We start from the raw sequence: 209,425 nt of genomic DNA, 5'->3' as shown, positions 1-209,425 counted from the left end.
CAAAAGCGTTCTAAAACCCCGAAATTGAGTCAATTTCGGGGTTTTTTTGTAGGTTATTTTTATAAGATAAAATACAAGAGTAATTATCTGTCAATTATTTTAGATGAAATAGGAATGAAAAAGAAGATAGCCGACCAACCCTCTTTAGCTTCAATAAAGGAGAGAATTGCACAATTAGAAAAGTTGGCAGTAACAGAAGAACAAAGGTATAAACTAGCTGATTTTAAGGGTCATTTTGAAAAAATAAGCACGTTGCCTGATCGCTTTAATAATGCTTTTTCAAGTAGGGGATGGATTGCATATGATAGCCTTAATGAAAAAATTATGGAAAAAGCGTTGGCAATCTTAAAATCAGATGGTATTCATGACGCCGAAAAATGCTTAATAGGCTATTATAATAAAAATACGGTTGAGTTAGGAATAACAAGGTTGTGGGGAGTTGAAGTTTTTAGAGATAGGTTACGAATTATAAAACTTGCATATGAGGATTATGTATCAGGTAGATATCATGCTTGTATACCTGTATTGCTTATGATGATTGATGGTGTAGTATCTGATGCTGGAGATAATATAGGTTTTTTTGCTGAGAAATCAGATGTGACTAGCTGGGACTCTATAGTAGGACATGATACTGGACTTAGTTTAATCAAAGATCTATTCTATAAATCACGTCGTACTACATCCAAAAGCAAAATTACATTGCCATTTAGAAACGGTATACTTCACGGTCGAGATTTAGGCTACGCAAATGAAGAGGTTGCAGCAAAGTGCTGGGCATTGATGTTTTCAGTAAGAGACTTTTTGGCTGCTAAGCAGGATGAGGCTCACAGGAAAGAAGTGTATACAATAGAAAGTTTAAAAACCTTTGAAGACATTATTCGCGAGATAGAGATTTTAGATGAAAAGCTGTTAGAAGTTTGCTCCATGGACGAATTTAGAAGAAGTCCTGTTACTGTCGGAATAGATTATCCTGTTGCGGGGTTGCCAGATGAGTATCTAATCAATACTCCAGAACGAGTAGTTGCTGAATTTATTAGCCTTTGGAAGCAGAATAATTTTGGTCAAATGAGCCAGCTAATGTATCGGCCTGATCATATCTCTCAAGGGAAGATGGCTGGTAGAATAAAGGCTGTTTTTAAGGGTAAAAAAATAAGCCATTTTTCAATACAACGGAGTGAGGATCTGTCTTCTTGTAAGACGGATATTACACTTAAGTTAGGAATCTCATTTGAGGGTAACTCAGTACATGACTACGATTTGATTATGAGAGTTTTGTACTGTGAAGTAAATAGCACAGATCTTGTTGTAAATCCATCGAAGGTAGGAAAGTGGAAAATTGCTGAGAATTTTAGTTCAATTAGTCAAATTGGAACTCAACTTGAATGGTTAGAATAATTAGCTAAGCATGTTACATGAGGACAGATCGATAAATTATATACTGTATTTAGGAATCGAAGATTTGTAACTAATATTTATATCATTATTTTCCTAGAAGGTCTCTTTATTTCCGGTGTATTGTAAATGGTTAAGCTTAAAATTAATGTTAACAATTAAAATTTAGTCATTTTGTATTGAACCTGTTTCAATGATATAGTGCTTAAAGTATAGTAACCTGAACAGTTGTTGGAAATTACTTCTAGTAACAGTAACATAAATATTGACAACGCTTTGGCTTTTACAGACAATCAGCCAGAATAGTGCTAAACGATAGGAAACGATCCAATACATGGGCGGAAAAATAGTAGTACTCGTAGCCTTGTTACTCAGTAATATGACCGCTGTTTTCTCGCAGAATAGGGTGCCGCCAGTCAGGCAGGACGTTCCGCTGGATTCGATTCGGCTGAGCGATCCATTTATTCTGGCGGATACGAAGACCTCGACATACTACATGACCGGCACAGGAGGCATGCTCTGGAAAAGCAGCGACCTGAAAAAATGGACAGGCCCGTTCAACCCTGTCAAGACTGACCCTACGTCTTGGATGGGAAAAAACCCAATGATCTGGGCCGCCGAACTGCACGCCTACAAGGGCAAGTACTACTACTTTGCCACCTTCACCAATCGGGCCGTAAAAATTGATACCGTCGGCGAGAACGTTATCGAACGGCGGGCCAGTCATGTGCTGGTCAGCGACAGGCCCGAAGGTCCCTACGTACCCATGGCCGATCCAACGTACCTGCCTGCCAGCAAACCGACGTTGGATGGCACGTTTTGGGTCGATACAGATGGGAAGCCCTACATGGTGTACTGCTACGAATGGCTGCAAAACCTGAATGGCACCATTGAGAAAATAGAGCTGAAGCCCGATCTGAGCGGGTCGGTGGGGGAGGGTAAACTGCTGTTCCGGGCTAGTGACAGTCCGTGGAGCCGCCAAAAAGAGAAGGGTAAGGAGGGTCCGAATAAAGTGACAGACGGACCCTATCTATTTCAGACCGGAACCGGTCGGCTGGGCATGATCTGGACGAGCTGGATCTATGACGTCTATACGCAGGGGGTTGCCTATTCAAAAAGCGGCACGCTGGATGGCCCCTGGGTACAGGAAAACGACCCGATTACGCCCTCGAACTATGGCCACGGTATGCTCTTTCGCACACTGAACGGCAAGTGGCTGATGGTTCTGCACAGCCATAAAAGTATCAATGGACGTACCGTTCGGATTCCTCATTTCTTTGACGTAGATTTTTCAGGTAATAAGTTAGTCGTCGGGGCGCCGTACAACCCATAGGGGCTGATTTGACAGGCACAGTTCTGGAGAAATCAGGCCAGTATCCAGCGAAACTAACTTTCTTGTAGTGAATGGACAATAACCAACTGGGCACGAAGCCACATTATCAGCTGCTGGACGGGCTTCGGGGCGTAGCGGCCATTATCGTGGTAGTCTTTCACCTTGCCGAGCCACTGGCCAGTAGTCGCTTTACCAACGTTGTGAATCATGGTTACCTGGCCGTTGATTTCTTCTTTCTTCTGTCCGGCTTCGTTATAGGGTATGCCTACGACGACCGGTGGGATACCTTAACTTTTGGCGGCTTTATGCGGCGGCGGCTCGAGCGGCTGCACCCACTTGTCATCCTGGGCATGACGCTGGGTGCGATTAGTTTCTACGGTACCGACTCAACCATATGGCCGCTTATTCACACCGTTCCCCTGTGGAAACTGATCGTTGTGCTGCTGGTTGGCTATACGCTGATCCCCATCCCACTGTCTATGGACATTCGCGGCTGGCAGGAAATGCATCCGCTGAACAGCGTTGGCTGGTCTTTATTCTTCGAGTACGTAGTTAACATCCTTTACGCGATGGGGCTACGGAAACTGTCGACTAAAGCACTGTCCCTGTTTGTTATCCTGGCCGGGGCGTTGCTCCTGCATTTTGCGGTTACTTCCCCCAACGGCGACGTTGCCGGGGGCTGGACACTGAATGTTGAGCATATGCGCATTGGGATCACACGTACCTTATTTCCCTTTTTTGCCGGTTTGCTTTTATCGCGGGTGTCGCGGCCATCCCGTTTCAATCATGCGTTTCTGTGGTGTAGCCTGCTGGTTGCCGTTGTTCTGTTTATGCCGAGAATTGGCGGTGCAACTCATGGTTGGCTGAATGGGTTATATGACGCTTTCTGCATCATCGTTGTCTTTCCACTGATCATTTACATGGGCGCTAATGGCGTAGTGCATAACCAGACGGAAGCGAAAATTTGTCAATTCCTCGGGGCGCTATCATATCCCTTATACATGACCCATTATGTGCTCGTCTATTTTTACGTAGCCTGGGTCAGTAATCACAAAGGAATCACCATTGGACAGGCCTGGCCATACGCACTGCTCACATTTGCTGGCGCTATCGTGTTGGCCTACGCCAGCCTGAAGCTATACGATGAACCGGTAAGAGCCTGGTTGCGGAAAAAACTGGCATAGCACACAGGTACGTTGCTAATGTGGCGTCGCCCTACCCAAGCAACATGATGGTGCCAGTACACCAGTCAACCGGTTGCTGATGGAGACCAAAATCAGTGCCTCATCTTGTCCTGACACCAATATTACATGTTACCAGTAAGCTCAATTCGCTTCGTGTTGAGTCTTATTTATACTCAGGTGCTTTATTGGACACGTGCAGTCTTGTAGCTGAATCTATTACTCAATTTATGGATCGGGGATATATATATTTATTAAGTACAAATACTGTAAAATCAATTAGATAGAATACGGGTAAAATGTTAGCTAGTAGCCAGTAACAAGCAATAGTATGCTGGTGAGCCCAGGTGTCTGTATTAAGTAATTCAACGCTGAAATGTTCTATTTTAAATTAGAATTATTTAACAATTATTAAAATATTTTAATTAGAACCCCCAGTTTCATCTCTTATGTAGCTGAACCCGACTAGGGTTTACCCTAAACTATTAGTTCATGTTTATTAACCAACAACCATGAAGAACACTTTACAACGAGTATGTCCTAAGGCATTGATATTCCTGCTGAGCTGGATGCTGTGCTTGGGCGCTATGGCGCAGGATCGACGGATCACCGGCCAGATAAAAGACGAGCAGGGTTCTCCTCTGCCGGGCGTGAGTGTCGTGATCAAAGGCACAACACAGGGCACGACAACCGATGCCCAGGGAGGGTATTCGCTGGCCGTTCCCAACGCCAATTCAACCCTGGTTTTCTCTTTTGTGGGGTACACCGCTCAAGAGGTACTGGTTGGCAACCAAACCGCCATCAATCTATCGCTCCTCAATGATGATAAGGCGCTGGACGAGGTTGTAGTTATTGGTTACGGTACAACCCGGAAATCAGATTTAACCGGTGCTGTGGCGACGGTGAAGCAATCGCAACTGATGGAGCGTCCGGCTCCTTCGCTCAACCAGGCGCTGTCTGGCCGGATGCCCGGTGTGCAGGTTAATACCAACTCAGGTCGTCCCGGTGGCCGTACAACCGTTCGGATCCGGGGGTTCAGCTCGATCAACTCGTCGAATAACCCTTTGTATGTCGTCGACGGTGTGATGCTGCCGCAGGGGAACCAAAACCAGTTCAGCTCGGCCATTGATTACATCAACCCGAACGATATTGTGTCGGTTGAAGTACTGAAAGATGCCTCATCGACCGCTATTTACGGGGCTCGTGGCGCAAACGGCGTTATTCTGGTAACGACTAAGAAAGGCAAAGCAGGCGAAGGACAGATTACCTACAACTCTGATTTCAGCGTCAATACGATCGGCCCTAACCGCCCCCATACCCTCAACGCCCGCGAATACCTGGCCACTGAAGATCTGGCCTATGCAAACATCGCCAAGTTTGACCCGGCCGGCTGGGCGTCGGGCAAGTACGCTAACCTGGACCCTGTTGCCCGCCGCAAGCAGTTCAGCGCGGCGCATCCCGGTATCTTCGATGCCAACCTGAACCCACTCTACGACACCGACTGGTTCAAGGAGGCCACGCAGAACAAGCTGTCGCAAAACCATCAGCTGGGCTTCAGCGGTGGCAACGAACGTACCCAGTACTCGCTTTCATTAGGCTACCGGAATGATCAGGGCCTGATAAAAACGTCGTACATGAAACGCTATTCAACCCGGTTCACCATCGATGATCAGGTGAAAAAATGGTTGAAAGTTGGCGGTACACTCAGCTACAACAACCAGAGCGAAAACCTCGTCGATCAGAATGATGCGGTAGCCCGCCAAATGGTGGAAGACTTCCCGTTCCTGCCCGTACAATATCCTGATGGGTCTTATGCCAGTAACCGGGACTACCCAAGTGCTGAGGGCTCTTTCAGCTCAATTCACCGGCTGATGGACCGGCGTTTCATTCTGAACACGCAAACGTCGCTGGGTAGCCTGTACACGAACATCAACCTGGCTAAAGGGCTGGAGATGCGCACTGTATTGGGCGTAAACATCCTGACTCAGGAGAACAACGAGTCGCAGACGAGGACGCTGAATCCGGGTTCGTTTGGTAATGCTGCCGCCCGTAACCGGAAAGAGAGCTTCTGGTCGCTGGAGAATTACCTGACGTATAACAAGCAGATTGGTGAAGACCACCATATTACGGCACTGGCCGGTATCTCGTGGCAGGAAACCAACATTTTCAGTGTTGGTGCCACGGTGAACAACTTCGCAACTGATTACTTCGGCTACAATAACCTGGGGGCTGGTGCCACCAATCCACAGGTGTCGTCGGGAGCATCCCGGTTTGCGTTCAATTCGTACTTCGGCCGGATAAATTATAACTTCCTCGACAAGTACTTATTCACCGTAACGGGTCGGGCCGATGGCTCATCTAAATTCGGAGCTAACCACAAGTTCGCGTTCTTCCCCTCGGCGGCCCTGGCTTGGCGGGTATCGGAAGAGAGCTTCCTGAAGGGTAACTCAGTGATTTCGAACCTGAAACTGCGTACCAGCTACGGCCTCACGGGTAATTCAGAAATTCCGCCTTACTCATCGCTGGCGCTGCTCAGCTCGAACTACTCGACCATTTACAACGACACGCGCGTTGGTGGAACGGGTATCGATCGCCTGGCCAACCCCGACCTGCGTTGGGAAAAAACGGCGCAGACAGACGTTGGTCTGGAGCTCTCACTCTTTAAAGGACGGGTGTCGCTGGAAGCGGATTACTATTATCGTCTGACGACCGACATGCTGCTGGATGCACCTGTACCACGTACTAGTGGCTACGGCACCATTCGCCGGAACGTAGGGTCAATGCAGAACGCCGGTTTTGAGTTTGGCCTGAACACCACCAACTTCGATGGTACTGACTTCACCTGGAACACAACGTTCAATATCTCATTGAACCGTAATAAGGTGCTGTCGCTGGCTACGCCGTCTGACATCTTCAACGTAGGTGGCCCTAACTTCACCAACCCAACCAACATCATCCGCATCGGTGAGCCGGTGGGTTCGTTCTGGGGCCTGACGCGCCTGGGTGTGTGGAGCGAAGCCGAACGCGAAGAGGCGTCTAAGTTCGCCAGCTATCGGAACAACCTGACGCTGCTGCCTGGCGACATCAAGTACCTGGATGTAAACGGCGACAAGGCCATCACCGATGCCGACCGGAGTATCATTGGCAACGGCAGCCCAAAAGGATGGGGCGCACTGACCAACAGCTTCCGTTACAAGAAGTTCGACGCAACCATCGAGCTTCAGTTCATGTATGGCAACGATGTGATGCTGATGAACCTGCACGCCAGTGAAGACCGGCAGGCGCTGGCCAACAGCTACAGCTCAGTGCTGAACGCCTGGACACCCCAGAACCAGAACACGCCTATCGCGCAGATCCGCGAGACCCGGGCCGGGTATGTAACAAACGTTGATTCGCACTGGATCAAAGACGGATCGTTCCTGCGTGGCCGTAACTTCCTGATTGGCTACACCCTGCCTTCGCAGGTCACCAACCGGTTGAAAGTAAACCGGCTGCGTTTCTACGCAACCGCACAAAACGTGTTCCTGCTGGTGAAAGACCCTATCGTTGGCGATCCGGAAGTGACGCCAACCAACCAGGGTGATGGCAACAGTGCCTTCTCGCAGGGTATGATCTGGCACAATTACCCCAAGCCAACCACGTACCTGGTCGGTCTGCAGATTGGCCTCTAACACACGCAACTGACCTTTAAATCGACATTCGTTATGCGATCTACTTTAACAAATAAACTTTGGAAGGTGCTGCTGTGCGGCACTGTACTACTTGGTCCGTCTGGGTGCACCAACTTTCTGGATGAGATGGCGCCGTCCAATCTCACGAACGATAGCTTCTATACCATTCCCGATCATGCCGAAGCTGGGTTAGCGTCGGTCTACGCCAGCCTGCGGTTCATTGGCGATGGGGCCAATATCTTCTCGAACAACTGGCAGTTGCTGGAAGCACTGACGGGTACGTCGACTACAGAGACAGCCCAGAATTCAGACCTGAATAACCTGTACAGCCTCTCACACGATGGCAACACGATCCACGTAGTCAACTACTGGAACGGCTTGTACCGGGTGATTGCACAGGCCAACCAGGTGCTCGCCAAAGTACCGGCTATTACCCCCATGGATGCCGCTCAGAAGACCAAGATTCTGGGTGAAGCGCGTTTTCTGCGGGCATGGGCCTATTTCCAGGCCGTTCGGCTGTGGGGCGATGTGCCACTCGTAACAATGCCACAGACCGCAGCTTCTGAGGATTTTCAGCCGGCACGGGCTCCGCAGGAAGACGTGTATAAGCTGATCATTGAAGACCTGACGGCCGCTGAATCGGCGGGTCTTGCCTGGATGGACGTAAGTGGTCGGGTGAACCTGGCTGCCGTGAAATCGCAGTTGTCGCGGGTATACCTGACCATGGCCGGTTTCCCGCTCAACAAAGGGGCGTCGCACTATAAGCTGGCTGCCGACAAAGCGTTCGAGGTGATCAACTATGCCAATGCGAACCCGTCGGTGATCAACCTGTTTACGACCTACGAAGATGTACACCGGGAAAGCCAGGAGAACCGGACTGAACACCTGTTCCAATTGCAGTACAATGCAGTTGTGGCCTCGAACCCGATGGAAAACTTCTACGGTAACTTCAAGCCCATCAACTACAATGGGCCAACGGGTACGGGTAGCTCAGTACCGACTGCTTCCTTCTACAAGTCGTACGAAGCGGGCGATTTGCGGGCTAAAGACCAGGAGGGATACTTCTACACTACGTACTTTACCAATGGTACGGGGGCGCCGTTCAGCCTGGGAGCACCTTATGTGTTCAAGCACTTCAACCGCACGGCCAACGGCACATTCGGCGTTGCCGGTACGCGTTTGAATAACCTGAACGTACCCCAGATTCGGTTTGCCGAAACGCTGTTGATCTATGCCGAAGCTCAGAACGAACTGGGTGCGCCAACCCAGGCGGCTTACGACGCTATGAAGCGCATTAGAGACCGGGCTAAGTTGACCACGCCGGCGCTGGGTACGTTCTCGCAGGCAACCTTTCGCGAGGCGGTGTGGCGCGAACGCTGGCACGAGCTGTGTTATGAGCAGATTACCTGGTTTGATATGATTCGGTTGCGCAAAGTCTACAACGAAACCACCAATGGCTTCGACAATTTTGTGGGCCACGTAAACCTGAACACCAACAAGGCACTGGAAGCGAAACACCTGCTGCTGCCATTGCCTAAGCAGGAGATGTTGAACAACCCGAAGTTGACCCCACAAAACCCGGGTTATCCTAGCTGATTATAAGACTGTTGTAGATATCTGTGCAAACCCCGGTAGCTTCCCGCTATCGGGGTTTTTGCGTACCTTCGTTGCCTCCGAAACGACTTAACTAGCAGTCTAATGGCAATGATTAAACTCACCATCAACAACCAGCCCCACTCGCTCGACGTTGACCCGGATATGCCACTTTTGTGGGCGATCCGCGACGTCGTCGGCCTGACGGGTACCAAATTTGGCTGCGGCATTGCTCAGTGCGGCGCCTGTACCGTTCACCTCGACGGCTCGCCTGTTCGTTCGTGCAGCTTACCGGTATCAGCTGTAGCCGGTCAGAAGATTACGACCATCGAAGGCATCTCAAAACACGTTGATCACCCCGTGCAGAAAGCCTGGATCGAACACCAGGTGCCGCAGTGCGGCTACTGCCAGTCGGGGCAGATTATGTCGGCGGTGGCGCTGTTGAAGCAGAACCCCAAGCCAACCGATGCCGATATCGCCGCAGCCATGCAGGGCAACATCTGCCGTTGCGGTACCTACGTCCGAATCAGACAGGCCATTCATTCGGCCTCAGCCGAGATCAGCGCCGCCCCTAAAGTGAAGAACGCGTCTAAACTAGGAAAACGATGAGCGCAGACAACCTATTGATCGCCAACCGGCGCGATTTCCTGAAAACGCTTGGCCTGGCGGGCGGCGCACTAGTGCTCGGTATTTCGTCGGCCAACGCTGGCGTACCCGGTACGGCTGTCGGCGGTATCCTAAACATTAACGCTGCACCCGTTGGTGCTGAACTGACGCCCTATGTTATCATCGAGAAATCGGTGGGTAGCGCGCCCGGAAAAATTACGATCATGAACCCCCAGCCCGATATGGGCCAGGGTACATTCCAATCAGTTCCGGCACTTATCGCCGAAGAACTCGGGGTGGGGCTGAGTCAGGTGACGATCCTGCAAACGGGAGGCGAAGAAGCATATGGCGGCCAGATTTCGGGCGGTAGCTCGTCGGTTCGGGGCCGCTACATGGCTCTTCGGAAAGTGGGCGCGTCGGCCCGTGAAATGCTTGTGACCGCTGCCAGCCAGCAATGGAACGTACCTGCCGGAGAATGTATCGTAGCCAACGCGCAGGTGCATCACAAAGCGTCGGGACGAAGCATCGGCTACGGCAACCTAATCGAGGTGGCGTCGAAATTGCCTGTACCGACCAATCCGACGCTGAAAGACCCCAAAGACTTTACTATTCTGGGCAAACCGGCGCAACGGCCCGAAGTGCCCGCCAAATCGTCAGGTAAGGCGCAATTCGGGATCGACGTCAAGGTGCCCGGCATGCTCTACGCCTCGGTCGAACGCAGCCCCGTCATTGGTAGTAAACTGGTGAGTTTCGACGATACGAAAACAAAGCAGGTGAAAGGCGTTCGGCAGGTAGTGAAAGCAACCCGCGTACTCGAAGAAAACAAGTATGACGGTGTCGCCGTGGTGGCCGATACTTACTGGGCCGCACTGAAAGGCCGTCGGGCGCTGGCCGTAAAGTGGGATCATCAGGGTCTCGATGCCTTCAACACGGTTGCCTACGAGCAGAAACTACGCGAACTGGCCAAACAGGACGGTGTCGTTGACCATACCGCTGGTGACTTCGGGAAAGCACTTGCCGAAGCCGCCACGAAACTCGATGCGTTTTACGAAACGCCGATGGTGAGTCACTCGCCCATGGAACCAATGAACTGTGTGGTGAACTGGCCCACGACCGACACCGTCGAGATCTGGACGTCGTCGCAGGCACCAGACTGGATCAAGTCGAAGATGGCCGATGAGTTCAAGATCAAACCGGCCGACGTGAAGGTGAACATCACGTTCAACGGAGGTGGCTTTGGCCGTCGGTTATTCCAGGATTTTGTGCTCGAAGCAGCCCATATCGCCAAGTCGGTGGGTAAGCCGGTAAAAGTGGTCTGGACGCGTGAAGACGATACGCAGCTTGGTCCCTTCCGACCCATGACGTTCTCGGCCATGCGCGCCGGACTCGACGCCAACGGGAAGCCAACGGCCTTCCAGCATAAAGTGATTTCGCCATCGATCGATGCCACGCTGGGTCGAAGTCACGATGCGGCCAAGCCCGACAAAACCATGACGGAGGGCATCAGCGAGCAGAAATACGAAATTCCCAACGTCGACAACCGCTACGTCTTCGCCGATTTGCAGGTGCCAACGGGCTATTGGCGGGCGGTAACCAGCACAACGGTGGCGTTTCCGCACGAGTGTTTCATCGATGAGATGGCGCACCAGGCAAAGCAGGACCCAATGGATTACCGGATGGCGATGCTGACGAAGGAGTCGGACACGAAGAAAGTGCTGGCCAAACTCCGCGAGGTATCAAACTGGGATAAGCCGCTTCCGGCCGGAAAAGGTCGTGGCGTGGCCCAGTGGGAGTTCTTCGCTGGTTTAGCAGGCCAGGTAGTCGAAGTGTCGAAGCAAACAGACGGCTCGGTGAAAGTCGACAAGGTATACTGCGTCATTGATCTCGGCACGGTAGTTAACCCCGACATGGTACGCAACCAGGTGGAAGGCGCTATCTGTATGGGACTGGTGGCCGCAACGAAACAGGGAATCACGTTTGCCAACGGCCAGGCTCAGCAGACCAATTTCGATACCAACCAGATGCTGCGGATCAACGAAATGCCAGTCGTCGAGGTGCACATCCTCGCCGATGGCGGCAACACGATCAAGGGCGTAGGCGAACCCGGTTTACCACCGCTCGCCCCTGCGCTGTCCAATGCCGTTTTCGCTGCTACTGGTAAACGCCTCCGCCGATTGCCATTTGACTTAGCGGCGGTGTAAGAAAGGGAGTAAGGGGAAGAAAGGGCCGAGGGGGAGGCTTACGCATCAGTAGTGCTGGCGCGTAAGCCTCCCCCTCGGCCCTTTCTTCCCCTTACTCCCTTTTTCTTTTACTTTTGCCCCCATGAATTATTGGTTAGTCAAGTCCGAGCCGGATACCTACGGCTGGCATCATTTCACCGAGCAGGGCCGCGCTACCTGGGATGGTGTGCGTAACTACCAGGCCCGAAACAACCTGCAGGCCATGCGCGAAGGTGATCAGGTGCTGTTTTATCACAGCGTAACAAACCCCGCCGTAGTGGGCTTAGCCAAAGTTGTTTGCGAAGCTTATCCTGACCCCACCGCAGATCCGCAACCCAACGGCAAGTCAACACCCTGGTGCGTGGTTGAACTGGAGCCAACGCTGGCCTTCGCGAACGCCGTACCGCTGGCCCGGATCAAGTCCGAGCCCATGCTGGCCAACATCGCCCTCATTAAACAATCCCGCCTCTCGGTGATGCCCATCAAACCCGACGAGTTTGATCTGATTGTTAAAATGGGGAATAACTAAGTTTGTCATTTGCTGTTTGCTATTTGTGATTGCGCTGCTACTGGAACGAGGCGTTACCGGGCAGCGCAACCACAAATGACAAACGACAAACCAGTCACCACACTTCATGCCCGTCCTGCAACCGATACTGAATCTTGTTGAGTTACTACACCAGAAAGGCCTGCGCGATGTGGTAGTGTCGCCGGGATCGCGGTCGGCACCGCTGACTATTGCGGTAGCCCGGCATCCCGGTTTGCGGGTACGTGTGGTGCCCGACGAGCGAGCGGCGGGCTTTACGGCTCTGGGCATGGCGCAGCAGACACAAACGCCGGTGGCTTTGATCTGTACGTCGGGCAGTGCGGTGTATAACCTGAGTCCGGCGGTGGCCGAGGCGTATTTTCAGCAGGTTCCCTTGCTGTTGCTGACCGCCGACCGTCCGCATGAATGGCTGCACCAGCAGGATGGCCAAACGATCGATCAGGCCAATATATTTGGTACGCACGTCAAGCGGAGTTACGACCTGCCCGCCGACTATAGCCATGCTGATGCCCGTTGGTTTATTGAACGAACCATCAACGAAGCATTTGACCTGAGCCGCCTCGGGGCGCCCGGGCCGGTGCATATGAACGTACCCCTGCGCGAACCGTTCTACCCCAAACCCGACGACGTATACCGCCCTGAACGGGGGCGGGTGATTGAGCAACTCCCTGTACTGCCGCAACTGGCACCCGATACGTGGCACCGGCTGTTGACCGACTGGGAGCGCGCAGAACGCAAACTGATTCTGGTGGGGCAAACAACCTACCAGCCAGCCCTGCAGCAGGTGCTGGCGCAAATTGGCCGGGAACTGAACGTACCTGTGGTTGGGGAGATCATCAGCAATCTGGGACGCGGTGAATTCTTCATTAGCCAGTCAGACACGATCCTGGGGCAACCCGATGAAGAGGAACTGCAAAACCTGCGGCCTGATTTGCTCATTACCCTGGGCAACTCCTTCCTGACGCGAAACCTGAAAACATACTTTCGGCGGTACCCGGCCGTTCAGCACTGGCACATTCAACCCCACGGCGACCGGCTGATCGATTCGTTTCAGTCGCTGACTACGCGGATCCCCGTCAAGCCTGTTTCGTTTTTTCAGAAACTATTTGCAGACCTCGATTACCAGCATTTCCGCGAAGGCATTGAGGAAGATGACGAAGGGGCCGACTACCTGACTGCCTGGCAAGCCGCCGAACAGGCCGCGCGGCGGGTAGTAGCCCAGTCGCTCCGTGAATCGCCCTTTACCGACTGGGTGGCTACACAGGCTATTCTCGACGCACTACCGGCAAAATCGCACCTGCACCTGGCCAACAGTATGCCGGTTCGCTACGCCAATATGTGTGGCCTGGAAGCCAGTCAGGAAATTCAGGTATGGGCCAACCGGGGAACCAGTGGCATCGATGGGACATTGAGTACAGCTGTAGGTGCTGCTCTGCGGACGGACGCAATCGTCACTGTGCTGATCGGGGATGTGTCGTTTTTCTACGACCGGAATGGCCTTTGGCAACAGGCGTTACCCGCTAACCTGCGCATTGTGCTGCTCAATAATTCAGCGGGGCACATCTTCCGAATCATCGACGGGCCATCGCAGCAGCCCGAACTGGAAACGTTCTTTGAGACGCCGCATCAACTCACCGCCGAACGTACCTGCGCCGATTTTGGCCTCGGCTACACCCAGGTAGCAGACCTGGGTACGTTAGGTACCGCACTGGGTACGTTCTTCGACCCGGCTGACCTGCCTAAACTGCTTGAAATTACAACAGACAAGTACGCAAATACAGACGCGTTCAAAGCCTATAAGCAGCGATTGTAACGAAAAAAGCTTCGCTGTCGAACAGAACGACCAGCGAAGCTTTCAGTATACCATTTTTATGGCTTGCTACCTTAGTTCATCTTTTTGTCCATGGCCGTAACCATGTCGAGATGCATTTGCAGGGTGGGCAACGTCTTGGTCGCAAATTCCCTGATCGACGGGTCTTTGGCGTCTTTAGCTGCTTCTTTGAACTCCTTCACATCTTCTTCATGATCGTCTTTCATGTAGCTGATGTATTTTTTGTCGAACTCGGCACCCGATAACTTACGCATGTCGTCGATGTCTTTTTGCTTATCAGCCCCCGGCGTCGATGGAATTGTAATGTTTTTCAACGCGGCTAGTGCTTTCAATTCAGCATTGGCTTTCTCGTGGTCGGTAACCATCTGAGCACCGAACTTTTTCACTTCAGCACTTTGCCCTTTCTCCTGCGCAATTTTGCCCAGTTCTACTTCGAGCAGGCCGCCGCTAGCTGCTTTTACTGCAAATTCGCTGTCGTCATCCTCAGCGCCTGTACCCTGTTCTTCTTTGTTTTCGTTGGCGTTCTCCGCATTTTCGACGCTATCGTTAGTCGTCTTTTTTTCGCTGTTGCAAGCCTGGAATGTTAGGCAGCTGATGGCCAGCATAACCAGCATTGATGTCTTTTTCATAACGAGTTGAGTGATTTAATGAAACGCTCTTTTCGTCATAAACTGCCTGCCTGTCAGTATGTTTAAGCAACACCAAATTGTGGCGTATACCGCATAAAAAAAGCAGCCTCTACCAGGAGGCTGCTTTTTCGTAGAACGAAGTGGAAGTTACAACTTACAATCGTCCAGAATCTTCTCGTTATTCTTGATATAAGCGTCATCACCAGCTTTTTTGGCCAGATCGAGCGACATCTGTGCATCAGCGCGGGCGGCTTTGCAATTGCCCAGTTTTGCCTCAATTTTGGCCCGGAGGTGGTAAGTATAATATTCCGTGCTCCGCTCAACCACCTTGTTGGCCCAAACCAACGCCTGCTTCAGGTCGCGGTTGGTATCGAGGTAGTAATTGGCGGCCCCAAAAAAGGTATCAGTCGACGCCGTTGGTGAGGCTGTTTTCTCTTTGATCTGCGCCATTACCCGGTTGTCGGCGTCATTTGAAATAGGCAGGCGGGCCACCAGTTCATCCCAACGTACCTGAAGCGTTGCCGACGTAGGGGTGATGTCGACAAACTCAAACGTCAGCGTTTCGGTCTTCATAATCGATCGCTCTGGCCGGACCACCAGCCGGATTACGTCATTTACTTCCTTGTAATCGTACGCTCCCCAGGCTTTCGCGTCTTTGTTGATAATAAAGGTGAACGAGTCGGTGTTGGGAATCGAATAGAGGCCATACGTACCCGCCGACAATGCCTTGCCGTTGAGGGTCATGGTTTCAGACAGCGTGATGTTGGTAATCTTGTTGGCTCCGGTGCGCCACACTTTTCCGTAGGGAACGCGGTCGCCAAACATGGTCCGGCCTTTTAGCGAAGGCCGGCCATAGTCCACCGAAACAGTGCCCAGCCCTACCTGTTGAATAACGGTGGCAGAGGGACTGGCGGCGGGTAAATCGATCTGGGCATAGCCCACTGTCAGGCAAGTCGACAGAAGTGTGGTGAGAATGAGTTTGTACATGGTAGATTCGATAATAACAGACAGCAAGTTTACGACGAATATTAACAAAAAAAGCCCGGCTAACCGGGCTTTGACAAGACGATAGACTAGTAGGTTTAATCAGCGCCGATTTTATTTTCAGCGCATCGTTTACCAGTCGGATATAAGCAGGAAAAAAGCTTGTCTGGGTAAAACTAGGCGGTATCGCCAGTCGTGCGAATCAGGCTGATACCGGTGAAAAAGAAGATTCCACCTAAAACCAGGTACACCAGGGAGGCCTGCGCTACGCCGCCTGCCATGAGGTCTTTACCGCCAAGAATAAGGCCAACCAGGCCAAGAAGTGTCAGGATGACGCCGAAAACTCGTTTGATATTCATACGTTGAGTGATTGATATAGGATGAAACTGAAGGTGAAACAGCGAAGTACACAATCTGTTTACTATTCAGGCTAAGTCCTAGTAACTGGTTCAACGTATGATGCAGGTTATCAACGCGGCAACGTATAACTAATTGGCCTGTACAGTATAAATCGGAGTTTCGGCAAAACGAGAAGCGACGATGAGTTCGGTATTGTCCATGTGCGGGAGAAACAGATCGCGGGCGACTACCGGGCTATTGTTATCTTTCGAAAGGTGCGCCAGCAGCACGTGGCTCATAAACGGTGGTTTGTGCGCTTTCAGCAACGCCAGCGCCTGCTGATTCGACAAGTGCCCCTGATCGCCCCGGATTCGCTGTTTCAAAAAGGCAGGGTATCGGCCGTTGGCCAGCAAATCTTCGTCATAATTGGCCTCCAGAAATACCGCGTGGCATTGACTGAAATGCCGAACAACGTGGTCGCAGGCGGTGCCGATATCGGTGAAAACGCCCACTTTCGTTTCTTGCCCCTCAACCAGAAAACTGTGAGGATCAACGGCGTCGTGCTGTTTCGGAAATGCCGTGACGCGTAACTCACCTACCTCGACGGGCTCATAGGTGGTCAGCACCCGAAGCGGAAAGCGAGCGGGCAGGAGGCGGGTCGAGCGCAGGGTTTGAGCCGTGATATATACCGGAATCTGGTATTTTCCCGACAGTTGGGCTAGTCCGCTGATGTGATCGCTGTGTTCATGCGAGACGAAAATGGCCTTCACCGAGTGCAGAGAGAGGCCCAGGCGCTGCATCCGTACCTCCGTTTGCCGGCACGATAAGCCAGCGTCGATCAGCACGGCTTCCTGGTCATTGCCAACATAATAGCAGTTGCCGTTACTGCCAGAATTCAACGAGGTAATGTAAAGGGGCATAGGGTCGTACTAAAAAAGGCTATTTAGTTGAAAGGTCGGCTGGCGTAACCAGGCAACCCTCCGACTAAATAGCCAAGAATTACTCGAATTCGTTCGCTGAAAAACCAGCTACTACGCTACTTGCCGCCCGACATTTTAGCGGGAGCAGCGCCCGTCCCTGCGGTGGGGGCGGGGGTATTTTTGACGTACTTGTCCATCCAGCCGTTCATTTCCCACAGCATGTGCAGCAATGACTCTTTAGCGGCGTATCCGTGCGACTCGTACGGCAGGAATACCAGCCGGGTAGTGGCACCGAAGCCTTTCAGGGCGTTGTAATAGCGCTCAGACTGGATCGGGAACGTACCTGTGTTGTTGTCGGCCTCGCCATGTACCAGCAACAGCGGCGTCTTCATTTTGTCGGCATTCATGAAGGGCGACATCTTGTTGTATACATCGGGAGCCTGCCAGTAGCTGCGCTGCTCATTCTGAAAACCGAAGGGCGTGAGCGTGCGGTTATAGGCACCACTGCGGGCAATACCGGCTTTAAACAGGTTACTGTGCGTAAGTAAGTTAGCCGTCATGAAGGCGCCATAAGAGTGGCCACCCACACCTACCTTGCTGGCATCGACAACACCTAGCCGAACCCCTTCGTCGATGGCCGCTTTGGCACTGGCAACGAGTTGCTCGACATACGAATCGTTCGGCTCTTTGTCACCTTCACCAACAATCGGAATGCTGGCGTTATCGAGAACAGCGTAACCCATTGTAGCGAAAACAGCACCGCCCATAGCCGCAATGCGGTTGAACTGATAGGGTGAACCCTGCGCCTGACTGGCGGCTTCTTTGCTCTTGAATTCAGCTGGATAAGCCCACAAAAACGTGGGTAGCGGACCGTCCGTCTTTTTATAGCCAACCGGTAAATACAGCGTGGCCGTAAGGTCAACGCCATCGTTCCGCTTGTAGCGCAGCTGCTGCTTGGTAATGCCCTTCAGTTGAGGGTACGGGTGTGGGAAGCTGGTGACCTGAACGGGGGCAATGCGCTTCTTCAGATTCCGGATAAAGTAGTTCGGGTTCTCATCGGGCGTTTCACGGGTAGTCATGATCACACCGGTAGCGGCGTCAAGCACGGCAATCGGACGCTCGAATACCGGTGCCTCTGACCGCCACAGGGGGGTAATCTTTTTCGATACCAGATTCATTACACTGACGAATGGCCGGTCACCTTCGGGCGAGGCACCCTGCGCATTAATCAGCATGATATCGTTGTTGGGTAGGATGTTCAGCACATCGCGGCCATATTGGTTGGGCTTGGTGTCGGGTGTGCCGGGGTTACCGTAACGGTCTTCCGACGAACGATCGAAGAGCACGGTGGCCGCAAAATTGGCCGATGGGTTCACCAGTTTCGTAATGATCTTACGCGTTTGCCACCAGCGTTCAGTAGCCATAGCCGTTGAGCCATTACCCCAGGTGAAGCCCGTAAAACGGAACGTAGCATCATAAATGGGCTTGGGCTCAGCCATAAACGGAGCGTCTACCAGAAACACCCGGTCGCGTACGTCGGCCTTCACTTTCGGGTCGCCTTTGTCGAGCGCTACGGTGTAGTAGATAGAGGCGGGGGCATCGTCGCGCCATTCGAAATCACGCGGGCCGCTTGGGGCACCATCCGAGCTGTAGGGAACGCTTTCCTGCAGGGGGCCGTCGTTCAGTGTTTTCACCAGTTGACCGCCAATGGCAAACACATCGGTTCGAACGGGGAACCGATAAACGGGAACCAGGTAAGAGAACGGCGTATGTACGGTTTCGATCATCACAAACTTACCGTCGGGCGAAGGCGACGCGGTAGCAATGATACCAGGCTGACCAATTGGCTGAACTGTACCATCCAAGCCAACACGGGCGACCTGTGAGGTGGTGAAGTACGTGAACTGCTTCTCGTCGGATGGGTTTTTGAGCAAATCCTGATAGGTTGGTGCCTGCCCCCGCTTTCCGCTGCTGTTGTCCTGCATCGTTGGGCCAACAGGAACAAGATTGGCAGCTGGCGCGGTGGCCCGTCCGTCGGGAATCAGTTTCGCAATCAGGCTCTTGCTGTCTGAGGTCCACCGGAAGGCACCACCAAACGTAGCATTCAGCGCTTTGTCTGTCAAGCGGGTAGCCGTGGCGGTGGCTACATCAGCCACATAGAGTTCAATCTTGGAATCGCTCGATACGGCAAAGGCGAATTTGGTTTCGTCGGGCGACCACTGGACGAAGGAGATCAGTGGCGAGGCAGGCAGTCCTTTTACGGCTATTTCTGTGCCACCCGGAAGTTTTTTGAGGCGTAAACCGGTGATATACGAGGCACGGCTGGGGCCGTTGTTTGCTGGGTTTAGGCGCAGACCAGCCAACTTAAGTTCTGGCTGGGCCAGCTCGGCGATAGAAGGAGACGACGACCGCTCCAGAATCAACATCTGGTCGCCTTTTGACGTCAGACTAACGCCGGGCGTTGGTGGAACCGTAACCAGATCCGCCAGTGCTTTGGGTGGAGTTTGGTACGTGAGTGCATCCTGAGCGACTGTAACTGACACCGACAGCGTTAGACAGACAGACGTACAGAGCAAGCGAAAATAACTGATTACCATGTTGATGCCGTTTTAAAAAGGTTGATTACCCAAAAGTAGCGACAAATGCTATTCAGATGAGCTACTGTGCTGGTAGTAAGCGCGTAAAATTGCCTGTTTATGACTACTTTCTGTTTTTAGACACATACACCAGGTAGCTAATCTGAGCACTTACTTTAGTAGCTTGCAGTGTAAATATCACAGGATGGGATAAAGCAAAACCCAGTTCGTTGACCAACGCCATCGAACGGGCTGACCTGGCTGGCGAGCCTATATATCCTTTACGTTGTGTAACAAGCAGTAAAGAATGGAACAGTTTTACGATTTTTTTCGGCGGCTAACCGATACGAGTGATTGGCCACCCCGCTGGTACTGTGGCACTTGGTCAGACTTTCATGGCTGGCTGTACATCATTTCGGACCTCACAATCTGGCTGGCTTATATGGCTATTCCGCTTGTGTTGATTCGTTTCATTATGATAAAAAAGGGCGTGCCACTTGCCGGGGTATTTTGGCTATTTGGGGCGTTTATTATGCTTTGCGGTCTCACGCACCTGCTCGATGCCATGATGTTCTGGTATCCTGCCTACCGGATTGCGGCGTTGGTTCGCTTCATGACAGGCGTTGTCTCTGTCTTGACCGTCATCGCCCTGATCCGCTACTTCAACGAAGCGGTTGGTCTGCGCACGTCAAAAGAGTATGACCGTGAACTTTCATACCGGCAACTGGCCATGCAGGAGCTAACCCGGTCGAACGAAGAACTACAGCAGTTTGCCTACATTGCTTCGCACGACCTGCAGTCACCGCTCAAAACGATTGCCAATTACCTCAGCCTGCTCGAGGCCCAGCATGGGGAAAAACTTGATCCTGATGCCCGCCGGTTGATTGATGTATCTACGTCGGCTGCGGTGCGGATGCGGGAGTTAATCAACGATCTACTGGAGTTTTCACGTGTGGGTAGTGAGGTAGCGCTTACGCCGCTCGACCTTAACGATCTGGTTGCCGAAATTATGGTTGAACTGCAATCTGATATGCAGGCGGTCAGCGCAACGACCGAGATCAGCCCTCTGCCCACGATCATGGGGCACCGTACTGACATTAAACAGGTATTTCAGAACCTGATTTCGAACGGCATTAAATACCGCCGCCAGGGCGTAGCGCCTAAATTGAGTATCCGTGCTGTTGACGATCGAACAAAGTACCAGTTTTCCATCAGCGATAATGGTATTGGCATAGAGCCTCAATATTTCGACCGCGTATTTCAGCTTTTTCAGCGGCTCCACGGACGAAATCAATATTCCGGTACAGGCATTGGTCTGGCCACCTGCAAAAAAGTAGTGACGATGTATGGAGGTGATATATGGCTTGAAAGCACTCCGGGAGAAGGTACCACGTTTTATTTCACGTTACCAAAGGTCATTAAAACGCTGCACCACTTTGCCGAAGCAGACGCGCTGGTAAATCATAAGAAGTAGCGGTATGTAACAGGCAACAGCAGATGTTAGTCACAAAAAAAGCCTTCCCACGTATGCGGGAAGGCTTTTTTTGTGACTAACCATTTACGGCTTAGGCTGGGTTCTCGGTCCGTCGGGACTAACCAACGTACCTGGCGTGCCTTTGCCAGATGGTGCCAGCGAGTTGATCCAGGCGGCGATTTTCAGCGCGTCAGCCTTGGGAACCTGCGGCATTGGAGGCATCTCGGTGGCGTAGTCGGGCCAGTTGCTTGGCTTGGGGTTGTAGATCAACTCCACAAGCTGATCATTGGTATACCCGCGTTTGGCCACGTCTTTGTAAGCCGGACCAACTTGCCGTTTTTCAGCGTTGTGGCAGGCCAGACAAGTGTGCTTCGACAGCAGGCCTTTTACTTCAGCAAACGTCGGCGCTTTGGCCAGGGTAACGGCCTGGCCCATTTGCAGGGCAGGCTTGCCTTTCACGCCGGCTTTTGTGGGTTTGCCCGCCGCCGGTTTGGCTGTTGGCGTAGCCGTTGCTTTGGCTGCTGAGTTCTTCACGCTCAACTCCGATACGGCCAGTTTCTGCCCCTCCGGAATATTGTTCAGGGTGTAATAGGCGATGGGGTGAACAAGCGAGTACGAACCATCTTCCGAACGTACCCCGTCGAGGGTCAGCTGGTGAATGTAGTTTTTGCGCAGGTTGTCGACCACCACGCGTGCCCGCATGCCATCGTCTGACAGTTTGATGCCTTTGATCGTGTGCTTCTCTTTGTTGATCGTAGGGCTGCCGTACACCGGGTGGTACTTGTAGATGAAGCTCTCGACGGAATACGACGCCAGATCCTCGGCCGATACCTTGGTCACTGGCTTGGTAAACTCCACTTCAAAACCGTCGGGCATAGCTTTCACCGTACGCATTTCAAAAGGCGTGTTGTTGTTCCAGACAAGGCGTTGCAGTCCTTCATTGGCATCGCCGGCTGATCCCCAGCCCCGGTTTGTTTCGCCTACGAACAATGATCCGTCCGGTGCAAAAACCATCCGCATCACGCCCGACCGAAATCCTGACCGGAACTCGATAGCCGCGCCCTGGTACTCGCCATTTACCTTCTCGAGCATCACCCGCGAAATCTTGCTCATACCCTGGTCTCCCACCAACTGCTGACCTGAGAATGGGCCGAAAGCACCAGTAGGAATGGTTACAATCTCTGAGTTGGAGATGCCCAGCACACCGTGGGGTAACCAAACCGCCGGGGTCTGAATGTCCGGGAAGGTTTCTTTTACCTTAAACAGGAGGTCAGGTGTTTCGTTGACTACGTTTTCAGGCTTGATCATCCGGCCATTGGCATCGCGGTTTTGGCGAATGTCAATCTTAGCATAGAACTGCTCAGCAGTCAGCTTGAGCGGTGAGTTGGGCATGCCAGTCCAGCGCAGACCAGCCGGGTGACCGGTAAACGCCCCCTTTTTTACGTGCACAACACCACCCGACCCCTGCCAGTCGCCCTGATTGTCGGCGTAGAAGAACTCCCCGTCGATCATGCCCTGTCCGGCCGGAGAGCGCATACCTGTAGCCCAGGGCTGCATCTGTCCATTCTCGGAGATCTTCATTGTCCATCCGCGCCAGGGCACCCGGCTTTCGCCACGCCACCATTCTTCATCGCCAAAAGCCACGTTGCCCGTTACGAAGAACGTACCGTCGGGGGCAATTTTAGGGCCAAAACTGTATTCGTGATAGTGTCCTGACAACGGCCAGGCGTATACCGTTTCAAACAGGTCGGCTTTGCCGTCGTTGTTGGTGTCGGTCAGTTTGGTGAGTTCACCGCGCTGGGCGCAATACAGCGAACCATCCTTGTAAACCAGGCCCAGTACTTCGTGGAGACCTGACGCAAACTTGCGGAAGAAGGGCCGCCGGCTGGTTGGGTTTTCAACGATAAAAATATCGCCCCGACGCGTTGAAATGCCTAAGTTGCCATTTGGCAGCATGGCTAAGCCGCCTACTTCAAGCAGCGTTCCTTCAGGAGCCGACACTTTTGTGATCCGGAAAAAGTCTTCCTCTTTAGGGGATTCCTGCGCCCAAACCGCCGTAGGAAGGGCCAGCGCAGCAAGCAGGAGGTATTGTTGTATCTTTTTCATAACTGATTAGAAGAGAATCGAGTAAGTCAGTTTGCCCGTAACAGGGACAATCAGTTCCTGGGCGCCATTGCTGGTCCGGATAATGGGCTTGCTGCCACTTGCATCAGCCAATTCAATCATGTAGGCTTTGCCATCGATCAGGTACGTGTTGTTGGGCATTTGCTCAATGGACGTACCTGAGGCCAGCCGGGCATACAGCCCTGCGCCTGGCTGCGTAACCGACAACTGGCGGCGGATACCGTGTCCGTCGGGTAATGCCTGAATCTGGTCTTCAACCGTTGCGGATGCCATCATGTACCGGAAAGTTGGCTGGTCGTTATTGTCGAGCTGATAACCCTTAGGCCGGAAACCGCTGCCGGTTGTGTCGGTTGGCCAGGCAGCTTGTGGTGAGGCCAGCCGGGCAACCGTGAGTTGTGGCTTACCACCCAAGTAATTTACTGCGCCCATCGGCCGTGATGAGCCATCGCCCCGGTTTTCCCACATTGGTGTGGCGTCGAGGAACATACCGCGCCAAACCTGTACCACACTGCCATTGTCGGCATCGTAAGTGTAATGCACCTGTTGCGGGCTACCTACCGAGATACCATGCGTAACCCGATACGCTCTGCCACGCTCATTTCGTGTGCGGGGCAGGTCCATGAAACTACGAAGAATAGTATTGGTCTCGGCCGTAACCAGAATTGGGTCGGTGTCACCGCCTTCACTGATAGCTGTTGGCGTCAACATAAACTGACGGATGCCGGGACCGCTGACGGCGATCTGAAAATCGGGTGTACCGCCGCCGTAAATTTTGCTGTATGTCGCCTCAAACGGTAGGTCACCGGCGGGCAGTGTCATCTTACCCGTGTTGTTGCGGAGCCCCCACTGGCTGAGTGGCTGGTTATTGATCTTGATTTGTCCCGCACCATTGGCTGTGCTCATGGCAAAGGTGTACTCACCCGGATCATCAACGTGCAACGTACCTGTGTATTTAACGGCGAAATCGTTTGTCAGGCGGGTAATACCGGTCGTCAGGGCCGAAACAGGGCCTTTCGCTTCGGGTGGGGTGCCGCCAAACGACGCCTCATCTTTAAAATTACCCTTATATAAGGCATACGACAGGTTGCTCAGCCGAGGCTTGCTCTTGTCGTAGGACGTATAGGTGATGTTGCGAATAGCTACCGCACCGTGATCGCCCTGGAAAACCAGTGGGCCACGGGCCGCTTCGTTGGCGTTGATAGGGCCACGTGTTGGGCCTGTCAGTTCCAGGTTCTCGTGAATCAGTACGCCGTTCAACTCGGCGCGCAGGATTCGGGCGTTCTCTGTCTTTTTGCCACTGGCGTCGAATCGGGGTGCCTGGAACGCAACTTTTAGATGTTGCCACAGCCCCGGTGCTTTACCGGCGTTCTGGCGGGCGGGGTGACCTTCGTAGCCCTTCTTGCCCTCGGGCCGGCTATCATCCCAGCGTTCGTAAACCGCCCCTACATCCGACGACCTGGGTGTTGTAACGCCCCAACTGTCGAACAGCTGAATTTCGTACCGGCCCTGCAGGAACACGCCGGAATTTGACCCTTTGGCCATCATAAAATCCAGCTCAAGGTCTACATCGCCATGCTCGAGGGTAGTCAGCAGGTTATGCTGGCTACCTGGCTGACCGGCTGGAATACAGACCAAAATACTACCCGCTGCCCCTGCCGAAGCTGGTTTTGTTTGCAGGGCGTTGGGCTTTGTTAAATCTGCCATTACATCAGCAGCGGTGCGCCAGTTGCCCGAAACAGGGGTTCGGAAGGCGCTTAAATCGTTGAGAGGTAGTTTAGTAGCTGGTTGGGAAAGAGCCAGACTACTAAACAGGCAACTGCCAAGAGACAGGGCCAGAGTAGATGCTATACGCATGAAAAGAGTTGATTAACTACTAATAAGCGCCTTAAAAATACAAGCTATATCGTTTGAAAAATGACTTTACGCGAATTACCCGCTGAGTGGGTAAGAAAACAGAACGTTTTCTTTTACCTGGAAGGCCCCTATATTTGAGTCATACCTTTATTGAATCATGAAAAAATTAACGTCGACTTTTGCGTTCCTCCTACTAACTGCCGGTTTCGCTTTTGCCCAGGCACAACAGCCTCCCAAGCAAACCCCTGAATCAACTGAAACCTGGACACCCGTTCCTCCAATTGTTACACCAGGAGCAATGTCGCCATCTGCTTCCGGCCTGACGGCCCCTTCGGACGCTATTGTGCTGTTTGACGGGAAAAGCACCGATGAGTGGGTCTCTGTGAAAAGCCACGTCTCGAAAGACTGGAAGTCAACCAACCTGGGTCCGTTGAAGTGGGCAGTTAAAGACGGTGCCATGTACTCGACCCTGGGTTCGTATGCCCGCACGAAACGTGAGTTCGAGAACTTCCAATTGCATATTGAATTCCGCACCCCGGAAAAGCCCGAAGGGAAAAGCCAGGGCCGTGGCAATAGTGGTGTATTTTTGCAGGGCTACTACGAGATTCAGGTGCTCGACAACTACGAGAACCCAACGTATTCTAATGGTCAGGTCGGTTCTGTATACAAGCAGGCAATCCCGCTGGCAAACCCTAGCCGTAAGCCAGGCGAATGGCAGACCTACGATATCGTTTATCAGGCTCCCAGATTCAACAAAAGTGGCATTCTGGCCGAGCCTGGGTACGTTACGGTATTGCTGAACGGAATTGTCGTCCAAAATCACACTGCCATCAAAGGCAACACTGATTACATCGGTTACCCAACTATGGAACCACATGGAGCAGGCCCCATTCTGCTTCAGGATCACGGCAACCCGGTTGGCTTCCGCAATATCTGGATCAGAGAACTGTAACCAACGGATCACGACCAGTTATCGACATTAATAACTGGTCGTGATCCGTTGCTAATTGACCTTAACTTATGAAGCGTACTTTATACGTTGTTCGGCACGCCAAGGCTGAAGACCGGGCCAGTTTCTTGAACGACCATGACCGTGAACTGCTGCCCGAAGGTATCATGGCGGCAGCGCGCGTAGGACGCTATCTGGCAGAGAAAGGCATTGTGGCTGACCAGTTTATCAGCAGTACGGCACATCGGGCCAAAGACACGGCTAAAGTCATTGCCGAACAGGCGGGTGTAAACCCCGATACAATCGAACTGGATGAGAAGCTGTATGAAGGTGGCCCCAAAGCGTATCTGGCTGCCATAAACAACCTGCCAGACAGTTGTGAATCGGTGATGCTATTCGGGCATAACCCCGATGTATCGTACTTCTCGGAGTACCTGACTCATCAGGATGTCGGCTCAATGAGCAAAGGGAGTGTAGTCGCTATTACGTTCGAAAATCTGCGCTGGGCTGAGATATCAGGCCGAACGGGTTTCCTGTCGTTCTACGTTACGCCTAAAGAACTCCTGAAACAATGAACCGGAATCGCCGCATTTTTATTGTCGTTTTTTTGGCTTTTACCCTGCTCGTCGTGATGCTGACGGTCGATATGGCCAGCCGCACCACCGCTCCCTGGAATAAAAAGAAGCAGGCGTCGCGCGCGCTGCCGGGGAACCGCGTCGAAGATAAAACCCTCCTCATCGATACCACCGGCCTCGATTCGTTGGGGAAATAGGAAGGTAAGTGTCTCAGGTTTCAAGTGGCGCTGCTAGTTAGATTGATTGTGGGCTGGCAGCGCCACCTGAAACTTAAAACTCAAAACGTTTACTTCCTGACCGCCTCCAGCAGGGCCTGCACGTCGGCCTCAGAATTGTACACGTTGGGCGATATCCGGATAGCCTGAGCCCGTGCCGAGACAGACACGTTTTTGGTTAGTAGCGCCCGTGAGAGTGCCATCGGGTCGGTCTGGGCAGGTACCCAAACCCCCAGCAAATGATGACCGCGCCCCGACTCGGGTTCAATGCGGTAGCCCAGCGCCTCCAGTTCAGGTAGGGCATCGGCCATCAGGTTCCGGCAGTACTGCTGAATACGTTCGGGCTGGTAATCGAGCACCTGGCGAAGCGCCGCCTCCATCATTGGCATCTGCGAAAAATTGGTATGCTCGCCCATGTTGTAGCGATACGCACCGGGGCGATAAACGGGTTGGTACTCAGCCAACCGGTGAAACTGATTGCTGTTGAGCCGGTTCATCCACGCTTCTTCCAGCGGAATCCCCTCATCGAACGCAGGGCCGTAGCAGGCCAATCCCATCGAGTAGGGACCCATCAGCCATTTGTAGCTGGCGCAAACAAGGGCGTCGGGCTGAACACGTTGCCAGTCGAAGGGCATTGCCCCGACACTCTGTGTCCCATCAACGGCCAGCCACGCACCCACCTCGCGGCAGCGTTTGCCAATGGCTTCCAGGTTGAAGCGGGTGCCGTACATCCAGTGGATCATTGGTACCACAACCAGCGCTGTATCGGGCGTAATGGCGGTCAGGATTGCCTCGTTCCAGGCGTCGGCGGCGGGTGGTTCACCGGGCATCTCAACGGTGTGAATGACCAGTTGCTGGCTGACACGTACCCGGTCCCAGGCGTATACATCAGACGGAAATTCGCCACCGGTCAGGACAATACGCTGCCCGGCTTTTAGCCCCGGCTTGTTGGGGAGGTTGCGGGCCACCACGGCCATACCGTACGAGATAGACGGCACAATGGCGACCCGATCTGGGTCGGGCTGGTTGATGAGCTGCGCAAACAGTTGACGCACCACGACGCCCCCGCTGAAAAAATCGTCGGGTGTAAGCCCCATCGGGTTGGTTTGCTGTTGAATGGCCTCGAGACCAGCCTGTGTTACGGTTTGGCTGAGAGGGGCGCGGGTAGCGCAGTTGAGGTAATGTGCGTCGGCTGGGTACGTGTACTGACTACGCTGACAGAGAAGATCGGGTTGTTGCTGAATCATGCCCTGAAATTACGCATTTGGCACAGTTTTGGCGTGATGGACGGTACGCTGATTAAAGGGGTTTTGGCTGTCAATTGATACGGTTGGTCCCAATTGAACGCTTCTGTGTAAGCCTAAACATCAGCGTAAATCAACTTAACTCCGGTAAATCAGCGTACCCATCATAACCCAAACTGAAACACATGCAACTCCTCGGCATTGGCTCCCGTCTCCGGCACCCCGAATTTGGTCACGGGGTAATTATTAACCTGAAAACCAACGGCTACACGGTCACCTTCATGGACGAAGGCGTGAAAGTCATCGCGTTTACGGCCCCGTTCGACGTGATCGAGGCCATTGAGCCCGACGGTGATCTGGTGAGCCTCTTCGATGTAGAGCAGGCCTTGTCGCGGGTGTTGCAGAAGTGGGGCGGCCTCAACGAAATTGTACCGCTGGGCGATAAATGGAAAGGAGGGAAGCTGATTATGAAACCCGGCCGGACCGACCTGGCCAGCAAAGAAATGCCTATCGATGCCTTCTTCCACAAGATCGTGATGGTGCGCGACCGGCTCCGCGTACTCGAGCAGCGCGTTAATGCCAGCGCCCTCAACGACGAGGAGAAAGTAAATATCCAGCAATACATCACCCGTATCTACGGCAGCCTGACCTCGTTCAACCTTCTCTTTAAACAACCCGAACAGGCCTTTGTCGGCGAAAAGGTAGATGTGTGATTACTGGTTTGATGGTTGATGTTTGTTGTTTGAGGGTGCTCTGCTTATTAACCAGACGGGGATTTAGCGAGGCAACAACAAACATCAACCCCCAAACTAGGAATCATCTTTTTCCCCTGGGGTGAAAATCAGTCAAGGTTTGTTTCAGGTAGTCGCGGTCGAGGTGGGTGTAGATTTCGGTCGTGGTAATAGACTCGTGACCAAGCATCTGCTGCACGGCGCGCAGATCGGCACCGCCTTCGATCAGGTGCGTGGCGAAGGAGTGCCGGAAGGTATGCGGGCTAATCGTTTTGGTGATACCCGCCGTAGCCGCCAGCGTTTTGATGGTGGTGAAAATGGTAATGCGTGACAGTTTGGTGCCCCGCCGATTCAGGAATAACGTGTCTTCGTCACCTTTCCGAATAGCAATCTGGCTTCGGGTATGGTCTACGTACATCGTCGTGTACTTGATGGCATCGCCACCAATGGGTACCAGACGGGCTTTGTTGCCTTTGCCGATCACCCGCACAAAGCCCGATTCAAAGTAACAGTCGGTTAGTTTAAGATCGAGCAGTTCGGATACGCGCAGGCCGGAACTGTAGAGCACCTCCAGTGCCGCCCGGTCGCGGGGACCGGCGGGCGTCGACAGGTCGATAGCGGCGAGCAACTGCTCAATTTCAGGAAAGCTGAGGGTATCGGGTAGCTTACGGCCCAGTTTCGGTCCTTCAATTCGGTGGGCGGGGTCGTGCTGAATCAGGTTTTCGAGCAGTAGGTACTTGAAGAATGCCTTTACACCCGATAGCATCCGCGCCTGGCTGTGAGCCACCAGGCCCAGCTCGCCGATGTACTGTAAAAACCCCGAGATGTGACCTTCATGTACCTGCAACGGCCCAACGTCTGGATGGGTGAGCTGGAGGTACTCGTGTAAATGCGCCACGTCGTGCAGATAAGCATCAATGGAGTTTTCGGAGAGCGACCGTTCGAGCCGCATGTAATTTTTAAAGGCGTTACTATATCGTTCCCACATGGTTCTGCAAAAGTCGCTCGCCGGCCCGAAACAACCGCCGTTTGGTGAATAATCGACGCTGGCTACCTTACTTTGCGGCAGATACAGCACAACAGCCATGACTCAAATTTTGATTATAAACGGCCCAAACCTGAATTTGCTGGGCAAGCGCGAACCGCATATTTATGGTAGTCAAACGTTTCTCGACTACCTTAAAACTGTTGAGGCGCTGTTTCCCGACGTGCAGTTGCGTTACTTTCAATCAAATCACGAAGGGGAGCTGATCGACAAAATTCACGAGCTGGGTTTCGAGGTCAACGGCATCGTCATTAACGCCGGAGCCTACACGCACACGTCCATCGCCCTGGCCGACGCGCTCTCGGCCGTTACGGCTCCCGCCATTGAAGTGCATATCAGCAACGTACACGCCCGCGAGTCGTACCGCCACCACAGCTACCTGTCGGCCAAGTGCAAAGGCGTTATTCTGGGCCTCGGGCTACAAGGGTACGAGTTGGCAATCAGGGCATTACTAGGGTAAGATTCCGCTCTCTGTTTACTATGATAACCTTCTATCCTGGTCCGTCGAAGATTTACCCGCAAGTGGCCGACTATGCTGCCGAAGCGTGCCGGTCGGGTATTGTGAGTATGAACCACCGCAGCCCGGAATTTATGGCCATCACCGAAGGGGCGATCCGGGCCGTGCGGGAGCAACTGAACGTACCTGACGCGTACCACATCGCGCTGGTATCGTCGGCTACGGAGTGCTGGGAGATTGTGGCTCAGTCGCTTACGCAGCAAACGAGTCTGCATCCCTATAGCGGTGCGTTTGGCAAAAAGTGGCTGGAGTACGCCCACCGGCTGAAACCCATGCACCAGCCCGACGAGGCAGATGTGTTGTGTATCGTGCAGAATGAAACCTCGAACGGCACGCAGGTACGTATGTCGGTGCTGGCCGACTTCCGCCGTGATTTTCCCGATGCGCTGATTGCTGTCGATGCCGTTTCGTCGATGGCGGGTATCGCGTTCGACTGGCTGCTGGCCGACGTCTGGTTTGCGTCTGTGCAAAAGTGTTTTGGCTTGCCGGCTGGTCTGGCGGTGTTTATTTATTCGCCGCGCGCCCTGCAACGGGCAAAAGAAATTGGCGAGAATGCGCACTACAACAGCCTGTTGTTCCTGCACGAAAACTTCGCGAAATTTCAGACGCCCTACACGCCCAATGGCCTGGGTATCTACCTGCTGAAACGCGTGATGGAGCAAGTACCACCCATCGCAGCCGTTGATGCGCTGACAAAGCGCCGTGCCGCTGCCTGGTATCGCTTCGTGGAGCGCGAAATGACCGACTCGCCGTTTCAGCTGCTTGTGAATGACCCGTCGCTCCGATCCGACACGGTAATTGCTATCGAAGGGTCGGAAACGGCCATTGGTGCGGTGAAAAAAGCGGCCAAGGAGGCAGGCTTATTGCTCGGCAACGGGTACGGCGACTGGAAAAATACGACCTTCCGCATTGCCAATTTTCCGGCCATCACCGACGATGAAATTGAGGCACTGAAAGAATTTTTGCGCGGAGTAACGCCGAAGCTCCAGCTTCGGTAGTGTATCATTAGCCTTGACCACTGAAGCTGGAGCTTCGGCGTTACTACACACCATGCTAGTTTTCAAAGAAATCATTTCCGTCACCCTCATCCTGTTTTCTGTCATTGATATTCTCGGATCACTGCCGGTGTTGATCGACCTTCGCAAGAAAACGGGAAAGATCGAGTCGGAGCGGGCCACCCTTGTCTCCGGTGTGCTGATGGTCGTTTTCCTGTTTGTGGGCGAACGTATTCTGAAGCTGTTTGGGGTCGACGTGGCTTCCTTTGCGGTAGCCGGTGCCCTGATCATCTTTTTGATCGGCCTTGAGATGATTCTGGGGCGAACCATATTTAAATCAGAAATTGAGTCGGGTGGTGCTACGCATATTGTGCCCATTGCCTTTCCGCTCATTGCCGGGGCAGGTACGTTAACAACGCTTATCTCACTACGCGCCGAATACCAGACGGTTAATATTCTGGTTGGCATTGTGCTGAACCTGATGTTGATCTACGTAGTGCTGCGCTCGTCGGAGTGGCTCGAAGACCGAATTGGCCCTGGCGGGCTGGATGTGCTCCGAAAAATATTCGGTATCATCCTGCTGGCCATTGCCATTAAACTCATTAAAACGAATTTATTACCAACTACTTTTTAAGGTCCCGGCTGTGCCGACGACACCTACCTGTATGACGTCTCCCGATTCATTAAATGCCGTGGCTGAATTCCACCGTACCTTCCACGCGCCTGTTCTCGATTCACCCCAAATTCCGTCTGATGCCCGTTGTGGGCTGCGTATCTCCTTGCTGGCCGAGGAACTGGATGAACTGCGGCAGGCCATTGCTGAGGAGAACATTGTAGAAATTGCCGATGCGCTTTGCGACCTGCAGTACGTTTTGTCGGGCGCGGTGCTGGAGTTTGGTCTGGGCGAAAAATTCAATGCGCTGTTCAGCGAAGTGCAGCGGTCGAACATGAGCAAAGCCTGCCTGACCGTTGCGGAAGCCGAGGCGACCGTTGCGCAGTATACCGCCAAAGGCGTTGCCTGCCACTTTGTTGAATCGGACGGAAAATACCTCGTTTACCGCGACGCCGACCACAAGACCCTGAAAAGCGTTAATTATTCGCCAGCCGATCTGGCGTCTATTGTACAGGCATAAACTTCGCCCCGTTATGATAAATCCCGACACGCTGACCGACCGCTTTCTCCGATACGTTCAGATCGATACCCAATCGGACCCGCAGTCGACGGCCAGCCCGACTACAGAAAAGCAGAAAGACCTTGGCCAGGTGCTGGTGCAGGAATTGCTCGAACTGGGCATCACCGACGCCGCGCTCGACCAGTTCGGTTATATCTACGCCACCATTCCCGCCACAACGGACCAGGAAAACGTACCTACGATCTGTTTCTGCGCCCATATGGATACCTCGCCCGATGTGACGGGGGCAGGCGTGAAGCCGATCATTCATTTCCAATGGAACGGCGACGACATGGTGCTGCCCGACGTAGCCCAGGCGGGCGATGCGCCAGTGGTTATTCGACAGAAAGACCATCCCGATCTGGCAGCGCAGATTGGCAACGATATCATCACGGCCAGCGGCACCACGTTGCTCGGCGCCGATAACAAGTCGGGCGTTGCGGCGATCATGGCGGCTACCGAGTACCTGATGGCGAATCCGAACGTACCCCACGGGCGCATCCGGCTGCTGTTCACCCCCGATGAAGAAGTGGGGAAGGGAACAGCCAACATTGATATGACTAAACTCGATGCCGCCTACGGATACACCATTGATGGTGAGTCGCTGGGTACGCTGGAAGACGAAACGTTTTCGGCCGATGGCGTGAGTATCGTGATCCAGGGCGTGAGTACGCATCCCGGTTTTGCGAAAGGAAAGCTGGAGAATGCGCTGAAAATTGCGGGCGATATTCTGGCTGGTTTACCCCAAAAACGACTCTCGCCCGAAACGACAGAGGGCAAAGAAGGGTTTGTACACCCCACGCATATCGACGGCAATCAGGACCGGGTCGTGCTTGGGTTCATCGTGCGCGATTTCACCACGGCGGGCTTGCACGAGCACGAAACCCTGCTGCAAACGCTGCTCAGTAAAGTACTGGCCGACTACCCAAACTCGACGGCTACGTTTACCGTAACCGAGCAATACCGGAACATGAAAGAAGTCCTCGACAGGCATCCGGCCGTTGTCGATCACGCGCTGGAGGCCATTCGTCGGGCGGGGCTTACGCCCAATCGGCGCAGCATCCGGGGTGGTACCGATGGGTCACGGCTATCGTTCATGGGCCTGCCGTGCCCCAACATCTTCGCGGGTGAACATGCTTTCCACTCCCGGCAGGAATGGGTATCGGTTCAGGATATGCAAAAAGCCGCCGAAGTCGTTGTGCATCTGGCTCAGGTTTGGGCGGAGAATAAATAATTGTCTTCAGCCTTCTGTCTTCTGCTGCGTTGCCCGGATACGTACCTAAGCAGCGCAACAGAAGACACGTTTTTAGCATTCTGTTGCGCTCAGGGCCAGGCCAGCTTCGGAGGTTTCTTTGTACTTGGTCGACATGTCGCGGCCGGTGGCTTTCATGACCTTGATGACCGCATCGAGCGAAATTTTTTGCATGTCTGGCGAACCTGACGAGGCTAGCAGGAAGGCGTTGTAGGCTTTTACCGCCCCCATCGCATTCCGTTCGATACACGGAATCTGAACGTACCCGCCAATGGGGTCGCAGGTCATGCCCAGGTGGTGTTCAATGCCAATTTCAGCCGCCGACTCAATCGACTCGATGCCGTGGCCCGCGCAATGCGTCAGAAAAGCCGCCCCCATCGCTGAGGCCGTGCCGATTTCACCCATGCAGCCCATTTCGGCACCGGAGATACTGGCGTTGTGCTTCACCAGGAATCCAATGGCCGCTGCTGCCAGCATGCCTTCGCGCAGGGTGGTTTTGGTGTAATGGAAATGGTGCTTGGCCAGGTACGTCAGCCCCGGAATAACGCCCGATGCGCCCGACGTAGGGGCCGTGACGACAATACCGCCCGCTGCATTCTCTTCGGAGGCCGCTAAACAGTAGGCATTCAGGAAAATCAAAAAACTATCTGCACTTTGCGAGAGCGAACGGGCCTGCTTGAACAGAAGAGGGGCTTTTCGGCGGAGTTTAATCGTGCCCGGTAACGTACCCCGGTGACGAAGCCCCCGCCGAACGGCCTTGTGCATGGCGTCGATGAGTTGGTCAAGGCGAGCATTGACGTCGCGAAGTGGCCGACCCGAAATGGCCATTTCGTTAGCCAGCAGTACGTCGGCCAACGACAAGCCCGTTTGACTCAGGTGCGCTTTCAGTTCCTTCATGGTGTTGTAGGGATACGGCACCGTGATGGTTTTGCTGGTGTCGGCGGTGTCGCCCTTGCGGATAATGAAACCGCCGCCAATGGAATAGTATTCTTCGCTGGTCAGCAGGTCGTGTCCGCTGGTTAATTTCAGTACCAGCGTGTTGGCATGGGGTGACTCGTAGCGAACCCGTTCGAAGTGAAACGACGCCGCGCTGACGGGGATCTGTTTGTCACCAACCGGCACCGGGTACGTTAGCGACGGGTCGCGCAGGAGCTGGTTCAGCGCGTCGGGGTCAGTGGTTTCGGGTTGCCAGCCCATCAGGCCGGCTACGATGGCGCGGTCGGTGCCGTGGCCTTTACCCGTGGCGCTGAGCGAACCGTATAAGTGAATATGGATGGCATCGGCGCCGGCGAGTTGGTCGGCGGGCAGGTTTGCCAGCCGTTGCACAAAATCAAAGGCTGCTTTCATTGGGCCAATCGTGTGTGAACTCGACGGACCGGGGCCAATTTTGAATAAATCGAAAACGGAAGTGGTAATCATAAACTGTTGATGAAACGAACTACTGTGCCTGCAATCTACCCAAATCCCATATGCCAACTTACATGCTTTGTGTGTTTGTTGTGTCTGTGCCTAGTTGCGTCCTGCCAGAATCAACCGCCTTTTCGCCATACGGGTGAACTGATCAAAGGGGCGAATCTGGTGGCACCGCCCCAAAAACCGGCCGACACCACGCTCCGTGCCCTACAGGCCGACGGTGGCACCTGGGTGGCGGTGGTGCCCTACGGCTTCTGCCGTGCGGGCGAGGCGCACTTTTACTGGCATGGTAACCGCCCGCCCGGACAGCGGCGCGGGGGCGGACAGTGGTGGGGCGAAACTCCCGGCGGTGTGGCCGAAACGGTGCAGATGGCCCGCGCGCAGGGCCTGAAAGTGATGCTGAAACCGCACGTCTGGATGATGGGCGGCTCGCACCTCGACCTGGCCTTCGATAAGGAAGCTGACTGGCAGACCTTTGAGACCGACTACCGTGGGTACGTATTGGGCCATGCCCGCCTGGCCGATTCGCTGAAGGTCGATCTGTTCTGCATCACCACTGAACTCGACAAATTTGCGTTGGCCCGCCCGGCTTTCTGGAAGCAGCTGATCGTTGATGTGCGGAAAGTGTATAAAGGAAAACTCACCTACGCTGCCAATTGGGACCGCTACGATAAACTGCCATTCTGGGATCAGCTTGATTACATCGGTGTGGATGCGTATTTCCCTTTATCCGACGATAAAACACCGTCGGTGAAGGCAATGGTACGGGGCTGGAAAAAGCCAATTGCCGAGTTGGCCCGCCTGAGCGCAACCTTCCAGAAACCGATTCTTTTCACCGAATTTGGCTACCGTTCCTGCGACCGCGCTGCCGAAAAACCATGGGAGTCGGAGACCGATTGTCAGCCGAATATGCAGGCACAGGCCAATGCGTATACGGCATTGTACGAAGCGCTCGGTACCCAGTCGTGGTTTGCGGGCGGGTTTGTCTGGAAGTGGTTCATGCTGGAGCGGCACGGTCCTCGCGAACGCGATATGTTCAGCCCACAGGGGAAGTTGGCCGAAACAGCCCTTCGCGACGTCTGGAGCCGAAAAGCAGGTGGGCAGAAGTAGTGGACCTTACGGGTTGCCGGCCTCCACGCGCATGCGTTTCGGGCCGTACCAGAGCCAGAAGCCGGTAATAGTAAACACGAGTAGTGCCACGCCCATCAGGGTTGAATACACCAGTTTGAACTGACCACCGCTTGTGTCGAAATAATAATCGATGATAGAGCCGTCGTGGATTTTTTCGATGTAGTCAGACCGTCTTCGTTCGATATGGAGCAGCTTTCCGGTTGCGCCATCGAGTTGGATACCCCAGAAGTTGGCCGCAAAAACGAACTTCACCATGCCTTTGTCTTTTCGGATGTCGATCCGTTCCAGATCAACCGGCAGGTTGGCCGACACCGAGTCGTGTAGCACGGTACAGGCAATGATGTGTAGGCTATCGATGGGCAGCCACTGCGCCAAATCGGAGGTGGTGCCCTGATATGATTTCGCCAGCAGCACCCCGCCGCTGTTTTTCTTCCAGCCGAGCAGCAGCCCGGTTACAGACACCACGAAGAAGAAAATGAACAGAAAAGCCCCCGTCGATCGGTGAACACGCCGGGTTATGCGGAGGAGTTTCGCCTGTTGTTTCCGGGTCGTTTTCTCGGTCATGCCTGTGCTTTCCATCGGGCCGATGGGCTTGGTGGTTAGGTCAAAACTACATTATTCTGGTGTAAGCTGGGCGGGTACCGACCAGGACGTACCCAACTACCAGTTGCTTAATCAGTATGAATGCAGGCTGGTACTGCTTTCTGCTGTACAAGACCAACTACTCGTTGAGGACTCATGAAATCGTATCTAATTTTACTTGTGGCTTGTATGAGCCTGCCTGGACTGGCACCCGCTCAGACTGGTAAATCTGGCGCGCCACTGCGTGTACAGACGGCCAACGGCACGCTGGAAGGCGTACAGGAAACGGGCGGTTTGCGCTCATTCAAGGGCATTCCGTTTGCCCAGCCACCTGTCGGCGATCTCCGCTGGCGCGAGCCGCAGGCCCCCAAAAACTGGACCAGTGTGCGCAAAGCCGATCACTTCGGCCCACGTGCCATGCAGCGCGCGCTGTTTGGCGATATGAACTTCCGCTCAGACGGGGTAAAAGAAGATTGCCTGTACCTCAACGTCTGGACACCCGCGAAATCAGCCAGTGAGAAATTGCCGGTGCTGGTGTATTTCTACGGCGGCGGCTTTGTGGCGGGCGACGGTTCTGAACCGCGTTATGACGGCGAGAGTATGGCGCGGCAGGGTATTGTCACCCTCACGGTGAATTACCGGCTGGGCGTTTTCGGATTCATGGCGCATCCCGAACTAACAAAAGAGTCGCCCAACAAAGCGTCGGGTAACTACGGTTTGCTCGATCAGCAGGCGGCGCTGGTTTGGGTGCAAAAGAACATCGCGGCGTTTGGCGGCGACCCAAAGCGGGTAACCATCGCTGGTGAGTCGGCGGGGTCAACGTCGGTGAGTGCCCAGATGGCGTCACCTTTATCGAAGAACCTGATTGCCGGGGCCATTGGTGAAAGTGGCTCGCTTATGGGTACGTTAACGCCAACTAGTCTGGCCGATGCCGAAGCGATGGGCGTAAAATTTGCCTCGATGCTTGGCGCGAATTCGCTGGCCGAGCTGCGTGCTCTTCCCGCCGAGCAAGTGCTGGAAGCCACGGCCAAGCCCGGTACGCCACGGTTCAGCACGTGCGTAGATGGTTATTTCTTTCCTAAATCAGTACCAGCCATTTTCAAAGCGGGCGAACAGGCACATGTGCCGTTGCTGGCGGGCTGGAACTCCGAAGAATCGGGCTATAAATCTATTCTGGGCAACGAAGAACCGACCGTGGCCAACTTTACCAAGTCAGTTGAGAAATTGTATGGCGATAAGGCTCCTGAGTTGCTGAAACACTACGTTCCGGCCTCAGATGCCGACGTAGTAGAGGTAGCCACCGCGCTGGCGGGCGACCGGTTTATTGGTTTTAGTACCTGGAAATGGGCCGATATGCACAGCCAGACGGGGGGTAAGCCAGTGTATCGCTACTTCTACACCCGTCCACGGCCGGCGATGGTACCCGAAATGGGGAACGCTACGGCTGGTTTGGCTGGTGGTGTAGTCCGAAATGCTGATCCGTCGGCACCTCGTCAGGCACCACCAAAAGGAGCCGTACACTCAGCCGAGATTGAATACGCTATGGGTAACCTGGGCTCGAATAAGGTCTATGCCTGGACACCCGACGACGAGAAAGTGTCGAAAACGATGCAGGCCTTTTTCGCTAATTTCATCAAGACAGGTAACCCAAATGGCGCGGGTCTGCCAACCTGGAATGCCCTGAAGCCGGGTCAGCCTGCACCGGTGATGCGGATTGACGTTGACTCGAAAGCGGACATAGAAACCCACCGCGATCGGTACCTGCTGCTGGATTCGATGATGAAGTAATTGCTGCTGATTTTATGCGTAAAACGGCCAGTCTGAGCAATCGGGCTGGCCGTTTTCGTGTGGCGATGCTGGCGGGTTAGGCTAGGCTATTACTGACGCTGATTTAACGAAAGGCTACTGACATAGGGCTGTCAGTACCTGCTTCGATCTTTGATGCTCATTAAAACCAACTCGCTATGTCGATCATCGAAATGCTCCAGAAAGAAATGGAAGCGGAAGCTCAAACCACGCGCAAGATGCTTAGCCGCATCCCCGACGACATGTATGACTGGCAGCCGCACCCTAAGAGTATGCCGATGCGTAACCTGGCCGTTCATATTGCCGAACTGCCCAACTGGACAGCGATGGCCCTGCAAACGAACGGTATTGACTTTGCCACGATGGACTATACGCCCACGCCCGTTACGAAGACGGCTGAGGTGCTCGACCTGTTCGAGAAATCACTGACCGACGGTAAAGCTGCGCTGAGTCAGGCTACCGAAACCGATCTGGAACCTGACTGGACCATGCGCAGCGGCGATACCATCATCAGGACGGATACGAAAGGAGAAGTGATTCGGATGGCGTTCTCGCAAATCGTTCATCACCGGGCGCAACTGGGCGTATACCTTCGCCTGCTGGACGTACCCATTCCGGGCAGCTACGGTCCCAGCGCCGATGAGCCAGGATTTTAAACGTACCTGAAACAGATTAGTTGTTTGCTGACGTGCCTGAGTTACGCTCTATCGTCAGGATGAGGCGTAACTCAGGCACGTCGGCGTGAAAAAGTTTACTGGCCTGCCAACCCTTTGTTACTGGGCCGGGTCACGGGGAAAAGAACACATTGTTGGCTAAAACCGCTACTCCGATGAACCTGTCCAAAACGTTATTAAAAGCAATGGCTGTGGCCGTTACGGTCACGACCGTGACAGCTTGTGTCAATGATAAGATTATCAAGCCGAAGAGCGGCGAGCCGGAGAAAAAGCAGGTGCCTTATGACTGCCCCGGTTGCGGAATGGGTTAACCACGTACCTGAATGGCCGCCATCCGATCAACCCTCGCCTGCAATCTGGAAACCAACCTGATTCTGGCTGCGCTCCCCCTCTTCGAAGCCGAACGGGTAGCCGCGCTGGAATGGTCATTTGATGCGCTCTACGCGCACGAGCAACTGCCCGACTGGTTTACGGAATTACTGACAACGTACAGCGAGGCAGATAGGCTGGTTGGTCATGGCGTGTTTTTCTCTCTCTTATCCGGACGCTGGACGAGTGAACAGCAAGCCTGGCTCATTCGCCTCAGGGCGTTGTCCCGTGAGTTCCGCTTCGACCACATCACCGAACATTTTGGGTTTATGACGGGTGCCGATTTTCATAAAGGCGCCCCAATCAACGTTCCTTGTACCGCCGTTACGCTGGCACTTGGGCAGGATCGGCTTAGTCGTATTCAGGACGCTTGCCGCTGTCCGGTTGGGCTGGAAAACCTGGCGTTCGCGTACTCGCTCGACGATGTGAAACGGCAGGGCGATTTTTTGCGCCAACTGATTGAGCCGGTAAATGGGTTTATCATACTGGACTTGCATAACCTGTACTGTCAAAGCAAAAATTTCAACCTGGACCTGACTGCGCTACTCGACCTGTACCCGCTCGACCGTGTTCGTGAAATTCATATATCGGGTGGGAGCTGGGCCGAAGTCGAGATTGAGCCCGGTCGACACATTCGGCGCGATACCCACGACGATGCTGTCCCTGATGACATATTCAATTGGCTGAGTACGGCCATTGATCGGTGCCCTAACCTTGGGTACGTGGTGCTGGAACAGTTGGGTGCCGGATTAACAACCGGTTCGGAGCGGTTGGCATTTCAGGCCGATTTCGACCGGATGGACGTGATCGTTCAACAGAAAAACAAATCCATAGCTCATCCAGATATGCAATCATTTCTTCCTGAATTACCCTTACTGATTAATCCTGTCCCCCTTGAAAATCATCGGCTGTACACCCATCAGCTTGAGTTGTCGGCTATTCTGGAAACGGCCGTTGATGTCCAACAGGCGAAACGTCGACTAGCTGAGTCATCGCTGGCCAATTCTGAGTGGGAGGTAGAGCGTTGGGAACCTGCCATGCTCGAAACAGCGGTGGCTATTGCCCGAAAATGGAAGAATGGATTTGTAGGCAAGGAATAGCCCACCTGTCACCTCATTCCTGACTATACGGAGGTGACAGATGGGCTGGTGCTACCGTCCGGTCGGCGGTTGTAAGATCGTCGTTAACCGTTTCGGCTGGAACATTGGCCAAACGAAGGAACGTCCATCCCTGCTTTTCCCATTTGTTGGGCACTGGCCAGGTAACAGACTGGTCGAAGGCTGACAAGAGGTCCTGCTCAACTGTCAATAAATTGATGCTGGTGAGATTGGTGGACCTGTCGTAGGTAGCAAATAGCTTCTAAACGAAGTCTTTCCGAAGTGGACTTTCTCTGTGGTTTCAGGAAATGACAACGCAAGCTGCCTGAACAGATCGATAGTAATCGTTCATTTGCTGGCTCGGTGATTCAACAACGTACTCAACTTGCTACGGTTTCATGGTAACGGGTAGTGCCGGATATGTGAATGGCTTCCCAGTACGTACGTCAACCAGTGTCAGACACCGCCCAGAAACTGGCGCAGGTAGTTGCGTGCCGTGAGAATAGCCGTTTGCACGTCTTCGGGTGATCCTTCGTAGGCTTTATCTTCTACCTCAATACAAACAGGACCGCGGTACCGGATATCGGTAAGGGCGGCGAAAAAGGCGTTCCAACGTACATCGCCGAGGCCAGGCAGCTTTGGCGAATGATATTCCAGTGGGTTTGCCATAATGCCCACCCGGTCGAGGCGATCGCGGTAAAGTTTCACATCTTTCAGGTGAATGTGGTGCAGCCGGTCGCGGTAGTCGTAAATGGGCTTCACCTCATCCATCATTTGCCAGACCAGATGGCTCGGGTCGTAGTTAAGGCCGAGAATGCGCGACGGGATGATCTCGAAGAGGCGATCCCAGATGGCGGGGGTCGTAGCGATGTTTTTGCCGCCGGGCCATTCGTCGTAGCTGAACCACATCGGACAGTTTTCGATACCGATTTTTACATTGTTTTCTTCAGCCACCTTTACCAGCGCGGGCCAATGCTCGGCCACCAGTTTCAGGTTGTCGGGTACGTTCAGCGTGGTATTGCGGCCGATAAACGTGTTGACCACAGGTACGTTCAGCCTGGCGGCCGCCCGGATAATTTTTTTGAGGTGCTCGCGGTGAAATTCAGCCTGCTCTGCGTTGGCGTCGAGTGGGTTGGGGTAGTAGCCGAGTCCGGAAATGTAGACGCCATACTGTCGGCAGAGCGTCTGCACATAGCCCACGTCGAGGTTGTCTACGTCGATATGCGTTACACCGGCGTAGCGGCGGGTATCGGCATTACCGGCTGGCCAGCACATCAGTTCCACACATGTAAATCCATGCGTAGAGGCGAACTTCAGCGTTGAGTTCAGATCATAGTCGGCCAGGATGGCCGAGACAAAACCAAGGTGTAGCATACGATGAGTTTGGTGCTTACGGTTTGGGGGTAGTTTATCTGCACCCTCCACCTACTTAATACCCGTTGTCGGTGGGTTTACTCATGTTGGGTACGTTGCTGGCAGTACCATCCCCAAAGCGGTGGTACGCTTCCTGCATGATTGCGGCTGTTGCTGACGTACCCAGCCTCGACACGCCCATTGCCTTCACCTGCAACAGCCCTTCGAGAGTACGCACGCCGCCCGATGCCTTTACCTGCACCCCCGGCCCCACATGATCGAGCATGAGTTGGAGGTGCGGGATCGTGGCGCCTTCGTAGCTGAATTTGCCGTCGCTGCCTTTGACAAACCCGAAGCCTGTCGACGTTTTTACGAACTCCACACCTACTTCGGTGCAGAGTTCGCAAAGGCGAATGATGTAGCTGGTGTCGGGCAGGTAATCATTCTCGAAAATCACTTTCAATATGGCTCCGTGGGCCCGGCAGGTATCGTGTACGGCGTTGATCTCGTCGCGAACGTACCCGTAATCGATGCTCAGCACCTTGCCAATGTTCACAACCATATCGATTTCGACAGCTCCGTTGTGGCAGGCCTGCATGGTCTCGGCTACTTTCACGGCTGTGGTCGATGCCCCCGCCGGAAAGCCGATGACCGTGCCGACCAGCACACCCGAGCCCGCCAGTAATTCAGTTGCCAGCGGTACGGCATAGGGCTTGATACAAACTGACGCTACGTTGTAGTGCAGCGCGAGTGCACAGCCGTCGCGGAGTTCCGTATCGGTAAGCGTCGGGTGCAGGAGCGCATGGTCGATCATCTTCGCCAGCTCATGGATCAAGGTGGGGTTTGGGTTCACAGCGATGTTGTTAGTTAAAACCCATGACCCGGCGAACGCGCTCGATGGTCTGCGACGCTACTGCGCGGGCTTTTTCTTCGCCAGCCCGAAGTTCGTGTTCCAGTTCGGGGTTGCCCTCGGTCATCAGTTCGTTGAACCGCTCGCGCTGATCGGCGAAGCGCTGAACGATCAGCTCATACAGCTCCTTTTTAGCATGTCCGTACCCGTAACCGCCAGCTTCATACTTCTGCCGCATATCGGCCACCTGCTCGTCTGTTGCCAGCAGTGCATACAGCTGGAACGTGATATCAGTGGCCGGGTTTTTAGGCTCTTCCAGCGGCGTCGAATCTGAAACGATCTTCTTAACGACCTTGTACAGGTCGTTGGCGGGCAGAAAAATATCGATGTAGTTGTTGTACGACTTGCTCATTTTGGCTCCGTCGATACCCGGAATAGTCATAATCCGTTCGTCGATTCGGGCTTCGGGGAGCACGAAAATGTCTTCGCCATACTGCCGGTTCACCGACGAGGCGATGTCGCGGGTCATCTCGATATGCTGCCGCTGATCTTTTCCAACGGGCACCAGATTGGTATCGTATAGCAGAATGTCGGCCGCCTGAAGCACCGGGTACGTGAACAAACCCGCGCTTCCAGATCCAGGCACTTTCTCTACCTTATCCTTGTACGAGGTTGCGTTTTGCAGCATCGCCATGGGGGTAAAGCAGTTGAGATACCAGGCCAGTTCGGTATGCTCGGGCACCCGCGACTGCCGCCACAGGGTATTCCGGGTGGTGTCGTAGCCAAATGCCAGCCAAGTGGCGGCAATGGCCCGAATGAACTCACGGCGCGTGTCGCCTTCCTTCAGCGTGGTGAGCGAATGAAGGTCAGCAATAAACAAAAACGACTCGTTACCAGCTTGTTGAGAGAGCTGGATGGCGGGCAAAATAGCGCCCAGAATATTACCCAGATGCGGCCGGCCGCTGCTTTGGATACCAGTTAAGATTCGTGACATAGTAATTTATTTTCCCTGCGCTTCCACGACGGCAATCGCCACCATGTTAACAATTTCGCGCTCGGATGAACCTAGTTGCAATACGTGTACAGGTTTGTGCAGGCCAAGCAGAATGGGACCAATAGCGTCGGCGCCCCCCACTTCCGACATCAGGTTGTAGGCAATGTTACTGGCCGACAGGTTGGGGAAAATCAGCGTGTTGGCCCCTTCCTCGATGAGTTTGCTGAACGGGTGGTTCTGTTTCAGCAGCTCAGTGTCGAAGGCAAGGTGCGCCTGAATCTCACCGTCGACAATCATGTCGGGGTATTTGGCCTGCAACATCGAAACGGCTTTGCTCATCTTCAGCGCGTCGTCGCCTTCGGCCGAACCGAAGTTCGAATACGTAACCAGTCCAATGCGCGGTTTGATGTTGAACTGCTCAACGGCGCGGGCCGTCAGCTCGGTAATTTCGACAATTTCTTCTGCCGTGGGGTTGAAGTTGACGGTCGTATCCGAAAAGAACAGTGGTCCGCGCTTGGTCATCAGAATGTACATCCCCGCTACTTTTTTCACTCCTTCCTGCTTGCCAATTATTTGCAGCGCGGGTCGGATGGTATCGGGATAATTGCGGGTCAGGCCCGAGATCAGCGCGTCGGCTTCGCCCGTTTCGACCATCATAGCCCCGAAATAGTTGCGGTAGTACATCAGCTTGCGTGCTTCGCGGGGGTTCAGCCCTTTCCGCTGCCGCTTCTGGAAGAATACCTCCGCGAACCGGCCAATCAGTGCATCCTGCTCGGGGGAGCGCGGATCGTAAATGGGGGTGTCGCCCAGGTCGAGGCTGTTCTGCTCGATCATTTGGCGAATCATGGCGGTTTCGCCCAACAAAATGGGTTGGGCAATGCCTTCGTCACGTACCTGCTGCGCCGCTTTGAGTACTTTTAAATTCTCGGCATCGGCAAACACCACCCGTTTCGGATTGCTCTTGGCTTTGTTGAGGATAACTCGCGAAATGCTGTTATCCTGCCCCAATCGGTGGGCTAGCTGGTGTTCGTAAGCTTCCCAATCCGTTATCGGTTGCTTGGCCACACCAGAATCCATTGCGGCTTTGGCCACGGCAGGGGCTACGGTAACCAGTAACCGGGGGTCAACCGGCTTGGGAATGATGTAGGTGCGGCTAAACATCAGGTTATCGGTGCTGTAGGCCATGTTCACCAGATCAGGAACGGGTCTTTTAGCGAGTTCGGCCAGGGCCATTGTAGCCGCCAGCTTCATGGGCTCGTTAATCTCCGTTGCCCGCACATCGAGTGCCCCCCTGAAAATGTAGGGGAAGCCCAGCACGTTATTCACCTGGTTGGGGTAGTCAGACCGGCCCGTGGCCATAATCAGGTCGGGGCGGGCGGCCATTGCTTCTTCGTAGCTGATCTCCGGCGTTGGGTTCGCCATGGCAAACACGATTGGGTCGTTGGCCATGCTCTGCACCATTGCCTGACTAACGACATTGCCTTTCGAGAGGCCAACAAAGACGTCGGCATCCACAAAAGCAGCCTCAAGCGATGTCAGGTCGCGGGAAGTGGCAAACATCGCCTTGCGTACGTCCAGATCGGCCCGGTCGGTTCGGATAGGCCCCTTCGAGTCGCACATGACAATGTTTTCGAGTTTGGCACCCAGCGCAACGTAATGCTTGGTGCAGGAAATAGCCGAGGCGCCCGCTCCATTCACCACAATTTTCACGTCGCCAATCGACTTGCCAACCAGTTCGAGGGCGTTCAACAGCGCGGCACCGGAGATAATGGCCGTTCCGTGCTGATCGTCGTGCATGATCGGGATGTTCAGCTCGTTGCGGAGCCGTTCCTCGATCTCGAAGCATTCGGGCGCTTTTATGTCTTCGAGGTTTACCCCGCCGAAGGTTGGCTCCAGAATCTTCACCGTGCGCACAAACTCGTCGACGTTATTGGTATTCAATTCCAGGTCGAATACGTCGATGTCGGCGTAAATTTTGAACAGCAGCCCTTTACCTTCCATCACGGGCTTACCGGCTTCGGGGCCAATATCACCCAGACCGAGTACGGCAGTACCATTTGAGATCACCGCCACCAGATTGCCTTTTGCCGTGTACTTATACACGTCTTCCACGTTTTCGGCAATCGCCAGGCAGGGTTCGGCAACGCCCGGCGAATAAGCCAGGGTCAGATCGCGCTGTGTGCTGTAAGGTTTGGTTGGAATGACCTCCAGTTTACCGGGACGGCCGTTGGCGTGGTAGTCGAGGGCGTCTTCGCGCCTGATTTTCTGCTGCATAAGAGGAGTTTCGGCCGGAGTTGCCTGAAGAGTTTGGCCTAAATGGGGCCGCTAAACTACAAAACTGCGGTTGGCTTACCCAGTATGGTGCACACCTTTGGCTAAAAGCGCGTGCAGCGAAACAGCTATTCTACAGACTTTTCGTGTACGGTTGTCAAGTTTACTATATGGTATAATGGTAAATAAAAGCCGCGTTTCTACGTACTGCAACAGGTAGTAATACGCTTGATGCAAGTGCTTGATTGTGAGTCATTCGCTTCGAAATAAACGCCGTTACTAATGAGACGAAGCCCGAACGAACCAGACAATAAAGCGGCAGAAAGGCTGGCCCAGTTTCTTCAGGCACGGGAAAGCCAGCCCGAAACCCCCGACGATCTCCCCGAGAAAAACACCAACGTACCTGAGCCTCCCGCAGAGTGCCAGCCCGACTCTCGGGCTGATTCAGCCACACACCAAAAAGAAGACTAAACCCATGAAAGGACCTTTTGATGCTGTTTTGGATTCGCGCGAATCAACCCGGCCTACGCCTATACGCCCGGAAGGCGGTAAAGTATTACAGCGGCTCTTGGCTTTTGTCGAGGAGCGTGATCTGCCGGCAACGGCCATTGAATCAGAGTCGACCGACAAGCCCCGTGGCCGTAAGAAATCGGGAGGCGAACGAGAAGCGGTTGCCGAAGAGTCTGCAACGGCTGATTACGCCCAAGCACTCATTGACGCGACTCAGGCACTAGGCATGCCGTCGGACACTGATATGGCCCTCCGCGAAGGAACCGACGAGCAGACCACTATCCTAATGTCTCCGCCAACGGGCATCGGGCCGCAGTGGCGTTTTGTGGGACCAAGTTCCATGACAAACGGACAGACCTACGGCGAGAGCCGCGTGGTGGTGTCGGGGCGGGTAGCGGCTATTGCCATCGATCCGGCTAATGCCAGCCACCTGCTGTGCGGGTCGGCGGGCGGCGGGTTATGGGAAAGTTTTAATCAGGGTGAAACCTGGGCACCCCGGACTGATTATGCCCCAACGCTTACGGTTGGTGCCATTGCCTTTGTGCCATCAGCCCCGTCTACCGTGTATTGCGGAACGGGTGAAGGTAATTTTTATGCCGGACTGGGCGCGGGACTGATGCGGTCGACCAATGGCGGCACTACCTGGACCGTGCACGCGACCGCGCCCTTTGTCGGGCAGGGGTTCTACGACCTGATTGTTGATCCGGCCAACGCCAGTCATATGTTGGCGGCAACAACGAATGGTATCTATGAATCGACCGACGCGGGGGCGAACTGGACATTACGCCGCGCTGACCGTTGCTGGGATCTGGCCATGCATCCGGCGGGTGGTGCCACGGCGGAAGTGCTGGCCGCCTGTTCAGGTGGTTTGTTTCGATCAACAAATGGGGGGACTACTTGGGCAGCCGTTACCCTGCCCGGTTCGCCGGGTGGGTTTAACCGGCTTGCTGTTGCCATTGCCCCCGGTAACCCGGGCGTGGCCTATGCCTTTGGGGCTACTGGCGCAACGGGCTATCTCTGGCGGCGGGCCACGGCTGACGGTGCCTGGACGGCCATTACCCAGCCCCCTGGTCTGTCGACAGGACAGGCCTGGTACGACTGGTTTCTGGATGTCGCTCCCGACAATGCTAACCAGATTTATGCCGGAGCTATCGAAGCTTACCGGGGTACGTTGTCTGGTACAACCTGGACGTGGGTGACCATTTCCAACAAAACTGGCGATGATATTCACCCCGATCAGCATGCCATTGCCGTTGACCGAACCAACCCGGACCGGATTTACGTGGGTAACGACGGTGGCCTGTTCATGTCGACCAACCGGGGTACGTCCTGGATTTCACGAAACGCCGGGTTAGGCACAGCCGAGATCGAGTACATGGCCCAAGATTATGGCTCGTCGCGGTGGCTGTTGGCCGGTACGCAGGACAACGGCACCATTCGCTACACAGGGGCTCGCGTATGGGAGCATGTAGCTGATGGCGATGGAGGCGATTGTGCCGTAAACCGGGCCAGTCCCGACGTAGTCTTCCAGTCGTACTTCGGCATGGGCATGGCCCGTTCGACGGTAAAAGGCAACTGGAGTTCGTTTAGCTGGATAGGACCAAACGTACCTGACGGGTATAGTCGGCTGTTTTATCCGCCGATGGAATCCAATAATGATACCATTGCTCAGGCAGGACAAAGCGTCTTTATCTCGCGAAACAGAGGAACCAACTGGACGGAGATTGCTCTGCCTGCCGGGCTGGTAGCCTCGGCTATGAGTATGCCCACGGATGGGCGACTACTGGTTGGAACGACCGGCGGGCGTGTCTTTGTGCTCAACTGGTCGGGTACTGCCTGGGCCCTCACCGAACTGACCAGCCCCCGGACAGGCGCGTACCTGAGCGATGCGTATGTGCAGCCCGGAAACGTAAACCGAATCTGGCTGACCTACAGCAGCCGCACAGGCGGGCGGGTTTTCCGGTCGTCGGATGGTGGATCGACCTGGACCGATTTCAGTGCCGGACTGCCCGTGTTGCCGATCAATGCCGTTGAGGTACATCCCGGTAATGCCAACCGCATCTGGATAGCCGCCGACGCAGGCGTGTATCAGTCACTCAATGGCGGCACCACCTGGACCGCTTTTGCCAACGGTCTCCCCAATTCACTGGCCATCGACCTGCTGTACCATCCGCACGCCCGGTTGTTACGAGTAGGTTTGCGCAACCGGGGAGTCTGGGAAATTCCGGTCGATGGGCTCTTGGCCAATCCGGTGTGTGGGGTGCAATTCACCGGTACGTTGGCGGCCAACCAGACGGTCAGGTATTTTACGTTCCGCTGGCCCGCCACCTGGCATGTTATCTGGACCATTATGCCCACTAATCCCATGGTGGGTAGCCCGCAGGTGAAGTGGAATGTACAGGTAGAACGAGCCGATGCCGAATATGCGACATACTGGATCTCGGTCACGAACCTGAAAGCGGCACCGGTCACGATCGAAGGCCGATACGCCATTCTAAGCTATAACTGATTTTCCTGAATTCTAAACCAGCATACCCATGAGTACCGGTGTTCAATTTACGGGCACACTTGCCCCCAACCAGACAGTACGCTATTTTACCTTCAACTGGCCCGCTACCTGGCATGTGGTCTGGTACGTAATGCCCACTACGCCCAGAAACGGAAGCCCCGAACTAGACTGGGAGGTAGCCGTTGAGCGGGGCGATGCCACACGATGCACGTACTGGATTACGGTCAAGAACCTCACCAATATCTCGGTCGCTTTCGAAGGTCGATACGCCATTCTGAACAACTAAACACACCCTAGTCATGCGAATTATCATCGAACTGGACGACCCCAAGAGCCCCACCGTCAGCACAACCGACTTAGCGGCCTCGTCGGCTACCTTGCCGGCAACTACCGGAACTGCTATCGATACGGTCGATGCGGGTGGAGCGCCCACGAACGCGGCGAATGACGAAGTAACTACCTCAGAGTCGTCTACACTGACCGCCGATACCGCCATCACTGTACTAGATGGCGGTGCTGCCCCGACTTTTCCAAACCCATAAGCGCTACCTGACCCATGCGATTCTTCATCGAATGCCTGCCCTATCTAAGCGGCGTGCTCATTGGACTCTACCTGGCTAATCGGGTAAACAAACCACTTCCTGTCGGTTGGCTGGTTGGTATATTTGTCAGTATAGGCTTATTAATCAATCGATTATCTGGTGAGCTGTTTCCGCTGGTTGTAGTCGATACGGGTGTTGTACTGGTGGTTTCGGTAGTGACCTATTATGCCCGCCGGATGGTGTCGGGTCTGTAAGTAACACTACGGAGTAGGTAAGCGCCCTGCCGCCCAGGAGAGTAGTTGCCATCGGCCGGTGGCAACGTTGTTCACGCGCTTACTCCGTTGCAACTGCCAGATATCTGTGTAGGCCATCAGTATCGGGGTTGGCTTGCCCTCTATCAGCAAGGTTACGCGGGCACGGCCTGTAACAATGGCGAGCGAGTTATCGATCAGGCGAACCTTCACGCTATCTGTTTCAATAGATTGGTAATTCCATCGGCCAGTTATCAGGCTGTGAATGAACTGCCGTTTTGTTTCAACCACGCCATTCGAGTGCGAGTAAACCAGCTTGTCGGAAAGGAGCCGAGTCAACGCTACGGAGTCTTTCTGAATCTGAGCGGTAAAGCGTTGCTTATCCTGATTTTTTATCACGTCGTGGAAAGGCGTCTGGGCCAGAGTGCCGGTCGACAGGAGCAGTGAGCTAACAAGAATCAGATGTCGTAGTTGCATGACAGGGAGGGTTAGTCAGGTATGTTATCAGGCTGGAAAATTACGGGTTGCTACGTAAAATAAATGTACGAAGTGTTCAGATGTAGTAATTTGGTAATCAGATACATTTGGTACACAACATCTCCTAAATCGTTCTGCTATGGTTACTCTACTCCTGAACACTGTCGCGCAGGCATTACCCAACGACTTCTTCACGACAAACAGCATCACCACATTTGCCGGTGCTACGGGAGTGACCTACGTGATTGCCAACGGGCTACAGAAAGCATTTGATTTTAATCCGAAATGGCTGGCCCTGGCCATTGGTATACTCGTTTGTGAAATAGGCGCCGCCGTTTCCGGCTCAACAGCCGTGGTCGATTATCTGATGGCGATCATCAACGGCTTTCTGGTGTTCAACGCAGCGGGCGGTATCACCAGTCTGTCGGGACAGCCAACGCCACTAGCCAAACAGGGTGAACGCGAAGGTGTCGGTCGGCCAGCTCGTGAATTTTCGACACCCTGGTATCAATAAACAGGTACGTACCTGACCCGGTAAACGTTTGCCTGGGCCAGGTACGTACCCGTTAACCAATTCCACTCCATGAACACGCACGACACACCGCCTGCTGCGGCGGCTTACTACCGTAACATACTGACTCGTGGCGGACCAGCTGGAAGTTTGCTCGAATCGAGAGAAGGGGCTGAACCCAAACCCGATCTGACCAATTCGGGCATTACCGAGCGGCTCGATTACGCCCGGTATGGCTGGTCGGATGTGATTAAACGCCATTTTGGCGATAAACCTTCACTGCACCGGTTGACTCAAAAACTGGTAAAACAGGCCGATATAGCCTTACGTATCGTGCGCGACGACGATGATGCACTGTTGGCCAATAACCCAGACGAACTGGCGAATCTGGAAAGTATCGTCCGGCTCGACGGTTCACGGCCGTCGTTTATGATTCGCGACGGGCAGGTTGACCTTACTACCAGTCCGGCCGGGAGTTGGTCTGACCAGTTAATTGCCGCCGAACCCAACCTTCGCCAGGCATTGCGTTGTGTGGCGCGAATCAACTACCCGAAAGCCAGCGGTAAGTTTGTGGGAACGGGGTTTTTAGTGTCTGATAATCTGCTGTTTACCAATCGGCATGTGCTTGATGCCGTTGCCGATAAAGGACCAACGGGTAGCTGGATTTTTCGGAAAGGTGTGACGATCAACTTCGGGCATGAATACCAAACGTCGACCATGGCCCAGGTACGTCTGCCTAAATCGGTCCTGTTCAGCGGCACAACGTTGGGTGTCGATATAAACCATGCTGATACCGACGCCGCCCTGATTGAACTTGAACCTCGTACTGCTGGCACCGAATTCGAAGAAGCACTGGGCATTGAACAAACGCCCGACTGGGCTGAACTGGGTACGTTCATTTACACCATTGGGTATCCGGCTAATCCGGGTATGCCAGCCGTTGGGTCGGGCGTAACCCTGACGTTGCTGGAGCAGCTCTTCAAGTCTACTTACGGCTTGAAACGACTGGCTCCGGGCGAGCTGATCGCGTTGGATTCAGGACTTACTAACCGTACACTGGCGCATGACGCCACTACCCTCGGCGGGAATTCAGGATCAGCCATTGTGCACGCCGGTCGGCCAACGATGGTGTGCGGGTTGCACTATGCCGGTCGTTCCAGGGTGCCGAGAACCAATTGGGGGCACACGCTGATGCATATCCTCGATTCGGTCGATGGGGACGTACCTGTAACCTTGCGGGATCGCCTTCGGGCGCAGGGTGTTTTGGTGGATTAAAGTGGTCATCGAAGGAGCGAACAGGAGCGATATGTTGGGTATAGAGCAAATAATCAGGACGCTACGTGTATCGCGCGGTGAGTTTGCTACTCTTTTTTTGCAGGCTCAGGTGGGGTTGCCCACGCGGATGAACTTCGAGGCCGTGGCGCAGTCGGCCGTGGGCGATGATGCGTTCAAGCTTGGGCTGCTCTACGCGCAGTCAGCCGGTTTCCTGCCGCAATTGCTCCGCTGCATTGTCGACGATCAGCGCGAAGACGGAACGCTGGCAAAAGCGTTACTGGTCGAGTCGGGTAAACAATCGGCGGAGTTGCAGGCGATGGTTGATCTGGCGCAGGGCTTCGGGTTACCCAAGGCCTTGTATTACGGGCTGTTTAACGGCATGAAATGGGCCTGCAAACTACATATCGATGGCAAACAGAAAGGGACCGGCATTTTGGTTGGCCCCAACCTAGTACTTACGGCCTGGCACGTTGTTCGCCAATTGTTCAGGCCCGATCCAGCCAACCCGCATCAGCAACTGGCCGATGAGCAGGCGAGCGATCGCTTGCAGGTCGAGTTTGATAACTACGAAGGTTTTCGAAACGGGACGCTATCGCTTCGCCCGTCGAAAACGGTATTGATCGATGCGCATCGACAGTGGCTTGTTAGTTTCAAAACATGCCATCAGCAGGAATTGATGGATCTGTTGCCGCCTGAACTGACCGAGCTGAACAACTGCTGGGATTATGCGATTATTCGGCTGGCCCGGCCGATTGGCTCCGAACGCCGCTGGGCAAGACTCGACCCGAATGCGGTTGTGCCTCGGTTGGGGCAACGGGTCATGATTTTTCAGCATCCGGCGGGGGCTTCCCTGAAAATTGACCAGGGAGCTATTGCTGCCCCGGTCATTGCTAATCCGGCTGTGTTTCCGGGCATCCGGTTTTTGCACCGGGTCAACGCGCTGGGTGGCTCATCGGGTGGGCCGTGTTTCGACCAGGATTTCATGCTCTTCGGGCTGCATCAGGGCGCGTGGCCAACTAATCCGGGTGATCCCGTTCTGAACCGGGGCGTACCGCTGTCAGGCATTCAGGCGCACATCAAAGAAACAATCGGCGAGTTGCCCGCGCCCGATCCTGCCGACAGCCCAATCTGGTCTCTTGGCGAAGTCGATGGCTTTTTGCCCGTGCTCGGCTGCGATGCGTTTCAGGCAACAATCTGGCAATCCGTCTTGTCGGGCCGGCCGAGGTTGTTCACTACCGACGGTTTGGCTGGCAGTGGCAAAACATTCCGTGCGCGTGTGTTAAGTACAATGCTGCCGGTCAGTGGTCATCTGGTTATGCGTCTGGACGGTCAGCTGGTATCGAAATTCAGTGCCACCGAACTGGTGGCTGCCATTGCCGGGCAAGTTGGTCAACCAGTGCCGGTGTTTACCTCGCAAACGGATATGAACACCACATCGGCGGCTTGGCTCAGGGCTGAAGTACTACCAAAGCTGTTGGAAATGCTGGAACAAGCCCGGCAGAAACGACTTGTCTGGCTGGTGCTCACAGATCTGAACAAATACAACATCGATGGTCCGCAGGCTACCGATTTTCTAGCCCTACTCTACGAACAGATCCTGACGCTGGATTGGCTGCGGGTTTTTCTGGATGGTATGCGCGGCGACATTCCTCAACAGCTGGTTCCGTTCTTAACAACGGTGACCACAGACCCGATCACCCGCGCGGATCTGGCTACCTATTTCCGTAAGTTTCTCGCCCAACGAAACATGGTTGTCGATGATCTGAACATCAACGCTGCTACGCTACGGCTGGAGAAAAACTATACACAGGCACGCAATCGAACGCCGGAAACAGCGACTGTCAGCCTGTCGCTGGCCGTTATGGAGCGAATTGAGGATATAGTGATGGCAGCCCAGGAAACAATCTGACCCAGCAACCAATGGATAATTCAGCTGAATTGAAGGCGAATTTCGCCGCCAAGATGGCCCGTTGGATGAGCCCTGTTCCCACGGAGACGGTCAATTCTCTATGGGCCGATCATACGCCGTCAATGCCTGCCAAGCAGCAAGTGTCGCCCGAACTGATTCCTTATCAGCCAATTATTGATCAGATCGACGTTCAGTTGGCTTTGTCGGGGCGAGTGATGCCGGATGCGCTTTTACCTATCGGTCTACCAGGAATTGACCGCCAAGATATTCTGAATCAGGTAGTTGATAGCTGTGCAGTTGAGTCGGACGGGACTGATGTTCGATGGCTGATGAAACAGACACGGCGACTTGAACTGCTGGGTACTCTGATCGAGTCAGGTACGTTGTCGACCCGATTGAGCGAACCACTGCCTGCTACCGACCGGTTTGGTGATCTGCTGCGCGAGTTGCTTCAACACGGGGCAACCCTGCCGCTTGTCAACCGGTCGCACGACGATAGGTTGGCGCTTATGGAAGCCATGGAAACGACCAAACCACTTGATTTACCCCAACCCGACTGGACACAGGTACGTCGACAGATTGGTCTCGATAATTTTCTGACCGACCAGCGAGCCTTGCTAGTCAATGGCTTTGTGGGGCGTAAACAGGAGCTGGGTACGTTGCAGGCTTTTCTAACCGAAGAAGGTCCGCCCACCTCATTACCGTGGCGGGGTCTGGTGGTAACTGGTTTGGGCGGCTCTGGTAAATCGACGCTGCTGGCCAAGTTTTCGGAGGACGTGGTTCAGCAAAAGCTGGCTACGCTGGTTGTCTTTGACTTCGACCGCCCCGGCCTCAATCCAGATGACCGGCTTTGGCTGGAAGCCGAAATGGCCCGTCAGGTCGGCTATCAGTATCCGGCTGTAAATGAACAACTTCGCCGGGAACGGGCCGCTTCCCGTCAGCAAAAAACAAGGTTCGATGAAGGCATGAATAAGGAATCGTTCGAGTCGGCCTACCAGGAGCGCAGCATGGGCTTGCTGGCCATTATTCGGAATGCCCTGACCGACGAACAGGCAGACACACGGCCGCTGCTGCTCGTGTTCGATACGTTCGAAGAAGTAGAACAGCAAAATCTGACCGAGCGACTGGTATCATGGATCCGCGAAGTGGCCGAACAATTCTGGAATTTCCGGCTGCGAATTATCATCTCTGGCCGTCTGTTCGATGCGGCGTTGCAGAAAGTGTTAACGGTCACCAACCAGCAAACGCTTGATCTGGGCGAACTATCGGTTAGCGAAACCCAAACGTTACTTAAACGGCTCAGTGTCAACGATGAGTTGGCCCGGCGGGTGGCTCGTTCAACGCTTATTCCCCACCGCCCGCTGGAACTGAAGCTACTGGCCAGAATGCTTACCGAACGGGCCGATGCCACGCTCAACGAGATTGAGGCCGAACTCCGTACGGGTGGCGCAGCGGCCCGTTCGCTGTTTATGGGGTTGGTGTATCGCCGCGTACTCATGCGCATTGCCGACCCAACGGCTCAGAAACTGGCTTATCCCGGTTTGGTGCTCAGGTACGTTACCGTCGATCTTATTCTGCATGTGCTAGCTCCGGTGCTGAAACTCAAGCTATCGAAGTCCGCCGCCCAGTTAGCGCTGGATGCCCTGGTTACACATAGCTGGATCTGCTACCGAAGTGCCACTGGCGAAGTCTGGCACCGGAAAGACCTGCGCCGATCAATGCTGAGCGCCATGCGGGCGCAGGAGCCCGAACTGGCCAGAAAAATCAGCGAAGCGGCGTTTACCTACTTTTCGGATGTCGATAAAACGAAAACAGATCTTCGCTTACAAGCCGAGCAAACATATCACCGCCTTTTGTGGCTCCAGCAGCCCGATGAAGGCGCTGCTTATGAGTTAACGACCCTGAAAAATGCGGCTGAAATGATCGGTGCCGATGTGCAGGATTTGCCCAAAGCAGCCACTGTGTTGCTCCAGTATGCTCAGAAAGGACGGGTAGCTGCCGAAGAAGTGGAATGGTTACCCGCCGAATACCTGCAAAAAGCGTATCATAAAACCGGTCAGCGGTTGATCGATAATCGTGAATTTGGCAAGGCGTTGGCGCTTTACGAACGAGGGCAGCAAGTGGGACGTACCTATCAGCAGACCGGCGTTCATTGGCTTTGGGAATTAGAAGTTCTATTTGCTACAGCCCAGTGGCAGGTTCTTACTCAAGCCCTTCTTCATACAAGAAAGGTTAACGTTCACTCATACGACGATTTTGTTGTTTGTTATATTTATTACCACGGACTTATTTCTGATGAGAGACAGGATGAAATAAATGTTTATAATACTTTGAGATTAGACTCTAATAAGCCAGAGATTGGGAAGCCATATTATTTGAAGACAGGCTCTAGAATAAGACAGGCTATAGTACACATAATACTAATTAATAATACGTCATACAAGCGAAGCCAAGTGCAGCTTAAAATGGCATTGGAGATCACTGAAAATTCAAAAAAATACAGCAACGAATTTAAGTCCACTCATATTCAGAGAAAACTGCTTTACATTGATCTCATTGCTGGTCAGCAACCACTTGTCAACCTCACGCTTGCCCCCTCGCTGTTGAAAATAGACCCTATCTGGCTCTCGGGCCTGGTCACCATTCCGTTTATCGCTGAACAAAAGGGTGATCCCGGTAAGGCACTCCGTCAACTGTTGTTAGATGCTCGTGCGTTATTGACCCGCAGAACGGTTCGACGCCTGCTGGATGCGCTGGATGTGCTGTATAAGAACAGAGACGGTTGGTTGGTACAGGGCGACGTTGGTGCCTACATGGACCAGGGGCCAATGCTTGAAAAATGGTTCCGGGGGCCAGATCCTGAGTTTCGTGATCCGGTGCGGTTTGCCCTGCTTAATGCCTTCCGTACTCGTGAGGGGTATCGCCAATTAGCCGGTTTACTCAGCGACGTATTAGCCTTACCGTTCACCGATTTAGCGCCCGATGCCTTTGCTGAGGCTATGATACCCGACCCGGAACATTATCTGGAGCCCTACATAGAAATCGTGGACCGCAATTGGGCGCTGGGTACGTTGCTGGCCAACGCTGTAGCAATCTGTCCCGAAGCTGATTCTCTTTCCCGTGTTAAAGCCGCTTATGACCGTTGGGATGCCGCCGTGAAAGCTGCCTTTATGATGTATAAACCTTTATAACTAACCCATACCATGATTGCTAATCTCACACACACGGCTACGTTGTCGGGGATGACCCGGCTTACGGAAGCTGATGAGGCACTGCGTGAAGGTGCTGCACTAACCACGCCTGCCGCCTCATTCGACGATCGGGAAGGATACGTACCTGGATTTCTTCCCGGCTGGTCTATCGATCTGCCTGTTGCCACCGGTATTGGTGCCGCCGACATGCGCGAACTCCGGCGCGGGGGGCAGGGCGTTGTGCTGGCTTACCAGCATTTTTCGGTGATCATGTCGGCATCGCGTAAAATGCCTATGATTGCCGCTGCCAATATCAATGGGGCGCAGTCGCGGCGGATGCCACGGGTGAAAAAATGGAGTTACGATGGTCGCCTCGACGAAGACGATCAGTGGGGCGAGGAACTGTATGGCGGCAATGCGCTGGACCGGGGCCATATGGTGCGGCGTGAAGATCCTGTCTGGGGCACCGAAGCGGAGGCAAAAACGGCCAACATCGACACGTTCCATTACACCAATGCCTGCCCGCAGATGGGGGCTATGAACCAAAAAACGTGGTTGGGACTCGAAGATTACATCCTCAACAATGCCCGTGCCGATGGGTTGCGCGTTAGTGTATTCACTGGTCCTTATTTCACCGAGGATGACTTAACCTACCGGGAAGCCCTTATACCGCGCGCTTTCTGGAAAGTGGTAGCTATCGTGTTACCCGATGGCAGACCATCGGCCACGGCTTATCAGGTTAGCCAGGAAAAAGAACTCGAAGACCTGGAGTTTGTCTATGCAGGCTACAAAACATACCAGATTAGCATTCAGCAGGTTATCGACAAAACGGGACTGGACTTCAATCCATTGGTACCGTTTGATGGCTTCTCTCAGTATGAAACACTGACAGGTATGCAACTTACCGAAACACTCGACGAACTGAGCCAGATTCGGGTCTAAAAACGAAAGTGGTGATTGGCCATCACCGTCGTGTTACACAACAACTGACCGCCAATCACCACTTTTCTGATAATCAGAAATTACTGCGTTTATTCCCACTCAATGGTAGCAGGTGGCTTCGAAGAGATGTCGTATACGACGCGGTTGACTCCTTTCACCTTATTGATGATCTCGTTGGAAATATCGGCTAGGAACGAGTAGGGGAGGTGTGCCCAGTCGGCGGTCATGCCGTCTACGCTGGTTACCGCCCGAAGCGCCACTACGCGTTCATAGGTGCGTTCGTCGCCCATCACGCCTACGCTTTGAATTGGCAATAGCATGGCGCCTGCCTGCCATACCTGATCGTAGAGCCCTTCCCGTTTGAGGCCGTTGATGAACAGGGCATCCACTTCCTGAAGGATAGCTACTTTTTCGGGAGTAATGTCGCCCAGAATCCGAATGGCCAGACCTGGACCGGGGAACGGATGCCGACCCAGAATGAACTCGGGTAAGCCCATTGACCGGCCAACGGCACGTACCTCGTCTTTAAAGAGCGTGTTGAGGGGCTCAACCACCTTCAGCTTCATAAAGTCGGGCAAACCGCCCACGTTATGGTGCGATTTAATGGTGGCCGACGGTCCTTTTACAGATACTGATTCGATAACGTCGGGATAGATTGTGCCCTGTCCCAGCCAGCTTACATCTTCGATCAGGTGAGATTCCTGGTCGAATACATCGATAAAGGTTTTACCAATGGCTTTGCGTTTGGCTTCAGGGTCGGTCAGGCCGGTTAGGGCGCTGTAGAATTGCTGTTGAGCGTCGACGCCTTTTACGTTTAGGCCCAGCGTCTTGTAGCTATCCAGCACGCCCTGGAACTCATCTTTGCGCAACAAACCGTTGTCAACGAAGATGCAATACAGGTTTGCCCCGATGGCACGGTGAATGAGCATCGCTGCTACCGACGAGTCGACGCCGCCCGACAGGCCCAGTACAACCTTATCAGTACCAATCTTCTCTTTAAGCGCTGCCACCGTGGTGTCGACGAATGAGTCGGCGGTCCAGTTTTGCGAGCAGCCGCAAATGTCAACTACAAAGTTCTGGAGCAGTTGTTTGCCCTGAAGCGAGTGCGTCACCTCGGGGTGAAACTGGATACCATACGTCTCTTCATCACGTACCTGGAAGGCGGCAACCCGCACGGTTTCGGTTGAGGCAATAACCTCAAAACTGTCGGGAATCTGAGTGATGGTATCGCCATGCGACATCCATACCTGTGAGTGCTGATCAATGCCCTGCATCAGGCGGTTAACGGTCTCGACTGTACCTAAGCGCGCCCGACCGTATTCGCGAATGGAGGAGGGTTGCACTTCGCCACCGCTGCTTTGCGCCAGTAACTGAGCACCGTAGCAAACACCCAGCAACGGCATCTTGTGCCGGAACGCTGCCAGATGAACAGTCGGTGCATCACTGTCGCGAACCGAGCAGGGGCTACCCGACAGGATAACGCCTTTTACATCGGGCGAGATGGGAGGGAGGTTATTGTACGGGTGTATTTCGCAGTACACATTCAGTTCACGTACCCGGCGGGCAATCAATTGCGTAAACTGTGAACCAAAATCGATAATCAGAATCTGTTCGGTGGCCATCGTGAGTTTCTAAAGCCCAAAGTTACACCAAATTGCCCCACTAGCCGAAACAGGCCTGATTATTGACCAATGGTTACACGATGGGCAACTCATTTCCCACGCTTTGCTATCGGAAATGAGCTGCTTAATTGCCTGATTATTAGGATCAGGACCCCCAGTCAATCGTTTCACTCAAATCATTATGAAAATCATGACGTCTGAATCTTTCTTTGATGCCCTGTCGATGCCATTCCCCAAAAGTGTGGAAAAAAATACCCCATCGAACAACAACCAAAAACTGCTGATCCCTTTCTTCGACCGTAAACGTACAGTATCTGTCGATGAAATTGTTCGGCTGGAAGGTTCAGGCAACTACACAAACTTTTACCTGAAAGACGGCACGAAAATGTTGGTGTCCCGGACACTGAAAGAGTACGAAACATTACTCGACGGTCAGGCTTTTGTACGTGTACACAAGTCGTGTATCGTGAATCTCAGTTTTGTACGTAAGTTCTTCGTAAAGAAGGAAGGTGAACTCGAACTGGCTGATGGTCAGCAGGTAAAGATTTCACGTCGCCGTGCCCAGATGTTTGTTGACCGTATTCGTGATTATAGCCCTGCTTTGGTAAACTAGTCTATACAACCACACGCATCAGTAAAATGCCCCTGAACCGGGTCAACGTAGTTTTTACTAGGTTGACCCGGTTTTTTGCGTAAAGACATACGAAGCGCCGTTGAATAAAGAGTACGTAGAACTACGTAATCGGGTGGGGGGATTCACGCATTAAGAGCGTTTCTATTTTACATAAATGCCTGAAAAGTAGATAGTTATGTGATATGAAATGTGTAGATACACTTAACGGGTTTTTAGGAAGCGGTAAGTTCCCTGTAGTTTTGATTCAATCAAACGCCACTCTCAACTCCTTCTAAACACCCAATCACATGGAAGCTAAGTTTCTATCAACACCAGCACCAGCAGTAACGCCACATTATCCTGCTACTTACGTGCGTAACGCACAACGGATTGCGCTGCCATATCTCAATCGTACGGTTATGGTTTCTGTCGATGATATTGTATGTTTGGAGGGAGAGGGTAACTATACGTTTATACATACCCGTGACCGCCGCAAATACCTAGTATCAAAAACGCTGAAAGAATTCGAGAAAACGCTCGACAACGCTATTTTCATCCGAATTCACAAATCAAACATCATCAATCTGGCCTATGTACAGCATGGTGTATTTGCACGTGATCGCATCATCCGGATGGCCGACAACCGGGAGGTAACGATCTCACGTCGCCGGATGCGTGAGATATCGCAGCTACTCGCGCAATACCAGGAAGATATCAACTAACAGTCCAGCCTATACAGGTCATAAAAAAACCGCTTTCAGTTAATGAAAGCGGTTTTTTTATGACCTGTATAGGCTGGACCAACTAGAAAATCTTGTAGGCTAGAGTGATTTGCCATGACTTGGAGCGCTGGCTGAAGCTACCGGCCGACGTGTTGACCTGTGCAACATCAGATAGATTGCCTTGGTAACGAACATCAAGGCCGAGGCTTCCCAAATCAAGGCCACCTCCAATTTGGTAACTATAGTAGGCTTTCGACCAGGCGTCGTTCAGGGTGCCGGTGGTATACTGTTTCAGCGCGTCGCTCAGGCCCGCATTATCATTGATACGGAATGAAGCCATTGGGCCAACCATAAACCGCAACGGGCCACCTTTCAAACCCAGGAGTACAGGTACATCAAAACTAGTTGTTTTGATCGTTACGTTTTCGGTTACTCCATTTCTAACTACATCAAACTGGCCTTCCTGTGTAGTGTACATCACCTCAGGTTGTAGGAACAGGTTTTTACCAAAGCGTGTATAAACACCGAATGACGTACCTGTCCGACTTTTGTAGCTATCCGAAATATTGTCGCGCAGGGTTTGGCCATTTACGTCGACCGTGGGCGAACCATTTGAATTGGTGCCCGCATTAACAAATGGGCCAAACGTCAATCTCGACAGATTGACTCCGCCTTTGACGCCAATTTGAAAGCCTTGTGCGTAGGTGAGCGTCGGCAATACGGCAATGGCGAGGCCAAGCAGGATTTTTTTCATGGGAGCGTTAGTGTTCTTCATTGGATGTAGGGGCTTAACGACGAAACCGGCCCGGGCCGATCAAAAATCAACTATTTCTGAGCCAACGGCGTTATTTCATCAGACAGTTATTGGGGATTTAGCAGGGGCAAACGTGGCCATTTAACTGATCTGGAGCGTGTTCATAAACCACTCGCCAGGCAATCTGTTAGCCGTTGTTTCTCCTTTGATGAACGACCCGTGCTATCGTTTAATGCGAAGCCAATAATATGTTGTCAACACTTAGTTAACCGTACCTCCGTGGCGAAAATAAAAACCTCGTATTTCTGTCAAAGTTGTGGCAATCAAACTCCGAAGTGGCTGGGTCGCTGCCCGGCCTGTGGCGAATGGAATACCATTGTAGAAGAAGTTGTCCAGAAAGACGAGCCTGAAAAAGGCGGCTGGCGGGTTACCTCCGGCCCGGCCAAAATTGCTGCTAAACCCAAACCAATTCACGCAATTACCTACGAAGAACAGCCCCGCACGCTCACCGCCGATGGTGAGTTGAACCGGGTCTTGGGAGGCGGAATCGTGCCGGGGTCCCTGGTGTTGATTGGTGGTGAACCGGGCATCGGCAAATCAACGCTGCTGCTTCAGATTGCTCTTGGTCTGACAGATATGCGGGTGCTCTATGTGTCGGGCGAAGAAAGTGAACAGCAGATCAAGATGCGGGCCGAGCGGCTGGAACCCCCCACCAGCGATTGCCATATCATGACCGAGACATCGACGCAAAACATCTTTCGGGTGATCGAGCATTTCGAACCGGAAGTGCTCATCGTCGACTCTATCCAGACTATGCATTCATCGCTCGTCGAGGCGGGGGCGGGGAGCGTGTCGCAGGTACGTGAATGCAGCGCGGAGTTCATGAAATACGCCAAAGAATCGGGTGTTCCGGTGTTTATGATCGGCCACATTACCAAGGAAGGGTCGCTGGCCGGACCCAAAGTGCTCGAGCACATGGTAGACACCGTACTGACTTTCGAAGGCGACCGCCACACGACCTACCGCATCTTGCGAACTACTAAAAACCGGTTTGGCAGCACCTCCGAATTGGGTATCTACGAAATGCAGGGGTCGGGTCTGCGGCAGGTGTCGAACCCGTCGGAGATTCTGATTTCGCAACGTGATGAAGCCTTGAGCGGGGTAGCTATTGGCTCCATGATGGAAGGGAACCGACCGCTCATGATCGAGATTCAGGCCTTGGTGGGTGTGAGTACCTACAGCACGCCCCAGCGAAGCAGCACCGGCTACGACAGTAAACGCCTGCAAATGCTACTGGCGGTGCTGGAAAAACGCGGCGGCTTCCGGCTAGGTCAGCAGGACGTATTCCTGAATGTGGCGGGTGGATTGCGCGTTGAAGACCCGGCAATTGATCTGGCCGTGTGCGCGGCGATCGTGTCGAGCTATGAAGACATTTCCATTCCGACAACGGTTGCTTTTGCGGCTGAGGTTGGTCTTGGCGGTGAGGTACGTGCCGTGAGCCGGATCGAGGCGCGGATTGCCGAAGCCCAGAAGCTCGGGTTTAAACAGATTTATGTGTCAAAGTATAACCTGAAAGGGCTCGATGCCAGTCAATTCAGCATTGTTATTCGTCCGGTAGCGAAACTCGACGAAGTGTTTCAAGGCGTTATGTCGTAAGGTAGCTTGCGGTTTGATGGTTCCAGTTTGACGTTGCGTTGCTAACAGCTAGGGCGGGGATTTAGCGCCGCAATGTCAAACCGGAACCTAGTTACCACGTCAAACCATTTATCCAGACCTGGGTTAAGGGTTTTGTAATGTATTCTATAGGGGTTATGGATAGTACACAAAACGACAACCTTCCTAACGGACACTCAGGCCAGCAGTATGAACAGGCAGCCGCGCCCGAATCAACCTTTGGAGCAACGGGCCTGCAAGCGCAGGACCAGCCTACTAACCAGACCCTTACTACGCGGCAGGGCCACCCGCTAACCCACAACCAGAACGTTCGCACAATTGGCAACCGTGGACCAACAACGCTGGAGAATTACCCGTTTCTTGAGAAGATCTCCCACTTCGATCGGGAGCGACGTCGTTCGACAAGCTCAGGAACTATCGCATGAATCATAGCCTTATTAAGCGAATCGAACACCGGTCGACTTTGGTACAGCTTTATCCTCTTTAGGGTGAAGCCATACCAAAGTCGACCAGTTTTATGAACACCAGAACACAAATGCCATGACTTTTTCATCATCTCGTCCGGAGGACTTATTATTCGATGCTGCCCGCCGGGGCGATATTCCTTACCTGACCGAGCTAATCGGCGAGGGGATTGACGTAAATACGCAAAACGCGAAAGGCTTCACGCCATTGATTATTGCTACCTATGATGGCCAGCAGGAGGCAGCCAACGTCTTGCTGGCGGCTGGGGCAGCCGTGGATGTGCAGGATGTAACGGGCAATACCGCGCTGATGGGCGTTAGCTTCAAAGGGTATCCCGACATTGCCCGGATGCTGATTGAGCATGGAGCCGATCTCAACATCCAGAATGGTAATGGGGGAACGGCGCTTATGTTTGCCACGCTATTTGGCCGTAACGCGCTCGTACAGATTCTACTGGAAGCCGGTGCCGACACGACAATTCAGGACATTCGCGGCTTGACTGCTTACGATCTGGCTATTCAGCAAGGCAACGAAGAAGCACTAGCCTTGTTCGACCAACGAGTTGCCTGATAAGACTACACATTCGTCGTGCAGCGGAGCCCTTACCCTACTAGATGCCTGATGGCACACGGTAGGGCAGGGGCTTCATCATTTAGGCCTCCTCGGTCTGTAACTGCTTATCGTAGAGTTCGCGGTAGATACCGCCAAGGGCCATCAGGTGTTCGTGCGTACCCTGTTCCTTGATCTCGCCATTGTCGAGCACAATGATCTTATCGGCTAGCTTGGCCGACGAAACCCGGTGCGAGATGATCACCGACGTGCGATCTGCCATGATGCGGCGCAGGTTATTCAGAATGATGTTTTCCGTATTGGTATCAACCGCTGACAGACAGTCGTCCAGAATCAGGATTTTTGGGTCGCGGGCAATGGCGCGGGCAATGCTCAGGCGTTGCTTCTGCCCACCTGACAGGGTGATACCCCGTTCGCCGATTCGCGTTTCGAAGGCTTCGGGAAACGCCGCAATATTGTCGGTCAGGTCGGCATCATCGATGGCACGAAGCACCCGCTCCTGGGGCATATCGGGTTTGCCAAATCGAACGTTATTGCTGATTGTGTCGGAGAACAGGAATACATCCTGTGGCACGTACCCCATCTGCCCGCGCAGGTTACCAAGGTCATACTCCCGGATGGGTACGTTGTCGATTCGGATTTCGCCCGTCGACGCGTCGTACATGCGCGTCATGAGGTTCGCCAGAGTGCTCTTGCCCGAGCCCGTGGTACCCAGGATCGCCACGGATTCACCCGCCTGCACATCCATCGAAAACTCTTTCAGGGCTACGATGCCGGTGTCGGGGTACACGAAACGAACACGATCGAAGGTGAGGCGGCCGGTAATCTCGCGCACGATGTTTTTGGTTGAAACCAAACTTGTCTTTATCGCCATGAACTCGTTGATCCGTTGCTGTGACGCGGCGGCGCGCTGCGTTTGGCTGGTTGTCCAGCCCAGGGCCATCACCGGCCAGGTCAGCATGTTCACGTACAGGATAAACTCGGTAATGTTGCCTGCCGTAAGGCGACCAGCCAGCACTTCCTGCCCACCGATGTACACAACCAGCACGTTGCTGAGGCCGATCAGTAACACCGACATGGGTTGCCAAAGCGCGTCGACCATAGTGAGGCGGAGCGATTTCTCCTGGTACTTATTGGCTTCACCCTCAAAATTTTTCACTGAATTTTCTTCCTGCACAAAGGCTTTCAGCACCCGAATGCCCGAAAACGCTTCCTGTACATAGGTGCTCATCTGCGATAACGCCCGTTGAATCTCCTCCGACCGCTTAATGACAATGCTCTCGACCAGATAGATGCCAACAGAAAGAATGGGCAGGGGTAGCAACACGTAGATCGTCAATCGAACATTGATGCTGACCATGTAACCGATGACGAGTGCAAACAGTACCAGCAGGTTCATGCCATACATGATGCTCGGCCCCACATACATACGTACTTTGCCCACGTCTTCGGAAATACGCGCCATAAGGTCACCAGTGTTGTGCTGGCGATAAAAAGCGAGTGGTAACGTCTGGTACTGGTCGTAGATATCGTTCTTCAGGTCGTACTCGATATGGCGTGACATAACGATTAGTGTCTGCCGAACCAGGAACAGGAAGAACCCTTTCAATAAGGCCAGCGCCAGAATGAGCAGGCCATAGAGCGTGATGGTAAAGGCAAAAATCTCGTAGAGTTGAGACTGAAGAGACGTACCTGCGTAGAGGTAATAAATATCGAGCGTTTCCCGTACTAGGTCGAGCGCGTAGCGGACTAGTTGCGCCGGAAAGATGCCAAACAGGTTAGAAATGAAAGTGAAGACAATACCCCAGATAAGGTACCATTTATAACGGGCAAGGTATTTATTGAGATGCGCAAGGGCACGTATAGTTTCCACAACTGATTCAGGTACGTTCTGACTAAGCCAACGCGTAAACGACCCGGTTGGGTTCGCAGTGTACGGACATTGAATGGGCCACGGATTTGGCGAATTTAACCCAATCGCCACGGATCTAGGTGGGAGCGGAGTGAATCCGGTCACACCCGTGTAAATCCGATTAATCTGCCGAATCTGCGTACCTTTCAACATCAGGGTACCATCAAATCAGAAAAAGCTGTACTTTTGCACCCGATTTCAAGACAGTTCTTTTTCATCCCGGTAGTTTCAGACGGTTTTAGGCGGCTCTATGTTAAGCAGGCGATTACTCCGAATAAAGGTTATGCAGACGCTCTACGCGCTTCGGCAGGCCATTCAATCCAATAAGCAACTCGCCCTCGACGGCATTAGCGACCAGTTTCAACCCGATCTGAATTCGATGAAGCCGCAGAACAAGCGGCAATTGGAAGGCTACCGGAAACTGGCATCGCTGCTCTTCGAAGACGCCCTGAAGTCTGGTGAAACAGCTCAGGACGACGATGCTCCCAAATCTGTTCTCGACGCGGCCAACTCGGCCCTTGTCTACTACCAGAATCGCTACCGTAAAGACCAGCAGTTCCTGGCCGGCCGTCTGCTCGAAGCCGTGAAGGATATTTACAGCGATTACCTCCGCATCTTACAACTACTGGTCGAATACGGCCACATGTCGCGTTTAGACCGCGAACGGCTCTTCCCCGATCCCGACGTTACTCCGTTTGTGTACGAGTCAGACCTGAGTCAGAACAGTGTTATCCGTGGGTTGGCTGAGCATCAACCTCTGCAAACGGAGCTGGTTCGGCGGGGGATCACCTGGGCCGATGACCTGGCGTTTGTGCGGAAAACGTACCGGGAGGTGCTTAAGACTGACGAAACTGTAATTGCTTACTGCCTACAGCACGATCATACGCCTGACGAAGACCAGCAACTGGTGCAGCATATACTGCGGCAGCTGATTCTGAAAAAGGAGACTATCCGCGATTACCTGGCCGAAATCGATCTGGCCTGGGCCGAAAACAGCGAAGTGGTTCGGGGTATGACCATCCGAACGCTCAAGTCTGCGCAGGCGATGTCGGGCCTTACTCTGGAGAAACTCACCGACGATTGGGAGGCCGACGAGCAATTTTTGAACGAACTCTTCACCAATGCGATTCAGCGCGATGGGGACTACGAACAGTTACTGAGCGATCAGCTAAAAAACTGGGAAGTAGACCGTGTAGCTATCCTTGACCTGATTATCATGAAACTGGCTGTCTGCGAAATGCTTACCTTCCCCGGCATTCCGGTTAAAGTGACCATAAACGAGTACATCGATATGGCAAAGGCATACAGCACACCCAAAAGCGGTACCTTTGTCAACGGAATTTTAGATAACTTGTCGGCCAAATTAACCGCCGACGGGACACTTCGTAAGAGTGGCCGTGGTTTGATCGATAACAAATAAGTACGCTGCTGTATCGCGCGGAAATCGGGTTACTCCGACAACGTAGACAAGGTAGCCACTGACAACTAACGACTAACGTAATGAGCAGATCAGGACGTGATTTGGCGTTTTTCCTAACAGGAATAGCCACAGGAACCATTCTGGGCCTTTTGTATGCCCCCGAAAAAGGAGAAATCACCCGCGACCGGCTATCGTACCGGCTCTCGAAATACCGGGAGCAACTGGAGGGATTGCTGAACGAGTTGATGAATTCAGCTGAGCTACCCGAAAATTTCCAGAAATCGGAAGGGCAGCGCGTGGTAAATGATGCCCGCGAAAAAGCCGAGCGGTTATTGGAAGATGTTGACCGGCTGATGGCCCAAATTAAACAGCAGGGCGCTTAAGCGACACTAACCATGACGTATTCCTTCAGTCGGATTGGCCTGCTGGCCGCGGTGTTGGTCGGTTTATTGGGGCAGACTAGCTGTACCAATCGCCGCGACGCAAATGGACAGCCCGTTGGCGAGCAGAATGCCGTTGCCGGAAAATCGGCTAAAATAGAGTTCCTGGAAAAGGGAGTGCATGACTTTGGGCAAATTACCGAGGGCGATACCGTTGAGTACCTCTACAAATTTGTCAACAAAGGCGAGTTGCCGCTGATGATCAACAACATCACGGCGTCATGTGGGTGCACTACGCCCGATTGGCCACGCGACCCGGTGGCTCCCGGCCAGGAGTCGGCGGTGCGGGTACGTTTCAATAGCCGTGGCAAGCAGGGCGAACAGCGCAAGTCGGTCTCAATCTACGCCAACACCGAGCCTGCGATGACCAATGTTGAGTTTAAGGTATTGGTAAACCCCAAGCCAGACTCAACCAAAAAAACAAACTAAGCAGTTTCTCCACCGGCCCGTTGCCACCCCAGGGTAGTAACGGGTTTTTCTTCCCTATCACAATGCACGCACTATTGGCACAAGCCACCAGTCAGATTCCTCAAAGTGTTTTCACGTTTGCCCTTTGGGGCGGTGTGTTGGCGGTCATGTATTTCTTCATGATACGTCCACAGCAAAAAAAGGCCAAGGACCAGAAGAACTTCGTCAATAGCATGAAGAAAGGCGATTCGGTGGTAACCATCGGGGGCTTACATGGTAAAATCGTCTCGGTTGAAGCTACGACCGTAACGCTTGAAGTAGATCGCGGCACAAAGCTAACCTTCGAAAAGTCGGCTATTTCACGCGAGGCAACAGTTAAACCGGAAGCTGAAAAAGCCTGATGGTATACTTGTCAGTTTATTGTCAGTAGTTAGCCTCTGTTAAGGGCGAGACTAGTGACTATAAATGACTTTTTAATGATTATTTTCTTACAGTATGAGCGCTGAGGCAAACGTACCCAGTCAGCCGTTTCACCCAGGGAAATGGCTAATCTGCTTTGTAGGGGCGGGGTTATTCTGGATTATGAACGCCCTCAATAAAGAAGGTTACTCGCTGAATGTGGAGTACCCTGTTCACTTTCAATTCAATGAGTCGGCGTATATTCCTACTACAGCCCTACCACGAACTGTTCAGGTCAATGTGTCGGGCGATGGCTGGGATTTATTGCGGTTATCGTGGCTGCCTTTTCGCACCGAACCCGTAAACTACCAGGTCAAGAACCCACTGAAGGCATCGATCATCAACACGTCGGCTATGACCGCCGCCCTGTCTGATCAGGTCAAAAAGCTAAAGGTGAACTATGTAGTGGCCGATACACTCGAAATGAGCTTCGATCACCGCATGACAAAAACCATCCGATTGATTCCCGACAGCACCCATATCGATCTGTTTCCGCGTTACGTAGTGTCGAGTATCATTAACCTGACCCCATCTACCATTACGGTTCAGGGCCCGGCCCGACTGCTGAGAGGGTTCAGTGATACTATGCTTGTCAAGATTCCAGGGCGGCGGATTGCTGCGAATTATGATGAGGAGTTGCCAATTACCGCCTTCCGTCATCCGCTGGTGCAGCGCAGTTCAGACAAAGTGTTTGTCAGTTTTGAAGTAGGGGAATTACTTTCACCCTTACCTGCTGAATCAAAAGGAACAAATCGATAAGCAACTTATCTTGTCACTAAAAAGGCTTTCTCTGCATAGAGGGAGCCTTTTTGCTTTGTAACCGCTACCGCTTATCGCTGCGTTACAGGTGTAGGTACGTTATCGGGTGAACCTCGACTTGATCAAACCTTCCTTCTTCAGACTGGCAAAAATACCCAGGTTATCCGGGTAAAGATCTCCCTTATCATAGGCCAGGCTAGAGGTAAAGACTGAGCCGCCCAGCCAGGGAAGTTGGGTCGTCAGGCCAACAAATCCCGAAAACTGATTAGCGCTGAATGGACTATCGTATGTACCTGCGTTTTGACTGTACGAGAATTTGCCGGAAAATCCAACCTGGCTACTCAATTGCCCAGAAAGACCAACATGATATACCCGAACCCGATTATTGTTCGTGAAAAAGGCACCCGGAAACGAAGCGGGTAAGTCTGTTGCGGGTGGTATAAACGGCGTACCAATCGTGCGTCCATACCGTGACCATCCGTCCCGGTATTGCCCGTGATTGAAGTAATTGTCTCGTCCCCGGCTAGCCGGATCACTGTTGATAAACGTATTTCCTCCCTGACTCATCGTACTCAGAAATTCCAGCACGACCTTATTAAGTCGCAGCCCGCTGCTACCAGATCGTTTATTCTGAATCTTAAGTCCGTTCAGCCCATCGGCAATATTGATCAGGTAAAACAGGGAGCCGTCTTCGTAGATACTCTGACGATAGAATACCATGTCGAACTTATTGGCGCGTAAAGTCACACCCAGATCAATTGTGCCCAGATGATTGCCAATTCGGTTCCCGGTATCAAACGGACTATACACTGTAGTATCTACTATCCGATTACCCAGACTGGTACCCAATACAAGGTCGGCGTAATCACTAAGCGTAGACGGGAGTTGGTTGCGACGAATAAATTCACCTGGAAGCGATTCGTTGCTACCACCCCATTGTACCTGATGGTTCATGCCACCATATACCCATACCCGCCAGTTAGGCTTGCCGAGCCTAAGGTAGAGGGCTTTTTGGTGCAGCATCGACCCCTTTACGAAGCGATCGTACTCAAACCAGCCTTGTGCGTAAAAAACATTGATGGCGAATGCCTTACCAAGCGATTGCCAGCCGTCTGTACCAATCTGAATTTTGAGCGGCGGCAACGCGTTGCCCGACCAGATGTATGATCCCGACGAAACCGTGGAATCGACAAGGCCAATCAGTTCCCGGCGTCGACCTGCATAGAGTTCAACGCCACGATACTTTACTTTGGCATAAGCCTCTGGGACCAAAAGGGTCAGTTTCTGATTCAAACTGGTACTATTCAATACCATATCAAAGCCCCAGCCCCAGTCTACACGTCGATGAACTGCCCGCAGGCTGTCTATCCTGGATGTTGGTTTACCATAATAGTTAGCTTTAAGTCCACCCCTAAGGGTGGCGACCGGCTCGGAACGCTCACCCTCATTTCCGGGCACTATTCCGTACTGGTTGGCACGCTGCCAAAATGGGATGTCGCCCCGAAACGGCACATAACTACCAAGTTCTATTTGGTATGATAATGGTTTACGAGTTTGAGCAAAAACTGAAAGGCTGCAAAGAATAAATAAAGGGAGCAACCGCATAAATAAACTGGTATTTTGTGAATGGATGGTGTTCTTAATTAGTTAGTTATGGGTGTTAATTGGATAAAATTGCGAACTAAAGGTAGGTAGAATAGACAAGGTACCCCGCCCACTGAATAAGTTACTCTTAGTGTACATACAAATCTTAGTTTACACCTCATGTAACTATAAGTAGTTGCTGAACTGAAAAGCATAAAATAGGCTAATTAGCGTACAGAGGTGGCTAATTTTTCGGAAGGCGGTCAATATTGACCTACCTTTGTACCAGCCATTTGTTGGCGATTCTGGCTTGCTCTACTGATGTGTGTACAGAACGAACGGTTACCGTATACGTTCTTCAGGCTGTGGTGCTCCCAGGTTGTTTTGCGGCTTGCCGACACAGACGGTGCATTGGCAAAGTAGACGCCGGCTACCAGCGAAATAGATGGTCAAACATATCAACTAACGTTCTACACGAATGGAACAACCGAATAACGACGAACTACTGCGAATCATCGATTTGCTAAATACAACCTATGAAGGCGAAGAGGCCTGGCATGGTCCCTCACTGGCGGAAGTGATGCGGGACGTAACGCCCGACATGGCCAGTCTGCGCATTGCCCCCAACACCCACTCCATCGCCGAACTGCTATTCCATATGACCAGCTGGCGTATCTTCTGCGTGAAAAAGATGCAGGGCGACGGTGAATTCGATATTTTGACGCCAGAAAAGAACTTTGGTCAACTGCCCGATAAAATCGACGATTTTGAGTGGGAGGCGCTGCAAATGGAATTGAGCCTGAGCCAGGAAGAATTGATCAATGAGCTGGATAAGCGCGACGAAGATGAGTTCCTGGAAGAGATCGTGCCTGGTCGTGACTATACATACTACGATCTGTTGCACGGCATTATCAACCACGATATTTACCATGCCGGTCAGGTAATGATTCTGAAGAAAGCGTTGACGTTCAAAGCCGCCGGCGCTGGCCGGTTCCGCGACGCTGACGATGACTTCGGTTCATCATACGACCGGGAAGATTATTACTAGCCTGTTAGACAAAGCAGGATAAACAACCGCCTATGTCTGGCCGACCGGTCAGCCGTTGTGATCTGTTAGTCCTGCTTTGTTCATTTTAACGCAATACCCGTTTGCCAAATCAACTGAACCGTACAGATTCAGCTTCCCTTGCTGTACCCTCGCTGTACACGCTGCCGTTCTGGCTACTGTGCCTGAGTAACTTCCTCTTCTCGGCCAGTTTCTCGATGATGATTCCTGAGCTGCCCGAATACCTGACTAAGCTGGGCGGCCGTGAATACATTGGCCTTATCATCGCGCTCTTTACACTCACGGCGGGCATTTCACGACCATTTAGCGGCAAGATTACCGATACCGTGGGGCGTGTACCGGTGATGGCCTTTGGCTCAATCGTCTGTTTTCTCTGCGGACTACTTTATCCATACCTGATTACCGTAGCGGGTTTCCTGACTCTACGGCTGGTTCATGGCTTCTCGACCGGGACAAAACCAACTGCTACCTCCGCCTATGTTGCCGACGTTGTACCGGTTGACCGCCGGGGCGAGGCCATGGGTGGGCTGGGCCTGTTCACCGCCACTGGTATGTCGTTGGGGCCGGTTATTGGTAGTTTTCTGGTGAACAACGCCAGTATGAACACCATGTTCTACACCTCGTCGGGCTTTGCCCTGATGTCGATCGGTATTTTGCTTCGTCTGCCCGAAACGCTCGAAAACAGACAGCCCTTTCGGTTCAGCCTCTTTAAACTCCGGTCCGACGAGTGGTTCGACTTGGGCGTGCTACCGGCTTTCTTCGTGCAGTTGCTCAACTCGTTTGCGTCTGGTGTGGTCATTATCTTGGCCCCGGCGCTGAGTCAGTCGGTGGGGGTGACCAACAAAGGGTGGTTTTTTGCCGTATACACGCTGGCGTCGCTGGTCGTTCGATTGCTGCTCTCCAAATCATCCGATCGGTATGGCCGAATTCCGGTGATGATTGCCTCGACTACGGTGTTGGCTGTTTCGCTGGTAATGCTGGCGTTAACCAACTCAGTAGCGCTGTTTTACTGCTCAGCGGTTGTATACGGCCTGGCCTGGGGGATGAACTCGCCAACGTTGCAGGCATGGGCCGTTGATTTAAGCGACGAAGCAACGCGTGGCCGGGCTATGGCAACCCTCTATATTGCGCTCGAACTGGGCATTGGCCTGGGGGCATTGGCGGCAGGCTGGTTCTTCACCCACATGGCCGCGCAGGCACTGACTGTTGCTTTTAGCCTGTCGGCTGGCCTGGCTATACTGGGCGTAGTGTACCTGCTGAGCATCAGAAAAAACGTGCGGTTCCGTCATTAACGGGTGGCTGGCTTACGCCGCGCTGGCCCGAAGATTGCAAACAGACAGGTAATAACTTTACTGATTCATGATTCGCATATTTCAGCAGGACGAAACGGCCGTTCGTAAGGTTCGGGACTTCGATTCATTTCAGGATACCGAACGTACCTTGTGGGTAGACCTTCAGAACCCGACGCCCGATGAAATAAAAAGTGTAGAAGAGAAATTCGATGTCAGTTTTCAATCGCAGCAGGAGCAGGCCGAAATTGAAAGCAGTTCACGTTACATCGAAGAGGATGACCGGCTGGTAGCGAACTCAAACTTCCTGATTCCTACTCGTAACCACGAATACAAAACAGTGCCTGTCAACTTTCTGCTGAAAGACGATGTGTTGTTCACGTACCGGTTTGCCGATCTGAAAAGCTTTGCCGACATGGTGAAGAAGATCAAATCGAAGCGAACGGTTTTCAGTGATGGTGCCCAAATCATGATCGCCATTTTTGAGTCGAGGATTGATTATGATGCTGACCTCGTCGAATCGCTCTCGACGCGGGTTAAGGAGATCAACAAACAGCTCGACCTCGATGCTAAACTCGACCGCGAAATGCTGCTGTTGATCAACGACTACCAGGAATTAACCATGTCGATTCGCGAAAATGTGGTCGATAAACAACGCGTGATTTCGGCCATGATTCGCTCCAATGGCTGGTTCACGTCAGACGAGCAGGCGCGCCTCAGGATTGTAATTAAAGATATCAACTCGCTGATCGATCATACCAATTTCATCTTCGAGCGGCTGGAGTTTTTGCAGAACACGTTTCTTGGTCTGGTCAATCTGGAGCAGAATAACATCATCAAGATATTCACCGTATTGTCGCTGGTGTTGCTGCCGCCCACGCTCATTGCCAGCATTTACGGCATGAACTTCACCGATATGCCTGAACTGAGCTGGCGATTCGGGTACCTGTTCGCGCTGGGTCTGATGGCCATCTCATCGGGGCTGACTTACTACTTCTTCAAAAAGAAAAACTGGTTGTAGCCCGGCCAGAAAAGCGAATCGATTACTTCTTGCTAGTCAGTCGATAGTCACCAACGTAGGTAAAGTAGCTCCACGTACCCGCTTCAGGTTGAACTGCATCGACCTGCACGTTCGAAAAACGGGTCAGTACGTAGTCGTCCGGCGTTATATTATTCGTTTGTATGACCTGCGCCGGCAATCCAGTTGATTGGTCGACCAGCAACTTGTAGGTGATCAGGCGCTGGGTTGTCAATGACGATATCGTGCCCAGGTTACTGATCGTTTTACTGGGTAGTGAAAAGCAAATCAGTTGGTAGGGTCTGTTAGCAACAAGCGTATCACTCAGGGATTTAGGAATTGCCTTATCGGCCACAATTGTAGCAAGCGCGTATCTGAAGCTAGCTGGCGAATTGACGAGAAAAGATAGCGAGGCCAGGTCACCCTGTCTGGGCTGTTGATTGACCTGCATCGTACGTTGTGTGTGGTCGAGCATGAAATAGGCCTTTCCATCATAGACCTGACGGAAGGCATCGCTCTCAATCTGAAATCGAAAGCCGGTCAGTGGTAGATCTGGCTGAAAACCGACAAACACCTTGCCTGACAACTCATTCCGGTATTGTTCCGACTTATAATTTACGTCACGGTAATAGTCGTAACGCATGTACTTGATGGCCTGTAGGCGGGCCAGCAACCGGGCCAGTGCCTCATCTGGTGTGTCGGCTACGGATGGTAATCCATTGGTTAGCTGACTTAGAAAAAGCAGAAAGCCAAAGAGGCCTTTTAGAATCGGCTGATGCATCGTTATAGCCCGGATTAGGTGAATGTAGCGTACTAGTGGAAAGATGAAGGTCTTTCCTTAAACGTTGCAGCGCTGAGCAACTATATGGTTCACTGGGGTGCTTGCTGTAGCACCGTTCTATCTTGAAGCCCGACGAGTAGCTTGGCCGTAACCAGCAACTGACCCACATGGCGCATCGAGTGCTCAGCCGCATGAAATAGCAGCCCGCCTACTGTAGATGGCAAGCCCTCCCGCCCCACGGGCCGGTAGTCTGGCAACGCACCTGGATCAACCGTACGCAGGTGCGCTACGGTACGCTCAGTTTGTGTATGAAGCCGGGTGAGTAGATCGGCTACTGTTGGCATCTCGTTGGTTGGTTTACCTTCCTGACGTAGGTACGTAAACTGCGTTTCAGACAGCGCTTCGTGCCGGGCGTAGGTCAGCATGCGGTCCTGAACACCGGCAATATGCTGTAGGTGAAACCCAACTGATGCCAGCCCCGCGGGTCGCTCCCACAGCAGCGCGTCTGGAAAATTACTCAGTGCCGTTCTGGCATCAAGTAAGGCTTGCTCCAGGGCGTGAGCAGCGGGCTGGAGCAGCGCAGGTACGTTTGGTAAGGGCCCTCTGAGCCAGATTTCCGGTTGATTCATTGGTTCGATTTATTGTTTAACGTTTGCCTCTGAACGCTAAACTTTTACCTCATACAAGCCGTTTCCTAAGTATATGGAAACGCTAGAAAAAATCCGTAAGGCATACACCGAGTATGTCCTTGAGAACGGCAAACAACCCACCTCCGTCTTCCAGTTCGCCAAGAAGCTAAAACTCGCCGAAGCTGAATTCTATGATTATTACGCCTCCTTCGATGCCATTGAGGCCGATGTGTGGCACACGTTCTTCTTAGACGCCAAACGGGCAGTTGAAGCAGACGCTACCTATCAGACCTACTCGGTCCGGGAGAAGGTACTGGCCTTCTACTACACTTGGATTGAGATGCTGAAAGCACAACGCAGTTTCGCCGTGTATAGCTATGGCCGGTTGCGGGGCACCGCCGACGACATGGCTATGTCATCGTCGATTGGCAAGGCTGGCCTGATGGCCCGCAGCAAAAATAAAAATTCGCAGGTGCTGATGCCGTTCAAGGAAGCGTTCTACGATTTTGCCCGCGATCTGCTGGCCGAAGGCCGAGAAAGCCGCGAGGTGGAACCCCGCCCGTTTCTGACCGATCGATACCCGAATGCGCTCTGGACTCAGACACTGTTTATCCTCGACTTCTGGGTACGTGACGTTAGTAAGAGTTTCGAAAAAACAGATATGGCCATTGAGAAATCAGTCAATACAGCTTTCGACCTCATCGGCCGTTCACCGCTCGATACGCTGTTCGACTTTGCCAAGTTCGCCTACCAAAATAGATAGTATCTAGTACGCAGATAATGTGGATTGAAAAGAGTTAAGTGGCGTTTGTCAACTAAACGAGTTTCACTGATACTCAAATTCTGTGTCAGTTCTGTACGATCTGCGTACCATTAAAAGCCCTTTTGGCCTTATGAAGACCCAAAATTCAGTACCGACCAGCAAAGTTGCCCGTGCCAGCCAGTTTGTAAAAGCCGGCGTGAAAGTGGGTGGCAACTACATTAAGCACTACACCAAACGGCTCGTCGATCCGTCGATGACGAAGGAGGAACTGCATAGTGATAACGCCGCCGATATATACGATGCACTGAGCGAACTGAAAGGGTCAGCCCTGAAAATGGCGCAGATGCTGAGCATGGACCGGGGTATCCTGCCAACGGCTTATAGCGATAAATTTGCCATGTCACAATACTCGGCGCCCCCGCTGTCGGGCCCGCTGGTGGTGAAAACGTTTCGTACGCTTTTCGGCAAATCACCGAATGAACTGTACGACAAATTTGACATCAACTCTGTCAACGCTGCGAGTATCGGGCAGGTGCATTCAGCCTGGAAATGGGGCAAAAAACTGGCCGTTAAGGTGCAGTACCCCGGTGTAGCCGACAGCGTCACGTCCGATCTGCGTATTGCCAAACCGCTGGCCGTGAGGCTGCTAAATCTTGATGAGCGGCAGATCGATCGCTTTATGGGGGAGGTAGAGAGCAAGCTACTCGAAGAGACGGATTACGATCTTGAACTCCGTCGGTCAGTCGAAATCTCGGAAGCTTGTTCGCATATCGAAGGGCTGGTGTTTCCAAAATACTACCCTGAACTGTCGAGTAAGCGCGTGCTGACGATGGACTGGCTCGATGGGTTACATTTGAAGGAATTCCTGGCCACGAACCCGACGCAAGAAGCACGTAACCGGATTGGTCAACTATTGTGGGATTTCTACGATCACCAGATCCACAACCTCCGTCAGGTGCACGCCGATCCGCATCCAGGTAACTTCCTGATGCGGCCAGACGGCACAATGGGCGTTATCGATTTCGGCTGTGTGAAGGTGATTCCCGATTATTACTACGACAACTATTTCCAGCTCATCAACCCCGATACGCTGAAAGACGAAGCCCTGACGCAGCAGATTTTCGAAAACCTCGAATTTTTGGTACCGCAGGATTCAAAGAGTGACCGGAAGTTCTTCTCCGACCTGTTTATGCAAATGATCGATATGTTGGGCGAGCCCTTTGCCGTCGATCGATTTGATTTCGGCAACGACGAATACTTTACCAAGGTGTACGATTTCGCGGATAAGCTCTCGAAGATGGAAGAACTTCGCTCATCGAAAGTAGTACGCGGCTCGCAGGATGGCCTGTACGTGAACCGTACGTATTACGGCCTATACGCCATGCTCAACGAACTGAAAGCGGAAGTGGTCACCAACAAGCCCGAGTGGCTTAAACCGAAAGCATTGGCTTCTGTGTAGAAACTAATTTAACGTTACAACATGCCGCTGAATCACGATTCAGCGGCATGTTGTGTTTTAGGGCTACCTGATGCGTTGCGCCGATACGGGTGGGCAGTTAACGGGCAAACAACCCAATTCGTAGGCCCCCATATCAACTCGGCCGTGTTGAACACGTACCTGACCCGCCAGATCGAATGCGGGTAAGCCCATCGTGTTCGGGTCGCCACTGTTGACAGCCGGGCTAGTGGGTTGCAATTGGAAATTTCCGCTGGCCGGATTCACAAAGGCAGGATCTGTAGTCAGATTACCTTCTCCCGGAGTCTTTTCCTGCAAATTCGAGTAGGAAGCCGACAAGCCGGTTTGGTAGGAGGAAACAGACTGGCGATAGGAAAAATTGTCAGACTGAGCTGTATTGCCCCAGGCAATGCAGTTCTTTAGAGTAACTACATTTTCGCTAATCTCTCTCAGTGGATTCGAGTCGTAATACTGGAATTTAGTAGTCAGTGCGCCACCGGCAGTAATCGCTATATTGTTAACAAATGTACAGTTCGTAAGCGTAGCTCTTGTGGCGCCATCTTCAGAGACACCATAGAGTGCTCCCCCGTTTACCGCTTTATTAGTAGAAAACAGGCAATTGGTAAAAGTTGGATGCGCGCTGGAAAAATCGACTGCACCACCTCCTTTACTATATACATTGTGCGCAACTGAATTTGCCGTAAACACGCACCGATCAAGCTGAGACACGCCGCGCCCAATAAGTAAGGCCCCACCTGATCCGGCTGCTATATTTCTATCGAATGTGCAGTTGGTAATGATTAGTGAATTGAGGGCCTTATCCTCTAAGTATCGGTCAGAAATGGCACCACCCTCATTAGCGCGATTGTTTACGAAGGTTGAGCGGGTTAGGCGGCTATCAATAGTGCCACCAACGGTGTATAATGTCAAGGCGCCTCCGCTGCCAGCTTCATTGCCCTCAAATAGGCAATCCTGAATGACAAGCGTACAAGTTGCTCCCGCATCAGCTCGGAATAATATAGCACCACCTCCATTTAAGCTGGGAAAAATTCTGTTGTTTATAAACGTACACGAGTAAAGGTAAAGTTGGGTTGGTGTTCCTGTTGCTCTTACTCTGATACCCACTCCTTCACTTTGACTCTCAGTTGATGACCTATTTCCATCCCGAACCGTAATCATACTAAGTATGATTGGCTGACTGGTATTTAAGATCTGAATAATATTCATGCTATTGTCTGATCTATCGCCAAGTATTCCTATATCTCCAGATAGTATCGTTTCATAGACCACAGTTTCTGGTCGTTGGCTTTGTGACGTTTCCCCTCCAGCGAAACCACCATATATCGACACGCCCGACGCTAGACTGAAGGATGCCGTTCGATCTCCTGTTGTAGTTGGGTAATACGTACCGGAGGCCACCCAGAACTGCGTTCCTGAGGCAGCCGTGGCAACGCTATTGGCCAGCAACGTACCTGGCAGCGCATTTGTCCACGATGTACCTGAGGCGTTACCTGCTCCAGTTGGCGTAACGTAAACAACTGATTGACAGAAGGAATCGAATCCTGAAAGGAGAAAGAGGAACGCTACTATAAACTTTGGCATCAGTAAACATATGTTGGTAACTAACTTTGTTTTAAGTAGCAATAACCATACCGCTGGTTTACTTATTGCGCTCTGAATTGGCTGTTTGCCAGTAGCGCTACTGATTAGCTAGCGGAACTACTATCTTTACTACGCATAAAACAATACACGTTCCGGCTTGTATTCGCGGTCAAACGTGTAGATTAGTCATTCATTTAACGGTACGTGTAAGTCAATACCCAACTCATGAAAAACTACCTCACCCTTACTGTCGCCCTGCTATTGACGCTTGGGACTACTGCGTTTGCACAAAAGAAATCAGCGAACGATTGGGTAAACCTCTTCGATGGTAAAACGCTGACTGGCTGGAAAGCGGCCGAAAATCCGGGTACGTTCAGTGTGGAAGACGGTGCTATTATGGTATTTGGTCCCCGGGCACATCTCTTCTACGAAGGGGCCGTGAACGACCACAACTTCAAAAATTTCGAGTGGAAGGCGAAGGTGAAGACTATGCCGGGGGCTAACTCAGGTATGTTTATTCACACGGCTTATCAGGAAACGGGCTGGCCCGCCAAAGGCTACGAGATCCAAGTGAACCAGACGCATACCGACTGGCGCAAAACGGGTAGTGTGTATGGCAAGCAGGACGTGAAAGAGACGTTTGTGAAAGACGATGAATGGTATACCGAGCACATCATTGTGAAAGGCAACCAGGTAACAGTGATGATCAACGATAAGGTGATCAACTCGTACACGGAGCCCGAAAGCATCACTCAGGGAACAAGCGCACAAAAGCTGAGCGCAGGAACGATCGCCATTCAGGGTCACGACCCCAAAAGCAAAGTCTATTTCAAGGATATTCAGGTACGTATCCTGCCCGATTAGTCACCCACGTACCCACCGACTGATGAAGCCCCGTTTCGACGACATTTTCATGGAATTGGCCGTGAACCTGGCCAAGCGTTCACACTGCATTAAAGCGCAGGTTGGGGCCGTACTGACCAAAGACACGCGCATCATCTCGATTGGCTATAATGGGCCACCCGCTGGCACACACAACTGCGACGAGGAATTTCCTGATGTAGGTTGCCCCCGCGATTCGAAAGGTTCGTGCTCCTTGGCGCTACATGCCGAGCAAAATGCCATTCTATACGCGGCTAAAAACGGATCGGCCATCGAAGGGGCTACCATCTATGTTACCCTATCGCCTTGCATCGCCTGCGCACGAATCATCTATAGCATGAAAATCAGCCGGGTGCTTTACCTGCACTCCTACGCCGAATACAAAGGCATTGGCTCTGATGAGGGCGTTGACTTCCTGACCAAATTTGGCGTCGAGGTAGAGCGGTACGTACCTACGTCGGGCTTTATGTTGCAGGAGGACCAGGCGCCGCTGGCCAGCGCGCGCACGGTATGAATTTACTCGCACATGCCTGGCTGTCGGATCGGAATGAGGGCTACCTGATCGGGAATTTCATGGGCGATTTCATTAAGGGTGACCCTGCGGCTGAGCGGCATGGTCTGCTGCCCGTCGAAATCGACGGCATTCGTATTCACCGGGCCATCGATGCGTTCACCGATTCGCACGCTGAAGTTCAGGCGGTGCGGACCTTGCTATATCCGCGTTGCCATAAATACGCCGGGGTAGCCGTCGATGTGTTTTTTGATCATTTCCTGGCTACGCAGTTCACTGAAATTACCGGCGACAACCTGCATGAGTTCGTTGGGTACGTCTACCACCAGTTGCGGGTTCAGGCCGACCGGTTACCGCCCCGTGCCGCCCGGATGGCTCATTACATGATGGAACAGGACTGGCTGCGCAACTACCAGACCACGGCGGGTATAGACCGGGCATTGTCGGGCCTGTCGCGCCGTACCCAATTTTCGTCGGGGTTGGATACGGCCGTACAGGATTTGGTGCTGCATTACGACGCCATTAATCTGCACTTTCTTCGATTTTGGCCCCAACTTGCCGACCATATTCGGCAAACGATAGCCGAGCTGGCATAACGCGGCGTTGTATGGCATCGTTGCCGGGAACGATTGCGTAAAAAAAAGGCAACCGCTTCTTGAATAAGTGATGATCTACCGGTCTATTTATCGTTCAGTATACCTGAATAGGGTACCCAGCGTATGAATGAATACCCAAATGACATCCCCTTAGTTGCCAACGATATAATGAAAAAACGCGTAGGATTTACCTTATTGGTCATCGCAACTGCGTTCCGGATGGCCCCCGAAGCGGTGCCTGCACTGCCAAAGGTCGCCGCTCCCAAATTCCGGAAAGATACGATCTCCATCAGTCGCTTTGGTGCCGTGGCCGATGGGCTCACGCTCAATACGGCGGCTATCACAAAAGCCATTGAGCAATGCAACAAAGCAGGCGGGGGCGTGGTGCTGGTACCACGCGGCCTGTGGTTAACTGGCCCTATCACCCTGAAAAATAATGTGAACCTGCACCTGGCAAAAGGCGCGTTGGTGCAGTTCAGCAGTCAACGCGAAGCCTACCCGCTGGTATCGACAACCTGGGAAGGAGAGGAGGCTATCCGGAATCAAGCCCCCATTTCCGGTGTTGACCTGGAAAATATCGCCATCACGGGCGAAGGTATTCTGGATGGAGCTGGTGATGCCTGGCGGATGGTGAAGAAAAGCAAACTAACCGCCGACCAGTGGAAGAAACTGGTTGCGTCGGGCGGGGTGCTCAACGACAAACAGGATACTTGGTACCCGACTGCCCAGTCGCTGAAAGGCGCTTCAATGACCATCAAAGGCGGCCAGGATAAAGCGTATTATGAAGCGGTCAAAGATTTTCTGCGGCCAAATATGTTTAGCCTCACGCGCTGTAAGCGGATTCTGCTCGAAGGCGTAACGTTCCAGAACTCGCCGGCCTGGTGCCTGCACCCGCTGCTTTGCCAGGATATTACATTGCGGAATGTAACGGTTAAGAACCCCTGGTACGCCCAGAACGGGGACGGGCTTGATCTTGAATCGTGCAAAAACGGGCTGGTCGAAAACTGCCTGTTCGATGTTGGTGATGATGGCATTTGTGTCAAGTCGGGGCGGGATGAACAGGGACGTAAGCGCGGTGTGCCTACGGAGAATATCATCGTCCGGAATTGCAAGGTGTACCACGCCCACGGCGGGTTTGTGATTGGCAGCGAAATGTCGGGCGGGGTAAAAAACCTCTTTGTCTCAAACTGCACTTTTATGGGCACCGATGTTGGCCTGCGTTTCAAAACGGCACGCGGCCGGGGGGGCGTGGTTGAGAACGTGTTTATCGATGGCATCGACATGACTGATATTGCCGGGGAGGCCATTCTGTTCGATATGTATTACGCCGCCAAAGATCCGGTGCCCCAGCATGGTGAATCGAACGAGCTGCCCGCTATCCCGGCACAGCCACTGTCGGAGGGAACCCCCCAGTTTCAGAAATTCGAGATCCGGAATGTGACCTGCAAAGGGGCCGAAACGGGCATTATGGTGCGGGGGCTTCCCGAAATGTCGGTGAAGGATATCCTGATCGAAAACGCCGTATTGCAGAGCCGGAAGGGGCTTGTATGCATCGAAGCCGAGCGAATTCATCTGAAAAACGTAGCGATGATAACCCCTGCTAAAACGGTGATGCAGATTCAGAACAGCCGAAATCTGACGTTCGACAACATTCGGTACAATGACGGCACCGACCTGCTGATGTACATTTCAGGCGATCGCTCAAAAGAGATCAAGCTACAAAATACGGATAGGTCACGCGCTAAAAAAGTAGTAGAGACCAGTGCCGGTGCACCTGGTAACGCCCTGACCATGAAGTAATCAGTGGGTACACCGGGCATTGCCCGGTGTACCCATTTAGCCAGCTACCTCAACCGAAGTTCGTTGCGACGATTCACGAATAACCATGCGGGTAGGAATGCGGATGATGCCGGGTTGAGGAATTTTCTGCTTGCCTTCGATCATATTAAACAACTGTTCAGCAGCGAGCTGACCAATTTCAAGGGCGGGCTGCTCGACCGTACTCATCGATGGCGAGAGAAGATTAGCCACCGTTATATTGGTAAAACCGATCAGCGATACGGTCTCCGGAATGGCAATTTGCCGCTTACGCAGGGCGTCCAGACAGCCCAGCGCCAGCCGGTCACTAGCCGCAAAAAACGCGTCGGGTGATTGAGCCAGCAGGTCATCGACGATGGGGCCTACTTCATCCTGCCCAAAACCAGCGTACCTGACCAGCGCTTCATCAAACGGTATGTTGTACTTCTCGAGCGCCGCCCGGTACCCTGCCAGCCGTTCCTGCGTGATGGAGATGTAGGATGGAATGGTGAGGTGTGCAATGCGCCGCCGACCTGTCTGAATCAGGTGCTCGGTAGCGGCGAAAGCCCCCCCAAAATTATCGGCCGTCACACTGGGAGAGTCCAACTCTTTCGATACCCGGTCAAAAAGCACAATTGGTAGTTTCTTTTCCTGCAACTCCCGCAGGTGGCCCACATCGGACGTACTGCTCGACAGGGAGATAAGCAAGCCGTCGGCTTTGCGCGCTACCGCCTGTTGCACCGTCACAATTTCACGCTCGAACGACTCGTGGCTTTGAAAGATGATGACATGATAGCCCCGACTGTAGGCTACTGCCTCAATGCCATTGATGGTCTGAGAAAAGAAGTTGTTGGCAATCTGCGGTACAATGACACCAATTACCCGGCTGCGGTTCTCTTTTAAACTGAGCGCAATTGGGTTAGGGCGGTAGTTGAGACGTTCGGCATATTCGATTACCAGCCGCTTCGTTTCAGGATTAATCTCATAACTATCCCGTAAGGCTCGCGAAACCGTCGACGTTGATAAATTCAACGCACGGGCAATGTCTTTTATAGTAATGGTATCCAAGGGGTATATTGGTAAAGTACAAAAAGCGCTTGTTGACGAAGATAGGCTAAAATTGGGACTGGTGACGGATCAACATCGCATATTTATGCGTCTTAGCGAGGCGTCGCGAATCCGGTAACGTTCCCGATAACGTTTGCATGAATAAATTTCTCAATTAATTTCTATCTAAACTATTAACTATCTAATCTTATTGAGTTGCCAGATTATTTAGTTCCGACGGCTTGTTACCTCTATTCTCCAAAAAAGACAATTTAATCAGTCGACATACTATCTGCCCCGGCTGATAATGGAATCGACTGTTCCTACGAAGCTGCTAGACTATTATTAAAGATATATGAATCTACTGTCTAATCAATCGCTCCTGACTAGTAGCCAGTCACGGCCTGATATCAGTTTTCCCATCGATTCAATGCGCCAATTGCCCGAACGTGTGCTACAATTCGGGACCGGCGTACTACTCCGTGGGCTACCCGACTACCTGATTGATAAGGCCAACCGGCAGGGTATCTTCAACGGTCGGATTGTGGTTGTGAAATCGACAGATGGCGGCGATATGGCTGCGTTTGCCCGGCAAGACAATCTGTATACATTGTGTATCCGGGGGGTAAATAATCAGAAACTGGTTGAAGAAAATGTGGTGTGCTCGGCTATCAGTCGGGTATTGTCGGCTAAAAGCCACTGGAGCGAGGTGTTACGGGTAGCCGCCAGCCCCGATTTGCAGGTCGTTATCTCGAATACCACAGAGGTAGGAATTCAACTCGTTCAGGATGATATACGGCAGTTTCCGCCAGTATCGTTTCCCGGTAAATTACTAGCGGTGCTGCATGCCCGTTACCAGGCTTTTAACGGTGATCCGACTAAAGGGCTGGTTATCGTGCCTACTGAGCTTATCCCTGAAAACGGCACAAAACTCAACGATATTCTGCTTGAACTGGCTCACCTGAATGGCCTCGACGGCGCGTTTATCGACTGGCTCGAAACGGCCAACACCTGCTGCAACTCGCTGGTTGACCGGATCGTACCGGGTAGACCAGACCCGGCTACGCACCACGCGCTTACTGAGATGCTGGGTTATGAAGATGACCTGCTGACCATTTCGGAATCGTACCGGCTGTGGGCCATTGAAGGCGACAAGCATGTGGAAGCGGTATTATCCTTTCAGAAAGCCGACGAGGGAGTCATCATCCGACCTAATATCGATCAGTTCCGGGAGCTGAAATTACGTCTGCTCAACGGTACGCACACGTTAAGCTGTGGTCTCGCCTTCCTGAGTGGCCTCGACACCGTTCGCGAGGCGATGGAAGATGAGGTCGTGTCGGCATTCATGCAAAGCGTAATGCTGGGTGAACTGATTCCGGGTATTCCGTATTCGGTCGATGAAAAAGTGGCGCAGCGTTTTGGCTTTCAGGTGCTCGACCGCTTCCGTAATCCATTTATCGAGCACCGCTGGCTGGCCATTACAATGCAGTATACCGCCAAAATGCAGATGCGCAACGTACCCACACTGCTGCATTATTATCGGCAGTTAAACGTAACGCCCCGCTACATGGCTATCGGTTTTGCGGCCTACCTACTTTTCATGCGGGCCACCCATCAGCAGGACGAAACCTGGTATGGGGAACGTAACGGCGAGGCCTATCCGATTTACGATGACCAGGCGGGGTACTTCGCTGATCTGTGGACTCGGTTAACGCCGCAGGAGTTAACTAATACCGTACTCCAGAACGTACCGTTGTGGGGGCACGATCTAACCCAATTACCCGGCTTCGCTGCTGCCGTTGCTAAGCACTTGACACAACTAACCGACAGCGGCATTCGATTGACTTTGTCTAGCTACTTTACTGGTGCAGAGGCCGTAACCGTATGAAAACAAACGTATTAAAAATACATCCCGATGATTCGGTGCTTGTGGCACTGGCTGATCTGGAACCGGGTCAACACGTCCCAAATGAGAGCGGACTGATCTCCGTAACCGAGGCCATTCCGGCCAAACATAAGCTGACCATCAACGCACTGGCTCCTGGTGACCCAATTACCATGTACGGCGTTTTGGTGGGGAAAGCCAAGCAGCATATTCAGGCGGGCGGTCGCTTAACAACCTTCAACGTGCAGCACGCTACGAATAGCTACGATCTGGGTGAAACATCCTCATCGTGGACTGCTCCGGCTGTAAACCACTGGCGTGATCAGTCATTCATGGGATTCCACCGCTCCGATGGACGAGTAGGAACGGCCAACTACTGGCTGGTGATCCCATTGGTGTTTTGCGAGAATCGGAATATTCAGGTGCTCAAAGACGCGCTGGTCACAGACCTGGGTTATGGTCAGCAACGTACCTGGCAGAAACAAACCCACGAATTAATGGCGCTGGTGCAGGCTGGCCGCACCGTCGAGGAGGTATTGCAGGCCGATCTACAGTCAGCAGGGGAGTCGTTGGGTACTAAACAGCGACTGTTCCCCAACGTCGACGGTGTGAAATTCCTATCGCACGAGGGCGGTTGTGGTGGTACCCGGCAGGATGCGCAGGCTCTGTGCGGTTTACTGGCCGGGTATATCACTCACCCAAACGTGGCGGGTGCAACGGTGCTGAGTCTGGGTTGCCAGAACGCGCAGGTGGCTATGCTGCAGGAGGAAATTCAGAAACGCAGTCCGAATTTCGACAAGCCCCTATTCATGCTTGAGCAGCAGACAATCGGAACGGAAGAAGCGTTGCTCAGCCAGGCATTGCGGCAAACGTTTGCCGGTCTGATGCAGGCCAATTCGCAGGTGCGCCAGCCGGCACCGCTCAGCAAACTGGTGATCGGCCTCGAATGCGGTGGCTCCGATGGATTCTCGGGTATCTCGGCCAATCCGGCGGTAGGGCACGCCTCCGACCTGGTTGTTGCGCTGGGGGGCACCGTTATTCTGTCTGAGTTTCCGGAACTGTGCGGTGTGGAACAGGAACTGTGCGACCGTTGTGTCGATACCGAACTGGCAGGCCGTTTTCGCGAGTTGATGAGCACCTACGCCCTGCGCGCGAAAGAAGCGGGCTCAGGCTTCGACATGAATCCGTCGCCCGGGAATATCCGCGATGGGCTGATTACCGATGCCATGAAGTCGGCGGGCGCGGCCAAAAAAGGCGGCACCGCCCCAATCGTCGACGTGCTCGATTACCCTGAACTGGTCACGAAACCGGGCCTCAACCTGTTGTGTACGCCCGGTAATGATGTGGAGTCTACCACGGCGGAAGTTGCTTCGGGGGCAACAGTAGTTCTGTTTACTACGGGTCTTGGTACACCTACCGGAAATCCGATTGCGCCCGTCATCAAGATTTCGAGCAACACGGCACTGGCCCGGCGAATGCCTGACATTATCGATATCAATACCGGAACCGTGATCGATGGGGATGAAACGATTGAGCAGGCGGGTGAACGAATGCTGGCTCAGATTATCAGCGTGGCGAGTGGCGAAACCGAAGTAGCTGCCGTTCGACACGGGCAAGACGATTTTATTCCCTGGAAACGGGGCGTTTCTCTGTAGTGCTGCGGTTTCCATACCGTGGGTTTCAGTTCGTACGTGGCTTACACAAAGCCGACTGAAACCCATGGTATGGAAACCTACAGTGCATTCACACGTCCATTTTTTTACGAAGTATGAAAAAGCATTTTTTGAACGACAATGACTTTCTCCTGCAAACGGAAACAGCTCAGGAACTGTATCATTCGTTTGCTAAGTCGATGCCCATCATTGACTATCACTGCCACCTGCCACCCGACCAGATTGCCACTGATAAGCAGTTTGAGAACTTGACCCAGGCCTGGCTATATGGCGACCATTACAAGTGGCGGGCTATGCGGTCGAACGGGGTGAACGAGCGTTTCTGCACCGGCGATGCCGCTGATATTGACAAGTTTCAGAAATGGGCCGAAACGGTACCGTATACGTTGCGTAACCCGCTCTATCACTGGACGCATCTGGAATTGCAGCGTTATTTCGGCATTAACGACGTACTAAACGGGAGCAACGCCCGCCGCGTCTATGAATCGTGCACCGAGCAGCTACAGCGTTCGTCGCACTCGGTACGGGGCTTGCTGAATCAGATGCGGGTAGAGACCGTCTGCACCACCGACGACCCCGCCGATTCGCTGGAACACCATCGCAAGATTGCCGACGAGCAGGCTGCCGGTTCTGAGTTTACCATCAGCGTCTTGCCTACATTCCGGCCCGATAAAGCAATGGCAGTCGAGAATGCGGCTGAATTCAACAGGTACGTTGCCCGGCTGGAAGAGGCTGATAACTCGTCGATTGCCACGTTCGACGACTTTATGGGTACGTTACGGAATCGGCATGACTATTTTGCCGAAATGGGTTGTAAGCTCTCCGACCACGGCCTGGAGCAGATCTATGCAGCTGACTTTACGGACGAAACAGTCCGCTCTATATTCAATAAAATTCGGTCAGGATCGGAATTGAGCAGCTCCGAAGTGCTAACATTCAAATCGGCGATGCTGGTGTATCTGGCCGAAATGGACTGGGAAAAAGGCTGGACGCAGCAGTTTCACCTGGGGGCACTGCGCAACAACAACAGCCGGATGTTATCGCTGCTGGGACCAGACACGGGCTGGGACAGTATTGGTGATTTCTCGCAGGCCCGTGCGCTGTCGAGTTTCCTCAATCGGCTGGATACGAGTGACAAGCTGGCCAAAACGATTATCTACAACCTGAACCCCGCCGATAACGAGATCATGGCTACTATGATCGGGAACTTCAACGATGGATCGGTTGCCGGTAAGGTGCAGTTTGGCTCCGGCTGGTGGTTCCTCGACCAGAAAGACGGCATGGAAAAGCAGATGAACGCCCTGTCGAATATGGGACTGCTGAGCCGATTCGTAGGTATGCTGACCGATTCCCGCTCTTTCCTGTCCTATCCGCGCCACGAGTACTTCCGCCGGATTCTCTGCAACCTGTTCGGCAACGATATCGAAAACGGCGAACTGCCCGACGATATCGAGTGGATTGGCCAGGTGGTGCAGAACATCTGCTACGGAAATGCAAAGTCCTATTTTGGCTTTAGCAGCAAACCTGTGGCTGCCACCGTTTAATCGTGCCGGAAGGTGGCTGGGTACGTACCCAGCCACCTTCTTTAGTAGTAACCCGTTTCTATACCCCCATGACCAAACCGCTAGGAAACTACCGCTGGACAATTGTAGCTCTCCTCTTTTTTGCTACAACCATTAACTACCTCGACCGGCAGGTAGTAGGGCTGCTGAAGCCCGCGCTCGAAAAAGAATTTAACTGGTCGGAGCTTGACTTCAGCCGCATTGTACAGGTCTTTTCGGCTGCTTATGCCATCGGCCTGCTCATATTTGGGCGTGTTATCGACCGCATCGGCACCAAGATGGGCTACACCATCTCGATCGTTTTCTGGAGTTTGGCCGCCATGTTGCATGGTCTGGCAACGAGCACAACCGGGTTTATTATGGCCCGAATCGGCCTTGGCCTCGGCGAAGCAGGCAACTTTCCGGCCGCCATTAAAACGGTGGCTGAGTGGTTCCCGAAACGGGAACGTGCGCTGGCAACCGGTATTTTCAACTCCGGTGCCAATATCGGAGCTGTTATTGCCCCCATTGCTGTGCCCTGGATACTGGGTATCTATGGTTGGGAAATGGCCTTTATTGCTACGGGTGCGGTTGGTTTTGTCTGGCTCATCTTCTGGCACTTTACCTACGAAATCCCCGCTAAGCAGGCTAAATTATCGAAGGCAGAGTTCGATTATATCCACAGTGACAACGAAACGACGCCCGACGAAGTGGCCGATCATGGTAAGCCTGTGTCGTGGGCCAAGCTGCTCAGCGTGCGGCAAACCTGGGCGTTCGTGTTCGGTAAAATGCTGACCGACCCAATCTGGTGGTTTTTCTTATTCTGGTTGCAGGATTACTTTGCCACAACCTTCCATCTCGACGTGAAAAAGCCGAACCTGTATTTGGCCGTGCTCTACACCCTGGTAAGCATTGGCAGTATTGGTGGTGGCTACCTTTCGTCATGGCTCATCGGTCGTGGCTGGACCGTTTGGCGAGCCCGTAAAACGGCGATGCTCATCTTTGCCGTACTGGTCATGCCCGTTATCGCGGTACGTTTTGGACCGGGTATCTGGGGAGCGGTTGCATTGATCGGTCTTGCCGGAGCGGCACACCAGGCCTGGAGCGCCAACATTTTCACCACTGCGTCTGATATGTTCCCCAAGCGGACAATCAGTTCAATTGTGGGCATTGGAAGTATGGCGGGTTCTGTGGGCGGGATCATTTTTCCCGAGATCGTTGGTCGCATTCTGGATACGTACAAGAAAGCGGGCGATGCGCAGGGTGGCTACAGCATCATCTTCTTCATGTGCGGGTCGGCATATATTCTGGCCTGGGTTGTCATGCACCTATTAACGCCGACTATGAAACCTGTTGATCTAGGTGAGAACGACGCGTAGTCTAGCAGTCAATTAACGGACTCTACTTGTTGGTTAATGTAACCCCCAACTTCCTTACGGTTGTTGGGGGTTTTTTATGTTATTTGGGTCTGTATTGAAATAATTATATTTATTGTGAAGAGATAGTACAGTCCAGGTATATTCCGTACACAATGCTTTTAATGAACTATTCTAAGATTATTACCATGCATCCGTTGAAAATTTCTTTTTGGTAACGTTCCCGGCAACGATTGCGTAAAAAAAGTCAATTGTATACTTGTTCCTTACCATTAGTAAAGCAAATTTTAATAAGCTATTAAGGTCTACTAACAATAGATACAACATCGATAAGTACAACTCACTGAGTTGTAAAAATAACCAAATGCATCCATCAGTTTTCCGCACCGGTAGCGGATACGCCTGTTGCCCTATGAATAGATTCCTACGTATACTCGTACTCTTGCTGGGAATTCTCCCGGCGGCTTACGCCCAGCAAACCCGCCAGATTACGGGTCAGATCAAAGACAAAACGACGGGTACTACCCTGCCTGGCGTATCGGTTGTGCTGAAAGGCACCAGCTCGGGTACCACATCCGACGCCGATGGGAAATTCTCGATTCGGATTCCCGACAGAAACGACGTGAAGCTGACGTTCAGCTTTATCGGTTACGAACCGCAGGAGGTTACACCTGGTAGCAAGGCGACACTCGATATTGCTTTGGCAACTGACGAGAAAACACTGAATGAAGTGGTTGTTATTGGTTACGAAGCCGTGAACCGGCGTGACGTGACCGGGTCGGTATCGTCGGTGAATAGTCGGCAAATTCGGGACGTACCCATCACCAACGCCGCCGAAGCCATTACGGGTCGATTGGCGGGTGTGCAGGTAACAACCGCTGAAGGTGGACCAGGCGCCGACATCCGTATTCGGGTACGGGGTGGTAACTCGATTACGCAGGACAACTCGCCTATCTACGTGGTAGACGGTATTCAACTCGACAACGCACTGAACACCATCAGCCCACAGGATATTGCCAGCATCGATGTCTTGAAAGATGCGTCGGCTACGGCTATTTACGGGGCTCGTGGTGCCAATGGTGTGGTTATCATCACAACGAAGTCGGGTCGGACCAACAGCCGTACGACCGTTACCTACAACGGTTCGTTTGGCTTTCGCGAAAACCTGAAGCAACTGAACGTGCTGAAGCCGTATGATTATGTATTGTATCAGTATGAACGTACCCGTGGTAACGCAACGGATAGTTCAACATTTGCCCGTCAGTTTGGCTCTACGTTCGATACGCTGCAGGTGTATAAAAATTCACCCTTCATCGATTGGCAGGATAAAGTATTCGGTCGTAAAGCGGGCTATCAGAACCATAACGTGTCGGTCAATGGCGGCAACCAGCAAACAAGCTATAACCTGAGCCTGACCAACAATACCGAAGAAGGTATTCAACTGGGTTCTGCGTTCAACCGAAATCTGGCCAACTTTAAACTCGACCATTCGGTGAGCAAAAAGTTGAAAGTAGGCGTGGTGGTTCGCTACATCGACCAGCGCATCGACGGAGCTGGCACTACCACGAGTGGAACAGCCAGCACGAACCGGCTGCGTCAGAGCATCCAGTATCAGCCACTCGATCTGCCAACGCGCCCAGCCTCAAACATTGACTTCGATGAGGAGTATTACATCGCCACCCGCCTGACTAACCCGGTGACCCTGATTGATGCCGAGTACCAGAAGCGGTTCACAAACGGAACCAACATCAGCGGTTACGCCAGCTACGAGATCATGCCCGGGCTTACTTTCCGTACCACGGCCGGTTACAACAACAACGTGGATCGGACGGATCAGTTTTACAGCAAAATCACCGGTACGGCCCGCAACTATGCTGGTCTGCCAGTGGCGACCATCCGCAACAGCACTGCCATCACAATCAACAATTCCAATGTGCTGACCTACCGCAAGGCGGGATTCGCTGGTGAGAACCACGACATCGATGTGCTGCTGGGGCAGGAAACCTACGAAACCAGAGGCCGCGCAATCGGGCTGGAAACACGCTATTTCCCCTCGGAGATTTCGCCCGAAAAAGCGTTGGCAAACATGAACCTGGGCTCACCACCAACTGGAGCTATCCAGCCCCAGCCAACGAGCAGCGAATACCAGAACCGCCTGTTGTCATTCTTCGGCCGGGTGAATTACACATTTGCCAAGAAATACCTGGCAACGGCCACATTCCGGGCCGACGGATCAACCAAGTTTGCGCCTGAGAGCCGGTGGGCTTATTTCCCGTCAGGCTCGCTGGCCTGGCGTATCTCGCAGGAAAACTTCATGAAATCAGTGAAGGTGATCGATGACGCCAAACTGCGCGTGAGTTACGGGGCGGCCGGTAACAACCGGGTTGGTGATTACCTATACGCCCAACTCTACAATACCAGTGCTCAATACGCGCTGGGCGAATCGGTGCTGCCTGCCTTCTCGCCGGTATCGCTGGCTCAGGCCAATCTGACTTGGGAAACGACCTACTCACGCAATATTGGCCTTGACTTAAGCCTGTTGAGTGGCCGGGTTCAGTTCTCTGCCGACTACTACCAGAACACAACAAAAAACCTGCTCGTCAACCTGCCAATTCCATCGACGTCGGGTTACACCACACAGATCAAAAACGTTGGTGCTACCTCGAACCGGGGCCTCGAGTTTCAGCTGAGTGGTACAGTAATCCGCGCTGGCGACTTCAACTGGACGGCCAACGCCAATATCTCGTTTAACCGTAACCAGGTCGATGATCTGGGACCGGTGCTTCAGCAGACAACCAATGCCGGCTGGCAGGGAAGCGACGGGGCCGATGATTACATCCTGAAAGTGGGTCAGCCCGTTGGTTTGATGTATGGGTTCGTGACCGATGGTTTCTACAAAGTAGATGACTTCACCTACAACGCCACCACACGTACCTACACCCTGAAAGAAGGGGTTGTGAATGGAACAACCATTTTTGGCGCTCCGCAGCCAGGCACTATTAAACTGAAAGACCTGAATGCCGATGGACAGATTCGGCTGGAAAACGACCGTACCGTGATTGGGGACGCCAATCCAAAGCACATTGGTGGCTTCAATAACCAGTTCAGCTACAAGAATTTTGATGCCAGCATCTTCCTGAACTGGGTATACGGCAACAGCGTCTACAATGCCAACAAAATCGAGTTTACGTCGGGCTATTACACCAACATCAATATGCTGGAGGTGATGAATGATCGCTGGCGGACAATTGACGACAAAGGTGTTGTGGTACGTGATCCGGCTGCACTAGCCGCGCTGAACGCCAACGCGACTATCTGGCAGCCAATTACCAACAACCGGCCTTACCTGCACTCGTGGGCGATCGAAGACGGCTCATTCCTGCGCATCAACAACGTAACGCTGGGTTACTCGATGCCGAAGACTATTCTTCAGCACGTAAAAGTGCAGTCGGCCCGCTTCTACGCCACGGTAAACAACCTGGCTACGCTGACTGGCTATTCAGGGTTCGACCCGGAAGTGAACGCCCGCCGCGCCAATCCGCTGACGCCGGGTGTCGACTTCGCCGCCTATCCACGCGCCCGCACGTTCGTTTTTGGTGTAAACCTGACATTTTAAGGCATAGCCTCCGGAAAAATTGGGGTTGGCTTACCGCCTCCGTTTTTCACGTACCCAATCAGAATCTAGACTTTGATTTGACATGAAAATCAATCGATTATATAAAGTGATACTTGGGGCCGCCCTCTTTTGTACGTCGCTCTCGGCCTGCAAAAGCTACCTGGACCTCAGCCCTATTTCCGAGTTCGACAACGAGGCCGTTTTTTCGAATGTCAGCAATGCTACGCTGGCCGTTCTGGGTGCTTATGACTTACTGTCGGGTGATAACACCTACGGCATTCGCTTAAGTCTGTATTACCCCTACGACTCAGACGAGATGATGGTAAGCGGCGCGGTCGATAATGGCCGACGCGGTATTGGTCGCTACAACGCGCTGGCAGGTAACACCGAGATTGCCAGCCCCTGGAACAACTTGTATCAGGGTATTGAGCGGGCTAACCTGTGCATCGACCAGATTCCAAAAATGGCGTTGTACACAACTGGTTCAGCCGCCGACCAGAAAGAATTGCGCCGTCTGCACGGTGAAGTGCTGACCCTGCGGGCGCAGTATTACCTGGAGCTGATTCGAAACTGGGGCGACGTACCTGCCCCGATGATACCTGCTTTCAAGCAAACGAACCTGTTTGTCGAGAAAGAAGATCGGGATAAGGTATACGAGCAACTGCTGGCCGACCTGAAAATAGCGGCCGATCTGCTGCCCTGGCGCACAGATGCCGGAGCCCGCAATGAGCGGATCACGAAAGGCGCTGCCAAAGCCCTGCGTGCCCGTATTGCCCTATACCGTGGTGGCTATTCGTTGCGGCGCGACAGTAAGAAGATGGAACGCCGGGCCGACTTTGCGACCTACTACCAGATTGCCCGCGACGAAACCAACGAGCTGATGCAACGTCGTGATCAGCATACGCTGGTTCCCAATTATGTAGACCTGTTCAAGACGTATGTAAACGGGTTGACACCCGACCCGGCCGGAGAGATCATGTTTGAAGTTGGCTCGGCTGGAGGAAGCGCTTTGTCAGACAGTAAGCTAGGCTATTACAACGGCCCTCGCCTCGATGCCGCTTCGCGCTACGGACAAGGTGGCGGTGGCATTAATCCGCTGCCCACGTATTTCTATGCGTTCGACTCAACGGATGTACGCCGCGACGTAACGATCACGTTCTACCAGGTGCTGGCTACCAACCTGAAAAGTCCACAACGCCTGACCACGATTACCGACGGCAAATTCCGGCGCGACTGGCGGAACCCGATTCTGTCGGGTACGTCACAGACATTGGGCTTCAACTGGCCGATTATTCGCTTTGCGGATGTACTGCTGATGTTTGCCGAGGCAGAGAATGAACTGAAAGGAGGCCCAACAGCGCAGGCCATTGCCGCATTGGAAGAAGTGCGGAAGCGCGGTTATGCGGGTAAAACAGCCCTGATCGGTACAACGCCCACGACAAAAGACGGTTTCTTCAATGCAATCGCGAATGAGCGTCTCCTGGAATTTGGGGGTGAAGGTATTCGTAAGTACGATCTGATTCGCTGGAACTTGCTGGATGCTAAAATTACTGAGACCCGGGCCAACCTGACCGATATGATGAACGCGACGGGCAAGTACACCTACGTACCCCGTTACCTGTTCTGGAAGAATAACGGTGAGGAAATCCAGTTCCAGAACTCGATGTACAAGCCAACTACCGCCACGGCCATAACGGGCTGGACACGGCTCGACTGGCGGCAAAACATTACAGCCACATACATCACGTCAGTAGCACAGTTCTTCACGCCGAACAAGAGCGAATTACTGCCAATAAACCAGGCCGCTCTTGATGCCAATCCGAAACTGACCCAGGATTACGGGTACTAAGTCAGGTACGTGTCAAGCTTGCCAGAGATCGTCAGGGGGTGCCGGGTGCATTGCAAGTGGTTATAATGTAATGAGTTGCCATTCATCTATAATCAACCACTTACAACGTACCCGGCAGCCCCTGACGTTATCGATTAATACACATTCTCCTCTTCTTTATGACTCACAAATCGGGATTGACGCAACCAGTAACCACCTTCGTGTTGCTGCTTGGTACAATGCTGTGCGTTGCGTTAGCCAGTTGTAAATCGGTTGCCCTGCCCGCCCTGCCTGAGCAGGGGGCAACTATAAAAGTGGATTCCGTGGCCGAGCGAATGCTGCTGTATCAGCGGAACAACGGGGGATGGCCGCAACCCGGCGGAAACGCGATCAATTATAACCTGGTGCTCACCGAGGCCATAACGAAATCACTGCTGTCCGGTAAAGCCACCCTGGACGCGACCATCGATGACAAAGCCACTACCCGAGAGATCAATTACTTGGTCGATGCCTTCAGCAAGACCCAAAACGAGGCGTATAAAAAAGCGGCAGAGCGGGGGATCGCGTACCTGCTGACGGCGCAAAATGCGAAAGGAGGTTGGGGTCAGTTTTACCCCGATTCGAGTAGTTACCGAAAGCACATCACCTATAACGATAACGCTATGATTGATGTGATGTGGGTGATGAAGCGCATGGCTGAGGGGATCAATTCGTTTGCCTTGCTGGATAAATTACTGGTACCGAAAGCACAGGCGGCCGTTGCCAAAGGCGTTGAGTGCATTTTAAACACCCAATACGTACAGCAGGGGAAACTCACGGCCTGGTGCGCCCAGCACGACCGCAATACCCTGCTGCCAGCCAATGCCCGCGCATTTGAGCTCGCCTCGCTCAGCGGCAGCGAAACCGTCGGTATCGTCGATTATTTAATGACCATCGAGAATCCGTCGGACCAGGTGAAGCAAGCTATTCAGGCTGCTGTCACCTGGCTTGACTCAGTTAAGCTAGTAGGCACAACTACTAAACGGATCACTGATGCGACGCAGCCTTCTGGGAAAGACGTACTGGTGGTTCAGTCGCCTGGTGTTGTTAGCTGGGCGCGCTTTTATGAGTTGAATACGAACAAACCATTCTTTTGCGGACGGGATGGCGTCAAAAAATACAGCCTCGACCAGATTGAAAATGAGCGTCGGGTAGGGTACGGCTGGTACGGCACCTGGCCAGATAAACTGCTGGCGAAGGAGTACCCGGCCTGGCAGGCAAAATGGGGAAAATGAGCTCTAACATGACTTATACCAGTCAACTCCGCATGCGTATTGACATACCAATGAATGCCATCTGTGCCTGGCTACTGCTGGCGCTACTACCAGGTACGTTGCTGGCGCAAAAGCAGCGGATCACGGTAGCGCAGGATGGTAGTGGCGACTACACAACAGTACAGGCAGCCCTTAAAACCGTACCCGCCAATAATAGCAACCGTATGGTGATCCTGATCAAAAAAGGCACGTATAAGGAAAAGCTTCGGCTCGATTCTACGCAGCACATGGTGACGCTTATCGGTGAGGATAATGCCACTACGGTGCTGACCTACGATGATTTTTCGGGTAAAGAAATGCCCGACGGGACCAAGCTACGGACATCTACATCTGGCTCTTTCTATATTTTCGGTAATGATTTTCGGGCCGAAAACCTGACGTTCGAGAATTCGGCCGGACGGGTTGGGCAGGCCGTAGCGGCGTTTGTGACGGGCGACCGGGCCGTATTTGTCAACTGCCGTTTTCTGGGTAATCAGGATACGCTCTATACAGGAATGCCCGGTCAGTATGGCCGACAGTACTATAACAACTGCTACATCGAAGGCACGGTCGATTTTATCTTCGGCTCCGCAACGGCCGTATTTGACGAGTGCACCATCTTCAGCAAGAAAACTGGCACCTACATCACGGCAGCGTCAACGCCTGAGGGTAAGCCTTTCGGGTACGTATTCCTGAACTGCACCCTCACCAGCGAATCGCCCAAAGCCAGCACGTACCTGGGACGCCCCTGGCGTGATTTTGCCAAAACAGCCTTTGTCAACTGCCAATTGGGCGATCATATCCGGCCCGAAGGCTGGCACAACTGGGACAAGCCAAACGCCGAAAAAACAACGCTCTATGCCGAATACAAATCGACGGGGCCGGGGGCAAACGCCAGTCAGCGGGTAGGTTGGTCAAAGCAACTGACCAGCGAAGAGGCCCGCGCGTATACACCCAGCGTGATTCTGGCTGGCAACGACAACTGGAAACCTAGTTCAAAAAAGACAAAAGTCCGCTTCTAACCAGTCCATATTCACCTCAGTATTGATTACAGCTATGATTGACCGCCGTTTTTACCCGTTTCTGGCCGGGCTCTGTTTGGTATCGCTGCTGGCGTTCACTCAATTGCCCGGCCGTGTAACGGTTTATCTGATCGGCGACTCCACCATGTCGATCAAGCAGGTAAAGGCGTATCCGGAAACGGGCTGGGGTATGCCTTTCGTACATTTCTTCGACGAGAGTGTCACGGTTGACAACCGGGCTATGAATGGACGCAGTACAAAATCGTTCATCGAAGAAAATCGCTGGCAGCCTGTAGTCGATAAGCTACAGGAGGGCGATTACGTCTTCATTCAGTTTGGGCATAATGATGAGGTAAAGACCAAGAAGACCTACGCAACGGAAGCTGAGTACCGCACAAACCTCATCCGGTTTATTAGCGAAAGCCGGGCAAAAAAGGCAATTCCAGTATTACTGACTCCCGTTGCCCGCCGTCAGTTCAGCGAGGCCGGCACTATTCAGGAGACCCACGCGGTGTATTCTGAACTGGTGCGGGCCGTAGCCAATGAGTACAAAACCCCATTAATTGACTTAGACAGACAAAGCCAGCAATTGTATCAAACCCTCGGCATGGAAAATTCAAAACAGTTGTTTCTGCACCTGTCGCCCGACGAGCACCCAAACTACCCGGAGGGTAAAGTCGACAACACGCACTTCAATGAGCTTGGCGCCCGCAAAGTAGCCGAACTGGTGCTGGCTAATATCAAAACCCTCAAACTCGACCTGGCCGACCGGATCGTAAAGAAAGAAGTGAAGTAAGACCGGGGCGGCTGTTCGAAATACGTCGGGGCGCAATTTGAACAGCTGTCAGGTAGACTTTTTGAAACGAATATCGTACTCATTAGCAATGCGAAAAACGAGGTTCCTGTTCTGGATGCTATGTCTATGCTGCTGCACGACAATTGCTGTTTCGCAGTCGGTCAGTGGCATTACAGGCAAGCCGGATACATCATTTACTGTCTGGGGCTCGTATCAGAAGATTAAAACAAAGTTTCCGGAGGCCCGCTTCGTTGAGGCTACGTTGCCAGCCGGCGTAGCGGCCAGTATGAATCTGGTCTATTGCCAGTTGCAGGGCCGTGCGCTTCATCTGGATGCCTTCTACCCAACAAAAACATCGCGTCGACAGCTACGCCCGGCAGTCCTGCTGATTCATGGGGGTGGCTGGCGGTCAGGCGATCGATCGCAGCACATACCGATGGCCCAGAAGCTGGCGGCAGCTGGGTACGTTGCTGTTACGGCTGAATACCGGCTATCAACCGAAGCGCAGTACCCGGCGGCAGTGCACGATCTGAAAGCCGCGCTGCGCTGGTTGCGAGCCAATGCCCGGCAATATGGCATCGATACCACCCGCATTGCCACGCTCGGCTTTTCGGCGGGCGGGCAACTGGCGGCGTTACTGGGGGCAACCAGTAACGTACCTGCCCTCGAAGGAACCGGCTGCCACCGCGGACAGTCTACGGCTGTGCAGGCCGTAGTAGACCTGGATGGGCTGCTGGCGTTCGATCATCCCGAATCGGGGGAGGGCGATGATCGTAAAGCTACGTCGGCGGCTACCTACTGGTTTGGCGGCCCTAAAACCCAGACGTTGGCTAGCTGGCACGAAGCTTCGGCGCTGACGTATGCTAACCGACAAACGGCGCCAATTCTTTTCATAAACAGTTCGGTAGACCGCATGCACGCGGGTCGCGACGATATGCGTCGACTGCTCGAAGCCAGAGGGATTTATTCGGAGGTACATACTTTTCCCGAAGCGCCTCACGTATTTTGCCTCTTCCATCCGTGGTTTGAACCTACGATGGCCTACACTATTACTTTTTTAAACAACGTGTTTAAGATGGCCCGCTGAGGGGTCTGGTGAAAGCCAGTCAGTGCGCCTCTTTTTAGTCTATTAACGAATATGCTACGAAAAACCCACCTCTTCATTAGTCTGTTGCTTACGGGTCAGTTTGCGCTGGCTCAGTCAGCTACCAGTCAGTCTAAGAAACCCTGGTCACAGCGCATGCTGGCAACCATCATGACCAACAATGCCGATTCACTCGCCTATGTGAAAGAGGGAAAGGATGCCCGTTGGGAATATGAGATGGGCGTGATCTTACAGGCTACTGAGCAGGTTTGGTACCGCACCGCCGATGATCGCTATTTCAAGTATATTCAGAAGAATATGGACCGGTATGTGTCGGCCGATGGCGATATACGTACCTATAAAAAGAGTAACTACAATATTGACTACATTACCCCCGGCCGGTCGTTGCTGCTGTTGGCTCAGCAGACGCTGCCCGCTAAGGAGAAGTACAAAAAAGCGGCCGACCTGTTACGGCAGCAGCTTGCCGAGCACCCCCGCACTAAGGAAGGCGGTTTCTGGCACAAAAAGATTTACCCCAACCAGATGTGGCTCGACGGCCTGTACATGGCCGAGCCATTTTACGCCGAGTACACCCGGTTGTATGGGCCTGCTGCGGGTACCGCCGACCGCGATTTCAACGATATCGTGAACCAGTTTGTCTGGATGGAAGCCCACGCCCGCGACCCAAAAACCGGCTTGCTCTACCATGGCTGGGATGAGAGCCGTGAGCAGAAATGGGCCAATAAAGAAACGGGACAGTCGCCCAACTTCTGGAGCCGCGCCATGGGCTGGTACGCTATGGCGCTGGTCGACGTGCTGGATCATATGCCGACCACGTACCCACGCCGCGCTGAACTGATCGCCATTCTAAACCGCACTATGCCGGCCATCGTGAAATTCCAGGATCCCTCGTCGGGCTGCTGGTATCAGGTAACCAACCGGCTGGGCGATAAAGGAAATTACCTTGAAGCGTCGGGCACCGGCATGTTTGTGTACGCCATTGCCAAAGGAGTTCGGATGGGGTACCTGCCTGCCTCTATGATGGCCGCCGCCCGCAAAGGCTATGATGGTATGCTGAAAAACTTTATCTCGACGGATGAGAAAGGAATGGTTCACCTCGAAAAAACGGTACTCGTCAGCGGCCTTGGCGGAACTCCGTACCGCGATGGTAGCTACGACTATTACCTGAGCGAAAAGCTTCGGCAGGATGACCTGAAAGGTGTGGGGCCATTCATCATGGCGAGCGTGGAGATGGAAATTGCTCAGGAGAACAGCGTGGGTAAAGGTAAAACAGTGGCCGTCGACAACTACTTCAACCATGAGTTCAGAAAAACTGAAACAGGTGGTCAGGAGCCGTTCCACTACCTCTGGGACGATCGGATGCACTCAGGCTTTTACTGGTGGGGTACCGAGTTCCGTAACCTGGGCGCTAAAACCAGCACGATTGCCGGGCCACCAACCGCCGCCAGCCTTAAAGGGGTCGACGTATACATCATCGTAGACCCCGACACTCCGAAGGAAACGGCCAAGCCTAACTACGTAAGTCCAGCTGATAGCAAAGCCATTGCTGACTGGGTAAAGGCGGGGGGGACGCTGGTGCTCATGGCCAACGATACGTCGAACTGCGAGCACACCTACTTTGGCCAACTGGCCGCTCAGTTCGGTATTCAGTTTTTGCCGACAAACGTGAACATGGTGCAGGGCACCAAGTGGGAGCAGGGGCTGGTTACGATTCCGGCAGGTACGTCGGTGTTTCCCGAGACCCGGTCGGTGTACATCAAAGAGTTGTCGCCCATCGCTGTGTCTGGCCCGGCTAAGCCGCTCGTGACCCAGTCAGGGCATGTTATCATGGCTACAGCCAAAGTGGGGAAAGGCACCGTGTTTGCCGTGGGTGACCCGTGGCTGTACAATGAATATGTCGACGGCCGCCGGATTCCCGGCCAATACGAGAACTACAAAGCAGCTAAGGAGCTAGCCAACTGGCTCTTGGGCAAGAAGTAACTACGTAACGAACGGGGCCTTTTGTCTGCATGCTTACTAGATGAAGCAGGTGGATGAAAGGCCCCGTTACCAGTTTACAACGGGGTAACCCGAATTGTCTTCTGCTCGATGCGCGACAATTCGGGGAGTTGTCTGGCCTGGTAGCGGGCATCATACGTACCCACCGATGTGGTGTCTTTATCGTCGCCCTTGAAATTGATGTAATCCTGAAAGCGAATGCCGCCCACGGTCTGTGGGTTGATGGCTTTGCGGAAGCGCGGGCCACCCTCGCTGTAGGCCAGATAATCCATCGTGTGCGTTTGCTGGTTGAACCAGTAATAAAACGTGTCGCCGTGGTCTTTACCGCCGCCTTCGGCGTTGAAACGTACCCGGACTTTATCATACACCTGCCCGTCGACCGTGCTCTCGCCTATATAATCAGCCAGTACAGCCGGGTCGCGGAGCTTAAACGGCAATAGCACAAAGTAAGCGACCGAGTTAACCGCGCGGCTGTACTTACCGTATTGGGCCGTATCCAACGTTTGCTGCTTGCCATTCAATGAACGCGTGAAGGAATCGTTGGTGAGTACTTCGCTAATCTGCACGCCGCTCGAATCACGGTGGGTACGTTCGTAGCGAAAATCAGTATTCCGATGCTCAAGCGTCAGGTGGAATTGCCGAAAGTCGAAATCAATTCGCTTGTTCTGCCAGGCATCACCACCGTGCGCCTCAATGGCGTCATCAATAATTGTCCGGGCCGTTTTCGGTGACGTACAGGCGTGTAGGAGCAGTAAGGTTATGGCTGCAAAGAGCAGCCGGCGAGCAACGGGATAGGACATAGGTTAAAGAGAGTATGTTACTTGATACGGCTATCGAAGCGGAACGGCTCGACGGATACAATCTCGATGAAGGCAAAATCGGGATGTTGCGGATTTAGCAGGTAGTTATGTTCGGCGGGGACAATGGCCGAGGGTACCCGCAAAATAGCTGATTTACGGCCCATCAACCAGGCATCGCCCTGTTGCTGGCAATAGGCATACTGTTCGTAATCGTCCCAGTTGGGTGGTAACGTACCCAGCTCGATTGTTTGGATCGGCAGCATGTCTGGTACGTTGATGCAGATCGTTCGGAAGTCAGCCTGTAGGCCACGCCCTGTTCGATGCACCACGTTTTCCAGGCAAGCCAAGGCCCGCGATGAAGCGGTATAAATGACAAACCGGTCAGCGGAGTTCCAGCGGGCAGCCCGACCCGAAGCAACGAGGCTATTGGCCCATTTCGCCAGCGTAATGCGATAAACTTGCATGTAGGTCAGGCCAGCGCCCCAAATTCGATCCGGGTCAGCTCGTCGTCAATCAGGTCAATACCACCCGAGGTTTGCATCAGGTCGAAGGGACGTTGATTGGCCAGGCCGTAAGCAGGGGCGTCGAGCCAGCTTCTGAACTCGGCAATGCTGCCAAAAATTGCTTCGCCATGCTGGAAGAGTGCCAGCATCTTCAGGGCTAATTCACCGGTGGTAGGGCTGAGTTTGCGTTTCGTCTCCTTGTAGCGCAACATAGTCTTCAGGGAGGTGTCGAAAAGGGGCGCAATCTCTTCCCGCTTATAGCCCGACAACTCGGCGAGGTCAAAAAACAGCACGGCATCGACTCCCCGGCGCGATGATAAAACGATCGAAATTTTATCCCGAATGAGCGGTTCGTATCGCCCGAAAACTGATTTTCGCATCTCCTTACTAGTCATTGTGTTACAGCCACAACATGAAAGTAGGGAAGTTTGTCCCAAAAAAAAAGACAAAAGTAACGAATCGGTCATCCGTATCTTTGTAGCCGATCCCGATTGATCACCGTTAATTGATTCCTGCCGTTGTCAGCTGCTGTAGATACTCTGTTGAAGGACATTCGTAACAAGCGAATTGCGCCTATTTACCTCATTCATGGTGATGAGCCATTTTACCTCGATCGAATCGCCGACGAACTCGAAAAAGTGGTAGTTCCGGTGGCTGAACGGGGCTTCAATCAGTTTGTTCTATTCGGAAAAGATGCCGACGTAGGTACGGTGCTCAACAATGCCCGTCGTTATCCGTTTATGGCCGATCGGCAGTTGGTGCTCGTTAAGGAAGCTCAGCAACTAGTGGGCATCAAGGATAAACCGGGCCAGCAGCTACTTGAAAGCTACGCCATGGAACCACTGGGCAGCACAGTACTGGCTATTTTCCACCAGGAGCCGCTCGACGAACGGAAAGGCTGGGTGAAAGCTTTTGCCAGTAAAGGCGTGCTGCTGGGTGTAAAGAAACTTTACGACAGCAAACTGGTCGATTGGGTTGGCGATTATTGTCGGGGAAGAGGTGTCAAGATCAGCCCCAAAGCGTGTCAGATGCTGGTCGAGTCAATTGGTAATGACCTGAAGCGAATGGCGGGCGAGGTCGACAAAATGCTGCTAAACCTGCGTGTCGACGAAGAGATTTCGGCGACCACCGTCGAGCGACTGGTTGGCATCAGCAAGGAATACAATGTATTTGAACTCCAGAAGGCGCTGGCTCAGCGCGACGTGGTCAAGGCTAACCGTATTGTCGATTATTTCGGCCGAAACGCAAAAGACAATCCGGCGGTGGTAGTGCTGGCGCAGTTATACCAGTATTTCAGCCGGGTGCTGCTGGTTCAGGCGAGCAAAGACCAGAGTGAGCGCGGGCTGGCGTCAGTACTGGGCGTGAACCCATTCTTTGTAAAAGATTACATGACCGCCGCCCGCGCCTATCCACTCGTGAAAGTCGCCGATATTATTCACGCCATTCGTCGGGCCGACGCACAATCGAAAGGAATCGACACGCCAACCATGTCAGAGGCCGACATACTGCGTGAATTGGTATTTGCCATTCTTCACTGAAGCTCTCCGCTCCCTAGTGTTCCTGCTCAACAGGCGCTTGTGGAACTGGTACCTCCGTTGTTGAGAAATCGTAGCGATAAATCGACTCGACTTCGTGTGTGTGATCGAGATTAATCAGCTCAGTCAATAAGCCTGTTTGTAAGCCGAACACCCATCCATGTACAGTGGGTCGTTGTTCTTTATGCCAGGCCGATTGAATAATTGAGGTCTGAACAACGTGTTGGACCTGAGTAATTACGTTCAACTCAACCAGCCGATTGACCCGTTCGGTTTCGTTGACAATGCCAGTTAGCTCGGGCTCGTGCCGGGCATAAACATCTTTTATGTTGCGGAGCCACTTATTAATTAACCCCAGGTTATCGTGCGTCATCGCGGCTTTTACCCCGCCGCATCCGTAGTGACCACAGACGATAACGTGCTCAACTTTCAGAACCTCAACGGCATACTGTAGCACGCTAAGCAAGTTCATGTCAGTATGGATAACCAGGTTAGCTACGTTTCTGTGCACAAAGATTTCTCCTGGTTGGGCGCCGGTAATACTTTCGGCAGGGACGCGGCTATCGGCACAACCGATCCAGAGAAACTTCGGCTTTTGGCCCGAGGCCAGTGTATCGAAGTAGTTATCATCTAACTCCAGCTGGTCCTGAGCCCATGCTTTATTCTCCAGTAATAGCTTCTCGTATGCTAGCATGGCTGTTTGTCTTACGCTTTTTTAAGAAAATTTCATTTAACTCGTACTGAATGCCCTGCATTTTAGCGATATCGGCATAATCAGTCAACATGTTCACAATATCGTGATCGATGAATGTAGCATGTCGACCATCTATGTAGACTGAGTCGCCTCGTTTTAGGCTATGCAAGGTCTCTTTAAGCTGTGGTTTGCTCAGGAAATAAACGTCTTTTTGAAACTTAATCAGTACCCGGTCCGAATCCCGAATCACCCGGAAAGTCGACTGTGAGTTGGTGTACAGCACAAATAGCAGACCGACCACAGTACCCACCGAAATGCCGACCAGCAAATCAGTAAATACAATGCCAATAACCGTAACGATAAACGGAATGAACTGATTTAAACCGTCCCGATAAATGCTGATAAACAGCGACGGTTTGGCCAGCTTATAACCCACCATAATCAGTAGAGCGGCTAGGCAGGCAAGGGGTATGTGATTTAGAATTGAGCCTGCCAGCGCAACGGCGGCCAGCAGTAAAATGCCATGCACAATTGATGAGATGCGTGTCTTGCCGCCACCAAATACGTTGGCCGAGGTACGCACAACCACCGATGTAATAGGTAGTCCACCCAGAAAGCCCGAGGTGATGTTGCCAAGGCCCTGAGCAACCAACTCCTGATTGGGTGATGACGTACGCTTGAGTGGATCGAGCCGGTCTGAGGCTTCCAGATTAAGTAGCGTTTCCAGGCTTGCCACTAAGGCAATTGTAGCTGCCACGCCATAAATAGCCGGGTTTGTTAGCGCACTGAAATCAGGAAAATCAAAGATGGCTGACACGTTTTGTCCGCGTGTAAATACTGGAATCCGGACCATATGCTCATTGTTATCGCCTAAATACCATTCGGGAAAATAGATGCCAAACAGCTGATTCAACCCCACCCCAAGAAACACCACCATCAAGGCAGCGGGTAAATTCTTGAAAAACTTCATGCCTCTCCCGGCGCTACGTTCCCACAGCAGTAAAATTAAAATCGAGAGCATACTGATGATTACCGCCCCGGTACTGGCAGTAACAATGGCGCGGTAAATCTCAGAAATAGTGTTCTCTCCATCGGCCAGTTGACTGAACTCAAACTCACCTTCATAATCGTTGTCGCGGCCCAATGCGTGGGGAATTTGCTTAAGGATAATAACTATACCAATGCCAACCAGCATGCCTTTAATGACACTGTCGGGAAATAAACTACTGAACCGGCCTGCTTTTAACAGCCCAAGTCCAAGTTGCATAATGCCAGCCAGCACGACCGCCACCAGAAACGTTTCAAAGGACCCCAGCTTGAGAACGGAGTCGGCAACAATGACAGCCAGACCAGCCGCAGGACCGCTGACACTCAGTTCAGATCCCGACATTAGGCCAACGACGATACCGCCAATTATGCCAGCCACTAATCCTGAAAAGAGCGGTGCACCTGAGGCGAGTGCAATTCCCAGACAAAGTGGTAACGCAACTAAGAACACCGAAATGCCCGCGGGAAGATCAGCCTGAAGATCCCGAAGTTGATAATTCCTTAGTGATTTTAACGAGTTTAACAGAGGCATAAGTGGTGTAAGAAATGAGTCAGCTATGTTTTCCGATTCAGTAACACAAATTAAATGAAGTCGGCACGTTATTAAAACATCATTAAAAACAATTGTTTCAGTCTAGCGTCTTGTTTGAAGCCAACGTGCACATATATGCGGTTCTGACTGCCTGAGGCCATATAATAAAGAAATTTGCAAACTGAATTTTGACTATGATAGCTCGTCATTGCCAGCTTAAAGGGGAGAATCTCCCTATGCCCAGTCTGATAGAATGTTACTTTTATACTAAAAATTAGTCAAACATGACTGAATCCGAATCGTTAATCATAGCGTATGTATGATTAATTAGTACTAGATTATGAAAAATCCATTCCCTGCTCTTATCGTATACATGATCGTTCAGACGGTTATGCTGTATCCGACTGCTTCAGGCTTTGCGCTGTTAGCTGTTGTGTTTGTTGGCTGGGCGCTGGCGCTGAATGAACTGTTCAGCATTAGCGATGGCAATTCGCCTGAGCCGGTGTATTTGCCTGAAGTGTAATCGCCAGTGTCTGACTGATCAGACAGCATACCCTTGTTTTTCCAGATGAGCGTGTAATCGAGTCAATACACCTCTGGCCGTATCTGCCCCCTGGCCGCCTGCATTGATGCGGGCGAAAGCCAACTCAACCATGTGGGCAACGTTCCCCGTCGATTCAAAAGCTGAAAACCTAACTTCGCCCTCCGGAAGCGGGCGGTTGGCAAAATAAGCACTTAGTTCACTGTCAGTCATAAGGCGAAAATAGTAGGCAAACTGGTTTGGCCGGGTTAGAAACCAGTTAGAGTTCACTACCGGCCTTTTCACGGGCTTAAAGGCTGCGCAGGGTAATCTGTCAACAAACGCTATCTGGCTGTTAGACGTACCCAAATCAATGATTCTATCTTACGGGCGGTTGTTTACGGATGGCCGTCGAGGGCGGGTAATCGCCAAAGCGAGGTGCCGACACGTTGCCTGATCGGACACAACAAGCAGTTGTCCGGCCAATTCTAAACATCAAAAAACCTCAATCCCGGCTGGAATTGAGGTTTTGTTTACTAGTAGCGGGGAGCAGGATCGAACTGCCGACCTTAGGGTTATGAATCCTACGCTCTAACCATCTGAGCTACCCCGCCGAATTGTTCTGCAAAAGTACGGAAAATCTTTTTTGAGACAACGGGACGACCTTGTATTTAGCGTTTTTTTTACGTTACCTTGCTGAAGGCTTATCCGTCTCGACGGCGTATATCGCTTAGTTGGCGAGTTAACAGACTGACGGTTAGCGAATCAAAAAAGGTTAGTATCACATTTTAAGTCTGCCACCATTATGGAGAAATTTAAGTTTGTGACCGAATATGAACTTCGGGCCTCTCCAAAAGTGCTTTTCCCCTATATCAGTACCGCTTCCGGGTTGTCGCAGTGGTTTGCTGCCAAGGTAAATACCCTGCCTGAACACAAGTACGATTTTATCTGGGATGACGAAAGTCACCTGGCTCGGCAAACGTCTCTACGCCAGAATAAGAGTGTACGATTCGAGTTTCTCAATACCGGAGAGAATGGGCATGATAGTAACTACGTTGACTTCAGGGTCGACGTTAGTGAGCTGACTCAGGCAACGTACCTACGCATTACCGACTATTCGACAAACACCGATGAAGAAGAGTTGCAGGATATGTGGGATGGTATGTTGTATAAGTTAAAAGAGATTGTAGGCTCGTAAGGCAGGACCTCGCTGGCGGGTATCGTTAAAAATACATAACGGAGAATGGGTAGTGAACAAGGAGTGCGGAAACCAGCGTTACAAAACCGACAGCACTGCTTCTTACATTCCAGTAGTGGCTTATTCGTAGTAAGTGAAAAAGATTGATAAACTTGTTCTGAAGTCGTTTTTCGGACCCTTCTTTCTGACATTAGCTGTAGTCATCTTCATCTTTCTGATGCGGCTGCTGATGCTCTATATTGAAGAGTTTGTTTCAAAAGATATTACACTAGTTACTTTTGGCCGACTCCTTTACTTTTTTGCTGTCTTGACAGTGCCCACTGCGTTGCCACTGGCCGTGTTGCTCTCGTCGCTGATGACATTTGGCAACCTCGGCGAATTCTTTGAACTCACGGCCATGAAAAGTGCGGGGATCTCCCTTACGCGGGCGCTTCGACCGCTCCTGGTGCTGGCCATTTTCTTCATGGGCTTTTCGTTCTGGTTCAATAATAAGGTAGCTCCTTGGGCTAACCTGAAAGCCTACAGTCTGCTCTACGATATAAAGACCGCCAAAGCAGCTCTGAACCTAAAAGAAGGTATCTTTTACAATGATCTGCCCGGCTACAGCATTAAAGTCGATAAAAAGCTGGGTGACTCACTCACCAATCTGGTCATCTACAAAAACAGTTCGTCGGGCATTGAATCTGGAAACCGGGAGATCATTCTGGCTAAATCGGGGCGCATGTATACCGATCCAAGTCGATCCTATCTGGTTTTTGAATTACACGACGGCAACGACTATCAGGAGTATAGCGACGGCCGGACAGCTGTTACATATACGAGCAGCGGTGTGTCGAAACCGACGCAGTTCATGCGAAACGGGTTTAAAGACTATAAACTAGTCATCAGCCTTGAGTCATTTGGCCTCCACCGAACCGATGAACAGCAGTTTGAGTACCATCCATACATGAAGACGCTGACAGAGCTGAGTAAGATTGCCGATTCATTGAAACGAGAGTCGGGCCGAGCCAGTCTGAGTATTGCCAGCTCGTCACGTAATTACTACTCGTACCAGTTTAAAACGGACGCTGTAGTGAAAGCAAAAGCAGTGACCGAAGGGAAGTGGATTGATTCGCTCTTGGCTGGTCGGCTGCGTACATCTAACCCTGTCGAGGTAGAGCAGCTGGCCTTGTCACAGGCGCAAAACATGCTTTCTTACGCCCAATCGAATATATTATATCTGGCCGAGAAGGAGAAAAGCTCGTATGCCTACGAGTTGGAAAGCCACCACAAGTTTACGCAGGCGGTATCCGTATTCATCATGTTTCTGATCGGGGCACCATTGGGCGCGATTATCCGCAAGGGTGGGTTTGGATTACCCGTGCTGGTGTCGATCCTATTTTTTATCGTGCTGTATGTGCTCACCCTATTGGGCGATAAGTTTGCCAAAGATGGCGCCTGGCCGGTACCGCTTGGCGCCTGGATGGCTAACATGGTGTTGTTCCCGGTAGGCCTCTACCTGCTCCGCCAGGCCCGCCTCGATTCCCGGTTGTTTGATAAGGACGCATACCTTATTGCCTGGAATAGACTGAAAGCACGTTTTAGTAAGTCTGGCCAACTTCAGTCTACTCAGGCTTAAATGCCGTATTCCGTTAGTCATCTGATTTCAACGAATGGGCTTCGCTACCGTCGCCTATAGTGAAGTAATTGCCCGTGAAGTAAACTGACAAGTTCACGGCAAAACGGCTATCTGGTGAAAAGCGTACAACTGCTGCTCAGCTATACGCTTTCATTATTGGTGATCTCGCCGATTATGAATGCCTGGTTGACCAGGTTGTCAAGCAATTGATAGCGCAATTCCGAGTGTATTTCTATGACAACGGTACCGCTTTTCTAGCCACCACTGGATAGTTAACCACTACTTCTTTCCCGCGTTTTACTGATAGATTACCATAAGCCAGGCCTTAGTGGCCCTAACGAAGGTGAGGCAACGGCTGGGCTGGAAATTGATACCAGTAATGAGACTTAGTAGCAGCGCATTCTGGCAAAATAGATAGTATGCACTGGCAACAGGCGTTAATTCTTTTCTACTAAAACCAGCGGATTTCGAATCGCTCAAAGAAACGTTCATGCAAATTTGCCAGCGTTGAGTGCGTGTTGACGAGTCAAGCCACTCACTAAATTCTGGGTCATTAAGGGCTGTATATCCTATGAAATAAATTAGTTTAGAAGATTAACAGCCTTCCATAAATGATATGACGTACGTAAATGATAGCGAAACGGTTAGGGCGAATTTTAAACGTGCCCGGATATTAGTCGTTGAAGACAATGACGATTACTGGGTATTGATTCAACGGGCCATGTTACAGATCCTGCCGGAAGTTGTACCGGTTCGGGCATCGAGCCAGGCTCAGGCACACAAATTTCTTGAAGATTGGTCTCGGGATGAGTGGGAAATGCCCAAATTGGTATTACTCGATCTGTATTTGCCTGAACGGAGCCAAGGCTGGCAGGTGTTGGCAGACATAAGGAGTTTAACGGCGCCCTGCAATCAGGTCCCGGTTGTTATGCTTAGCAATTCAACTGTACAAGCCGACATTCGTGAAGCCTATCGCAGAGGCAGTTCATCTTACCTGATAAAACCCACCGTATTTAATGACTGGCTCGACTACTTCAGACAATTGCGAACGTATTGGTGGGAAACGGTCACGCTCCCCCCAATGCGTCTGGCTGTTTAATTGCAATCAGGCAGGTAATGGAAGAGCAGCTGTTCGAAGCCAAAACTGACAAATACGGTCGATAGTAGGAGCCAGCGGTGGCTGGGTGTCAGACAGCGATATCACGGAGTTGGCCCGTCGGCGGTAGCTATCCGCAATCGTTTCGTCGGCGGGTGGTACCACCACTACTACGGGAATATGCCCAAAATGATCATGCTGTTTCAGGAGCTGCAGGGTATTCAGTCGCTCGAGGGTTAACGTGCGGGCATCTAAAATAATCAGAGTAGGCAATTCATCTGAGGCTAACAGGCTGAGCACGTTTGGCAAATGACTGCTCTGATTCAGTGTGTGTAATACGTATTGACTCCAGCGCGACTCCAGGGCCCACTTAATGGGTAAGGTGTTACTTTCTTCAGTTACTAAAATTACAGAGCGGGTTGTTGGACGAGTCTCTACTTTTGGCTTTGAGCCCGGCAAAGTCTCATTAACGGCTGGTTTGTTTTTCGCTACTTCAGCAACTTCCGGAAACAGATACGGCTCCAGCGCTAACGCCACTTCACGCCAGCGTCGGCGGCTCACCGGTAATACAATACCTCCTTCCAACTGAACGCTACCCGCCATACGTTGGCGCGGGGGCTGCTGTAACTTTTCAACGCAGGCTGGATTGACCAGAGCGGTCTTGTGAACCCGGATGAAATCTGGTAATTGCGTTTCCAGATAGCTAATGGGCTTCGCCAACATTTTCTTTTCACCGTTTCTAAAATGCAGCCATGTATAATTATTAGCGCCAGCCAGATAGGCAATCAATGCCGGGTGTCGGATTGCAGGTTTTACAACGCTCATTTTTATAATAGTTGGTAGTTAATAAAATAGGAGTTTGTATAAAGTAGAACGCAATGAACTTAGCCATGATGTATTTGTAGGGAGGCCGTGTGTCACTACGGCGTCAGGGCATGAAATAATCGGTACTCCGATTTGGGCTAGTTTATCAAGCCAATCTATTTGATCCAGTTGCTTTGTGTCGATCGACTCATCGAAGCCACTAACCTGCTCAAGCAGGGCGCGCCGACAGAACAGGTTTGCCATAACGGTACCGGTTAGCGGCTTCTTCGGCAATCGGTGTTCGACCCGTCCAATTATTGCCTGAGCGCCTTTATGAAAGAGGGGCAGAGCCGTAGTCAGCCATAGGGGCTGAGGTAAGCAGTCATCCTGAGTAAAGACGACAAACAGGCTCTGAGCCGCACGCCACCCCCGGTTGTAGGCCGCAGCTAACCCAATTTCTTCCGGCTGACTGAGGTACCGGGCGTATAAACCCGTTTGGCGGGCAACTTCACGAACTAAAGCGGCTGTTGTCCGGTCATTAGCCTGATCTACTACGATTACTTCAAACTGGCTTGGCGTTAGCTTTTGCTGTGCCAGAGCCTGTAAGCAGTTTCGGAGTAGTGCTGGACGGCGACAAGTCGGAACAACAACTGTAATTAGCGGATTCATTAATCAGCAATAGACATGTAATTAAGCATATGACTGGTTTCTGACTGCTTTATAGTTTGGATCATACGAATTAAACGTTTCTGTGAGACAACGGGTAGTTTATCGGACCGATACCAATTATACGGCATGATTTTGTGAGGGAACGGTATAAAATCGCTTTCAACGCGTTGAATACACAGGGTGAAGCATGAAAAAAGCCAGACATAGCTGTCTGGCTTGGTAATTAAACTGGGTACGTTGCGCAAGTGTACGTTACGCTGTCTATACCGGAATCTGCTCGAACTTAACGGCGGCTTGTCCTTGCTCGTTTTTGAACGCTGCCCGGGGACGGATATTTAATGTCTGAAATAGTTGCTGATCAGCGTCGGTATCAGGGTTGGGCGTCGTCAGCAGTTTGTCGCCGGCGAAGATGGAGTTGGCACCGGCCAAAAAGCAAAGGGCCTGCTCTTCGGTTGTCATACGGACCCGGCCGGCCGATAGGCGCACCATGGCGTTTGGCATAATGATTCGCGCCGTGGCAATCATGCGTACCATTTCCCACACAGATACGCGCTCCTGCTCTTCCAGGGGTGTACCTTCAACAGGAACGAGGGCATTAACTGGCACCGATTCGGGATGTTGGGGTAGGGTAGCCAGGGTGAGCAACATACCGATACGGTCATTGTGCGATTCGCCCATGCCGATTATACCACCTGAACAGACCGAGATACCTGCGTCACGCACGTGGCCAAGAGTGTCCAGCCGGTCGTCGTAGGTACGTGTACTAATGATGTCGCCGTAAAATTCTTCGCTGGTGTCGAGGTTATGATTGTACGCATACAGACCGGCATCTTTCAATTTTTGCGCCTGGCTGTCGGTTAGCATGCCAAGTGTGCAGCAGACCTCCATGCCCATGGCGTTTACGCCCCGTACCATATCGAGTACGCTGTCGAAGTCGCGGTTGTCGCGGACTTCACGCCAGGCAGCACCCATGCAAAACCGGCTGCTCCCCGATGCCTTAGCCTGACTGGCGGCCTCCAGCACCTCATTTACTTCCAGCAGCTTGTGCACTTTTACGTTGGTGTGGTAACGGGCCGCCTGCGGGCAGTACGAACAGTCTTCGGGGCATCCCCCTGTCTTTACCGACAATAGCGTGCAGACCTGCACCTCCTGTGGGTCGTGGTGTTGCCGATGCACCGTTGCAGCGCGGTAAATCAGGTCTAAAACGGGGCTATTATAAATAGCAGCGACCTCGTCGCGTGTCCAGTTAGTGCGCATGGTATCGAAAAGAAATGAGTGTCAAGTCTCAGGTGTCGCTGTTTACTACTCCTACTGTGGACAACCAGCATTCCCTGATGCTTGAAACTACTACTTATTTCAGTTTATTAATCAGTTCAGTATTTCGTTTTGTATCAATTCGGCTGGCTTGCGCGATCTCCATTGACCGGGTTGCTGCCTGACGCGCCTCGGCGGTTCGGTGAGCGCGGCGGTAAGCTTCGGCCTGTTCATAGTACAGGTCGGCCTGTTCGCCGGGCGTGGTTTTCAGGGCAAGTGCTTTGCTAGTCCATTTAATCAGCGAAGGGACGTCCGACGAGTCGGGGCTACTCCGGTTGAAGAGCCGCGCCACGTACACATATTCAGGTACCGAGAGCGAATGGGTTGCAATATGGGTATTCATACGTTCGGCCGCCATGCTACCCTGTTTCAGCCGGAAATACGCCGTTACCTCGGGTAATAACGTTCTCGACGAAGCCATTTTAGGATCGATACCAATTCGGGTCAGCCCTTCGTATACCTGCTTAATCTGGGCCGGTGAATAGCGACCACCCCGGCTGCTGTATAACGACGACATCAGGATGTTCTCGGCGACGTCGGTGGCGGCCTGACCATATTGCTTCTTGTAGGCCGGGAAATTATTGACCAGACTGCGGGCCAGCGGATTGTCCATATCGATGACCAGCTTCTGCGTTACCAGCCAGTTACTGGCCGAGGCGTAGGTGTTAGCTGGCTGCTGACGGGCGTACTCTTCCATAGCGGCGATGTTGGTAACGGTGTCGCATACAACCCGACTGTACATGGCCAGATCGATCAGGAAATTGGGTGATTTCTCCCCTGCATTGTAGCGTTGTTTCCAGGTCTGGCTCCGGGTCGCCGGAGACACCGCATTATTGCCGTGCCGGATCAATTCGTCGGCTGAGTTCTGACTCATCGCAAAATGAACCAGTTCGCCGCTGGGGCTGAAATACAGAAACAGCGGGAGCGAGGGCACATAATACTTTTTCGATTTCAGCCACTCGCGAACAACAGGCTGATTGATGTCGGCCTTGGTGCTGATAAACTTGGCGTTGTACGACTTTCCCACCCGACTGTCGGCCAGGGTAGGCATAAAGCTTTGACACACGTGGCAATCGGGTGAATACACCTCAACGAAAACCAGCTTACCTGCCTTCTGCGCCGATTTGAACACAGTGCTGAGTGGTGCCTGCTGAAAGGTAATACCCTTCTGCGCCACTGCCTGAAACGTACAAAGCAGACAAAATAGCAGCAGTAGATGCCCCATTCGGAGCCAGTTTGAACGATACATCATTGATACGGTGAGATTGACTGGTAAACTGGTGTAGACCGCTGGCGTTACTTACCCGCCTGGTTCTCGGCCCGGAATTCGGCTTCTACCCGTTTGCTGAGTGTGCGGCACAGGTTATCAATATCATCGGCCATTGCTGTGTCGTTGGTTGCTGTGCGAACGGTGCTGGCAATGCCGCCCATGATTTCGATCATAAACCGCTTCATATCGCCCACTTCCATGTCTTTGGTCCAGAGGTCGATTTTCAGAGTATTGCGGTGGTAGTGGTCCCAAACGGCGATAGATACCCCTTTTGTATCGTTCAGGCCTTCATTTGGGTTATCGGTGGCGTCCCAATAGATTTTGTCGGGTACGTTGTCGTTGTCTAATTCAACGGTGAAGTTTATCTCGGATTGACGCATGTGAAGGAAGGTTTGCCGCTTGTGATTAGTCTTATAACGTGGCGTTGCTTATGATTATATACATCATCTACACGGGCCATGTCAAATGCCAAACCACAAACTGGCAAACTTATTTTTTAGTCAAAATTACAACTTTTACGCACGCACTGGCGCTATAACCGGGGCATTTAAGGTCTGCCAGATAACATCGTAAACATCAATGGCGTCTAGCTCAGGCTGTTTGGCTGGCTGATCGGTCACCAGAACGGGGTAGAATTCCCGACCGATGTTAATCCCGCCGTGCGACCCTTTTACCAGCGTGGCATCCAGCGAAATGACGTCCATCAGATACCGGAAGCCAAGCAACTTACGGGCCAGTTTGTAGCCTGCTTTTGCTTTGATCAGCGGGTTGGTCTGGTCCATAAACAGCTCGGCCGGGTCATAGCCGGGCTTGCGGTGGATGTCGACGGCCTGCGCATAATCTGGTTTTTTGGCATCGTCGAGCCAGTAATAATAGGCGAACCAGCTATCTGCTTCGGCAATGGCTACCAGATCGCCCGACCGTTCATGGTCGAGGTGATGCGCCTGTTTACCTGCCTCGTCCAGCACTTCGGCCACACCGGGCAGGGCTTCCAATAGGGCTTTCACCCGCGGAATCTGGGCCGGGTCATGTACGTATACATGGGCAATCTGATGGTCGGGTGCTGCGAAAGCCGCACTGGCACCTGCATCGAGCAACTCGCGGCCCGCTTCCACACGAACGGCAATCAGGCCTGCTTCGCGCAATGCCCGGTTGATGTAAACCGGCCGGTTCACGGTGTTGATGCCGTATTCCGACAGCAGGATAACGCGGGTTTTCTTCTTCTCGTAGAATCGGACCAGGTTGGCTACCAACTCATCGATCTCGCGCAAATCGCTGGCGACGTTGGTAAAATCGACGCCGAATTTTTGCAGACCGTAGTCGAGATGAGGCAGGTAGATCAGCGTGAGCGTTGGGTCATGCTTGTCATCGACATACATCGACGCGTCGGCGATCCATTTCGAGCATTTGATGTTGGCGTTTGGTCCCCAGAAATTGAATAACGGGAACGTACCCAGCTTTTGGGTCAACTCGTCGCGCAGTTCCGAGGGGTGGCTGTAGCAGTCGGGCATTTTCAGACCGTCCGAATGGTACTGAGGCCGGGGCGTCACCGAATAGTCGACGGCGGCGTACATGTTGTACCACCAGAACATCTTGGAGCAGGTAAAGGCCGGGTCTTCCCGTTTGGCGCGTTCCCAAATCTTCTCCGCCTGTACGAGTTTATTCGACTGCTTCCAGAATTTGATTTCGGCGTCTTCCCGGTCGTACCAGCCGTTACCCACAATACCGTGCTCCGACGGCCATTTGCCGGTTACGTAACAGCTTTGCGATGTCGTTGTAACGGCCGGCAATACAGGCTTGATGTACGTCAGGTGCCTCGCCTCAATATAGGCTTTCAGGAACGGCGTATGCTTGCCAATCAGGCTGGCACTCAGGCCAACAATATCAATGACTACGGTCTTGTTCATAGGAGTTGTGGGTTGTGGTTTGACGTTGCGCGGCTCGTCTTCCGCTTCGTTGAGCAGCCGCGCAACGTCAAACCACAAGCGTCAAACCTTAACTAGCTAATTTGATTGAATACCCAAGCCATCTCCCGGCTGATCGATTCGCTGATGGGGAGTTGCAGGTCGGCGGGGAGCACGCCCCAGGTGTACGTTTCTACTTCCAGTTGGTTAGTGAATGGCCGGGTACGTTGCCGCTGTAAAACGTCGACTACGCTATTTTGGGTAGACTGTAATAAACCGTAGTGGTCCAGAAAGAGTGGCACGTGAAAATGTACGCGCCATTCACGATGAGTTGCCGCATCGAAATCTGTGAGTGCGTCAGGCAGATCGCCGTAGTGATTCAGCGAGCCGTCGGCTAATCGCGCTACTACCTGATGCAGGTACGTTGGCTCATTGAAGGCAGCAATAGCCTGGTAAGTAGCATCGCTAGTTTGATCAAAGCGTAAGCGCAGGGCCGAACTGATCTGCACCTTTCCAATCAGAATATCTGCTTCCTGCAGAGCGGCAAGTACACTTTCCAGTTCTTCATACGCTACCGCTACGTGGCAAACGTCGTAACACAGTTGAATGTGGTCGCGGAGGGCAGTGTCGGCGTCAGCTGCGCTCAAGCCGTGCTGCTGGGCCAAATACGTTCGGGCGGCGGGGCGGAGTACATCGGTATACCAGGCAACGAAATCGGCCGTATTGTCGAGCAGACCATCGGGTTCGGGCTCGATATCGAGGTGCAGCACTTTGCCCGTGGTTTCGCGGAGCTGCAGGAGTTCGGTTAAGACCCGCAACACGTTCTGGGTAGCCGTGTGCATAGCCTGTTGCCGGGCTTCGGGTGTTGGCCACCAGAGGCGGTAGGAGAGGGGCGACGTAGAGATACCGCCTTCCGTTTCGGTCTCGGGCATCAGCTTTGCCAGCAGTCGGAACAGTCGAATCGAGTAATCGGCCCGGTCGCTGGTTGTCCAGTCGGGAGCATGAACCTGATCTTTTACCCGTTCATTGTGAAAGCCTCCGTAGGGGAAACCGTTCATGGTGAACACGTAGCAACCAGTTTCGGCCAGCCAGTTCTTCAATTCGGCCAGCTTTTCAGGCTGTAGCAGATCGATGCTGGCCTGATTGGCCAATCGAAGCCCCAATGGCAGGAGTGCGTTGGGCGAGACTGCCGCTTTTACGGCGGGAACCTGTTCGCGCAAATGCCGAAAATGATCGTCCCATGCTTCGCCGGGATGAATATTAGTACAATAACCGAGGTGCATGGGTAGGGGACGTCAGTAACTAAACTTCGTTGTGCATGATGGTTTCCTCCAACTTTTCCACGGCTTGTCGAATTAATACCGCATCCATCTCGTGAACTTCAACGCCTTTGCCCAATGCGTCGAGCAGCGTAATGGTCAGTTCACCACCGAGATGTTCCTGGAATTCGGCCAGGCCACGAACCAGGTGTTCGCTGTTGTTTTCGGCCAGGGCCGGGTGAAACAAATCGAAGCCAACGCCCTGCAACATGTGCAGAATCCGGTTGGTATCAGCTTCCTGCAGGCGGCCGGCCAACTGCGAATACACCACGTCGAGGGCAATGCCGATGGCTACTGCTTCACCGTGGCGAATAGCAAAATTGGTTAGGTATTCGAGCTTATGCGCTGCCCAGTGGCCAAAATCCAGGGGTCGGGCTGAGCCCATCTCGAAGGGATCGCCGCCCGAAATATGCTGCATATGCAGATCGGCACAGCGGTAGATCAGGTAGCTCATCGCCTCCGGATCACGTTGGGCCAGTTCAGTGGTATGCGCTTCCAGCCACTCGAAAAACGGCATGTCCTTTATCAGGGCTACTTTCACTGCTTCGGCAATGCCTGATCGCCAGTCGCGGTCGTCGAGCGTGGCGAGAAAACTGGCATCGTTGAACACCGCAACCGGCGGGGCAAACGTACCCAGGAAGTTCTTCTTTCCTTTATAATTTACGCCATTTTTTACGCCCACGCCTGAATCGTTCTGCGACAGGACTGTGGTGGGGATACGAATATGCCGGACCCCCCGGTGCGAAATAGCCGCCGCGTAACCAACCAGGTCGAGCACCGCTCCACCACCAATGCCCACCACGTAGGAGTGCCGGTCGATACTATAGTCGTTGACGGCATCGACGATGCGATCGACCAGAGCGGGGTCATTCTTGGCGGTTTCACCGCCCGGTATCACCAGAGGATCTGCAACCAGCGTTACGGCAGGTTCAGTGGCCAGGTAGGTACGTATATTGGCTGCCAGCGCAGGATGGGCAGTCGCCACACCTTCGTCCACAACAACCAGTATTTTTTTAATTGTCGCGTTGGTTACCTGCTGTTTCAGAAAAGTCCGAAATACAGGATTGTTCTCGTTGAACAGGTCAGTTGTGAACGAGACAAGGTAGGTGAATGGAACGCTGAAAGATTGCTGAAGTGAGGTCATTTCACAGGTAGTCACATAGTCGGAAAGACAAATTTACCCACGATTACCCATGTTTTCGCTCAGGAATTACGGGCCAGGGCTAAACTTCTCTCTCTTCCTATACCCCCACATCTGCGATATAGTTCGCTGTCTGAACGCGGGCAATTCGCTCCTTCGGCTGGGGGTGGGCAGTGATAAGGGTTCATGGACGTAGTTTCGCGCGTTTTCGACCGATGGAGCCGGGCATGCATAAACGCGCGCCAACGGAATAACTCGAGCACACTAAACCATTTGGTCCGTTGCCTGTCCAACCATCGATTACGTTAAACCAACGCACGAGTATGAAAACGATGAAATTATTGGTGGCCGCACTACTGCTTTCTGCTGGTGCCTACGCCCAAACGCAACCCACCGCACCAGCTACCGCCGATCATCAGGGTATGCACAAAGGTCACCGCAACATGACGCCGGAACAGCGGGCAGCGATGAAGGCCGACCGTAAAGCCAAATTCGATAAAATGACACCTGCCGAACGCAAGGCATTCCGTGAAACACACCGGGCACAGCGCGAGGCGAAACTCAACGCCATGCCCGCCGACAAACGGGCGAAAATTGTTGAGCGCCAGCGCACCCGGAAAACGCAGCGTAAGGAAGTGAAAGCAAAATAGACATTCCCCCACCGTAACTACCTACAAAAGGCCGGTCTGTCGGTGCAGCAAATCAGGGCTGCACCGACAGACCGGCCTTTTGTAGGTAGCAGTTAATTGCCTTACGTGACGGCAAATGCCTTGGCGAGCCAGATCGACAGGGGCAGGAGCAACAACGTACCCAGCGCCAACTGCCAGTTCCCGGCCACGCTGACCCAGGCTGCATTCATAACAATCAGCGACAGAACCCCCGCCTTAACGGCTCCGCCAATATTGGGACCAACAGGGTTTTGGATGGCCTTAATCAGCGGGCGGCCAATCAGGAAGAGGTGAAGGGCCACAAAACCGATAGTAAGTGCCAGTGTTCCTGAACGGTAGGCCATCACGAGTTGGGCCGTGCTGACCAGCAAGTACAGACCAGCGGCGGCGTAGAGGGTCATTCGTTTCCCGCCATGCACTTCGTCGCGGCTGATCATGGTGATAGCGGCAATGTAAATGACCGGCACTAGGGCCAGCCACCATAAATTGGCAACGGCCGCTGCGCCCACCGCGCCCACGCCCAGCAACAGGTTAAACCCGCGACAAAGCCCCATGTTAATTGGTCCGAACCACGACATATGCTTACCGAAGCGGTTGTAAAAAACGGCCAGTCCGGCAGTGAGGGCGGCAATGCCACCTGTAGTAGGGCTATAGAGAAACGCCAGTCCGATACCCAGCACCAGCAGGCCAACGCCCAGCGCAGAAGCCTGACCCAGGCTAACACGCCCGCTCGGAATAGCCCGTTCGGGTCGTTCCACTGCGTCGAGCTGGGCGTCGAACACGTCATTCAGCACAACACCACCGCCATATAGGCCAATGGTCGATATTAATAGCAGCCAGACCGGCTGATTGCCCGGCAGGGTGGCGACAACCGTTGCCAGTGCCGCCAGCGACAAGCCCGCCAGTACGTCAGATACCGCCGTAACCAGGTTGGCCGGGCGCATTAATTGGAGGTACGATTTCATTACTCTACTTGATCAGCACCGAGTTTTTATCGGGTCTCGGTTGCTGACCACCCCGTAAAATGGTGTTTCCGTTGAATTTCTGACTTTGATCGATCGTCAGGCCGTCGGCAAAATCGGCGGAGTTGATCTGGCCACTCTGCGCAAAGGCATCGATGGCGTTCTGGTACGTTACTTGCCGAATTTGCTCGAGCGGGATGCCGCGCATCACCATCAGGGCCGCTGTTTTGGGTACGGCCAGCGGGTCGCTGATTCCCCAGTCGGCGGCCGAGTTGACCATGATGCGTTCGGGGCCATACTGCCGTACTACCTCCACCATGCGTTCGTTGCCCATTTTGGTAAACGGATAGATGGTAAAGGCGGCCCAGAATCCCTGGTCGAGTACCGACTTCACGGTCTCTTCATTGTTATGATCCACGATCACCATGCCCGGGTCGAGGCCATGCTCAAGGGCAATCGCCATGCTACGCTCGGTGCCTTCTTTTTTGTTCCGGTGCGGCGTGTGAATCTGCACAGGCAATCCGCTTTCTTTGGCCAGTTCAAGCTGGGCGCGGTAGAACCGATCTTCGGCGGCTGTCTGGTCGTCGAAGCCAATCTCGCCAATGCCCACCACGCCTTCTTTGTTCACAAACAGCGGCAGCAGTTCCATCACCTCTTCGGCCAGGGGTACGTTGTTGGCCTCCCGCGAGTTGAGCCCGATGGTGCAGTAATGTTTAATACCGAATTGCGACGACCGGAAGCGCTCCCAGCCGATGAGACTGCTGTAATAATCTTTAAACGTAGCGAGTCCGGTGCGGGGCTGGCCCAGCCAGAAAGCCGGCTCGATCAGCGCCACAATGCCCGCGTCAGCCATCGCCTGATAGTCGTCGGTAGTACGCGAGGTCATGTGGATATGCGGATCGAAGAAGCGCATTCCCTGAATATAAGACGGGTAATCGAAGGGCGTTTCGGCTACCGGTGCTGAAGCTGGCGAGACATTTTCGTCTTCGGCGTGTGAAGGATTCATAGCAAGAAAGGGAAGTCAAATAGCAGTCGACAGGGATCAGCGCGGCGCAGGTATGTTTCCTGGCGGGGCGTTGACACCTGTTTAGGGATGATCGTTACCTGTTAATTGTTTAGCTGGAGCGTAATCGGTCTGGTCAATTATGTGTTGGGCGGCCAGGCGGTCCTGCTCGTTGGTCGACTGGAGTAGTTTTTTTACATCACCCAGCAGCGTTTCGTTCATGAAGCGGGGAATCAGTTGCCACACCTCGGGCGGAACGGTTCGTCCGGCGGCCCAGCGTTCGTGGGCAAAATTAGACAGGTCATTGGCCAGTGTCTGGTTTGCTCGTTTGGCTAAACCTGTGATCTGGCTGATGGGTTTATCGTTGAAAATGCACTTAAGGACTAGTTGATTCCAGGCCGCTTCGGGAAAATAATCGGCCGGGTACGTGTTATCGAATGCAATGGCGTCAAATACAGGGCCCATATTAGACCGTACCGCTTCGGTGGCCTGGAAGAGCCAGCGTTCAGGATAAGCAAAAAGGGGCAGGGCCGAGTAGAGTGCAACAAATTCGTGTAGTTCACCCGTATCGAACAGCGTCTGGATCGCTTTCACGTAGGCCGCTTCGGGTTCGGTGGGAAGCGACAAAAGCAACAATACCCGCGCTAGCTGATCCATTGTCCAGGTGGGTGGTACGCCGTCTGTTGGCTCAGGTACGTTGCGGCGGGCTACGAAGCGCGGTGTAGCCACAAACGCTGCCAGCCGAGCTGGCACCGGAGCAGCCATCTTCATTTCCAGCCAATTCCGTTCCGCTTCGGTGGCCGTTTCGTTGAATAATGATTGAAGTGTCATAATAAGCGCAAAAGACGTAACAGGATGGGTAACGAAAAAAGTAGCGGCATTAGGTACACTACTGATTTTGATCAATAACATTCCTGCAGCCCGCCAAATTCAGGTTCGAATTGACGCGCGTTTGTGTGGGAAGAAGCTGAGATAGAGGCTATAGTACGGCTAGAAGCGTTTGAAGCACAAAAGTCGCCGGAAGATGAACTCCCGGCGACTTTTGTAGCTACCCCTGCCAAGACAGGAATAAGCTTTATTTGCTGCCAAACACGCGTTTCAGAATGTCTGAAACCCGGGCAACGGGGTCTTCGCGAATGCGTTTTTCTTCCTGGGCAACTAGCAGAAACAACCCATCGACGGCCTTGTTGGTGGCATATTCAGTCAGGTTGGCGTTTACCGGTTTCACCAGCGGCAGGCGGTTATACGTTGAAGCCAGCGTGGTGTAATAGCGGGTGGCGTTGTTTTTCTTCAGTGTGCTATCAATGATCGGAGTGAACTCAGTCACCAGCTGCTGGCCCGTTGTGCGGCGCAGGTATTGCGTGGCGGCATCTTGTCCACCGCGCAGAATACCAACGGCGTCAGAGATCGACATCTGGGTAATGGCCTTGAAAAACACCGGTTTAGCTTTCTTCGCCGCATCCTCGGCCGACCGGTTCAGGGCCACCACAAACTGATCGACCTGAGGGCCAAAACCAAGCTGACGTAGCCGCGATTCAACGCGTTGTGCTTCGGGTGGGAACAGAATCCGGATCAGCGTGTTTTTATTGTAACCATCCAATGCTGATGCCTGAGTAGCCCCTTTGTCGATACCTACACGGAGGGCTTCTTTCAGTCCACTTGCTATATCGGCCGACGAGAGGGAACCACCAGAGGCGGCGGGCTGAATGACCTTTTCCAGGAAGCCGCCAAGCTTGCCCAATGGGCTGGTTGAGGTCCGTTGGGTGGGTTTGCCCGTAGTGTCCTGAGCCTGAACGGCCCCGGTGAGCAAGAGCGAGAGCCCCAGGGCCCATACACGAAATGGTTTCATCTCAATAGGTTGTTTTACGTACTTTTGACAACGGTAAATGAACAAAGTAAAGCGTACACTGTAAAAAAGTAATACAGCCTGTCTGGTCAGCAGGAATCGAAGTCAATTACCGCTAATTCAGTACCAGCGTGGCAAATTGCCCGCCTACATGCACACATTCTCTATGCCAACTACCATCCGGGCCGAAGTGATTACTATTGGTGACGAAATTTTATTCGGCCAGATTATCGACACCAATACGCAGTGGATTAGTACAGAACTAACCAACATCGGCATACGAACCGTTCGGAAAACATCAGTTGGTGACGAAGCCAGTGTGATTCTGTCGGCCCTGACCGATGCCGCCACCCGGTCCGAGGTGGTCATTATCACCGGCGGACTTGGCCCCACGAAAGATGATATTACCAAAAAAACGCTTTGTGAATTCTTTGGTGTTGGCCTGGTGCGCAACCAGACAGCCCTCGACCTGGTAACGACTTTCTTCGAGAAACGGGGGCGCGAAATGACCGACCTGAACCGCATGCAGGCCGACCTGCCCGAGAACGCCGAATACATTCAGAACGATTGGGGAACAGCCCCAGGGATGTGGTTCGACCACGACGACACGGTCTTTATTTCGCTGCCGGGTGTTCCCTTCGAGATGAAGAGCCTGATGACGTACCGCATGCTGCCAAAGCTGAAAGAACGGTTCGAGATGCCCGTCATCCGCCACAAAATGATCCGCACCATTGGTATTGGTGAATCGTTTCTGGCCGAGCGTATCGAAGCGTGGGAAGATGCTTTGCCCCCGCACATTCGCCTCGCCTACCTGCCGAGCTTCGGTCAGGTGAAGTTGCGCCTCACGGCCACCGGAACTGACAATGAGCAACTCGGTCTCGAACTGGAACGTCAGGTAGCGGCGGTGTTGCCTCTGATCGGTAACCACGTGTATGGCTACGACAGCGACGAAATCGAGACCGTAGTAATCCGATTGCTGAAAGAAAAGAACCTCATGCTGGGCGTGGCCGAGAGCTGCACGGGCGGCCAGGTAGCTGCTACACTAACCAAAGTGCCGGGCGTGTCGGCGGTGTTTGCCGGTGGCGTGGTGAGCTACAGCAATGAAGTGAAAATTATTGCGCTGGGCGTGAACCCCGAAACCCTGGGTGCCTTCGGCGCAGTGAGCGAACCAACCGTGAGCGAAATGGCCGAAGGGGTGCGCGTGATGCTCGGCACCGACGTTGGGATTGCTACCAGCGGCATCGCCGGTCCCGACGGTGGTACCCCTGATAAACCCGTTGGCACCATCTGGATTGCCGTAGCCACAGATAAGGGCACCGTAACAAAGCACCTGAAGCTGGGTCAGTACCGCGAACAAAACATTACCCTCACCACAACGTACCTACTAAATCTTTTACGTGAACAATTACTTTGATGTGTCAAGTATCAAATGTCAGGTGCCAAGCCGCGCTGTTTGCTGTCTACTCGGTAATTGAGCAGCGCGACTTGACACCTGACATTTGACACCTGACCCTCAAAATCTCAAGTATGGCACTCATCGACATGGTTATGCCCAAAATGGGCGAGAGTATAATGGAATGCACGGTCATCACCTGGTTAAAGCAGGTTGGCGATCGTATCGAAGTGGATGAATCGGTTCTGGAAGTGGCTACGGATAAAGTAGATACGGAAGTGCCGGCCTCCCATACCGGTATATTGAAAGAGCGGCTGGTAAACGAAGGCGATGTGGTGCCTATCGGCCAGATCATTGCCCGGATAGAGATTGAACAGGAGGTTGGGGATCCGGCTGGGCCTGAGTCTGATCCTGCTCCGCTCGCCTCACGCGAGGAGGTGGGGATGGACGTCGCCGCCGTAAATGACAGTGACGAAGCTGAGGCGATCGAATCAGCTACGGCACTTGAGGCCAGTATTGGCTCCATGAGCACAAAGCCCGGTCTGCTGCCAGTAGCGGCTGGTCCGGCGTTCGAAGGGCGTTTCTATTCACCACTGGTGCTGAACATCGCCCGCGAAGAAGGTATATCCCGCGCCGAACTCGACACCATTCCGGGGAGTGGCTCAGACAACCGGGTTACGAAAAAGGACATGCTCGCTTATGTGCTCGACCGGGCCGAAGGGCGCAAAACTACGGCCGCAGCGCCGTCAGCTACTGCGCCGGCAGCTTCAACTCCCGTATCCTCAGCCCCCCGTCCAACTCCAGCGTCTGCGCCCGGATCTGCCAGCCTCAACGGTTCATCCGACATCATTCAGATGGACCGGATGCGGAAAATGATTGCGCAGCGCATGGTGGAGTCGAAGCAGACATCGCCCCACGTAACCTCGTTTGTGGAAGCAGACATGACGTCCATTGTGCAATGGCGCACGGCCAACAAAGATGCCTTTAAGAAGCAAACCGGCGAAAATCTGACCTATACGCCGATTCTGATCGACGCCGTAGTACGGGCCATCCGCGATTTTCCGATGATCAATGTATCGGTAGAAGGAGACACTATTTTGGTGAAGCGCAGCATCAACATTGGTATGGCGGTGGCTCTGCCATCGGGAAACCTGATTGTGCCCGTGATTCATGACGCCGCCCAGTACAACCTGACCGGACTGACCAAAAAAGTTAATGACCTCACCCGCCGCGCTCGTGAGAATAAACTTACCGCCGACGATCTGGCTGGTGGTACATACACCATCTCGAATATAGGTACGTTCGGTAACCTCATGGGTACGCCAATCATCATGCAACCGCAGGTGGCCATTATGGCGTTTGGGGCCATCGTGAAAAAGCCCGCTGTGATTGAAACACCGCAAGGTGACCTGCTTGGGATCCGACAACTCATGTTTTTAAGCCATTCGTACGACCATCGGGTAGTAGATGGGGCGCTTGGCGGTCAATTTGTACGTCGCGTCGCGGATTATTTCGAAGGCTGGAATGAGCCTGCTCTTTAAAAAAGGTTTGTGGTTTATGGTTTGAGGTTTTTCGTTGCGCTGCTTGCCAACCAACTGGTCAAGTAGCGGAGCAACCTTAAACTACGAACGCCAGACTTAGTTTCCCTATGAAAAAACGTATTTGCATTGATCAGGACGATGTGATGGCGAACACTCACGCCAAGCTCGTTCAGTTATACCTTGCCTCGGGCGCGCCGCGCTATGAGTTGGCCGAGCTACAGGAAAAGTCGTTCCAGGAGCTGCTCGACGATACTGAGCGTCAATCGATTCATGAACAGATTTTCGAACCGGGTTTCTTTGCCGACATCGATGTGATGCCGGGTGCACAGGAAGCGATTGTGGCGTTGCAGGATCGCTACGATGTGTTTGTGGCGACGGCAGCCATGGAATTTCCTAATTCATTTCGTGAAAAGTACGACTGGTTAGCGCGTTACTTTCCCACGATTCACTGGAAAAACATTATCTTCCTGGGTGATAAAAGCATTCTTGGTGCCGACTACCTTATCGACGATATGCCGTACAACCTGCATACGTTCAGTGGGAAGGGGCTGCTGTTCGATGCGCTCCACAACCGGGACGAAACGGCGTTTGAGCGCGTAAGGAGCTGGACAGACGTCACCAATTTATTATTATTCTGAATTGTTAACGAACGGTCCAACAAGCAGCTACAACAAGTCGTTGCAGGTATACACACATAACCATTCGTAACGCCCCTCCACGCGATATGCCACAAATAAGTTGCTCGTTTTGCGGTCGCCGTAAAAATGAAGTTCAGTTGCTGCTGTCGGGCATCGATGCGCACATTTGCAATCACTGCATTGAACAAGGGTTCGAGGTGGTGGTTGAAGAAACCCGCCCCAAGAAAAGCCAGAGTGCTGAGCCACCAGCACTGAACCTGATTAAGCCGCAGGAAATGAAGCGGTTTCTGGATCAGTACATCATTGGGCAGGATGAAGCCAAAAAAGTATTGTCGGTAGCGGTGTATAACCACTACAAGCGGCTGATGCAGCCAAAAACAGACGATGAGATAACGATCGAGAAGTCGAACATCTTGATGGTAGGCGAAACAGGAACGGGTAAGACGTACCTGGCCCGTACCATTGCCAAGATGCTCGACGTACCGTTCTGTATTGCCGACGCCACAGTAATAACCGAAGCCGGGTACGTTGGTGAAGACGTTGAAACGGTGCTGACCCGTCTGTTGCAGGCTGCCGATTACAAGATCGATCAGGCCGAGATGGGTATCGTCTATATTGATGAGATCGATAAGATTGCCCGGAAGTCAGATAACCCCTCAATCACACGTGATGTCAGCGGCGAGGGCGTACAGCAGGGGCTCCTGAAACTGCTCGAAGGGTCGTCTGTCAACGTACCGCCACATGGGGGGCGTAAACACCCCGATCAACGGCTGATTTCGATCAATACTGAAAATATTTTATTCATTTGTGGCGGTGCTTTCGACGGGATTGAACGGCACATTGCCAAACGAATTACGTCCCGCCCGATTGGTTTTTCGGACGAACGACGGCTGCATGCCAGCACCGATCGCAGCCATTTGATGCGGTATGTGTCGGCGCAGGATTTGAAATCGTTTGGCCTTATTCCTGAATTGCTGGGTCGTCTGCCCGTGTTGACGCACCTGGAGGCACTCGATCGTGAGGCGCTCTACCGGATTCTGACGGAGCCTAAAAACGCCATTACCAAGCAGTATGATAAACTGTTTGCCATGGACGACGTGACGGTGAAGTGGGATGACTCTGCCCTAAACTATATTGTTGATCAGGCACTTACTTTTAATTTGGGTGCCAGGGGTCTTCGGTCTATCTGTGAGTCGATCATTACGGATGCCATGTTCGAGTTACCCTCTCAGCCGGGCGAAAAAGAACTGGTGATCACTCATGATTATGCCTCCGAGAAGTTTAGCCGTACCGCCGCGTACGAGCTTCGGAAGGCCGCTTAAACTGGTCAAATTACACCAACTGCGTCGAGCCGTACTGGTTGTTCTGTCAAAGGGTTTACGAGCCTGTTGATATGCCAACCTGTGCGGCTCGACGCTTTCTGTTTGGGTGTAAACCGAATCCCATTCCGTCAGATGTTCACAACATTCAGCAGAGGTTCGTGTTAGGAGTCAGATAGCTTTAATTTCTCACTTAACACACGAACGTTATGAACACGTCGACCAAACACACATTATTGGCTCTTGCAGTAACTGCTTTCCTTGGCTCATGCAGCCGTCCGGTAGCCACATTCCAGCCGTCAAAAGCAGAACGTTTCTACTCGGCTCAAACCGCTACTACCCCAGTTGTAGCCCAGGAAGCTACCGTTAGTGAGCCTGTTGCTGTAGCTACCGAAACGGCAGCTTCCCCAGTGTCGACTCCAGCTACTGCCAACATCGAGCAGGCGCTGACAAAAGTAGAAGCCTTCGCATCGACGAAAGCAGACAAGGCTGATGCCCGTAAGCTGGAGCGTCGGATTACCAAGATCCGCGAAGTGCTGGCAACGTCGCCAGCGAAAGTTGAAGCCACCAACGGCGCAGCTAAAAAAACCACAATGGTGCAGCGTATGATGCTGAAGAGCATGGATAAGAAGATCCAGAAGCACTTGGCACCAGAACAGCCAATGCGTAGCAATACGCTGACAGCGGGTCTTGTGATCGGTCTGATTGGTATTCTGTTGCTGCTGCTTACTACGGGCGTTGCCTCTACACTTGGCCTTATTGCATTGGTAGTTGGTATCGTACTCGTTATTTTGGGCCTCGTTTAAGCCACGTTTCACCATTAAAAAAACAGCTTTAGCTTTATTAACTACGTACACGAGTATGAAACAACTTATCAATTCTGTCTCGCTCGCCCTGGCTGGTGCAGCCCTGCTTACTGCCTGCAGCCGCCCCGTGGCTACCTTCCAAAAGTCGCAGCCTGAACGTTTTTATTCGCAGCAAAAAACAACAGTACCCCCTGTTGTTAGCGAAGAAGTCGCTCCCGTTGCTGACGTAACTCCGGTTGCCGACGTACCTGCGGTTGCCTCAACGGAAGCTGTTGCTGTACCGGTTGCTGCTCAGACGAAACAGGCGTCGGAGGCGCTGGTTAGTTTGAAGGCTGCCAACGCAACGGATCGCCGGATGACAAAGCGGATTGAGCGGGCTGAGAAAATGCTGGCTGAAGCCAATCAGAAGTCGTCTACCCAGACGGTAACTACCACGAAGAAGGCGAATCTGATGGAGCGTATGATGCTGAAAAGCATTGATAAGAAGATTAAAAAGCACATGGCCCCAAAGGATACCAATGCCCTTACCGGCTACGTACGCCTGGGAGCCATCATTGCGCTGGCAGGTCTGTTGTTACTGCTGATCGGTAACGGTGTTGGTGCCACAATTGGCCTCATCGCCCTTATTGCCGGTCTTGTGCTAGTATTGCTGGGCGTGATAAATCAGGCTTAATTGCCCGTGATGCATTACCAGTACGCTTAGCGTAGAGCGATAAGCTCGAATTACCTGTTAATCGGGCGGTTTGTTGATTGGTTTAGCCAACACAAGCCGCCCGATTGCTGTTTAACGTCAACATCAATCTAACCCGTTATGACTAACCGCCCAACTCTTGTCCTACTACACGGTCATCCTCTAAGCCCAATGATCTGGGATTTCCTGTCTTCGTCATTAGCCGACGATTATGCCGTAGTGAAACCTGACCTCTCCCGGTTGACAAACCAATCTGATATTGATGCTTACGCAGATGAGCTACACGCGCAACTCAGTTCGTCTGATGTGGGGCCTTGTGTGCTGATTGGCCATTCGATGGGAGGCTACGTCGCGCTGGCGATTCTTGAAAAATTCCCCGATCGCGTGAAGGGGATCGTCTTGTTCAACTCAACGGCGTTTGCAGACCCCGATACCGACGAACAACGCCAGAAACGCGAAGACGCTAAAACCTTACTGGAAAAAGAGGGTGGACAGGCCTTCGTCGAGAAAAGCGTTCCTGGCATGTTCTCCGATGGGCATCGGGAAACGCTTGCCAATGAGGTTCTGCAACTGATTGACGTGCATAAAAGCCTGCCTACCGAAGCTATGTTGGCAGGCTTACAAGCCATACGTACCCGACCTGACCGGGTGCATGTATTACAAAAAGCAGCCATTCCGGTGCTCATCATTGCTGGCCGTGAAGATAAAGCCATTCCGTTCGGCCGATCGGAGGAACTGAAACAACAACTTCCCAACGCCGAATTTGTCGTGCTCGACCAGTCAGCTCATCTTGGTATGATCGAAGAGCCGGAGCAGTCGCTGCTGGCACTGAAGCCCTTCCTCGAAAAAATCAGCGTTGACTAACGGCATACGGACTTCAGTCCGTTCGGTGTAGTGAAGGGGATTGAAGTCTAGGTACGTTCGGTTTATATTATGAAATGGCTCTGGAAACAGAGTCATTTTTTATGCTCATGCCCTGTCAAAATCCGTATTTTTGCCGACTTATCACTAACCGTCGTCTGTATGTCCCAGCTATTCAACGTCTACCCACTCTACGATATCGAACCTGTTCGCGCGCAAGGCAGCTACCTTTGGGACGCTACCGGAACACGATACCTCGATCTGTATGGCGGTCATGCCGTTATTTCGGTGGGCCATACACACCCGCGGTACGTGCAGGCGCTGACTGACCAGTTGCACAAGATTTCGTTTTATTCGAACTCCGTGCACATCCCGCAGCAGCAGGAACTCGCCGATAAACTGGGTGAGCTTTCAGGCCATACCGACTACTCGTTGTTCCTCTGCAACTCAGGTGCCGAGGCCAACGAAAATGCGCTGAAACTAGCGTCGTTTCATACCGGCCGGAAAGGCGTTGTTGCCTTCACTAAATCGTTTCACGGCCGTACCGCCGGGGCCGTTGCCGCTACAGACAACCCGGCCATTGTAGCCCCCGTCAACTCAACGGAACATGTTACGTTCCTACCCTTCAACGGGGTTGATGGCCTCGAAGCGGGCATTACCACCAGCACCTGTGCGGTCATTGTGGAGGGTATTCAAGGCGTTGGCGGTATTCAGGTGGCTACCGATGCGTTTTTGCAGGCACTCCGCAAACGCTGCGACGAAACCGGGGCCGTTCTTATCCTCGACGGTGTGCAGTGCGGCTATGGCCGGACCGGCAAATTCTTTTCGCATCAATTTAGCGGTATCCGCGCCGACATCATCTCGATGGCAAAAGGCATGGGCAACGGGTTTCCCATTGGCGGTATCCTGATTGCACCTGAGTTCAAAGCTAGCTATGGGTTGCTCGGAACCACTTTTGGCGGGAACCACCTGGCCTGCACAGCCGCTATTGCTGTGCTCGATATCATGCGCGAAGAGGGTTTGATTGATAATGCCGAGCGACTGGGTACGTACCTGATGGACGGTATCCGGCAGATCGGCGGCTACAAAGAACTCCGTGGCCGCGGCCTGATGATCGGTATCGAATACGATTTTCCTGTTGAAGGACTCCGCCATAACCTGCTCTTTGGGCATAAACAATTCACGGGTGTAGCCGGCAAGAACACCATTCGCCTGCTACCTTCTCTTGCCCTGGGCACCGATGAAGCCGATCAGTTCCTGGAAGCGCTGAGCCAGGAGGTACAGGTTCACGCCGAGAAAATTTAATGAAATACAGAGGCGCAGAGACCACAGAGATGAATTCAATTGTCAGATCAGGTGATCGGCTGCGCTATACCTGTTCATCGTGACCTGAGGCCGGGGTTACTGAAGCCAGTTTATGAAGCATGTTTGAGTTATGAATTAGCGAAGGCAGGAATCGTTCATGAACGATAGAAAACGCTACCTATTCTGTACGATCAAGTGCAGCCCGAGACTGGTTACCGGATTGATCTATTTATGGATAACTGGTTGATTGGTGAGCTGAAAATGGTCGAATCATTACTTTCAATTCTTACGGCCCAAACGCTGAGACCTACTTTCGTTTAATCAACTATCGGTTGAGGTTCCTGATTAATTTTAACGTACCAATACTTGTCCAGGGTGTTAATAGAGTTGGTAATAGCTATTAACTCTGCGTTCTCTGAGACTCTGTGTTTCCCCCTTTTTCAATGCACCATTTCATCTCTCTAGCCGACGTCACGGATCTTGACGCGCTTATCCAGTCTGGCCGCGATGCCAAGGCTAATCCATTTGCCGACGAACATCTGGGCCATCATAAAACGATTGGGCTGTTGTTCTTCAACTCCAGCCTGCGTACCCGGCTAAGCACCGAGAAAGCGGCGCGCAACCTCGGCATGAACGTCATGACCCTCAACGTGGGGGCCGATAGTTGGGGACTGGAAATGGAAGACGGCGTGTTTATGAATGCTGATAAAGCCGAACACGTGCGGGAAGCAGCAGCGGTTATGGGGCGGTATTGCGATATCCTGGCCGTGCGCGCCTTTGCGGGGTTGAAAGACCGGGAGGCTGATTACAAAGAGCAGGTAATGACTCAATTTGCCAAATACGCGGGCGTGCCGATCGTGAATCTGGAGTCGGCCACGCGCCATCCGTTGCAATCGCTGGCTGACTGCATCACCATCGAAGAAGCCAAAACCAAGCCGAAGCCGAAGGTGGTATTGACCTGGTTGCCGCACATTAAACCGCTGCCTCAGGCGGTAGCCAATTCGTTTTGCGAATGGATGAACCCCCGCGCTGCTGCCGGTCAGATCGATTTTGTGGTGACCCACCCCAAAGGATATGAACTAGCCCCCGAATTTGTAGGCGATGCCCGGGTGATCTATGACCAGAATGAAGCTTTTGAAGGAGCCGATTTTATCTACGGCAAAAACTGGTCATCGTACACGCAGTACGGCCAAATGCTCACCGACGACCCATCCTGGGCCGTTACGATGGACAAGATGAATCTGACTAACAATGGTAAGTTCATGCATTGCCTACCCGTTCGGCGGAACCTGAAAGTAGCCGACGCGGTGCTCGACAGCCCCCAGTCGCTCGTCATTGAGCAGGCCGCCAACCGCGAGTGGTCGGCACAGGCAGTGTTGAAAGAAATTTTGCTGAACTTAAAATAGTTTGCTGTTTGAGGTTTACTGTTTGTCGTTGCTAATAGCACGATTCGTTGTCAGCAGCGCAATGACAAATAGTAAACTTCAACCGTCAAACTGATTCCATGAATCAGATCACAGTCCTTAAAATTGGCGGAAACATCATTGATAGTGCTACCGCTCTAACCCGTTTCCTGACTGCTTTCTCGAATCTGAGTGGTGACAGGGTCCTTATTCACGGCGGCGGAAAAATTGCGACGCAGATTGCCGAGAAACTGAACGTACCTACAACAATGGTTGAGGGCCGCCGCATCACGAATAAGCCCATGCTCGACGTGGTAACGATGGTGTACGGCGGTTTGGTGAACAAGCAAATTGTGGCCCAGTTACAGTCGCTTGGGGTCAATGCCATCGGGCTTACAGGTGCTGACGCTGGGCTTGTTCGCGCGACGAAACGCCCGGTAGGAGTGATCGATTATGGTTTTGTCGGCGATATCCAGGAAGTCGACTCGGGCCGCTTGCAGTCGTTTACGAGCCAGGGGCTGGTGCCGGTTTTTGCTCCGCTTACTTTTGATCCCACCGATCCAGGTACGTTGCTCAATACCAACGCCGACACCATGGCGCAGGCGTTGGCCGTCGATCTGAGCGGGCACAATCAGGTAACGCTGGTGTATTGCTTTGAAAAACGGGGGGTGCTGGCCAATCCAGACGATGACAACAGCGTAATCAGCCAGTTAACGCACGCCCTGTACGCTGAGCATAAAGCCGCTGGCAGCATCAATAAGGGCATGATTCCAAAACTCGATAACGCCTTTGCCGCCCTCGAAGCTGGCGTAGCGCGTGTCATCATTTGTCATGCTGACGAAGTAAGCGCCGCCCTCGCCGGCGAGGCAGGAACCGTAATTTTGGTTTGAGGTTTGATGTTTGAGGTTCGACGTTGCTCCGCTAACTAAACAGTACTGTGCTGTCAGCAGCGCAACGTCAAACCTCAAACAACAAACGTCAAACCGGTTACAACGCCAACTCCTTCGCCGATACGATGGTCAGCACTTCGGTGTCTTTAAGGCGAGCAGCAAGACCGAGTGTCTTGGGCACTTCGTAGTGGAAGAAGAACTTCATAGTGTGCAGTTTCCCCTCATAGAAAGCCAGTTCATCGCCCTGCGGATTCTGCGTCAGGATCGTTTGTTTGGCTACAAGGCCCTGCTTGAGCCACTGCCAGGCAACCACCACAATGCCCATCTGCTCCAAGAACAGTGTAGCATCGCTCAGGTAACGCTCGTAATCGCCCGCACCTGCATGGGGCGTCAGTGCCTGGAATACCTCTTGTATGCGGCCCAGTTCCGCTTTCAGGCTGGCGGCATACGTTTTTAATTCGTCGTGGTTATAGGCATCGGCAATGGTCTTGCCAATCTCCTGCATCAGCAACTGCGCCGCCTTGCCACCTTTCATGGTCATCTTCCGACCCAGTAAATCCTGCGCCTGAATGCCCGTAGTACCTTCGTAGATGGGCGTAATCCGAATGTCGCGGTAGAGTTGTTCCACCGGGAAGTCTTCCGTAAAGCCATAGCCGCCAAACGTCTGTACGCTCTGACTCACCGACTGCACGCCCATTTCGGAGGGGTACGTCTTCGCCATCGGCATCAGAATCTCAACCAGCAGCTTCGCTGTTTCCTGCTCATCTCCGTCGGCAGCATGGGCAATATCAAATTGCTTGGCGGCTTCGAGCAGCAGCGACAATGAACCCTCCGTAACGGCTTTCTGGAACAGCAGCATCCGCCGAACGTCGGGGTGGTTAATAATTGGCGTTTGCGGCGCGTCGAGGGCGTTTTTCTCGTTCAGGCGACGGCTTTGTGGCCGTTCGCGGGCGTATTGCAAGGCTGCATGGTAGGCCGCCGTGGCAATGCCCGCCGCAGTCATGCCAACGCCAATCCGCGCCTCGTTCATCATCTGGAACATGTAGGGGAGCCCCTGATGCGGCTGACCAACCAGGTACCCTACGCAGTCGTCGCGTTCGCCCATGGTCAGGTGCATGGCCGGCACACCGCGCTGCCCCATTTTGTGATACACCCCCGTCGACGTGACGTCGTTATCGACCTGCCCGCTGTCGGTCAGGCGGTACTTGGGTACTACAAATAGGGAAATACCTTTGGTGCCTTTCGGTGCCCCATCAATGCGGGCCAGCATCAGGTGAACGATGTTGCTCGCTGCATCATGGTCGCCCGCCGAGATAAATACTTTCTGTCCTTTTATCTTATACGAACCGTCGGGTTGCAGGGTAGCTGAGGTCATCACATCCGACAGCGACGAGCCGGCCTGTGGTTCGGTCAGTGCCATCGTGCCCTGCCACTCGCCCGCCAGCATATTGGGTACGTACTGGGCAACAAGTTCGTCGGTGCCGAATGAGGTAATCAGATTCGCCGCGCCCGATGTGAGGCCGGTGTACATCATGCCGTTGTTGGCGGCCATCAGGATAAAGCCGATACTCGAGCTGATGAGTTCGGGAAGTTGCTGCCCGCCGTTTTCGAATGAAAAACCGGCCCCAATCAGCCCGGCATCGCCCATGGCCTGAATGAATTCTTTCACCTTGGGGTGCACCGTCACCTGCCCGTTTTTAAGCTCAGGCTGGTTGCGATCTACCTCGCGCACGTACGGATGCATAAGCGTGTCGGCGATCTGAGCGGCCGAATCAATGGCCATATCGAACGTACCCCGGTCGTGGGCCGAGAAGTAGGGATACTTCGTCAGGTCCTGGGCCTGAAAGACCTCATGAAGCAGAAACTGGAGGTTGCGTTTGCTGAAGTAGGAAGACATGGAAAATTTAGTTTGATGTTTATGCGGTCCGCCGCTGCGGTTCGACGTTTGTTGTTGTGCTGCTTTGGTGACGGTGCCTGACAAGCAACGATAAACATCAGACAACAAACGCCAAACTTACAATAGTATGCGTGCATACTATTAGGTAAAAGTAAGAAAAACTAGTATTCCATGAGGAGGAATCTGCAAAAACCATATTGGTATGGATGTTGTTTACGTTTTGATGCTACATCACTAACCAATTCATTACAGATCATGAAACAGACTGTTTCGCTATTAGTGCTTCTCTTTTTTGCCCTGACTGCTTCCGTTGGCTATGCCCAGAATGCAAAGAGCCCACACGTCACCGCTGAGAGCCCAGACAAGAATATTAAGGTAGAATATGGCCAGCCATCGATGCGTGGCCGCGTTCTCTTCGGAAAGGAGGGCGTAACGTCACTCGAAAAATATGGTAAGCCCTGGCGGACTGGTGCCGATGCAGCTACCGAGATCACGTTCAAAAATGACGTGATGTTTGGTGGCAAAATGGTGAAAGCCGGTAAATACACGCTGGTGACGATCCCTAATGAAAAAGAGTGGTCGGTTATTCTGAACACCGTCCTGGGTCAGTGGGGCGCCTACGACTACGATAAGCACGTTGACAAAAACATACTGGAAGTAAAAGTGCCCGCCGGAACGACCAAAGCGCCGGTCGAAAAACTGACCATCACACCAACCAACAGTAGCCTGGCTATTGCCTGGGGTGGAACCATGATTACGGTGCCTGTGATGAACCACGGCAAAATGTAACAACGTACCTAACAAACGGTCAATGTCGTTTGTCAGCGCGTCCAAAAAATCCCCGGTCATGCACGGCCGGGGATTTTTTATGCTTTCGTAAAGGGCAACGGTGGTTTACTTCCGGAGCTTATAGTTTTTCCATTCGCCAAAGCGGTACTTCAGTCGATCTTCAATGAAATAGACAACCCGTTCCTTAAGGCTTAGCTTATAATGAATCTTGGCCGGGTCAAAATCGTAATTTCCGTTTTCAATCCAATTGTTCATAACCGCGGGATGACTCCCCTCGAAGCGCCTGACACGAGATATATTGTGATAGTCGTGTAGCTTAGGTGTAGTTGACAACTCTTCCTCAACGGTTCCTGCATGGCCGTAAAACGTGGCGAAAAAGGCTCCCTTCAGGTACATTTGCTCGGGTGGACGTACGTAGCTATAGTGATGAACCGGAATAGGCACGTATTGAACGTAGAGCTTTTTGCCTTTCTCGCCTTGTAGATACGTTTCATAAGATAGGTAGCGTCTAAACCCCTGCGAATCCCTGTAGGCGAAGGCATTGATGCCATTACGAAACACCCGAATTTCTTTCTTATGCTGCTTTCTTGTATTGTTTAGGTAATCATAGCTGCCGTAAAAATTCAGAAAGTCAAAGAGTAACCCATCAATTGATCGATTGTCATGTGCAGCCAGAATTGCCTGTTTGATTGTTGGTAAGTCGTTCTCATGAATCACTTCGTCAGCCTGGATATGGAATAGCCAGTCGCCTGTGCATTCACGCAACGCTGTATTTGCTTGAAGCGCAAATATTTTACCATTCTGACGCATCGTTTCATCCCAAACGGTATCAATAATACGGATACGTGAATCACCAAGCGCTTCGATTGCTTCACGAGTGCCATCTGATGAATCGCCAACCGCTATAATAAATTCATCGCATATAGGCAGAACAGACTGAATAGCAGCTAAGAAAGGATATTGATACGTGAACCCGTTACGAATGTAAGAGAAGCCACTTATTTTCATGATTGGTGGATATTTACTTGCATAGAAATACGTATGCAAGATAACCACAAATCAGAATGGATAACCTACCGCGATGTTCAGGATGAGGTTTTCACGACGCCAGGCCCGGCTACCAAAATCAATCTGATTTAGCACCCAGCGCTGTCCTTCAGGTAGATAGGGCTTTTGGAACGGTGTGGCTAAATCGGCCCGGACCAGAAAGTACGATAGATCGATGCGTAAGCCAACGCCACCGCCAATGGCTAATTGCTTAATAAAGTCTTTGCTGAATTCTGAACCAGGACCGTAGGTAGATGCATCAGAGTATGACCATACGTTCCCGGCATCTATGAAAGCGGCTAACTGGAAAAGGGAACCGAGTTTGGCCCGTAATTCGGTGTTTACCTCTAGTTTAACGTCCCCACCACCATCTTGAAAGAGCACCTGACTGCCAACATTGGAGAACGTTCCCGGCCCTACAGCGCGTGGCCTGAATGCCCGAACACTATTAGCCCCTCCTACGAAGTATTGCCTCACAAAAGGAAGTTCGGCCGAATTGCCGTAGGGAATGCCAACTCCGCCGAAGAAGCGGTTAGCCCAAACTAGCGATTTGTTTAACTGAATGTAATGTCGGCTATCAAGATCTACACGGAAAAACTGCGCAAAAGGAACCTCGATGATGCGTTTGTAATCTAATGAATCTGCCTTCACGAATAAGCCAGCCAAGTTACCGGCTGGTTCAACATTTAATGTCCACCGGTTACTGTATTTGCGGTTTGCGTTCGGCAGCGAATTTATGTTCAGCGTGTATAGGCTACTTAAAATAAGTTGGTCTTCAATAAGCCGTACAAAAGGCCCGGAAGTTTCAGGATCGCTAAGGGCTTCAAAGAATTTGGGCCCGAAATTAAAGCTGTGTACATAGTTGATATTTATTGGATTAAAGGAATGCTCAACTCGATTGCTAGTACGGAAGGCATATCCAAAAGAGGCCCGTAACGAACTGAGGTTGTACAGCGAATCGCGTTGGAGGAGTTCGTAGCCAAGTGATATGTTCGTTTTTGGTAAAATCTGACGGCGGTCGTACCGAATGGTGAATGGCGCAACCAATCGCGGAAAGCTTAGGGTCGCATCGGCCCCATACCGGTAGTTTGTGACGCCACGCCCGGCCGCCCCGATCTGCAAGTCGATACCCGCCGTAGCATTCAGATTAAGCTGTTCAGCCCGTCCGAAAACGTTTCGGCCAATCCAGCCGACAGTCAGCAACGTACCTGCGAGGTTGTTGGAGCGGGAGTTGCCCGATACTTCAAGCCGAACCGATTTGCGGGGTAGGGGTGTGAGGTAGTAGTTTACGTCGAACAACGCTGAGTCGCGGCCATAGCGGCCCACAGGCTCAAAGCGATTGCGGACATACTTGAACGTACCCAGATTCACCAGTCGGGACAGCGACAGATCCTGCGCCCGACTGTTATACCGTCGTCCAGGCCGTAAGCTAATTACGTCGTTGAAGAGTTGCGGCTTGAATACTCGCCCTGAATCAACGATAAAGAAACGACGTAAGGACTTGCCGGTGTCGGCGGGGTTGATTACCTCGGGGCGATAAGCCTCGGCCCGGTTTGTATCGCGGCGAGCCGTACGAAGCGTGTAATTGGGGTATATATAGATGTTACGAATGTAGTAGGGAATCTTCGCCGCCTCCGGAATGTCAGGCTTGATGGCTACGTAGAACCGCGTTTTGTGGTCGCCTACTGCAGTGTCGGCCAGGATGGCAACGTAGTCGGGCAGGAAGTAGTAGAAACCGCGCTGTTTCAGAGCATCGGCGATGCGTTGCTGTTCTGATTTGAGTACGTCAAGTAAGAACGGATTGCCAGCCTTCAGAAAGGTGCGGGGCGACGCGTTGAACATGGCCCGGGCCACCAGTGTAGAATCACCAATGAACGAAACCGAATCGATCAGGTAGCGTTGGGGAACCTGTGCCGTATAGCGGGCCTTTGTCTGGTAGCTGTTTATATCCACAAACTCACCACCAACCTGCGACCGGAAGTACCCTTCATTTTCAAGGACATTGGCCATGAGCGCGCTGTTAGCGGTCAATCCCCGAGCCGACGCCAGTACGGGTGCTTCGCCGAAACGGCGGCGCAGGCTGGCTTTAAAACCAGTCTCTTTTTTTGGCTCGCCAATAAAATAGTACATCGCCACTTTATAGGGGAAGCCAAATAGCCGCTTGTTGGGGCGGGGTCTGGCCAACTCCGAGAGCTGATCTTTCAACCGCGATTTCTCGTCTTTGGTAATGGTTGAATCGGTGTTCAGAACGAAGTCAGCACCAACGTATAGTTTTTCCCCGGCAGGCAGTTTTTTCGCAACGTTACAGCCCTGAATAAGCAGCACGCTACACAAAAAGGTGACTAGCTGGTATGAGTGAATGGTCTTCATGAATGGAAAAGGCACTGAATTTGAACGTGGGATTTGGATAAAGTACCGGGTACGTTGTCGGCATTTTGTGTTTGCCAACGTGAATCAGGTAGCTGGTGCCTTGTCAAAGAACACAGCGTCGATCACGCAGCAAACACAAAATCGCACTACTCGACTTCCTCCTCTTTTCGCCGTCTGACCAGTTCGGCCAGGGTATTAAAATCAACGGTGATAACGAAGCCCACGCCGGTTTCGATTACAAAACCTTCGAGAATGGTTCGTTCGGTGTTACTACGGCGATACGCGCGCAAGGCATAGCGTCCATCACGGGTAAGGTTGTAGTTCAGGTTCAGGTTATCGAAAACGGCGTTGTTATTCTGCGCCGCCCGCACATCCTGTGAGCCTTCGACCAGGAAGTTCTTCCCGACCGAGACCGTAAGCCGGCCCTGAAGGAAACTCCTTGACAAACCGATGTTCAGGTCGGTGCGGTTCGTGCCTGCATTGCCACCCGTTTGTGCAGTCCCACTCCGGGAGTTCAGCCCCACATCCAGATCAACGCCTTTGATGAGCCCGGACGCAAACTGCTGCAACTGCTGACTGATGATCTTGCTCACGCTGCTGCGGGCAATGTTCTCGGCAGCGTCGCCTACGTTGAATTCCGATGATGACCCACCCGACGACTCCGAGATGAAGTTGCCTAGAATAAGCAGCCCGAATACCTGCTTATTCATCTGATTCTGGTCTTCGCGTAGAGTTGCCAGTTTGGTCGATACTAAATCAGAGGCGTTGCCCAGCCGGGATAGCGTTTCGCGCGGAGCGATGATATCGAAGCCGATATTGGGTGCGGCCAGATTACCACTCAGCGTCAGGGCTACGTTGTAGGGCAAGTTTATCTTGGTGGTCGAAGCCGTCGCGTTCGTCGATTCACTGGCGATCAGGGCGTCGGAGGTTGTCCGGGCTTCGTAGATGGCGGTCAGATTCAGGTCAGCCTTAAGCGGATCGCCCGTGAAGTTAATGTAGCCCCCTTTCTGGAGTTTAAACTCCCGCTGCAGCACTTGATAGGTCAGCGAGTAGCTACCTTCTGTTACTTCATACCGACCCAGTACCGACACATCACCACTTGGCTCAACCGTTACGGCCAACTGGGCATTGCCCCGCGCTTTCAGGTTATCGCCGTTCAACTCATCGACAATAATCGTAATCTCCGACCGGTCATCGGCTTCCAGCGTCAGGTTAATTGTCGAATTATTCAGCTTTTCGAACTGAAGCGGTGCCAGCACCGAATCTGGTTTGGGACGCAGGTATTTGCTGAGCGCCAGTGTATCAGAGTGGTCGATGAAGGTAACCGTTTGGCGGGCGTCGTTCAGGCTGGCCTCATCGCTGGGCAAGACCGTGGTTACTTTACTGCCCTCTTCCAGCTTCACCCCGCCAGTGATCGCCGGAGACGAACCCGTGCCAACAATGTGAAGGTTAGCCGACACCGACGCTTGTCCGTAGAAGAAGTCATTGTCTTTACGGGCAGCATTCAGCGCCAGAAAATTTTTGGCCCGCACCCGGAGGTCATAGGCAATGTCAGGAATATTTTTCAGCTCAACGCGGCCGTCGGTAGTCAGGGTCCGGCCCAGCGTGTCGCGGAGATTGAAATCGGTCAGAGTCATGGTCTGACCCGCCAGCCGAATGCGTTCCTGATCGATGCGGTACGTAGCATTTAGCCGCTTGATGTTAAACGCCACCGAGTCGAACGAGATACCGCCGTTGAGGCGCGGGTTGGCTACTGTTCCCTGAATATCGGTCTCGCCCCGCAACTGCCCTCTGGCCCGCCGTAGTTCGCCAAAGCTGAACGCCTCAATCGTTTTAGCGTCGAGCCGGTTCAGTTTCAGGTAAAAATCGAGTGCTTCTTTCGGGTCATTGGGGTCGTAAAAGCCCGAGACTTTCACGTCATTGGTGGTGCTCAGGAGGGTTACGTTTACGGCAATACGATCGCCTGAGGCATTGGCAAAGTCGCCATTGAGCGTACCAATCGGTTTGTCCATCACGCGGAGGCTGTCAATACGCAGATCACCCGTAAACGAAAGCGGTGTACCGCCCGGCGGCGACATATAGTCGCGAACCACTACATTGCTGTTCAACGTACCCGCCGCCAGGGTTGTGTCCTGATTCGCCAGACTCGCCAGGTCGCTCAGGTTTACGTTGCGGGCCTCAACGCGCAAGGGGCCATTAGCAACCGGCTCAACGCTATTGACACTGATGGTTTGCCCGCCCTGCCTGAGTATGAAGTTCTGGGCTAATACGCCCTTGGTGCCGTATTGCAGGTAACCCGTTGTGTCAGAGGTCCAGGTTCGGTAGTTGGTCAGCAGACCGCGTTGCCCAACCTGCAGCCGGTAGTTGTTGTCAACCAGCGACACCAGTCCGGCCAGGCCGTACCGGTCTTTGTTGACCGAATCTTTATTGACTACGGCAAACGAGAACCGGTTATTGGCGGCCGAGCCGGTGAGCTGCGTCAGGCCGATTTTCAGGCTATTCGTTTGTAGTGCGTTGAATTGCCCAGCTACGCTCAACTGATTATTGTAGGCCAGCAAAGCCAGCGATGATCCTTTTACGACGATGGTGTCGTAGTCGACAAGACCAGTTTTGATGGTTGCCGCAAAGGTGGTATCGCGGGTGTTGTCAAGGTAGGCGTTCAGCGAGACGGGTTCGAGTTTGCGCAGTGCCGGTGCAAATGCCTGCAGGAGTGGGTGCTGCCGTACCTGTCCCTGCACGTAGAAGCTGTAGGGCGGCTTAACGGTTTTGTAGGTGAGATCCGGAATCTTGAAATAGCGCCCAATCTCACTGGCCACGATGTCGTATAGCTGCGTGTATTCAAATTGGCCGCTGAGTGCCAGTTGCCCAAACGGTAATCCCAGCACCAGCGTTTTCCGGTTGGGGTTCATGGTACCGGCCTTCAAGTACAGCGTATCGATGGGGTAGTTTTTGCCTTTCAGACTCACCACCGCGTCGTTGGCATAAATAGTTCCTTCGGGCCGAACCGGGTCGGTCGAGGTCATAGCAAGTCTGATATTCCCTTTCAGCGAGAGCGGATCGGCGTATAACTTCAATTTGTCGAGGTTCAACTCCCGGATATTAATATCGCCGGCAATCGTGGGGTAGGCTGTTTTCAGGCCCACTTTCGTATCCAGCGTGAGTTGGGCGTTCGGGTCATTGATGCCACCTTTTAGGGTCAGTTCGCCGTTCACCAGCGAGCCATTCACGTCCGCATTTTTGTACGAGTAGCCGTTCAACCCTGCTTCATCGACCACCGCGCGGAAGTTGGTTTGCATCGTAGCCGGGTCAAGGCCGCGGCCGTTCACTGCCGCCCGGGCCGTGATCGTACCATATTGCTTCGGATTCATCAGCCACTTGCCCGCCTCGAACTTGTTTAGTACCGCTTTACCCGCATAGGATTGCCCTTTACCTGCGTAGAAATTGCGCAGGGAGCCGTCAAATGCGGCAGTCCCCCAGTTTGTTGCCAGTCGGGCATCGGTTGTCAGGTTGTTTAACGTACCCCGTACCGTGCCGGTTAGCTTCAGTTCCGGGGCCAGGGCCACCGAATCGGGTAACGTACCTGGCGGCAGCATCTTTTTCAGGTCGGCGCGATTGGTGCGGGCGTCGGTTAAGGTTAGATCGAGGCCCAGCCGATCGGGGTTGGTTACGTTGGTCATCCGGCCGCTGGCTTTGAGTACTGTGCCCGAAAACATGGCAAACTCAGCCTTTGGAATCCGGAGGTCGGCTAGTGTACCGCGCAATTGTGCATCAGCCCTGACAACCTCATTGCGGTTCCCTGCCAGCGGTGGCGTGTCGGCCAGGAAAGGAGCTAGCTGGAGCACATCGGCAAAGGCGAGCTTACTTTGCCGCAGGTTAAGCAGCACCTTTACCCGATTCAGGTTTTTGCCTTCTGTAGCGCGGGTAAGTTGCCCCAGCGAATCATAGCGCAGTTCGAGACGGTCGCGCAAAATGGTGTTTGGCGTACGGATAAACAGGTTGGTAAGCAGCGTAGCTTTTTCGCCATAGAGCAGATCAACGTCGAAATGTTGTAACACGAACCCACTTTTGTCTTTAAACTTACCTTGTCGAATTTGCCCCGATATGGCTTGTGGACTGTACAGCAGATTGCGGCCTTCGATCCCCAAACCGCTCATGTCAAGGTGGCCATAGTCGAGGCCACGAGGCTGCCGGGCCTGCGTCTCATCATCGAAGCGGATCCGGTTGTTCGAGAATTTCGCGGAGCCGATCTGGGCGATCCAGCCAACGGGTTGGGCTTCCTCGGCTTTTTCTTTCGCTTTCAGTACAGGATCAGCCTGTTGAATAGCCACCGCTGCATCCTGAGATCGGGCCTGCTGTTTGGCTCGCTGCGGACGGAGCAGGGTCGTGGTAATATCGCCGTTGGCCATTGCCAGCGATTTAATCCCCACCTTCTCACCGTTGAGATGAAAGTAATCGCTTTCCATGGCCAGCTTACCCACCTTACCCGTCGTCGCAAAATCAGCTGTCTCTATGCGAACATCCCAGAGCGCGCGGGTCAATTGCCATGTTCCCAACCCAAGCGTGAGGGTATCGCCCGGTTTCGATGGAGCCGAAGGTGGGGTGGGAATGCCTTCATAGATTCGGCTCTTTACACTCAGACCATCGGCTGTAACGTTTTGAATAAGGTACCGTGACCGGGCCACATTGACCTCACTGAAGTTGACGTGCAGACTGTCTACGTAGGCGTTCACGTTGGCGCCAGCCACGTCGTCCTCGTAACGGATCAGCACCTTACGGAGGTTAGCGCCCACCAGACTAATGTCTAATGGCGTTGATGTCGTGTCGGCTTCGGGGGCAATCTTATTGGCCAGACTGGCCGTATCGGGCTGGGCCGTATTGAAGGCATCCAGTATGTAATTGAAATTAAATGCCGTGTCGGGAAGGGTGCGGGTTACATGTAGACTAACCTTCTCCAATTCAATTTGATTGATGGAAATTTTGTTCTGCAACAGAGCCATCATGTCGAGATCGACACGCATTTTTTCGCCCAGGAGAAGCGTGTCGCCCTGGGGCGTCTTGAAAAACACATCTTCCAGTTCGATCCAGTCCGGGATGCGATACCTGATGTGGCCAATGCGGAATGGTGACTTAATTTTTTTGCCCAGATAGCTATTAACCTGCTGGGTAACAAAGTTCTGTCCCCAGGTTGTAGTCGCCACAACCGTGACGAAGCCAGCTACCAGCAGAATGAGAGCCAGTATAACAAGACCGGTTGTTACCAAAAATCGTTTCACGAATAGCGTCGAGTGTGTGAAGTAGTTACCATATGATATAACGCGAAAAAGGGGACGCGTGTTATTGCCCGGCAACCTAACGTACCTGTCTAGACGTTTAGTTGTGAACGACGTATCACAGACTTGAATCCGTTGATGTAATGGACAAAACGGACTAAAGACCGGGGTACAGCAAACTGAAAAAGCGTCTGCCGCTTAGCAAAGTAAGCAACAGACGCCCTTATATGCACCGTAAACGGCTTGTAAAACTACTTAATCGTCCTCGTCCTCGTCGGTATCGCCTTGTCCGATACGAACGAAAGCACCCCGGCGAGGGGCAGGCATCACACTCGTCGAGCCCCGAACGGTCTGCCAGACGATCTCGCTGAAAATCAGGTCATCGATCTCGTCGGGGCGGGTCAGGTTGAAGAGCGACGACCGTCTTGAGTTGTTGTTCACAGCTACATTCCGCTGGTTCAGGTCAATGCCTGCTTCGCGAGCTATAAACGGGGTAAGGGTCGGCGTTTTGTTGAAACAGCGCCACATAGGGGTTGCGGCGGCATCATACTGGCTCATGGGTTTCAACCCCAGAATCAGCTCGATCGTGCGCAGCAGTCCCGACGTTGAATACATCGTGTGATCGACAAAACCGCGCTTTACGAAGCCGCCAGCCACAAAAGCAATCGACCGGTGCGCATCTACATGGTCGGGGCCGTTCTGGGCATCGTCTTCCAGAATGAATATCACCGATTCGTTCCAGATGGGGCTTTTCGAGAGGTGCTCTACAAATCGACCTACCGCCAGGTCGTTATCGGCCACGGCCGCGTCGGGCGTGGGTAAGCCAATGCGGGCTCCCGATGTGTGGTCGTTGCCGAACCGGACGGTCGATAAGCGGGGTACGTTGCCCGCGGCTACCAGCGCATCGAAATCGGTCTCCCAGGCGGCCTCCCGCTTCACATCCATATACCCAAGGTTGTAGCCTTTGAAGGCCGGGCAATAGTGCCCTTCCAGGGTTTTGATGTTAGGTTTGTCGTCGTCGGCGAACCAGCCGTAGCTACGAAACGAGACGCCCGCCCGCTTGCAGTGATCCCAGATGAAGCCATCGCGCGGATGGGCAATTTCTTTCTGTCCTTCGTAGTCGTAGGTGCCACCCCGCCCGCCATAGCTGGTAACCCAGTTTTTCTCTACATAATCGTTGGCATAAGCCGCCGATGACCAGTTGTGCCCGTCAGCACTGACTTCGGCATCGACGTAAAAGTTGTCGAGTAGCACAAATTCTCGTGCCAGCGCGTGCTGATTCGGAGTGACTTTCTGCGGAAACAGACAGAGTGACGCATCGCCGTTGCCTTCCGGCATATCGCCCAGAATCTGGTCGTACGTGCGGTTCTCTTTGATGATGTAAAAGACGTACTTGATCGGCGATGATTGCCCTTTGCCAATTCGCATGGGGATGGGATTGCCCACTTCGCCTTCCGATTGAAGTTCCTTCCGCTTCGTGTAAGGCGTGTTGGCATACACTAGCCGCGAGTAGGCCGCCAGCGTAGCCGGTTCCGGCTTACCGGCGTCGGGTACGTCGATGATCGAGAGGGTACCTTTAAACAAGCCGGCGATATACTCGACCGGGCCGGGGTTGGCCTGCGGATTGGGGCCTACCTGCTGCGGGGTACGTGTTCTGACGGGGTTGGGGCCCTTTGGGTTGGCCTTCGAGGAGAACCCTTTACCGTTGGTGACGAACAGCGTTGGGCCAATCACTTTCACTGCCGTTGGATACCAGCCAGTCGGAATGAACCCACTGGAGAGGCTATGCCCTTTCCGTGACACATCGAACACGGCTAGGCAATTGTTGTCGGCGTTGGCAATATATAGGGTGTTTTCATCGTCGCTCAGGGCCAATCCGTTGGGAGTAGTGCCTACGGGCGCATCCGGAAAGAGGGAGGCGGTCAGCGTTTCGATCACCTGCCGCCGGGCTACGTCGATCAGGGCAACGGTATTATCGTTTCCGTTGGCAACGAACAGGTATTTTCCATCGCGGGTCAGCAGCAGATCATTGGGGTTTTTATTGGTGGCAATCCGGGCAATAGGCTGGAGGGTGTTGGCATCAATGACCGCCACGCCAGCCCCGCCCCAGAGCGATACATATAGTTCCTGCTTGTTGGGCGACAGCAAACAAGTATAGGCCGCCGCCCCCACGTTTAGTTTGCGGATTACCTGGCGGCTCTTCGTGTCGGCCATGTACACCGAGCTGTCTTCTTTCGTTACAACATATAGTCTATCCTTTCCGCTATCGACACAAAGGCCGGCCGGCGAAATCTTAACAGGCCACGGTTTGCCCAACACAATGGGCTGGCCGGGCACCAACTGCCTGTTTTCGATCCGGTAAGTCAGCACCCGGTTGTCGTTTCCACCCGAGGCGTATAGGGTCGTTTCGTCGTCGCTAAACGCCAGACCAACGTAGGCTTTGGCCACTTTGGCGGTGTCCAGGATCTGCCGTGAACCCGCGTCGATCAGGGTAATGCTTTGCGTGCTTTGGCCATTGTTGGTGATTGCGATAAGCTTTTTCGAGGGCGACACTACCATGGTCAGTGGCAAGTCGTCGAGGTCGAGGCTGCTGCCGGGCGGGGTCAGCGACCAGCCGTTCGGCAGGTTGATCCGTTTGTCGGCTAGTTGTTTATACACCGCTGCACCTTCGGCCGATTGGCTGGAACTGCTCGTGCGCTGGCAACTGGTGTGTAGCAGCATCAACAGGACACCTAGTCCGACAGACATACTGGGTAGCTTCTTCATAGGGGTAATAGTGTAAAGCAGGTTAAGGCGAAAAGACAAAACTACCCGTTTGTCAGGCCGTTGCCAGGGCATGGATCGTCAATTCATAGAATGACAACATTGGCGTCTTTTTACCCAATCGACCATGCTTTTGCCAACGTACCTGCGGGAAACTCGACGGTGTCGGCGGGAAGTTCAAGGAAAGCGTCGGCGGCGGTCAGGTTAGTGAAGTCGCCGGAGCCGCTGCCGGGCAGGGGGTGAGCCAGCACTTGGCCGTCGGCGGTGGCTTCGAGCCGGGCGGGCGTGAAATACGTGAGTTGAGGTTTGAACGTAACCGACTTGGCCAGCTGTACGTAGAGCGCTGGCTCGGCCACCATGCCCATCGCCGTTTGCAGATACGGACGAACGTACCTGTAGAAGCAGAGCGTGGTGGATACCGGATTACCCGGCAGGGCAAACACAACGCGCTGCCCATCTGGGCTTGTGCCAAACCAGAGCGGCTTGCCGGGACGCTGCTCGATCTTGTGGAAATGCCGCCGAATACCTAATGCACCCAGCACCTCGGGCACAAAATCAGCTTTGCCTGCCGAAACGCCGCCGGTCATTACCAGCACATCATGCCGGGCCAGCAGCGCCGACAAGCCCGACGTGATGGTGCCTATATCATCAGGAAAATGATGGACCGACGCGTCGATGTTCAAGTCGCGCAGGGCCGCCTGCAGGAGGTATGCGTTCGACTGGCGAATCTGGTGGGGGAGGGGCGTCTGGTGCGTATCAACCAGTTCGTCGCCGGTTGAAATTACCGCTACGCGGGGGCGCTTCAGAACCGCGACCGACGTTTGCCCAACCGAGGCCACAACGGCGAGTTCAACCGGTCGGAGCACCGTGCCGGCGGGCAGGAGCACATCGAACGTGCGGCGGTCGCTACCTTGCTTATGCACATTTTGTCCTTTCACCATCTCGTCTGGAATCGTCAGCGTAGCCAGGCCATCGGTGATCGACAGGTCTTCGTAGCGGATCACGGTATCGGTGCCGGTTGGCAGAATGGCCCCCGTCATTACCTCAACGCAACCCGTGGGATCCAGCAGCGCCTGGAGTGGCTCGCCTGCTCGCTGTATAGCCAACACCGGGTACGTTGTCTGCCCATCGGCTAGCGCGTTGGAGTGAATGGCAATGCCATCCATAGACACCCGATCGAATGGGGGGAAATCGCGATCGGCCAGAATGGTTTCGGCCAGTACCCGGCCGCGTGCGTCGGCAAACGGCACCGTTTCGGTCGATTGTGAGAGGGCGTGGGTGGCCAGGATGTTATCAGCCTCGGCAGTAGTCAGCATAGTTGGGTTAGTTGAGAAGGCCAAAAATAGCTCTTTCCGGTCGAGGTTCTGTCACTGCTACAGGCCGTGACCAGGCGTAGCTGATGCATTTCGTTTTGTGTGCTGTGTGCTGCGTTCTGCCAAGCCAGTTTGCCGGCAGAACGCGGCTCCACTTAATCAATCAGCGAACCTGATACTTATTTTTTCAAACAGTGTTTTGTTGGTCTGCGGTTAAAGTAGCTCACTAACTAAAGCGTTATGTTCACCAGGAACTACCCCACGGGTTTTAAACCCCCACTTTATAATGTGCTGCTTATCAGTTGTATGGATTTGCGGCTGCTTGAAAATATTACTCATTTCATGGAGCATGAGAATCTGGTCAATCGCTACGACCAGTACATCATGGCTGGTGCCTCAATCGGAGCCCTGATGGGTACGTCGCCCGCTGATGATGACCTGATGTGTAAAGAAGACTACAGAGGGTGGGAGACGGGACTGCTACAGCACGTTGACCTGGCCATTAAGCTGCACAACATCAAAGATATTTACATTCTGGAACACCGCAATTGCGGGGCTTATAAAGCATTTTTGAAGGACGGTCAGGGTGATTATGAAACGTTGGGGTATACCAAAGAATTTAATGATCATAAAAGATATGCCCAACGTCTGTCAGACAGGCTACAGGATTACCTGGCCGAACGTGATGCTGCTAACTTAGTACCATCCAGTAATTCGGAGGTACCCATTAACATCCACGGCTTTATAATGGACATTCGTGGCAATGTTGAACTGCTTTGCACAACCGCTCCTTTTGTGGACCCGCTGGCAAAAGCAGCTCGCTGATGCGGCCTGATTTTCGGCTGAAGCACGTTGTCTAACCGATTCCCTCGGGTAGGCGGCGTGCATTTTTCGGGCATTCTACGCTTCAGGCCGCGGTTCAACCGGTAGTATAGCGCTTACGAACTGCTAATTACGTGTGTGTACTATCTTTCTTGCCATTTTTGTAGTCGGATAGTCGTATCATATAGGCCACCATGAAGAAAACAACTACGTTCTGCTTAGTACTCTTGACCAGTCTGGCCGGATTCGCCCAGACCGTAACCCCCAAACGGCCCATTACGCCGCAGGATATCTACCGGCTCCAGAGTCTGAGCGACCCGCAGGTAGCGCCGGATGGCAACTGGGTGGCTTATGTGCAATCGAGCGTCGATCTGTCGAAGGATAAACGCAATGCCGATATCTGGATGGTAAGCTGGGACGGCAAGCAGTCGGTGCAACTGACCAATAGTCCGGATGGCGAATCGCGCCCCCGGTTTAGCCCCGACGGCAAGTATTTGTCGTTTGTGTCGGCGCGGCAGGGCAACGCCAAAGGTCAGCTCTGGCTGATGGACCGGCGCGGCGGGGAAGCCAAAAAACTGACCGACTTAAAAACGGACCTGGAAGACTACGAATGGGCTCCCGACGGCAAGAGAATAGCGCTGGTGCTTCGCGATCCGGACTACTCAGATTCGTCGAAAACGAAGATTCGCACGCCCTACGTCATGGACCGGTATCACTTCAAAGCCGATACGAAAGGGTATCTGGACCGGAGCGCCGTGCATCTGTACGTTTACAACATCGACACCAGAAAGCTTGATACGCTGACCGCTGGTGCCTCCGACGAAACGTCGCCCGCCTGGTCGCCCGATGGCTCGATGCTGGCCTTTGTGAGTAACCGGACGGATGATCCCGACAAAAACGAGAACACGGACATTTACGTGATGGAAGCCCGGAAAGGAGCGCCCATGAAGCAGCTAACCACCTGGACTGGCACCGATGGGGACCCGGTCTGGAGCCCCGACGGAAAGCGCATTGCCTACCAGCGGTCTACCGGTTCGGGGGCATTTATCATGTACGATCAACCCGTGCTGGCGGTGATTAGCAAAGACGGGGGCGAACCTCAACTCCTATCGAAAGCACTGGACCGTCCTATTCAAAACCCGCGCTGGTCGAAAGACGGGCAGTCGATTGCGGTGTTGGTACAGGACGACCGCCAAAGGTACGTGGGGCAGTACACGCTGGCCGATGGCAAGTTTACGAAGGTAGCAGGAGGCAACCGGTCGTACAGCAGTCTGGAACCTGGTTCGGCGGGCAACTGGCTGGCCATGTTCAGCGAGCCGCAACTGCCCGGTGAGTTGTATGCCCTCGAAAACGGTACACCCCGTCGCCTGACCCACGCACACGATGAGTTTCTGGCTCCGCTCGAACTGGCTACGGTAGAGGGATTTACCTCGAAAAGTAAAGATGGAGCATCGGTGTCGAACCTGCTGTTCCGCCCCGCCAACACGCCGGCCAACAAGAAACTACCGACCATTTTCTTTATCCACGGTGGGCCCGTGTCGCAGGATGAGTATTCATTCGACCTCACCCGGCAGTTGCTCGCTGCTGGCGGCTATGCGGTTGTGGCGGTCAACTACCGGGGCAGCAACGGGCGGGGCATCGATTTCTGCAAAGCCATCTACGCCGACTGGGGCAACAAGGAAGTGCTGGATATCCTGGGTGCCGCCGATTATGTGGTCGAGAAAGGCATTGCCGAGCCAGATCGGCTTGGTATTGGTGGCTGGAGCTACGGCGGTATCCTGACCAACTATTCCATTGCAACTGATCCCCGGTTCAAAGCGGCAGCCAGCGGAGCCGGCAGTTCACTGCAATTATCAATGTATGGTATCGATCAGTACACAAATCAATACGAAAATGAGTTGGGTGCTCCCTGGAAAAACCCGGAGAAATGGATGAAGCTGTCGTATCCATTCCTGAAAGCAGACCGCATCAAGACGCCGACCATGTTCATGGCGAGCGAGAAAGATTTTAACGTACCTGTGGCGGGTAGCGAGCAGATGTATCAGGCGTTGCGGTCGCTGGGTGTGCCGACCCAACTGATCATTTACCCTGGTCAGTTTCACGGCATTACCACGCCAAGCTACCAGAAAGACCGTTCTGAACGCTACCTGCAATGGTTCGATAAATACCTAAAGCCTAAAACGCTCTAGGCTGACTTTCAGCCCAATGGCTTCAGCCTGCATCAATGGCCCTCTACGGCTGTATCGCATCATTCCACGGCTAACGTGGTCGACGATACAGTAATAGAGGGCCATTCTGTGTCTTTGTCGGGTAGTCGTATGCCTGATTTGACCGATCACCCCCAAACCATGACCAGTTCCTTTCTGTCTTTTTCTGCACTTGCGCTATCGCTCCTAAGCCTGGGTGCGCCGGGTACGTTCGCCGCCGATAATGTGCCGCTTACCAAAGCAACTGTTGCTGCAAAACGTGCGATCAAACCAACGGAGGTAAAACTGCCGGCGGGCTTTTCGGCGTCTATCGTAGCCGAAGACCTGGGGGCTGCCCGGCACGTGGTGGTGAGTAAGACCGGTGATATCTATGTAAAGCTGGGACAGTTGAAAGACGGCAAAGGCATTTACCGCCTCCGCGATACGAACAAAGACGGCGTCGTTGATGAGCGCGTAGGCTTCGGCGATTACCCCGGTACCGGCCTGTTCATGCACGAGGGTTACCTCTACGCGTCATCGAACAACACGGTATTTCGCTACAAACTCAATGACAGTCAGGAAGTGGTGAACCCCGATCAGCCCGAGAAAGTAGTGTCGGGGCTGCGGGAAAAAGAACGCGATAAGTCGAAGTCGATTGCCATAGATAATCAGGGAAATCTATACGTAAATATCGCCTCAGACAATGACCGTTGCCGGGTTGCAGGTACGGGTAAAGGGATGATGCCTTGCCCCCTTCTCGATTCGGCAGCGGGTATCTGGCGCTTCAAAAGCAACGTACCTAATCAGTCGTTTGCCAGCGGTACCCGCTTTGCAACTGGCCTGAAAAACGTGGTTGGGCTGGACTGGAACACAAAGACCAACACCCTTTTTGTAATGCAGCACGGACGCGGCGCGTTCGACGATTTTTATCCGCAGTACTACACCCCGCAGCAAAGCGCCGAGCTACCTGCCGAAACTATGTATGAACTGCACGAAGGTGATGACGCGGGCTGGCCATACGTGTATTACGATCACATCCAGAAAAAGAAAATTCTGGCTCCGGAGTACGGCGGCGACGGTAAAAAGCAGGGTACAACTAAAACTATTGACCCACTGGCGGCTTTCCCGGCGCATATGGGGCCGAACGGGCTGCTATTTTATACCGGTACCGCTTTCCCGGCTCGCTACCGGAATGGCGCATTTATTGCCTTTCACGGTCAGTCGCAGGCGTTGCACAAGGGCTATCTAATCGGGTTTGTTCCGTTCAAAAATGGGAAGCCATCGGGGCCCTGGGAGATCTTCGCGGATAATTTTGCGGGCACCGATCTAGTGAAGCCAACCGGCCCCGTGCAGCACCGCCCTTGCGGACTCGCTCAGGGACCAGACGGCTCGCTCTATGTGACCGATGATCTGAACGGCACGCTGTTTAAAATCAGCTACGCGGCGCAGTCGCCAGCCAAAAAGGGAGCCAGTTCAGGCCGGAGATAAACCGGTGCTGGTGTAGCGTGAGTACTACCAATGACGTCCCTCTGTGATTCGTTTTCACCTGGAAGCGATGGACGGGGCAGTGAGCTCATTGCCAGTAACTTATAAAAAGCGGTATGCACCTTTACTGTTTCTTCTGCTTCCAGTCACTAGGGGGCTACCTGTAGAAAACCGTAAGGATGTGGGTTTCCGCCGTCAACCGTAGCCTCATTTGCCGGGCTGGAAGGCTGGCTTTTTTACGGTTAGGTTGGTTAGCTTCTTTCCAACTAGAACGAGAACCAGCCATGAGCGAGCAGAAAGGAGTGGACGATGTGGACCTGCGTATTCAGGCCGTAAACATCACAGTTGACGACGATTTCAAAGATCATATAACGCAGGCACTGGCCAAACTTCGTCGCTACTACAGCGGTGACCTGATCACGGCCGATGTTATTCTGCGCGACGAGGCACACGGTGCCCCAAATACGAAATCACTTCGTATCAGTTTAGGTGTGCCTGGCACAGCCATTTTTGCCGAAGAGGAGGGCGAAAACTGGTATACCATGCTGCATACAGTGACCGGCAAATTGAAGCATCAGCTTGAGCGTAACTTTACCAATTCGCAAAATAGCTACCGACAATCATCGTAGATGAACGTACCTGAACCGCCGGGGTCAATCAGAAAACCAGCCAGATAGCCAGGGTGGGTGTTCTGCTGGCCCCGTTGTTTTTTATCATCGTCCCGTAGGGGCGCCGCATAGGCAGGTTAACAGTTTGATAATCGACGGCGGTATAACTTTCTCAACCAGGTTGCTCAACTTGCCGGTGATTGAGCAGACCGTACATTGACCACCGTACTACACCGCGCCGAGTTTGGGGCCGATTTTATTTGGGGAACAGCCACCGCGGCTTTTCAGATTGAAGGGGCGACCATCACCGATGGTCGGGGCGCATCGATTTGGGACACGTTCTCGCAGAAACGCGGCGCTATCAAAACCGGCGAAAATGCGCTTATGGCCTGTGATTTTTATCACCGCTATGCCACCGATATTGCGCTCAACAAAGCCATGGGCTTTACCGCCTTCCGCTTTTCCATTTCGTGGTCGCGGGTACTACCGCAGGGGACAGGCCGCGTCAACGAGGCGGGACTGGCGTTCTACGAGCGGGTCATCGACGAATGCATCCGGCAGGGCCAAACACCCTGGGTTACACTCTTTCATTGGGACTTACCACAGGCGCTCGAAGACCGAGGCGGCTGGGCCAACCGTGAAGTGCTGGTCTGGTTTGGCGAGTATGTCACGCTGATGGTGAAGGCATTTGGCCATAAAGTGACCCATTGGTTTGTCCTGAACGAACCGTCGGCGTTTACCATTCTGGGCTATCTGGTGGGTATGCATGCGCCCGGCCGACGAAGTTTTACGAGTATTCCGGCGGTGATTCACCATGCCGCGCTGGCTCAGGCCGATGGGGGGCGTATCATCCGCGAACACGTACCCGGCGCTGTTGTTGGCACCACCTTTTCGTGCTCACCCGTTGACGCGATCAGCCCATTGAAACGGGATGTACAGGCGGCACAACGGGCCAACGCCCTGTTGAATCGTCTGTTTATCGAACCGGCGTTGGGGCTAGGCTACCCCACCCAGGAGTTGCCCTTCCTGAAGTCGATTGAAAAACGTTTTGCCAAACCGGGCGACCGGGAACGGCTGGCTTTTGATTTTGACCTGATCGGTCTCCAGCATTACTTCCGGGTCGTGGTTGAGCATTCGATGCTGGTGCCGTACCTCTGGGGCCGCGACGTGTCGCCCAACCGCCGCCGCGTTGAGGCCGTAACAGAAATGGGCTGGGAGATACACCCAACCAGTATGCTGCAAATTATCCGGCAGTTTAGCCTCTACGATGGCCCGCACAGATGGATCGTGGCCGAAAGCGGAGCTGCCTTCTATGATCAGGTGGAGCAGGGGCAGGTGATCGACACCGCCCGCACGGCCTACCATGTGCAATGCCTGCAACAGGTACGGCAGGCGAAAGCCGATGGCATCGACTTGGCCGGTTACTTCGTCTGGACCCTGCTCGATAATTTCGAATGGGCAGAAGGCTATCGTCCGCGGTTTGGTCTAGTGCACGTTGACCACCGAACCCAGCACCGCATCATTAAGCAATCTGGTCAGTGGTTCCGGCATTTTTTAACAGGGTAGGTACGTATCCTGCTAGGCCATTTTGAAGCCGTCACCAAGGGCAAAAATGGTTTTTAGACACTGGGCCGTCAGAATGGCATCTTCCAGGGCATTGTGAAATGTGTCTTCCCGTTCAAACCCGAAATGGGCCGCGATAGCCGTCAGGCTCAGGCCCTTTGGCGTTGGCTTGCCATTCTTTTGCAACACGCGGAACACAAAGTAGCTGAGTGTATGCAGATCGACCAGGGTGCGCGAGAAAGGCCACTTCAGTTTTTCGTCGATATAGGCCTGTTTCAAAAAGTTGATGTCGTGCATCACGCTTTGTCCACAAATGACCACATTGCGGAGGAACGGCGTTTTGTCGAGCTGATTGGGCGGTACGCGGATGTTCAGCTTTTCGCAAATCCAGTTTTCAAACTCGGGTAGCACATCATAAATCATGGGTGCATCGTCGAGGTCGGCCAGTGACAGATTGTGCACCTTTTCGGCCGACGCGGTGAACGCTTCGGCGTTTTCGGGATACACGTTGGTCAGGTACTGTCCCTTTTCGATCCAGTTATCATCGAATAGCACAGCACCCAACTGAATAATTTCATTGAATCCCGGCTCAGGGCCAGACATTTCCAGATCGAGAACTAAAAAGGGCATTAGTAGGAGTAGCCAGCTGGCCGGTATAAAGTAACGTGTACAAACAAAAGTAAGGTAACTCGCCGGATTAGGCGAACTAATTACAATCCCTTCTGTTTCGTTTGTACATACAAACGTTAAGTTTTCATTTAACACTCGAGACAATGCATTACGTAATTACTGGTTCATTGGGCAATACGGGAAAGCCCATCACGGAAGGTTTAGTCAAGGCTGGTCACACCGTGACGGTCATCACCAGCAAGCAGGAAACGGCGGCAAAAATCGAGACTCTTGGCGCAACGGCTGCCGTGGGTGACCTGGCCGATGCTGCGTTTGTAACCACTGCATTTGCCAACGCCGACGCTGTGTATCTAATGATTCCTCCCAAATTCGACACCACCGACTGGCGGGGCGACCAGAATCGGATCAGCGATAGCTATATGGCCGCCATCAGGGCAAATGACATTCGTTTCGCGGTTGTGCTCAGTAGTATTGGGGCGCACAAAGGCCAGCTTACCGGCCCGATCGATGGATTGTACGATCTGGAGCAGAAGTTGCAGGCAATTGCCGGTCTGAACGTGAAAGCACTTCGTCCGTCATATTTCATGCAAAACTTACATGCAATGGCGGGAATGGTAAAAGGCATGGGCATCATGGGAAGCAATTTTGGCGACGACCAAGTCGTGCTGGTGCACACCAGCGACATCGCCGCTGTTGCACTGGACGAACTGCTTCGCCTTGATTTCACCCGGTTCCAGGTACGCTACATTGCCGGTGATGAAAAAACCGGTGCTGAAATTGCCCGGATCCTGGGTAGCGCCGTTGGGAAGCCCGAAACCCCCTGGATTGTCTTCTCTGACGAGCAAAACACACAGGGCATGCTACAGGCAGGTTTGAGTGAAGAAATTGCCACCAAATACACCGAAATGGGTGTGGCCATTCGCGACGGATCAATGCAGGCTGACTACATGAACAATCGCCCAACTCCGGGTAAAGTAAAACTAGTCGATTTCGCCAAAAACGAGTTCGCCCCAGCCTATCAGGCGTAACGAGCCAGACTTCCCACTTTTACCCTACCTTTGTGCTGCGTTATAACGGCCCGGACCGTCTTATCGCCTCGCTTTCGGGCGGGGAGGAAAGTCCGGACAGCATAGAGCACCCTACTTCCTAACGGGAAGGCGGGCGGGGGGTAACCACCGTTCGACAGCCAGTGTCACAGAAAAAATACCGCCGCAGGGTAAGGGTGAAAAGGGGGTGTAAGAGACCACCGCGCGCTGGGCGACCAGCGGGGCAGGATAAACCTTAGGGGCTGAAAGACCAAATATGTACCGGATGCGGGGCGGCTCGTCTCCATGCTCTCCTGCAAAGGAGGGATGCCGGTACGGGTAGGTCGATAGAGGGAGTCGGTGACGGCTCTCCCAGATAAATGATAAGACGGTTCGACGCGCCCACGGGTACGGTCGGGCCGACAGAATCCGGCTTATAGGTCCGGGTCGTTGTAGCGTTTTTCAAGTTAAAGCCGTACTTTTGCGGCTATGTTACACCCGGGGGACGTGTTCCCCCCATGGAAAGACGAGTTCTTTCCGGGTTTTAAAAACTCCTGATAATGGCAGTTAAAATTCGCTTAGCGCGTCGTGGACGCAAACGGATGGCTATCTATGATATCGTAGTCGCCGAATCTAGTTCACCTCGTGATGGTAAGTACATCGAGAAAATCGGTTCGTACAACCCAAACATTGACCCCGCCCGGATCGTATTGCAAGCCGACCGTGCCGTACATTGGCTCATGGTGGGTGCCCAACCATCTGACACCACCCGTTCGATCTTCTCGCACGAAGGTATCATGCTGAAAAAACACCTTCAAGTGGGTGTTGTTAAAGGCGCTATCACACAGGAATCGGCCGACGAGAAATTCAACGCCTGGAAAGAAGATAAAGCCAACCGCGTAGCTGGTACTGCCGACACGAAAGATCAGGCGAAAGACAAAGCTCGTCAGGAGCGTCTGGCGGCTGAACAGAAAGTGAGTGCTGCTCGTGCTGAAGCCATTGCGGCCAAGTACAAAGTAGAAGAGCCAGTTGTTGAGGCTGCTGAAGAAGCTCCTGCTGCTGACGAAGCGCCAGCCGCTGATGTTGCCGCCGAGGAAACTCCGGTTGCTGAAGCCCCTGCTGCTGCCGATGCACCTGCCGCTGACGAAACGGCTGCGTAACCCGCATTCATTGTCAATGAAAAAGCCTGTTCAACCGAGCAGGCTTTTTTTGTAGGAAAATTTGTTACTCTAAAAAGAGTTTCAGGTGGCAAGTGCGGTGTTTACACATCATCTGTCAGATGAGCAGCGCACTTGACACCTGAAACTCCCTTTGAACATGACTAAAGACGATTGCTTTCAACTGGGGCACATTACCAAGACGCACGGCCTGAATGGCGAAGTGGTGTTTTTCCTGGATGTTGATGACCCGAGCGAATACGAAGACCTCGACTCGGTATTGATCGAAGTGCGGGGTGAACTGACGCCTTATTTTATTGAGTCGTCATCGATCAACCGCGACCGGGCTATTGTGGCTCTGGAAGACGTTGATACCCTCGAAGAGGCTAAAAAACTAATTAACTGCCCGATCTGGCTTCCGCTCGACAACCTGGAACAGATCACTGATCCCGACCGGTTTTATTACCACGAAATCATCGGATACAGAATTGTCGATAAGGAAGAAGGGCCGCTTGGTACCGTATCATCGGTTATGGCGATGCCTACGCAGGACCTGATTGCGATGGACTACCGCGGACAGGAAATGCTGATTCCGATCAACAGCGCCATTGTGAAAACCATTGACCGGGCCGCCAAAACGCTGAACGTGGAACTTCCCGAGGGCCTGCTCGAGGTGTACCTCACAGACGCCGGCCTGCCCGACGACGCCGTTGATGGCGACGCTGACTACGACGACGACAAAGCCTGATTGACCCATGCGTATCGACATCATCACCTGCCTGCCACGACTGCTCGACAGTTTCTTTGGCCATTCGATTTTACACCGGGCGCAGCAGGGCGGTCAGGTGGAGGTATTAGTTCATGACCTTCGCGACTATACCGCCGACAAACACCGCCGCATCGACGACTATCCGTTTGGTGGCGGGGCGGGTATGGTAATGCAGATCGAACCCATCGCCAAGTGCATCCGGAACCTCCAGGCCGAACGTACCTACGACGATGTGATTTACATGACGCCCGATGGCGAACGCCTGGCACAACCCCTGGTGAACCGGCTGTCGCTCGCGCAGAATCTGATTATCCTTTGTGGGCACTACAAAGGAGTGGACGAGCGCGTTCGGGAGCATTTTATCACCCGCGAAATCAGTATCGGCGACTACGTGCTATCGGGTGGCGAACTGGCCGCGGCCGTCCTGTCCGATGCGATCATCCGGCTCATTCCCGGTGTGCTGGGTGATGAAACATCCGCTCTTACCGACTCGTTTCAGGATGACCTGCTGGCCCCGCCTATCTACACCCGACCCGCTAATTTTGAAGGCTGGAACGTACCTGATATTTTGTTGTCGGGCCACGAAGCCATGATCGACAATTGGCGGCACGAGCAGGCGTTGGCACGTACCCAGGCCCGCAGGCCTGATCTACTGGACAAATAAATGACGTTTGCGGTTTGCCGGTTGATGGTCGCTGCTGTAGGGCTTAACTCTGATCTGGCAGCGCACCATCAAACGACAACCCGCAAACCATAAACAACAACCAACAAGTGAACCGTCAACAACGACTCGACGCCTTTATAAAACTCGGTGATGTGCTCCGTGATCCTGCTCGCAAAGCGGATCGGGAGGAAGCTGCTTACCGGGCCAACTCGAAGAACAACTGGTTCAATCCCGAAAACGTACAGCGTGCGTTAGATGCTATTGCCAACCAGATGCTGACCCGCGAGGCCCTGACCACTTGGATGAACCAATACCCCGCCGAGCCCACTACGCCCCGCTGGATCGGTGTGGTTATGGCGGGTAATATTCCGGCAGTCGGTTTCCATGATATGCTGTGCGTGCTGATCAGCGGCCACAAGTTGCTGGCTAAACTCAGCAGCCTCGACGAGTACCTGATGCGGTTCCTGATTCACACCCTGCTCGAAGTAGAGCCTGCCTTCGCCGATAGCGTTAAGGTTGTGGACCGCCTGAATGACGCCGACGCGTTTATTGCCACTGGTAGCGATAATACCGCTCGTTACTTTACGTACTACTTCGCCAAAAAACCAAGCATTATCCGGCATAACCGCTCGTCGGTTGCCGTGTTGACTGGCCACGAAACTACCGAGCAGTTGGCCCTCCTCGGCGATGACATCCTGACCTATTTCGGGTTGGGCTGCCGCAATGTATCAACCCTGTTTGTGCCGGCCGATTATGACGGGCAGTCGTTTAGTTTTACGCCGCTGCTGCACACGCTGGAACCCCGGTCTTCCGAGTTTCTGAGCCAGCACAAGTATTCGAACAACTACGACTACAACCGGTCGATTTACCTGGTCAACCGCGTTGATCACCTCGATAACGGCTTCCTGATGATTACCGAGCAGCCCGGTCTGGTGTCGCCTATTTCGGTCGTGTACTACCAGAAATACAACGACCTCGATCATCTGAAAACGCTATTGGCCGATTATGCCGACAAGATTCAGGTGGTGGCGTCGGCCAATGGCTGGTATGCGGGGTCTGTTCCGTTCGGCCAAACGCAATGCCCTGGCCTGACTGACTACCCCGACGGAGTAGACACCATGGCTTTCCTGGCTGCGCTGGACCAAGCTTAGGTCGGTGCTGATAGCTATAAGTCAGGCGCTACCGACCCTAACTTGGCAACCCCAACTCTCACCGATAGGTTGCCAGCAGATACTCGAGGCGCTCGTTGAGCCGTCTGACGACGGTTCGACGGCGTATATCGATTCGTTTGTGAGGTAGTGTATCGGTTTTCAGTAGCTGCTGTTGTTCAGTATAGTAGCTCAGTAGCGTGGGGTCTTTCCTGCTCGGTTGCTCAGTAACAACCCAGAATCCGGCCGAGGGTGGAACTGGCTGCTTCAGTCGTTCTTTCATCAGGCTCATGCGTAGTTCAGTAGGTAGTCCGTCAGGTGGCGGAACCGGATCGAGCCCTTGTGACCTGCCGATTTGACCAATAGATAGATACAACAACAGCGGTAGGCAGAGATCAACGAACCTGCGAAGGGGCAGCCTTGCGTTCCTGTTCGTAACAGATAGGTAATTGCTTGAGTGGATAGGTGTGGTTTGCATAGAGTTGTTACCAGGGAGTTGGGATTTAATAAGTAGACCCCAGAAAGGAAGAGGTACAAATGGCAGTGTAGCCGATTCAGTCAGGAATGCTGTAGTAGGCTTTTACGGCCTGGTAATCTGATCGGTTTACACCTTCGTTGGCTGCCCGACCCGACGGCACGCCTCCCGGAATGATCACATAGCGGAACTGCTGCGTGGTCAGGGCGTAGCTCGCTCTTAGTTCAATTCGACCCACGTAAATGCGTTGATGCACGGTGTAGGCTGTTGTGCCAAATACTTCAGCATAGGGAAGCGATAGAACCCGGCCACCTTCGTTCCAGTACACCCGGATATCGGCTTTGTCGAGCATTTCCTGCGTAATTTTTGGTGCCGTGATGTTTCCCGTGAATAAAGTGCCACTGCCTGTAAAGGTGGTGGTGATCCAGGGAGAATAGATTACGTTGGCCGATCCGGGGTCACCTTTAGACCCTTGTAGACCTGTTTCTCCCTGCGGACCAACTGCTCCGTCTTTTCCGGGTTTACAGCCTACGACCGATACTGTAATGGTAGCTGCGAGCAGGAGTGAGGTGTGGATGATAGCACGAATTTTCATGGATGGTTGGAAATTAATGGTGAATAGATACATAGATGGTTTAGCCAGCTCTGCTCCTGATTTAGGTCTGGTTATGCCTTTAGTTTGTTGACAAACAGGTTGTTGTCTGGCTGACTGTGCAGACAAATCTGCAGGCATATAGTGAATAAGCTGTTACCAAATTCATAAATCAGGTAGTTGTACGCCCAATAAGTAGTCCGCACTGTTTTAGCCGTTGTACCGCACGAAAAAGGCCCCACACGAATGCAGGGCCTTTTTAGGGAACATGAAGATCAACGAATGCACTACCTGCGCAGGCTGATTCAACGGCCTGACAAGCTGCAGATTACGTAGTTTTACGGCTAGGGCCACGTTCGAAGAAAGCGGCTGGTAACCCCGGGAACATACCTGCGTTTACTGATAGATCCGAACGTAGTCAACCTCCATACGGCGGGGCCAGATTGCTTCGTCGACGCCCATCTTACCGCCCCAGTTGCCCCCCACGGCAAGGTTTAGGATCAGGAAGAACGGCTGCCTGAACGGCCATTGTTGTTGTGTGGTACCGACCTCCTGTGCTTTTACGGTGTAGTATTTCTGATCGTCGATATAGAAATCGATCTGGTCGCTTGTCCAGTCAATGGCGTAGACGTGAAACGCCGAGGTCGCATTCGCAATCGTAGTTTTGCCCTCTTTCTGGGTGCCTTTATTGTGGTTATAGGCGGATGTGTGCAGTGTGCCGTGAAAGACGCCTTCATCGTACCCCACATGCTCCATAATGTCGATTTCGCCGCAAAGGGGCCAGCCTGCGCTACTGATGTTTTCGCCCAGCATCCAGATCGCGGGCCACGTACCCACGCCACCCGGAATTTTCGCCTTTACTTCAATGCGGCCGTACGTCCATTTCGTCGTGTGCTGGGTCAGTAGCCGGGCCGAGGTATAATTGCGACCCTGAAAGGCTTCTTTATGCGCTTCTATAATCAGGTTGCCATTCTCAACGCGGGCGTTTTCCTTGCGCTCCTTCGTGTAGTACTGCAACTCGTTGTTGCCCCAGCCGTTTCCACCCACGTCGTACCCCCACTTTTTGGGGTCAGGCAGCCCCGCTTTGTCAAACTCATCGGCCCAGACCAGCTTCCGTTTGCTGGGTGTTTCGTCTGCCAGCCGGTCAGGCTGATCGGTATAGAACGGGTTGGCATGGGTGGCGATCAGCATAGCCATCGCCGTTACAGAGAGCAGGAATTTCATGGGGTAGTGGTTTTGCGTGTTCGGCTATCGAACTGGCGTTTAGCACTAAACCAGGAATAAGGCGTGGTTTACTTGCCAAATGCCCAGCCTAGAAAATCAGGCATAACGGCGCTCCAGGTAGTCTGGTTGTGCTCGCCACCCTGTACTTCAACGTACCTGATATCGCCCGACGCGCCGTTATGTTCGCGCTGGTAGCCTTTCTTTTCCAACTCCCTGATGATATCGAGCGTATCGTCTATCGAGTCGATTACGCCGTTGTTGTTGCGATCGCTGGTTTCATCGTTGGTGCCGGTTTGTAGCCAAAATCGAACGGCTGGTTTGCGGTGACTTTCCCGAATGAGACTGTGCATAATCCGGTCGGTTTCGTCGTCGTAGGCACTGCTGAATTGTTTCTTCCGCCACCAGAAGGAGCCCGAAAATACGCCGATGCGGCTAAAGCGGTCGGGGTGATGAAAGCCAATATCGAAGGCCGATAAGCCACCGAGTGAAAAGCCTGCGATGGCGCACTGCGCCGGGTCGGCCGACACGTGGTAATGCGATTGAATGTAGGGTAACAGCTCCGTCAGCACAAAATCGGTATAGGCACTGGCCTTGCTGCCGCGCTTCATGTAGTCGGGTTGGGCGGCGGTGCCGTACTCTTGAATTCGATCTACGTTGGCATGCATGGCCACCAGTACGAACGGTCTGATTGCCTGTGCATTGTACAGCGAATCGAGTACGTCGCTCATGTGCAGGCGCGGCAGATCCTGCCCATCATTCAGGTACAGAACGGGTAACTTCGGTCCCGTTTCCGAATAGGCCGGGGGAAGAATAATGGTCAGGTGGACGGCCCGGTTCAGGGGGACTGAAACCAGCGAATCGTCGGGCAGTACCGTCACAGAAGCCGACGGCTGGGCTGCTGCGGAGGTAAGCATAAGCACAAGCAGGGATGTAAATAGATGGATCACAGACTGTAAAGTTCCCACATTTTAGGCAATAGTCCGTTCTGGCCAACAGCCTTTCGTACTTTTGCCGCATGAAAGAGTCGTACATAAAGTATTATTCACACAACCTGGGGCGCGACATTGAGATGCTCGTGTACGGTGACTGGGGGTACCCGGTGTTACTATTCCCGACCACGATGGGGCGTTTCTACGAAGCGCGCGACTTCCAGCTTACCGAAGCAGCCCGGGGTCACATTGAGGCCGGTCGGATCAAACTGTACTGCATCGATAGCATCGACCGCGATAGCTGGTATGGTCGCCACCTGTATCCGGGCACCCGCATCTGGAACCACGTGCTGTACGACAAATTTCTGTGCGAAGAGCTGGTGCCCTACATCCAGCGTGAGTGCAACGTGGGTAAAATTGGCGTGGCTGGTTGCAGCTTCGGCGGATTTCAGGCGCTGAACTTCGCGTTCCGGCACCCCGATCAGGTGGCTCATCTGATGTCGATGGGCGCGAAGTTCGACATCCGGTCATTTATGGATGGGTACTACGATCAGAACGTATACTTCAACAACCCGCCCGATTATATACCCGGTTTGCAGAACGATCACCTCTACCAAATGCGCATTGTGCTGGGTACGTCGGAATATGATTTTTGTAAAGAGTCTAACATCCAGATGTCTCATTTGCTCAACGCAAAGGGTATCCCGCACTGGCTTGATATCAAACCGTGGGGCGAACATGACTGGCCTGTATGGCGCGATCAGTTCCCGCAATATCTGAACGGAATCTAAGTGCCCGAGCACAGGGGCTTTAGCAACCTGTACGGGTCGCTTATTTCTGTGGGGTAAGCTAGTAGGCTGCCTCCAGTTGAAGCCATTAAGTCGGTTTAAGAGCCCGGTTTGGCTTTTCACGCCAAACTGACCAATTTGCACCATGTGCCTGCCATGCCACTGAAAACCAGTGAGCGATTCCGTGGGCAAAATTGATTATACTACATCTCAACTAACTCATAGTCACAATTATGCGTAAAATTGGTATCCTATTTGGCATGGAACGATCGTTTCCACACGCCTTCGTTGAGCGGGTTAATGAGAAACAGTCTGACTTCCAGGCCGAGTTTGTCTCTATTGATCGGGTAGAGCAGGGAGTTGGCAACGATTACGCTGTCATCATCGACCGTATTTCGCAGGATGTTCCGTTCTATAAAGCTTTCTTGAAAAATGCCGCCCTCACCGGTACTGCCGTAGTGAACAACCCATTCTGGTGGAGCGCCGACGAGAAGTTTTTCAATAACGCACTGGCCGTACACCTGGGCGTACCTGTGCCAAAAACGATCTTGCTGCCCTCGAAGGAGCGGCCCGACGATACACGGCATGAGTCATTCTCGAACCTGCAGCACATGGATTGGGGTGCCATTTTTGACCGTATCGGTTTTCCGGCGTTTATGAAGCCACACTCGGGTGGCGGCTGGAAAAACGTGTATAAAGTCGATAATCCGGATGAAATGTTCCGGGCCTACGACGAAACCGGTCAGCTGGTGATGCTGTATCAGGAAGCAATCGATTTCACGGATTATTTCCGCTGCTACTGCATCGGGGGCAAAGATGTGCTGATTATGCCCTACGAGCCGCGCAACCAGCCGCATCTGCGCTACGACGCACAGATGAAAACAACGGGCGATGCTGGTAAAAAGCTGATGGCTACCATGCACGACTATGTACTGAAGCTCAATCATGGCCTTGGCTATGACTTCAACACGGTCGAGTTTGCCGTTCGCGACGGTATTCCCATTGCCATCGACTTCTGCAATCCCGCCCCCGACGCCGACGTGAATTCGGTAGGTCAGGCCAATTTCGACTGGGTGGTTGAAGCGGCGGCCAACATGGCTATTGAGCGGGCCAAGCGTGTTCAGAAAGGCAAAGACAACCTGACCTGGGGTACGTTCGTACGTGGCTCGGTCAACGGCGCGGGGCTTGAACTGCCTAAAAAGGAGAAACAAACACCGCCCACGTCAACAGAAGCTGGTGAGCCGGTGAAAGAAAGTAAGGCCAAAAAATCGGAGAAGGGCTCGAAGGTCGAGGCGAAAGCCGATAAAGTGGCTAAAGAAGATAAACCGAAAAAGAAAAAGTAGGTACGCTGGTTATCAGTTAAGTGAAAACGGTCCTGTCTGGAAATTAGTCCGGGCGGGACCGTTTTTGGTTTCGGTTCGTGTTCAATACGGTAGAGCGTAACCCGCCACTAAGCCACCTAACACACAAACGACGTGGAAATTGGAATTGATAGTTTTGCCTCGGCTATGCTGAGCAACGACACCGGCACACCCATTAGCAGCGTAGATGCTATGAGCCAGCTACTCGACCGCATTGTCTACGCCGATCAGGTTGGTCTGGATGTATTCGGGATTGGCGAGCATCACCGGAAAGAATTTCTGGATTCAGCCCCGGCCGTGATCCTGGCCGCGGCTGCGTCACGTACCCAGCGCATCAAGCTGACGAGTGCTGTCACGGTGCTCAGCGCCGCCGACCCGGTCAGGGTGTTTCAAAGTTTTGCCACACTCGATCTAATCGCCCAGGGGCGGGCCGAACTGGTGGTTGGCCGGGGTTCATCCGTAGAGGCATTTCCACTGTTCGGGTTCAACTTGCAGGAATACGACGAACTGTTTATTGAGAAACTGAACCTGTTGCTGACCATCCGCGACAACGAGTTTGTGAACTGGTCGGGACGATACCGGGCTCCGTTGAAAAACCAGCCTGTTTATCCCCGGCCGTTACAGCCACAATTGCCGATCTGGCTGGGTGTAGGCGGCACACCCGAATCGTTCGCCCGTGCCGGTTCACTGGGTCTGCCGCTGATGGTCGCCATTATTGGGGGCGAAACGCATCGGTTCCGTCCTTTGGTCGATTTATACCGGTCGGCCGGCAAACGGGCTGGTTACACGCCGGAGCAACTCAGGGTTGGCCTGCATTCGCTTGGGTACGTGGCCGAATCGACCGAACAGGCTATTGACGATTATTATGAAGGATATGCCGAAACGATGACCAAAATAGGTCGTGAGCGTGGCTGGCCGCCGGTAACCCGACCGCAGTTCAACGCCCAAATCGGGCCTAAGGGAGCGCTGCTGGTAGGTGGCCCCGATGAAGTTGCTGCGAAGATACAGGCGCATAGCGAAGCACTTGGGGGTATCTCCCGCGTCACGTTTCAGATGGATAACGCCGCTCTGCCGCATGCCAAACTGCTTAGGTCGATCGAACTGATCGGCACCCGCGTGGCACCCCTGTTACGCCTGCATTGATTGCTACGGAGCGGAGGAAAAATAAGCCGCCCCGTAGGTACGTTTTCGGCCCGTTCCGGAGAGACATTTATGCCCGTACTGGCGTTGTGTATAGATGGAGACGCATACGTTGCATTTTGAACTGACAACCCCGGCCCTTGACGATCGGCCGGTGTATATAACCGGCAACTTCTGCGGCTGGTCCATCGATCACGGAGCACTTAGGTTATACCCCGCCGGAAAGGGCTGCTTTACGATTGACCTACCTGTAGACGGCACCTGGCCCGACCCGATCGAATACAAATATTACCGGGGCGGTGAGGGAAGCCTTGAACTCGATGAGGCGGGTGGGCAAACAGGCAATCGGGTAGTGCCGCAAGAGGCCATGTCCGTTCGCGATGAGGTACCTTACTGGCAATGGCAGGGGCAGGCAATCGATCCCGCTTTTCTCCCGGTAGAGTACACGCTTCACATTCCGTATCCGGGAAGCGATATGACCCGGCGCGTGCAGGTGGCGCTACCATATGATTATGAAACGAGCGGTAAGTCGTACCCTGTGCTGTATCTGAATGATGGCCAGAACCTGATGAAGGAGGGGGAGGGCTACGGCTCCTGGGCTACTGAGGTCCGACTGGCGCAACTGGCAAGCCGGGGGCAGCACGAGGTTATCGTGGTGGCCATAGACCACGCTGGTTCGGCCCGGATGGCTGAGTATACGGTCGAGGCCGTCAGGCCTGGTTTGGGCGAAGGGCGAACGTACCTGAGTTTTGTTGTCAATACGATCAAACCAGTCATCGACGCCACATTCCGCACCCTGCCTGATGGAGCGAATACGGGGATGGGCGGTTCCTCGCTTGGCGGACTTATCAGCGTATGGGCGGGATTACTCTATCCGGATGTATTTGGCAAGTGGCTCGTTTTTTCGCCCGCCCTCTGGATTTCGCCGGGCGTCTATCGGGCCGCCAAGCAGCGTAAATTGGCAGGCTACACAAAAGTATACCTGTACGGCGGAGAATCGGAGTCAAAATACATGGTGCCCAACCTGAACCGACTACAGGCTAACCTGCGCTGCGATGCTGAGGCTTGTGCCTACCTTCAAAAAGCCGTAGACCCAACTGGACTGCACGAAGAGAACCGGTGGAGTCTTGAACTAACCAGGGCTATACAGTGGCTATTTTTCAATGATACCACAGTTGTAAATAAAGCATCGGAAGTGACTCAGGCGGTTGTTGTTCCATACTGACGCCCAAAAATTGGGGCTTCAGTATAACCAAACTTATCTGGTCATAACGAAGCCCCAATTTACCAGGATATAGTAGAACTAACCCCGGCAAAACGCCTCCCAGAGGCGCGTATACAGCACTTTTGCGTAATCGCGCAAGCCGTTTACGGTACCATTAATTTCGACTGGTGTAAACCGGCGTTGAGCGGAAGGTAAGGCCTCTACCCGGATTGTGTTCCGATTTTTGCCGCCCGCTGTCAGACGGAGGCCCGAATCGGGCAGGTCCATAAAGCAACTCTCTACCTGCGTGTTATTGGCCAGCTTATAGGTAAACTGCTGAAGCCGATTGGCATCGAACCAGGTTAACAATGGCATCTTAAACCGATCGGTATGCCGTCCACGTTTGCCAACAAAATGCAGGGATAGGAGCGAGCGGTTAGCGTCTCCATCACGCCGGTTCTGAACCAGTACGTCAAGCAGTTCGAAAGGCGCCAGTTCGGCAGAAGTAGAAAGTTGGATATTCATAGGTCGATGAACGTATGTAATTTTAAGTATATGTTAAACTGTGTACGTTGGATTTGGTTTTCTAATTAGATCCTAAGGAGGCGACTAAATTAATAACGTTGTTGCCTATACGTTTGCAAACAATTCGCAAGCGGGTCCACGATCTTATTGAATGGCCAAGTCCCCTATGCTTCAGATTGCCTACGCCCCACTGTATAAACACGAATTGCCACTAAGTGCCACGGGCGAGCCCCATCGATTTCCAATGATGAAGTATGAGCTCATTCACGAGCAACTGCTTTACGAAGGCACCTGTACAGACGAGAACTTCTTTGCCCCCTCACCCGTCGATGATCGCTGGGTGTTAGGTGTGCATACCCCTGCATACGTAACGGCGTTGAAATCGCAAACTGTCGACGCCCGGATGGTACGCCGCATTGGCTTCCCGATGTCGGCGCGGTTGATCGAGCGGGAATGGGTGATTACGCAGGGCACGCTCGACTGCACGTACCTGGCCCGGCGCGACGGAGTAGCCATGAATGTGGCCGGGGGTACCCACCATGCCTATCCCGATCATGGCGAAGGCTTTTGTCTGCTAAACGATGTGGGCGTGGCGGCGCATCACCTGCTCGAAACGGGGCAGGCCCGCAAAATTCTGGTGATCGACCTGGATGTGCATCAGGGAAACGGCACGGCTGTCATGTTTCAGCAGGAGCCGCGCGTTTTTACGTTCAGCATGCATGGAAAAGACAACTACCCGCTCAAGAAAGAGGAGTCGGACCTGGACATTGCCTTGCCCACCGGTACGGCCGACGAAACGTACCTGAATACGCTGTATGATACGTTGCCCAGACTATTAAAGACTGAGCAGCCGGATTTTCTGTTTTACGTAGCTGGTGTCGATATCCTCGAGACCGACCGGCTTGGCAAGTTGAGCGTGTCGATGACGGGTATCCGGCAACGCGATCAATTCGTGTTTGAACAAGCCCGTCAGCGGCAGTTACCCATCGTGGTGTCGATGGGCGGGGGGTACTCACCCCGTGTGGCCGACATTGTTGAGGCGCACTGCAACACTTTTCGCGTCGCCGCCAATATGTATTTCTAAGTTTCAGGCTTCTATTACGTTGCTCGATTACCTTCTGAACGATAAGCAGAGCACTCGAAGCCATTTTTTACCTCCCACAAATCTTGGTGTAGTTGCAGTATTTACAGGTCTCGATATTATCGGTCATGGCAAAGGGTTCAGCCGTATCAAACATGCGTTTTACCATCTGCTGAATCAACGTTTCCGTTTCAGCAATGTACGTATCGCGATTGTCGTCGTCGGAGAAGGCAACGCGGTTCGTCAGGAAAGTAGGGTCTTTCTGAAACGTTCTAAGCGAGTAAAAACCCGCTTCCACGGTGGTATTCGGGTACTGGTTTTCTTTCAGGATCAGGTATTTGTAGAGCCATAATTGCCGAATTTTCTCCCACTTGTTGTCTTTGTCGGCGAGGGTCGTCAGAGAATCGGCCAGATTTTCAATCTTACTCGGGAGGTCTACCTTTCCCGATTTGTAATCGACGATCCGGATGCGACCGTTGCCAAGCTGCTCCAGCCGGTCTATTTTTCCGCCAATCTTTACCTGCACCACTTCTCCGCCAATGTCAACCGGCAGGTACGTTTGCAGGGTACGTTCGGTGGCCAGCACCCGAATGCCTTTATCGAGCGTTTCATCGTTCTGGTATTTCTGGAACGCCTGCATCAGGTCTTTGGCCAGTTGGTAGAACAACAGGTTATAACCCGTATCGGCCACCCGGCCACCCATCAGGTTTCGGTATTCGGCATCCAGCACCTCCTGTACCAGTTCCGGGGTAACGGGCAGGTCGAGCATCCGGTAGTTCTTATCGAGGTTCTCCATCGTGTTGTGGAGCCAGGTGCCAAACTCGGCGCTATCAATCCGCTCGTCGACCTCTTCTTCTTCGCGAATGCCTACCACGCGTTCGAAGTAGAATCGCATCGAACAGGCAACAAAGTGGTTGAGGGCCGTTGGGTACAGCCCTTTAATGGTCAGGTACGTCTTCAGTGTCTGGCGAATGGTATCGGTTTTGGGCACCGACAGGATGACCGCATCTGTTCGACTGGCGCCGTCTCCTGCCCGTAGCAGGGGCTTGCTGAAGTGAATATTTCCGTGAGCGGCTTTAACCAGTTCATGCTCAATCTGGCGCAGAAACCGGCTGGGTTCCCCTTTGCCGTTACCGTAAGCGTCGGCGGTTGTCGTGTAGAGGAAGGTTACATCGGAGGCTCGTTGCAGGAGCCGGTACAGATGATAGGCCGTCACCGCTTCCTGCTCCCGGTAGGTCGGTAAGCCTACCTCAATGGCAATGTCGAACGGAATGAGCGAATTCATCCGCCGCGATTGAGGTAACATGCCCTCATTGGCCGACAGGATTATAACCCGTTCAAAATCAAGCGTACGTGTCTCAAGGAGCCCCATCAACTGTACCCGGCTGTCGCCTTCGCTGGTAAAGGGAATGGTTGTTTGCCGCACAAGTTCATACAGAAACTGCTGAAAACTGCGAACGGTAACAGCGGGCGAATTAGGCGTTGCTGCCTGCCGGATGAGTGTGGTCTCCAACTGCTTCAGGAGACTGAAAAATAGGTACAGGTACTCGATTTCGATCGTATCCTGACTGTGCCGGTACACCTCCCGTAGCAGATCAACCAGTGAAAACAGGGCGTTGATCGCATCGGTGGGGTGCGTTGGTCGCCAACGTTTGAATAGCACACTAAATAAGGCGTCGCCCTGTCCCAATTCAAGCATATCGTGTTCGCCCAGGTACGCTCGTTTGCCGGTGACTACTTCGCTCAGTATCCAGTCGAGCAGGGGCTTAGGTAGTTCGTTGACCCGGTCGGGGGCCAGTAACCCGTGCAATTTTTCGTACTGACGAACGAAGGGGTGATTTAATAACTTCACCACCTGCCGATGATGAAACTTAGGGATTTTGCCCACGCTGCCGTCGGCGGTTTTAAACTCCATCAACGTGCGCTGCATCTCAAACATCGTGTCAATGAGCGTAAACAGCAGCGAGTTGCGTAGCGAGAGGCCCATCGTTACGTTCAGATCACTCACGGTCTCGTTCAGCGAATACAACACCGGCACGAGCAGGGTCTCGTCAGCCAGCACAATGACCGTCCGGCCACCCGGCTTGTCGCCCTCCTCGCCTTGATCGACCAGCTGACCGGCTACTTTTGCCTGTAGCGAAGCAGTTGGTACGCCCACCATCCGCATGTGCTTGGGTGTCGTTGTCAGCGTGTTCCCAATAGCTACCGTCTCGGCTTCGCCCTGGTCCGCAAAACCCGTTCGATTCTTGAACCCCGGCAAACCCTTCTCATTTTTGTATTGACGGAGAAAATAACCCGCTTCCTGTTCCGGGTCGTTCAGGTAGTAGCTGTCGACATCCCAGATCAGCTCGGCCTTGGTTGTTCCAGTCAGGACTCGGATGATGTGTTCTTCGGAGGCCGTAAGTGCATTGAACCCAACGAAATAGATTTTTTCGTAGTCCGGGTTGGTCAACACCTTATCACGTACGTTATCGGCAAGCAGCCGGTAAGCCATGCCCCGGTAAGCCAGTCCGTTGGTCAGCAGCCGTTTACGTAAAGAATAGTAGGCCGCCTTTAAGTTGCTGAACAAACCAAAGTAGTTTGAAACGGCGGTCGTAGTGGGCAGACTGGGTGTATGCTGGTGGTTTTCGGGTGTCCAGCGTTCAATCGCTTTGGCCTCGGTCAGGTACTCGAACAGGTGATTGGGATCAATGCGGTACTGATCGATCCGGTCGAGGTCGTTGAGCAGGACCGATGCCCAGCCAACGAATTGGTCGAACTCCACTTTTTTGTCCAGTTCCCGAAATACGTCGTACAGCTCGAACAGCAGACTCACATTGTCGATAAGCTGTACGCCGGCAGCCTCAGTAATAAAATCATCGACGGCCAACATGTGGGGTGCCAGCATGGGGCGGTCGGCCAGATTAGCCAACTCCTGCTGGAAGACCGACACCGCCCGGCGCGTTGGCAGGATTACCCAAACGTGATCAAGTGGCTGTTGGGCTGTATCGCTATGTTTAGCGTAGATATAGCGGGCTGTTTGTCGAAGAAAAGTCACAGTAAAAGCAGAACAATCTCAGTAAAGATAACCCCATCCCTGCAGACTATCCAGCAGCTTACATGACTATCGGGATGTCGAGAGTGCTAACCTGTAGGTTTCCTCAAATGAAATTACTTAACTCGACCTGTGAGTCAGAAAGTATGCCACAAAATAAGTACTTAGGCGTATGAGGTTTTTATTTGTCGTTAAAAAAGGCCTTAGATTGATAAATTAGCACTGTTATATGGTTATGTCTTCGTTAAAAGTAAAAATGGCTTATTTCTACAATCGTTAATCATGTTTTAACCTCTCCCTATATTTCTATAGAGAATGGTGTAGAAGTACGTATTTTTCCGGTGACAAACCATAGCGATGATTTAAACGAGTCAGAATGGCCAAACTATTTACTTTAGATACATTCAATTCCGAATCAGGAAACCTAACAGTTTATAACAATACGCTTCCGGGAGATATAAAACGCGTATTTTATATTCATGGAGCAGGCCATGCCATGCGTGGCGGGCATCGTCACCACAAAGCCTGGAACGCCTTGATTTGTATTGTTGGGCAATGTCGCGTGTATGTACAGGATGGTCAAACTGAAGAGGAGTTTACTTTAGCGCATCCAGACACTTGTTTGGTACTCGAACCTAAAGACTGGCACGTAATGGACCAGTTTAGTGACGATGCTGTGCTACTGGTATTGTCAAACGAACCCTATAATCGGGAGGATTACATTGATGAGCCGTACCCTGACTGCCGCTACTCAAATGTGAACAACCCATAACCTGCTACTCAAGCTACTGTCTTGGAATTAAGTATTGTCATACCAGTCTACAACAGCGAACGTACCCTGACTCCACTACTCGAGCGATTGGAAGAGTGTCTGGTTGGGCGTGCGTTTGAAGTAGTATTGGTCAATGACGGAAGCCGCGATCGGTCAGAATGGGTTTGCGAACGGCTGGCTGATCGATACGCCAATGTACGCGCAGTTAGCCTCCGGCGAAATTTTGGCGAGTTCAATGCGGTGCTTTGCGGACTAAACTATGCCGTGGGTCAGTTTGTCGTTATTATCGATGATGACTTTCAAAATCCCCCTGATGCTATACTGACACTACTGGAGGAAGCCAAAACGCATGAGTATGATGTGGTCTACAGCCGGTATGAGCAGAAGCAGCACCACTGGCTTCGCAATGTGGGGAGCGATCTGACCAATGCCTTAGCGACGTACCTGCTGCGCAAGCCCAACGAATTGTATCTGTCAAGCTTTAAGCTGATTCGACGGGAGGTTGTTGATGAAATAATTCGGTACAAGGGGCCTTACCCTTATATCGACGGGTTGATTTTTCGGGTTACCAGTAATGTTGGCAGCGTGCTGGTGCCGCATCACTCCCGACAGGATGGACACTCTAATTATACCATTCGTAAACTGATTTCGCTGTTCCTGACCGTTCTGGTAGGCTACTCTGTACTACCATTGCGGGTGCTGACGGGCATTGGTATGTCCCTGCTGGGGTTTAGCCTCTGGCTTGGCATCATACTCTTTGTTGGTCACCTTACGGGGTGGCTGGTTGTTCGTGACTGGGAACTGGCCTGCTGGGTCGTAACCATGCTGGGTGGACTGCAACTCGTATTCGTTGGTATCTTGGGTGAGTATGTTGGCCGATTGTCCATGACGCAAAGTGGTATGCCACCCTACGTGGTGAAACGTACCCGGGGTTTACTCGAAGAAAAAACGCATGATTGAGAAGACCGACGAGTACCACCGGATGTTTGCCGTTGAAGAGCAGCTGTGGTGGTACCGTCATTTACATAATCTGGTACTCAGTGCCATTCAGCAGCAATTCGGAACCCGAAAAGACCTCGCCTTATTCGACGCTGGCTGCGGCACAGGCGGGCTCCTGAGCCGACTGCGCCAGCACGGATACACCAACATCCGTGGGGTCGACGGGTCAGCCGATGGGGTAGCCCTTTGCCATAAGCGCGGTTTATCCGTCGACCTGCTCGATCTGAATGCCCTATCCACTTATTCACCGGGCGACATGTTCGACGTCATTGTCTGCAACGATGTTTTTTGCTATTTCCACGATCCTGAATTGCTGCCACTATTAAGTGAATTACGTCGCCGACTTAAGCCGGGCGGCATGCTGATTAGTAACAACAACGCCTTTGCCGCTTTCTGGGGGCAACATGATTTAGCCGTTGGTAGCCAGCGCCGCTTTGTCCGGGCTGATTTCGAGCGGCTGGCACCTGACGCGGGCCTGCGGGTAGTGACTAGTACTTACTGGAGCCTGGCTCTTGCACCGCTGATTCTGGCCGCTCGACAGTGGCAGGCTTTCCAACTCCGAATGGGCTGGCGATCGGCCAGCGCCCCTGGTTCTGATGTATATCTGCCCCACCCGCTGATCAACAAGCTATTCTACAGCCTGGTCTCGACCGAGCGTAAGCTGCTCCATTCAGCCCCGTTTGGCAGTTCACTTTTTCTGACGTTTGATCGAACACCTGCCTAACGTACCGCCCTGTTCAGCGGAATAAATAGCATTCTACCTGCTGTCTGATGTCGGGCTTCGGCAATGGGTGGTCCATAGCGCACCATAAAGGCACGAGTCTGTTCTGAACTGAGCAGGTCAGCATATAAGTTGATGCCGGCAAACTGATTATCCCGCAGAAACCGATCGATAAAGTCCCAGTCTGCTGCTGTAAACTGGTGATTGGGGCGTAGCAGCGTAGGCCATTGATCACGAATCAGGGGTTTTACCAGGTCAGGATGAAGTCGCCCCACGTATTGACCCACCACGGCTTTGTGGTAGAATCGGCGAAGCGTATTTATGCCGTTCTGTTGGTCATAGAATGGACAAAGCCCATCACTGTTGGTAATCGCGTCGGCTCCCTGAATGCAGAAAGGCCAGTCTAACACGGCTTTGCCTGGTGTGTCGCGTACGGCTCTCAGGTACGTAAAGAGGCTCGGTGGTACCGTATCGGGCGGGTCCGTTTGTCGATAGGTGTAGCCATAATACCACTCGGCGAGCATCAACCCAATCACCGCCAGCAGGGCTAGCTGTGCCGTACGGCGTGCAGGTAATCGGATATGCAGGGCCAGCATACACAACAGAGTAGGGTATACCATGCTCGATCGCCCGCCGTGCCGGTTAAAGGCAAACCACGGAAAGAGCTTCAGCGTGGGCACCAGAACGGGATGGTACAGCAGGCACAACGCCAGCATCAGCCCAACCGGTCCCCAAAGTCCACACTTTTTTCGTTGCTGCCAGAGCCCTACCGCTGCCAGGATTGTCAGGTAAAGCCCCGGACTCGTTTGCGCGTAACTCTCTACTTCCGAATCGTGAAAATAGCGGTCGTACCGGATCGCAAAACTATCTATACCGGGCAGGCTCGGGATCAGCATCCGCAGTGGGTGCGACCAGGCTCGCATCTCGCTAACCTTCGGAAAAGTATACCCCAGCGCGTCAATGCTGATTTGGGCTGATAGCGGCACGTACAGCCAGGCCGTAACGACGCACAGCATCTGTAAACTGATGACCCAGCCAGTGTCGGCCTTGTAAGCGGCTGCTAGCCAGGTAGCCAACGCTTTTAGCCGATTTCCGCGCTGCGCATGGCTTTTCTGCCATAACTGATATCCGATAAACGGGGCCGTCAGCAGGGTGAAAGTCAGGGCATACCCCGCCACGTACCCCAGCTCGAGCCCCAAAATAGCTACGTGCAGCCAGGCCCACACCAACCAGAATCGTAGACTGACGCGGGTTGACCGGTAGAGGTCGTAGAGCAGCACAAAGGTTGCCAGCATGCAGAGCACCGTCCAGTGCACCACCGCCATATTCAGGTGGATCGGGTATTTATAGAGGTTATAAAACGTGAAGATCGAGACAATGAGTGCAGTGATCGTAGCCCGAACATACCCAAAGCGTCGGTACAGGAGCAGGAACGTACCCACCGCCCCAACAACCAGACTGTATAGGTAATAGAGTTGCAGAAACGGCTTGTACTCGGCATCGGGCCAGCGGTCGAGCAGGGCGTAGAAATAATCCCGTTCGAAGCCCCAGGGCAAAAAAACGTGGTGCGTACCGTAGGGGTAAAGGGTCTGGTTGGTGTAGAGGTCTAGTAGCGGAATAGGCCAGACGGACAGATTCCGGGCGAAATAATAACTCGTGTACGCATATTGGTCTGTATCACCACCATCGAGGAGGGGGCCGCTGAAGTCCCGAATGATGCCAATTCCCAACGCAGTCACGCTTAGCCCTACCAGAAAAGCGATTACCAAGGGTTTTGGCCGGGATACAGAACGGAGTGTGGAGGTCATACCGCGTAAAAGTCCACACGAAGGGCTACTTTTGCAACTAAATTCCCGGTCAGGCGCACCGGAATCAACCTGGATCAGGTGGGCAGGGCTAGCGCGCATTCGCTTCGTTGAGGTTAAACACTGAGCGTTTCGAATGAACCGATGGCACTGAGAAAAGCCCACCCGAATCCATTCTACGTATTTCATTATACTATCCCCAATGGCTGATTACAACCATAGTAAGACCGAGAAATACTGGCAACAGTTCTGGGAGAAAAATCAAACTTACAAGACTGACGATCAGTCAACGAAGCCTAAGTACTATGTGCTCGATATGTTTCCGTACCCGTCTGGGGCCGGGCTGCATGTAGGGCATCCGCTGGGCTATATTGCATCTGATATCGTTGCGCGCTACAAACGGCTGAAAGGTTTCAACGTGTTGCACCCTATGGGCTTCGACTCGTTTGGGCTGCCTGCCGAGCAATACGCCATTCAAACCGGTCAGCACCCGGCGCTCACGACCGAACAAAACCTGGCACGGTACACAGAGCAACTTAAAAATATTGGCTTTAGCTACGACTGGAGCCGGGAGGTACGTACCTCAGATCCCGCTTATTACAAATGGACGCAGTGGATTTTTATGGAGCTGTTCCGGTCGTGGTACAACCGCGTAACCGACAAGGCGGAGCCTATCGAAACGCTGCTGGAAAAATTTGCCCAACACGGAACCGCCGGTGTTCAGGCAGTTTGCGACGAAAACGTAACGTCGTTTACCGCCGACGAATGGAACGCCAAATCTGACGAAGAGCAATATGCGATTACGTTACAGTATCGCCTGACGTACCTGGCAAATGCGATGGTGAACTGGTGTCCCGGACTGGGTACGGTACTGGCCAACGACGAAGTGAAGGATAGCCCCAACGGCCGGGTGTCTGAACGCGGTGGCTATCCCGTTGAGCAGAAACTGATGCGGCAATGGATGATGCGGATCACCGCCTATGCCGATCGCCTCCTCAATGGTCTCGACACTATCGACTGGTCGGAGTCTATCAAAGAACAACAGCGCAACTGGATTGGCCGCAGCGTAGGCGCCAGCGTTAAATTCTCGCTGGGTGTCGAAGGCTTCATCGAAGTGTTCACAACCCGCGTCGACACGATCTACGGGGTAACATTTATGGTACTGGCTCCGGAACATGAACTCGTAGCCACGCTCACAACGCCCGAGCAGAAAGAAGCCGTCGACGCCTACATCACGGCCGCCAAACTCCGTTCGGAGCGTGACCGGATGATGGATGCCAAAACCGTATCGGGTGTGTTTACGGGTAGCTACTGCGTGAATCCGGTCAATGGCGCGCAAGTGCCGATCTGGCTGGCCGATTATGTACTGGCTGGCTACGGTACCGGTGCCGTCATGGCTGTACCGTCCGGCGATCAGCGCGATTACCTGTTCGCGAAGCAGTACAACCTACCCATTATTCCGATTCTGGACGGGCAGAAAGGACTCGATGAGCAGGCCGATAACACCAAAGAAGGTCGCTACATCAATTCTGAGGCGGTTAACGGCTTAACGTACCCGGAAGCTACTGCCAAGCTGATTGGTATGCTGGAAGCGAACGGGGCCGGTAAAGGCAAGATCAATTTCCGGATGCGCGATGCTGTGTTCAGCCGTCAGCGGTACTGGGGTGAGCCTGTTCCGGTTTATTTCGTAACCAACAGCCAGGGCGAACCCATTCCATATTTGATCGACGAGGCCGACCTCCCGCTTGAACTGCCCGCGATCGACAAATACCTGCCTACCGAAACTGGGGAGCCACCACTAGGCCGCGCCGAGGGGTGGAAATATAAGGGGGAGTTCGAGTATGAGCTGAGCACGATGCCCGGTTGGGCGGGGTCATCGTGGTACTGGTACCGCTACATGGACCCGCAGAATACAGGTGAGTTTGCTAACCGCGCTGCCATCGACTACTGGCAGGACGTTGACCTCTATATGGGTGGCTCCGAACACGCTACCGGCCACCTGCTTTACAGCCGTTTCTGGAACAAGTTCCTGAAAGACCGTGGGTACGTGCCGCAGGAAGAGCCCTTCAAAAAGCTTATCAATCAGGGCATGATACAGGGTCGGTCTATGCTGGTTTACCGACTGGAAGGGACGGGACAACAGGGCAAAGCGCCGGTTTTTGTGTCGCATGGCTTGAAAGATCAGTACGAGACAACAGAACTATACGCCGATGTAAACATCGTGGAAAACGATGTGCTGGACGTTAAGGCGTTTAAAAACTGGCTGCCCGATTACGCCAACGCTGAGTTTATTCTCGAAGCAGACGGGACCTATGTTTGTGGATCGGCCGTAGAGAAAATGTCGAAGTCGAAGTACAACGTCGTCAACCCCGACGTGGTGGCCGAGCGTTACGGTGCCGACGTGCTACGCCTGTATGAAATGTTCCTCGGTCCGCTGGAGCAGGCGAAACCCTGGAACACCAACGGCATTGATGGTACGTATCGGTTTATCCGTAAGTTCTGGCGGTTGTTCTACAAAGATGCCACAGAACGGGGTACTGCTGGCGGCGAATCTACCGACGAATCAGCACAGTGGATCGTAACCGACGAAGCGCCCACGCCAGAAGAATTGAAAGTGCTGCATAAGACGATCAAGAAGGCCCAGGAGGATATCGAGAATTTCTCGTTCAATACGTCGGTGTCAGCCTTTATGGTCTGTGTCAACGAACTATCGACGTTGAAATGCCACAAGCGGGCCATTCTTCAGGACCTGATTCTGCTGGTATCGCCCTATGCCCCCCACTTCGCCGAGGAACTCTGGGCGGCGCTGGGTAACGAGCCGGGTACTGTATCGAAAGCAACGTACCCCGTATTCAACCCGCAATTCCTGGTCGAAAATACCTTCGAGTATCCCATCCAGATCAACGGTAAAGTGCGGACCACGATCAGCTACGCCCTCGACCGACCAACCACCGAAATTGAGCGGGACGTACTGGCGAACGAAGTCGTTCAGAAATGGATGGAAGGCAAACCTGCGAAGAAGATCGTGGTGGTGCCGAAACGAATTGTGAATGTAGTGATATAGAGGAGAGCGTTAACACGAGGTATCTCTGTGGGGCACCTCGTGTTAGCGCTCTTTGTTCCTTACATGGCTCGTACGACGCTTGTTACCAGCTTCGCCGAGTTCCGGGCGGCGGTACTCAGGAAATCGAGCAGGTCGATTACGGCGTGGCTATCGGCGCGGTCGCTGAGGCTGCGAATAACCAGGCAGGGAATGTTTTGTTGATAACATACCTGCGCGACGGCCGCTCCTTCCATCTCAATCGCATCGGCACCGTGTTCAGTCCGGAGGGCATTCGCGCGCGCTGCCGAATGAACGAACTCATCGCCCGTCAGAATGCGGCCAACCGTTATGCTGGGCGCCCGGGTGCTGCCATGTACCTGATCGAAGTTGATGGTCTGGGCTGTTTCCTGAGCGAGGGAAAGCAGGGCGGGGTCTGCCGGGAAGTAAAGTGGATTCAGCGCGTAGCTGACCGGGTGCATCGACTGGCGGGTTGGCTCCATCGTCAGCGTTACGGAATGCACATCATGAAAGCCCACCTCACCACCAATGACCAGATCGCCGGGTTCCAGATCGGTGCGCACCCCACCCGCAATACCCGTGAAAATAACGCGCTGCGGGCGGAAATGAGCAATCACGAAAGCTGTGGTCATGGCGGCGTTCACTTTGCCAATCCCCGTCAACGTCACCACCACCCGCTGTGTACCCAACGTACCCGTAACGAACCGGTGGCCATTCAGGTCAACCACGTCGGCATCTTGGAGTGATTCTTCGATCAGCTTGACTTCTTCCCCGAATGCCCCTAGCAAGGCTGTAATTGAGCTAAAATTTTTGTTTGACTGCATGCCGCGAAACTACACGCTGACCAACTGTGAAGCTGAACGCCAACTGAGTTTTCTTAAAAAAAGCATACACAATTTCGTTACCTGGCTACTTTGCCGAAGTTTCGGTTGCTACCACAACACGATGCCATTCGACAGGCTTTGTTAGAAAAGTACAAGATTATTTTAGTCTTACTTGCTTTTTTCGATAATTAGTCTTACTTTTGCACCAGAATTTCAAGCGACATCCGTCGGCTTCTCTCTGTTCTAAGCGATCGTTTCAGGTCGCACTCGTTTGTAAGATGTGGTCTACAGAGCCGGCATGGATGTACAAAAAGACAGTACAGGCTGTGGGGCGGTGGCTTTAAGTTAACGAGGGTCAACTACGCTAGTCTAAGCGATTTCAAATTCACCTGGGTTACTCGTTGGGGTAGGGGTTATTTCCACGTCGGTTACGACGAACATCCTGGGTTGGTGCTTAGTGGGTATCCTGCACACGTCACTGTCAGCTTGACGAAATTCCGCCGTATGCGGAACGAATTATTTTCAATATCAAAGTATGAATCTGGACAACATCCAGCCCGAGACCGACGAGATCGTCGATCAAACTCCTGTGCAGGAAGAGGCCGCACAGACTAACAACCAACAGATGGACGCAAATGCTGCTTTTCAGGCCGCTGTATCCGACGTTGAGTTGCCAGCCAACGAGGTTGAGCAACCCATTATTAAAGAAACAATCACCGTACAGCCTGTCGTTGCTAAAGGATTTACCTTCGCCGACCTGAACGTGTCGGCCGATATTCTGGCTGCCGTTACGGAAATGGGCTTTACAACGCCGTCACCAATCCAGGCCGAGGCTATCCCGCCAATTCTGGCTGGTCGCGACGTAATTGGACAGGCGCAGACGGGTACCGGTAAAACGGCCGCGTTTGGTATTCCCGCCCTTGAACTGATCGACCCAAGCGACCGGAGCGTACAGGTGCTTATCCTGTGCCCAACCCGCGAACTAGCCGTTCAGGTAACAGACGAACTACGTAAACTCAGCAAATTTAAGCGGGGTATTTATATCGAAACGATTTACGGTGGCGACTCAATCGAGCGCCAGATTCGGTCGCTGAAGAAAGGAGTTCACATTGTGGTAGGTACGCCTGGCCGTGTGATGGACCACATGCAACGCAACACGCTGAAGCTCGACGACGCTAAGATGATCATTCTTGACGAAGCCGACGAAATGCTGGACATGGGCTTCCGTGAAGACATCGAAAGCATTCTGGAAGACTTCCCGGAAGAGCGTCAGACAGTGCTGTTCTCGGCTACTATGTCGAAGCCAATTCTGGCCATGACGCAGCGGTTCCAGGTGAACCCGGTGATGGTGAAGGTGGTGAAGAAAGAACTGACCAACGTCAACATTGAGCAGGTCTATTTCGAGGTGAAGCCGAAAGCTAAAACCGAAGTAATGTGCCGCCTGATCGACCTGTACGACCTGAAGCTGATGCTGGTGTTCTGTAACACGAAGCGGAAGGTAGAGGAAATCGTGGAAGACATGATGATTCGTGGCTATCAGGCCGAGGGGCTGCATGGTGACCTGCGTCAGGCGCAGCGGAGCAACGTGATGAGCAAGTTCCGTGCAGGTACAACTACGATCCTGGTGGCTACTGACGTGGCTGCCCGTGGTATCGACGTTGACAATGTAGATGCGGTTATCAACTATGATATCCCCCTCGACGAAGAATATTACGTACACCGTATTGGCCGTACCGGCCGCGCCGGTAAATCGGGTCGTGCATTCTCACTGGTGAGCCGCGACGAGAAATTCCGGTTCCGTGATATTCAGACTTATACGAAAGTACGGGTTGACAAAGGCGTTATCCCTTCGTTCGAAGATATCGTTGGCATCCGGAAAGCTCGCTTTATCGAGCAACTGGAAGTTGATATCACAGAGAGCAAAGACCTGCACCTGTACGATGACATGCTGACTCAACTGCAGCACACGGGCTTCTCTACGGAGCAGATCGTGGCTGCGCTGATGAAGCGGAGCATGGGCATCGAGAAAAATGAATTCTCGGATAAAGACCTGAACGAAGAAGATCGTCGCAACGGTAACTCGTCGAATCGATTCGAAGATCGTGGTCCTCGCGAAGGCGGTCGTGGTCGTTTCGATGATCGTCGCAATGATTCACGCGGTGGTGGCCGTTTCGAAGATCGTCGTGGTGGCGATCGTGGCGGACGTTTTGAAAGCCGTGGCACCGATTCGCGTGGCGGTGGTCGTTTCGAAGATCGTCGTGGAGGCGGTCGCTTCGAAGACCGTGGCCCTCGTCCGGAGCGTGAAGGAGGCAAAGAGGGTTATTTCGCCCGCAGCAACGAACGTCCTGTTCGTGAGCGTGAGCCAAACATGACCCGCCTGAGTGTCAGCATCGGTCGTCGTGATTATGTTCGTCCGGGTGATTTGGTTGGCGCAATTGCCGGCGAGTCAGGTATCCCAGGCAGCAGCATTGGCAGCATCGATATTTTTGACAAGCACACGTTCGTCGACGTACCTAATGATGTAGCGAACCGCGTGGTGCAAGCCATGGATGGTAACAACATCAAAGGCCGTCAGGTAAACGTAGAGATCGCTAAATAATCAGCGTTCATCCTATCAAAAAGCCGCCCCAGAAATCTGGGGCGGCTTTTTTTGTAGTTGGCGTAGAGGTGCAGGATTTTGCACGTCTACGAGCGTTATCAACGTACCTACAGCTTCGCTTCTGTAATATCCAGCTGTTGGATCAGCGGGTTCGCTTCAGGTGTGAGTGTAAAAAAGACGTTGACGCTGCCACGTTCACCATCCATTCGGAACGTACCCCGCAGGTTATTTTCCGGGGCGATCTCGCCAACGCGAACAACTTTGCCGATCTTCTCAAATAACGCCTGCGTGGCCTTCCGGCGGAGGGCAATCGGCGTGTCAGGAAAGAAATTTTCAGCAAAAATGCCACTAGCTTCCCCGTTTTTCCAATCCGGTAAGAGCGATACCAACTCGGCTTTTCGCTTGGCAAGGATAGAGGATACGGGTATAGGCCGGGGCTTTAATCCGGCTAGTGAGATCAAGGTATCCAGGGCAATCGTGTTGATGCCGCGCAAGCCTGAATAGGTCAGATTTGCACAACCGATGACGCCGATGCCGTAGTCGGGAAGCACCTGCCATTCGCTCCCGAAGCCAGGGAGACCGCCACTATGGCCTACACTGACCCGTCCTTCACAGTCACGTACCCACACCAGGCCATACGCATAACTGATCGTTTGCGGGCAGAGCCGCCCCGAGGCATACCGAAACTGCGCGTTCAGACCCCGGAAATTCCAGGGCTGTTGCATCTCCCGTATCGAACTACGCTTTACCGGGCCAGTGTCAGCACCATCGCGGGCAGGCCACGCACTTAGGTGGAGTGCCATGTACTTGGCAAAATCGTCAACCGTGGTGATCAGCCCGCCCATGGCGCCCCATGATCCATCGGCGAGTGGCACTTCGGGTATGTATTGTCCTTCCTGCCAACGGTAGCCGTTGACGTACCGGGCGGGGTCGGCTTTCCGGTAGTCCCAGATCGTACTGTTCATGCCCAGCGGCTTTAGAATGTCAGTGGTGATGTACTGCTGGTACGGCTGCTTTGTCACGTTGGTGATAATTCGGCCCAGGAGTGAAAAGCCCAGATTTGCGTATTCGTAAGCTATACCGGGTGCATTCGACAGTGAAACGCCACCGTTCAAAAACTGGGTAAACTCGGCCTCTGAGTCAGCTAGTTGCCGGTCACCCCAGGGGTTATCTTCCGGAAAGCCAGCCGCGTGTGTCAGCAGGTGACGTACGGTGATGGCGGGAGCATCGGTTGTGAGTGGCTTCAACTGCTTGAGTTCAGGTACGTAGTTAGCTGCCGGATCGTCGAGCCGTAGTTTGCCTTCATCACGAAGCTTCAAAATGGCCATCGCCGTCAGGCTCTTTGTCATCGAGGCAATTCGGAATTGTGATTGTTCGGTAGCAGGTCTCTTGGTGGCCAGATCGGCAAAACCAGCGCCTTTCCCGTAGACCAACTGACCATCGACAACCACGCCAAATCCCAGCCCGGGTATATTGCGTTGGGCGGCATAGTCTCGATATAGCTTATCAATGACGGGGAGTGCCGCCTTTATTTTTGCCATCCGATCGGGGTCGGATGCAGGGAGTGATTGCCCAACGGCTGATAGACAGATGCCAGCCGACAGCAAGAGTGTTGTGAGAAAGTAGCGATGCGTCATCCTGCAAAGTACGCGTCAACTCATAAAAAAAGGTGGCCTGCCATTTGGAAAGCCACCTTTTCAATGAAAAATACCCTCTTTAGTTTGTCTCGTAATAATACCCGAAGATGATACCCATTTCATCGGCGCTGGTAAGTCCAAACTCCACAGCCTTAGCTGTTGTGTTGTTGTAGGTAATCTCCGAGGTGAGTCCTTCTCCTTTCGCCAGTTGAATCGGCGTAGCGAAGTTGATAACGTCCGGGTGTTCCCAATCAGTGGTTGTATACACGATCTGGCCATCGCGGGCACCGCCTTTAATCTTGATCACAAATTTTTCGCCCAACTTATGCATGTGCGAGGTAAGCATAAGTACCAGCGATGGCTTACTAACCGTAAACGACTTGGTAAATGTTTTACGGGAGTTAGCCGGAATAGACAAATTGGTGTTGCTCATGTTGAGCGTTTTCACCACCTTGGTCACGGCAGCCTGCGGCGTTGTGTAGATGTTGATGTACGCTTCCCCTTTTGAGATTGTCTGCCCTTTATTTACGTAATGCACATTCAGGTCAAACGAAGCGTTAGCCGGAATTTGCAACGCTGCGCCTTCGGGAAACTTGTACTCAAACGAGGCATTGGGGCTACCCATCAGGTACGTATGGTTCGACATCTGCAAGGCGGTCAACAGATTCAGTGAGCCATCTGGCAGACGCAGGTCGCGGACAACGTCTGTCTGAGGCAGGTTCGCCTTGTTTTCGAAATCGTAGGCGATAAAATGGTGACTGCCCGGCCGCATGTTGACCGTGAAACGATTCACGTAGATATCTGTCGAATTGCCCACCGCCCGCCGTACAAACAGTTCACGTTCGAAATTGGTCGCAATATCAAAAGGGTCCACTTTGAGCTGAAAACCCTGTCCGGCTGCCGGGGCAGCGGGTGGGGTAAATGCACTAAAGGGGGCCGTGCTTGGAGTTTTATCATCGAGCAGGCTGGCATCGATCAAATTGCCATCGGCTCTTGCTCCACCGTCGATCCATCGGCGAACGAATTCAATCTGGCCCACAGATAAGGCTTCGCTGCCAAGGGGCATTGGATTACCGTAGCTCTTACCACCATGATGCGACGCATCGGTATTCAGTTTGTGGTAGAGCAAACTTTGCAACGCCACAAACGCCTTCACGCGCTTATGCCCATCTGCTTTTGAATCTGCATTCTTTGGGTCGACACCAACTAAATTGGCATAGGCTACCCCGTTTGCCAATACCAGGCCATGCTGCTTAAAGGAAGCGTCAGACTCCGACGCGTGGCAACCTGCCGTGGCGCAGGAGGGTGTCAGAATCTTGTCCTGAATCAGTGCAAACGACGTTTTGCCTGCGTCGGGCGTTGCATCAGTGGCTGGCTTCTGGCAAGCTGCAATCACCAGAGCGGCGCCCAGCGTGCCTGTCAGTAAAAGTCGGGTAGACATAAAGTACTTAGGTTAAAAGCGCAGTATGAAGTGTTGTTTCGGCTGTTCGCGCCGGAAAAAAACCAACCCGACACCAAACAGGTCGACCGTAACCTGAACGGCTGGATGCGCTTTTATGGCGGCCCAGGCCCGCTCCATGTCTTCGGACCAGTGAATGTCGTCAAAAATAAAGACAGTATCATTATGAACGAGGGGTAAACACGTCATAAAATACTGAACTGTAGGCTCGTATCGATGATTGGCGTCGAAGAAGGCGAGGTCAATCCGGGGTAGCCCAGATACGGTTTGCGCCAGCGTTTCGTCCAGGTTACCAACTATCAGTTTAACCTGCGAATAACCGAGTTGGTCCATGTGGGTGCGGGCGCGTGCAGCGGTGTTGGGGCAGCCCTCGAATGAATAGAGTTGCCCCTGTGTTTGCGCAACGGCATTGGCCAGGTAGGCTGTTGTTAACCCAAGCGACGTACCTAGTTCCAGCACGTACCTGGCCTGAAAATGGCCAATCAGCCGGTGGAGGAGCCAGGCATAACGGGCTGGTTTTTGGGCGTTGCGGGTAATGGAAGCGACGGAGCGTTGCGCTCCGGTAGTTCGCCGGGAGCCCGCCCCAAGGTCGGTTACAGTTAGTGAATCGGAGCTTTTCAGCAGGTTGGAACGAAGCACTTCTATGGGCAACGTACCCGATGGGGCAGGGTGCCGGTGACGAATAATGTCACGGTAAAGGGCGTAAACAAAGGGCGAGTGCAGACCGTGCAGGTTGCCAGCCTGCCAGAGGTAACGGAGATACGCGGCAATCACAGATTCCTGGTAACGTTAGTTCAGATGGAAGGGCACCACCATAGTGAACTCGGGTACCTGAATTCGAAATTGTTTGCCGTCGATTAACCGCTCGACCAGGTAGCTACCCACCATTTTGCCCATGCTGGCGTGCAGGTTGCAACCCGATACATACTCATGCCGTTCGCCGGGTTCCAGCACCGGCTGAAGACCGATGACGCCTTCGCCTTCTACTTCACGTACCTGCCCGTGGGCATCGTAGATAAGCCAGTGACGACGCAACAGCTGAATGGTGTGTTCGCTGTGGTTTTCTATTGCAATACGATACGTGAATACATAGTGTGCCTGCTGTGGGCTGGAATACCCGTGCTGGTACTCAGTTTTCACGCTGACTTTAATGCCTTCCGTTACAGCCGTAATCATAAAAAAAACCAGTTTTTGACAACTTTAGAACGTAAAATAAGTTCATAAGTTTGCTTCCCCAACCTGTGTAGGCTAAATAAATTTCAATTACTTGGTAGAGTTGCCTGTCAACCAATCAAACACGTTTTCTGCTGTCCGGCCAAGTTCCGGCAACCCATCTATACTGTATGAACGTACTCATTGCAGATTCCTGGAAGCCCTATTTGCAACCCGAATTTGATAAACCCTATTTTTCGAAATTAGCCGAGTTTTTACGCGAAGAATATACGACACAGCGAATTTACCCGCCTGGCCGGCTGATGTTTAATGCCTTCGACAAATGCTCGTTTGACGACACCCGCGTGGTGATTCTGGGGCAAGACCCATATCATGGCGAAGGGCAGGCCAATGGGCTGGCATTCTCCGTTGCCGAAGGCATTACCAAGCCGCCTTCGCTCATCAACATCTTTAAAGAAATTCAGGATGATTTGGGAAAGCCCATTCCAAAGTCCGGCAACCTGGAGCGCTGGGCGTCACAGGGAGTGATGCTCCTGAACGCCACGCTGACCGTTCGGGCCGGGCAGGCCGGATCACACCAGGGAAAAGGTTGGGAGACCTTTACCGATGCGGTAATTAAGCTGATCTCCGATCAGAAAGAACACGTGGTTTTCCTGCTTTGGGGCGCCTATGCCCAAAAGAAAGGGGCTATAATTGATGAGAATAAGCACCTGGTGCTTAAATCGAAACATCCGTCGCCAATGGCTGCCCAGTGGGGTGGGTGGTTTGGTAATAAGCATTTTAGTCAGGCCAATGAGTACTTGGTCGCTAATGGATTGCCGCCAATTGAGTGGTAATTAATCCGGCCTTTAAGGCAACAAAAAACCGCAGCCTATATCAGGCTGCGGTTTTTTGTTGCCTTAAAGGCCGTTCAGGCTAGGGCACCAGCCGGGCACGTACCTGTTGTGTAACAATCTGCGTGTTATCATCGAGTGTAACCAGGAAGATAAACGCAAGCTCGCGCGGCGTGTACGGGTCAGCTGAGGGCGTAATAACCGTAGCCGGAAACCGGGTCTTGATGGCTGTCACTGACGTTGTATACACCGCTGTTGTGCCTGTGCCCGGTATTGGAGCCGTGTTCAGTACCGACGAAGCCGTGGTGAGCGACGCAGCGTTTGTGCCCGTGCCTACTCCAGCTACAGAGGTAATTTCCTTGATTGTGCGTCCGCTGGTCGATGGAATCGACAGCGTGAAGGAAATAGCCCCTGAAGTTGCCGGGACGTTAATAAATGGGTTGCCACCAAATGTAGTGGCTCCGGGGAAGGTAACAGGTATCGCCGGGCGGTTATCGCGAACCAGCGGACCATACTCCAGATCGTCTTTACAAGCCCAACTGGTTACTATCAGCAGAGCTAGCAGAAGGCTTTTTATGATTGTCTTAGTCATGTTTTCCGAAAATTGAGTCTCAGTTCATTAGTCAATATCCCACCAAACGCGGACATTGGATTGAGGCGGTACAGTAGGCGATTGCGGGAAGTTTGGGTTCCGCTGAATTTCTTCAGCAATGTACACGGCCCGCACAGGGATGGTTGCGTCGACACCAGCGGCGTTCTGTGACCGTTGCAGCACCGGGTAGCCCGTCCGGCGGTAGTCGTTCCACAGTTCCAGTCCATTACCCGTAAAGGCGATGTACTTCTGCGTGATGATCTGGGCGATCTTTTGCTCGTTTGTTCCGGACAGCGTGGCAACGGCTGGGTTGGCTGCCAGGTACGTGTCAATCTGAGCGGCGGTTAAACCGGCCAGGGTCATCGATGCCCGAATGCCTTCAGTGTACAAAGCCTGTGGGTCACCCGGAGTGCCGAGACGAAGCGCCGCTTCGGCCAGAATGAACGCCCGTTGGAAGTTGGTTAGTAACCGTACAGGGCCTTCGCCGGTAGCACCCACGACATAAGGGCCGTAGCGCGAGTAGTTGGCGGAAGTAGGAATACCGCCCCGCTGTCCATTATCGATAGTGCCATAGTTACCGGCAGCATTCCGCGTGAAGAAAAGTGGTAGACGCGGATCATTGTTAGTCTGTAGCAGGTTCAGGTAGCGACTACTCAGAATCAGTTCATCCTTAAACAGCGTTACCTGTGTGTACTCATAGCGCGGGTCACGGCTACCAACTGATCCACCAAAAGTCACGTTTAAATCCTGCGTGTTTGATCGGATGTACTGCCCGCTGGTCAACACCTCGTTGATCACAGTCGTAGCCAGCGCCGGCTCTTTGCGACTGATCTGCATCGCCAGCTTCAGCAGAAGCGTATTACCCGCTGCCCGCCAGTTAGCCAGCGCCCCTTTATAAACCACATCGTCATTGGCGGGTCGAGCACCCGCCGGGTTCCCATTGTCGCTATTCAGATCGGCCAGCCCGTCGCGCACCAGATCGAATAAGCTCTGGATACCCAGCGCCTGATTGCCCTTATAGATGTCTTCCTGCTTATCGATTCGTGGCTGCGGAAACAGATCGCCCTGCAATGCCTGCGAATACGGAATGTCGCCCCAGGTGTCGGTTGCCAGTGCAAAGGTGTAGGCCTTCATGATCTTGGCAATGCCACTGTAGGCTCGTGAGCTGGTTCCGGCGAGGTTAATGATCTGCTGGTAATTAACCAACGCTCCATCATAGATCTCGAACCGCCACTGGTTGCCAAAATCGGCTGAGCTAACCACATATGTATCGTAGTTGGCCGGGCTGCCACCCGCTCCTGCGAGTTGCTGCGTTACAACCGATGCGAACCGGTTGAGCTCATTGGCATTGGCAAACGCAGAACCTACCTGAGCAGCAGGTAACAACACCGATGGAGGAACGGCAGTTGGGTTATTAGGCGTCACATTGACGTCCAGAAATTTGGTACACCCACCCAGTCCAGCCAGCAGCGGGAGTAGGTAAAGTGTTTTCTTGATGCCTGTTTTCATAAACTTGATGATAAAGTGTGATTACAACGTCAGCCGCAGGTTTACCCCAAAGTTGCGCGTTGGTGGTGGTCCGTTGAGATCGAGTCCCTGAATGTTACCAGCGCCCTGGGTGTTCACTTCCGGATCTGAGAAGTAGCCCGGTGCATAGTAGAACAGGTTCCGGCCGCTCAGCCCCACTGAGATCGTACCGAATGGTGTTTTACCCAGCAGATTTTTGGGGAGCACATAGTTGAGTGATACCTCGCGGAGACGGTACACGCTTGCATCAAACACGGCGGCTTCCGAAGCTAGACCGCCCAGCCCCTGCCAGTAAGTTTGCGCTGGAATCTGGATGTTGTTGGGGCGGTAACTCGTTGTGCCATCAGCATTGGCTACGGCAATCACACCCGGCAGAATACGGGGCTGATCGCGATCGAGACCAGTTACGTATAGCGAACCGGCATTCCGATAGTCAACGGCAGAGAATGAATACAGTTGACCACCCTGGCGAATGTCAACCAAGGCCGACAGGGTCAGTCCTTTGTAGCTAAACGAGTTGTTGATACCCAACTGGTAGTTCAACTGTGGGTTCGATAACACCTGGTTTGGTAAGCCCGGCGCAAACTGACCGTTGGTTCCGTTGATCAGGTATTGCCCGTTGAACTGGCCTGTTGCATCGTAGTTTGGTGCTGATGAGTTCGTGCTTTGTACGCGCTGGTAACCCGTGCCCACAATGACACCATAAGGTTGGCCCTGCACAATCGACGGGTTGATACCGATAAAGGCGTTCCCGTTAATTGCCGCCGACTGTACACCCGTTGTGATGTCGATGACTTTGTTGCGAATGCGGGTGTAGTTGGCGCTGATGTCCCAGCGGAAACCACGTGACCGGATAGGCGTACCGGAGAGAACCAATTCCAGGCCCTGGTTTTGCAATTCACCTACGTTGGTAGTCCGGGTATCGAAGCCCGACGAAGGCGAAATGGCAACGTTGAAAATCTGGTTCGTCGATTTGGTGAAGAAGTAGGTCGCATCCACGCTTAACCGGTTCTCAAAGAATCCCAGGTTGATACCTGCTTCTTCCGACAACACGAATTCTGGCGTAAGGGCATTATTCCCGATTCGGGTGCTGATACCAAAACCCGGAATACTCTGTCCGCCCACTGAGATTGGGAAAGTGACACTGGCAAGGTTGTTTCCGAACCCTGATTGCACGAATACCGAATTCAGCAAGTATGGATCAGCATCCCGACCCACTCGGGCCACAGCGGCACGTACCTTGGCATACGACAACACATTAGACTTAATCTTAAACACCTCGGTTGGCACAAAGCTCACCGATGCCGACGGATAGAAGAACGTGTTGTTGGCTACTGGCAACGTCGACGATTGGTCGGCCCGGCCGGTCAGCTCCAGAAAGAGGTAATCGCGGTAGTTGAACGAAGCCTGACCGTAATTACCCACCAGCCGGCGCGTAGTACTCGACTCGCCGGAGTTAACAAACACCGATGCGTTGCTGACGTTCAGAAAACCCGGAATCGTGAGCTGTTCGCCCGTAACCGAGCTGTTCTGTACCCGGCGCTGGTTGATGTTGTTGCCCAGCAACAGCGTAGCACCTAAGCCCTCCACAAAAAATTTGTTTGTCTTAGCTGTTATAATCAGGTCGCCGTTCAGTTCAGACCGGAAGAACATATCCTGCGATACACGCCCCTGTGGTGCCCGCGACGAACCGATGTTCGACACATCTTTGCGACGGTCGGTGTATGTGTCGCCCGTTACCCGGTACGAGGCCGTCAACCATTTCGTGATGTCGTACCCAACGGTGAAGTTTCCGTAAAAACGATCGACCTGGCTGTTGAGCGTGACGTTGTTGAGCGACCAGTACGGGTTTACGATCGTCGAGTTAAAGTAAACGCTCTGGCCATTGGCGTTAATGAAGGGCTCACCCGATAGGTCGTAGCTACGGGGAATCCGCGTGAGCTGACCAAATGAGCTACCTCCATTTCCGAGCGCCGTGCCCGCCTGAACCGTTTGCACGTAGTTGGCCGTAGCCTGGATGCGTAAACCGTTGTTCAGTTTCGATTCGCCACTTATTTGAACATTGGTTCGGTTGAACTTCGACGTGGGTACAATGCCAGCCTGGCTTGTGTTACCTATTGACAGCAAGAAATTCCGGTTTGCATCACCACCTGCAATGTTGGCGGTGTTTTGAAGGATGTGTCCCTGCCGGAAAAAATCGCTGACGTTGTTAGGATACGCCTGGTAGGTACGTGTTTGCCCCTGTAAGTTTGTATAAGACGACTGCCCCGATATGGCACCTGCCGTGAAGGATGGCCCCCAGGAGTTGGTCGAGTTATTGACGAACAGGTTGTTGGTGCCCTGGCCGTAGTCATTCTGGAAACGGGGAATGCCGTAAACGTCCTGTACGTTGTACGACGACGTCAGCGTCACCTCCGTTTTGTTGTTCTGATTACGCCCCGATTTGGTGGTGATCACAATGGCTCCGGCTGATGCCCGCGACCCGTAAAGGGCGGCGGCGGCCGGCCCTTTCAAGACGTTCAGCGACTCAATATTCTCTGGGTTAATATCGGCTAATCGGTTCGATGACTGCGATTGGAACAGGGTGTTACCCGACACGTTCACATCGTTGGCGAAGATGATCCCATCAACAACGATCAGCGGTTGATTGGAGCCGTTGAACGAGGTAATGCCCCGGATGTTGATGTTGGTCGATGCCCCCGGTGCGCCTGATTGCGTGTTGATCTGCACCCCCGCCAGTTTCCCCTGCAATGTATTCAGCAAGCTAGGCTCGGACTTCTGCGTCAGCTGAGCAGATGAAACTTCCTGCGTAGCATAGCCCAGCGACCGTTTGTCACGTTCGATACCCTGCGCCGTTACAACAACTTCATCCAGGTTCTGTGATCCCGACGCCAGCCGGATATCCAGGGTCGTCTGGTTCGTAATAGTTGCTTCCTGCGTGCTGAAGCCAATAAAGCTAAATACCAGGCGTGAACCTGTTGGAACGTTAATCTGGTAACGGCCGTCGGCATCAGTTGTGGTGCCACGCGTTGTTCCTCTTACCTGGACAGTCACACCCGGAAGGGTCGTGCCGTCATCTGCTGAAGTGACCTGGCCACGAATTGCTACATCCTGTGCCAATGTAGGCAGCGCGAATAGCAGCAGAAGCAGCCAACTTCCCATAAACAGTCTGCTCATAGAAGTCTCTGATAAAGTGAGTTTGTTGAATTGGTAAAGAATAAACTGACGTTTTGCCATCTCATCACACGTCTACTCGTGGTTGGCCAAGGTGAGGTTGCTGTTGGAGCGATGCATCCAGGTTGACACACAACTGGTCAGCGAATTCGGGCCTATCGGATACCAGGCGTAGTGCTGGGCAAAAACAATAAAATAGTTAGCCTATAGAATTGTTTTGATAATTTGGAAAACGTGGCCCAAATGTAAGGCAAATCTGGAAAGCTTCGAATGGATGTTCTGGGAAAAGTATAATTATGACTAAATGGCTGGTGTGATCAATATCGTAAATTTTTTTATTATATAGCTGATTCTAGTGAGTATTAATACATGTATACGCTATTTATACTTAACCGAAGTAAAGGTGGTTTATTAGAATAGTTATAAAAGTGTCTGTGGCTGGGTAGCGCCATTTTTTAACCTTTGGGCAACAGATTAGGTGCTTGTGTATGCCCATACCAAGTCCACACAATCGCCTGATTTATACCGTACTCAGGTACGTCGCTAAGCTGGTAACGTACCTTATCGTATTGACTAAAAACAAATTCCCCACCTAGACACAGCTGGTGGGGAATTGTAACAAACAAGTTTCGCTATAAAAAGAGATTTCTCAATACTAGATTGGACTAGCCGTGAGTTGGTTAATTGTCAGTGATTAAGGCATTCAGAGCTAATTCAGCGGATGAGATTGGCCAGATGTACCCAGACTCATTAGCTGCCTTCGACGGTGCAGTTCCTTTGGCAGGAATCGTCTCCAGCAGGCGCACCAGATCATTATTACGAAGACCTTCACCCAGAAACTCAATCTGACGTTCCTGCATGATTCCGCTGATCAGGCTGGCCGAGGTGGCGAAATTGGCAGTTGTATAAGTGGTGGCAGCATCCGATCGGTTCCGAACGGCGTTGAGCAGCGCAACGGCTTGTGCATCAACGGTATTTGTGCTACGAACTTTCGCTTCGGCAAGATTCAAGAGTACTTCTGCGTAACGAATGACCGGCACGTAATCGGTGTAGGGGCTAGCAGCCTTGTACTTGATGAGCCAGTTCTTCACCGCCGTTCCTGTGCCGCTCTGCTTGATAAACAGCCTCCGTTTGTCGGTGTCTTTCCAGTTTGGATCCGCAATAATTCCTTTCGGATTCAGCGAGTATTCGCCACCACCTACACCCCCGTTGGCAACAGTAGGTGAGAAGTAAAACGCCAACTGATTCTGCGTGCCCGGGCTGTCACCAGCCGTACTAGTCATCGGCAGCGAGAAAATCGACTCAGTAGTAGTGTAGTTCGTGAAGACCGTAGCAATATCAGCCTGCAATCGGTGCGCTACGCCTGTAGACGCCGCAAATGGAGCCGTTGCACTCACAATCTTGTTAGCCTCAGTGATCACCGCCGCGTAGTTCTGCATGCTCAGGTATACCCTTGTTTTCAGGGCAATAGCGGTGTTTTTGTGCGCTCGGGTGGTATTTTCCCCGGCCACCGAATACGAGGCAGGCAGACTTGTTTCGGCCTCATTCAGGTCTTTCAACACCTGTGTGTAGACCTCAGCAACCGTGCTCCGGGCAATGTTCGACTCACCTGAACCGATAATGCCTTTCAGACGAAGCGGTACACCGGGTTTTGCCCCGTTGCCGTCAGCATATGGCCGGGCGTAATATTGAAGCAGGCTGTAGTAACTGAGCGCCCGGATCAATTTAGCTTCGGCAACGTACTTACCAGCCAGATCGGCGCCAACAATGGTTGCGCCACCGGCAGCCATGCCATCGATGAAAATGTTGGCTTTGTTAATGGCCAGATACGCCGCACTCCACAGGGTCTGAACGGCTGTGGCGCTGTTGGTAGCGTTGAGCGCCCATACGTCTGAACCTGTAACCAGGTTCGACGTTTCGTTCATGAAGTTCTCGCCCCGGATGTCGCCATAAATCACGTAGCGCCCTCCATAAAAGTTGCCCGATTTAAGGCCGGCGTACAGTGACAAGAGTTGCCCCTGAACGCGGGTGGGCGTACTGAATGCCGACGCGTCAGATACCGACGTTTGCGGAATAGGTGTTAGCAAATCACGGTCACAGGCAGTGAACGAGGTTATAAGTGTGCCAAAGATGGCAAAGTTGATGATTGTCTTCTTCATGATGGTTGTTGTCCGTTTAGAAGCCTGCACGCAGTCCGATCGTGATAGTCCGGGCATTGCCTACGGTGTTCCGGTCTATGCCCTGTGAGCTTGTGCTGTTACCATTTGAGGACACTTCCGGGTCTGGACCAGGATATTTTGTGATCACGGCCAGGTTCTGACCGCTTACATACAGGCGCAGGTTGCTGATCTTGGCCCGGCTGGTCAGGGTAGCGGGCAGCGTGTAACCCAGGGTCAGGTTGCGGAGCTTCAGGAAATCACCTTTGAATACGTTAATATCCATCGGGATAGCCGAGCCATTTGATACGTTATCGCCAAACACAGACTTCGGATATAGCATACCGGTATCGCCTTCTTTCTGCCAGGTTTTAGTCAGCATATCACGGTCATTATTCCAGAACCGCTGATCGTGCAAGCCAGCGTTGGTGCCGTAATACACGTTGAAGCCCAACTGATACGTCATCAGCACACCGAGGTCGAAGTTGCGATATTTGAAATTGTTGTCGAAGCCGCCGTACTGGTTTGGGCTCACGTTGCCATACATGACCGCATCAGCCGCCTGCGTGATCGATGTACCACCCGTTGGGCTCACGTACCTGGTGCGGCCATCTGGCGTTGTCGAGTAATTGAACTGACCAGATGGGGCGTAAAACTGGTAATAAACGGGTGTGCCGGCTGAATTGAGGAAGATACGCTTGCCCGATGTTGGATCAACCCCACCGGTACGCACAACCCACAGCTGACCGAGTGGGTAACCAGGCATCGTCTGGCTTACGGTTTCCAAACCTGAAGTAGCCGTCTGAAGCGAGGTTAAGCCAGGGGCCAGGGCGGTCACTTCGTTTTTGTTGAAGGTAATGTTGAAGTTGGTTGACCACTGGAAGTTTTTGGTATTGATAACCCGGGCATTCAGCGAGAGCTCAAGGCCTTTGTTGTACATCGCACCTACGTTTTGTGGGGGGCTTGATGGCAGACCGGTAGAAGGTGACTGCGCGACGTTCAGGATCAGGTTGTCGATGTCGTTTTTGTAATAGGCCACTTCACCCGTAATCCGGTCGTTCAGCAAACCAAAATTGAAACCGATATCTGTCTTCTTGCTGGTTTCCCACTGGAGATTTGGGTTACCCACACTCGAGAAGTTCAAGGTTGCGGCACCACCATACAGACCAGATCCATAGGTAGAGTAGGGGGTATAGTCGCCGATACCGCCAATGTTACCCACTTTGCCGTAGCTACCCCGAATTTTGAAGCTGCTGAAAAGACGGTCTAGACCAGCTCCTTCCCAGAAGTTCTCTTTCGTGATTTCCCAGCCAGCCGACAAACCGTAGAAGATACCTTTCTTAACCCCCAAGGCTGAGTACTCATCCTGACGGATGTTGGTACCAATGAAATATTTTTCTTTGTAGTTGTAGTTCAGGCGACCGAAACCCGACAGCAGGTAGTTCTCGCCAAAGCCAAGGCCGGTGGCGTTGTTGGTTACCCAACCCGCCTGAATCACGTTATAGGCAGGATCCGACAGCGTTTGCCGGTTCAGGCCATACGAGAGCGTTGTGCGGCGCTGCTGCTCCTGACCGAGCAACAGGCTCAGGTTGTGGTCACCACCGATAGTACGATCAAACTGGGCCGTGTTGGTCCAGAGCGACGTTTTGTAGCGACCAAAGATGCTCGATGCTGAGCCCTGCGATGAGTTTCCTTCGCTCGTGATTGGCGACGAAAAGAGGTCATTGTCGATATACAGGTAATCGATACCGAATGAACTCTTCAATGTAATCCAGCTTACAGGCTTGATCTGAAAATAGATGTTCGACTGGATGTGGTTGTTTTCCGAATTTGACCGGTTCAGATCCAGCGATGGTACCGGGTTTGGATACGAGATAGACGTACCTGTTACGTTCGTGCCTGTGCCGATAGCGGGTCCGCTTACGTTGTAAGAGCCATCGTTGTTATAGGGGGCCAGAATTGGAGGCAGCACCAGACCAACGCGGCCCAGGCCCGATGTGTTGAAGGCTTCACCACCAAGAGAACCCGAGGAGGCTGACGCGTAGTTCTGTTCGTTCGAGTACGAAATTTTACCACCTATCGTGATAAGTTTGCCTACTTTGCTATCGACGTTGAACAGAGTGTTGATCCGTTGAAAATCATTTTTGCGGATAACCCCTTCCTGCTTGGTGTAGCCAGTTGAGAAGTAATAATTCGTGTTATCGCTACCGCCGGATACGTTTACGTTATGGCTTTGCGATAGGCCCTGCCGGTAAATGTAGTCGTACCAGCGCGTGTCGATCGGATTACCGTTGGCGTCGTTGGTTTGCACGAATTTAGCCGTAGAGGTTGGGTTGTTTGCCGCCGATTGCGTTTTGAAAGCCACATACTCGCTGGCGTTCATGATGTTTGGCAGCCGATAGGTATTCGTAAAACCAACCCAGCCATCGTAGTTGACTTTCACCTTGCCGGACTTGCCACGCTTGGTCGTAATGAAGACGACGCCGTTGGCCGCGCGGCTACCGTAAATAGCCGTAGCGGCGGCATCTTTGGCAATATCCATGGTCTCAATATCATTTGGGTTGATACTGGCCAGCGGGTTTGCCGGTGCGTTGGTCGAACTGTAATCGCCTGTATAGGTTGGAATACCATCTACCACGATGAGTGGGTAAGAACTAAGCGAGATGGAGTTTGTTCCCCGGATTCGGAATACGGGTGGGTTGTTGAGTACACCGTTTGGTACCGTAATCTGCACCCCTGGGCTCCGACCCGCCAGCCCTGCTTCGAAGCTTTGAATCGGTGTTTGGGCAATAGTTGCCCCCTTAACCGTTGAAATACTACCGGTTGCATCTTTCCGGGATTGTGTACCATAACCCGTTACCACTACTTCAGTCAACTGCTGGGCATCGCCGGAGAGCACAACGTTTAGTGTTGTCTGGTTGCTGATGGCGACTTCTTTTGCTTGATAACCAATAAAGCTGAAAACCAGTCGGCCACCCGCTGGTGCCGTTACCTGGTACCTACCTTGCCCGTCGGTTGAAATGCCGCGCGTGGTTCCTTTTACCTGTACACTCACCCCTGGGAGTGGCGTGTTGTCGTCTGATGAAGTGACTTGACCACGAATGGTGATGTCCTGCGCCAGCATGGGCAAAGAGAGCAGCATCAATAGTAGCCAACTTCCTGTAAAGAGTCTTCTCATGAAATTTACGTGATGAATTGATTAGTTAGGTCAAGTGAAAACTAGTTGTCATTTTCCTTAGTGATTGTCAAACCAGAGTACGGAAGTTTGCGTAGAACCGTTGCCATAGAATTGTTCGTTCATTTGGGAAATGACAAGCCAAAAGTAATGCCTTTTGGATGATTAACGAATGCTTATTCTGGTAAAAGTATAAGAAATAGCTTTTAGGCTTTTTTTAAAGTAGTTGAGTAGTATGAGTATTATATCATTATGCGTATTGATAATAGCCTTATAAGACGAATTTTATACGTATTTATACGGATAGTTCTTGTAAAAATACAAAACTTACGATTGTCAATATTTTTGATGCAATCTTCGTTTTGTCTAACTAGCAAGGCCCCTGTTCGTAGCTTAACGTTGCCCAGTATCTGGCAATAGTTAAGCTACGAACAGGGGCCTTGCTAGTTAGACAAAACGCCGTCAGGACGACTAGATTATAAATCGACCAGCGTGACCGCCACGGAATTTTTGTTAGACGGGTTTCGCACTTCATAGGCAACTACGAGCTGATTGCCAATGACTATACCACTCGCGTTGGTTGCACTCTTGCCACTTTTTACAAACGTTGTGCCTGTGCTTTGCATCGAATTGATAGTTCTGTAAGCGATAGCCGTACTCATGCCCGCTTCCGACGACTGACTTTGCTCCCATAACAGGACCGTGGCCTTAGAGGCGGGTACCAGATAGGCATTCTTCGCCGTAGGGTCGTCGAGGACAAACAGGCGTTTTCCTTGCTGGTTTACCACTCGGATTCCAGGTGCATCGGACGTACCTGAAAACCAGGCAATCAAGTTTCCACCAGAACCAGCACTTGAGGTCGGACCCGAATGTGGGCAACCGTTTATTTGCCAGTTATCCTTCGACAGAATACCGGGTTTCGAGAATGTCAGTCCATTGTCGGTCGAACTCATCGTGGCGATATCCCGGATGTTATCCTGGTTTTCGCGGTAATACACTTGCAACGTACCTGAGCCGTCTACCAGAAGGCTGATATTACAGCAGTCACAAACAAACGGGTCCAGCACTCGTTCCTGACCAAAGCGATTACCTCCTGTTGAAGTGACAAATCGAAGATCGCGTTGGTGTTCTTTACCGGTAATGTCGTTCAGGTAAGCAACGGCAATTTCGTCGTTGGCCAAAACGGTTGCATCAAAAAAGCCGCGTACAACGTTAGGCGTCCGGTCCGAGTGTACTGGCACGGGCGTTGACCAGGTAGTGCCGTTATCTGACGAGAAACAGTAAACGATCTGTAAATCACTTGGGCGGCCACCACCTCGTTGCCCACCTTTTGGCTGAGCATCTGGTTTCGGTTTGTCGGCCGCAGGGGCGGTACCATGATCGTGTGCTGCAGTTGCTTCGTGGTTGTGCGCCGGTGCTGGCTGAGTAGTAGCCTGCTGAGCAGTGGCTGTTTCCGGGCCACGCAGGGCAAACACGGCAACCGCAGAACCATCTTTCCTGAATAACAGCTTAGGCCGCATCAGACGTGAATTGCCAATGCCGGCCGACGAGAATATCAATTTTTTGCTGCCAAACGTTTTTCCTTTATCGGCCGATTCTGCCCAGTAGAAGTACACAACGCCTGCATCGTCTTTCTCGGTCCACGACAGCGCAACCTGCCCTTTTGGCGTTGTAGACAATGTGGGGACAGCATAGGCGCGGGTCGGATCGTCGAAGCCGCCTGTAGCGTATCCTGTACTGGTTAGGGCCGAGCAGAGCCCGATAACCAGAATGGCTTTAGATAATAGTTTCATGAGGTTGTAGTAGCGTATAAGCGTACCTACACTGAGGCAGGCCCGTTTCGTTTATTTAGAATCGTTATACAGTGATGCAAAGATTATAGCTTAGCGCTAAACATCCTAGATTTATTTAGAATTATTCCTAATAATGCGATACGGGTAGTGATCTCATTCCCTATCAAAAAAAACGCCCGACTCATTGAGTCGGGCGCAGGGCAGTAGTAGCTACTACTAAATTAGATTCGCAGTGGCTTATAGCGGGTTCTGAACAATTGCTTTGTTCGCGTTGATTTCGCGGATTGGAATCAGGAACTCCCACCGGTTGTCTTCAGCAGGTACGTCGAACAGTACAGCAACGGCTGGGTTATGGTTGGCCCCGTTCCGGTTCAGCGGCTGGTTCATCCGTTTCAAATCGGTGAATCGGAAGCCTTCACCCCATAATTCGATACGACGATACAGTAAAATTTCGTCGATGAGCTTAGCACCCGTACTGGTCGACAGTTTGTACGATGGATCACGCTTGCTGTTGAGGTCAAACAGGACCGTTGCCGCTTCGGTGTTTTTGCCAAGGCGAGCCTGCGCTTCTGCCTCAATCAGGAACATCTCAGCTGCACGCATGTAAGGAATATCGCCCATGGTGCTGGTTGATGGGGTACCTGGCAGACGGAACTTCTGGTTCATGTAGGGAACCCGAACACCCCCCGTTGGCACTACCGAGTTAGTCGTCGTTGGGGCCTTTACCCACATTTTAGCGCGCACATCCGTCTGTGGAATCTGCTCATACAACAGGCTGCTGATGGCCTTCGGTGTCTGACGGATTACCGACGAGTTGAAGTTGCTTGAGATATACGAGTGGTAGGCACCGAAAAACTCAGACTGATCTTCAACGTGGTCGAAACCCCACATCCATTCGCCAAGGCCAATATCTGCCAGACCGTCCGTGTATTGAGCGGTTGTCATCAGCGTGTAACCTTTACGTGCCTCAGCAGCAAATTTTGCGGCATCAGCCCAGTTTTGCTGTGTCAACGCTACCCGAGCCTGGAGGCCTTTCACTACGTCACTGTTGATGTGCGATTTGTAGGTACGTGCCGTTGTCAACAAACCAGCCGCGTCGACCAAATCTTTATTGATCTGGGTATACACTTCTTCAACAGTTGCCCGGGGTAACCCTTCTGTCGTTGGAGTCAGAACTAGGGGTACAGCTAGTTGTACGTTGGGTTTTACAGCAGCATTATACCGCTTGCCATACAACTGCACGAGGTTGAAGTACGAAAATGCACGCAGAGCCAGCGCTTCGCCTTTCAACTGGTTACGCTCCGACTGAGCACCGGCCGCGTTGTCTATGTTGGCAATAGCCAGGTTTGCGTTCCCAATCAGGCGGTAATACAACTGGTATGGGAACTGTGACATCGTGCCCACGTCTGAGCGGTGACTAGTCCACCGCTGCTCGCCAAAGTGCCATGTGTTAACCGTGTTGCCGAACACCAGATCTTCGCCCATAACGTCCATGATGATCATCATGGCTGGGTGGCCAAAGTGTCCCTGCGAATCGAGGTAACGAACCACCATGGCCCGGTAAATGCCATTGATGGCAGCTGTGGCGTTTTTGGTAGTCGCGTAAGCTGATCCGGCATCAACGCTGGCGGTTGGTGATGTATCCAGATAGTCTTCTTTGCAGGAAGATGTAAATAGGCCCAGTGCAAGGAGCAAGGGTAAGAATTTCGTTTTCATTGGTTATCTGAACGTTTATGAAGTGAAGACGACGGCTAGAAGCAAAAGCGGGTGAATAGAACACGCTACGTTTTACGCCTGGCTTGTCGCCTCTTCGTTAGGTTTTCTATTACAGGGTGAGTGCAACGCCCACAACTAGGCTTTTGGCTGCGCTGAATACGTTGCCGGTAGTACCCGCAAAGTTCTGCTGAATGTTGGTGCCTTTCCGCTTCGACAGGATCAGGAAGTTCTCGCCACTTACATACACCTGTGCATTGGCGAATGATAGCTTACGGGTAATGTTGGCTGGCAGATCGTACGAGAGTGTCACTGTACGAACGTTCAGGTAGCTGGCATCGATCAACCAACGGTCAGAGGCACCGTCGAAATCAACCGTACGGCCGGCATCCAGACGTGGTACGTTGGTGATGTCACCTGGCTTCTGCCAGCGATTCAGGATGTCGATGTGTTTAGCACTACCGTAGCCACCCGAACTCATCAGCGCCGCGTAAGCACCGTCATACGTTTTGCCACCCAGTTGGTATACCAGCAGTGCCGATAATGACAAGCCTTTGTACCGGAACGAGTTGGTGATACCACCAGTCAAATTCGGAATCGAACTGCCATTATAACGGAAACGGGCATTGTTGATGCTGGTTGTCAGGGTGTCACCTGTTTCGGTGATCCGTGAGTTGGCAGCAACGAAGTTGGCAGCCCGGTACTGCGCCTCACCCGTTGCAGGGTTCACACCTTGGTATTCACGTAGCCAGAAGTCATATATCGAACTGCCCACTTTGAGCTTCTTCGTGCCGTCGATGATCTCTGGGTTTTCTGCCGGCATTTTAGTGATCTGGTTCTTAATGCTGGTCGCATTGATGTCAATCCGCCAGGTGAAGTCTTTCGTACGAATGGGCTCAAGAGCCAGTTCAACTTCGATACCCCGGTTGTACATGGTACCGATGTTACGGGTAACGGTTGTGATACCAGTAGACAATGGAAGGGGAACTGCAAAGATCAGGTTGGATGACTGGCGGTCGAAATACTCGACTGTACCCGATACGCGACCCCTGAACAGGCCGAACTCTAGGGCTACGTCAAACGCGTTGCTCGATTCCCATTCCAGTTGCGAGTTGCCGAGGCTAGTTTGCAGAATACCGGCTTCCGACGCGTTATTCCAACCCAGGCCATAAAGCGGCTGCCAGGCGTAGAAACTAATGCCCGCATCGTTACCCGTTTGTCCATATGAACCACGAAGTTTGAGGCTGTTGATGCTTGGGATGTTCTTCAGGAAATCTTCCTGGTCGATCCGCCAGGCACCACTCAACGAATAAAAGTTACCCCAGCGAACGCCTTTCGCAAAGCGGCTTGAGCCATCGCGACGGGCAGAGGCCGATAGGAAATACTTTTCGTTGTAGTTGTAGTTGACCCGTGACAGGTAACCCTCGATACGACGGGTATCATACTGCGAGCTCAGGTTGGTTGTCGTTGTGAAGTTGATCAACTCATAATTACCATCCAAAATTTGTTGCGAACGCGAACCGTCCAACTCATTCTGGTTAGCAATGAAGTTCTCATGACCAACCAGCACATCGAGATTGTGCTGACCGAATGACTTGCTGTAGTTCAGCAACTGGTTCAGGTTGTAGCCCGATGTGTTCTGGAAATAGTGGTTCGACCGACCGGCTGGTGCCCCGTCACCAATTTCCGGGTTACCAAAAATGACGCGGTTGAAGTTAGCGATGTCAGCCCCGAAGGTCGACGTGAATTTGAAGTCTTTCAGGAACGTAACCTCGCCAAATACGCGGGCACCAATGGTGTTCCTGCGGTAGTAGTTCTGGTTCAATACCGTCTCGGCTACTGAGTGGCGACCACCAAACTGTGGGCGTCCGGGCAAGCCAAGAGCAGTCAGGTTGCCGTAGTCCCAACGGCGATCGCCATTTGGCAAAGTCAGGAATTGACCAGGATTAGCCGGGTCATACGCGTATACCGGATAGATTGGCCCCATGTTTCTTGAGAAGAAAAACGGGTTCACAAATGAAGTGTTTCCATCGGCGTCGGCCTGATTTGAATTGGAAACGGTCAACGCCAGGTTCGCTCCGGTTTTAAACCAGGGCTTCAGTTGCGAGTTTATATTCAGACGGCCGTTAAACCGTTCAAAATCAGAGCGGATCAGGTAGCCCTTATCGTTCAAGTAGCCAAGCGACAAGAAGTAGTCCGATTTCTCCTGTCCGCCTGAGAAGCTAATGTTTGCTTCATCGCGGGTTCCCTGCCGGGTAACGGGTTTTTCCCAGTTCAGGTCGTCTTCTGAATAGATTAGCTTCGCATTCGGATTCATCTGCCCGTTCACATCAACCAGCTGGTTGCCAGGTACGTCGTAGACATTATACCCAACCAGGCTTAACAGACGGCTGCTCGCATCGGCATTCGCTGCCGTTAGGGATACCGGGTTTGTTGCCCGGTAGGCAACGCTGTTCCGGTAGGTTTCCCACATGAGGGGGTAATACTGTGATACACCTACCCGGTCATATTCTGGAAGGCCCCGGCTGTTGGCACCTTTGGTGTAACGTACCGAAATTTGGTTACGGTCTTTCTTCCCGCGCTTTGTTGTCACCACGATTACACCGTTAGCAGCCCGTGCACCGTAAAGCGCTGTCGAGGCAGCATCTTTCAGGACGGTGATCGACT

Annotated in this window: 170 protein-coding genes, 1 tRNA gene, 1 other RNA gene and 2 pseudogenes (1 of these 174 cut by a window edge); 104 read left to right on the top strand and 70 right to left on the bottom strand. The window is 52.8% G+C overall.

What is annotated here, in order from left to right:
* The 9 genes from F7231_RS14155 to menD all read left to right on the top strand — a co-directional run.
* Positions 1-1,395, top strand: a 1,395-nt coding sequence (locus F7231_RS14155; protein WP_208295601.1) for an NTF2-like N-terminal transpeptidase domain-containing protein, incomplete at its 5' end; no start/stop codon positions are given.
* A 376-nt stretch (positions 1,396-1,771) separates the two neighbouring features.
* A complete protein-coding gene (locus tag F7231_RS14150) occupies positions 1,772-2,725 on the top strand; it encodes a glycoside hydrolase family 43 protein (RefSeq protein WP_229369918.1) in 954 nt (317 codons plus the stop codon).
* A gap of 71 nt (positions 2,726-2,796) precedes the next feature.
* The gene (locus F7231_RS14145; protein ID WP_166692335.1) at positions 2,797-3,909 is read left to right on the top strand and encodes an acyltransferase family protein; all 1,113 of its coding nucleotides are present in this window, start codon (positions 2,797-2,799) and stop codon (positions 3,907-3,909) included.
* 566 nt (positions 3,910-4,475) lie between these two features.
* The gene (locus F7231_RS14140; protein ID WP_229369952.1) at positions 4,476-7,577 is read left to right on the top strand and encodes a SusC/RagA family TonB-linked outer membrane protein; all 3,102 of its coding nucleotides are present in this window, start codon (positions 4,476-4,478) and stop codon (positions 7,575-7,577) included.
* 33 nt (positions 7,578-7,610) lie between these two features.
* Entirely contained in the window at positions 7,611-9,173 is a 1,563-nt protein-coding gene (locus tag F7231_RS14135; protein ID WP_166692333.1) for a RagB/SusD family nutrient uptake outer membrane protein, read from the top strand.
* Positions 9,174-9,275: 102 nt separating this feature from the next.
* Positions 9,276-9,779 carry a (2Fe-2S)-binding protein gene (locus F7231_RS14130; RefSeq protein ID WP_166692332.1) on the top strand — a complete coding sequence of 168 codons (504 nt, stop codon included), beginning with the start codon at positions 9,276-9,278 and terminating at the stop codon, positions 9,777-9,779.
* The gene (locus F7231_RS14125) at positions 9,776-11,977 is read left to right on the top strand and encodes a xanthine dehydrogenase family protein molybdopterin-binding subunit (protein WP_166692331.1); all 2,202 of its coding nucleotides are present in this window, start codon (positions 9,776-9,778) and stop codon (positions 11,975-11,977) included. Before F7231_RS14130 ends, F7231_RS14125 begins: the two co-directional genes overlap by 4 nt.
* 121 nt (positions 11,978-12,098) lie before the next feature.
* On the top strand, positions 12,099-12,524 hold the full coding sequence (locus F7231_RS14120; protein WP_166692330.1) for an EVE domain-containing protein: 426 nt from the start codon (positions 12,099-12,101) through the stop codon (positions 12,522-12,524).
* 106 nt (positions 12,525-12,630) lie between these two features.
* The gene (menD, locus tag F7231_RS14115; protein WP_166692329.1) at positions 12,631-14,355 is read left to right on the top strand and encodes a 2-succinyl-5-enolpyruvyl-6-hydroxy-3-cyclohexene-1-carboxylic-acid synthase; all 1,725 of its coding nucleotides are present in this window, start codon (positions 12,631-12,633) and stop codon (positions 14,353-14,355) included.
* A gap of 71 nt (positions 14,356-14,426) precedes the next feature.
* On the opposite strand, the gene F7231_RS14110 is transcribed toward menD, so the two are convergent.
* The 5 genes from F7231_RS14110 to F7231_RS14090 all read right to left on the bottom strand — a co-directional run bounded on the left by F7231_RS14110 (position 14,427) and on the right by F7231_RS14090 (position 19,842).
* Positions 14,427-15,002, bottom strand: a complete 576-nt coding sequence (locus F7231_RS14110; protein ID WP_166692328.1) for a DUF4142 domain-containing protein — start codon at positions 15,000-15,002, stop codon at positions 14,427-14,429.
* Between the two features lie 147 nt (positions 15,003-15,149).
* The gene (locus F7231_RS14105; protein ID WP_085413275.1) at positions 15,150-15,989 is read right to left on the bottom strand and encodes a DUF2911 domain-containing protein; all 840 of its coding nucleotides are present in this window, start codon (positions 15,987-15,989) and stop codon (positions 15,150-15,152) included.
* Positions 15,990-16,162: 173 nt separating this feature from the next.
* Positions 16,163-16,345 (bottom strand): hypothetical protein, encoded by a 183-nt coding sequence (locus F7231_RS14100; RefSeq protein WP_085413276.1) that lies wholly within the window; start codon positions 16,343-16,345, stop codon positions 16,163-16,165.
* Positions 16,346-16,474: 129 nt separating this feature from the next.
* Entirely contained in the window at positions 16,475-17,245 is a 771-nt protein-coding gene (locus F7231_RS14095; RefSeq protein ID WP_085413277.1) for an MBL fold metallo-hydrolase, read from the bottom strand.
* Positions 17,246-17,361: 116 nt separating this feature from the next.
* Positions 17,362-19,842: a S9 family peptidase gene (locus F7231_RS14090; RefSeq protein ID WP_166692327.1), complete on the bottom strand. Its 2,481-nt coding sequence runs from the start codon at positions 19,840-19,842 to the stop codon at positions 17,362-17,364.
* Between the two features lie 286 nt (positions 19,843-20,128).
* Between F7231_RS14090 and F7231_RS14085 the strand changes: the two genes are divergently transcribed.
* The gene (locus F7231_RS14085; RefSeq protein WP_166692326.1) at positions 20,129-21,295 is read left to right on the top strand and encodes a sensor histidine kinase; all 1,167 of its coding nucleotides are present in this window, start codon (positions 20,129-20,131) and stop codon (positions 21,293-21,295) included.
* Positions 21,296-21,379: 84 nt separating this feature from the next.
* Here F7231_RS14085 and F7231_RS14080 read toward each other — a convergent pair whose 3' ends face one another.
* Positions 21,380-23,401 (bottom strand): c-type cytochrome, encoded by a 2,022-nt coding sequence (locus F7231_RS14080; RefSeq protein ID WP_166692325.1) that lies wholly within the window; start codon positions 23,399-23,401, stop codon positions 21,380-21,382.
* Between the two features lie 6 nt (positions 23,402-23,407).
* Positions 23,408-25,273 carry a 3-keto-alpha-glucoside-1,2-lyase-like domain-containing protein gene (locus tag F7231_RS14075; RefSeq protein ID WP_166692324.1) on the bottom strand — a complete coding sequence of 622 codons (1,866 nt, stop codon included), beginning with the start codon at positions 25,271-25,273 and terminating at the stop codon, positions 23,408-23,410.
* 157 nt (positions 25,274-25,430) lie between these two features.
* Between F7231_RS14075 and F7231_RS14070 the strand changes: the two genes are divergently transcribed.
* The 3 genes from F7231_RS14070 (at position 25,431) to F7231_RS14060 (ending at position 26,994) form a co-directional block, all read left to right on the top strand.
* A complete protein-coding gene (locus F7231_RS14070) occupies positions 25,431-26,225 on the top strand; it encodes a 3-keto-disaccharide hydrolase (RefSeq protein ID WP_166692323.1) in 795 nt (264 codons plus the stop codon).
* Positions 26,226-26,293: 68 nt separating this feature from the next.
* A complete protein-coding gene (locus F7231_RS14065; RefSeq protein WP_085413283.1) occupies positions 26,294-26,797 on the top strand; it encodes a SixA phosphatase family protein in 504 nt (167 codons plus the stop codon).
* Complete coding sequence (locus tag F7231_RS14060) at positions 26,794-26,994, top strand: hypothetical protein (RefSeq protein ID WP_085413284.1); 201 nt, start codon at positions 26,794-26,796, stop codon at positions 26,992-26,994. Before F7231_RS14065 ends, F7231_RS14060 begins: the two co-directional genes overlap by 4 nt.
* Before the next feature lie 89 nt (positions 26,995-27,083).
* Here the strand turns inward: F7231_RS14060 and F7231_RS14055 are convergent, their stop codons facing one another.
* On the bottom strand, positions 27,084-28,259 hold the full coding sequence (locus F7231_RS14055; protein ID WP_166692322.1) for an aminotransferase class V-fold PLP-dependent enzyme: 1,176 nt from the start codon (positions 28,257-28,259) through the stop codon (positions 27,084-27,086).
* Between the two features lie 182 nt (positions 28,260-28,441).
* On the opposite strand from F7231_RS14055, the gene F7231_RS14050 reads away from it, so the two are divergent.
* Positions 28,442-28,969, top strand: coding sequence for a DUF8685 domain-containing protein (locus F7231_RS14050; RefSeq protein WP_166692321.1), 528 nt, complete (start codon positions 28,442-28,444; stop codon positions 28,967-28,969).
* Between the two features lie 103 nt (positions 28,970-29,072).
* Here the strand turns inward: F7231_RS14050 and xerD are convergent, their stop codons facing one another.
* Entirely contained in the window at positions 29,073-29,975 is a 903-nt protein-coding gene (xerD, locus tag F7231_RS14045) for a site-specific tyrosine recombinase XerD (protein WP_166692375.1), read from the bottom strand.
* A 97-nt stretch (positions 29,976-30,072) separates the two neighbouring features.
* On the opposite strand from xerD, the gene aroQ reads away from it, so the two are divergent.
* From aroQ to pepT, 5 genes are read left to right on the top strand one after another with little or no spacing between them, the layout of a single operon-like run.
* Positions 30,073-30,492: a type II 3-dehydroquinate dehydratase gene (gene aroQ, locus F7231_RS14040; protein ID WP_166692320.1), complete on the top strand. Its 420-nt coding sequence runs from the start codon at positions 30,073-30,075 to the stop codon at positions 30,490-30,492.
* 20 nt (positions 30,493-30,512) lie between these two features.
* The gene (locus F7231_RS14035; RefSeq protein ID WP_166692319.1) at positions 30,513-31,547 is read left to right on the top strand and encodes an aminotransferase class V-fold PLP-dependent enzyme; all 1,035 of its coding nucleotides are present in this window, start codon (positions 30,513-30,515) and stop codon (positions 31,545-31,547) included.
* Between the two features lie 52 nt (positions 31,548-31,599).
* On the top strand, positions 31,600-32,178 hold the full coding sequence (locus F7231_RS14030; protein ID WP_085413289.1) for a MarC family protein: 579 nt from the start codon (positions 31,600-31,602) through the stop codon (positions 32,176-32,178).
* Between the two features lie 31 nt (positions 32,179-32,209).
* Entirely contained in the window at positions 32,210-32,677 is a 468-nt protein-coding gene (locus F7231_RS14025; RefSeq protein ID WP_166692318.1) for a pyrophosphohydrolase domain-containing protein, read from the top strand.
* Between the two features lie 13 nt (positions 32,678-32,690).
* On the top strand, positions 32,691-33,950 hold the full coding sequence (gene pepT / locus F7231_RS14020) for a peptidase T (RefSeq protein WP_166692317.1): 1,260 nt from the start codon (positions 32,691-32,693) through the stop codon (positions 33,948-33,950).
* Positions 33,951-34,022: 72 nt separating this feature from the next.
* Here pepT and F7231_RS14015 read toward each other — a convergent pair whose 3' ends face one another.
* Positions 34,023-35,387: an L-serine ammonia-lyase gene (locus tag F7231_RS14015; RefSeq protein WP_166692316.1), complete on the bottom strand. Its 1,365-nt coding sequence runs from the start codon at positions 35,385-35,387 to the stop codon at positions 34,023-34,025.
* Positions 35,388-35,546: 159 nt separating this feature from the next.
* Here F7231_RS14015 and F7231_RS14010 point away from each other — a divergent pair, with 159 nt between their 5' ends.
* Positions 35,547-36,491, top strand: coding sequence for a glycoside hydrolase family 113 (locus tag F7231_RS14010; RefSeq protein ID WP_208295599.1), 945 nt, complete (start codon positions 35,547-35,549; stop codon positions 36,489-36,491).
* Between the two features lie 6 nt (positions 36,492-36,497).
* On the opposite strand, the gene F7231_RS14005 is transcribed toward F7231_RS14010, so the two are convergent.
* Positions 36,498-37,091 carry a PepSY domain-containing protein gene (locus F7231_RS14005; protein WP_229369916.1) on the bottom strand — a complete coding sequence of 198 codons (594 nt, stop codon included), beginning with the start codon at positions 37,089-37,091 and terminating at the stop codon, positions 36,498-36,500.
* 159 nt (positions 37,092-37,250) lie between these two features.
* Here F7231_RS14005 and F7231_RS14000 point away from each other — a divergent pair, with 159 nt between their 5' ends.
* The 4 genes from F7231_RS14000 (at position 37,251) to F7231_RS13985 (ending at position 41,043) form a co-directional block, all read left to right on the top strand.
* Positions 37,251-38,882: a carboxylesterase/lipase family protein gene (locus F7231_RS14000; RefSeq protein ID WP_166692315.1), complete on the top strand. Its 1,632-nt coding sequence runs from the start codon at positions 37,251-37,253 to the stop codon at positions 38,880-38,882.
* A 176-nt stretch (positions 38,883-39,058) separates the two neighbouring features.
* Complete coding sequence (locus F7231_RS13995) at positions 39,059-39,556, top strand: DinB family protein (RefSeq protein WP_085413296.1); 498 nt, start codon at positions 39,059-39,061, stop codon at positions 39,554-39,556.
* A gap of 173 nt (positions 39,557-39,729) precedes the next feature.
* Positions 39,730-39,885 carry a chryseobasin-related MNIO class RiPP peptide gene (locus F7231_RS13990; protein WP_157510643.1) on the top strand — a complete coding sequence of 52 codons (156 nt, stop codon included), beginning with the start codon at positions 39,730-39,732 and terminating at the stop codon, positions 39,883-39,885.
* Positions 39,886-39,897: 12 nt separating this feature from the next.
* A complete protein-coding gene (locus F7231_RS13985) occupies positions 39,898-41,043 on the top strand; it encodes a multinuclear nonheme iron-dependent oxidase (RefSeq protein WP_166692314.1) in 1,146 nt (381 codons plus the stop codon).
* A gap of 453 nt (positions 41,044-41,496) precedes the next feature.
* On the opposite strand, the gene F7231_RS13980 is transcribed toward F7231_RS13985, so the two are convergent.
* The 4 genes from F7231_RS13980 to F7231_RS13965 are packed head-to-tail and all read right to left on the bottom strand — an operon-like array spanning position 41,497 to position 46,511.
* Positions 41,497-42,414, bottom strand: coding sequence for a sugar phosphate isomerase/epimerase family protein (locus F7231_RS13980; RefSeq protein ID WP_166692313.1), 918 nt, complete (start codon positions 42,412-42,414; stop codon positions 41,497-41,499).
* A 55-nt stretch (positions 42,415-42,469) separates the two neighbouring features.
* Complete coding sequence (gene deoC / locus F7231_RS13975) at positions 42,470-43,246, bottom strand: deoxyribose-phosphate aldolase (protein ID WP_166692312.1); 777 nt, start codon at positions 43,244-43,246, stop codon at positions 42,470-42,472.
* A 10-nt stretch (positions 43,247-43,256) separates the two neighbouring features.
* Positions 43,257-44,237: a tryptophan--tRNA ligase gene (trpS, locus tag F7231_RS13970; protein WP_166692311.1), complete on the bottom strand. Its 981-nt coding sequence runs from the start codon at positions 44,235-44,237 to the stop codon at positions 43,257-43,259.
* A 6-nt stretch (positions 44,238-44,243) separates the two neighbouring features.
* Complete coding sequence (locus F7231_RS13965; RefSeq protein WP_166692310.1) at positions 44,244-46,511, bottom strand: NADP-dependent malic enzyme; 2,268 nt, start codon at positions 46,509-46,511, stop codon at positions 44,244-44,246.
* A 279-nt stretch (positions 46,512-46,790) separates the two neighbouring features.
* Between F7231_RS13965 and F7231_RS13960 the strand changes: the two genes are divergently transcribed.
* Genes F7231_RS13960 through F7231_RS13940 form a run of 5 tightly spaced genes read left to right on the top strand, consistent with a single transcriptional unit; the run spans position 46,791 to position 50,323 of the window.
* On the top strand, positions 46,791-46,979 hold the full coding sequence (locus tag F7231_RS13960) for a hypothetical protein (protein ID WP_085413302.1): 189 nt from the start codon (positions 46,791-46,793) through the stop codon (positions 46,977-46,979).
* Positions 46,980-46,983: 4 nt separating this feature from the next.
* Positions 46,984-49,527 carry a WD40/YVTN/BNR-like repeat-containing protein gene (locus F7231_RS27255; RefSeq protein ID WP_208295598.1) on the top strand — a complete coding sequence of 848 codons (2,544 nt, stop codon included), beginning with the start codon at positions 46,984-46,986 and terminating at the stop codon, positions 49,525-49,527.
* 28 nt (positions 49,528-49,555) lie between these two features.
* On the top strand, positions 49,556-49,813 hold the full coding sequence (locus F7231_RS13950) for a hypothetical protein (RefSeq protein WP_085413304.1): 258 nt from the start codon (positions 49,556-49,558) through the stop codon (positions 49,811-49,813).
* A 13-nt stretch (positions 49,814-49,826) separates the two neighbouring features.
* Entirely contained in the window at positions 49,827-50,069 is a 243-nt protein-coding gene (locus F7231_RS13945) for a hypothetical protein (protein ID WP_166692309.1), read from the top strand.
* Positions 50,070-50,083: 14 nt separating this feature from the next.
* Positions 50,084-50,323 carry a hypothetical protein gene (locus F7231_RS13940; RefSeq protein WP_085413306.1) on the top strand — a complete coding sequence of 80 codons (240 nt, stop codon included), beginning with the start codon at positions 50,084-50,086 and terminating at the stop codon, positions 50,321-50,323.
* 6 nt (positions 50,324-50,329) lie between these two features.
* On the opposite strand, the gene F7231_RS13935 is transcribed toward F7231_RS13940, so the two are convergent.
* The gene (locus tag F7231_RS13935) at positions 50,330-50,797 is read right to left on the bottom strand and encodes a nuclear transport factor 2 family protein (RefSeq protein WP_166692308.1); all 468 of its coding nucleotides are present in this window, start codon (positions 50,795-50,797) and stop codon (positions 50,330-50,332) included.
* A 139-nt stretch (positions 50,798-50,936) separates the two neighbouring features.
* Here F7231_RS13935 and F7231_RS13930 point away from each other — a divergent pair, with 139 nt between their 5' ends.
* The 5 genes from F7231_RS13930 (at position 50,937) to F7231_RS13910 (ending at position 58,625) form a co-directional block, all read left to right on the top strand.
* The gene (locus F7231_RS13930) at positions 50,937-51,311 is read left to right on the top strand and encodes a hypothetical protein (RefSeq protein ID WP_166692307.1); all 375 of its coding nucleotides are present in this window, start codon (positions 50,937-50,939) and stop codon (positions 51,309-51,311) included.
* A 69-nt stretch (positions 51,312-51,380) separates the two neighbouring features.
* The gene (locus tag F7231_RS13925; RefSeq protein ID WP_166692306.1) at positions 51,381-52,583 is read left to right on the top strand and encodes a trypsin-like serine peptidase; all 1,203 of its coding nucleotides are present in this window, start codon (positions 51,381-51,383) and stop codon (positions 52,581-52,583) included.
* Between the two features lie 31 nt (positions 52,584-52,614).
* A complete protein-coding gene (locus tag F7231_RS13920) occupies positions 52,615-54,492 on the top strand; it encodes a trypsin-like serine peptidase (protein WP_166692305.1) in 1,878 nt (625 codons plus the stop codon).
* A gap of 11 nt (positions 54,493-54,503) precedes the next feature.
* The gene (locus F7231_RS13915) at positions 54,504-57,683 is read left to right on the top strand and encodes an ATP-binding protein (RefSeq protein ID WP_166692304.1); all 3,180 of its coding nucleotides are present in this window, start codon (positions 54,504-54,506) and stop codon (positions 57,681-57,683) included.
* A 12-nt stretch (positions 57,684-57,695) separates the two neighbouring features.
* A complete protein-coding gene (locus F7231_RS13910) occupies positions 57,696-58,625 on the top strand; it encodes a DNA/RNA non-specific endonuclease (RefSeq protein WP_166692303.1) in 930 nt (309 codons plus the stop codon).
* Between the two features lie 89 nt (positions 58,626-58,714).
* On the opposite strand, the gene guaA is transcribed toward F7231_RS13910, so the two are convergent.
* Entirely contained in the window at positions 58,715-60,247 is a 1,533-nt protein-coding gene (gene guaA, locus F7231_RS13905; RefSeq protein ID WP_166692302.1) for a glutamine-hydrolyzing GMP synthase, read from the bottom strand.
* Positions 60,248-60,428: 181 nt separating this feature from the next.
* On the opposite strand from guaA, the gene F7231_RS13900 reads away from it, so the two are divergent.
* Positions 60,429-60,860, top strand: a complete 432-nt coding sequence (locus F7231_RS13900) for a LytR/AlgR family response regulator transcription factor (RefSeq protein ID WP_085413309.1) — start codon at positions 60,429-60,431, stop codon at positions 60,858-60,860.
* A 308-nt stretch (positions 60,861-61,168) separates the two neighbouring features.
* Positions 61,169-61,582 (top strand): LytR/AlgR family response regulator transcription factor, encoded by a 414-nt coding sequence (locus F7231_RS13895; protein ID WP_166692301.1) that lies wholly within the window; start codon positions 61,169-61,171, stop codon positions 61,580-61,582.
* Positions 61,583-61,664: 82 nt separating this feature from the next.
* Here F7231_RS13895 and F7231_RS13890 read toward each other — a convergent pair whose 3' ends face one another.
* The gene (locus F7231_RS13890; RefSeq protein WP_085415165.1) at positions 61,665-62,336 is read right to left on the bottom strand and encodes an outer membrane beta-barrel protein; all 672 of its coding nucleotides are present in this window, start codon (positions 62,334-62,336) and stop codon (positions 61,665-61,667) included.
* 279 nt (positions 62,337-62,615) lie between these two features.
* On the opposite strand from F7231_RS13890, the gene radA reads away from it, so the two are divergent.
* From radA to F7231_RS13875, 3 genes and pseudogenes are all read left to right on the top strand, one after another.
* Positions 62,616-63,992 carry a DNA repair protein RadA gene (gene radA / locus F7231_RS13885; protein ID WP_085413311.1) on the top strand — a complete coding sequence of 459 codons (1,377 nt, stop codon included), beginning with the start codon at positions 62,616-62,618 and terminating at the stop codon, positions 63,990-63,992.
* Between the two features lie 155 nt (positions 63,993-64,147).
* A pseudogene (locus F7231_RS27845) lies at positions 64,148-64,402 on the top strand (catalase); the annotation flags it as partial.
* Positions 64,403-64,550: 148 nt separating this feature from the next.
* Positions 64,551-65,045, top strand: coding sequence for an ankyrin repeat domain-containing protein (locus F7231_RS13875; RefSeq protein ID WP_166692300.1), 495 nt, complete (start codon positions 64,551-64,553; stop codon positions 65,043-65,045).
* Positions 65,046-65,127: 82 nt separating this feature from the next.
* On the opposite strand, the gene F7231_RS13870 is transcribed toward F7231_RS13875, so the two are convergent.
* Positions 65,128-66,909, bottom strand: a complete 1,782-nt coding sequence (locus F7231_RS13870) for an ABC transporter ATP-binding protein (protein ID WP_166692372.1) — start codon at positions 66,907-66,909, stop codon at positions 65,128-65,130.
* Positions 66,910-67,240: 331 nt separating this feature from the next.
* Here F7231_RS13870 and nusB point away from each other — a divergent pair, with 331 nt between their 5' ends.
* The 5 genes from nusB to F7231_RS13845 all read left to right on the top strand — a co-directional run bounded on the left by nusB (position 67,241) and on the right by F7231_RS13845 (position 70,443).
* Positions 67,241-68,377, top strand: coding sequence for a transcription antitermination factor NusB (gene nusB / locus F7231_RS13865; protein ID WP_166692299.1), 1,137 nt, complete (start codon positions 67,241-67,243; stop codon positions 68,375-68,377).
* A gap of 80 nt (positions 68,378-68,457) precedes the next feature.
* The gene (locus F7231_RS13860; protein ID WP_085413314.1) at positions 68,458-68,760 is read left to right on the top strand and encodes a YtxH domain-containing protein; all 303 of its coding nucleotides are present in this window, start codon (positions 68,458-68,460) and stop codon (positions 68,758-68,760) included.
* A gap of 12 nt (positions 68,761-68,772) precedes the next feature.
* Positions 68,773-69,246, top strand: coding sequence for a DUF1573 domain-containing protein (locus F7231_RS13855; RefSeq protein WP_085413315.1), 474 nt, complete (start codon positions 68,773-68,775; stop codon positions 69,244-69,246).
* Positions 69,247-69,308: 62 nt separating this feature from the next.
* Positions 69,309-69,626, top strand: a complete 318-nt coding sequence (gene yajC, locus F7231_RS13850) for a preprotein translocase subunit YajC (RefSeq protein ID WP_085413316.1) — start codon at positions 69,309-69,311, stop codon at positions 69,624-69,626.
* Positions 69,627-69,720: 94 nt separating this feature from the next.
* Complete coding sequence (locus tag F7231_RS13845) at positions 69,721-70,443, top strand: YbbR-like domain-containing protein (protein WP_166692298.1); 723 nt, start codon at positions 69,721-69,723, stop codon at positions 70,441-70,443.
* A gap of 99 nt (positions 70,444-70,542) precedes the next feature.
* Here the strand turns inward: F7231_RS13845 and F7231_RS13840 are convergent, their stop codons facing one another.
* Positions 70,543-71,736 carry a capsule assembly Wzi family protein gene (locus tag F7231_RS13840; protein ID WP_229369914.1) on the bottom strand — a complete coding sequence of 398 codons (1,194 nt, stop codon included), beginning with the start codon at positions 71,734-71,736 and terminating at the stop codon, positions 70,543-70,545.
* A gap of 769 nt (positions 71,737-72,505) precedes the next feature.
* Here F7231_RS13840 and F7231_RS13835 point away from each other — a divergent pair.
* From F7231_RS13835 to corA, 3 genes are all read left to right on the top strand, one after another.
* Entirely contained in the window at positions 72,506-73,075 is a 570-nt protein-coding gene (locus tag F7231_RS13835) for a DinB family protein (RefSeq protein ID WP_085413319.1), read from the top strand.
* 101 nt (positions 73,076-73,176) lie between these two features.
* Positions 73,177-74,385 (top strand): MFS transporter, encoded by a 1,209-nt coding sequence (locus F7231_RS13830; protein ID WP_229369911.1) that lies wholly within the window; start codon positions 73,177-73,179, stop codon positions 74,383-74,385.
* A gap of 67 nt (positions 74,386-74,452) precedes the next feature.
* Positions 74,453-75,403 (top strand): magnesium/cobalt transporter CorA, encoded by a 951-nt coding sequence (corA, locus tag F7231_RS13825; RefSeq protein ID WP_085413321.1) that lies wholly within the window; start codon positions 74,453-74,455, stop codon positions 75,401-75,403.
* A 22-nt stretch (positions 75,404-75,425) separates the two neighbouring features.
* Here corA and F7231_RS13820 read toward each other — a convergent pair whose 3' ends face one another.
* Together F7231_RS13820 and F7231_RS13815 are read right to left on the bottom strand one after the other, a co-directional pair.
* The gene (locus F7231_RS13820; protein WP_085413322.1) at positions 75,426-76,181 is read right to left on the bottom strand and encodes a hypothetical protein; all 756 of its coding nucleotides are present in this window, start codon (positions 76,179-76,181) and stop codon (positions 75,426-75,428) included.
* An 89-nt stretch (positions 76,182-76,270) separates the two neighbouring features.
* The gene (locus F7231_RS13815; RefSeq protein WP_085413323.1) at positions 76,271-76,810 is read right to left on the bottom strand and encodes a DinB family protein; all 540 of its coding nucleotides are present in this window, start codon (positions 76,808-76,810) and stop codon (positions 76,271-76,273) included.
* A 73-nt stretch (positions 76,811-76,883) separates the two neighbouring features.
* On the opposite strand from F7231_RS13815, the gene F7231_RS13810 reads away from it, so the two are divergent.
* Positions 76,884-77,573: a TetR/AcrR family transcriptional regulator gene (locus F7231_RS13810; protein ID WP_166692296.1), complete on the top strand. Its 690-nt coding sequence runs from the start codon at positions 76,884-76,886 to the stop codon at positions 77,571-77,573.
* A 130-nt stretch (positions 77,574-77,703) separates the two neighbouring features.
* Positions 77,704-79,032 (top strand): ABC1 kinase family protein, encoded by a 1,329-nt coding sequence (locus tag F7231_RS13805; RefSeq protein ID WP_085413325.1) that lies wholly within the window; start codon positions 77,704-77,706, stop codon positions 79,030-79,032.
* A gap of 63 nt (positions 79,033-79,095) precedes the next feature.
* On the opposite strand, the gene F7231_RS13800 is transcribed toward F7231_RS13805, so the two are convergent.
* Entirely contained in the window at positions 79,096-79,959 is an 864-nt protein-coding gene (locus tag F7231_RS13800; protein ID WP_166692295.1) for a choice-of-anchor Q domain-containing protein, read from the bottom strand.
* Positions 79,960-80,856: 897 nt separating this feature from the next.
* On the opposite strand from F7231_RS13800, the gene F7231_RS13795 reads away from it, so the two are divergent.
* From F7231_RS13795 to F7231_RS13780, 4 genes are all read left to right on the top strand, one after another.
* On the top strand, positions 80,857-81,495 hold the full coding sequence (locus F7231_RS13795; protein WP_166692294.1) for a 3-keto-disaccharide hydrolase: 639 nt from the start codon (positions 80,857-80,859) through the stop codon (positions 81,493-81,495).
* Between the two features lie 22 nt (positions 81,496-81,517).
* On the top strand, positions 81,518-82,027 hold the full coding sequence (locus F7231_RS13790; protein ID WP_085413328.1) for a deoxycytidylate deaminase: 510 nt from the start codon (positions 81,518-81,520) through the stop codon (positions 82,025-82,027).
* A complete protein-coding gene (locus F7231_RS13785) occupies positions 82,024-82,620 on the top strand; it encodes an acyl carrier protein phosphodiesterase (RefSeq protein WP_166692293.1) in 597 nt (198 codons plus the stop codon). Before F7231_RS13790 ends, F7231_RS13785 begins: the two co-directional genes overlap by 4 nt.
* Before the next feature lie 168 nt (positions 82,621-82,788).
* A complete protein-coding gene (locus F7231_RS13780) occupies positions 82,789-84,420 on the top strand; it encodes a glycoside hydrolase family 28 protein (RefSeq protein WP_166692292.1) in 1,632 nt (543 codons plus the stop codon).
* A 36-nt stretch (positions 84,421-84,456) separates the two neighbouring features.
* Here F7231_RS13780 and F7231_RS13775 read toward each other — a convergent pair whose 3' ends face one another.
* Entirely contained in the window at positions 84,457-85,485 is a 1,029-nt protein-coding gene (locus F7231_RS13775; protein WP_166692291.1) for a LacI family DNA-binding transcriptional regulator, read from the bottom strand.
* A gap of 334 nt (positions 85,486-85,819) precedes the next feature.
* Between F7231_RS13775 and F7231_RS13770 the strand changes: the two genes are divergently transcribed.
* The 11 genes from F7231_RS13770 (at position 85,820) to F7231_RS13720 (ending at position 103,578) form a co-directional block, all read left to right on the top strand.
* A complete protein-coding gene (locus F7231_RS13770) occupies positions 85,820-87,352 on the top strand; it encodes a tagaturonate reductase (protein WP_166692290.1) in 1,533 nt (510 codons plus the stop codon).
* Positions 87,349-89,004, top strand: coding sequence for a UxaA family hydrolase (locus tag F7231_RS13765; RefSeq protein ID WP_166692289.1), 1,656 nt, complete (start codon positions 87,349-87,351; stop codon positions 89,002-89,004). Before F7231_RS13770 ends, F7231_RS13765 begins: the two co-directional genes overlap by 4 nt.
* Positions 89,005-89,117: 113 nt before the next feature.
* A complete protein-coding gene (gene uxaC / locus F7231_RS13760) occupies positions 89,118-90,566 on the top strand; it encodes a glucuronate isomerase (RefSeq protein ID WP_166692288.1) in 1,449 nt (482 codons plus the stop codon).
* 68 nt (positions 90,567-90,634) lie between these two features.
* Positions 90,635-91,942, top strand: coding sequence for an MFS transporter (locus F7231_RS13755; RefSeq protein ID WP_166692287.1), 1,308 nt, complete (start codon positions 90,635-90,637; stop codon positions 91,940-91,942).
* A 409-nt stretch (positions 91,943-92,351) separates the two neighbouring features.
* Positions 92,352-95,555, top strand: coding sequence for a SusC/RagA family TonB-linked outer membrane protein (locus F7231_RS13750; protein WP_166692286.1), 3,204 nt, complete (start codon positions 92,352-92,354; stop codon positions 95,553-95,555).
* Between the two features lie 82 nt (positions 95,556-95,637).
* A complete protein-coding gene (locus F7231_RS13745) occupies positions 95,638-97,404 on the top strand; it encodes a RagB/SusD family nutrient uptake outer membrane protein (protein ID WP_166692285.1) in 1,767 nt (588 codons plus the stop codon).
* Between the two features lie 158 nt (positions 97,405-97,562).
* Positions 97,563-98,657 carry a pectate lyase gene (gene pelA / locus F7231_RS13740; protein WP_229369908.1) on the top strand — a complete coding sequence of 365 codons (1,095 nt, stop codon included), beginning with the start codon at positions 97,563-97,565 and terminating at the stop codon, positions 98,655-98,657.
* Between the two features lie 8 nt (positions 98,658-98,665).
* Positions 98,666-99,697: a pectinesterase family protein gene (locus tag F7231_RS13735; protein ID WP_310589321.1), complete on the top strand. Its 1,032-nt coding sequence runs from the start codon at positions 98,666-98,668 to the stop codon at positions 99,695-99,697.
* A gap of 34 nt (positions 99,698-99,731) precedes the next feature.
* On the top strand, positions 99,732-100,493 hold the full coding sequence (locus tag F7231_RS13730) for a rhamnogalacturonan acetylesterase (RefSeq protein ID WP_085413338.1): 762 nt from the start codon (positions 99,732-99,734) through the stop codon (positions 100,491-100,493).
* 88 nt (positions 100,494-100,581) lie between these two features.
* Positions 100,582-101,580 (top strand): alpha/beta hydrolase, encoded by a 999-nt coding sequence (locus F7231_RS13725; RefSeq protein ID WP_229369905.1) that lies wholly within the window; start codon positions 100,582-100,584, stop codon positions 101,578-101,580.
* A gap of 51 nt (positions 101,581-101,631) precedes the next feature.
* Entirely contained in the window at positions 101,632-103,578 is a 1,947-nt protein-coding gene (locus F7231_RS13720; protein WP_166692284.1) for a glycoside hydrolase family 88 protein, read from the top strand.
* Positions 103,579-103,652: 74 nt separating this feature from the next.
* Here F7231_RS13720 and F7231_RS13715 read toward each other — a convergent pair whose 3' ends face one another.
* The 3 genes from F7231_RS13715 to F7231_RS13705 are packed head-to-tail and all read right to left on the bottom strand — an operon-like array spanning position 103,653 to position 105,294.
* Positions 103,653-104,396 carry a DUF6503 family protein gene (locus F7231_RS13715; protein WP_229369902.1) on the bottom strand — a complete coding sequence of 248 codons (744 nt, stop codon included), beginning with the start codon at positions 104,394-104,396 and terminating at the stop codon, positions 103,653-103,655.
* Positions 104,397-104,413: 17 nt separating this feature from the next.
* On the bottom strand, positions 104,414-104,860 hold the full coding sequence (locus F7231_RS13710) for an RES family NAD+ phosphorylase (protein WP_166692283.1): 447 nt from the start codon (positions 104,858-104,860) through the stop codon (positions 104,414-104,416).
* Positions 104,861-104,865: 5 nt separating this feature from the next.
* Positions 104,866-105,294, bottom strand: a complete 429-nt coding sequence (locus F7231_RS13705; RefSeq protein WP_229369899.1) for an Xre family toxin-antitoxin system antitoxin — start codon at positions 105,292-105,294, stop codon at positions 104,866-104,868.
* A gap of 123 nt (positions 105,295-105,417) precedes the next feature.
* Here F7231_RS13705 and holA point away from each other — a divergent pair, with 123 nt between their 5' ends.
* Complete coding sequence (gene holA / locus F7231_RS13700) at positions 105,418-106,437, top strand: DNA polymerase III subunit delta (protein ID WP_166692282.1); 1,020 nt, start codon at positions 105,418-105,420, stop codon at positions 106,435-106,437.
* Positions 106,438-106,450: 13 nt separating this feature from the next.
* Here holA and can read toward each other — a convergent pair whose 3' ends face one another.
* Both can and F7231_RS13690 read right to left on the bottom strand, forming a co-directional pair.
* Entirely contained in the window at positions 106,451-107,128 is a 678-nt protein-coding gene (gene can / locus F7231_RS13695; RefSeq protein ID WP_166692281.1) for a carbonate dehydratase, read from the bottom strand.
* Positions 107,094-108,707, bottom strand: coding sequence for a SulP family inorganic anion transporter (locus tag F7231_RS13690; protein ID WP_085413344.1), 1,614 nt, complete (start codon positions 108,705-108,707; stop codon positions 107,094-107,096). Before F7231_RS13690 ends, can begins: the two co-directional genes overlap by 35 nt.
* Positions 108,708-109,047: 340 nt before the next feature.
* Between F7231_RS13690 and F7231_RS13685 the strand changes: the two genes are divergently transcribed.
* Positions 109,048-109,230, top strand: coding sequence for a hypothetical protein (locus F7231_RS13685; protein WP_166692280.1), 183 nt, complete (start codon positions 109,048-109,050; stop codon positions 109,228-109,230).
* An 18-nt stretch (positions 109,231-109,248) separates the two neighbouring features.
* Here the strand turns inward: F7231_RS13685 and F7231_RS13680 are convergent, their stop codons facing one another.
* Both F7231_RS13680 and F7231_RS13675 read right to left on the bottom strand, forming a co-directional pair.
* Complete coding sequence (locus tag F7231_RS13680) at positions 109,249-109,461, bottom strand: DUF6965 family protein (RefSeq protein WP_085413345.1); 213 nt, start codon at positions 109,459-109,461, stop codon at positions 109,249-109,251.
* A 306-nt stretch (positions 109,462-109,767) separates the two neighbouring features.
* A tRNA-Met gene (locus F7231_RS13675) sits at positions 109,768-109,841 on the bottom strand.
* A gap of 191 nt (positions 109,842-110,032) precedes the next feature.
* Between F7231_RS13675 and F7231_RS13670 the strand changes: the two genes are divergently transcribed.
* The 3 genes from F7231_RS13670 to F7231_RS13660 all read left to right on the top strand — a co-directional run bounded on the left by F7231_RS13670 (position 110,033) and on the right by F7231_RS13660 (position 113,142).
* Positions 110,033-110,425 (top strand): START-like domain-containing protein, encoded by a 393-nt coding sequence (locus F7231_RS13670; RefSeq protein ID WP_085413346.1) that lies wholly within the window; start codon positions 110,033-110,035, stop codon positions 110,423-110,425.
* 133 nt (positions 110,426-110,558) lie between these two features.
* Complete coding sequence (locus F7231_RS13665; protein ID WP_166692279.1) at positions 110,559-112,043, top strand: LptF/LptG family permease; 1,485 nt, start codon at positions 110,559-110,561, stop codon at positions 112,041-112,043.
* A gap of 616 nt (positions 112,044-112,659) precedes the next feature.
* Positions 112,660-113,142: a response regulator gene (locus tag F7231_RS13660; RefSeq protein ID WP_166692278.1), complete on the top strand. Its 483-nt coding sequence runs from the start codon at positions 112,660-112,662 to the stop codon at positions 113,140-113,142.
* A 6-nt stretch (positions 113,143-113,148) separates the two neighbouring features.
* Here F7231_RS13660 and F7231_RS13655 read toward each other — a convergent pair whose 3' ends face one another.
* The 8 genes from F7231_RS13655 to F7231_RS13620 form a co-directional block, all read right to left on the bottom strand.
* Complete coding sequence (locus F7231_RS13655) at positions 113,149-113,964, bottom strand: LytTR family DNA-binding domain-containing protein (protein ID WP_166692277.1); 816 nt, start codon at positions 113,962-113,964, stop codon at positions 113,149-113,151.
* Positions 113,965-113,982: 18 nt separating this feature from the next.
* The gene (locus F7231_RS13650; protein ID WP_085413351.1) at positions 113,983-114,612 is read right to left on the bottom strand and encodes a glycosyltransferase family 2 protein; all 630 of its coding nucleotides are present in this window, start codon (positions 114,610-114,612) and stop codon (positions 113,983-113,985) included.
* Positions 114,613-114,873: 261 nt separating this feature from the next.
* The gene (bioB, locus tag F7231_RS13645) at positions 114,874-115,869 is read right to left on the bottom strand and encodes a biotin synthase BioB (protein WP_085413352.1); all 996 of its coding nucleotides are present in this window, start codon (positions 115,867-115,869) and stop codon (positions 114,874-114,876) included.
* Between the two features lie 94 nt (positions 115,870-115,963).
* A complete protein-coding gene (locus tag F7231_RS13640; RefSeq protein ID WP_229364902.1) occupies positions 115,964-117,178 on the bottom strand; it encodes a TlpA family protein disulfide reductase in 1,215 nt (404 codons plus the stop codon).
* A 44-nt stretch (positions 117,179-117,222) separates the two neighbouring features.
* Positions 117,223-117,576 (bottom strand): gliding motility protein GldC, encoded by a 354-nt coding sequence (gene gldC / locus F7231_RS13635; RefSeq protein WP_085413353.1) that lies wholly within the window; start codon positions 117,574-117,576, stop codon positions 117,223-117,225.
* Positions 117,577-117,711: 135 nt separating this feature from the next.
* Positions 117,712-119,103 carry an alkaline phosphatase family protein gene (locus F7231_RS13630; RefSeq protein WP_166692276.1) on the bottom strand — a complete coding sequence of 464 codons (1,392 nt, stop codon included), beginning with the start codon at positions 119,101-119,103 and terminating at the stop codon, positions 117,712-117,714.
* A gap of 92 nt (positions 119,104-119,195) precedes the next feature.
* Complete coding sequence (gene eboE / locus F7231_RS13625; protein ID WP_166692275.1) at positions 119,196-120,383, bottom strand: metabolite traffic protein EboE; 1,188 nt, start codon at positions 120,381-120,383, stop codon at positions 119,196-119,198.
* Between the two features lie 19 nt (positions 120,384-120,402).
* The gene (locus F7231_RS13620) at positions 120,403-121,563 is read right to left on the bottom strand and encodes a 3-dehydroquinate synthase (RefSeq protein WP_166692274.1); all 1,161 of its coding nucleotides are present in this window, start codon (positions 121,561-121,563) and stop codon (positions 120,403-120,405) included.
* Between the two features lie 320 nt (positions 121,564-121,883).
* Here F7231_RS13620 and F7231_RS13615 point away from each other — a divergent pair, with 320 nt between their 5' ends.
* Positions 121,884-122,210 carry a hypothetical protein gene (locus F7231_RS13615; protein WP_085413357.1) on the top strand — a complete coding sequence of 109 codons (327 nt, stop codon included), beginning with the start codon at positions 121,884-121,886 and terminating at the stop codon, positions 122,208-122,210.
* A 101-nt stretch (positions 122,211-122,311) separates the two neighbouring features.
* Here the strand turns inward: F7231_RS13615 and eboC are convergent, their stop codons facing one another.
* From eboC to F7231_RS13595, 4 genes are all read right to left on the bottom strand, one after another.
* Positions 122,312-123,193, bottom strand: coding sequence for a UbiA-like protein EboC (gene eboC, locus F7231_RS13610; protein ID WP_085413358.1), 882 nt, complete (start codon positions 123,191-123,193; stop codon positions 122,312-122,314).
* Positions 123,194-123,197: 4 nt separating this feature from the next.
* Positions 123,198-124,103, bottom strand: coding sequence for a TatD family hydrolase (locus F7231_RS13605; protein WP_198172229.1), 906 nt, complete (start codon positions 124,101-124,103; stop codon positions 123,198-123,200).
* 174 nt (positions 124,104-124,277) lie between these two features.
* Positions 124,278-125,024: an EboA domain-containing protein gene (locus F7231_RS13600; protein ID WP_166692273.1), complete on the bottom strand. Its 747-nt coding sequence runs from the start codon at positions 125,022-125,024 to the stop codon at positions 124,278-124,280.
* Between the two features lie 244 nt (positions 125,025-125,268).
* The gene (locus F7231_RS13595; protein ID WP_085413361.1) at positions 125,269-126,042 is read right to left on the bottom strand and encodes a DUF4197 domain-containing protein; all 774 of its coding nucleotides are present in this window, start codon (positions 126,040-126,042) and stop codon (positions 125,269-125,271) included.
* A gap of 163 nt (positions 126,043-126,205) precedes the next feature.
* Here F7231_RS13595 and F7231_RS13590 point away from each other — a divergent pair, with 163 nt between their 5' ends.
* The 11 genes and pseudogenes from F7231_RS13590 (at position 126,206) to argB (ending at position 136,886) form a co-directional block, all read left to right on the top strand.
* Complete coding sequence (locus F7231_RS13590; RefSeq protein ID WP_166692367.1) at positions 126,206-127,453, top strand: competence/damage-inducible protein A; 1,248 nt, start codon at positions 126,206-126,208, stop codon at positions 127,451-127,453.
* A 113-nt stretch (positions 127,454-127,566) separates the two neighbouring features.
* Positions 127,567-128,973: a dihydrolipoamide acetyltransferase family protein gene (locus F7231_RS13585; RefSeq protein ID WP_166692272.1), complete on the top strand. Its 1,407-nt coding sequence runs from the start codon at positions 127,567-127,569 to the stop codon at positions 128,971-128,973.
* A 107-nt stretch (positions 128,974-129,080) separates the two neighbouring features.
* Positions 129,081-129,611, top strand: a complete 531-nt coding sequence (locus F7231_RS13580; protein ID WP_085413364.1) for a 5' nucleotidase, NT5C type — start codon at positions 129,081-129,083, stop codon at positions 129,609-129,611.
* 86 nt (positions 129,612-129,697) lie between these two features.
* Positions 129,698-130,933 (top strand): ATP-dependent Clp protease ATP-binding subunit ClpX, encoded by a 1,236-nt coding sequence (gene clpX / locus F7231_RS13575; RefSeq protein ID WP_085413365.1) that lies wholly within the window; start codon positions 129,698-129,700, stop codon positions 130,931-130,933.
* Positions 130,934-131,139: 206 nt separating this feature from the next.
* Positions 131,140-131,736, top strand: a complete 597-nt coding sequence (locus F7231_RS13570; protein ID WP_166692271.1) for a hypothetical protein — start codon at positions 131,140-131,142, stop codon at positions 131,734-131,736.
* A 55-nt stretch (positions 131,737-131,791) separates the two neighbouring features.
* Entirely contained in the window at positions 131,792-132,409 is a 618-nt protein-coding gene (locus F7231_RS13565) for a hypothetical protein (protein WP_085413367.1), read from the top strand.
* A 138-nt stretch (positions 132,410-132,547) separates the two neighbouring features.
* Positions 132,548-133,291, top strand: coding sequence for an alpha/beta fold hydrolase (locus tag F7231_RS13560; RefSeq protein ID WP_166692270.1), 744 nt, complete (start codon positions 132,548-132,550; stop codon positions 133,289-133,291).
* Positions 133,292-133,450: 159 nt separating this feature from the next.
* Positions 133,451-134,593, top strand: coding sequence for an aspartate aminotransferase family protein (locus tag F7231_RS13555; protein WP_166692269.1), 1,143 nt, complete (start codon positions 133,451-133,453; stop codon positions 134,591-134,593).
* 39 nt (positions 134,594-134,632) lie between these two features.
* A pseudogene (locus tag F7231_RS27840) lies at positions 134,633-134,914 on the top strand (GxxExxY protein).
* Between the two features lie 122 nt (positions 134,915-135,036).
* Positions 135,037-135,999 (top strand): N-acetylornithine carbamoyltransferase, encoded by a 963-nt coding sequence (locus F7231_RS13545; protein ID WP_166692268.1) that lies wholly within the window; start codon positions 135,037-135,039, stop codon positions 135,997-135,999.
* Positions 136,000-136,097: 98 nt separating this feature from the next.
* Complete coding sequence (argB, locus tag F7231_RS13540; RefSeq protein WP_166692267.1) at positions 136,098-136,886, top strand: acetylglutamate kinase; 789 nt, start codon at positions 136,098-136,100, stop codon at positions 136,884-136,886.
* Between the two features lie 97 nt (positions 136,887-136,983).
* Here argB and F7231_RS13535 read toward each other — a convergent pair whose 3' ends face one another.
* The gene (locus F7231_RS13535) at positions 136,984-138,783 is read right to left on the bottom strand and encodes an acyl-CoA dehydrogenase (protein ID WP_166692266.1); all 1,800 of its coding nucleotides are present in this window, start codon (positions 138,781-138,783) and stop codon (positions 136,984-136,986) included.
* A 255-nt stretch (positions 138,784-139,038) separates the two neighbouring features.
* Here F7231_RS13535 and F7231_RS13530 point away from each other — a divergent pair, with 255 nt between their 5' ends.
* Entirely contained in the window at positions 139,039-139,572 is a 534-nt protein-coding gene (locus F7231_RS13530; protein WP_085413373.1) for a DUF2911 domain-containing protein, read from the top strand.
* Between the two features lie 105 nt (positions 139,573-139,677).
* Here the strand turns inward: F7231_RS13530 and F7231_RS13525 are convergent, their stop codons facing one another.
* From F7231_RS13525 to F7231_RS13505, 5 genes are all read right to left on the bottom strand, one after another.
* Entirely contained in the window at positions 139,678-140,580 is a 903-nt protein-coding gene (locus F7231_RS13525) for a glycosyltransferase (RefSeq protein ID WP_166692265.1), read from the bottom strand.
* 51 nt (positions 140,581-140,631) lie between these two features.
* Positions 140,632-142,989, bottom strand: a complete 2,358-nt coding sequence (tamL, locus tag F7231_RS13520) for a translocation and assembly module lipoprotein TamL (RefSeq protein WP_166692264.1) — start codon at positions 142,987-142,989, stop codon at positions 140,632-140,634.
* Positions 142,990-143,135: 146 nt separating this feature from the next.
* Complete coding sequence (locus F7231_RS13515) at positions 143,136-148,262, bottom strand: translocation/assembly module TamB domain-containing protein (RefSeq protein ID WP_166692263.1); 5,127 nt, start codon at positions 148,260-148,262, stop codon at positions 143,136-143,138.
* Positions 148,263-148,514: 252 nt separating this feature from the next.
* Positions 148,515-151,007: a bifunctional YncE family protein/alkaline phosphatase family protein gene (locus F7231_RS13510; RefSeq protein ID WP_374757378.1), complete on the bottom strand. Its 2,493-nt coding sequence runs from the start codon at positions 151,005-151,007 to the stop codon at positions 148,515-148,517.
* Between the two features lie 128 nt (positions 151,008-151,135).
* The gene (locus tag F7231_RS13505; RefSeq protein WP_166692261.1) at positions 151,136-152,338 is read right to left on the bottom strand and encodes a molybdopterin molybdotransferase MoeA; all 1,203 of its coding nucleotides are present in this window, start codon (positions 152,336-152,338) and stop codon (positions 151,136-151,138) included.
* Positions 152,339-152,575: 237 nt separating this feature from the next.
* Here F7231_RS13505 and F7231_RS13500 point away from each other — a divergent pair, with 237 nt between their 5' ends.
* From F7231_RS13500 to F7231_RS13480, 5 genes are all read left to right on the top strand, one after another.
* Positions 152,576-153,160, top strand: coding sequence for a hypothetical protein (locus tag F7231_RS13500; RefSeq protein ID WP_166692260.1), 585 nt, complete (start codon positions 152,576-152,578; stop codon positions 153,158-153,160).
* A 191-nt stretch (positions 153,161-153,351) separates the two neighbouring features.
* Positions 153,352-155,346, top strand: coding sequence for an alpha/beta hydrolase family protein (locus F7231_RS13495; RefSeq protein ID WP_166692259.1), 1,995 nt, complete (start codon positions 153,352-153,354; stop codon positions 155,344-155,346).
* Positions 155,347-155,505: 159 nt separating this feature from the next.
* The gene (locus F7231_RS13490; RefSeq protein ID WP_166692258.1) at positions 155,506-156,831 is read left to right on the top strand and encodes a PQQ-dependent sugar dehydrogenase; all 1,326 of its coding nucleotides are present in this window, start codon (positions 155,506-155,508) and stop codon (positions 156,829-156,831) included.
* Positions 156,832-157,112: 281 nt separating this feature from the next.
* Positions 157,113-157,457, top strand: coding sequence for a ribosome hibernation-promoting factor, HPF/YfiA family (gene hpf, locus F7231_RS13485; RefSeq protein WP_085413382.1), 345 nt, complete (start codon positions 157,113-157,115; stop codon positions 157,455-157,457).
* 195 nt (positions 157,458-157,652) lie between these two features.
* Complete coding sequence (locus F7231_RS13480) at positions 157,653-159,002, top strand: GH1 family beta-glucosidase (RefSeq protein ID WP_166692257.1); 1,350 nt, start codon at positions 157,653-157,655, stop codon at positions 159,000-159,002.
* A gap of 12 nt (positions 159,003-159,014) precedes the next feature.
* Here F7231_RS13480 and F7231_RS13475 read toward each other — a convergent pair whose 3' ends face one another.
* Positions 159,015-159,629 carry a 3'-5' exonuclease gene (locus tag F7231_RS13475; RefSeq protein WP_166692256.1) on the bottom strand — a complete coding sequence of 205 codons (615 nt, stop codon included), beginning with the start codon at positions 159,627-159,629 and terminating at the stop codon, positions 159,015-159,017.
* A 143-nt stretch (positions 159,630-159,772) separates the two neighbouring features.
* On the opposite strand from F7231_RS13475, the gene F7231_RS13470 reads away from it, so the two are divergent.
* From F7231_RS13470 to F7231_RS13445, 6 genes are all read left to right on the top strand, one after another.
* Entirely contained in the window at positions 159,773-160,657 is an 885-nt protein-coding gene (locus tag F7231_RS13470) for an NAD(P)H-binding protein (RefSeq protein ID WP_166692255.1), read from the top strand.
* A 47-nt stretch (positions 160,658-160,704) separates the two neighbouring features.
* An RNA gene (gene rnpB / locus F7231_RS13465) (RNase P RNA component class A) lies at positions 160,705-161,107 on the top strand.
* Positions 161,108-161,214: 107 nt separating this feature from the next.
* Positions 161,215-161,814: a 30S ribosomal protein S16 gene (locus F7231_RS13460; RefSeq protein ID WP_085413386.1), complete on the top strand. Its 600-nt coding sequence runs from the start codon at positions 161,215-161,217 to the stop codon at positions 161,812-161,814.
* Positions 161,815-161,971: 157 nt separating this feature from the next.
* Positions 161,972-162,559, top strand: coding sequence for a ribosome maturation factor RimM (gene rimM / locus F7231_RS13455; protein WP_085413387.1), 588 nt, complete (start codon positions 161,972-161,974; stop codon positions 162,557-162,559).
* Positions 162,560-162,566: 7 nt separating this feature from the next.
* Complete coding sequence (trmD, locus tag F7231_RS13450; protein WP_085413388.1) at positions 162,567-163,244, top strand: tRNA (guanosine(37)-N1)-methyltransferase TrmD; 678 nt, start codon at positions 162,567-162,569, stop codon at positions 163,242-163,244.
* 107 nt (positions 163,245-163,351) lie between these two features.
* Positions 163,352-164,395, top strand: coding sequence for an acyl-CoA reductase (locus tag F7231_RS13445; RefSeq protein WP_166692254.1), 1,044 nt, complete (start codon positions 163,352-163,354; stop codon positions 164,393-164,395).
* A 58-nt stretch (positions 164,396-164,453) separates the two neighbouring features.
* Here F7231_RS13445 and F7231_RS13440 read toward each other — a convergent pair whose 3' ends face one another.
* From F7231_RS13440 to F7231_RS13425, 4 genes are all read right to left on the bottom strand, one after another.
* Complete coding sequence (locus tag F7231_RS13440; RefSeq protein ID WP_166692253.1) at positions 164,454-164,684, bottom strand: hypothetical protein; 231 nt, start codon at positions 164,682-164,684, stop codon at positions 164,454-164,456.
* 262 nt (positions 164,685-164,946) lie between these two features.
* The gene (locus F7231_RS13435; protein WP_166692252.1) at positions 164,947-165,462 is read right to left on the bottom strand and encodes a collagen-like protein; all 516 of its coding nucleotides are present in this window, start codon (positions 165,460-165,462) and stop codon (positions 164,947-164,949) included.
* Between the two features lie 393 nt (positions 165,463-165,855).
* The gene (locus F7231_RS13430) at positions 165,856-166,683 is read right to left on the bottom strand and encodes a glycoside hydrolase family 16 protein (RefSeq protein WP_166692251.1); all 828 of its coding nucleotides are present in this window, start codon (positions 166,681-166,683) and stop codon (positions 165,856-165,858) included.
* Positions 166,684-166,751: 68 nt separating this feature from the next.
* A complete protein-coding gene (locus F7231_RS13425) occupies positions 166,752-167,597 on the bottom strand; it encodes an alpha/beta hydrolase (protein WP_166692250.1) in 846 nt (281 codons plus the stop codon).
* Positions 167,598-167,698: 101 nt separating this feature from the next.
* Here F7231_RS13425 and F7231_RS13420 point away from each other — a divergent pair, with 101 nt between their 5' ends.
* The 4 genes from F7231_RS13420 to F7231_RS13405 all read left to right on the top strand — a co-directional run bounded on the left by F7231_RS13420 (position 167,699) and on the right by F7231_RS13405 (position 172,126).
* Entirely contained in the window at positions 167,699-168,403 is a 705-nt protein-coding gene (locus F7231_RS13420) for an esterase family protein (protein ID WP_166692249.1), read from the top strand.
* 230 nt (positions 168,404-168,633) lie between these two features.
* Complete coding sequence (locus tag F7231_RS13415; protein WP_085413394.1) at positions 168,634-169,743, top strand: ATP-grasp domain-containing protein; 1,110 nt, start codon at positions 168,634-168,636, stop codon at positions 169,741-169,743.
* A gap of 132 nt (positions 169,744-169,875) precedes the next feature.
* A complete protein-coding gene (locus F7231_RS13410; RefSeq protein WP_166692248.1) occupies positions 169,876-170,904 on the top strand; it encodes an LLM class flavin-dependent oxidoreductase in 1,029 nt (342 codons plus the stop codon).
* 94 nt (positions 170,905-170,998) lie between these two features.
* Entirely contained in the window at positions 170,999-172,126 is a 1,128-nt protein-coding gene (locus F7231_RS13405) for an alpha/beta hydrolase (RefSeq protein ID WP_166692247.1), read from the top strand.
* A 78-nt stretch (positions 172,127-172,204) separates the two neighbouring features.
* On the opposite strand, the gene F7231_RS13400 is transcribed toward F7231_RS13405, so the two are convergent.
* A complete protein-coding gene (locus F7231_RS13400) occupies positions 172,205-172,630 on the bottom strand; it encodes a hypothetical protein (RefSeq protein WP_085413397.1) in 426 nt (141 codons plus the stop codon).
* Between the two features lie 166 nt (positions 172,631-172,796).
* Between F7231_RS13400 and F7231_RS13395 the strand changes: the two genes are divergently transcribed.
* Complete coding sequence (locus tag F7231_RS13395) at positions 172,797-173,714, top strand: histone deacetylase family protein (protein ID WP_166692366.1); 918 nt, start codon at positions 172,797-172,799, stop codon at positions 173,712-173,714.
* 67 nt (positions 173,715-173,781) lie between these two features.
* Here the strand turns inward: F7231_RS13395 and F7231_RS13390 are convergent, their stop codons facing one another.
* Positions 173,782-176,748 carry a PD-(D/E)XK nuclease family protein gene (locus F7231_RS13390; RefSeq protein WP_166692246.1) on the bottom strand — a complete coding sequence of 989 codons (2,967 nt, stop codon included), beginning with the start codon at positions 176,746-176,748 and terminating at the stop codon, positions 173,782-173,784.
* Between the two features lie 373 nt (positions 176,749-177,121).
* Here F7231_RS13390 and F7231_RS13385 point away from each other — a divergent pair, with 373 nt between their 5' ends.
* The 3 genes from F7231_RS13385 to F7231_RS13375 are packed head-to-tail and all read left to right on the top strand — an operon-like array spanning position 177,122 to position 179,240.
* Entirely contained in the window at positions 177,122-177,517 is a 396-nt protein-coding gene (locus F7231_RS13385) for a sugar 3,4-ketoisomerase (RefSeq protein ID WP_085413399.1), read from the top strand.
* Positions 177,518-177,538: 21 nt separating this feature from the next.
* Positions 177,539-178,477, top strand: a complete 939-nt coding sequence (locus F7231_RS13380; RefSeq protein WP_166692245.1) for a glycosyltransferase family 2 protein — start codon at positions 177,539-177,541, stop codon at positions 178,475-178,477.
* On the top strand, positions 178,470-179,240 hold the full coding sequence (locus F7231_RS13375) for a class I SAM-dependent DNA methyltransferase (protein WP_166692244.1): 771 nt from the start codon (positions 178,470-178,472) through the stop codon (positions 179,238-179,240). The genes F7231_RS13380 and F7231_RS13375 overlap by 8 nt, the downstream gene beginning before the upstream one ends.
* Here the strand turns inward: F7231_RS13375 and F7231_RS13370 are convergent.
* Positions 179,237-181,045, bottom strand: coding sequence for a hypothetical protein (locus F7231_RS13370; protein ID WP_229369895.1), 1,809 nt, complete (start codon positions 181,043-181,045; stop codon positions 179,237-179,239). The genes F7231_RS13375 and F7231_RS13370 overlap by 4 nt on opposite strands.
* Before the next feature lie 199 nt (positions 181,046-181,244).
* On the opposite strand from F7231_RS13370, the gene leuS reads away from it, so the two are divergent.
* A complete protein-coding gene (gene leuS, locus F7231_RS13365) occupies positions 181,245-184,106 on the top strand; it encodes a leucine--tRNA ligase (protein ID WP_166692243.1) in 2,862 nt (953 codons plus the stop codon).
* Between the two features lie 59 nt (positions 184,107-184,165).
* On the opposite strand, the gene F7231_RS13360 is transcribed toward leuS, so the two are convergent.
* Complete coding sequence (locus tag F7231_RS13360) at positions 184,166-184,927, bottom strand: 5'-methylthioadenosine/adenosylhomocysteine nucleosidase (RefSeq protein WP_166692242.1); 762 nt, start codon at positions 184,925-184,927, stop codon at positions 184,166-184,168.
* Between the two features lie 535 nt (positions 184,928-185,462).
* On the opposite strand from F7231_RS13360, the gene F7231_RS13355 reads away from it, so the two are divergent.
* Positions 185,463-187,526 carry a DEAD/DEAH box helicase gene (locus tag F7231_RS13355; RefSeq protein ID WP_157510648.1) on the top strand — a complete coding sequence of 688 codons (2,064 nt, stop codon included), beginning with the start codon at positions 185,463-185,465 and terminating at the stop codon, positions 187,524-187,526.
* 107 nt (positions 187,527-187,633) lie between these two features.
* Here the strand turns inward: F7231_RS13355 and F7231_RS13350 are convergent, their stop codons facing one another.
* The 4 genes from F7231_RS13350 to apaG form a co-directional block, all read right to left on the bottom strand.
* Positions 187,634-189,163 (bottom strand): serine hydrolase domain-containing protein, encoded by a 1,530-nt coding sequence (locus F7231_RS13350; protein ID WP_166692241.1) that lies wholly within the window; start codon positions 189,161-189,163, stop codon positions 187,634-187,636.
* 79 nt (positions 189,164-189,242) lie between these two features.
* Positions 189,243-190,604 (bottom strand): hypothetical protein, encoded by a 1,362-nt coding sequence (locus F7231_RS13345; protein WP_166692240.1) that lies wholly within the window; start codon positions 190,602-190,604, stop codon positions 189,243-189,245.
* Positions 190,605-190,616: 12 nt separating this feature from the next.
* Positions 190,617-191,396, bottom strand: a complete 780-nt coding sequence (locus F7231_RS13340; protein ID WP_166692239.1) for an O-methyltransferase — start codon at positions 191,394-191,396, stop codon at positions 190,617-190,619.
* Between the two features lie 15 nt (positions 191,397-191,411).
* A complete protein-coding gene (apaG, locus tag F7231_RS13335) occupies positions 191,412-191,798 on the bottom strand; it encodes a Co2+/Mg2+ efflux facilitator ApaG/CorD (protein WP_085413408.1) in 387 nt (128 codons plus the stop codon).
* A 167-nt stretch (positions 191,799-191,965) separates the two neighbouring features.
* Here apaG and ung point away from each other — a divergent pair, with 167 nt between their 5' ends.
* Positions 191,966-192,631, top strand: coding sequence for a uracil-DNA glycosylase (gene ung / locus F7231_RS13330; RefSeq protein ID WP_166692238.1), 666 nt, complete (start codon positions 191,966-191,968; stop codon positions 192,629-192,631).
* A 79-nt stretch (positions 192,632-192,710) separates the two neighbouring features.
* Here the strand turns inward: ung and F7231_RS13325 are convergent, their stop codons facing one another.
* From F7231_RS13325 to F7231_RS13290, 8 genes are all read right to left on the bottom strand, one after another.
* On the bottom strand, positions 192,711-193,220 hold the full coding sequence (locus F7231_RS13325; RefSeq protein WP_085413410.1) for a hypothetical protein: 510 nt from the start codon (positions 193,218-193,220) through the stop codon (positions 192,711-192,713).
* 27 nt (positions 193,221-193,247) lie between these two features.
* Positions 193,248-194,729: a SusD/RagB family nutrient-binding outer membrane lipoprotein gene (locus F7231_RS13320; protein WP_166692237.1), complete on the bottom strand. Its 1,482-nt coding sequence runs from the start codon at positions 194,727-194,729 to the stop codon at positions 193,248-193,250.
* 21 nt (positions 194,730-194,750) lie between these two features.
* Entirely contained in the window at positions 194,751-197,924 is a 3,174-nt protein-coding gene (locus F7231_RS13315; protein ID WP_166692236.1) for a SusC/RagA family TonB-linked outer membrane protein, read from the bottom strand.
* A 677-nt stretch (positions 197,925-198,601) separates the two neighbouring features.
* Entirely contained in the window at positions 198,602-200,080 is a 1,479-nt protein-coding gene (locus F7231_RS13310; protein WP_166692235.1) for a RagB/SusD family nutrient uptake outer membrane protein, read from the bottom strand.
* A 16-nt stretch (positions 200,081-200,096) separates the two neighbouring features.
* Complete coding sequence (locus F7231_RS13305; RefSeq protein WP_085413414.1) at positions 200,097-203,255, bottom strand: SusC/RagA family TonB-linked outer membrane protein; 3,159 nt, start codon at positions 203,253-203,255, stop codon at positions 200,097-200,099.
* Between the two features lie 473 nt (positions 203,256-203,728).
* A complete protein-coding gene (locus F7231_RS13300) occupies positions 203,729-205,045 on the bottom strand; it encodes a sialidase family protein (RefSeq protein ID WP_166692234.1) in 1,317 nt (438 codons plus the stop codon).
* 237 nt (positions 205,046-205,282) lie between these two features.
* Positions 205,283-206,761: a RagB/SusD family nutrient uptake outer membrane protein gene (locus tag F7231_RS13295; RefSeq protein WP_085413416.1), complete on the bottom strand. Its 1,479-nt coding sequence runs from the start codon at positions 206,759-206,761 to the stop codon at positions 205,283-205,285.
* Positions 206,762-206,870: 109 nt separating this feature from the next.
* Positions 206,871-209,425, bottom strand: partial view of a SusC/RagA family TonB-linked outer membrane protein gene (locus F7231_RS13290; protein WP_229369893.1) — the 3' portion only. It continues 544 nt past the right edge of the window; 2,555 of the gene's 3,099 nt are visible here — the last part of the coding sequence; the start codon falls outside the window, past its right edge — the gene reads right to left on this strand; it ends in the stop codon at positions 206,871-206,873.

This window comes from Fibrivirga algicola (assembly GCF_011742925.1).
Taxonomy (GTDB): domain Bacteria; phylum Bacteroidota; class Bacteroidia; order Cytophagales; family Spirosomataceae; genus Fibrella; species Fibrella algicola.
The sequence above is the reverse complement of the archived record's forward strand: the minus strand, read 5'-3'. Positions and strand labels throughout refer to the sequence as shown.

Coding starts and splice junctions, on each gene's coding strand:
- F7231_RS14150 (WP_229369918.1), top strand. CDS start 1,772: ATGACCGCTGTTTTCTCGCAGAATAGGGTGCCGCCAGTCAGGCAGGAC.
- F7231_RS14145 (WP_166692335.1), top strand. CDS start 2,797: ATGGACAATAACCAACTGGGCACGAAGCCACATTATCAGCTGCTGGAC.
- F7231_RS14140 (WP_229369952.1), top strand. CDS start 4,476: ATGCTGTGCTTGGGCGCTATGGCGCAGGATCGACGGATCACCGGCCAG.
- F7231_RS14135 (WP_166692333.1), top strand. CDS start 7,611: ATGCGATCTACTTTAACAAATAAACTTTGGAAGGTGCTGCTGTGCGGC.
- F7231_RS14130 (WP_166692332.1), top strand. CDS start 9,276: ATGGCAATGATTAAACTCACCATCAACAACCAGCCCCACTCGCTCGAC.
- F7231_RS14125 (WP_166692331.1), top strand. CDS start 9,776: ATGAGCGCAGACAACCTATTGATCGCCAACCGGCGCGATTTCCTGAAA.
- F7231_RS14120 (WP_166692330.1), top strand. CDS start 12,099: ATGAATTATTGGTTAGTCAAGTCCGAGCCGGATACCTACGGCTGGCAT.
- menD (WP_166692329.1), top strand. CDS start 12,631: ATGCCCGTCCTGCAACCGATACTGAATCTTGTTGAGTTACTACACCAG.
- F7231_RS14110 (WP_166692328.1), bottom strand. CDS start 15,002: ATGAAAAAGACATCAATGCTGGTTATGCTGGCCATCAGCTGCCTAACA.
- F7231_RS14105 (WP_085413275.1), bottom strand. CDS start 15,989: ATGTACAAACTCATTCTCACCACACTTCTGTCGACTTGCCTGACAGTG.
- F7231_RS14100 (WP_085413276.1), bottom strand. CDS start 16,345: ATGAATATCAAACGAGTTTTCGGCGTCATCCTGACACTTCTTGGCCTG.
- F7231_RS14095 (WP_085413277.1), bottom strand. CDS start 17,245: ATGCCCCTTTACATTACCTCGTTGAATTCTGGCAGTAACGGCAACTGC.
- F7231_RS14090 (WP_166692327.1), bottom strand. CDS start 19,842: ATGGTAATCAGTTATTTTCGCTTGCTCTGTACGTCTGTCTGTCTAACG.
- F7231_RS14085 (WP_166692326.1), top strand. CDS start 20,129: ATGGAACAGTTTTACGATTTTTTTCGGCGGCTAACCGATACGAGTGAT.
- F7231_RS14080 (WP_166692325.1), bottom strand. CDS start 23,401: ATGAAAAAGATACAACAATACCTCCTGCTTGCTGCGCTGGCCCTTCCT.
- F7231_RS14075 (WP_166692324.1), bottom strand. CDS start 25,273: ATGCGTATAGCATCTACTCTGGCCCTGTCTCTTGGCAGTTGCCTGTTT.
- F7231_RS14070 (WP_166692323.1), top strand. CDS start 25,431: ATGAAAAAATTAACGTCGACTTTTGCGTTCCTCCTACTAACTGCCGGT.
- F7231_RS14065 (WP_085413283.1), top strand. CDS start 26,294: ATGAAGCGTACTTTATACGTTGTTCGGCACGCCAAGGCTGAAGACCGG.
- F7231_RS14060 (WP_085413284.1), top strand. CDS start 26,794: ATGAACCGGAATCGCCGCATTTTTATTGTCGTTTTTTTGGCTTTTACC.
- F7231_RS14055 (WP_166692322.1), bottom strand. CDS start 28,259: ATGATTCAGCAACAACCCGATCTTCTCTGTCAGCGTAGTCAGTACACG.
- F7231_RS14050 (WP_166692321.1), top strand. CDS start 28,442: ATGCAACTCCTCGGCATTGGCTCCCGTCTCCGGCACCCCGAATTTGGT.
- xerD (WP_166692375.1), bottom strand. CDS start 29,975: ATGTGGGAACGATATAGTAACGCCTTTAAAAATTACATGCGGCTCGAA.
- aroQ (WP_166692320.1), top strand. CDS start 30,073: ATGACTCAAATTTTGATTATAAACGGCCCAAACCTGAATTTGCTGGGC.
- F7231_RS14035 (WP_166692319.1), top strand. CDS start 30,513: ATGATAACCTTCTATCCTGGTCCGTCGAAGATTTACCCGCAAGTGGCC.
- F7231_RS14030 (WP_085413289.1), top strand. CDS start 31,600: ATGCTAGTTTTCAAAGAAATCATTTCCGTCACCCTCATCCTGTTTTCT.
- F7231_RS14025 (WP_166692318.1), top strand. CDS start 32,210: ATGACGTCTCCCGATTCATTAAATGCCGTGGCTGAATTCCACCGTACC.
- pepT (WP_166692317.1), top strand. CDS start 32,691: ATGATAAATCCCGACACGCTGACCGACCGCTTTCTCCGATACGTTCAG.
- F7231_RS14015 (WP_166692316.1), bottom strand. CDS start 35,387: ATGATTACCACTTCCGTTTTCGATTTATTCAAAATTGGCCCCGGTCCG.
- F7231_RS14005 (WP_229369916.1), bottom strand. CDS start 37,091: ATGGAAAGCACAGGCATGACCGAGAAAACGACCCGGAAACAACAGGCG.
- F7231_RS14000 (WP_166692315.1), top strand. CDS start 37,251: ATGAAATCGTATCTAATTTTACTTGTGGCTTGTATGAGCCTGCCTGGA.
- F7231_RS13995 (WP_085413296.1), top strand. CDS start 39,059: ATGTCGATCATCGAAATGCTCCAGAAAGAAATGGAAGCGGAAGCTCAA.
- F7231_RS13990 (WP_157510643.1), top strand. CDS start 39,730: ATGAACCTGTCCAAAACGTTATTAAAAGCAATGGCTGTGGCCGTTACG.
- F7231_RS13985 (WP_166692314.1), top strand. CDS start 39,898: ATGGCCGCCATCCGATCAACCCTCGCCTGCAATCTGGAAACCAACCTG.
- F7231_RS13980 (WP_166692313.1), bottom strand. CDS start 42,414: ATGCTACACCTTGGTTTTGTCTCGGCCATCCTGGCCGACTATGATCTG.
- trpS (WP_166692311.1), bottom strand. CDS start 44,237: ATGTCACGAATCTTAACTGGTATCCAAAGCAGCGGCCGGCCGCATCTG.
- F7231_RS13965 (WP_166692310.1), bottom strand. CDS start 46,511: ATGCAGCAGAAAATCAGGCGCGAAGACGCCCTCGACTACCACGCCAAC.
- F7231_RS13960 (WP_085413302.1), top strand. CDS start 46,791: ATGAGACGAAGCCCGAACGAACCAGACAATAAAGCGGCAGAAAGGCTG.
- F7231_RS27255 (WP_208295598.1), top strand. CDS start 46,984: ATGAAAGGACCTTTTGATGCTGTTTTGGATTCGCGCGAATCAACCCGG.
- F7231_RS13950 (WP_085413304.1), top strand. CDS start 49,556: ATGAGTACCGGTGTTCAATTTACGGGCACACTTGCCCCCAACCAGACA.
- F7231_RS13945 (WP_166692309.1), top strand. CDS start 49,827: ATGCGAATTATCATCGAACTGGACGACCCCAAGAGCCCCACCGTCAGC.
- F7231_RS13940 (WP_085413306.1), top strand. CDS start 50,084: ATGCGATTCTTCATCGAATGCCTGCCCTATCTAAGCGGCGTGCTCATT.
- F7231_RS13935 (WP_166692308.1), bottom strand. CDS start 50,797: ATGCAACTACGACATCTGATTCTTGTTAGCTCACTGCTCCTGTCGACC.
- F7231_RS13930 (WP_166692307.1), top strand. CDS start 50,937: ATGGTTACTCTACTCCTGAACACTGTCGCGCAGGCATTACCCAACGAC.
- F7231_RS13925 (WP_166692306.1), top strand. CDS start 51,381: ATGAACACGCACGACACACCGCCTGCTGCGGCGGCTTACTACCGTAAC.
- F7231_RS13920 (WP_166692305.1), top strand. CDS start 52,615: ATGTTGGGTATAGAGCAAATAATCAGGACGCTACGTGTATCGCGCGGT.
- F7231_RS13915 (WP_166692304.1), top strand. CDS start 54,504: ATGGATAATTCAGCTGAATTGAAGGCGAATTTCGCCGCCAAGATGGCC.
- F7231_RS13910 (WP_166692303.1), top strand. CDS start 57,696: ATGATTGCTAATCTCACACACACGGCTACGTTGTCGGGGATGACCCGG.
- guaA (WP_166692302.1), bottom strand. CDS start 60,247: ATGGCCACCGAACAGATTCTGATTATCGATTTTGGTTCACAGTTTACG.
- F7231_RS13900 (WP_085413309.1), top strand. CDS start 60,429: ATGAAAATCATGACGTCTGAATCTTTCTTTGATGCCCTGTCGATGCCA.
- F7231_RS13895 (WP_166692301.1), top strand. CDS start 61,169: ATGGAAGCTAAGTTTCTATCAACACCAGCACCAGCAGTAACGCCACAT.
- F7231_RS13890 (WP_085415165.1), bottom strand. CDS start 62,336: ATGAAAAAAATCCTGCTTGGCCTCGCCATTGCCGTATTGCCGACGCTC.
- F7231_RS13875 (WP_166692300.1), top strand. CDS start 64,551: ATGACTTTTTCATCATCTCGTCCGGAGGACTTATTATTCGATGCTGCC.
- nusB (WP_166692299.1), top strand. CDS start 67,241: ATGCAGACGCTCTACGCGCTTCGGCAGGCCATTCAATCCAATAAGCAA.
- F7231_RS13860 (WP_085413314.1), top strand. CDS start 68,458: ATGAGCAGATCAGGACGTGATTTGGCGTTTTTCCTAACAGGAATAGCC.
- F7231_RS13855 (WP_085413315.1), top strand. CDS start 68,773: ATGACGTATTCCTTCAGTCGGATTGGCCTGCTGGCCGCGGTGTTGGTC.
- yajC (WP_085413316.1), top strand. CDS start 69,309: ATGCACGCACTATTGGCACAAGCCACCAGTCAGATTCCTCAAAGTGTT.
- F7231_RS13845 (WP_166692298.1), top strand. CDS start 69,721: ATGAGCGCTGAGGCAAACGTACCCAGTCAGCCGTTTCACCCAGGGAAA.
- F7231_RS13835 (WP_085413319.1), top strand. CDS start 72,506: ATGGAACAACCGAATAACGACGAACTACTGCGAATCATCGATTTGCTA.
- corA (WP_085413321.1), top strand. CDS start 74,453: ATGATTCGCATATTTCAGCAGGACGAAACGGCCGTTCGTAAGGTTCGG.
- F7231_RS13820 (WP_085413322.1), bottom strand. CDS start 76,181: ATGCATCAGCCGATTCTAAAAGGCCTCTTTGGCTTTCTGCTTTTTCTA.
- F7231_RS13815 (WP_085413323.1), bottom strand. CDS start 76,810: ATGAATCAACCGGAAATCTGGCTCAGAGGGCCCTTACCAAACGTACCT.
- F7231_RS13810 (WP_166692296.1), top strand. CDS start 76,884: ATGGAAACGCTAGAAAAAATCCGTAAGGCATACACCGAGTATGTCCTT.
- F7231_RS13805 (WP_085413325.1), top strand. CDS start 77,704: ATGAAGACCCAAAATTCAGTACCGACCAGCAAAGTTGCCCGTGCCAGC.
- F7231_RS13795 (WP_166692294.1), top strand. CDS start 80,857: ATGAAAAACTACCTCACCCTTACTGTCGCCCTGCTATTGACGCTTGGG.
- F7231_RS13790 (WP_085413328.1), top strand. CDS start 81,518: ATGAAGCCCCGTTTCGACGACATTTTCATGGAATTGGCCGTGAACCTG.
- F7231_RS13785 (WP_166692293.1), top strand. CDS start 82,024: ATGAATTTACTCGCACATGCCTGGCTGTCGGATCGGAATGAGGGCTAC.
- F7231_RS13780 (WP_166692292.1), top strand. CDS start 82,789: ATGAAAAAACGCGTAGGATTTACCTTATTGGTCATCGCAACTGCGTTC.
- F7231_RS13770 (WP_166692290.1), top strand. CDS start 85,820: ATGAATCTACTGTCTAATCAATCGCTCCTGACTAGTAGCCAGTCACGG.
- F7231_RS13765 (WP_166692289.1), top strand. CDS start 87,349: ATGAAAACAAACGTATTAAAAATACATCCCGATGATTCGGTGCTTGTG.
- uxaC (WP_166692288.1), top strand. CDS start 89,118: ATGAAAAAGCATTTTTTGAACGACAATGACTTTCTCCTGCAAACGGAA.
- F7231_RS13755 (WP_166692287.1), top strand. CDS start 90,635: ATGACCAAACCGCTAGGAAACTACCGCTGGACAATTGTAGCTCTCCTC.
- F7231_RS13750 (WP_166692286.1), top strand. CDS start 92,352: ATGAATAGATTCCTACGTATACTCGTACTCTTGCTGGGAATTCTCCCG.
- F7231_RS13745 (WP_166692285.1), top strand. CDS start 95,638: ATGAAAATCAATCGATTATATAAAGTGATACTTGGGGCCGCCCTCTTT.
- pelA (WP_229369908.1), top strand. CDS start 97,563: ATGACTCACAAATCGGGATTGACGCAACCAGTAACCACCTTCGTGTTG.
- F7231_RS13735 (WP_310589321.1), top strand. CDS start 98,666: ATGACTTATACCAGTCAACTCCGCATGCGTATTGACATACCAATGAAT.
- F7231_RS13730 (WP_085413338.1), top strand. CDS start 99,732: ATGATTGACCGCCGTTTTTACCCGTTTCTGGCCGGGCTCTGTTTGGTA.
- F7231_RS13725 (WP_229369905.1), top strand. CDS start 100,582: ATGCGAAAAACGAGGTTCCTGTTCTGGATGCTATGTCTATGCTGCTGC.
- F7231_RS13720 (WP_166692284.1), top strand. CDS start 101,632: ATGCTACGAAAAACCCACCTCTTCATTAGTCTGTTGCTTACGGGTCAG.
- F7231_RS13715 (WP_229369902.1), bottom strand. CDS start 104,396: ATGTCCTATCCCGTTGCTCGCCGGCTGCTCTTTGCAGCCATAACCTTA.
- F7231_RS13710 (WP_166692283.1), bottom strand. CDS start 104,860: ATGCAAGTTTATCGCATTACGCTGGCGAAATGGGCCAATAGCCTCGTT.
- F7231_RS13705 (WP_229369899.1), bottom strand. CDS start 105,294: ATGACTAGTAAGGAGATGCGAAAATCAGTTTTCGGGCGATACGAACCG.
- can (WP_166692281.1), bottom strand. CDS start 107,128: ATGCTAGCATACGAGAAGCTATTACTGGAGAATAAAGCATGGGCTCAG.
- F7231_RS13690 (WP_085413344.1), bottom strand. CDS start 108,707: ATGCCTCTGTTAAACTCGTTAAAATCACTAAGGAATTATCAACTTCGG.
- F7231_RS13685 (WP_166692280.1), top strand. CDS start 109,048: ATGAAAAATCCATTCCCTGCTCTTATCGTATACATGATCGTTCAGACG.
- F7231_RS13680 (WP_085413345.1), bottom strand. CDS start 109,461: ATGACTGACAGTGAACTAAGTGCTTATTTTGCCAACCGCCCGCTTCCG.
- F7231_RS13670 (WP_085413346.1), top strand. CDS start 110,033: ATGGAGAAATTTAAGTTTGTGACCGAATATGAACTTCGGGCCTCTCCA.
- F7231_RS13660 (WP_166692278.1), top strand. CDS start 112,660: ATGACGTACGTAAATGATAGCGAAACGGTTAGGGCGAATTTTAAACGT.
- F7231_RS13655 (WP_166692277.1), bottom strand. CDS start 113,964: ATGAGCGTTGTAAAACCTGCAATCCGACACCCGGCATTGATTGCCTAT.
- F7231_RS13650 (WP_085413351.1), bottom strand. CDS start 114,612: ATGAATCCGCTAATTACAGTTGTTGTTCCGACTTGTCGCCGTCCAGCA.
- bioB (WP_085413352.1), bottom strand. CDS start 115,869: ATGCGCACTAACTGGACACGCGACGAGGTCGCTGCTATTTATAATAGC.
- F7231_RS13640 (WP_229364902.1), bottom strand. CDS start 117,178: ATGATGTATCGTTCAAACTGGCTCCGAATGGGGCATCTACTGCTGCTA.
- gldC (WP_085413353.1), bottom strand. CDS start 117,576: ATGCGTCAATCCGAGATAAACTTCACCGTTGAATTAGACAACGACAAC.
- F7231_RS13630 (WP_166692276.1), bottom strand. CDS start 119,103: ATGAACAAGACCGTAGTCATTGATATTGTTGGCCTGAGTGCCAGCCTG.
- eboE (WP_166692275.1), bottom strand. CDS start 120,383: ATGCACCTCGGTTATTGTACTAATATTCATCCCGGCGAAGCATGGGAC.
- F7231_RS13620 (WP_166692274.1), bottom strand. CDS start 121,563: ATGACCTCACTTCAGCAATCTTTCAGCGTTCCATTCACCTACCTTGTC.
- F7231_RS13615 (WP_085413357.1), top strand. CDS start 121,884: ATGAAAACGATGAAATTATTGGTGGCCGCACTACTGCTTTCTGCTGGT.
- eboC (WP_085413358.1), bottom strand. CDS start 123,193: ATGAAATCGTACCTCCAATTAATGCGCCCGGCCAACCTGGTTACGGCG.
- F7231_RS13605 (WP_198172229.1), bottom strand. CDS start 124,103: ATGCGCTTCTTCGATCCGCATATCCACATGACCTCGCGTACTACCGAC.
- F7231_RS13600 (WP_166692273.1), bottom strand. CDS start 125,024: ATGACACTTCAATCATTATTCAACGAAACGGCCACCGAAGCGGAACGG.
- F7231_RS13595 (WP_085413361.1), bottom strand. CDS start 126,042: ATGAAACCATTTCGTGTATGGGCCCTGGGGCTCTCGCTCTTGCTCACC.
- F7231_RS13590 (WP_166692367.1), top strand. CDS start 126,206: ATGCCAACTACCATCCGGGCCGAAGTGATTACTATTGGTGACGAAATT.
- F7231_RS13585 (WP_166692272.1), top strand. CDS start 127,567: ATGGCACTCATCGACATGGTTATGCCCAAAATGGGCGAGAGTATAATG.
- F7231_RS13580 (WP_085413364.1), top strand. CDS start 129,081: ATGAAAAAACGTATTTGCATTGATCAGGACGATGTGATGGCGAACACT.
- clpX (WP_085413365.1), top strand. CDS start 129,698: ATGCCACAAATAAGTTGCTCGTTTTGCGGTCGCCGTAAAAATGAAGTT.
- F7231_RS13570 (WP_166692271.1), top strand. CDS start 131,140: ATGAACACGTCGACCAAACACACATTATTGGCTCTTGCAGTAACTGCT.
- F7231_RS13565 (WP_085413367.1), top strand. CDS start 131,792: ATGAAACAACTTATCAATTCTGTCTCGCTCGCCCTGGCTGGTGCAGCC.
- F7231_RS13560 (WP_166692270.1), top strand. CDS start 132,548: ATGACTAACCGCCCAACTCTTGTCCTACTACACGGTCATCCTCTAAGC.
- F7231_RS13555 (WP_166692269.1), top strand. CDS start 133,451: ATGTCCCAGCTATTCAACGTCTACCCACTCTACGATATCGAACCTGTT.
- F7231_RS13545 (WP_166692268.1), top strand. CDS start 135,037: ATGCACCATTTCATCTCTCTAGCCGACGTCACGGATCTTGACGCGCTT.
- argB (WP_166692267.1), top strand. CDS start 136,098: ATGAATCAGATCACAGTCCTTAAAATTGGCGGAAACATCATTGATAGT.
- F7231_RS13535 (WP_166692266.1), bottom strand. CDS start 138,783: ATGTCTTCCTACTTCAGCAAACGCAACCTCCAGTTTCTGCTTCATGAG.
- F7231_RS13530 (WP_085413373.1), top strand. CDS start 139,039: ATGAAACAGACTGTTTCGCTATTAGTGCTTCTCTTTTTTGCCCTGACT.
- F7231_RS13525 (WP_166692265.1), bottom strand. CDS start 140,580: ATGAAAATAAGTGGCTTCTCTTACATTCGTAACGGGTTCACGTATCAA.
- tamL (WP_166692264.1), bottom strand. CDS start 142,989: ATGAAGACCATTCACTCATACCAGCTAGTCACCTTTTTGTGTAGCGTG.
- F7231_RS13510 (WP_374757378.1), bottom strand. CDS start 151,007: ATGTCTGTCGGACTAGGTGTCCTGTTGATGCTGCTACACACCAGTTGC.
- F7231_RS13505 (WP_166692261.1), bottom strand. CDS start 152,338: ATGCTGACTACTGCCGAGGCTGATAACATCCTGGCCACCCACGCCCTC.
- F7231_RS13500 (WP_166692260.1), top strand. CDS start 152,576: ATGTTCACCAGGAACTACCCCACGGGTTTTAAACCCCCACTTTATAAT.
- F7231_RS13495 (WP_166692259.1), top strand. CDS start 153,352: ATGAAGAAAACAACTACGTTCTGCTTAGTACTCTTGACCAGTCTGGCC.
- F7231_RS13490 (WP_166692258.1), top strand. CDS start 155,506: ATGACCAGTTCCTTTCTGTCTTTTTCTGCACTTGCGCTATCGCTCCTA.
- hpf (WP_085413382.1), top strand. CDS start 157,113: ATGAGCGAGCAGAAAGGAGTGGACGATGTGGACCTGCGTATTCAGGCC.
- F7231_RS13475 (WP_166692256.1), bottom strand. CDS start 159,629: ATGCCCTTTTTAGTTCTCGATCTGGAAATGTCTGGCCCTGAGCCGGGA.
- F7231_RS13470 (WP_166692255.1), top strand. CDS start 159,773: ATGCATTACGTAATTACTGGTTCATTGGGCAATACGGGAAAGCCCATC.
- F7231_RS13460 (WP_085413386.1), top strand. CDS start 161,215: ATGGCAGTTAAAATTCGCTTAGCGCGTCGTGGACGCAAACGGATGGCT.
- rimM (WP_085413387.1), top strand. CDS start 161,972: ATGACTAAAGACGATTGCTTTCAACTGGGGCACATTACCAAGACGCAC.
- trmD (WP_085413388.1), top strand. CDS start 162,567: ATGCGTATCGACATCATCACCTGCCTGCCACGACTGCTCGACAGTTTC.
- F7231_RS13440 (WP_166692253.1), bottom strand. CDS start 164,684: ATGAGCCTGATGAAAGAACGACTGAAGCAGCCAGTTCCACCCTCGGCC.
- F7231_RS13435 (WP_166692252.1), bottom strand. CDS start 165,462: ATGAAAATTCGTGCTATCATCCACACCTCACTCCTGCTCGCAGCTACC.
- F7231_RS13430 (WP_166692251.1), bottom strand. CDS start 166,683: ATGAAATTCCTGCTCTCTGTAACGGCGATGGCTATGCTGATCGCCACC.
- F7231_RS13425 (WP_166692250.1), bottom strand. CDS start 167,597: ATGCTTACCTCCGCAGCAGCCCAGCCGTCGGCTTCTGTGACGGTACTG.
- F7231_RS13420 (WP_166692249.1), top strand. CDS start 167,699: ATGAAAGAGTCGTACATAAAGTATTATTCACACAACCTGGGGCGCGAC.
- F7231_RS13415 (WP_085413394.1), top strand. CDS start 168,634: ATGCGTAAAATTGGTATCCTATTTGGCATGGAACGATCGTTTCCACAC.
- F7231_RS13405 (WP_166692247.1), top strand. CDS start 170,999: ATGGAGACGCATACGTTGCATTTTGAACTGACAACCCCGGCCCTTGAC.
- F7231_RS13400 (WP_085413397.1), bottom strand. CDS start 172,630: ATGAATATCCAACTTTCTACTTCTGCCGAACTGGCGCCTTTCGAACTG.
- F7231_RS13395 (WP_166692366.1), top strand. CDS start 172,797: ATGCTTCAGATTGCCTACGCCCCACTGTATAAACACGAATTGCCACTA.
- F7231_RS13385 (WP_085413399.1), top strand. CDS start 177,122: ATGGCCAAACTATTTACTTTAGATACATTCAATTCCGAATCAGGAAAC.
- F7231_RS13375 (WP_166692244.1), top strand. CDS start 178,470: ATGATTGAGAAGACCGACGAGTACCACCGGATGTTTGCCGTTGAAGAG.
- F7231_RS13370 (WP_229369895.1), bottom strand. CDS start 181,045: ATGACCTCCACACTCCGTTCTGTATCCCGGCCAAAACCCTTGGTAATC.
- leuS (WP_166692243.1), top strand. CDS start 181,245: ATGGCTGATTACAACCATAGTAAGACCGAGAAATACTGGCAACAGTTC.
- F7231_RS13360 (WP_166692242.1), bottom strand. CDS start 184,927: ATGCAGTCAAACAAAAATTTTAGCTCAATTACAGCCTTGCTAGGGGCA.
- F7231_RS13355 (WP_157510648.1), top strand. CDS start 185,463: ATGAATCTGGACAACATCCAGCCCGAGACCGACGAGATCGTCGATCAA.
- F7231_RS13350 (WP_166692241.1), bottom strand. CDS start 189,163: ATGACGCATCGCTACTTTCTCACAACACTCTTGCTGTCGGCTGGCATC.
- F7231_RS13345 (WP_166692240.1), bottom strand. CDS start 190,604: ATGTCTACCCGACTTTTACTGACAGGCACGCTGGGCGCCGCTCTGGTG.
- apaG (WP_085413408.1), bottom strand. CDS start 191,798: ATGATTACGGCTGTAACGGAAGGCATTAAAGTCAGCGTGAAAACTGAG.
- ung (WP_166692238.1), top strand. CDS start 191,966: ATGAACGTACTCATTGCAGATTCCTGGAAGCCCTATTTGCAACCCGAA.
- F7231_RS13325 (WP_085413410.1), bottom strand. CDS start 193,220: ATGACTAAGACAATCATAAAAAGCCTTCTGCTAGCTCTGCTGATAGTA.
- F7231_RS13320 (WP_166692237.1), bottom strand. CDS start 194,729: ATGAAAACAGGCATCAAGAAAACACTTTACCTACTCCCGCTGCTGGCT.
- F7231_RS13315 (WP_166692236.1), bottom strand. CDS start 197,924: ATGAGCAGACTGTTTATGGGAAGTTGGCTGCTTCTGCTGCTATTCGCG.
- F7231_RS13310 (WP_166692235.1), bottom strand. CDS start 200,080: ATGAAGAAGACAATCATCAACTTTGCCATCTTTGGCACACTTATAACC.
- F7231_RS13305 (WP_085413414.1), bottom strand. CDS start 203,255: ATGAGAAGACTCTTTACAGGAAGTTGGCTACTATTGATGCTGCTCTCT.
- F7231_RS13300 (WP_166692234.1), bottom strand. CDS start 205,045: ATGAAACTATTATCTAAAGCCATTCTGGTTATCGGGCTCTGCTCGGCC.
- F7231_RS13295 (WP_085413416.1), bottom strand. CDS start 206,761: ATGAAAACGAAATTCTTACCCTTGCTCCTTGCACTGGGCCTATTTACA.